The organism is Shimia sediminis (assembly GCF_003990645.1).
Taxonomy (GTDB): Bacteria; Pseudomonadota; Alphaproteobacteria; order Rhodobacterales; family Rhodobacteraceae; genus Shimia; species Shimia sediminis.
This window is the reverse complement of record NZ_RYZK01000002.1, coordinates 399,089-621,432: the sequence shown is the minus strand read 5'-3', so window position 1 is coordinate 621,432 and position 222,344 is coordinate 399,089. Positions and strand designations below refer to the sequence as shown.

The 222,344-nt window shown below is 59.6% G+C and carries 227 protein-coding genes, 1 tRNA gene, 1 pseudogene and 2 riboswitches (2 of these 231 running past the window's edge); of the genes and pseudogenes, 97 read left to right on the top strand and 132 right to left on the bottom strand.

Translation table 11 applies throughout. The annotated features are described in order from the left end of the window. The 3 genes from rnr to dapE form a co-directional block, all read right to left on the bottom strand. On the bottom strand, positions 1-897 hold the beginning of the coding sequence (gene rnr / locus EK369_RS07580) for a ribonuclease R (RefSeq protein WP_127113097.1). It extends 1,359 nt beyond the left edge of the window; only the first 897 of its 2,256 coding nucleotides appear in the window; its start codon is at positions 895-897; its stop codon lies off the left edge, out of view. 122 nt (positions 898-1,019) lie between these two features. Continuing rightward, positions 1,020-1,571, bottom strand: a complete 552-nt coding sequence (locus EK369_RS07575) for a TIGR04282 family arsenosugar biosynthesis glycosyltransferase (RefSeq protein WP_127113095.1) — start codon at positions 1,569-1,571, stop codon at positions 1,020-1,022. A 28-nt stretch (positions 1,572-1,599) separates the two neighbouring features. Next, on the bottom strand, positions 1,600-2,745 hold the full coding sequence (dapE, locus tag EK369_RS07570) for a succinyl-diaminopimelate desuccinylase (protein ID WP_127113302.1): 1,146 nt from the start codon (positions 2,743-2,745) through the stop codon (positions 1,600-1,602). Positions 2,746-3,055: 310 nt separating this feature from the next. Between dapE and EK369_RS07565 the strand changes: the two genes are divergently transcribed. Together EK369_RS07565 and EK369_RS07560 are read left to right on the top strand one after the other, a co-directional pair. After that, on the top strand, positions 3,056-4,627 hold the full coding sequence (locus tag EK369_RS07565) for a Hint domain-containing protein (protein WP_127113093.1): 1,572 nt from the start codon (positions 3,056-3,058) through the stop codon (positions 4,625-4,627). A 28-nt stretch (positions 4,628-4,655) separates the two neighbouring features. Further along, on the top strand, positions 4,656-5,753 hold the full coding sequence (locus EK369_RS07560; protein ID WP_127113091.1) for a Hint domain-containing protein: 1,098 nt from the start codon (positions 4,656-4,658) through the stop codon (positions 5,751-5,753). A 45-nt stretch (positions 5,754-5,798) separates the two neighbouring features. Here the strand turns inward: EK369_RS07560 and EK369_RS07555 are convergent, their stop codons facing one another. Next, positions 5,799-6,167 carry a DUF8846 family protein gene (locus tag EK369_RS07555; RefSeq protein ID WP_127113089.1) on the bottom strand — a complete coding sequence of 123 codons (369 nt, stop codon included), beginning with the start codon at positions 6,165-6,167 and terminating at the stop codon, positions 5,799-5,801. 179 nt (positions 6,168-6,346) lie between these two features. Here EK369_RS07555 and EK369_RS07550 point away from each other — a divergent pair, with 179 nt between their 5' ends. Continuing rightward, positions 6,347-7,918, top strand: coding sequence for a choice-of-anchor L domain-containing protein (locus EK369_RS07550; protein WP_127113088.1), 1,572 nt, complete (start codon positions 6,347-6,349; stop codon positions 7,916-7,918). A gap of 64 nt (positions 7,919-7,982) precedes the next feature. Here the strand turns inward: EK369_RS07550 and dapD are convergent, their stop codons facing one another. After that, the gene (gene dapD / locus EK369_RS07545) at positions 7,983-8,810 is read right to left on the bottom strand and encodes a 2,3,4,5-tetrahydropyridine-2,6-dicarboxylate N-succinyltransferase (RefSeq protein ID WP_127113086.1); all 828 of its coding nucleotides are present in this window, start codon (positions 8,808-8,810) and stop codon (positions 7,983-7,985) included. Between the two features lie 78 nt (positions 8,811-8,888). Continuing rightward, positions 8,889-9,809, bottom strand: coding sequence for a threonine/serine dehydratase (locus EK369_RS07540; protein ID WP_127113084.1), 921 nt, complete (start codon positions 9,807-9,809; stop codon positions 8,889-8,891). Between the two features lie 78 nt (positions 9,810-9,887). Here EK369_RS07540 and EK369_RS07535 point away from each other — a divergent pair, with 78 nt between their 5' ends. Next, positions 9,888-10,721: an LOG family protein gene (locus EK369_RS07535; RefSeq protein ID WP_127113082.1), complete on the top strand. Its 834-nt coding sequence runs from the start codon at positions 9,888-9,890 to the stop codon at positions 10,719-10,721. 72 nt (positions 10,722-10,793) lie between these two features. Here the strand turns inward: EK369_RS07535 and EK369_RS07530 are convergent, their stop codons facing one another. The 4 genes from EK369_RS07530 to EK369_RS07515 form a co-directional block, all read right to left on the bottom strand. Further along, complete coding sequence (locus EK369_RS07530) at positions 10,794-11,003, bottom strand: hypothetical protein (protein ID WP_127113080.1); 210 nt, start codon at positions 11,001-11,003, stop codon at positions 10,794-10,796. A 156-nt stretch (positions 11,004-11,159) separates the two neighbouring features. Continuing rightward, positions 11,160-12,347 (bottom strand): dual-specificity RNA methyltransferase RlmN, encoded by a 1,188-nt coding sequence (gene rlmN, locus EK369_RS07525; RefSeq protein ID WP_127113078.1) that lies wholly within the window; start codon positions 12,345-12,347, stop codon positions 11,160-11,162. An 82-nt stretch (positions 12,348-12,429) separates the two neighbouring features. Beyond that, positions 12,430-13,437, bottom strand: coding sequence for a Hint domain-containing protein (locus EK369_RS07520; RefSeq protein WP_127113076.1), 1,008 nt, complete (start codon positions 13,435-13,437; stop codon positions 12,430-12,432). Between the two features lie 120 nt (positions 13,438-13,557). Beyond that, a complete protein-coding gene (locus tag EK369_RS07515) occupies positions 13,558-14,103 on the bottom strand; it encodes an invasion associated locus B family protein (RefSeq protein ID WP_235871359.1) in 546 nt (181 codons plus the stop codon). Positions 14,104-14,269: 166 nt separating this feature from the next. On the opposite strand from EK369_RS07515, the gene EK369_RS07510 reads away from it, so the two are divergent. Both EK369_RS07510 and EK369_RS07505 read left to right on the top strand, forming a co-directional pair. Then, positions 14,270-15,265, top strand: coding sequence for an asparaginase (locus EK369_RS07510; RefSeq protein ID WP_127113074.1), 996 nt, complete (start codon positions 14,270-14,272; stop codon positions 15,263-15,265). A 3-nt stretch (positions 15,266-15,268) separates the two neighbouring features. After that, complete coding sequence (locus tag EK369_RS07505) at positions 15,269-15,910, top strand: glutathione S-transferase (RefSeq protein WP_127113073.1); 642 nt, start codon at positions 15,269-15,271, stop codon at positions 15,908-15,910. Between the two features lie 146 nt (positions 15,911-16,056). On the opposite strand, the gene EK369_RS07500 is transcribed toward EK369_RS07505, so the two are convergent. The 11 genes and pseudogenes from EK369_RS07500 to EK369_RS07455 form a co-directional block, all read right to left on the bottom strand. Further along, on the bottom strand, positions 16,057-16,371 hold the full coding sequence (locus tag EK369_RS07500) for a YciI family protein (RefSeq protein WP_127113072.1): 315 nt from the start codon (positions 16,369-16,371) through the stop codon (positions 16,057-16,059). 27 nt (positions 16,372-16,398) lie between these two features. Then, the gene (locus EK369_RS07495; protein ID WP_127113071.1) at positions 16,399-16,827 is read right to left on the bottom strand and encodes an SRPBCC family protein; all 429 of its coding nucleotides are present in this window, start codon (positions 16,825-16,827) and stop codon (positions 16,399-16,401) included. After that, positions 16,820-17,143, bottom strand: coding sequence for an ArsR/SmtB family transcription factor (locus EK369_RS07490; protein WP_127113070.1), 324 nt, complete (start codon positions 17,141-17,143; stop codon positions 16,820-16,822). The genes EK369_RS07495 and EK369_RS07490 overlap by 8 nt, the downstream gene beginning before the upstream one ends. Positions 17,144-17,213: 70 nt before the next feature. After that, entirely contained in the window at positions 17,214-18,086 is an 873-nt protein-coding gene (serB, locus tag EK369_RS07485) for a phosphoserine phosphatase SerB (RefSeq protein ID WP_127113298.1), read from the bottom strand. Positions 18,087-18,226: 140 nt separating this feature from the next. After that, entirely contained in the window at positions 18,227-19,075 is an 849-nt protein-coding gene (locus EK369_RS07480; protein ID WP_235871358.1) for a tyrosine-type recombinase/integrase, read from the bottom strand. A gap of 87 nt (positions 19,076-19,162) precedes the next feature. Beyond that, positions 19,163-19,252 (bottom strand): annotated as a pseudogene (locus EK369_RS22715) (hypothetical protein); the annotation flags it as partial. 179 nt (positions 19,253-19,431) lie between these two features. Next, complete coding sequence (locus EK369_RS07475; protein ID WP_127113068.1) at positions 19,432-20,328, bottom strand: hypothetical protein; 897 nt, start codon at positions 20,326-20,328, stop codon at positions 19,432-19,434. A gap of 88 nt (positions 20,329-20,416) precedes the next feature. Then, positions 20,417-20,647 (bottom strand): hypothetical protein, encoded by a 231-nt coding sequence (locus EK369_RS07470; protein WP_127113067.1) that lies wholly within the window; start codon positions 20,645-20,647, stop codon positions 20,417-20,419. Then, a complete protein-coding gene (locus tag EK369_RS07465; protein ID WP_127113066.1) occupies positions 20,644-20,865 on the bottom strand; it encodes a hypothetical protein in 222 nt (73 codons plus the stop codon). Before EK369_RS07465 ends, EK369_RS07470 begins: the two co-directional genes overlap by 4 nt. Continuing rightward, the gene (locus EK369_RS07460; RefSeq protein ID WP_127113065.1) at positions 20,862-21,122 is read right to left on the bottom strand and encodes a hypothetical protein; all 261 of its coding nucleotides are present in this window, start codon (positions 21,120-21,122) and stop codon (positions 20,862-20,864) included. The genes EK369_RS07465 and EK369_RS07460 overlap by 4 nt, the downstream gene beginning before the upstream one ends. Further along, complete coding sequence (locus tag EK369_RS07455; protein ID WP_127113064.1) at positions 21,119-21,397, bottom strand: Arc family DNA-binding protein; 279 nt, start codon at positions 21,395-21,397, stop codon at positions 21,119-21,121. Before EK369_RS07455 ends, EK369_RS07460 begins: the two co-directional genes overlap by 4 nt. 84 nt (positions 21,398-21,481) lie before the next feature. On the opposite strand from EK369_RS07455, the gene EK369_RS22340 reads away from it, so the two are divergent. After that, on the top strand, positions 21,482-21,844 hold the full coding sequence (locus EK369_RS22340) for an Arc family DNA-binding protein (RefSeq protein WP_127113063.1): 363 nt from the start codon (positions 21,482-21,484) through the stop codon (positions 21,842-21,844). Positions 21,845-22,184: 340 nt separating this feature from the next. On the opposite strand, the gene EK369_RS07445 is transcribed toward EK369_RS22340, so the two are convergent. The 23 genes from EK369_RS07445 to EK369_RS07345 form a co-directional block, all read right to left on the bottom strand. Continuing rightward, positions 22,185-22,373, bottom strand: a complete 189-nt coding sequence (locus tag EK369_RS07445; RefSeq protein WP_127113062.1) for a helix-turn-helix domain-containing protein — start codon at positions 22,371-22,373, stop codon at positions 22,185-22,187. Positions 22,374-22,736: 363 nt separating this feature from the next. After that, positions 22,737-23,078, bottom strand: coding sequence for a phage tail assembly chaperone (locus EK369_RS22695; RefSeq protein WP_438672158.1), 342 nt, complete (start codon positions 23,076-23,078; stop codon positions 22,737-22,739). Beyond that, positions 23,071-23,823, bottom strand: coding sequence for a hypothetical protein (locus EK369_RS07440; RefSeq protein ID WP_127113061.1), 753 nt, complete (start codon positions 23,821-23,823; stop codon positions 23,071-23,073). The genes EK369_RS22695 and EK369_RS07440 overlap by 8 nt, the downstream gene beginning before the upstream one ends. After that, positions 23,820-25,976 carry a phage tail tape measure protein gene (locus EK369_RS07435; protein WP_127113060.1) on the bottom strand — a complete coding sequence of 719 codons (2,157 nt, stop codon included), beginning with the start codon at positions 25,974-25,976 and terminating at the stop codon, positions 23,820-23,822. Before EK369_RS07435 ends, EK369_RS07440 begins: the two co-directional genes overlap by 4 nt. 8 nt (positions 25,977-25,984) lie before the next feature. Continuing rightward, the gene (locus EK369_RS07430) at positions 25,985-27,592 is read right to left on the bottom strand and encodes a terminase large subunit (RefSeq protein ID WP_127113296.1); all 1,608 of its coding nucleotides are present in this window, start codon (positions 27,590-27,592) and stop codon (positions 25,985-25,987) included. After that, entirely contained in the window at positions 27,570-27,959 is a 390-nt protein-coding gene (locus EK369_RS07425; protein WP_127113059.1) for a phage terminase small subunit P27 family, read from the bottom strand. The genes EK369_RS07430 and EK369_RS07425 overlap by 23 nt, the downstream gene beginning before the upstream one ends. Next, positions 27,956-28,279 (bottom strand): phage head closure protein, encoded by a 324-nt coding sequence (locus tag EK369_RS07420; protein ID WP_127113058.1) that lies wholly within the window; start codon positions 28,277-28,279, stop codon positions 27,956-27,958. Before EK369_RS07420 ends, EK369_RS07425 begins: the two co-directional genes overlap by 4 nt. Beyond that, positions 28,276-28,689: a DUF3168 domain-containing protein gene (locus EK369_RS07415; RefSeq protein WP_127113057.1), complete on the bottom strand. Its 414-nt coding sequence runs from the start codon at positions 28,687-28,689 to the stop codon at positions 28,276-28,278. Before EK369_RS07415 ends, EK369_RS07420 begins: the two co-directional genes overlap by 4 nt. Next, positions 28,686-29,096 (bottom strand): HK97-gp10 family putative phage morphogenesis protein, encoded by a 411-nt coding sequence (locus EK369_RS07410; RefSeq protein ID WP_268920608.1) that lies wholly within the window; start codon positions 29,094-29,096, stop codon positions 28,686-28,688. Before EK369_RS07410 ends, EK369_RS07415 begins: the two co-directional genes overlap by 4 nt. Next, positions 29,093-29,404: a head-tail connector protein gene (locus EK369_RS07405; protein ID WP_127113055.1), complete on the bottom strand. Its 312-nt coding sequence runs from the start codon at positions 29,402-29,404 to the stop codon at positions 29,093-29,095. Before EK369_RS07405 ends, EK369_RS07410 begins: the two co-directional genes overlap by 4 nt. Positions 29,405-29,407: 3 nt before the next feature. Beyond that, positions 29,408-29,878: a hypothetical protein gene (locus tag EK369_RS07400; RefSeq protein WP_127113054.1), complete on the bottom strand. Its 471-nt coding sequence runs from the start codon at positions 29,876-29,878 to the stop codon at positions 29,408-29,410. After that, entirely contained in the window at positions 29,875-30,234 is a 360-nt protein-coding gene (locus EK369_RS07395; RefSeq protein WP_127113053.1) for an HNH endonuclease signature motif containing protein, read from the bottom strand. Before EK369_RS07395 ends, EK369_RS07400 begins: the two co-directional genes overlap by 4 nt. Before the next feature lie 161 nt (positions 30,235-30,395). Continuing rightward, the gene (locus EK369_RS07390) at positions 30,396-30,782 is read right to left on the bottom strand and encodes a hypothetical protein (RefSeq protein WP_127113052.1); all 387 of its coding nucleotides are present in this window, start codon (positions 30,780-30,782) and stop codon (positions 30,396-30,398) included. Positions 30,783-30,795: 13 nt separating this feature from the next. Continuing rightward, the gene (locus EK369_RS07385; protein ID WP_127113051.1) at positions 30,796-31,956 is read right to left on the bottom strand and encodes a phage major capsid protein; all 1,161 of its coding nucleotides are present in this window, start codon (positions 31,954-31,956) and stop codon (positions 30,796-30,798) included. A 6-nt stretch (positions 31,957-31,962) separates the two neighbouring features. Further along, complete coding sequence (locus EK369_RS07380; protein WP_127113050.1) at positions 31,963-32,466, bottom strand: HK97 family phage prohead protease; 504 nt, start codon at positions 32,464-32,466, stop codon at positions 31,963-31,965. After that, positions 32,466-32,855 (bottom strand): hypothetical protein, encoded by a 390-nt coding sequence (locus EK369_RS07375; protein WP_127113049.1) that lies wholly within the window; start codon positions 32,853-32,855, stop codon positions 32,466-32,468. Before EK369_RS07375 ends, EK369_RS07380 begins: the two co-directional genes overlap by 1 nt. Then, positions 32,842-34,026: a phage portal protein gene (locus tag EK369_RS07370; RefSeq protein WP_127113048.1), complete on the bottom strand. Its 1,185-nt coding sequence runs from the start codon at positions 34,024-34,026 to the stop codon at positions 32,842-32,844. Before EK369_RS07370 ends, EK369_RS07375 begins: the two co-directional genes overlap by 14 nt. Positions 34,027-34,197: 171 nt before the next feature. Then, positions 34,198-34,368, bottom strand: coding sequence for a hypothetical protein (locus EK369_RS21755; RefSeq protein WP_164726907.1), 171 nt, complete (start codon positions 34,366-34,368; stop codon positions 34,198-34,200). Between the two features lie 11 nt (positions 34,369-34,379). After that, positions 34,380-34,673 carry a hypothetical protein gene (locus tag EK369_RS07365; RefSeq protein ID WP_127113047.1) on the bottom strand — a complete coding sequence of 98 codons (294 nt, stop codon included), beginning with the start codon at positions 34,671-34,673 and terminating at the stop codon, positions 34,380-34,382. Further along, positions 34,670-34,897 (bottom strand): DNA-binding protein, encoded by a 228-nt coding sequence (locus tag EK369_RS07360; protein WP_127113046.1) that lies wholly within the window; start codon positions 34,895-34,897, stop codon positions 34,670-34,672. Before EK369_RS07360 ends, EK369_RS07365 begins: the two co-directional genes overlap by 4 nt. A 485-nt stretch (positions 34,898-35,382) precedes the next feature. Further along, positions 35,383-35,619: a hypothetical protein gene (locus EK369_RS07355; RefSeq protein ID WP_127113045.1), complete on the bottom strand. Its 237-nt coding sequence runs from the start codon at positions 35,617-35,619 to the stop codon at positions 35,383-35,385. Then, a complete protein-coding gene (locus tag EK369_RS07350) occupies positions 35,619-35,894 on the bottom strand; it encodes a hypothetical protein (protein WP_127113044.1) in 276 nt (91 codons plus the stop codon). The genes EK369_RS07355 and EK369_RS07350 overlap by 1 nt, the downstream gene beginning before the upstream one ends. Position 35,895: 1 nt before the next feature. Then, the gene (locus EK369_RS07345; protein WP_127113043.1) at positions 35,896-36,390 is read right to left on the bottom strand and encodes a hypothetical protein; all 495 of its coding nucleotides are present in this window, start codon (positions 36,388-36,390) and stop codon (positions 35,896-35,898) included. A 41-nt stretch (positions 36,391-36,431) separates the two neighbouring features. Between EK369_RS07345 and EK369_RS07340 the strand changes: the two genes are divergently transcribed. The 4 genes from EK369_RS07340 to EK369_RS07325 all read left to right on the top strand — a co-directional run bounded on the left by EK369_RS07340 (position 36,432) and on the right by EK369_RS07325 (position 41,337). Continuing rightward, a complete protein-coding gene (locus EK369_RS07340) occupies positions 36,432-37,574 on the top strand; it encodes a phosphoserine transaminase (RefSeq protein ID WP_127113042.1) in 1,143 nt (380 codons plus the stop codon). A gap of 116 nt (positions 37,575-37,690) precedes the next feature. Beyond that, positions 37,691-39,286: a phosphoglycerate dehydrogenase gene (gene serA / locus EK369_RS07335; RefSeq protein ID WP_127113041.1), complete on the top strand. Its 1,596-nt coding sequence runs from the start codon at positions 37,691-37,693 to the stop codon at positions 39,284-39,286. A 128-nt stretch (positions 39,287-39,414) separates the two neighbouring features. After that, positions 39,415-40,596 (top strand): cytochrome P450, encoded by a 1,182-nt coding sequence (locus tag EK369_RS07330; protein WP_127113040.1) that lies wholly within the window; start codon positions 39,415-39,417, stop codon positions 40,594-40,596. Positions 40,597-40,599: 3 nt separating this feature from the next. Beyond that, a complete protein-coding gene (locus EK369_RS07325; RefSeq protein WP_127113039.1) occupies positions 40,600-41,337 on the top strand; it encodes a metallophosphoesterase family protein in 738 nt (245 codons plus the stop codon). Positions 41,338-41,579: 242 nt separating this feature from the next. Here the strand turns inward: EK369_RS07325 and EK369_RS07320 are convergent, their stop codons facing one another. From EK369_RS07320 to EK369_RS07305, 4 genes are all read right to left on the bottom strand, one after another. Continuing rightward, positions 41,580-42,536 (bottom strand): PLP-dependent cysteine synthase family protein, encoded by a 957-nt coding sequence (locus tag EK369_RS07320; protein ID WP_206198050.1) that lies wholly within the window; start codon positions 42,534-42,536, stop codon positions 41,580-41,582. A gap of 70 nt (positions 42,537-42,606) precedes the next feature. Continuing rightward, complete coding sequence (gene tdh, locus EK369_RS07315; protein WP_127113294.1) at positions 42,607-43,635, bottom strand: L-threonine 3-dehydrogenase; 1,029 nt, start codon at positions 43,633-43,635, stop codon at positions 42,607-42,609. 17 nt (positions 43,636-43,652) lie between these two features. Then, entirely contained in the window at positions 43,653-44,837 is a 1,185-nt protein-coding gene (locus tag EK369_RS07310) for a glycine C-acetyltransferase (RefSeq protein WP_127113037.1), read from the bottom strand. 172 nt (positions 44,838-45,009) lie between these two features. Further along, on the bottom strand, positions 45,010-45,573 hold the full coding sequence (locus EK369_RS07305; RefSeq protein WP_127113036.1) for a helix-turn-helix domain-containing protein: 564 nt from the start codon (positions 45,571-45,573) through the stop codon (positions 45,010-45,012). A 127-nt stretch (positions 45,574-45,700) separates the two neighbouring features. Here EK369_RS07305 and EK369_RS07300 point away from each other — a divergent pair, with 127 nt between their 5' ends. Continuing rightward, positions 45,701-46,876, top strand: a complete 1,176-nt coding sequence (locus tag EK369_RS07300) for an acetyl-CoA C-acyltransferase family protein (RefSeq protein ID WP_127113035.1) — start codon at positions 45,701-45,703, stop codon at positions 46,874-46,876. A 123-nt stretch (positions 46,877-46,999) separates the two neighbouring features. Here the strand turns inward: EK369_RS07300 and pbpC are convergent, their stop codons facing one another. Both pbpC and EK369_RS07290 read right to left on the bottom strand, forming a co-directional pair. Continuing rightward, positions 47,000-49,045 carry a penicillin-binding protein 1C gene (gene pbpC, locus EK369_RS07295; RefSeq protein WP_127113034.1) on the bottom strand — a complete coding sequence of 682 codons (2,046 nt, stop codon included), beginning with the start codon at positions 49,043-49,045 and terminating at the stop codon, positions 47,000-47,002. A gap of 2 nt (positions 49,046-49,047) precedes the next feature. Next, a complete protein-coding gene (locus EK369_RS07290) occupies positions 49,048-54,492 on the bottom strand; it encodes an alpha-2-macroglobulin family protein (RefSeq protein ID WP_127113033.1) in 5,445 nt (1,814 codons plus the stop codon). A 145-nt stretch (positions 54,493-54,637) separates the two neighbouring features. Between EK369_RS07290 and EK369_RS07285 the strand changes: the two genes are divergently transcribed. Further along, complete coding sequence (locus EK369_RS07285) at positions 54,638-56,833, top strand: response regulator (protein WP_127113032.1); 2,196 nt, start codon at positions 54,638-54,640, stop codon at positions 56,831-56,833. A gap of 10 nt (positions 56,834-56,843) precedes the next feature. Here the strand turns inward: EK369_RS07285 and yaaA are convergent, their stop codons facing one another. From yaaA to EK369_RS22285, 4 genes are all read right to left on the bottom strand, one after another. Further along, positions 56,844-57,623 carry a peroxide stress protein YaaA gene (yaaA, locus tag EK369_RS07280; protein WP_127113031.1) on the bottom strand — a complete coding sequence of 260 codons (780 nt, stop codon included), beginning with the start codon at positions 57,621-57,623 and terminating at the stop codon, positions 56,844-56,846. A 31-nt stretch (positions 57,624-57,654) separates the two neighbouring features. Further along, complete coding sequence (gene recQ, locus EK369_RS07275; protein WP_127113030.1) at positions 57,655-59,694, bottom strand: DNA helicase RecQ; 2,040 nt, start codon at positions 59,692-59,694, stop codon at positions 57,655-57,657. Between the two features lie 83 nt (positions 59,695-59,777). Beyond that, entirely contained in the window at positions 59,778-60,059 is a 282-nt protein-coding gene (locus EK369_RS07270; RefSeq protein ID WP_127113029.1) for a YggT family protein, read from the bottom strand. A gap of 2 nt (positions 60,060-60,061) precedes the next feature. After that, a complete protein-coding gene (locus EK369_RS22285) occupies positions 60,062-60,190 on the bottom strand; it encodes a hypothetical protein (RefSeq protein WP_268920607.1) in 129 nt (42 codons plus the stop codon). Between EK369_RS22285 and EK369_RS07265 the strand changes: the two genes are divergently transcribed. The 9 genes from EK369_RS07265 to EK369_RS07225 all read left to right on the top strand — a co-directional run bounded on the left by EK369_RS07265 (position 60,189) and on the right by EK369_RS07225 (position 68,710). Next, positions 60,189-60,725, top strand: a complete 537-nt coding sequence (locus tag EK369_RS07265) for an acyl-CoA thioesterase (RefSeq protein ID WP_127113028.1) — start codon at positions 60,189-60,191, stop codon at positions 60,723-60,725. The genes EK369_RS22285 and EK369_RS07265 overlap by 2 nt on opposite strands. Before the next feature lie 56 nt (positions 60,726-60,781). Further along, positions 60,782-62,167, top strand: a complete 1,386-nt coding sequence (locus tag EK369_RS07260; RefSeq protein ID WP_127113027.1) for an MFS transporter — start codon at positions 60,782-60,784, stop codon at positions 62,165-62,167. Then, complete coding sequence (gene mepA, locus EK369_RS07255; RefSeq protein WP_127113026.1) at positions 62,149-63,063, top strand: penicillin-insensitive murein endopeptidase; 915 nt, start codon at positions 62,149-62,151, stop codon at positions 63,061-63,063. Before EK369_RS07260 ends, mepA begins: the two co-directional genes overlap by 19 nt. Then, positions 63,036-63,932, top strand: coding sequence for an esterase-like activity of phytase family protein (locus EK369_RS07250; RefSeq protein WP_127113025.1), 897 nt, complete (start codon positions 63,036-63,038; stop codon positions 63,930-63,932). The genes mepA and EK369_RS07250 overlap by 28 nt, the downstream gene beginning before the upstream one ends. Positions 63,933-64,020: 88 nt before the next feature. Further along, a complete protein-coding gene (locus EK369_RS07245) occupies positions 64,021-64,656 on the top strand; it encodes a queuosine precursor transporter (protein ID WP_127113024.1) in 636 nt (211 codons plus the stop codon). A 310-nt stretch (positions 64,657-64,966) separates the two neighbouring features. Then, positions 64,967-65,389, top strand: a complete 423-nt coding sequence (gene arfB, locus EK369_RS07240; protein ID WP_127113023.1) for an alternative ribosome rescue aminoacyl-tRNA hydrolase ArfB — start codon at positions 64,967-64,969, stop codon at positions 65,387-65,389. Between the two features lie 59 nt (positions 65,390-65,448). Further along, a complete protein-coding gene (locus EK369_RS07235; protein WP_127113022.1) occupies positions 65,449-66,429 on the top strand; it encodes a GlxA family transcriptional regulator in 981 nt (326 codons plus the stop codon). A gap of 50 nt (positions 66,430-66,479) precedes the next feature. Then, positions 66,480-67,745 carry an aspartate aminotransferase family protein gene (locus EK369_RS07230; RefSeq protein WP_127113021.1) on the top strand — a complete coding sequence of 422 codons (1,266 nt, stop codon included), beginning with the start codon at positions 66,480-66,482 and terminating at the stop codon, positions 67,743-67,745. Beyond that, the gene (locus EK369_RS07225) at positions 67,742-68,710 is read left to right on the top strand and encodes a phosphotransferase enzyme family protein (RefSeq protein WP_127113020.1); all 969 of its coding nucleotides are present in this window, start codon (positions 67,742-67,744) and stop codon (positions 68,708-68,710) included. Before EK369_RS07230 ends, EK369_RS07225 begins: the two co-directional genes overlap by 4 nt. On the opposite strand, the gene pncB is transcribed toward EK369_RS07225, so the two are convergent. From pncB to EK369_RS07185, 8 genes are all read right to left on the bottom strand, one after another. Continuing rightward, the gene (gene pncB, locus EK369_RS07220; RefSeq protein ID WP_127113019.1) at positions 68,707-69,999 is read right to left on the bottom strand and encodes a nicotinate phosphoribosyltransferase; all 1,293 of its coding nucleotides are present in this window, start codon (positions 69,997-69,999) and stop codon (positions 68,707-68,709) included. The genes EK369_RS07225 and pncB overlap by 4 nt on opposite strands. A 42-nt stretch (positions 70,000-70,041) precedes the next feature. After that, positions 70,042-72,300 (bottom strand): hybrid sensor histidine kinase/response regulator, encoded by a 2,259-nt coding sequence (locus EK369_RS07215; RefSeq protein WP_127113018.1) that lies wholly within the window; start codon positions 72,298-72,300, stop codon positions 70,042-70,044. Between the two features lie 81 nt (positions 72,301-72,381). Then, positions 72,382-72,978: a bifunctional nicotinamidase/pyrazinamidase gene (gene pncA, locus EK369_RS07210; protein WP_127113017.1), complete on the bottom strand. Its 597-nt coding sequence runs from the start codon at positions 72,976-72,978 to the stop codon at positions 72,382-72,384. Positions 72,979-73,315: 337 nt separating this feature from the next. Further along, the gene (locus EK369_RS07205; protein WP_127113016.1) at positions 73,316-74,107 is read right to left on the bottom strand and encodes a cytochrome c1; all 792 of its coding nucleotides are present in this window, start codon (positions 74,105-74,107) and stop codon (positions 73,316-73,318) included. Between the two features lie 12 nt (positions 74,108-74,119). Next, positions 74,120-75,433 (bottom strand): cytochrome b, encoded by a 1,314-nt coding sequence (gene petB, locus EK369_RS07200; RefSeq protein WP_127113015.1) that lies wholly within the window; start codon positions 75,431-75,433, stop codon positions 74,120-74,122. A gap of 11 nt (positions 75,434-75,444) precedes the next feature. Further along, positions 75,445-76,008, bottom strand: a complete 564-nt coding sequence (petA, locus tag EK369_RS07195; RefSeq protein ID WP_127113292.1) for a ubiquinol-cytochrome c reductase iron-sulfur subunit — start codon at positions 76,006-76,008, stop codon at positions 75,445-75,447. A 258-nt stretch (positions 76,009-76,266) separates the two neighbouring features. Continuing rightward, positions 76,267-76,872: a glutathione S-transferase gene (locus EK369_RS07190; RefSeq protein ID WP_127113014.1), complete on the bottom strand. Its 606-nt coding sequence runs from the start codon at positions 76,870-76,872 to the stop codon at positions 76,267-76,269. Then, the gene (locus EK369_RS07185) at positions 76,869-77,501 is read right to left on the bottom strand and encodes an FMN-binding negative transcriptional regulator (RefSeq protein WP_127113013.1); all 633 of its coding nucleotides are present in this window, start codon (positions 77,499-77,501) and stop codon (positions 76,869-76,871) included. The genes EK369_RS07190 and EK369_RS07185 overlap by 4 nt, the downstream gene beginning before the upstream one ends. Before the next feature lie 57 nt (positions 77,502-77,558). Next, positions 77,559-77,702, top strand: a riboswitch (FMN riboswitch). A 76-nt stretch (positions 77,703-77,778) separates the two neighbouring features. Here EK369_RS07185 and EK369_RS07180 point away from each other — a divergent pair. The 3 genes from EK369_RS07180 (at position 77,779) to EK369_RS07170 (ending at position 80,061) form a co-directional block, all read left to right on the top strand. Next, positions 77,779-78,219, top strand: coding sequence for a 6,7-dimethyl-8-ribityllumazine synthase (locus EK369_RS07180; RefSeq protein ID WP_127113012.1), 441 nt, complete (start codon positions 77,779-77,781; stop codon positions 78,217-78,219). 191 nt (positions 78,220-78,410) lie between these two features. Further along, complete coding sequence (locus EK369_RS07175; RefSeq protein ID WP_127113011.1) at positions 78,411-79,637, top strand: argininosuccinate synthase; 1,227 nt, start codon at positions 78,411-78,413, stop codon at positions 79,635-79,637. A 142-nt stretch (positions 79,638-79,779) separates the two neighbouring features. After that, the gene (locus EK369_RS07170) at positions 79,780-80,061 is read left to right on the top strand and encodes an SCP2 sterol-binding domain-containing protein (protein ID WP_127113010.1); all 282 of its coding nucleotides are present in this window, start codon (positions 79,780-79,782) and stop codon (positions 80,059-80,061) included. Positions 80,062-80,131: 70 nt separating this feature from the next. On the opposite strand, the gene msrA is transcribed toward EK369_RS07170, so the two are convergent. Next, entirely contained in the window at positions 80,132-80,788 is a 657-nt protein-coding gene (gene msrA / locus EK369_RS07165; protein WP_127113009.1) for a peptide-methionine (S)-S-oxide reductase MsrA, read from the bottom strand. A 151-nt stretch (positions 80,789-80,939) separates the two neighbouring features. Between msrA and EK369_RS07160 the strand changes: the two genes are divergently transcribed. Beyond that, the gene (locus tag EK369_RS07160; RefSeq protein WP_127113008.1) at positions 80,940-81,851 is read left to right on the top strand and encodes a D-amino acid aminotransferase; all 912 of its coding nucleotides are present in this window, start codon (positions 80,940-80,942) and stop codon (positions 81,849-81,851) included. Next, positions 81,848-82,561, top strand: a complete 714-nt coding sequence (locus tag EK369_RS07155) for a sulfotransferase-like domain-containing protein (RefSeq protein WP_127113007.1) — start codon at positions 81,848-81,850, stop codon at positions 82,559-82,561. The genes EK369_RS07160 and EK369_RS07155 overlap by 4 nt, the downstream gene beginning before the upstream one ends. Here the strand turns inward: EK369_RS07155 and EK369_RS07150 are convergent. From EK369_RS07150 to EK369_RS07135, 4 genes are read right to left on the bottom strand one after another with little or no spacing between them, the layout of a single operon-like run. Next, positions 82,558-82,995, bottom strand: a complete 438-nt coding sequence (locus EK369_RS07150) for a MarR family winged helix-turn-helix transcriptional regulator (RefSeq protein ID WP_127113006.1) — start codon at positions 82,993-82,995, stop codon at positions 82,558-82,560. The genes EK369_RS07155 and EK369_RS07150 overlap by 4 nt on opposite strands. Beyond that, on the bottom strand, positions 82,996-83,826 hold the full coding sequence (locus EK369_RS07145) for a carbon-nitrogen hydrolase family protein (protein WP_127113290.1): 831 nt from the start codon (positions 83,824-83,826) through the stop codon (positions 82,996-82,998). Positions 83,827-83,830: 4 nt separating this feature from the next. Further along, the gene (gene grxC, locus EK369_RS07140; RefSeq protein ID WP_127113005.1) at positions 83,831-84,088 is read right to left on the bottom strand and encodes a glutaredoxin 3; all 258 of its coding nucleotides are present in this window, start codon (positions 84,086-84,088) and stop codon (positions 83,831-83,833) included. Between the two features lie 38 nt (positions 84,089-84,126). Further along, the gene (locus EK369_RS07135; protein ID WP_127113004.1) at positions 84,127-84,861 is read right to left on the bottom strand and encodes a double zinc ribbon domain-containing protein; all 735 of its coding nucleotides are present in this window, start codon (positions 84,859-84,861) and stop codon (positions 84,127-84,129) included. 12 nt (positions 84,862-84,873) lie between these two features. Here EK369_RS07135 and EK369_RS07130 point away from each other — a divergent pair, with 12 nt between their 5' ends. Together EK369_RS07130 and hemH are read left to right on the top strand one after the other, a co-directional pair. After that, the gene (locus EK369_RS07130) at positions 84,874-85,692 is read left to right on the top strand and encodes a methyltransferase domain-containing protein (RefSeq protein WP_127113003.1); all 819 of its coding nucleotides are present in this window, start codon (positions 84,874-84,876) and stop codon (positions 85,690-85,692) included. Between the two features lie 54 nt (positions 85,693-85,746). Further along, positions 85,747-86,805, top strand: a complete 1,059-nt coding sequence (hemH, locus tag EK369_RS07125) for a ferrochelatase (RefSeq protein ID WP_127113002.1) — start codon at positions 85,747-85,749, stop codon at positions 86,803-86,805. Positions 86,806-86,901: 96 nt separating this feature from the next. Here the strand turns inward: hemH and EK369_RS07120 are convergent, their stop codons facing one another. Together EK369_RS07120 and EK369_RS07115 are read right to left on the bottom strand one after the other, a co-directional pair. Continuing rightward, positions 86,902-87,081, bottom strand: coding sequence for a hypothetical protein (locus tag EK369_RS07120; protein ID WP_127113001.1), 180 nt, complete (start codon positions 87,079-87,081; stop codon positions 86,902-86,904). 145 nt (positions 87,082-87,226) lie between these two features. Continuing rightward, entirely contained in the window at positions 87,227-87,820 is a 594-nt protein-coding gene (locus EK369_RS07115) for a L,D-transpeptidase (RefSeq protein WP_127113000.1), read from the bottom strand. A 171-nt stretch (positions 87,821-87,991) separates the two neighbouring features. Here EK369_RS07115 and dalA point away from each other — a divergent pair, with 171 nt between their 5' ends. Then, positions 87,992-88,546, top strand: a complete 555-nt coding sequence (gene dalA / locus EK369_RS07110) for a divisome-associated lipoprotein DalA (protein WP_127112999.1) — start codon at positions 87,992-87,994, stop codon at positions 88,544-88,546. A 3-nt stretch (positions 88,547-88,549) separates the two neighbouring features. Here the strand turns inward: dalA and EK369_RS07105 are convergent, their stop codons facing one another. From EK369_RS07105 to ubiG, 3 genes are all read right to left on the bottom strand, one after another. After that, positions 88,550-89,044 (bottom strand): L,D-transpeptidase family protein, encoded by a 495-nt coding sequence (locus EK369_RS07105; RefSeq protein WP_127112998.1) that lies wholly within the window; start codon positions 89,042-89,044, stop codon positions 88,550-88,552. Positions 89,045-89,139: 95 nt separating this feature from the next. Beyond that, positions 89,140-90,357 carry a class I SAM-dependent RNA methyltransferase gene (locus EK369_RS07100; RefSeq protein ID WP_127112997.1) on the bottom strand — a complete coding sequence of 406 codons (1,218 nt, stop codon included), beginning with the start codon at positions 90,355-90,357 and terminating at the stop codon, positions 89,140-89,142. 5 nt (positions 90,358-90,362) lie between these two features. Continuing rightward, the gene (gene ubiG / locus EK369_RS07095; RefSeq protein WP_127112996.1) at positions 90,363-91,109 is read right to left on the bottom strand and encodes a bifunctional 2-polyprenyl-6-hydroxyphenol methylase/3-demethylubiquinol 3-O-methyltransferase UbiG; all 747 of its coding nucleotides are present in this window, start codon (positions 91,107-91,109) and stop codon (positions 90,363-90,365) included. 51 nt (positions 91,110-91,160) lie between these two features. Between ubiG and pip the strand changes: the two genes are divergently transcribed. The 6 genes from pip (at position 91,161) to EK369_RS07065 (ending at position 98,333) form a co-directional block, all read left to right on the top strand. After that, positions 91,161-92,132 (top strand): prolyl aminopeptidase, encoded by a 972-nt coding sequence (gene pip, locus EK369_RS07090; RefSeq protein ID WP_127112995.1) that lies wholly within the window; start codon positions 91,161-91,163, stop codon positions 92,130-92,132. 175 nt (positions 92,133-92,307) lie between these two features. Then, complete coding sequence (locus EK369_RS07085; protein WP_127112994.1) at positions 92,308-93,306, top strand: ABC transporter permease; 999 nt, start codon at positions 92,308-92,310, stop codon at positions 93,304-93,306. Next, on the top strand, positions 93,303-94,655 hold the full coding sequence (locus EK369_RS07080) for an ABC transporter permease (RefSeq protein WP_206198048.1): 1,353 nt from the start codon (positions 93,303-93,305) through the stop codon (positions 94,653-94,655). The genes EK369_RS07085 and EK369_RS07080 overlap by 4 nt, the downstream gene beginning before the upstream one ends. 10 nt (positions 94,656-94,665) lie before the next feature. Then, positions 94,666-96,318 carry an ABC transporter ATP-binding protein gene (locus tag EK369_RS07075; RefSeq protein WP_127112993.1) on the top strand — a complete coding sequence of 551 codons (1,653 nt, stop codon included), beginning with the start codon at positions 94,666-94,668 and terminating at the stop codon, positions 96,316-96,318. A 74-nt stretch (positions 96,319-96,392) separates the two neighbouring features. Beyond that, on the top strand, positions 96,393-97,937 hold the full coding sequence (locus tag EK369_RS07070) for an ABC transporter substrate-binding protein (protein ID WP_127112992.1): 1,545 nt from the start codon (positions 96,393-96,395) through the stop codon (positions 97,935-97,937). A 108-nt stretch (positions 97,938-98,045) separates the two neighbouring features. Continuing rightward, positions 98,046-98,333 carry a PqqD family protein gene (locus tag EK369_RS07065; protein WP_127112991.1) on the top strand — a complete coding sequence of 96 codons (288 nt, stop codon included), beginning with the start codon at positions 98,046-98,048 and terminating at the stop codon, positions 98,331-98,333. Here EK369_RS07065 and EK369_RS07060 read toward each other — a convergent pair. Beyond that, entirely contained in the window at positions 98,330-98,968 is a 639-nt protein-coding gene (locus EK369_RS07060) for a LicD family protein (RefSeq protein ID WP_127112990.1), read from the bottom strand. The two genes, EK369_RS07065 and EK369_RS07060, sit on opposite strands and share 4 nt — an antisense overlap. Positions 98,969-99,059: 91 nt before the next feature. Between EK369_RS07060 and EK369_RS07055 the strand changes: the two genes are divergently transcribed. The 5 genes from EK369_RS07055 (at position 99,060) to infB (ending at position 104,984) form a co-directional block, all read left to right on the top strand. Next, on the top strand, positions 99,060-99,443 hold the full coding sequence (locus tag EK369_RS07055; RefSeq protein WP_127112989.1) for a hypothetical protein: 384 nt from the start codon (positions 99,060-99,062) through the stop codon (positions 99,441-99,443). Between the two features lie 183 nt (positions 99,444-99,626). Beyond that, on the top strand, positions 99,627-100,208 hold the full coding sequence (gene rimP, locus EK369_RS07050; protein ID WP_127112988.1) for a ribosome maturation factor RimP: 582 nt from the start codon (positions 99,627-99,629) through the stop codon (positions 100,206-100,208). 2 nt (positions 100,209-100,210) lie between these two features. Then, positions 100,211-101,836: a transcription termination factor NusA gene (nusA, locus tag EK369_RS07045; RefSeq protein WP_127112987.1), complete on the top strand. Its 1,626-nt coding sequence runs from the start codon at positions 100,211-100,213 to the stop codon at positions 101,834-101,836. Between the two features lie 23 nt (positions 101,837-101,859). Continuing rightward, the gene (locus tag EK369_RS07040) at positions 101,860-102,492 is read left to right on the top strand and encodes an RNA-binding protein (protein WP_127113287.1); all 633 of its coding nucleotides are present in this window, start codon (positions 101,860-101,862) and stop codon (positions 102,490-102,492) included. Continuing rightward, positions 102,489-104,984, top strand: coding sequence for a translation initiation factor IF-2 (gene infB / locus EK369_RS07035; RefSeq protein WP_127112986.1), 2,496 nt, complete (start codon positions 102,489-102,491; stop codon positions 104,982-104,984). The genes EK369_RS07040 and infB overlap by 4 nt, the downstream gene beginning before the upstream one ends. A gap of 387 nt (positions 104,985-105,371) precedes the next feature. Here the strand turns inward: infB and EK369_RS07030 are convergent, their stop codons facing one another. The 3 genes from EK369_RS07030 to EK369_RS07020 are packed head-to-tail and all read right to left on the bottom strand — an operon-like array spanning position 105,372 to position 107,870. Beyond that, positions 105,372-105,773: a (deoxy)nucleoside triphosphate pyrophosphohydrolase gene (locus tag EK369_RS07030; protein WP_127112985.1), complete on the bottom strand. Its 402-nt coding sequence runs from the start codon at positions 105,771-105,773 to the stop codon at positions 105,372-105,374. Beyond that, a complete protein-coding gene (argJ, locus tag EK369_RS07025; protein ID WP_127112984.1) occupies positions 105,770-106,999 on the bottom strand; it encodes a bifunctional glutamate N-acetyltransferase/amino-acid acetyltransferase ArgJ in 1,230 nt (409 codons plus the stop codon). The genes EK369_RS07030 and argJ overlap by 4 nt, the downstream gene beginning before the upstream one ends. A 1-nt stretch (position 107,000) precedes the next feature. Further along, positions 107,001-107,870, bottom strand: coding sequence for a peptidylprolyl isomerase (locus EK369_RS07020; protein WP_127112983.1), 870 nt, complete (start codon positions 107,868-107,870; stop codon positions 107,001-107,003). 171 nt (positions 107,871-108,041) lie between these two features. Here EK369_RS07020 and secA point away from each other — a divergent pair, with 171 nt between their 5' ends. From secA to EK369_RS07005, 3 genes are all read left to right on the top strand, one after another. Then, positions 108,042-110,741, top strand: coding sequence for a preprotein translocase subunit SecA (gene secA, locus EK369_RS07015; RefSeq protein ID WP_127112982.1), 2,700 nt, complete (start codon positions 108,042-108,044; stop codon positions 110,739-110,741). A gap of 96 nt (positions 110,742-110,837) precedes the next feature. Further along, the gene (locus tag EK369_RS07010; RefSeq protein WP_127112981.1) at positions 110,838-111,923 is read left to right on the top strand and encodes a translocase; all 1,086 of its coding nucleotides are present in this window, start codon (positions 110,838-110,840) and stop codon (positions 111,921-111,923) included. A gap of 23 nt (positions 111,924-111,946) precedes the next feature. Then, positions 111,947-113,506 carry a substrate-binding domain-containing protein gene (locus EK369_RS07005; RefSeq protein ID WP_127112980.1) on the top strand — a complete coding sequence of 520 codons (1,560 nt, stop codon included), beginning with the start codon at positions 111,947-111,949 and terminating at the stop codon, positions 113,504-113,506. Here EK369_RS07005 and radC read toward each other — a convergent pair. Beyond that, on the bottom strand, positions 113,503-114,267 hold the full coding sequence (gene radC, locus EK369_RS07000; protein ID WP_127112979.1) for a RadC family protein: 765 nt from the start codon (positions 114,265-114,267) through the stop codon (positions 113,503-113,505). The two genes, EK369_RS07005 and radC, sit on opposite strands and share 4 nt — an antisense overlap. Before the next feature lie 231 nt (positions 114,268-114,498). Between radC and EK369_RS06995 the strand changes: the two genes are divergently transcribed. After that, positions 114,499-115,341 (top strand): amino acid ABC transporter substrate-binding protein, encoded by an 843-nt coding sequence (locus EK369_RS06995; RefSeq protein WP_127112978.1) that lies wholly within the window; start codon positions 114,499-114,501, stop codon positions 115,339-115,341. 89 nt (positions 115,342-115,430) lie between these two features. On the opposite strand, the gene dnaJ is transcribed toward EK369_RS06995, so the two are convergent. Further along, the gene (gene dnaJ / locus EK369_RS06990) at positions 115,431-116,576 is read right to left on the bottom strand and encodes a molecular chaperone DnaJ (protein WP_127112977.1); all 1,146 of its coding nucleotides are present in this window, start codon (positions 116,574-116,576) and stop codon (positions 115,431-115,433) included. A gap of 80 nt (positions 116,577-116,656) precedes the next feature. Then, a complete protein-coding gene (gene dnaK, locus EK369_RS06985; RefSeq protein WP_127112976.1) occupies positions 116,657-118,567 on the bottom strand; it encodes a molecular chaperone DnaK in 1,911 nt (636 codons plus the stop codon). A 215-nt stretch (positions 118,568-118,782) separates the two neighbouring features. Here dnaK and EK369_RS06980 point away from each other — a divergent pair, with 215 nt between their 5' ends. Further along, complete coding sequence (locus EK369_RS06980; RefSeq protein WP_127112975.1) at positions 118,783-119,415, top strand: alpha-ketoglutarate-dependent dioxygenase AlkB family protein; 633 nt, start codon at positions 118,783-118,785, stop codon at positions 119,413-119,415. Here EK369_RS06980 and EK369_RS06975 read toward each other — a convergent pair. Both EK369_RS06975 and EK369_RS06970 read right to left on the bottom strand, forming a co-directional pair. Beyond that, positions 119,379-120,014 (bottom strand): hypothetical protein, encoded by a 636-nt coding sequence (locus EK369_RS06975; RefSeq protein ID WP_127112974.1) that lies wholly within the window; start codon positions 120,012-120,014, stop codon positions 119,379-119,381. The genes EK369_RS06980 and EK369_RS06975 overlap by 37 nt on opposite strands. Next, positions 120,011-120,832, bottom strand: a complete 822-nt coding sequence (locus EK369_RS06970) for an ABC transporter permease (protein ID WP_127112973.1) — start codon at positions 120,830-120,832, stop codon at positions 120,011-120,013. Before EK369_RS06970 ends, EK369_RS06975 begins: the two co-directional genes overlap by 4 nt. Positions 120,833-120,949: 117 nt before the next feature. Between EK369_RS06970 and cysQ the strand changes: the two genes are divergently transcribed. The 4 genes from cysQ to EK369_RS06950 are packed head-to-tail and all read left to right on the top strand — an operon-like array spanning position 120,950 to position 124,834. Next, complete coding sequence (cysQ, locus tag EK369_RS06965; protein WP_127112972.1) at positions 120,950-121,747, top strand: 3'(2'),5'-bisphosphate nucleotidase CysQ; 798 nt, start codon at positions 120,950-120,952, stop codon at positions 121,745-121,747. Next, the gene (locus EK369_RS06960) at positions 121,747-122,547 is read left to right on the top strand and encodes a 3-deoxy-manno-octulosonate cytidylyltransferase (RefSeq protein WP_127112971.1); all 801 of its coding nucleotides are present in this window, start codon (positions 121,747-121,749) and stop codon (positions 122,545-122,547) included. Before cysQ ends, EK369_RS06960 begins: the two co-directional genes overlap by 1 nt. Continuing rightward, positions 122,544-123,785 carry a glycosyltransferase family 2 protein gene (locus EK369_RS06955; protein ID WP_127112970.1) on the top strand — a complete coding sequence of 414 codons (1,242 nt, stop codon included), beginning with the start codon at positions 122,544-122,546 and terminating at the stop codon, positions 123,783-123,785. The genes EK369_RS06960 and EK369_RS06955 overlap by 4 nt, the downstream gene beginning before the upstream one ends. A gap of 20 nt (positions 123,786-123,805) precedes the next feature. Beyond that, positions 123,806-124,834 carry an NAD-dependent epimerase/dehydratase family protein gene (locus EK369_RS06950; protein WP_127112969.1) on the top strand — a complete coding sequence of 343 codons (1,029 nt, stop codon included), beginning with the start codon at positions 123,806-123,808 and terminating at the stop codon, positions 124,832-124,834. 11 nt (positions 124,835-124,845) lie between these two features. On the opposite strand, the gene EK369_RS06945 is transcribed toward EK369_RS06950, so the two are convergent. After that, entirely contained in the window at positions 124,846-126,726 is a 1,881-nt protein-coding gene (locus EK369_RS06945; RefSeq protein WP_127112968.1) for a polysaccharide biosynthesis protein, read from the bottom strand. A gap of 340 nt (positions 126,727-127,066) precedes the next feature. Between EK369_RS06945 and EK369_RS06940 the strand changes: the two genes are divergently transcribed. The 5 genes from EK369_RS06940 to EK369_RS06920 are packed head-to-tail and all read left to right on the top strand — an operon-like array spanning position 127,067 to position 133,667. After that, positions 127,067-128,176, top strand: coding sequence for a polysaccharide biosynthesis/export family protein (locus EK369_RS06940; protein ID WP_127112967.1), 1,110 nt, complete (start codon positions 127,067-127,069; stop codon positions 128,174-128,176). 40 nt (positions 128,177-128,216) lie between these two features. After that, a complete protein-coding gene (locus EK369_RS06935) occupies positions 128,217-129,473 on the top strand; it encodes a glycosyltransferase family 4 protein (protein WP_127112966.1) in 1,257 nt (418 codons plus the stop codon). 52 nt (positions 129,474-129,525) lie between these two features. Beyond that, the gene (locus tag EK369_RS06930) at positions 129,526-130,536 is read left to right on the top strand and encodes a glycosyltransferase family 2 protein (RefSeq protein WP_127112965.1); all 1,011 of its coding nucleotides are present in this window, start codon (positions 129,526-129,528) and stop codon (positions 130,534-130,536) included. Continuing rightward, positions 130,533-132,230, top strand: coding sequence for a DUF5927 domain-containing protein (locus EK369_RS06925; RefSeq protein ID WP_127112964.1), 1,698 nt, complete (start codon positions 130,533-130,535; stop codon positions 132,228-132,230). The genes EK369_RS06930 and EK369_RS06925 overlap by 4 nt, the downstream gene beginning before the upstream one ends. Positions 132,231-132,236: 6 nt before the next feature. After that, positions 132,237-133,667 carry a sulfotransferase family 2 domain-containing protein gene (locus EK369_RS06920; RefSeq protein WP_127112963.1) on the top strand — a complete coding sequence of 477 codons (1,431 nt, stop codon included), beginning with the start codon at positions 132,237-132,239 and terminating at the stop codon, positions 133,665-133,667. A 19-nt stretch (positions 133,668-133,686) separates the two neighbouring features. Here EK369_RS06920 and EK369_RS06915 read toward each other — a convergent pair whose 3' ends face one another. From EK369_RS06915 to hutC (EK369_RS06880), 8 genes are all read right to left on the bottom strand, one after another. Continuing rightward, the gene (locus EK369_RS06915) at positions 133,687-134,151 is read right to left on the bottom strand and encodes a PTS sugar transporter subunit IIA (RefSeq protein ID WP_127112962.1); all 465 of its coding nucleotides are present in this window, start codon (positions 134,149-134,151) and stop codon (positions 133,687-133,689) included. A gap of 42 nt (positions 134,152-134,193) precedes the next feature. Continuing rightward, on the bottom strand, positions 134,194-134,763 hold the full coding sequence (gene hpf / locus EK369_RS06910) for a ribosome hibernation-promoting factor, HPF/YfiA family (RefSeq protein ID WP_127112961.1): 570 nt from the start codon (positions 134,761-134,763) through the stop codon (positions 134,194-134,196). Positions 134,764-135,029: 266 nt separating this feature from the next. Beyond that, positions 135,030-135,788, bottom strand: a complete 759-nt coding sequence (gene lptB / locus EK369_RS06905) for an LPS export ABC transporter ATP-binding protein (protein WP_127112960.1) — start codon at positions 135,786-135,788, stop codon at positions 135,030-135,032. Then, positions 135,788-136,276 (bottom strand): lipopolysaccharide transport periplasmic protein LptA, encoded by a 489-nt coding sequence (lptA, locus tag EK369_RS06900; protein ID WP_306461208.1) that lies wholly within the window; start codon positions 136,274-136,276, stop codon positions 135,788-135,790. The genes lptB and lptA overlap by 1 nt, the downstream gene beginning before the upstream one ends. A 12-nt stretch (positions 136,277-136,288) precedes the next feature. Next, complete coding sequence (locus EK369_RS06895; RefSeq protein WP_127112959.1) at positions 136,289-136,915, bottom strand: LPS export ABC transporter periplasmic protein LptC; 627 nt, start codon at positions 136,913-136,915, stop codon at positions 136,289-136,291. Continuing rightward, the gene (locus tag EK369_RS06890; RefSeq protein ID WP_127112958.1) at positions 136,902-137,870 is read right to left on the bottom strand and encodes a KpsF/GutQ family sugar-phosphate isomerase; all 969 of its coding nucleotides are present in this window, start codon (positions 137,868-137,870) and stop codon (positions 136,902-136,904) included. The genes EK369_RS06895 and EK369_RS06890 overlap by 14 nt, the downstream gene beginning before the upstream one ends. Further along, positions 137,870-138,481 (bottom strand): ribonuclease D, encoded by a 612-nt coding sequence (locus tag EK369_RS06885; RefSeq protein WP_127112957.1) that lies wholly within the window; start codon positions 138,479-138,481, stop codon positions 137,870-137,872. Before EK369_RS06885 ends, EK369_RS06890 begins: the two co-directional genes overlap by 1 nt. A 71-nt stretch (positions 138,482-138,552) precedes the next feature. Beyond that, positions 138,553-139,254 carry a histidine utilization transcriptional repressor HutC gene (gene hutC, locus EK369_RS06880; RefSeq protein WP_127112956.1) on the bottom strand — a complete coding sequence of 234 codons (702 nt, stop codon included), beginning with the start codon at positions 139,252-139,254 and terminating at the stop codon, positions 138,553-138,555. Between the two features lie 176 nt (positions 139,255-139,430). On the opposite strand from hutC (EK369_RS06880), the gene hutH reads away from it, so the two are divergent. After that, on the top strand, positions 139,431-140,966 hold the full coding sequence (gene hutH / locus EK369_RS06875) for a histidine ammonia-lyase (RefSeq protein ID WP_127112955.1): 1,536 nt from the start codon (positions 139,431-139,433) through the stop codon (positions 140,964-140,966). On the opposite strand, the gene EK369_RS06870 is transcribed toward hutH, so the two are convergent. From EK369_RS06870 to EK369_RS06815, 12 genes are all read right to left on the bottom strand, one after another. Beyond that, on the bottom strand, positions 140,967-141,722 hold the full coding sequence (locus tag EK369_RS06870; RefSeq protein ID WP_127112954.1) for an ABC transporter permease: 756 nt from the start codon (positions 141,720-141,722) through the stop codon (positions 140,967-140,969). Next, complete coding sequence (locus tag EK369_RS06865; protein ID WP_127112953.1) at positions 141,719-142,447, bottom strand: ABC transporter ATP-binding protein; 729 nt, start codon at positions 142,445-142,447, stop codon at positions 141,719-141,721. Before EK369_RS06865 ends, EK369_RS06870 begins: the two co-directional genes overlap by 4 nt. Beyond that, on the bottom strand, positions 142,444-143,121 hold the full coding sequence (gene tenA / locus EK369_RS06860; protein WP_127112952.1) for a thiaminase II: 678 nt from the start codon (positions 143,119-143,121) through the stop codon (positions 142,444-142,446). Before tenA ends, EK369_RS06865 begins: the two co-directional genes overlap by 4 nt. Continuing rightward, positions 143,118-144,053, bottom strand: coding sequence for an ABC transporter substrate-binding protein (locus EK369_RS06855; protein ID WP_127112951.1), 936 nt, complete (start codon positions 144,051-144,053; stop codon positions 143,118-143,120). Before EK369_RS06855 ends, tenA begins: the two co-directional genes overlap by 4 nt. Positions 144,054-144,069: 16 nt before the next feature. Continuing rightward, the gene (locus EK369_RS06850; RefSeq protein ID WP_127112950.1) at positions 144,070-145,035 is read right to left on the bottom strand and encodes a HesA/MoeB/ThiF family protein; all 966 of its coding nucleotides are present in this window, start codon (positions 145,033-145,035) and stop codon (positions 144,070-144,072) included. Next, entirely contained in the window at positions 145,032-145,628 is a 597-nt protein-coding gene (locus EK369_RS06845) for a thiamine phosphate synthase (protein ID WP_127112949.1), read from the bottom strand. The genes EK369_RS06850 and EK369_RS06845 overlap by 4 nt, the downstream gene beginning before the upstream one ends. Beyond that, positions 145,625-146,395, bottom strand: coding sequence for a thiazole synthase (locus EK369_RS06840; protein ID WP_127112948.1), 771 nt, complete (start codon positions 146,393-146,395; stop codon positions 145,625-145,627). The genes EK369_RS06845 and EK369_RS06840 overlap by 4 nt, the downstream gene beginning before the upstream one ends. Before the next feature lies 1 nt (position 146,396). Then, positions 146,397-146,591 carry a sulfur carrier protein ThiS gene (thiS, locus tag EK369_RS06835; RefSeq protein ID WP_127112947.1) on the bottom strand — a complete coding sequence of 65 codons (195 nt, stop codon included), beginning with the start codon at positions 146,589-146,591 and terminating at the stop codon, positions 146,397-146,399. Further along, positions 146,575-147,552 (bottom strand): glycine oxidase ThiO, encoded by a 978-nt coding sequence (gene thiO, locus EK369_RS06830; protein ID WP_127112946.1) that lies wholly within the window; start codon positions 147,550-147,552, stop codon positions 146,575-146,577. The genes thiS and thiO overlap by 17 nt, the downstream gene beginning before the upstream one ends. Beyond that, complete coding sequence (gene thiD / locus EK369_RS06825; protein WP_127112945.1) at positions 147,549-148,352, bottom strand: bifunctional hydroxymethylpyrimidine kinase/phosphomethylpyrimidine kinase; 804 nt, start codon at positions 148,350-148,352, stop codon at positions 147,549-147,551. Before thiD ends, thiO begins: the two co-directional genes overlap by 4 nt. A 44-nt stretch (positions 148,353-148,396) precedes the next feature. Next, positions 148,397-148,495: riboswitch (TPP riboswitch) on the bottom strand. Between the two features lie 47 nt (positions 148,496-148,542). Continuing rightward, the gene (hutC, locus tag EK369_RS06820) at positions 148,543-149,247 is read right to left on the bottom strand and encodes a histidine utilization transcriptional repressor HutC (protein ID WP_235871354.1); all 705 of its coding nucleotides are present in this window, start codon (positions 149,245-149,247) and stop codon (positions 148,543-148,545) included. Then, positions 149,244-150,605 (bottom strand): formimidoylglutamate deiminase, encoded by a 1,362-nt coding sequence (locus EK369_RS06815; protein ID WP_127112944.1) that lies wholly within the window; start codon positions 150,603-150,605, stop codon positions 149,244-149,246. The genes hutC (EK369_RS06820) and EK369_RS06815 overlap by 4 nt, the downstream gene beginning before the upstream one ends. A gap of 74 nt (positions 150,606-150,679) precedes the next feature. Here EK369_RS06815 and hutI point away from each other — a divergent pair, with 74 nt between their 5' ends. From hutI to EK369_RS06795, 4 genes are all read left to right on the top strand, one after another. After that, positions 150,680-151,876, top strand: coding sequence for an imidazolonepropionase (gene hutI, locus EK369_RS06810; protein ID WP_127112943.1), 1,197 nt, complete (start codon positions 150,680-150,682; stop codon positions 151,874-151,876). Next, on the top strand, positions 151,857-152,657 hold the full coding sequence (gene hutG, locus EK369_RS06805; RefSeq protein ID WP_127112942.1) for an N-formylglutamate deformylase: 801 nt from the start codon (positions 151,857-151,859) through the stop codon (positions 152,655-152,657). The genes hutI and hutG overlap by 20 nt, the downstream gene beginning before the upstream one ends. Further along, on the top strand, positions 152,654-154,327 hold the full coding sequence (hutU, locus tag EK369_RS06800) for a urocanate hydratase (protein ID WP_127112941.1): 1,674 nt from the start codon (positions 152,654-152,656) through the stop codon (positions 154,325-154,327). Before hutG ends, hutU begins: the two co-directional genes overlap by 4 nt. 118 nt (positions 154,328-154,445) lie before the next feature. Beyond that, complete coding sequence (locus tag EK369_RS06795; protein WP_127112940.1) at positions 154,446-155,708, top strand: aminotransferase class V-fold PLP-dependent enzyme; 1,263 nt, start codon at positions 154,446-154,448, stop codon at positions 155,706-155,708. A 69-nt stretch (positions 155,709-155,777) separates the two neighbouring features. Here EK369_RS06795 and EK369_RS06790 read toward each other — a convergent pair whose 3' ends face one another. The 3 genes from EK369_RS06790 to EK369_RS06780 all read right to left on the bottom strand — a co-directional run bounded on the left by EK369_RS06790 (position 155,778) and on the right by EK369_RS06780 (position 157,864). Continuing rightward, positions 155,778-156,914, bottom strand: a complete 1,137-nt coding sequence (locus EK369_RS06790) for an MFS transporter (protein ID WP_127112939.1) — start codon at positions 156,912-156,914, stop codon at positions 155,778-155,780. Between the two features lie 463 nt (positions 156,915-157,377). Next, a tRNA-Ala gene (locus EK369_RS06785) sits at positions 157,378-157,453 on the bottom strand. Positions 157,454-157,537: 84 nt separating this feature from the next. Next, entirely contained in the window at positions 157,538-157,864 is a 327-nt protein-coding gene (locus EK369_RS06780; protein WP_127112938.1) for a TIGR02300 family protein, read from the bottom strand. Positions 157,865-157,972: 108 nt separating this feature from the next. Here EK369_RS06780 and EK369_RS06775 point away from each other — a divergent pair, with 108 nt between their 5' ends. Continuing rightward, positions 157,973-158,665, top strand: coding sequence for a M48 family metallopeptidase (locus EK369_RS06775; RefSeq protein ID WP_127112937.1), 693 nt, complete (start codon positions 157,973-157,975; stop codon positions 158,663-158,665). Between the two features lie 31 nt (positions 158,666-158,696). Further along, on the top strand, positions 158,697-159,347 hold the full coding sequence (locus EK369_RS06770; RefSeq protein ID WP_127112936.1) for a GntR family transcriptional regulator: 651 nt from the start codon (positions 158,697-158,699) through the stop codon (positions 159,345-159,347). Between the two features lie 217 nt (positions 159,348-159,564). On the opposite strand, the gene EK369_RS06765 is transcribed toward EK369_RS06770, so the two are convergent. Further along, positions 159,565-160,437, bottom strand: coding sequence for a LysR family transcriptional regulator (locus EK369_RS06765; protein WP_127112935.1), 873 nt, complete (start codon positions 160,435-160,437; stop codon positions 159,565-159,567). A gap of 90 nt (positions 160,438-160,527) precedes the next feature. On the opposite strand from EK369_RS06765, the gene EK369_RS06760 reads away from it, so the two are divergent. Further along, positions 160,528-160,833 (top strand): YciI family protein, encoded by a 306-nt coding sequence (locus EK369_RS06760; protein ID WP_127112934.1) that lies wholly within the window; start codon positions 160,528-160,530, stop codon positions 160,831-160,833. A 172-nt stretch (positions 160,834-161,005) separates the two neighbouring features. On the opposite strand, the gene EK369_RS06755 is transcribed toward EK369_RS06760, so the two are convergent. Together EK369_RS06755 and EK369_RS06750 are read right to left on the bottom strand one after the other, a co-directional pair. Further along, complete coding sequence (locus EK369_RS06755; protein WP_127112933.1) at positions 161,006-162,337, bottom strand: MFS transporter; 1,332 nt, start codon at positions 162,335-162,337, stop codon at positions 161,006-161,008. Between the two features lie 37 nt (positions 162,338-162,374). Beyond that, positions 162,375-163,337 (bottom strand): acetyl-CoA carboxylase carboxyltransferase subunit alpha, encoded by a 963-nt coding sequence (locus EK369_RS06750; RefSeq protein ID WP_127112932.1) that lies wholly within the window; start codon positions 163,335-163,337, stop codon positions 162,375-162,377. Positions 163,338-163,499: 162 nt separating this feature from the next. On the opposite strand from EK369_RS06750, the gene EK369_RS06745 reads away from it, so the two are divergent. Then, a complete protein-coding gene (locus EK369_RS06745) occupies positions 163,500-164,129 on the top strand; it encodes a GyrI-like domain-containing protein (protein WP_127112931.1) in 630 nt (209 codons plus the stop codon). On the opposite strand, the gene EK369_RS06740 is transcribed toward EK369_RS06745, so the two are convergent. After that, positions 164,105-164,701, bottom strand: a complete 597-nt coding sequence (locus EK369_RS06740) for a LysE family translocator (protein WP_127112930.1) — start codon at positions 164,699-164,701, stop codon at positions 164,105-164,107. The two genes, EK369_RS06745 and EK369_RS06740, sit on opposite strands and share 25 nt — an antisense overlap. A gap of 73 nt (positions 164,702-164,774) precedes the next feature. On the opposite strand from EK369_RS06740, the gene EK369_RS06735 reads away from it, so the two are divergent. Then, a complete protein-coding gene (locus EK369_RS06735) occupies positions 164,775-165,227 on the top strand; it encodes an Lrp/AsnC family transcriptional regulator (RefSeq protein ID WP_127112929.1) in 453 nt (150 codons plus the stop codon). 123 nt (positions 165,228-165,350) lie between these two features. On the opposite strand, the gene EK369_RS06730 is transcribed toward EK369_RS06735, so the two are convergent. Together EK369_RS06730 and EK369_RS06725 are read right to left on the bottom strand one after the other, a co-directional pair. Next, positions 165,351-165,929 carry a hypothetical protein gene (locus tag EK369_RS06730; protein WP_306461207.1) on the bottom strand — a complete coding sequence of 193 codons (579 nt, stop codon included), beginning with the start codon at positions 165,927-165,929 and terminating at the stop codon, positions 165,351-165,353. A 759-nt stretch (positions 165,930-166,688) separates the two neighbouring features. After that, complete coding sequence (locus EK369_RS06725) at positions 166,689-167,648, bottom strand: L-malyl-CoA/beta-methylmalyl-CoA lyase (protein ID WP_127112927.1); 960 nt, start codon at positions 167,646-167,648, stop codon at positions 166,689-166,691. 176 nt (positions 167,649-167,824) lie between these two features. Between EK369_RS06725 and EK369_RS06720 the strand changes: the two genes are divergently transcribed. From EK369_RS06720 to EK369_RS06705, 4 genes are all read left to right on the top strand, one after another. Further along, entirely contained in the window at positions 167,825-169,069 is a 1,245-nt protein-coding gene (locus EK369_RS06720) for an MFS transporter (protein WP_127112926.1), read from the top strand. Positions 169,070-169,219: 150 nt separating this feature from the next. Continuing rightward, entirely contained in the window at positions 169,220-170,221 is a 1,002-nt protein-coding gene (dgcN, locus tag EK369_RS06715; protein WP_127113281.1) for an N-acetyltransferase DgcN, read from the top strand. Positions 170,222-170,295: 74 nt separating this feature from the next. Beyond that, positions 170,296-171,258 (top strand): N-acetyl-D-Glu racemase DgcA, encoded by a 963-nt coding sequence (gene dgcA / locus EK369_RS06710; RefSeq protein ID WP_127112925.1) that lies wholly within the window; start codon positions 170,296-170,298, stop codon positions 171,256-171,258. 10 nt (positions 171,259-171,268) lie between these two features. Continuing rightward, a complete protein-coding gene (locus EK369_RS06705; RefSeq protein WP_127112924.1) occupies positions 171,269-172,132 on the top strand; it encodes a D-amino-acid transaminase in 864 nt (287 codons plus the stop codon). Between the two features lie 301 nt (positions 172,133-172,433). Here the strand turns inward: EK369_RS06705 and EK369_RS06700 are convergent, their stop codons facing one another. The 5 genes from EK369_RS06700 to EK369_RS06680 all read right to left on the bottom strand — a co-directional run bounded on the left by EK369_RS06700 (position 172,434) and on the right by EK369_RS06680 (position 177,699). Beyond that, positions 172,434-173,234, bottom strand: a complete 801-nt coding sequence (locus EK369_RS06700; RefSeq protein ID WP_127112923.1) for a DODA-type extradiol aromatic ring-opening family dioxygenase — start codon at positions 173,232-173,234, stop codon at positions 172,434-172,436. A 176-nt stretch (positions 173,235-173,410) separates the two neighbouring features. Then, a complete protein-coding gene (locus EK369_RS06695; RefSeq protein WP_127112922.1) occupies positions 173,411-176,056 on the bottom strand; it encodes an AsmA family protein in 2,646 nt (881 codons plus the stop codon). A gap of 140 nt (positions 176,057-176,196) precedes the next feature. Then, positions 176,197-176,514 (bottom strand): DUF1244 domain-containing protein, encoded by a 318-nt coding sequence (locus tag EK369_RS06690; protein ID WP_127113279.1) that lies wholly within the window; start codon positions 176,512-176,514, stop codon positions 176,197-176,199. Positions 176,515-176,571: 57 nt separating this feature from the next. Next, on the bottom strand, positions 176,572-176,814 hold the full coding sequence (locus EK369_RS06685) for a DUF6868 family protein (RefSeq protein WP_127112921.1): 243 nt from the start codon (positions 176,812-176,814) through the stop codon (positions 176,572-176,574). A gap of 141 nt (positions 176,815-176,955) precedes the next feature. Continuing rightward, positions 176,956-177,699 (bottom strand): N-formylglutamate amidohydrolase, encoded by a 744-nt coding sequence (locus EK369_RS06680; RefSeq protein ID WP_127112920.1) that lies wholly within the window; start codon positions 177,697-177,699, stop codon positions 176,956-176,958. A gap of 120 nt (positions 177,700-177,819) precedes the next feature. On the opposite strand from EK369_RS06680, the gene pyk reads away from it, so the two are divergent. The 4 genes from pyk (at position 177,820) to rplT (ending at position 180,217) form a co-directional block, all read left to right on the top strand. Further along, the gene (gene pyk, locus EK369_RS06675) at positions 177,820-179,265 is read left to right on the top strand and encodes a pyruvate kinase (protein WP_127112919.1); all 1,446 of its coding nucleotides are present in this window, start codon (positions 177,820-177,822) and stop codon (positions 179,263-179,265) included. Between the two features lie 30 nt (positions 179,266-179,295). Continuing rightward, positions 179,296-179,520: a hypothetical protein gene (locus EK369_RS06670; RefSeq protein ID WP_127112918.1), complete on the top strand. Its 225-nt coding sequence runs from the start codon at positions 179,296-179,298 to the stop codon at positions 179,518-179,520. A 107-nt stretch (positions 179,521-179,627) separates the two neighbouring features. Continuing rightward, the gene (gene rpmI, locus EK369_RS06665) at positions 179,628-179,828 is read left to right on the top strand and encodes a 50S ribosomal protein L35 (protein ID WP_027263382.1); all 201 of its coding nucleotides are present in this window, start codon (positions 179,628-179,630) and stop codon (positions 179,826-179,828) included. Between the two features lie 23 nt (positions 179,829-179,851). Further along, positions 179,852-180,217 carry a 50S ribosomal protein L20 gene (rplT, locus tag EK369_RS06660; protein ID WP_127112917.1) on the top strand — a complete coding sequence of 122 codons (366 nt, stop codon included), beginning with the start codon at positions 179,852-179,854 and terminating at the stop codon, positions 180,215-180,217. Between the two features lie 144 nt (positions 180,218-180,361). Here rplT and EK369_RS06655 read toward each other — a convergent pair whose 3' ends face one another. Both EK369_RS06655 and EK369_RS06650 read right to left on the bottom strand, forming a co-directional pair. After that, the gene (locus EK369_RS06655; RefSeq protein WP_127112916.1) at positions 180,362-180,820 is read right to left on the bottom strand and encodes a hypothetical protein; all 459 of its coding nucleotides are present in this window, start codon (positions 180,818-180,820) and stop codon (positions 180,362-180,364) included. Between the two features lie 115 nt (positions 180,821-180,935). Continuing rightward, positions 180,936-182,114 (bottom strand): YbfB/YjiJ family MFS transporter, encoded by a 1,179-nt coding sequence (locus tag EK369_RS06650; protein ID WP_127112915.1) that lies wholly within the window; start codon positions 182,112-182,114, stop codon positions 180,936-180,938. Between the two features lie 242 nt (positions 182,115-182,356). Here EK369_RS06650 and EK369_RS06645 point away from each other — a divergent pair, with 242 nt between their 5' ends. After that, on the top strand, positions 182,357-183,106 hold the full coding sequence (locus tag EK369_RS06645) for a gamma-glutamylcyclotransferase (RefSeq protein ID WP_127112914.1): 750 nt from the start codon (positions 182,357-182,359) through the stop codon (positions 183,104-183,106). 10 nt (positions 183,107-183,116) lie between these two features. On the opposite strand, the gene EK369_RS06640 is transcribed toward EK369_RS06645, so the two are convergent. After that, complete coding sequence (locus EK369_RS06640; RefSeq protein ID WP_127112913.1) at positions 183,117-183,998, bottom strand: oxidoreductase; 882 nt, start codon at positions 183,996-183,998, stop codon at positions 183,117-183,119. 125 nt (positions 183,999-184,123) lie between these two features. Between EK369_RS06640 and EK369_RS06635 the strand changes: the two genes are divergently transcribed. The 5 genes from EK369_RS06635 to EK369_RS06615 all read left to right on the top strand — a co-directional run bounded on the left by EK369_RS06635 (position 184,124) and on the right by EK369_RS06615 (position 187,626). After that, entirely contained in the window at positions 184,124-184,474 is a 351-nt protein-coding gene (locus EK369_RS06635) for a winged helix-turn-helix transcriptional regulator (RefSeq protein ID WP_235871353.1), read from the top strand. Between the two features lie 108 nt (positions 184,475-184,582). Further along, positions 184,583-185,653: a phenylalanine--tRNA ligase subunit alpha gene (gene pheS / locus EK369_RS06630; protein WP_127112911.1), complete on the top strand. Its 1,071-nt coding sequence runs from the start codon at positions 184,583-184,585 to the stop codon at positions 185,651-185,653. 15 nt (positions 185,654-185,668) lie between these two features. Next, positions 185,669-186,022, top strand: coding sequence for a hypothetical protein (locus EK369_RS06625; protein WP_127112910.1), 354 nt, complete (start codon positions 185,669-185,671; stop codon positions 186,020-186,022). A 116-nt stretch (positions 186,023-186,138) separates the two neighbouring features. Continuing rightward, the gene (locus EK369_RS06620; protein ID WP_127112909.1) at positions 186,139-186,912 is read left to right on the top strand and encodes a type 1 glutamine amidotransferase; all 774 of its coding nucleotides are present in this window, start codon (positions 186,139-186,141) and stop codon (positions 186,910-186,912) included. A 162-nt stretch (positions 186,913-187,074) separates the two neighbouring features. Then, positions 187,075-187,626 carry a hypothetical protein gene (locus EK369_RS06615; RefSeq protein ID WP_127112908.1) on the top strand — a complete coding sequence of 184 codons (552 nt, stop codon included), beginning with the start codon at positions 187,075-187,077 and terminating at the stop codon, positions 187,624-187,626. Between the two features lie 39 nt (positions 187,627-187,665). Here EK369_RS06615 and EK369_RS06610 read toward each other — a convergent pair whose 3' ends face one another. Both EK369_RS06610 and EK369_RS06605 read right to left on the bottom strand, forming a co-directional pair. Next, complete coding sequence (locus EK369_RS06610) at positions 187,666-188,793, bottom strand: DUF2652 domain-containing protein (RefSeq protein WP_127112907.1); 1,128 nt, start codon at positions 188,791-188,793, stop codon at positions 187,666-187,668. 93 nt (positions 188,794-188,886) lie between these two features. Continuing rightward, entirely contained in the window at positions 188,887-189,738 is an 852-nt protein-coding gene (locus tag EK369_RS06605) for an EamA family transporter (protein WP_127112906.1), read from the bottom strand. 468 nt (positions 189,739-190,206) lie between these two features. Here EK369_RS06605 and pheT point away from each other — a divergent pair, with 468 nt between their 5' ends. The 3 genes from pheT (at position 190,207) to EK369_RS06585 (ending at position 194,246) form a co-directional block, all read left to right on the top strand. Beyond that, positions 190,207-192,606: a phenylalanine--tRNA ligase subunit beta gene (gene pheT / locus EK369_RS06595; RefSeq protein ID WP_127112904.1), complete on the top strand. Its 2,400-nt coding sequence runs from the start codon at positions 190,207-190,209 to the stop codon at positions 192,604-192,606. A 4-nt stretch (positions 192,607-192,610) separates the two neighbouring features. Next, positions 192,611-193,060, top strand: a complete 450-nt coding sequence (locus EK369_RS06590; protein WP_164726905.1) for a GNAT family N-acetyltransferase — start codon at positions 192,611-192,613, stop codon at positions 193,058-193,060. 214 nt (positions 193,061-193,274) lie between these two features. Then, positions 193,275-194,246: a hypothetical protein gene (locus EK369_RS06585; protein WP_127112902.1), complete on the top strand. Its 972-nt coding sequence runs from the start codon at positions 193,275-193,277 to the stop codon at positions 194,244-194,246. A gap of 29 nt (positions 194,247-194,275) precedes the next feature. Here the strand turns inward: EK369_RS06585 and EK369_RS06580 are convergent, their stop codons facing one another. Further along, positions 194,276-195,166 carry a LysR family transcriptional regulator gene (locus EK369_RS06580; RefSeq protein WP_127112901.1) on the bottom strand — a complete coding sequence of 297 codons (891 nt, stop codon included), beginning with the start codon at positions 195,164-195,166 and terminating at the stop codon, positions 194,276-194,278. An 84-nt stretch (positions 195,167-195,250) separates the two neighbouring features. On the opposite strand from EK369_RS06580, the gene EK369_RS06575 reads away from it, so the two are divergent. From EK369_RS06575 to EK369_RS06560, 4 genes are all read left to right on the top strand, one after another. Next, a complete protein-coding gene (locus EK369_RS06575; RefSeq protein WP_127112900.1) occupies positions 195,251-195,886 on the top strand; it encodes a class I SAM-dependent methyltransferase in 636 nt (211 codons plus the stop codon). 160 nt (positions 195,887-196,046) lie between these two features. Continuing rightward, entirely contained in the window at positions 196,047-197,729 is a 1,683-nt protein-coding gene (locus EK369_RS06570; protein ID WP_127112899.1) for an amidohydrolase family protein, read from the top strand. Positions 197,730-197,839: 110 nt separating this feature from the next. Then, on the top strand, positions 197,840-198,289 hold the full coding sequence (locus tag EK369_RS06565; protein WP_127112898.1) for a YtoQ family protein: 450 nt from the start codon (positions 197,840-197,842) through the stop codon (positions 198,287-198,289). Positions 198,290-198,360: 71 nt separating this feature from the next. Next, positions 198,361-199,965, top strand: a complete 1,605-nt coding sequence (locus EK369_RS06560) for a GMC family oxidoreductase (protein ID WP_127112897.1) — start codon at positions 198,361-198,363, stop codon at positions 199,963-199,965. Positions 199,966-200,044: 79 nt separating this feature from the next. On the opposite strand, the gene EK369_RS06555 is transcribed toward EK369_RS06560, so the two are convergent. Continuing rightward, the gene (locus EK369_RS06555; protein WP_127112896.1) at positions 200,045-200,743 is read right to left on the bottom strand and encodes a glutathione S-transferase family protein; all 699 of its coding nucleotides are present in this window, start codon (positions 200,741-200,743) and stop codon (positions 200,045-200,047) included. A gap of 147 nt (positions 200,744-200,890) precedes the next feature. Here EK369_RS06555 and mscL point away from each other — a divergent pair, with 147 nt between their 5' ends. Next, positions 200,891-201,328, top strand: coding sequence for a large conductance mechanosensitive channel protein MscL (mscL, locus tag EK369_RS06550; RefSeq protein WP_127112895.1), 438 nt, complete (start codon positions 200,891-200,893; stop codon positions 201,326-201,328). Positions 201,329-201,419: 91 nt separating this feature from the next. After that, a complete protein-coding gene (locus tag EK369_RS06545) occupies positions 201,420-202,223 on the top strand; it encodes a mechanosensitive ion channel family protein (RefSeq protein ID WP_127112894.1) in 804 nt (267 codons plus the stop codon). Positions 202,224-202,389: 166 nt separating this feature from the next. Here the strand turns inward: EK369_RS06545 and EK369_RS06540 are convergent, their stop codons facing one another. Both EK369_RS06540 and ald read right to left on the bottom strand, forming a co-directional pair. Beyond that, positions 202,390-203,367: an Lnb N-terminal periplasmic domain-containing protein gene (locus EK369_RS06540; RefSeq protein WP_164726902.1), complete on the bottom strand. Its 978-nt coding sequence runs from the start codon at positions 203,365-203,367 to the stop codon at positions 202,390-202,392. A 159-nt stretch (positions 203,368-203,526) separates the two neighbouring features. After that, positions 203,527-204,645: an alanine dehydrogenase gene (ald, locus tag EK369_RS06535; protein WP_127112892.1), complete on the bottom strand. Its 1,119-nt coding sequence runs from the start codon at positions 204,643-204,645 to the stop codon at positions 203,527-203,529. Positions 204,646-204,788: 143 nt separating this feature from the next. Between ald and EK369_RS06530 the strand changes: the two genes are divergently transcribed. Further along, the gene (locus tag EK369_RS06530) at positions 204,789-205,247 is read left to right on the top strand and encodes an Lrp/AsnC family transcriptional regulator (protein ID WP_127112891.1); all 459 of its coding nucleotides are present in this window, start codon (positions 204,789-204,791) and stop codon (positions 205,245-205,247) included. A 62-nt stretch (positions 205,248-205,309) separates the two neighbouring features. Here EK369_RS06530 and EK369_RS06525 read toward each other — a convergent pair whose 3' ends face one another. From EK369_RS06525 to EK369_RS06515, 3 genes are all read right to left on the bottom strand, one after another. Next, positions 205,310-206,290: a P1 family peptidase gene (locus EK369_RS06525; RefSeq protein WP_127112890.1), complete on the bottom strand. Its 981-nt coding sequence runs from the start codon at positions 206,288-206,290 to the stop codon at positions 205,310-205,312. A 59-nt stretch (positions 206,291-206,349) separates the two neighbouring features. Next, positions 206,350-206,691: a cupin domain-containing protein gene (locus EK369_RS06520; RefSeq protein WP_127112889.1), complete on the bottom strand. Its 342-nt coding sequence runs from the start codon at positions 206,689-206,691 to the stop codon at positions 206,350-206,352. Positions 206,692-206,811: 120 nt separating this feature from the next. Further along, positions 206,812-207,933 carry a serine/threonine protein kinase gene (locus tag EK369_RS06515; RefSeq protein WP_127112888.1) on the bottom strand — a complete coding sequence of 374 codons (1,122 nt, stop codon included), beginning with the start codon at positions 207,931-207,933 and terminating at the stop codon, positions 206,812-206,814. 325 nt (positions 207,934-208,258) lie between these two features. Here EK369_RS06515 and EK369_RS06510 point away from each other — a divergent pair, with 325 nt between their 5' ends. The 8 genes from EK369_RS06510 (at position 208,259) to EK369_RS06475 (ending at position 216,695) form a co-directional block, all read left to right on the top strand. Next, on the top strand, positions 208,259-209,335 hold the full coding sequence (locus EK369_RS06510; protein WP_127112887.1) for a coiled-coil domain-containing protein: 1,077 nt from the start codon (positions 208,259-208,261) through the stop codon (positions 209,333-209,335). Positions 209,336-210,047: 712 nt separating this feature from the next. Then, positions 210,048-211,178, top strand: coding sequence for a hypothetical protein (locus EK369_RS06505; protein ID WP_127112886.1), 1,131 nt, complete (start codon positions 210,048-210,050; stop codon positions 211,176-211,178). 152 nt (positions 211,179-211,330) lie between these two features. Beyond that, positions 211,331-213,268, top strand: a complete 1,938-nt coding sequence (locus EK369_RS06500; protein WP_127112885.1) for an ATP-binding protein — start codon at positions 211,331-211,333, stop codon at positions 213,266-213,268. Then, complete coding sequence (locus EK369_RS06495; RefSeq protein ID WP_127112884.1) at positions 213,268-213,789, top strand: hypothetical protein; 522 nt, start codon at positions 213,268-213,270, stop codon at positions 213,787-213,789. The genes EK369_RS06500 and EK369_RS06495 overlap by 1 nt, the downstream gene beginning before the upstream one ends. Before the next feature lie 105 nt (positions 213,790-213,894). Then, positions 213,895-215,241: a DUF6638 family protein gene (locus EK369_RS06490; protein WP_127112883.1), complete on the top strand. Its 1,347-nt coding sequence runs from the start codon at positions 213,895-213,897 to the stop codon at positions 215,239-215,241. Between the two features lie 3 nt (positions 215,242-215,244). Continuing rightward, positions 215,245-215,529 carry a hypothetical protein gene (locus EK369_RS06485; protein WP_127112882.1) on the top strand — a complete coding sequence of 95 codons (285 nt, stop codon included), beginning with the start codon at positions 215,245-215,247 and terminating at the stop codon, positions 215,527-215,529. 11 nt (positions 215,530-215,540) lie between these two features. Beyond that, positions 215,541-216,185, top strand: coding sequence for a DUF1523 family protein (locus EK369_RS06480; RefSeq protein WP_127112881.1), 645 nt, complete (start codon positions 215,541-215,543; stop codon positions 216,183-216,185). A gap of 165 nt (positions 216,186-216,350) precedes the next feature. Continuing rightward, positions 216,351-216,695 (top strand): hypothetical protein, encoded by a 345-nt coding sequence (locus EK369_RS06475; RefSeq protein WP_127112880.1) that lies wholly within the window; start codon positions 216,351-216,353, stop codon positions 216,693-216,695. Positions 216,696-216,850: 155 nt separating this feature from the next. On the opposite strand, the gene xsc is transcribed toward EK369_RS06475, so the two are convergent. The 4 genes from xsc to EK369_RS06455 form a co-directional block, all read right to left on the bottom strand. Beyond that, positions 216,851-218,626 (bottom strand): sulfoacetaldehyde acetyltransferase, encoded by a 1,776-nt coding sequence (gene xsc, locus EK369_RS06470; protein WP_127112879.1) that lies wholly within the window; start codon positions 218,624-218,626, stop codon positions 216,851-216,853. 99 nt (positions 218,627-218,725) lie between these two features. Further along, the gene (gene pdxR / locus EK369_RS06465; RefSeq protein WP_127112878.1) at positions 218,726-220,198 is read right to left on the bottom strand and encodes a MocR-like pyridoxine biosynthesis transcription factor PdxR; all 1,473 of its coding nucleotides are present in this window, start codon (positions 220,196-220,198) and stop codon (positions 218,726-218,728) included. 119 nt (positions 220,199-220,317) lie between these two features. After that, positions 220,318-220,902: a GNAT family N-acetyltransferase gene (locus EK369_RS06460; RefSeq protein ID WP_127112877.1), complete on the bottom strand. Its 585-nt coding sequence runs from the start codon at positions 220,900-220,902 to the stop codon at positions 220,318-220,320. A gap of 73 nt (positions 220,903-220,975) precedes the next feature. After that, a protein-coding gene (locus EK369_RS06455; protein ID WP_127112876.1) for an aminotransferase family protein crosses the window boundary here: on the bottom strand, positions 220,976-222,344 show its 3' portion. Its footprint extends 35 nt past the window's final position; only the last 1,369 of its 1,404 coding nucleotides appear in the window; the start codon falls outside the window, past its right edge; it ends in the stop codon at positions 220,976-220,978.

Genomic DNA, 222,344 nt, shown 5'->3' with positions numbered 1-222,344 from the left:
TGTCACGTAATGCGCCACGTCTGCAATCGCGACCCAGACCACATGGCCGCCCTGGTTCTTGGGGTCGTCGTCGGCATGGGCCCAACAGGCATCGTCATGGTCGCGCGCATCCGCCGGGTCGATGGTGACCAATGGCAGGTCCCGCATGTCCTCGCGATCCCCAAGAGGGGCCGGTTTGGCCGCATCTGCCCCGGCGATCACCTCATCCGGAAAGGCATCGGGAATGCCGTGTTGATGGATGGCGATCAGCGACACCGCCTTGGGGGCCGAAGGGTCTCCCAGTCGCTCCACCACCTTGGCCCGTGGCAGGCCAAGCCGACCTTTTGGCCCGGTTTGCTGCGCTTCGACCAGTTCGCCGTCCTTGGCGTTGTTGATACCCTCAGGCAGAACCTGCCATTCCTTGCCGTCGCCCTTGTCGATGGGCAGGATACGGCCACCCTCGGCTGTCTTGCGAAACACGCCCAGCACGCGGCGCGGGTTGGTGCCGATCCGACGGATCAGCCGGCCCTCGTATTGGTGTGTCTCGCCGGTCACCTCGGTCAACCGGCCCAGAATGCGGTCTCCGGCGCCCAAGGCCGGGTCGCTCGGGCGCAGAATGACCAGCACAATGGGTGCGTCGCCTTCTCCATGCCACTCCAGCGGGCGCGCAAACAAATCCCCATCGCTATCCGCCTCCAAAACCTGCAACACGCTGACCGGCGGCAGCCGGTCCGGGTCGCGATAGGTCTTTTTGCGCTTTTCCAGATGCCCTTCGGCCTCAAGCTCCTTGAGAATTCGCTTGAGATCGATCCGCGCAGCGCCTTTGATGCCAAAGGCCTTGGCGATATCGCGTTTCGCGGTGAGGGTCGGGTTCTCGGAAATCCATTCAAGGATTTCCTCTTTGGTGGGTATACGCATATCCCCGCCCTAACATGGTGCGCGCGAGACGTCATCGGGAATGTTTGGGTCAGGGGCGCTGCCCCTCTTGGCCCCAAGGGGCCAATTCACCCCGGAGTACTTTTGGCGAAATGAAGAGCGGGTCAGCGCAGATCCTCTGCGGTGTCCACATCGGAAAGCGTGTCGGTCAGGGCAATCCGGTGGTTTCTGAGCGTGGCCATGCTGTCGGACAGGGCATGTTTGCTTGACCAGCGGACATTTTCGAACAGCGTTGGGGGCACAGGTGACGTGCGCTTCAGGCCCACCAACCAGTATCCGCCGTCCGTCGCCGGGCCAAACACCGCCTGATGATCGCCAAGAGCGTGAAAGGCGCGCGCAACGTGGGTGCGCGTCACCCCAGGAATATCGGCACCGATGATACAGACCGGACCCGGCGGCAGAGTGCGAAACAGGCGTGCCATGCGGTCGCCGAGATCACCGCGCCCCTGCGGGACACGTGGCAGATGCGCGGGCCAGATACGGCTCGTCAGCCCTTCCTGATCGGGCGCAACCGCAAGCACCGTTTGCCAGCGCGGATCTTCGATGCGACGCAGCAGGCGCGCGCTTTGGTGACGAAACCACCGGGCCGCCGTGGCCATGCCCAGATCCTTGCCCAAACGGGTTTTCACCCGCCCCGGACGCGGTTCCTTGACCATGACGACCAATCGTGGCCGCCAGCGGTTTTCAGGCGAAATAGTCACGCAAAATCCGGCTGTAGATCGCCTTGAGCTGATGGATTTGTGCGACCGGCACATGTTCGTCCACTTTGTGCATGGTTTTGCCGACAAGGCCAAATTCCACCACAGGACAGTGGTGCTGCACAAACCGCGCATCCGAGGTGCCGCCGCTGGTCGACAGTTCGGGAACCCGCCCGGTTTCGGCTGTCACCGACTTGGCGACCAGCTCGGACAATGGCCCCGGAGGGGTAATGAAACTCTCGCCGGAAATCTTCACCGTCATGTCGATGCCGACACCGCTGTCGGCAGACACACGATCCAGCAGCCCCTGCATCCATTGGGTCAGGCTCGCGCCGTTATGGGCATCGTTAAAGCGGATATTGACCGTCGCGCGACATTCGGCCGGGATCACATTGGTTGCCGGGTTGCCGGTATCCATCGTGACAACCGCCAGTGTCGAGGCGTCAAAATGCGCGGTCCCCTCGTCCAGCACATGGCTCGACATCAGGTGCATCAACTCTGCCATCGCGGGCAGAGGGTTCTTCGCGCGATGGGGATAGGCCGAATGCCCCTGAATGCCGGTAAAGGTGAAATAGGCGGTCAGCGATCCGCGTCGTCCGATCTTCATCATGTCGCCCATTTCGTCCGGGCAGGTCGGCTCGCCCACCAGACAGACCGACATCTTTTCACCCTCGGCGTCCATATAGGCCAACAACGCCGTTGTGCCGTCGATGGCGTCGCCCTCTTCGTCGCCGGTGATGGTCAGGATGATCGCGCCCTCGGGCGGGGCCTCCTGCACCAGGTCAATGGCCGCCGCGGCAAAGGCCGCAACGCCGGATTTCATGTCGGTCGCGCCGCGCCCGTACATGATGCCATCGCGGATTTCTGCCCCAAAGGGATCCGCGGTCCAGGCTGCTTCGTCGCCCACGGGCACCACGTCCGTATGTCCGTTGAACCCAAAGGTCCTGGCGTGCCCCTTGTCGCCCCAGCGCGCAAACAGGTTGCTGATCCCGCCTTTGTCAACACGAGAGCAGGTGAAACCCGCCTCCTTCAGAACATCCTCAAGCAACACAAGCGCTCCGCCTTCTTCGGGTGTGACCGAAGGGCATTGGATCAGGCGGGCGGTCAGGTCGGCGGCATCTGTTGTGGGCATGGTCAGTCTCGACTTCATAGGGTTGTCCGGTTCTTGTTACACAGGTCATGGACACACAAAAGTCACAACCCCGAAGTTGCCGCAGGGGCAACCTGCAAACCTCTTAACAGAAAACAAAAAATGTTGTTAACTGGCGGCAATAAAAATGACCGAGGCAGGTCAATCAGCAGCAAGGCCAAAAAACGGCCCTCACATAGACCCTGAAACCGGAATCGAGCGGGTCAGGATATTGGTGTGTCATCGAACGGGGATTAACCCGTCGTGGCGCTGTGCGACGTGCCTCTTGTTTGTAAGAGTGGGGCAGACAGGCATGCCAAGACTACCAATCGACCGCGGTGCGGACGCACAGGAAATGGCGGAAACCATTTTCGGTGATGAGATCACCATCACTGATGCGACCTATACCGGGGACAGCCGCGCCTCTGGAATCTATTCCAACGCGGACACAATCTCACCTGGTGTTGCCCCGTCGGATTCCGGCGTCATCCTGTCCACCGGCAATGTGCGCCACTTTACCAACCGCAATGGTGAGTACAACCAAAGCACCAACCGCAGTTCGGACATGAACGGCCCTGACACGGTTGAAGGCAGCTCGGATGTCACCAACTTGCAGACTTTTGATGCGGCGGTTCTGGATGTTGATTTTCTGGCACCCATAGGTGTCGATACAATGACGATGCAATTCGTCTTTGCGTCCGAAGAATACCCGGAATACACCGACTCGTTGTTTCAGGATTTTGTCGGCGTCTGGATCAACGGCGTCTATATCCCGATGGAAATCGGCAACATTGATCCGGGAACCGTCAACGGCGGATCGAACCAGAGCCTGTTCATCGACAACACCAACGACGCCTACAACACCGAGATGGACGGCTTTACTGCCACGCTGACCCTGACCATCCCGCTTATTCCCGATGCCGAGAACAATCTCCGCATTGCGATCGCAGATGTCTCGGATTCCAGCTACGACTCGTCCCTGCTGATTGGCGCGGGATCTGTGCAGACCTCTGTGATTGCGAATTCGGACGAAATTGTTCTTGGCCTGAACGACAGCACGACCGTGGATATTCTGGCAAACGACACCACATCCGGCGCGTCTCTGACGCTCACCCACATCAACGGTCAAACCTTCACTGTTGGCGTGCCGATCACGCTGCCGACGGGACAGACCATTGTCGTCAATGCCGACGGCACCATCACGGTCACCTCAGACGGGGACATCGAAACCGCCAATTTCTCATATACGATCGAAAACGATGACGGGGTCTCTGACGTCGGCTTTGTCACGATTGAATCCACCGACGCGCCCTGCTTTGTCCAAGGCACCCTGATCCGCACGCCGCATGGCGATGTGCCTGTCGAAGATCTGGACGTTGGTGATCTGGTCGCAACCTACGATAACGCAGATCAGCCCGTGCGGTGGGTGGGTCACAGATCGGTGCCCGCCCAGGGCAAGCTTGCCCCGATCCGCATCGCCGCCGGAACCTTTGGCGACCACACTGCCCTGCTGGTGTCGCCACAGCACCGCGTTCTGATCCGTGACAGCCTGGCCGAAGTGCTGTTCGGCCACACCGAAGTTCTGGTGGCAGCCAAGGATCTCGTCAACGACAGTTCCGTGACGCGCATCAGCGGAGGAGAGGTCACTTATTACCACCTCTTGTTTGATCAGCACGAGATCGTGTTTTCCCAAGGTCTGGAAACCGAAAGCTTTCTGCCCGGCCCGCAGATCAACAACATCTTCGAAGAAGAAACCGTAGAAGAAATCTGCACCCTGTTCCCCGAACTCGATGTGCAGACCGGAAATGGCTACAGCAGCGTCGTGCGCCCTGCGCTCAAGTCCTACGAGGCCGAAGTTCTGATGAAAAGGGGCCGTGCAGCATGATTGGACCCGCACACAGGGGTATCGCCCCATGACCTGGATCGCCTTGGCAGACAAAAATGGTGGATGTTTTTCTGCGCAGGGGCTGTCGTCGCTCGGCCCGGATCAGGTTTGCGCGTTGGACGATCCCGGCACGGTGATGCCCCGTGGCAGCATCCTGTTTGAAACCCGCGTCTCGCCCGAGGATCGCCCGCAGGTGGTTCTGGGGTTAGAGTGCGGGATGAGCCGCGCCGTGCGGATCACCTTTCAGGCGCTCCCCGGCGGTGGCATGAGCCTGGTCCACACCCGTGGGTCAGAAATCATTCATGGCGTCATCAACCACGACTCGGCCTCTGTGCGTACGGATATCCTGCGTGTGACCTACAGCTGGGATATGGCCCACGACTGGGCGCGGCTTGTGGTCGAGCGCCCCGATTCAAACCGCAGCTTTCAGACACTCTTGCGCGGCCCGGTCACCACGACACTGGGGGACATCCGCGAACTGGCGTTGAACCCCGCAGCACGCTACATGGCGCCCGATATTCTGTTTCTTGCCGTTTCAGACCGGATCGAACCCATCGGCCCCATGCCCGGCATGACCGCATCGACCCGGGTTGAAACACCTTTTGGCCCGCAGGCGATTGGCAATCTCAAGCGTGGTGACGTGGTCGAAACGCTGGATGGCGGTCAGGTGCCCGTGTTGCAGGTTGTGCGCCGGACGGTCCCGGCGCGCGGGCTTTTTGAGCCAGTGCGCCTTCGCAGCCCGTATTTTAGCCTCGAGCGTGACTGCGTTGTCGCGCCACATCAGTGTTTGGTGATTGGCGGCTCTCGGGTGGAGTACCTGTTTGCCTCCGAACATGTTCTTGTCCCGGCCCGGCACCTGATCAACGGCACGGCAGCCGTTCGCGAAAGCAATCATATGCTCGTGACCTATGCGCAGGTCCTGTTGCCGGGTCACGAAGCCTTGCTGGCGAACGGCACCTATGTCGAGAGCCTGAACATCGGGCGTATCCGCCGCAGTCCGGAAATCCTGAAAAGCAGCCTCTTGTGCCAGTTCCAGCGCGCCACCCTGCCTGAACACTCGGTTCCTGCCTATCCCGTGCTCGGCAATTTCGAAGCACTGATCCTCGCCGAACAGCGTGCCGCCTAGGGCGGTTCGAGCGATCGCCAGATCACACCACGCGGGCGTGGCGCGTCAGTTGATGAACCCCTCGTCGGTGTCCATCGACTCTTCGCCTTTGTAGAATTCGGTCATCTGGGCCACGATGACCGAGTTTTCCTCTAAAGCCCGCTGCATCAACCCGCGTTCTTCATCGTCGATCTCGTGGCCTTGGGCCTCGCGCTCTTCAATTGTGCCATAGCCGGTGACATCCAGCGGGGCGAGGTCGGCCTGTTTCAGAATGGCCACGGTTTCCCGGACTGCTTCGCCCTCGTCCACGCCGCTGGCGTAAACCATCAGGGCCGCCCCGGTCGCGCCATCCGGCAAACCGTCTCCGTCCTTGCGGCCAACCTGAACAAGCAGGGTGAACACCTGCTGGCGCGATATCTTTTTTGTCTTTTCCATGAGTGCGGCCTTAGCCCAAGCGCTTTGCCGGGGTCAACCTCGGACCGCAAGCCGTTTTCAGAGGGTTAAGGAAATGGGGAAGATTCTTGGCAGTTTCCCATAAAAAAGTGGCCCGAACCCACAACATATATTCACCAATCGCGCTTAGCTGTTGGGTGAGTAATTTTGAGGGTTAGAAAATGGTTACAGCTTCCGAACTTCCAATTGATACCAGTGCCAGCGCCACCGACATGGCCGAGGCGATGTTCGGAAACGGCATTGAAATTGTCGATGCCACCTATACCGGCGCCACCTCGGCCTCGGGTATCTACAGCGATGGTGATGCAAACGCGCCCAATCTCACGCCCTCGGACTCCGGCGTCATCCTGTCGACCGGCAACGCCCAGGATATCACCCGCGACAGCGGTGATCCCAACCGCCAGTCCAACGAATCCACAAATCACCAACTGGCGGGTGACTCGGACCTGGAAGAGATTGCCAACGCCACGACCTACGACGCCGCGATCCTCGAGGCGACGTTCATTCCCGACGGATCGACCCTGACCATGCAGGTTGTCTTCTCGTCCGAGGAATATCTTGAGTATGTGAACTCTGGCTTCAATGATGCCGTTGGGATTTGGGTGAACGGGGTTCAGGCCGAGCTGACAGTGGGCGACGGCGACATAACGATCAACAACATCAACGATGAGAGCAATCAAAACCTCTACATCGACAACCCCGCCGATGGCGAGGTTGCCAATACCGAAATGGACGGGTTCACCGTCACAATGACCCTCAAGGCGCCGGTCAATCCGGGCGAAGAGAACACCATCAAGATTGCCATCGCCGATGGTGGTGACGGGATCTACGATTCAAACCTGCTGATTGCCGGAGACTCGGTTCAGACCGCACTGGTCGCCGGAGATGATGAAATCGAAGTCGCGCGCGATGGCGAGGTTACGTTTGACCTGCGGTCAAACGACGTGAGCCAGAACAGCCCGACGTTGAATATCACGCATATCAACGGACAAGAGGTGGTCGTGGACGAGCCGATTGTCCTGCCCACCGGCGAAACGATCACCTTCAACAGCGACGGCACCGTCACCATCGAAGCCGACGGTGATCTTGGCTCCAACGTGTTTTCCTACACGGTTCAGGATGGCGACGGGAACACCGATGTCGGGTTTGTAACGCTCACCACCGTGCCGTGCTTTGTCGAGGGCACGATGATCCTGACCATTGACGGCGAGAAACCCGTTGAAAGCCTTGTGCCAGGCGACATGATCCTGACCCGTGACAACGGCTTTCAACCGGTTCGCTGGGTCGGCAGTACGCTGCGCATTGCGACAGGTCGGGATGCGCCCATCCGGTTCGAGGCCAACGCGCTGGGCACCCATGACGCGGTCGAGTTTTCCCCAAATCACCGGGTGCTGGTTACCTCGGCCAGTGCCAGCCTTTTGTTTGGTGAATCCGAGGTTCTGATCAAAGCCAAGGATCTCGTGAACGACAAGACCATCCGCCCACGCAATGACAACCGCCCGGTCAGCTACTACCACCTGTTGTTTGATCGGCACGAGATCATTCGCGGCAACGGATTGGACAGCGAAAGCTACCACCCCGGCAATGAAACCCTGGACTCCTTTGATGCGGAAACCCGCGCGGAAATCCTGCGGCTGATGCCCAACGACGATGCGCTGATGGGCTATGGCTATGGCCCCTCGGCGCGGGTCTCTCTGCGGTCATTCGAGGTCAAAGCCCTCATGCGCGCCTGAAGAACCCACAAAAAAACGCACCTTAGACAGGTGCGTTTTCCGGTTTCAATGTCGACTGGATCGATCAGTCGCGCAAAAGATCGTTGATCGAGGTTTTTGAGCGTGTCTTGGCGTCCACGCGTTTCACGATCACGGCGCAATACAGGTTCACGTTGTTTTTTGACGGCATCGAGCCCGCCACAACAACCGATCCTGCTGGCACTTCGCCATACATCACTTCACCGGTCTCGCGGTCGACGATCTTGGTCGACTGACCAATGAACACGCCCATGCCCAGAACCGAGCCTTCGCGCACGATGCAGCCTTCGACCACTTCAGACCGCGCGCCGATAAAGCAGTTGTCTTCGATGATGGTCGGACCCGCCTGCATCGGCTCCAGCACGCCGCCAATGCCCACGCCACCCGACAGGTGCACGTTCTTGCCGATCTGGGCGCAGGACCCAACGGTCACCCAGGTATCCACCATGGTGCCCTCGTCGACATACGCGCCGAGGTTCACGAAAGACGGCATAAGAACCGCGCCGGGTGCGACATAGGCCGACTTGCGGACAACACAATTGGGTACGGCGCGAAAACCCGCCGCTTTCCACTGATTGTCGCCCCAGCCTTTGAACTTCGAGTCGACCTTGTCCCACCAGCCGCTGCCTTGTGGGCCGCCGTCGTGGAACTCCATGTCCTTGATGCGGAAACCCAGCAGTACAGCTTTCTTGGCCCACTGGTTCACGTGCCAGTCACCATTTTCCTGTTTCTCCGCCACGCGCAGCTTGCCCGAGTCCAGCGCGTTCAGCGTGTCTTCGATCGCTTCACGGGTTTCGCCGCCGGTATGAGGATTGATCGTGTCGCGGGCTTCCCACGCGGCTTCGATGGCTTGTTCAAGTTGCGCGTTCGACATGTTGTTCAGGCTCCGAATTTCAGGATTCGAAGCTTTCTAAACGCATCGCGCCCCGGCGTCACCCCAGATTTGCGACCATTAACCCAGCGGGTCCGGCGTAATGTTGGCGCCGCACAGCACCACGGCGACCTTTTCCCCCGGCGCGGGCCGATAAGCCCCGGACATCAAAGCCGCCAGCGCCGTGGCCCCGGCGGGTTCGACCAACTGCCGCGTTTCGCGCCACAGGGCCTCTTGGGCGCGGGTGATCGCCGCATCCGACACCAGCACCGAGTCCGCGCCGGTGGACACCGCCAGATCAAAGCAGATCTGCCCGATTTTCCTGGCCCCCAGCGCATTGGCCGCCACGCCCGAGACGTCGACGTCCACAGGCTCTCCGGCCTCCAATGCCGCATGCAGCGCACAAGAGGTTTCCGGTTCCACCGCCACGACACGGCGTTGCCCGTCAAACCACGCCATCGCACCGCCGATCAGCCCGCCGCCGCCCACGGCAATCAGCACCGTGTCCGCCTGTAACCCCTGATTCTCCCACTCCAACGCAAGCGTGCCCTGACCCGCCACCGTCGCCGGGGCGTCATAGGCATGGATCTGCATGGCTCCGGTTTCGGCTTCATAGGCCAGCGCCTGCTCCAGCGCGTCCGAATACTCTCCCGGCACGACCACCAGATCCGCTCCGGCATCCCGGATCAGCGAGATTTTGGATGGCCCGGCCATTTCGGGCACATAAATGCGCGCCTTGTGCCCCAGCTGATGCGCCGCATAGGCCACTGCCGCCCCGTGATTGCCCCCCGAGGCCGCGACCAACCCGGCCTCCGGCACATCCTGCGACAACAACGTGTTGAAGGCGCCCCGCGCCTTGAACGTCCCGGTGTGCTGCATGTGTTCCAGCTTTGCCTCAATCGGATAGCCCAACCCGAACCCATTCAGCGCCGCGACGGGCGTGCGTACAACATGGCCCGCAATCCGCTGCGCCGCCGCCCTGATGTCTTCAGACCAATCCATTTCACACCCCTATGACTGGCAATGTCCCGGCGAACCCTATAGGCCTGAGGGAAACGCGCAAGCAAGGATGTACGAGTGATGAAAGACGACCGCCTCAGCCCCTTTCCCAGTGCCGGAACTGACCGCAGTGCGGTCAACCGTGTGCCAGACACGCCCCAGACCCGGGCGCCAGCCTATCGCCTGGCTTTTGCGGATGATGATTTCCTGTGCCGCGACGAATTACGCCCGGTGCGGCTGCAACTTGAATTGCTGAAACCGCAACTGGCGCTGGACGAAGAACAGATCGAAAGCACCATCGTCATGTTTGGCGGCGCCCGTATCCCGGCCCCAGCGCAAAAAGACGCCGCGCGCACCGAGACACTGGCCGAGCTGTCCAGATTCTATGACGAGGCGCGCACCTTTGCCCGGCTCATGACCGAACGCAGCAATGGCAGTAAACATGTGATTGTCACCGGCGGCGGCCCCGGCGTGATGGAGGCCGGAAATCGTGGCGCGATTGATGCGGGCGGCAAGTCCATCGGTCTCAATATCGTGCTGCCGCATGAGCAGGCGCCAAACGAATACGTGACGCCCGAGCTGTGCTTTAACTTTCACTACTTCGCCATCCGCAAGATGCACTTTCTGATGCGGGCCAAGGCGATCTGCGTGTTCCCCGGCGGCTTCGGGACGCTCGACGAAATGTTCGAGTCGCTGACCCTGATCCAGACCGGACGCATGGAGTGTGTGCCGTTCCTGTTGTTCGGCAAAGCCTTCTGGAAAAAAATCATCAACTGGGATGCGCTGGCCGAGGCAGGCACCATCTCGCCGGATGATCTTGAGCTTTTCCGCTTTGTCGAAACGGCCGAAGAGGCCATCGAAGTGATCGACACCTGGGGCGATTGCGCGCCGCGTGACGTGATCCCCGGTCGCTAAGACAGGGGTCAAAAAGCCGGGTCCAAGCGGTTTCGAAACCGCTTAAGGCGTTTTCAAACGCCTTGCCTGCGCTTAGTGGATCTGTGCGGGCAAAACACCCAGCTCGGTGCCCTGGGGCAGCTTGGTCACGACCTGTGCGCCGCGCACGTCCTTGATCGCATAGCCATATCCCGCCAGGCGGAATTTCCACTCGCGTGCGCTCAGCGCCTGGGTGCGCTCGCGGTTGATGATGTCCAGAATGGGCGCATCGATGATCGCGCCGCCAATATCTGCATGTGCCATGTCGTGTCCTCCTTGGATCGTATTGTTCACAAGTTGGAAACTGACTGTTGATCGGGGCCGATTTGTATCGGAATTGAGGAAAGTTTTAGGCAGCTTCTTTTGGCCAAAAATATCCCGGGGTGAATTGGCCCCTCAGGGCCAAGAGGGGCAGCGCCCCTATCCCAGCCCCGCCTCGGCCTCGATCTGCTTGCGCGATTTGCGGGCGCGTTCGGTTGCCGATTTCAACTGCCCACAGGCCGCCATGATGTCTTCGCCGCGCGGGGTGCGGATGGGCGAGGCATAGCCCGCCTGATAGACGATATTGGCGAATGCGCGGATGCGGTTGTTCGATGACCGCTCATAGGGCGAGCCGGGCCATTCGTTGAACGGGATCAGGTTGATCTTGGCCGGGATGCCGTAATCCTTGATCAGCTTGACCAGACGATGCGCGTCCTCATCGGTGTCGTTCACGCCCTTCAGCATCACGTATTCAAAAGTGATACGCTCTGAATTTGACACCTTGGGATAGCTCGCCAGTGCCTCGAGCAGCGTTTCCAGCTTCCAGCGCTTGTTGATCGGCACCAGCACGTCGCGCACCTCGTCCGTGGTGGCGTGGAACGAGATCGCCAACTGGCAGCCGATTTCTTCAGCCGTCCGCGCCATCTCGGGCACCACACCCGAGGTCGACAGCGTGATGCGACGGCGCGACAGCTGAATGCCCTCGGGGTCCATGGCGATCTTCATCGCGTCGCGGACGTTTTCAAAGTTGTACAGCGGCTCGCCCATGCCCATCAGCACGATGTTCGACAACAGGCGGGTCTCATCCTTTGGCGCGCCGCGTTCCGGCCATTCGTTCAGATCATCGCGCGCCATCATCACCTGGCCAATGATCTCGCCCGCAGTCAGGTTGCGCACCAGTTTTTGCGTGCCGGTATGACAGAACGAGCATGTCAGCGTGCAGCCCACCTGCGAGCTGACGCAAAGCGTGCCGCGCCCCTCTTCGGGGATATAGACCACCTCGACCTCATGGCCTCCGGCGATGCGCACCAGATACTTGCGGGTGCCGTCCTCGCTGACCTGCTTGCTGACCACCTCGGGGATGTCCACGCAAAAGGTTTCCTCCAGCTCGGCGCGATAGGTCTTGCTGAGGTTGGTCATCTCGTGGAAATCACGCACGCCCCATTGATAGATCCACTGCCAGATCTGATTGACCCGCATCTTGGCCTGCTTTTCCGGCGTGCCGTGTTCGATCAACGCGCCCTGCATCGCCGCGCGGGTCAGACCGACAAGGTTGATCTTACCGCCTTCGGGCAGCTTGCGCGGAATTGTATGTACGTCCTGCGTGACGGGGGCGCTGGCGGTCATGGCTCTTGGGTCCGGTTCAGGAAATCAGGCGCGTGGAATACACCATCTGGGCCCAAAAGCAAATATCAGCGTTTTGACAAGGTTACGCCGCTGATTTCGCCTCCAGCGCCAAGGGCACTTCATAGCTCTTCAGACACCGCCGCGCCGTGTCGCCGTAACTCGCCAGGGTGATCAGCTCGGGGAACAGGCGCAGCAATTCATCGCGTGCCTCATGTTCGAACTGGTCGATGGTGATTTCGCCGGGGTGAAAGCTCTCGGTCAGCATGCCGTCGGACATGATGATCTGGTGACTGTCAAAGAGCACATGAAAATACTCTGGCTCTGGCACATATGCCACCTGCTTGATGCCTTTCCACCCAACCAGGTGCTTGGCGGGTATCAGCACTTCGCGCTCGGCAAAGAACATCTCGAAAGCCGCATCGCGCATCCAGATCCGGTGGTTGGGCGACACATACAGATCGCGCGCGGGCATGTTACGCCCCATGGCGCCGCGCGGGATACACACCGGGGCATTCTGCTCGCGGTTCGGACCACGCGCATCGGCCGTGACCGAGCCGATCCAACGGACTGGCGCAAAACCACCATCCCGCACCACAACCATGTCACCGGGCCGCAGGTCTTCGACCGCCACTTCGCCCCGCTTGGTGGCGATCAGCGTGCCGGCCAGAAAACAGGGGATCGTGCCTTCGTTCAGCCCACCCGTGGTCCAGTCGCCGTTGTTGTCCAGCTGAACCGAGGCATTCTGATTGTTCCCCGTCGATCCGATCTGGGTCGAAGTCATCCCGTCTGCGGGCCCCTCATGGGGTGTTACGACGTTGTCAAAAGACACAAAGTCGATCACGACCCCGTCCACTACCAGCGCCACGGCTCCGTTCATATGCACACCGACACCGGCCAGGGAATAGACATCCTTTCCAGCCACGGTGTCCTGATAAACACCAACGTTATTTATCGATCTCACATCACCGCTGGGGTGGTAGACGACAATCTGAATGTTCGAAACATCGGTGCCCGCGACAACCGCGACTTCGATAAAGTCGTCGTCCGCCCCGCCGCGATACTTGATCTCGGTAAAATATGGGTCTGCCATAGCCTGTCCTCACACCTCGTTCATCCGACCGGTTGCTCCGGTCAGCTCCCCCGTGGTGGCGATGTGGTCCAGGCCCTGGCAGGGGCCTCTTTGACCGCCCTGCTCAGGCGGTCGCGTGCCTTATTGGCACCGTTTTTCTGCGTCCTCGACTGCGGCGGTAAAGCCCAGCAGAGAAAATGTGTCTTCGGTTTTGGTCCCGCGCGAAGACCTTGCCGAGAGCTTCGCCTTTGATCCGCGCTTCATCGCGGTCACGATCTTGTTGTCATCCGCGGCCGAGGCAGGCCAGGCCCACTCACCCTCAGAGAACAGCTCATAGGAATTTCCATCAACGCTCAGATTCACCGTCGAACCGCTGGCAAAGGGATACCCGCCGGTAAACCCAAGCTGCCCTTTGACGCCCACTTCCGGACGATAGAACACCATAAGCAGGATATCACTGCGGCGTACGGCAACCACGCGGCCGTCTCTCGTATTAACGCTTTCCTTGGCGGTGCTGACGGCCCAGCACTCCTTGGGCGCCTCGGCGACACAGACGCTCCAGTCTGTCACCTGGCTGGAACAGGGCGCGCTGGCCTGCTCCTGTGCGGTGGCTCCTTGCCCCCAAACACCCAAGATCGCGCCCGAAATTGCGCCCAATGCGTACCGACTCGTTACGAGTGATCCCATATCAACAGCCTCCAAGCTGTGCTTTGCCTCAGTTTTCCGGCCCATCGGCTTTTGCCGCTTTTTTGCGAACCGGATATTTTCTTCTCGATACAATCACATTAGCCTGATTTGGCTAACAGGGAAAAGACCTGTTGGCACGTTTTTGCCCAATAATACGAGGTTCAAGATGGTAAAACCGGTCCCCATGGTGGAAATCTGGCGCGGTCCCTTTCTCGAAAGCCTGCATTTGGGCCATGCCGTGGTGTGCAATGCCGACGGTGAAATCATCCACGCCTGGGGGGATCCTCAGGCTGTTGTCCTGCCGCGCAGCTCGTCAAAAATGCTCCAGGCCCTGCCCCTGATCGAAAGCGGTGCAGCCGATGCGGCGGGGCTGACGGATGAACAACTGGCCTTGGCCTGCGCCTCGCACAACGGCGCCGAAATCCACTCGGTTCGCGTCAACGCGTGGCTGCGCGACCTCGGGTTGACCGACGACGATTTCCGCTGCGGCCCGCAGGAACCCCGCGACATTGACGCGCGTGATGACCTGATCCGACAGGGCAAACCGGTCTGCCGCTATCACAACAACTGCTCCGGCAAACACTCGGGCTTCCTGACCCTGACCAAGCACCTTGGCGCCGGGCCGGACTATGTCGACCTCGACCACCCGGTGCAAAAGGCTGTCAAAGCCGCCTTCGAAGACGTCACACAAGAGGACACACCAGGCTACGGCATCGATGGCTGTTCCGCCCCCAACTTTGCCACCACCATGCACGGCATGGCTCGCGCCATGGCCTTTTTTGCCGCCGCCAACCCCGATGGTGACACACGCCAAAGCGCCGCCGCCCGCCTGACCCATGCCATGGCCACCTATCCCGAACTGGTTGCGGGCGAGGGCCGCGCCTGTACCGATCTCATGCGCGCAATGGATCACAAGGTCGCCGTGAAAACCGGGGCCGAGGCCTATTTCATCGCCATCATCCCCGAAAAGAAACTGGGTGTATCCGTGAAGATTGCCGATGGCACCACCCGCGGCGCGGAATGCGCCATGGCGGCCATTCTGGTCAAACTCGGCGTCCTGAACGCAGAGCATCCCCTCGCTCAGAAATACATCAACGCCCCGATTCAGAACTGGGACGGTCTTGTCACCGGCAAAATGAAGCCCGTCGAGGGCGTGTTCTGATCCGTGCAGCCAATCCTCTACAGTTTCCGCCGCTGCCCCTACGCCATCCGCGCGCGCCTTGCCGTGGCCAGTGCCGGGGTGACGGTTGAGCTGCGCGAAGTGGTCCTGCGTGACAAAGCCCCCGAGTTTCTCGCCACCAGCCCCAGCGGCACGGTGCCTTGTCTGGTGGCGGGCGATACAGTGATCGACGAAAGCCTCGATGTCATGAAGTGGGCACTTGGGCGCTCGGACCCCGAGGCGCTACTCGACATGCCTGAAGAGGGCCACGCGCTGATCGAAACCACCGACGGCCCCTTCAAGACCGCGCTTGATCGCTACAAATATCACACGCGTCACGCGGATGTTGATCCGGCAGATGAACGCGCCAAAGCCTCGGCGTTTCTGGCCGCGTTAGAGACACATCTGGACGGCAACGACTGGCTGTTCGGCACCCACCCCAGCCTCGCGGACTTCGCCATTCTGCCGTTCGTGCGCCAGTTCGCCTTTGTCGACAAACTGTGGTTCGATGCCCAGCCCTGGCCCAACCTCAGCCGCTGGCTCGAACGCTTCATTGCGTCTGACAGATTTCTCGCCGTGTTTCGAAAGTACCCGAAATGGCAAAACGGTGATCCCGTGACCTATTTCCCGGCGGAACGCTCGGTCTAGGGTCTGACGTGCGTGGCTCTTTTCCTCGCACCGGCGGATTTTGCACCAGAATCGCAGAGTCTCCAAGTTGTACAACTTGGAGAAACACCCCAAAAGATGTTGTACAACTTGGTCATTTCATGGGTTTTTAACGGATACTTAACACCCTACATCTCCATCGCTTCCGCGACTTCGACTGTTCCGGCTCCGCCTTCCAGGATCGGGCACCCCTTGGCCATCTCGCATGCCGCCGCCATATCCGCCGCGTTGACCAGCGTGTAACCAGACACCGGATTGGCCCCGCCATCATCGGCAACACCATTGGCCGATACTGTCTTGGACTCGCCTGCCGGGTTGCCGCCATCGACCAGCGCTTCGCCCAGCCCTTGCATCCAGGCCCCCCAGGCCGCCATCACGCGTTCACCTTCTTCCGGGGTCTCGGGCCGTCCACCGCCATGATAGATAAACATAAACTTTGGCATTTCCTTATCTCCCTGTTTTGAAAGTCTTTATTGCAGCAGTTTCGCCAGATCGTTGAGAGAGGAACTCCAGCCGCGCTCATGATTTGCGCTGATCTCATCATCCCCCAATTCGCGGTGATCAATCACCAGCCGCGCGCCGGATTTGGTCTCTTCAATGGTGAATGTCACATGGCTTTCCGCGCCGCGCTGATCGCTGTCGTCGTGCCACGCCCAGGTGAATCCAACCGATTTCGACGGGGACACATGAGTGACCTGACCCGACACCTTATAGCGCTGGCCTTCGCTGTTGCGCATGACCGAAAACCAAGGCCCGGTCTTGGTGAAATCCATGTCGTCTTCGGGCACATCCATGCCCTCCGGCCCCCACCACCGCAGCAGGTCTCCCCGTTGCGTGACAGCCTGAAACAGGCGATCCGGGGGCACGTTGAATTCGCGTTCCAGTCTCAAATCAGCCATGCTCTTCCTCCGACAAAAGGGCCTCCAGCCGGTCCAGTCCGGCCTCCCAAAATTTCCGATGATCCATGGTCCAGTCCGCGATGGTTCTCATCGCCTCGGGGCGCACGGAATAAAGCCTTTTGTTGCCCTCAGCCCGCTGCGAAACCAGCCCCGCTTCACGCAAAATTTTCAGGTGACGCGAGATGGCCGGCCCACTGATTCCGGCGTCACTCACAAGGTCGCCAGCGGGCAATTCACCCTGCGCCATAAGGCGTTCGACGATGCCCAACCGGGTCTCGTCCGCCAGCGCAGAAAACGTTGTAATGAGAGTCGTCATGCATCCATTTAACGAAAAAGTTAAATAGATGGCAATAAGGATGTAGTCTCCTCACGCAACCGTGAGAGCGTCAGGCAAAGTCAGATTTGGCATAGCCTTGAATGTACAACAATGCCGTCAGATCGCCGTGGTTTATGCGAATATCGCATTCCGCGGCCACCGAAGGCTTGGCATGCAAGGCCACGCCCGCGCCAGCCAACCCCAACATACCAAGGTCATTGGCCCCATCACCCACGGCCATCACGTCGTCATGAGCCAGACCCAACCGCTCCGAAATCTCTTTCAGCGCCTGCACCTTGGCTTCGCGCCCGAGGATCGGACGCCCTACCTCTCCGGTCAGCTTTCCACCCTCGACAAGCAATGTGTTGGCGCGGTTTTCGTCAAAGCCCAGCTCGGCCGCAACCTTTGCCGTAAACGCCGTGAACCCGCCTGACACCAACGCGGCATAAACCCCGTTGGCCTTCATCGTTCCCAGCAAAGCCTTGCCGCCGGGCATCAGGGTAATCCGTTCCGCCAGCACCTTGCCTATCACGCTTTCATCCAAACCCTTCAGCAAACCAACCCGCTCGGTCAGCGCTCCTTCAAAGTCCAGCTCACCATTCATGGCCCTGGCCGTGATGTACTTGACCCGCTCACCCACACCGGCCTCATCCGCCAGCTCGTCGATGCATTCCTGCTGGATCATGGTCGAGTCCATGTCGGCCAGCAGCATCTTTTTCCGGCGCCCTTCGGCCGGCAGGATCACCAGATCCACGCCCATGTTCTGCAGGTCCGCCCAGACGTCCCAACGGTTGTCCGGCATCACCTCCAACGAGAACTCAGCCGCCTCATCAATCGCCAGCCAGTTCGCATCCCCACCGCCCCAGGCATTGCGCAGCGATTCGACCAAAGCCGGATCGAGTGAGGGGGTCGCGGGCGAGGTCAGAAGCGTGGCGAAGTACATGGGAAAGTTTCCGATAGTGGTCATTTGGGGTCGCTTTTCAGCGTTCAAGCGGCGCTATAGCTTCATTTTGGCTGTTGTGGAACCACAAACACCCCTCTATGTCCGTCCGTGGGACACCTCTCCCCAACGAGAGGCTAAGTTCATGATTTCTTTTCCTTTTGTTTAGAGTGGGTTACGGTTTCTTTGGTGGTGCCGTGTGCCAGATTTGTGTCAAAAAGGCCCTCGGTAATCGTGGGATCGTCCATAGCGTGGGCATAGTGTTTCAGGACAATTCCGGCGTCTTTCCATCCGCCCAGCTTGGCCACCGTCTTAACGTCGATGCCTTTGCGCAAGAGCGTTGTAGCGAAGCCGTGGCGGCAACAATGCGGTGTCATATCCTCAATCCCGGCGCGCTCTGTAACGTTGTGCCAGACTTTGTAGACGCTGCCCCGCGAGGCATAGCCGAACACTAGGTCTTCGGGGTTGCGGTTGGACGGGATATTGGCGAGGGCGGCAATAACAGGCGCAGGCAGGTGAGCTTCGCGCTCGTGCCCGGTTTTGGTTTGGTTGATGCCAGCCTTGCGTTTGGTCAAATCGATGTCAGCCCATGTCAGTGCGACCGCTTCGCCAATACGGGCCCCGGTGCCAAATAGGAACAGGGTGAGTGCGGCAAGGTGGGTCAGCCCGTCTTTCTCGGCCTGACCGGCGAAAGCTTTGACCCATTCGGCAGTTGCCGGAACCTTGATTTTTGTATCCTCGGGAAACCGCTTTACTGAAATTTTGGAACACCAGCCCATTTCGGCGGCGTGATTGATGATTGCTTGCGTCGGAACAATAACCTGGCGGTTGCGTGTTGCCCCTTCGACTTCTGGGTAGAGGTCGAATGATGACTGTTTGATTGCGCCCGCCGAGATGTCGCGCAGTTTGGTATCCTTCCAAAAGTCCTCGATCTTTTCAAGGAAACGGGTGGATTTCTCGGCGTTACGATATGCGATTGCTGCTTGGGCCATGGTTACGTGCGCCCCCGGTCCATCGAGATGACTGCGCCATGCGTTTGTTTCGACTTCCGACGCGACCCGCCTTGCGGTTTCTTTGTTCTCTGTGCCTGTAGAGCCGCGTAATCGCCTTCCGGCAACGGTGCCCCGGTAGTGCCAGACTTGGCCTCGGCGGTAGAGCTTGAGTGACATTTCAGGGCCTCCTCAAAGGCTTCGACGTGCTCGGGGAACAAGACAACTTTCCGGCCAATCTTAGTATATGTTTGAAATTCCCGAACCTTTTCCCGCATGACCCGCTCCGAAACACCAAAATGCGCCGCCAGATCGGCGGGTGTGGTGTAGTCAGGGAGAAGGGCAGGGGTGGTCATGGGTTAGCTGTCCTCCTCATCAACTGATCCAATTGCGGATTTTCCCAGTTCTTCGAAAGGGTTTCGGGCATCCTTGAGGCTGTTACCCAGATCCTCCAAGGGCGGTATTGCGGCCTTGGCAAACCTCTCCGCTTCCTGCTCAATTCCCTGAGCAACCGCCGCAAAACCTGATCTGGTGGACGCCGCTGCGACCTTGGCATATTCAATGTCAAGATATTCTGTCACCTCAAGTCGTGTTGCTCCCGATACAGCTTTCATGAAGTATTTTGATAGTTCTCGCTTCGATGAGGACATGGGGTAACTTTGCTCCCCGATTTGGCGCTGAAGGAACTCGAACTTCCAAGCGTAGGCGTCTGCCTCCTCCTTGTAGTCCCGAAAGCCGGTCCTTGTGAATTTTGGCCCCTCAATTTCAATGCAAGCCTTTAAGGAATGCCCATCATCTTCGACCCAGACTCTGTAAACTGTTAGGGCATCGCCTTCGTCGCAATCGAAGTAGTGCGAACACAGGCGAGAAAGCGCGCCCCCAAAAGTGACGGGAGGACCGTCTTCATGAAAACAAGGTGGCAAATAGGGGTTGCCATTCACGTCACACCCTACCACGTTTTCCGGTTCGATTTGACGATACTCACCACCATCATCCGGATCGATTTCAGTGATGAATGCAGGTAGCGCCATAAGCTTCCGGATAGCGGCAGGAGCTTTTGTCGGAGGATCATTTACTAGACATGCGGCTATTGCAGATGCGAAGTCGTTCGGTGTCATGTCTGGCGAATGAATGCCACGACCACCAGTCGTGAAGAGGCCATCCGCACGGATTACTTTTATTAACGAATTCGCTCGCGGTTCATCGTCATGGAGTGCGGAAATCATAAGTTGTTTGATGTCTGAAAGTTTTGCCATGACTACGGAATAGCATTCCAATAACCGCTCGTCAACCTCAATGGAATAATGTTCCGATAACTTTCATTCCCTAGTGAGAGTGTTTTCATTAAGACGCCTTCCCGGCGCGCTCCAACTCCTCGCATTTGTCGATCAGGTCGTTGGCCATGCTTTCGGCCAGCTCAAGTGTTTGATCGATACCGCGCTGTTGCATGGGGATAGAGCCGCAGTCGTTGTCGAAAGCACAGTATGCTACCGCAATGATGCTGCGGAGGCGGTAGGCTAGATCGCTGGCCTGATGTTTAGCAACGTAGGCTTCGCTAACTTTGAGCAAGGTCATGCCGTCACCTCCGGAAGGTTCACGCTATCAAGGGCCTTGTCGATTTCCTTGATCATGTCTTCGGCGATGTAGATTAAGGCGGCTTGCCCATCTCCACATCCATTGCAACCTTCCAGGTGTGAGATCGCTTTAATCACGCCATTCAAACGACAGGTCTTGTGCTGCACGTCTTCAATGTAGGCTCGCAGAGCAAAGAGGCTTTTTGTGTGGTCGATCATTGCAGTGCCTCCCGTGCCTGATTGTGCGCTGCCATAACAAGCCCGCGCTCATCGCCCAGCCAGAACCAATCAAGGCTCATGCCGGTTGTGTGGGCGTACATGATGATTTCATCAGAGAACGTCTGATCCTTGCCCTTGCTGTAAACAATCCGTTCCGGTGGCGTGGTGTTGGTCCATTCGGCGAACAGAGCAAGGCGCTCCATGCACTCGGCAGGCAAGCCGGGGTTGTTCGCGGACTCCGCGTTAACATTGGTCATGAGTTTTCTCCTTGGGTTTGGCGTTCGATCTTCTCGATAGTGAAACCAACCTTTTCGAGTTCTGGCTTCAACTCTTCGGGGGCAACATCCACACCATCAATGACCAGAACTTGTTGCTGATAGTCGATCAGTATGCGGTCATGGTTTTTCATCCGCTCACGAATAGCGCGGATCACTTCGCTGTTCTGAGAGGAAGCGTTCTGTTCTGCCTGAGAGGCAATCCAGTCCTTTAGGGCAGCGGGCAACCGGAGTTGCATTGGTTTGGGTTTGGTCATCTGAATCACTCCATAGTGTCCATATGACACTATATGTCCAAATGACACTATTGCGTCAAGTGAAAAATATGTCCAAATGACACCATGAATGAAAAACGCGCACTCAACGATAAATTTATGCTTCGATTGCCCGATGGAATGCGGGAGCAGATCAAGGAATCAGCCGCCAAGAACAGCCGCTCTATGAATGCAGAAATCGTAGTTGCGTTAGAGTTGTACTTTGGAATTGTGGGCGACGAACGAACGCCGGAACACCAGACCGGCCAGAACCTTGTCGGTCTTCCAGAAGAAGAGCAGCTACGGAAGATTATCGCCGGATCGGCACACACAATGTACCAAGAGATCAAGAGAGCTTTGAGGGCACCCGAGCCTGATTTGAGCAACCCACCTGACATCCCACCGAGAACTGATGAGGAACTGGAGCAGCTCCGCAAAGAAACGGAGTAACCAAAATCCACAGTTGAGCCAGAACCACCCGTCAGGCTCCTCTCCCCATTACTTCATCCAAAAGTAACGAGTTTGTTGAGGTTGGTACGCATTTTGCTGGGGTGTCAATTGGCAGAAGGCGACCACTCTTCTTGGAACAGCCGCCTTGTAAACCCGTCTATTTTTTGGGTTTCTTCATTGTCTCAACAACGTGCGTAGATTTGTTCTGTTGAGCCTTTTTCACCGTCGTAAATTTACCAGTCTTAGCGCTGCGTCCGACTTTGTATGTCGATTTGGCCATTGTCTCTCTCCTATCTTCGAATTGTGTAGAGAGGTGGGGACCAAAGCCCCCACCCAGTTCTTACATCATCGCGGCGGCTTCGCTGCCTGGATGAAGACGGCCGTGTTTAACATCGCTAATCCGACCGGGATTAACGTCAAAATCCGCAGCGATGCGGTTTTGAAACTCGCCACGCCCAATCCGTTTCCAGATTGCCACGGCATCTTTAAAAGAAAGCTTTTTGCTCGGCCTTCGGTAGTCATTGCGCATAATACGCCTCCAATTTTGGAGCCGTTTAGGGGTTGACTAGAAAGGTCCGATATGGGTAATAACCCAAGGTACTAACGTAACTTTCGCCCCTAAACGGCGTTTAGTTTAGCCGCAAACTCCTGCAAGAGTTTGCGGCTTTTTACGTTATAGAATCATATTCATGATTCCGCAAGGTTAATGGCGCGCCAATTTCTGGAAATCGCCACACAGCCACTGAGGCGGGACCTAGGAGGGCGTTATTCCGGGGTGGCATATGCCCCCACGCAAAACGGAAAAAGTCGCTCATAGCGACGAATTACCCCCTGTTTGCGCTAAATGTGTTTTTGTTCTCACTTTGGTCTTGTGGCGCTATTTAGTGTCACCTCACCCCATCGCAGCATCAAACAGAGCAGGCGTGAGGGCTGCTTTCTGGGGTTTCTCGCCCTTACCCACGGCTTCCAACCAAGCGCTGTCCATTTGGATCAAAATGTCGACATGGTGTGGTTGCAAAGGCATCCGACTTAGGCGCGCCCACGCCTCGATCTCCTGATATGTGATCGGGTTTGATCCCCACTGGCTGTAACTGCGAGTCCGACAAAGCGCTGTGAAAACCTGCCACAACAGTATCCCGGCTTCAGGTATTACGACTCGCTTGCCTGATATCGCCTGCGTGGTGATAGCCTCTTTCAATTGAGAGGTAAGTCTTTCATAGCCTCGACTAAGCATCTTTCTCCATCAAGTTTGATGGCAGCGGATCACCACGTTCCGGATCAATCGGTTCACCAATAACATCTTCAGGCCAGCGGTGTGCCACCCAAGAATTCATCATTCCGTTTTGAAACAAAGCCAATTGGATGTATCCGCCAGCATTGAATGGCACGGGCATTCCGTCTTGGTTCGTCTTGCCACTGTCGTTGCGGCCTGCGCAAATCATACGAGTCAGAATCTCGACATCGTCTTTTCCGTTGCCGTCGAGGAGGCCAAAACGCTCTAGAGTTTCTTTCGGGGGACCTGCGGATGCCCACATACCGTCGGGTAGTTCATGTAGCTCCCAGGGCTTCAGCTTTGTGATTTCCCCTGTCTCAGTGTTCCAGGCCTCTTTCTCGTAGGTCATGCAGCGATATGCCTTGTACGTGCCAGCTCGACGGGAAAACCCCGCAACAACCACGTTCGTCTTGGCATCATCGAACATGTACATTCCTTGGTTTTTCATGTGGATGTGTGTGGTCAAAACGAGATCGGGCAATACGTCTAGCAAATCATCGAACTCATTCACAGAACCCGGCATGTTCCATTGGAGAACGTAGTTGAAACCGCCAACACCGGTGATTCCCATGATGCAGTCATACTCGGGCATTAGCGTCAGCTTTGAAATGTACCCTTTGACACAACCGTCATCAGGGTCTGAACACACCCCGTCGCCCGCCATTAATGCGTATTGGTCTGTGACAATACAGGCGACTACACTCATTTTGTTTTCCTTTCGACAATCAGTTCAGGCCCACCTTCGCAGCCGGGCACAAGCCCACCTTGTGCAAATCCTGGAGCACCATTGTTGATCGCTTCTAGCAGCCCGAGAACACCCGGTTTTTTAACTTGGCCCGCGTTAACAACATACTCGCCTTTATGGACCACACCGGCAACCTGATGCTTTGCTCCTACGCCCGTATACCCGCCGGAAGCAAACCCCAAGAGGCCTTCCAAAAAGCCGCCGCCACCTGCCCCACCAAAGATGCCTGATATGCCCTTTAGAAGCTGCATCTTGGCCATCTCCATCAGCAAATCAACAACCGCTTCCTTGGCAGACTTTGACCCATCCAGGATGCTCCCGAACACATCCGTCATGGCATCGGCTCCGCGCTCTGCCGCATCTTCCATCTGTTCCAGCTTGTTTGCCGCATCGTCAGCCGCATCACCTGCATTCACATAAGCTTCAGCCAGAGCATCAATCTCAGCCTGCAATTCGGGTGTGATTTCCTTACCTGCCTTCTGGGCTGCTAAAAGCAATTCCGCCCGTTTGCGCGCATACTCAAGTGATTGCCCGTATTGGCCCCCACTGGCCGCTGAGGCGATCAGGGCCGCTGCCTCGGCCTCAAGAGCCGCTGTGCGTTCCCGGATCGCCGCAGCCTCTCGCTCGTATTCATCAGCCCTTGAACCACCCCCACCTGATGGATCATCATCAACGTCAAAGGAGGCATCAACACTAGGCAAGCGAGGGCGAATGCTGCTTTTTGGTGCCAGCTTGCTTGTTGGCCGGTTGCTGCCACGTCTTTGCGGACCATATGTGATCTCACCATCGGTACTGCCAGGAAGCTCGGCCTTGAGCGTTCGAGAGTCATCGATCACGCGTCTTAACGCTGCGCCAATTCCGCCGATAGCCTCAATGACCCCGGAAAATCCCTGCTCGTCAATCGAAGCCAATTCTTTGGCTAGGGCATCGGCTTCCTCAACCAGCCCAACCACTTCGTTCTCAAACTCTGACGCTTCAATCTGGCCGTTTTCCAACTGGTCAACGGATTCCTTCAGTCCAGCCATGACATCGGCCAGCGCAAATCGAACTTCCTCATTGTCGATTTCAAACACACGAACCCCATCAGGGCCGGTCATGCGATTTATGAGGCCAAACAACTCGTCATAGGTTGCATGAAGTTCACGCAAGTCTTTTGCGTGTTTCTTTAACAGGTCTTCGCTTCCCTCCAATTGCTCAGTAATGTCGGAACCCAGAACCGCCCGTCCACGATCCGCTTCACCAAATATTCCGTCCAGATCGTCTTTGGCTGACAGAATGCCCTCAATGCCTTCAGCGAAGGCCACGGCAATCTCTTTACCAAACCGCCCCATTCGGGTTTGCAGAGCTTGAAATTTGCGGTCCAGTTCATCGGCTTTCGCGATCATTTCTTCATCGAAAACCGCACCAACATCATGAGCGGTTCGAATGGTGTCACGCAGCTTGCCCTCACCTTGACCCAATAGCTCCACAAAACGCTCGCCTGCCGTGCCGCCAAACACTTCATCTGCCACACGGATCTGTGCCGCCTTGTCCAATTCCTCCATGCGTCGGATGATTTCCATCATCAGTTTAGAAGGATCTTTCAATCCGTTTTTGAGCTTCTTTGCTGAAAACCCAAGTCTGCGAAACGCTTCCTCCGCAGGCCCCTTGCTGGTTACTATGAACTCATCGGCCCGGATGTTGAGTTCTTTGAAACCATCCACAAGTGCGTCAACTTCGATGCGGTTTTGCTTGGCAACAAATGCCCATTCCTGAAATGTTTTTGCGTCCAGTCCCGACCGCTTGGCTTCATCGCCAACTACTGCAATGCCCTTAATGGTATCGTTTATATTGCTGGAAATCCCGGCGAAGGCGGCTGTCACAACTGAGCCTGCAAGCCCCGCTGCCATAGCCTTCGAAAAAACGCCAATCTTTGTCGACGTGGTGGCCAGAGCCTTGTTAATCGAGGTTGTGGACCGCAACATGTCGCGTTCCATCTGGCGCGTTGCGGAACGCGATCCGCCACGCAGGTGCTTGTAGGACCGAGTCCCGGTGCGCTCAGCGCGTTTCATTTTCTTTTCGAAATCCCACACCCGCGCTTCAAGCTGCACGATAAGCTGTTCTTTGTCAGACATCTTTCACCTCAGGCCAAGTACATTTCATCATCAAACCAATCCGCATCCGTCACGAATTGAACATCCCCTGCCGCACAACGCGCCACCGCCATTGCACAGGCCACGGCACCATCAATTTTGTTGCCGCTCTTGCCCTTGTGGAATGAACGGTTGCCGGACTGGTCGATATGCAACTGGATGTTTTCAAAGTTCCATCGCAGGATCGGGTGCCCTGCATGTTTTAAGCGTCCCGCAAGAATTGCCCGCTCCAGCTCCTTGACTGCTGGTGCCATCGAGACCCAACCTTGCCGAAACTCCACCGCTGGCAGTCCATCGTCGTTCAGATCAGCCATCATTGACCGCCCATAGGTCGGGTCAAAGGCAATCTCCCTCACGTTGTAGGTGGCGCAGAGTTCCCGAATATGAGCCTCAACGGCCCTCAGATCGACTGTATTACCTGGTGTGGGGATGATATAGCCGTCCTCTGCCCAAGAAACATAATCGACGCCGTGGCGCTCACCCCGTGCCCTCAGATTATCTTCCGGGCAAAAGAACCATGGAACAACCTGATAGCCGTCCTGTCCGTCCTCAAAGGCCGCGACAACGCATGTCAGGTCTTCGTTCTTGGATAGGTCCACACCGAGGAAACAAGGAGCCTGCACCATCTCCAGTTCGTCCAAATCCACCGCATGGTCGCCTCGGTCATAAACCCGCATTTCCACGAATGGCGAGGTGCTTTGATCCAGCCACATATTGAGGTTGAATTGCTTGAAGCTGTCCCGCTCAAAGGGGCTGTGTTCGGCTTTGCGGGCCTTATCTCTGAAACCGGCAATATCCGGGTAGCCATGTTGCAAGCCGGGGTTCACATCGAACCAAAGTTGCTCATCTTTCCAATCGTCCTCGGCTTCCGCCATGAAGATCACAGGCAGCGTGGCCGAGTCGTCAATTTCTCCCTTCTGAACCTTGATGGCATAGGACACGGTTTCCCAAGCGAGGTTTTCTTGCCCCCTCCCGGATGTGGATGCGACAATCATCAGGGTTTCCGGCACCTTCACAAGTGCCGAGTCCAGCGCCTCCCATTGCCTCAGACCCGCGCGGCCCTGCCATGCATGGAGTTCGTCGGCAATCACCACGTTGGGCGTCTTGCCGTGCTGTACCTTACCGTCAGAAGCTACCGCGATGTAGCGGCTGCGTTTCTTCTGATAGGTGATCCGGCTCACATATTCCCGAACCGACAAATGCTTTCTGAGACGGCTATCATCGTCCACGATCAGCGCGGTTTCATTGAAAAGCTCCATGGCCTGCTCGTGCGCCGATGCGGCAGACACAATCAACTCGCCCGCTCGGCTTTCTGGACCGATCAGGTGCAACAATGTGATGCCAGCGCAAAGGCTGGTCTTGCGGTTGCCCCGAGGCAACAAAAGAACTACCCGGCGCACAACGCGGGTTCCGTCCTCATTGCGAGGCCCATAAATCCGGCGAATGGTTTTCTCAGCCCAAGGGTCCAGTTGAAACGGGTGGCCGGGTGCCGGGTTTTTTGGGTGCTTAAGGCGTCGAAGCCATTCCACAGCACGTTGGCCATAGCCCAGAGGATCAGGGATTTCTGTTTCGTCTTCAATCCACGAGGGAATCATCATCGTCGTCATCCCTTATGGTTGGCCGTGATCGAGAGACGGGTGTCAGGCCCAACTCTGCCGCAAGCAGTCTGGCGCGGGTCATGGCATCGGATTGAATGCCTACGCTGGGGTTGCGCTTGAACACCCCGTCAACATCGAGAACTGCGCCATAGACCTGAATATGAGTTTCGGCCTCGCGAACCATTCCGGTTGCGATGCAATAGTTTTCCAAAGACCCGAGATCAGCCACGGTCAAAATCTTGCGCTCGGCTAGGATCGGCATGACTCGGTTCCACTCATCCGCTGCCTCATCGGACAACCAGGCAGGCGGGCCCAAATCGGTGATGGCCTCAGGATCTTCCTTCAAATGTGGTTTGGTCCCTCTCATGTATCTGCCCCCAATCGTTCGCAGCGCAGTTCCAGCCCCTTGCGGTGCCCTATCTCTGCAACTTCCTTGATGTTGAAACGATCCCCGGCAAACAGAACGCTATCAGCGCCGGTAAGCCCCTCCAGAAACCTTGTGCGGAACACGATGGCCTCCCTGTCACCTGCGCCTTGTGCGTTGATGAACTCGGCAGCACTTCGGGTTTCAATCTCGGCCCTGAGCCGCGCATGATCGGTCCAGACCATTTCCGGGGTGCCGTATTCGTTCACGCCATTGGTGAAGCGTTGCACCACTATCAGGCGGCGTAGTTTTCCAGACTTCATGACAAGGCCTCGCTCACCAGCACTTCCACCGTGACGATGGCGTGTGATGTTTCCCCGTCAGGGTCGCGTAGAGGTCGGATATTTGAGACATGCCAGTTCACCGCGTGGTATCCGGTATCAAGATCGAAACTGCTCCAGTGCAGGGCATTTCGAACAGCCCCGGCAATGCGTTTCACCCCTTCCAGAGACGCCTCACGCTTCCAGATATGGATCGTGTGATAAACCCGCGTCCGGTTGCCGTGCATGGCATCTTCATCGACCATCTGAGACTCGCCCAGAATGATTGAAGGGTTGGGCGCTGGCCGCTGGTTGCGGTCCAGTATGCTGACCGCTGGCACAAGGTCTGTGACGGCTTGTGTGGCCACGAGGCGCGCCCTGATGGCTTTCTGTACAACAAGGTCCACACTCATTTGCCCGCCTCCTTTATCGCCTTGGACATGGAGCGCTTGATGCGGTTGGCACTGCGTTTTTTCAGAAGCCGATAAGATGGCCAGAAAAACGGCTGTGCTGGCGCTTCAATGGTCCCGTATTCCACAAGGTGCGGATAGCGAACCTCAGAGTTACCCACTGTGATTGCCACGGCGTTTGATGGCACAACTTTGGACCCACCGGGTTGCGAGTAGGAGGGCGTCAACCTTTCCGGTCCTGTGATCTCAATACTATCTTTCAGTGCGCCCGAATCCTCTGGCGCAAGTGCTTCCATGGCTTCGGCCATTTCTGTCGCGGACTTCATCAGCGCAGGCTCAATGTCTTTGCGAACCTTCCTTGGGATCGTTCGCATCCGCTTCTGAAAGCTCTTGAGACCCCCATCCCTCAAAATGTGTACTCCCGATATTCCGTCACAATTTCCGTGACACCAAACGGGATGGCTCGGGATGTTTCCCCGGCGGCTTCGCGCTGTTCATACCACCACGCGGCCAATTGGCTGACTGCCTCGACAAGCGCGGGTGGGATTGCGTCTTGATCCTGACCACCAAAGTTCTCCTCCACCTTGAAGCCAAGAAGGCGCTCAACGTGGTTTTGGGCAGCCGAGATCAGCCGCCCAAGCAAGGCATCATCGACGCTGCCGATGTCATCGGTGAACGCCAGATGCTCTTTCAGTTCATCAAGGGTCAGGATTGCCATGTGTTAGGCCTCCGCTGCGTCCACGCGGGTGTAGGCTGTCTGAACCCATAGGGTCGCGTTGAGGCGCAGCACATTGTCAGCGCTTTCCGGTGCCTCATTTGCGGCCCCGACTTTGGCCAGACAATAGCGGGCGCTTGGGGTGCCCCCGGTTGGCGCGTCGTCAAACTCTACCTTGAAGGCATAGTCATCAGGCGTCTTTTCAGCCGCAATGAGCCCGATCTGTCCTGCGTCGGCATAATCAGCGCCAAACACCACTTCCAGCGTTCCGGCATCGCGTGTGCCTTTCAGGCGGCGTGTCCGGCCATCACTCAAGGCCGCAAAGGCGATTTCGTTAGAGCTATCACCTAGAGGACCGATGCTTTCGAGTTCTTTGCACTCGACCCAAGACAGGGCTTCATAGCCTGACTGATCTGGCTCAGAGGTTTGGGCGGTAGTGCACATGTAGAACTTGGCACCATTAGAAGAAAAGATCATTTCAGATCCTCCGTGCTTGAGCGCCGTTCCTCACGTTGCTTGGCGCTTGAATGACAATTGGTGCACAGGGGTTGCCAGTTCTGGCGGTCCCAAAAGAGGGGCGTGTCGCCTCTGTGCGGGGTGATGTGATCGACAAGGCTGGCAGCCCCGCCGCATCGCTTGCAGCGTCGGTTTTTCCTAAGAAAAGCCTTGCATTCGCGCTCCCAGGTGCCGTTGTAGCCACGGGCACTTGAGTTTGGTCTTTGTCGGTCATGCCGTGCTTTGCGTTCTGTGTCGGCTTTGCGTTCACAGGGACACCGAACACCAGCCGCGACCCTGTGCCCGCAGGCACATATCCGTGGTGGCTTGTTTGGCATGACAATCCTTTCATCGTCTGGACGAGGCCCATGACCCCGCCCTTGACGATCCCGCCACCCTTGGCCCCCAGACTGATGGAATCCCACACGCGACAAGGGAGGGTGGCTTTCGCTATTGGGCTGATCGTATCGCCCTCAAAAGGAGTCGCGCAGGGCATCTCTTAGGCCTCCGGACGGTCGCGAAGGTCGCCCAGAACCGCGACGGCACCCGCCGCGATGCTGGTCCCGCCTGCCTTGGTCAGTACGATCCGCGCGTAGCGCTTGTGGCCGCGATAGCCGAGGCGGTACGTCGAAGCGGCTTCGAGGGTCGCTGGCGCATCACTGTTCACCTGAGTGGCAGCAACGTCCGTGAAATCCCCCGGAGTGGTTGTGTCGCTTTCCTGAAGCTTGGCGCTGAAATCACCCGAGGACACGATGGCCCCGGTGTTCAAAACAAATGCTGCGCGGCCTGCGTTTTTCAGGTCGATGGCATCACCGTCCTTGGAGGCCGATTGAACCGCCGGGGCGATTGCCGCCTCGGCTTTGATGTTGGAATACAAATCTCGCATCGTCTCTTCTCCCTTACGAGGTTGCCATTTTGAGCTTGCGGAACTTGGCCGCTTGCAGAACGCCACCAGTGACCCGGCGCGTTGCGTGAATGCGGGTGATCCCCTCAGTCGCTCGGCTGTAAGGGTTGACCAGTGTGGACATCTGGACCCGATCCACGATCCGGTAACCTGAGAAGTCGCCGTACATGATCGGGAAGGCCCCACTTGCGATGTCGGGCATATCGACCATCTCAACCACGGGACGGCCCAGAATGGTTTCCGGCTGGCCTGCCTGGAAGGATGGTTGCCAGAGGAACCGCCCATCACCGTCTTTCAAGGTGCGCAGAACGCCCAAGGTGGTGCCGTTCATCACCCAAGTGCCCGCGTTGCGGTACATGGCTGGCATTGCGTACATCAGCTTGATAAGCGGGTCCGATGCCAGAGTTGTCGCGTGGCCGTTCAGGGTTTCGGAAATCCCATCATGAACCATGAAGCCTTCTGGCTGGAGAACACCATCGCCATTGACGAAGGCTGCGCCCTCTTTTTGCCCAAAGTCCTCTGCCAGTGCGAGCCGCACCTCTGCTTCTGCTTGGCCTGAACTATCAGCAAGAAGCTGGTTCGAAATGTCCACGTGCGTGGTCAATTCTTTCAGGTCCAGTTCCTTTTGGCCGAACGCGGGTTCCGATTCCTCCGACTCTTGGGTCTCACCACCCCACTTGGCATTGGTGACGCCAGTGCGGGCCGGATATTTCACAGAAGGGTTGCCTGTCTGGCGAACGCTTGCCACAGAACGAACAGGCGAGGTTTCAACCAGATCGCGGATGAACTCCGAAGACATTTCCGCTGGTGCCAGATAACCACCTTGCGGGTCGCTCGAAACCGTCAGTTCCTTGAGTTCTTCGGCTGGCGCATTGTTACCGAGGCGAAGATAAGACACAAACGCTTTGCGCTCTGCGCTAGGCTCGCCCTTGGTTTCACCACCACCGGGGCGATTTCCTTTGGCCTCCAGCTTGTCTAGACGCTCCACAAGTTTCGTGGTGTCGGACTTGTCTTCAATCTCTTCCAGCCGCTCATTAACGGTTTTGGTCAGATCTTCCAGCGCCTTCGTGACGATATCCGTTGGTTCGTCGTCGCCCCCGTCTTTGAGGGTCAGGGCTGTACTGCCAAGCAGTTCTTTGGTCTTCAAGTGTCGCATATTGATTTACCTCTTAGCGATCTGCGCCGAGGCGCGTTGAAGGGATGCGGCAAGGCGCAATGCCTCAACCGCAGATTTTGCGGACGTGACCTGCGCGCCCGGATGCATTGGTAGCGTCACGAGAGATGCCTCTAACAATTCGAGTGATTTGATAGTGCGGCCCCCGCCCTTGCGCGTGATGGCATCTTTGGTGACAAAGCCGATTGAGATGCCGCGCACGGCCCCGGATTTCACAAGGGCGCGTACTTCTCGGGCGCGTGGCACGTCATCGATCAGGAGTTGACCTGAGATGTGCAGCCCGTCCGATTTTTCTTCGGCAACATTCCAGGCACCCACCGGGTCATTTTGGTCATGCCCAAACAGCATAGGCATTGGCAGCGAAGTTGATTTGAAGGCTCCCGGTTCGATCCAGTCTCCGACCCGATCTCCCTGCCCGAACTTCCAGGCAATGCCCGAAATCTGGCCATCTTCTGCCGCAAGAATTTTGGTTTCAACAAAGGCTCTCTCCATCAGATTGCCCCCCGAAAGTTGGAACGATCCGATGCAAAGGTGTCTACCTGCGCTTGCACCCATGACGCGGCCTTCAGGAACCGAATGACGTTGGCTTGGGAAAAGGGAATGGATTGACCATCTTCCATGATCTCCCAGCCCAGCACACAGGCAGCAAGGCACTTGATGCGCAGGCGTTCACGAACCGCCGCAGGCACCCGGCCTTTCAGGTCGGCAAGCTCGGCCATGTCGTCAGCCAATTGCAGGCTGGCGCGGTTCTGGGTCACGCTATCAGGCCCCGCAATGCGCAGTTTGATCCCGGTTGGCTCGCCATTGACCGGATCAACCAATTCAAGTTCGCGACCGCGATCCTGATCCTGTGCGTCTGCAATGATCTCATTCAGTTGCATCATCGTCCTTCTCGGCGGGTTTGGGTTCGGTGTTGATGTGCGGGTTGGCGAACTCATCGCCGCCCTCGTAAGGCTGCAAGCCAAGCCATTTCCGGCCCTCGTTCGGGTTGATCGTCCGGCTGGCAACAAGGCTGCTAATGGTGGTTGCACGGGTGTTCAGATCGGCCCGTGTCAGGTCGTCCCGATCAAAGCGAATGACGCGATCCGCGCGTTCGTCTGGCAGGAACAGGCCCCGGCGCAGCGCGCCTTCAAGCGCCCGCAGCCACGGCTCAAGGCAGTAAATCAGGAACTCTCGCCCCAACTGTTCGGTGTTTGACCAAGTGGCCCGGTCCAGCTCAAAGAGCATGGAAGGCGGCACACGAAAGGCGCGGGCTATTTCGAGGATCTGGAACTTGCGGTTTTCGAGAAACTGAGCGTCAGTGCTGTTGAGCGTGTAGGGAACAAACTCGGCACCATCGTAAAGGATGGCTGTCCGTCCGCCCGAGTCTTCGCCCTCATGGGTTGCCCGCCAAGCTGTGCGGGCCTTCTTAACGCTTTCTTCGCCCATGCCCTTGGGAAACATCAGAGCGCCGGAGGGTCGGGCACCACGGCCAAACAGGCGGGCCGCGTGGCGCTCCATGACGTGCGCAACCCCGATGGCCTCTGCGGCCAGCGAAAGAGGCGCTTTGCCAAATGGGCTGCGAAGGTGAATGATGTTTGCCGATGGCTCGGGCTTGTTGTTGATCCTGTAGCTGGGTTCCTGCGTGTCCTGGTCATATTCGACCGTGATAACGCCGGGTTTGTAGTGAATGATTTCCTGAGGAACACCGCCCACCCGGTTTACCCAAGCCAATCCGCCCTGATCCTTTTGTAGCGCGTCTGCAACCAGATCCCGGATCAATTCGTATCCAGATGTCCATTCGTTTGCTTCGCCATGCAGGAGGTCATAAGCCGGATCATCATTGACCACTTGGCTTTCGTCTGCGGTCTTCACTGACACGTCCAGACTTGCCGCAGCTTCGGAGATAACGCGAATGGCCGAGGACACCGCAGGCACCTTGAGCGCCAGTGAGCCGGTGACAGAAACGCCGGTGTTCGTCGGCGTCACGCCAAAGATCTCATTCAGCCAATCTTCGGGGCTGGTGAGAGATTTAGTCTCGGGTTTCGGTTTGCGTGTAAATGGCCATATCATGCAGCCAATTTACAAGGAGCACTTGGGGCATATTAGCTACCAAGGCATTGCAGAACCTATCAATTCCACACATTTGCTATTTGGCCTGAAATCCAGATTCTTGCAAATATTGCGCAAGTGTCCCCCCGCCGGTCCCCATGGAGTTCGGAAAGTCTCAGACCACCCCCGCCCCTAAGTCATGAGGGTCAGCTTGTATCTGTCCTGCTCCTTCAGTGTATCCTCGATTGACCGAAAGGTTGTTGCGGCAATGTGGAATGCAAGCCTGTCACCCTCAGTCAACTGATAGCCATCGGGTGCCAAGGAAAGGCGAAACAGTTCATCAATGAGCTTGTCTGTGTCCATCGCAGCGACCATCATTCATCACACAACTCAATGCCAGACATGGCCGTGTATGCTGCACATGCCTGCCGCGTGATTGCCCGTGACACAGCGCGATCCACAAACTTAACCTTGACAGGTGTGCCCGTGTAGTGCTTGCCAGTTGGGCCATTGGTAAAGGCTATGCCCTCGGAACTCTCGTGCAGAGCACAGCCATGGATGCGCATACCCGAAATAATCAGGTCAAAGACTGCGAGCAAGCGATTGCCTGCTTGGTTGGGTTTGCCGTCGATAATTGCCAGCGTTGCAATGGTGGGTGTGTCAGTCATGTTCTGTTCCTTAGCCAGTGATTAAGTTCGGTGCGGGTCGCATAGTATTTCTTCGTGCCCTCTGGTTTGTAGATCGGCACGTTGGGTCTGGCCGCGTAGCGACGTGCTGTAGCCTCTGAGATGCCAAGTGCATGGGCAATGCCTGTGAGACCCCAGATGTGCTCTGTGCCCTTGGTGATTGCGTCGAAGCGATCTGCTGTGAGTGGTGGATATGCTTTCTTCATTGCCTGTCCTGTCTTTCTGTTAGACACATCTCTCCCCCTTTCTGCCGTGGTATGTCCCTCAGTGTCGGGGACGCCACGCTGGAGACCATCCAGAGCCTTTCGGCTGCATACTCGGTTGTCCTTGCCCTCGCGGGCCGCTCCTCTCGGAACGTCTGCCGGTGCATTTTCTAGGGCTGCACCACCGTGGGTCGACTTGACTGGGGGTCTATTCCAGCCCTCTCGGTTGCCACGGCGTTGGACCCTCACGAGGCTTTCGCGCCACGGACCAGGTTGGAATGGGGACACCAGTGCCTGGATTGAGTTTTCTTTGCCCGTTATTTCCGTTGGGACGGGCCAAGACACCTTGGGCGGGTTTGGACACGGGAACCCTGCTAAACCGTGGCACAGCTCTTTCGGCATCGCGTTTGCGAGGCGCTTGGGAGAAGCCGTGCATAAACCCTTGTGGGTAGAGTGCGCCGTGTCAGCACACCCTCAAATGCACAGCGCTATTCCAAGACGCTGAACTCGCCCCCCTCATTGCCGCCATGCGTGAACAGGTCAGTGACCAGGCCGCGCATGACAGACAGTTGCTTCGGGGAGGGTCGCCAGTTGCGGCGATGGCATTGCTTGATGATGGAGTGCGCAAAGTTGCGGGACCAATCGTTCCCTGCCCTCTCTGCAATGGAGGGCATGTAGTAGACCAATCGTTCGATCTCGGAGGGGGTTGCGCTCTGGAAGGCCATTATGAAGCCTCCCCATCTGCGCTCAGGTGCGCTTTTAGAAGATCCGCCGCCGCGTCGGAGTTTTGCGACAGGATGTCAAAGATGTTAGCCGCATCAGCAAGGTTAAGGAGCAGGCCTTTTATCTCGTCTTGCTCAAGATGGACGTCCCATTCGGGATCGTAAAAATCCCCATCAGTTTCAGGTGTCTGCTTCCAGATTTCGACATTGCGTTGCACCATCCGCTCGGATGAGCGCAGTACCTCAGCAGCTTTGCCGCAGTAATCCTTGAGGTTCATGCTAGACCTCCCCGTCCATCGTGTTGAACAGGGCCGCTGAGGCCGTGCGATAGCCGTCTGCCTCGCCCAGCGAGCGCAGGGCCACAAAGGCCAGCGCGGCAAGCTGATGGTGGTCAAGGCGGGCTTGTAGGATCGGGCGCAGGCCCATCCATGCGTCCGAGGTGTCTAACCAGGCGGCGTACCCAATGGCTTTCGAGAGCCGTTTAATGTCGTTTGGGATGTTCCCAGCTATTGATGTATCAGGGCATTTTGCGGTATTGTTGCTGAGTATCTTTCCGTGAGTGGTTTGATATTCAATAGCGCCGTTGACCTTTGCCGAGGTCGCGGCGTTTCCCTTTTCGGTGGGAACAAAACGAGTTTCCGTTGTGTCAATTTTGTGCCAATCGGAAACACACGTTCTCGCTCCGTTCTGGTTCGGGGCGTCGTTTTCTGCATTTGAAGTGTCTTTTTCTCTTGCTGATTTATCTGGGTTTACATAGGTGTCGCGGCGGGACACCTCTCCCCAACGAGAGGCATATATCTGTAAGGATAGCATTGATGGCTACTCAGCAACCGGCAACGCGGCCGGCTAACCCGCGTTTTTCTTCTGGCCCCTGTGCCAAACCCCCCACATTCGATGTCACAAAACTCAGCAATGCCGCATTGGGCCGCTCGCACCGTGCCGCCATTGGCAAGGACAAGCTGAAGGCCGCAATCGAAGGCACGCGCGAGGTTCTGGGCATCCCCGCTGATTACAAGATCGGCATCGTTCCTGCGTCCGACACCGGCGCGGTTGAAATGGCGCTGTGGTCGCTCCTGGGCGAACGCAAAGTCGAGATGCTGGCATGGGAAAGCTTTGGCTCCGGCTGGGTCACCGACGTGGTGAAACAGCTGAAGATCGACGCCGAGGTCAAAACCGCCGACTACGGCCAGATCGTTGATCTCGCTTCGGTCGATTGCAACAACGACGTCGTCTTCACGTGGAACGGCACCACCGCTGGCGTCCGCGTTCCGAACGCTGACTGGATCGCGGATGACCGCGAGGGCCTGACCATCTGCGACGCCACATCGGCCGCCTTCGCGATGGACCTGCCCTGGGACAAGCTGGATGTGACCACCTTCTCCTGGCAAAAGGTTCTGGGTGGCGAAGCGGCGCACGGTATGCTGGTCCTTAGCCCGCGCGCCGTCGCGCGTCTGGAAAGCTACACCCCCGCATGGCCTCTGCCGAAAATCTTCCGCCTGACCAAGGGCGGCAAGCTGATCGAGGGCATCTTTACCGGCGCCACCATCAACACGCCGTCGATGCTGGCTGTCGAAGATTACCTCTTCGCGCTGGATTGGGCGCGTTCGGTTGGCGGCCTCAAGGGCCTCATCGCCCGCGCCGATGCCAACGCACAGGCCGTGTTCGACTTTTGCGATGCCAACGACTGGATCGCCAACCTCGCCGAGGATGTCGCGACCCGTTCGAACACCTCCGTATGCCTGAAATTCACCGATGACCGCATCCAGGACGGTGCAGCCTTTGCCAAGGCCGTCGCCAAACGTCTGGAAAACGAGAACATCGCACTGGACATCGGCGCCTATCGCGACGCCCCAGCCGGTCTGCGGATTTGGTGCGGCGGCACAGTCGAAACCTCGGATATCGAGACCATGCTGCCCTGGTTGGCGTGGGCCTTTGAAGCCGAAATCGCAGCGCAATAAATGATCGTGACAGGTCGGGTAGAGAATTTTCTAGAAAATTCTCCCACAAGGAAATTCTTCTAGAAGAATTTCTGTCCCGACCTGTCCCCCCAAATTCATTCAAAAGGACCAAGCTCATGGCCCCCAAAGTACTCGTCTCCGACAAACTCTCGGAAACCGCCGTTCAGATCTTCCGCGATCGCGGCATCGACGTTGATTTCATGCCTGACCTCGGCAAGGACAAGGACAAGCTCGCCGAGGTGATCGGCCAGTATGACGGCCTCGCGATCCGGTCGGCCACCAAGGCGACGGCGAAACTGCTGGAAAAAGCTGACAATCTCAAGGTCATCGGTCGCGCCGGCATCGGCACCGACAACGTCGACAAAGAGGCCGCGTCGAAAAAAGGTGTGATCGTCATGAACACGCCGTTCGGCAACATGATCACCACCGCCGAACATGCCATTGCGATGATGTTCGCCGTTGCCCGTCAGATCCCCGAAGCCAGCGCTTCGACCCACGCCGGTAAATGGGAAAAGTCCAAATTCATGGGCACCGAGCTGACCAACAAGACGCTTGGCGTCATTGGGGCTGGTAACATTGGTGGCATCGTTTGCGACCGTGCCCGCGGCCTCAAGATGAAGGTCATCGCTTATGACCCCTTCCTCTCGGAAGAAAAGGCCGACAAGATGCAGGTCGAAAAGGTTGAGCTGGACGAGCTGCTGACTCGCGCCGATTTCATCACCCTGCACGTGCCGTTCACGGATGCCACGGCCAACATTCTCAGCCGCGAGAACCTTGCCAAGACCAAGAAAGGCGTGCGCATCATCAACTGTGCCCGCGGTGGTCTGGTCGACGAAGAGGCGCTGGCCGACATGCTGCAATCCGGCCACGTTGCCGGGGCGGCCTTTGACGTGTTCTCGGAAGAGCCTGCCAAGGAAAACGTGCTGTTCAACCTGCCCAACGTGGTCTGCACGCCGCACCTTGGTGCCGCCACTACAGAAGCACAGGAAAACGTTGCCCTGCAGGTCGCCGACCAGATGTCGAACTACCTGCTGACCGGTGCCGTCGAAAACGCGCTGAACATGCCTTCGGTGACCGCCGAAGAGGCCAAGGTCATGGGTCCATGGATCAAGCTGGCCGATCACCTCGGCAGCTTCTCGGGCCAGATGACGGACGAGCCGATCAAGGCGATCAATATTCTCTATGATGGTGTTGTCTCCGACATGAACCTCGCCGCGCTGAACTGCGCTGTTGTGGCGGGCATCATGAAAAAGGCCAACCCGGATGTGAACATGGTATCCGCTCCGGTTGTCGCGAAAGAGCGCGGCATTCAGATCTCAACCACCAACCAGGACAAGTCGGGCGCTTTTGATGGCTACATCAAGGTCACCGTGGTCACCGAACAGCGCGAGCGTTCGATTGCGGGCACCGTGTTCTCGGATGGCAAACCGCGCTTTATCCAGATCAAGGGCATCAACATCGATGCCGAGATCGGTGCGCACATGCTCTACACCACCAACGAAGACGAGCCGGGCATCATCGGCGCCCTGGGTCAGACCATGGGCGAAAACGGCGTCAACATCGCCAACTTTACCCTTGGACGTGCCGACGTCGGGGGCGAAGCCATTGCGCTGCTTTACGTCGACGAAGCCGTACCCGCCGAGGCCCGCGCCAAGCTGGCTGAAACCGGCCTGTTCCGTCAGATCAAGCCCCTGCAATTCGACGTCGCCTGATCCGAACTGCACCGCCAAACACGACGCCGTCCCACACCCGGGGCGGCGTTTTTCGTTAACATGTGAAATTTTATTTTGCACAGGACAGCCTCTGGGTCTACGATGTGGCACATGACCGGAGCCCCCCCATGACCCTAGCCATACCCACCGATGACACGATCACCATGGACGATCTTGTGCGTGATCCTTACCGCATCTATCGCCGCCTTCGTGCCGAGATGCCGGTCGCCTTTGTGCCTGCGGTCGGGCGCACCATGCTGACCAAAGCCGCCGACACCAAAGCGGTCAAGGACAATCCGGCCCTGTTCTCATCCGATGACCCGAACACCCCGATGAAACGGGCGTTTCAGGCGCATACACTGATGCGAAAAGACGGCGACGCCCACGCCCGTGAGCGCGGCGCCATGGCCCCGGCCTTTGCGCCCCGAAATATCCGCGACCACTGGACCGGGATTTACACACAAATCGCAAAAGACTATGTGGCCCGGCTGCCGCGCGGCGAAGTTGTTGACCTCTTTGGGGCCCTTGCCGCGCCCTATGCGGCTCGGTGTCTTGCCAACCTTCTCGGCATCGAAAGCGCCACGGATGATCAGATGATCCACTGGTCGCAATCTCTCATCAACGGCGCGGGCAACTTCGGCGGGCTTGATGAGCCCTTTGCCATTGTTGACGCTGCGCATGAAGACATGAACGCGCTTTTTGATCGCGAAACCCAGCGCCATCTGACGGAACAGGGACCTTCTGCCCTGTCGGCCATGGCCAACGCCGAAAACCCGATCGAGACCAGCCAGATCCGCGCCAACGTCAAGATCGCCATCGGCGGTGGTATCAACGAACCTCGCGATGCACTCTGCACCATCCTTTACGGCCTTTTGACCCATGCCGATCATGTGGCCGCCGTAAAAGAAGACCCCAAGTGGTTTCTGGAAGCCTTCGAAGAAGGCGTCCGTTGGGTCGCCCCGATTCAGGTCAGCTCGCGACGTGCCATCCAAGACACCGAGATTCGCGGCATTGCCATCCCCAAAGATCATGTTGTGATGACCATTCAGGCCAGCGCCGGGCATGACGAAGAGATCCACGATAACCCCGAACGCTACGACCTGTTCCGACCCAAGAAGACTCACCAAAGCTTCGGCACCGGCCCCCACTTCTGTCAGGGCACCCATGTCTCGCGCATGATGTTGGTACAGATTTTGCTGCCCTTGTTGTTCGACCGCTTCCCCAATATGGAACTGGTCACTCCTGATGACGTGGTTTGGCATGGCTTTGCCTTCCGCGGACCGCTTAATCTCCCAGTAAGGCTGACCTGACCCATGACCGATCCCATCTACGCCGTCGGCGATCTTCACGGGCAACTCGCGATGCTGGAAGAGGCGCTGGTCAAAATCGAACGTGACGGTGGCCCGGATGCGCAGGTTGTCTTCCTTGGTGATCTTGTCGACCGAGGCCCAGACAGCGCCGGAGTGATCGATCGTCTGATGAAGGGGCAACAAAACGGGCGCAACTGGACCGTTTTGCGTGGCAATCACGACCGCATGTACTCTTACTTTCTCGAGGACCTTCCGCGTCCCGATCCGCAGATCCTTTTGGGTATGGACTGGTTCAACGATCGCATCGGTGGGCGCGCGACACTTGCGTCTTACGGGATCGAAACCGACGAAACCTCGCGCTACTATCAGGTCCATCCCAAGGCCTGCGACGCAATCCCGCAAAGCCATCAGGACTTTATGGCGGGCCTTCCGGCGTACCACCAGCAAGGTGATCTGCTGTTTGTACACGCTGGCATCAAGCCCGGCGTGCCTCTTGTTGAACAGACCGAAGACGACATGTGCTGGATCAGGCGCGAGTTCCTTATCTACGACAAACCCCACCCGTGGCTCGTGGTTCATGGCCACACGCATCGCCCAACCCCCGAACACCGTGGCAACCGCATCAATCTCGACAGCGGCGCCGGGCATGGCCGCCCTCTCACCACGGCCGTGTTAGAAGGGCGCGAGGCCTGGGTGCTGACGGACCAGGGGCGCCAGCCCCTGACGCCCGGCAACTATTAAAATCCTCTGAATATCCCGGGTCGGGATTAAGCTTTCGGTAACAGTCTCGGCGCAGGCTCGTTGGTGTGGGGGCCCTTACCAACAGGGGTCAAAAAATGAGGGAACATCACAACGCGCATCGCGCGGCCCATTGGGCACCGACCAGTCGCAGCATAGGTTCAGATGCGGCCTTGTCCGGCGTCATGCGACTGCTTTCCGAGCTTGGGCAATCGACCCTGTTCAGGCCTTATGCGCCTGTTGGGTCACTCAAACAGGTCGGTTGACAGATACTTCAAACCGCTGTCGCAAATAATGACGCCAATGGTGCCGCCTCGCTCTGGTCCTTCCAACAGGGCGAGCGCGGCGGCGATATTTGCCCCGGCAGAAAACCCGGCAAAAATGCCCTCCTCCCGGGCCAGGGCGCGCGTCGTTTCTTTGGCGGCGTCACCACTCACGGTCAGATACCCATCCACCGGGATCCCCTCCATAAAGCTGAGGTCATTCATGGCATAGCCGCCACCCTGAATCGGGTGGTCAGGCCGCGCGACGGCATCACCAGCCAGTGCGGCCGCACCTTCTGGTTCAACAACATAACCGCGAATGTCGGGGGTAAACCCCTTCAACCCTCGGATCGTTCCGGCGTAGGTGCCCGACGATCCGGCAAAATCCACAAAAGCCGTCAATGTTTGGCCACTGTCCACCCACAACTCTGGCGCGGTTGTTTCGAAATGGGCGTTTGGATTGCCGGCGTGGTTGAACTGATCCGCCCGAAAGGCGTTACGCTCTGCAACAAGCCGCTGCGCCACCTTGTCGACCTCTGCCAGATCCCCGCCGGAAACCTGCCCCGGAACCGAGCCGGGCAACTGATCCACCAACACCACCTCGGCCCCCAGGGCCGCCATCATGCGCGCCCGCTCGACCGAGTTTCCCCGGCTCATCACGGCGACAAAGGGATACCCTTTCAGCCCGCAAACAATTGCCAGCCCGGTGCCCATGTTGCCACTGGTCAGCTCAACTACGCTCTGCTCAGGCGCCAGGTCTCCGCTGGCCTCGGCGGCTTCGATAATTCCCTTGGCGGCCCGATCCTTCTTGGAAAATCCGGGGTTCAGATAGTCCAGCTTTGCCAGAATCCGCCCTTCAAGCCCACGCGCCCGCACCATGCGGTCCAACCACACGGAAGGCGTCCCGCCAATCACCTCCAAAAGCGAATTGTAAGCCACACCCAACCTCTTCTTTTGGCCAAAAATATCCCGGGGGAATCGCGGCATGCCGCGATGGGGGCAGCGCCCCCTACCGCCAGTTCAGCACAACCTTGCCCGACGCCCCGGATTTCATCGCAGCAAATCCTTCGGCAAAATCATCCACGTTGAATTGGTGGGTAATCACGCGTGAGACATCAAGCCCGTTTTGCAACATGGCGATCATCTTGTACCAGGTTTCGAACATCTCGCGGCCGTAAACGCCCTTGATGGTAATCGCCTTGAACACGATGCGGCTCCAATCCACCGGAGATTTGCCCGGAGGGATGCCCAGCAACGCAATCTTGCCGCCCATCACCAGCGCTTCGACCATCTGATCCAGCGCGATCTGGCTGCCTGACATCTCAAGTCCGACGTCAAATCCCTGCGTCAGCCCCAGCTCGGCAACAACGTCATTCAGGTCTTCGCGGGTTACATCAACCGCGCGTACCGTTGGCACAACATGCTCGGCCAGCGTCAGACGATCAGGATTGATATCCGTGATCACCACGTTCCGCGCCCCGGCATGGCGCGCCACGGCCGCTGCCATGATGCCAATCGGTCCGGCACCGGTGATCAGCACATCCTCGCCCAACAGATCGAAACTCAGCGCCGTGTGCACCGCATTGCCCAAGGGATCGAGGATCGCTCCGATTTCATCGGGAATGTCATCCGGCAAGGGCACCACATTGAACGCGGGCAGCCGCAGGTATTCGGCAAAAGCCCCCTGCTCATTCACCCCAATCCCCCGCGTGCCAGGATCTAGATGGAACTTCCCAGCCCGAGACTGACGGCTGTCATGTTCAATCAAATGCCCTTCACCAGAACACCGTTGCCCAATTTCCAGCCCGGTGACATTGCGCCCGATCTCGACGATCTCCCCGGCAAACTCGTGGCCCGTAATCATCGGCACCGGAACCGTGGCAGCGGCCCAGTCATCCCAGTTCCAGATGTGAATGTCCGTGCCGCATATCCCGGTCTTGTTGATGCGGATCAGGACGTCATCTTCACCAATCTCGGGCACCGGGGCCTGTGCCGCCCAAAGCCCTTCACGTGGATGGGTCTTCTCCAGCGCCTTCATCGTATTGGGTCTGTTCATCAGATCACTCCCAGCTCTTTGCCAACCTTGCCAAAGGCCGCCAGCGCCCTGTCCAACTCGTCGCGGGTCAGAGCCGCATTCATCTGCGTGCGAATGCGCGCCTGTCCGCGAGGCACCACCGGAAAGAAAAACCCCGATACATAGACACCTTCGTCAAACAGCCGTGCTGCCATATCCTGTGCCAGCTGCGCCTCGCCCAGCATGACCGGAATGATGGGATGTTCGCCAGGCAGGATGTCAAAGCCCAAGGCCTCCAGCCCCTCGCGCCAATGCCGCGCGTTTTCGAACAGTCGCGCCCGATCCTTGGCGCCTTCCTCGACCAGCCGGATCGCTTCGATCCCGGCAGCCACGATGCTTGGCGGCAGCGAATTGGAGAACAGATAGGGCCGCGCGCGCTGCCGCAACAGGTCAATCACTGGCTGCGGCCCGGCGATGTAACCGCCGATGGCCCCCCCAAGTGCTTTGCCCAGCGTCCCTGTCAGGATGTCGACATCCACCCCAAAATGATCCGGCGTACCGGCGCCGTTCGGCCCCATGAAACCTGTCGCATGGCAGTCATCCACCATCACCAGCGCATCGTAGTCTTTCGCCAGCCGGGTGATTTCGGGCAGGTTGGCCAGATAGCCGTCCATGCTGAACACGCCATCGGTCGCAACCATGATATGGCGCGCACCTTCTTCGCGCGCATGTTTCAGCATCGCCTCAAGATCGGCCATGTCGTTGTTCATGTAGCGATAGCGTTTTGCCTTGCACAGACGCACCCCATCGATGATCGACGCATGGTTCAGACTGTCCGAGATAATCGCGTCTTCCGGTCCCAAAAGCGGCTCGAACAAACCGCCATTCGCATCAAAACACGCGGCGAACAGGATGGCGTCATCCTTGTTCAGAAACTTCGCCAGCTTTTGCTCCAGCTCGCGGTGAATGTCCTGCGTGCCACAGATGAACCGGACCGAGGCCATACCAAACCCGCGCGGCTCCATCGCATCCTGTGCGGCCCGGATCAGCGCCGGATTGTCCGCCAGACCCAGGTAGTTGTTGGCACACAGGTTGATGACATCGCGCTCACCCACCTGAATCTCACCGCCCTGAGGCGAGGTGATCATGCGCTCGCGCTTCATCAGGCCCTCGGCCTCGATCTCCCGAAGGGTTTGCGAAATGTGGGTCAGAAATGAGTCAGACATGAGGGCCTCCATGATTCTGGAATAGTATCTATCATAGCGGAAAAATTTCCGAAATAGGAGAATTCCCTTATTTTGGAAAAATTCCGTGATATCGGATTGTGCTCGCGCAAAAGGCCCGAACGGATGCCTCCAGCAGGTGCACATCTGAAAAGACGAAGACCGGGTATAGGGCTCAGGCGTCCTGAACGATCAGGAACGCGCGGGCCGGACCGTTGGTCGCGCGGAGACAATGGGTCACGTCAGCGGCGTAACTGGCCGTATCCCCTGCGCTCAAATGGTCCTGTGCCGCCCCCGAGGTGACTTCGATCTCTCCCTCGATCACGGTCACCTGCTCTCGGGCCCCTCGCGTATGCGGCTGGCTGTCCAGAACTCCGCCCTCGGCAAAGCGCAGGTCATAGACCTCGTGCTTGCCCGCCTCTTCCGGCGGCGAAAGAATGCGTATCCGACATCCCTGTCCCATGTTGTCGATGCTGGGCACCTGCGCATCTCGAATGGTTTCAATCCGATCTTCGGTGCTGGCTTCTTCCAGAAGGCCCGCAAAATCCACCTGCAGCGCGCGGGTGAGGTTCCACAGGGTTGCGATGGTCGGAGAAGACTCTCCACGCTCGATCTGGCTGACCATCGACCGGGACACCCCCGACAGTTTCGCAACTGCGTCCAAAGACAACCCCTGTTCGCGCCGCGCCTCTTTCAGGCGGGTTGGCAACAGGTCGAGGATCTGGTTTTCGCTGGTCATGCCCCAGTACTGCGGTGCCGTGGCGTCGCTGTCAATGCACGCAGCGTCACGGGGCAATCTGCGCCCTTGTGACCCAAGGGCAGGTCTGTAGTTTAGGCGCAACGGATTTTCAGACGGAGACTTCCTCATGACCGATATCGTAATTCTCGACGGCGCGCGTACAGCCATTGGTACGTTTGGCGGATCGCTTGCCGCCACGGCCCCGATCGATCTGGGCGCGACTGCGGCCAAGGCGGCCATGGAACGTTCCGGCGTCGAAGGCGGCCAGATCGGCCATGTGGTCTTTGGCCATGTCATCAACACCGAACCACGCGACATGTATCTGTCCCGCGTGGCCGCGATGAATGCAGGCATTCCCGACACGACTCCTGCGATGAACGTGAACCGCCTCTGCGGCTCCGGCGCGCAGGCGATTGTTTCGGCCGCCCAATCGCTGATGCTGGGTGACGCGGATTTTGCGCTCGCCGGTGGGGCCGAAAGCATGAGCCGCTCGCCCTATATCATGCAGGCCCAGCGCTGGGGTCAAAAGATGGGTGACGTCAAAACGCTCGACATGATGCTCGGCGCGCTGAATTGCCCCTTTGGCACCGGTCACATGGGGATCACCGCCGAAAACGTGGCGGATGAACATGACATCACCCGCGCGCAAATGGACGCCTTTGCGCTGGAAAGCCAACAGCGTGCAGCCGCCGCCATCGAAGCGGGTCACTTCCAGAGCCAGATTGTCCCCGTAGAGGTCAAGAAGCGCCGCGAAATGGTGGCCTTTGACACCGACGAACATCCCACACCATCGACCGATGAGTCGCTGGCCAAACTGCGCGCCGTATTCAAGAAAGACGGTCGCGTGACTGCCGGAAACGCCTCGGGCATCAACGATGGGGGTGCAGCAATTGTCATGGCGCGCGCAGACGCCGCCGAAAAGGCAGGCCTCAAACCCAAGGCCCGCGTGTTGGGCTATGCCCACGCCGGTGTCCGCCCCGAGGTCATGGGCATCGGCCCGGTCCCGGCGGTTGAGAACCTGCTTGCCAAGACTGGCCTGTCGATCACCGACTTTGACGTGATCGAGTCGAACGAAGCATTTGCTGCACAGGCGCTGGCGGTGAACAAGGGCCTCGGGCTGGACCCTGCCAAGGTGAACCCCAATGGCGGTGCCATCGCGCTGGGCCACCCGGTTGGCGCGACAGGCTGCATTATCACCGTCAAAGCCATGTATGAGCTTGAGCGTATCGGCGGCTCCAAGGCGCTGATCACCATGTGCATCGGCGGCGGTCAGGGCATCGCCATCGCCATCGAGCGCATGTAAGCCAGGCCTGAAATCGAACAAAAGGCGCGCTGGGGCTCCGGCGCGCCTTACTTTTTGGTTAAGAGAAATACCGACGTAATACCGACACGATACCGACGTGATACAGACGTCGGTTTTTGGGCCTCAATCGATCCAGATTTCCACCCGATCTGAACGCCCCTCGGCATCGATGACGGTCAGGGTCGAAGCGCCTTTTTCAGCAAAATCCAAGGCAACATCGCGGCGTTGCAGCCGGGTTGCCACGGGAATGCCGTTGGCCAGCACTGTCAGCGGCAAAATCCCGTCACGCACCTTGATTGTCAGGCTTCCTCCCAACTCAGCCAACCGCGCGCCGTTCGGAGGAAAGGTCAGCTTCGGCGTGTCTGCAGGTGCCTTGAAAACGGCATTTCGCCCTGCGAAGCGTTGTAATGGCTGAGGCAATTGGCTCGAAACGACCGTGAGAGTTTCCGGAGGCGGCGGGCCCAATGGAACCAAATCAGGTTTAACGCGCTGAAATAATTCAAATAAAACGGGTGCCGCCAACTCTCCGCCAAAGGCACCGGGAACGGGTGTGCCGTCTGGCCGCCCGATCCAGACCGCGGCCACATGCTGCCCGTCATAACCCACGGCCCAAGCATCGCGGTGCCCATAACTGGTTCCGGTTTTATAGGCGAGCTGATTACGCGGCGCGCCGACGGGCGGCGCAATTGAGGACAGGATATGCCCAATCTGCCACGCAGCCGAGCGGCTGATAACATGTCGTTCCGGTGCCTGAACGGCCCCCTGTCGCCAGATCAGGTCCACAGACGAACCACCCCGGGCTTGCATCGCATAGAGGCGCACGAGATCTTCCATTGTGACCCCCACACCGCCCAACACTACGGCCAGCCCGGCCTTTCCACCCGGCAGTTTCGGCACGGCACCCGTCTTGCGCAGCGATGACATGATCCGTGCTGGCCCAAGCTGATCTGCCAACAAAACAACGGGAATATTGAGCGACTGGCGCAGGGCGTCGGCCACCTTCAGCTCGCCCCGAAAGGCGCCGTCAAAGTTTTGCGGCGCATATCGGCCAAAGGTCACCGGTCGATCATCGATCAGCGTTTCGGGATGCACCAACCCTTCGTCAAATCCCAGTGCATAGACCAGAGGTTTGAGTGTCGACCCAGGCGACCGATAGGCCCGAGTCATATCGACAAACCCCTCGCGACGGCCTTGGCTCGCATACCCCGCAGAACCGACCGAGGCGAGGATTTCCCCGGTCTCGTGATCTGCCACCAGCATTGCGATTGACAGGCGCTCTCCCATACCCAAAACAGCCCTTTGCGCCAGCGTCTCCAAAGATGCTTGCAGATCGGCGTCAACCGTCAGGTCATGTTGCATGGCATCCGGATCATCCCCAAGCGCGCGGTCCGCCAGATGTGCCGCAAGGACTGGGAAAGCACGTTTTTGGGCCGGAACAGACTCTGTTTTTGCGGCGTCTGCATCGCTCTTCGACAATGCAGAGGTATCTGCCAACCGGTCCAGAATCCTGTCTCGGGCCTGCCGTGCCAAAGGGTGGTTTCGATCAGGTCGCCGGGCTTCTGGGCTTTGTGGTAGGGCGATCAACATGGCAGATTGTGCAGGGGTCAGGCGCGTTGGTTCTTTTCCGAACCATGCCAGTGTCGCTGCGCGAACCCCTTCGAGGTTGCCACCATAGGGCGCATGGGTCAGGTACAACCCAAGGATCTGTTCCTTGGTCAGTTGCCGCTCAATCGCAAGCGCTACGCGGATCTGACGCAGCTTGCCTGACCACCGCCCGGTGCTGCCATCCTCCATCAACCTTGCAACCTGCATGGTGAGCGTGGACCCACCCGAAACCACCTCGCCATTCCACGTCGCCTGCACAATGGCCCGAAGCAGCGCGACCGGGTCAACGCCGGTATGGCGATGGAACCGTTTGTCCTCATACGCGATCAGCATGTCGAGGTAATGCTGATCCACCTGATGTGGCAAAGCCCCAAGGCGCATGAGACCGTCTTCGACCGCATAGGCACGCAGCAAATGCCCTTTGCGATCGCGCACCTCTACCGATGTTTCCGCAAGGATCGGCGGGAGGTTCGTTGCGTCAACCCAATGGTCAAACTGATCCCGTGCCAAAGCCGCCGCCCACAGGGCGACAACTGGCAGTAGGTATCTTGCCCATCTCCGCATGATCACTCGTCGATGGTCACACGACTGGCCGCCGTTCGGGCACGGAATTGCGGACGATACATATCCTCAACCGTTGCTGCCGGATGGTGATAATCACCCGGGCTGACCGCCCGCACGATATAGGCAAGACTGAACTTCGCTGATGATGTCCAATCAACCGCCGCCAGAAACCGATCCGAGCGGAACTCGGTGTTTTGGGCCGCAGCGAGGTCCAGCCATTTCAAAGCAGAGATATCGCCGCTTTCAAGGAGGTTCGGATTATCGATCTCGAAACCTGCAGGCAGGGCGTCGTTGACCATCAGCCGTGCTCCGGTGCTGCTGATCGGGTCAATCGTCAATACCGTGACCAAGCGATCTCCGACCTGGATGTTTCCGGCTTCCAGAGGTTGCCCGTCGGTGGTGAAATAGCTGCGCTCGATGCTGTAGCCATAGCCACCCTTGTCGACCGGGTAATCGGGCACTCCGATTGAGGTTATCGTCAGCGCCGTATCCTTGGTGCCTTCGTTTTTGACGCGCAGTGGGCGCACTGTCGCCTGGTCTGCCAGAGCGCGCACGAGGGGCCCGTCGACCGGGGTGCCATTGACGCTCAACCCCAGCCCCATGTCGTCTTCGATCAGGGCATGTGCCGCCAGCAGGGACCAGACACTTTCCTGTGTCGACAGATGGTCTCGTGCCGCACCAACCCGTGCCGCCCAAATCGACCGATCCAATGTCTCGCTTCCTGACTCGACCGCCAGCGTCAACAGCCCGGCGGCGTCACGCAATTGGGTGCCATAGTCGGCCCGCCAATATCCGGACGGTGTGTCATCCCATTCACGCTCCATCATCTGCGCGGCCTTGCCGAACATGCGGTCCGCGCGGGTTTGATCCCCATAATAGGCAAGTGCCGCGCCCAGTTGAGCAGCGGCCAAAGGTGTCGCGAAACCGTCTGCTCTTTCGTCAGCGTAGTAGCGAAGATCGCCCATATTGGCAGCGCCCTCACGGGCCAGCACCATCAGCGCATAGGCGATGTCTTCGCCACCAATGTCGAAGTCCGGGGCATAGTTGATCCGGTTGCGCAGGTTATCCATCGCATGGCGGAAGGCCATGTCAGGCACGTTGTACCCCTTGGCGCGGGCCCGCGACAGGAAATCGCTGACGTAACTATCCAGCCAGAAATCCCCTGAGTCCGCGTACCACAGGCCAAAGGCGCCGTTTGTCGCCTGACGGGTCAGGACCACGGCGATTGCCTGATCGATACGCTCTTGCACCTTGTCACGTTCCCCCAACCCAAGGGAGGAGGTGATCGTGTCAAAGTACAACAACGGAAGTGCCTTGGAGGTCACCTGTTCGGTGCAGCCATATGGGTAGCGATCCAGAGACTGCAACAAACCCGGCGCGTCAAATCGCGCCAATGCGCCCGAGGAGATCACGGCAGAGCCGGTGCCCTGACGCAGGTCTGCAAACAGGTTTTCATCAAGCGTAAAGGTGTCCCCTGCCGCCAGCTCGATGCGCTGGGTCGTGCTGATCTCGGGATCGTTTGCGCGTACCGGCAGGGTCAGCTGTTTCACCAACTGCTTACCGTCCGGCGTGGTCAATGCGATCCGCAGACTGTGGTCGCCGACGTCCCCGGCAGTAACTGGCACCGACAGGCGGGCTGTGCCCTTGTCCACCAGCGTCAGCCCCGAGGGAATGTCGCTGGTCGCAAGAACCACACCCTCGGCGCTTACGTCCAACCCCATGCGCCCCGAAGGCCCTTCGGCATGCACGATTTCCAGCAGAAGCCGGCTGGTGTCACCCGGGGCCAGGAAACGTGGCAGTGTCGCGGTGACAACCACCGGGTTTCGCACCAGAACATCGCGTTCGGCCTGACCCACGGCACTGTCGCTCCAGGCCACGGCCATCAGACGCACCGTTCCGTTGAATTCGGGCAGGTCAAAACTGACCGTGGCCATGCCGTTTGCATCGACCTGAACCGGACCTTCAAAATAGGCGACCAGCTCTTCGGTAGGCGGCGGCGATTGGAAAGAGGACCCGCTGGTGGCATCGCCCCCTTGGCGCAAGGCCCCCATGTTGCCGTTCATGCCGTCAATCAGTCGGCCATAGATGTCGCGGATTTCCATGCCAAGACGGCGTTGGCCAAAGTAGTGGCCAGAAGGGTCGGGACTTTCAAAGCCCGTGAGGTTCAAAATGCCGATATCCACCGCTGCAAGGGTGACATAGGCGGTTTCGCCTTTCGAAATACCGTTCACCTTAATCCCCACGTCCAAAGCGCCGCTGGGGGCCACTTTGTCGGCGGCCTCCAATGTTACCGCCAACTGTTTGGCACCCGGATCAATGCTGGTATAGCTCAGGCCCAAGGCGCGCGACGGGTTCAGCCCCGCAGGCTCGTTGGCAGGCCGAATGACCGAGGCCGAGACATAGGCCCCAGCACCCCATTCGTCCGTCACCTCCAGCGGGATCAGGTTTTCGCCTTCCTGCACCTCAACGGCTTTCATCGCGATCAGGCGGTTTGACATGACCGTGACCAGTGCCGTACCGGCAAAGCGCGGTACGATGCGCAAGTTGGCGGTGTCGCCACTGCGATAGCCCGGTTGGTCCAGCGACACTTCGAGTGTGTCAGGCGTGTCGGTGGCATCCACCGGGGCATACCACCCGGCATAGAATTCCGACGAACTGGCGACATAGTCACCGTCAATCCGCTCAACCACGATTTCGTAGCGGCCCCATTCCACAGGCGCGCTGACCTCGATGGCGTCGCCTGAGATCGCGGCCTCGCCACTGGCGACGGTGGTTCGCCGTGTTGTGGGCTCCCAGTTCCAATCGCCGTAGAGGTTGTACCACTGGTACGATGTCCGCACGCGGTTCACCGTCCAGCGCACCTTCATTGGCGCGCTTTGCAGGTCCGGGGTCAGGCCGACGATGCGAAAGGCCGCGTCAGAGCCTTCTGCAATGACATCCTCTTCGAACGACGGCTTGATGCCAATCATCGGCCCTTTTGAGGCCACGGGATGAGTCAGGCGGCGTTCGATCGGGCGGCCTGAACCCTCGAGCACCGAGGTCACCACACGCGCCTCCATCGGGCGGCCTTTGACCTCGACATCGGGGAAATAGAGGTTGACGAATGACACGCCGTCCCCATCCGTTTTTTCACCGGCAAAGAACTCGGTTCTTGGGCTGAAGAACTCGTCATGGCGGCCAAAGCGGTAACCTTTGAAGCCTTCCACCTCGTCACGTGCGCGCAACGTGACGCGACCTTCGACGTTCAGGCCCGCGCCAGGTGCACCAAAGAGATACTGGGCTTGGATACGTAAATCGACGCCCTGCTTGTCGTCACTCAGCAGGATCGGCCCTTCGGGCAGCGATTGGGTAAAGTCGATCCGTTCGGGCAGGAAATCTTCAACCAGTACCTTCTGTGTTGCCAAGGCCGGCGCATCCGGGTCTGTTTTGATCGCCAGCTTCCACGTGCCACGCGGCACCGTTTGACCCAGCGACATGGCAAATACATGCCCCCCCGCCGCATCGCGGTTTGAGGTCATGCGGCTGTATTCCACCCCATCAGGGCGGGTCAGGATTGCCGTGACTGGCAGGCCGGGCAGGGCCTCGGCCACATCACCACGGGCCAGTGCGGTGGCATGGATCGTTTCACCAGCGCGATATGCGCCACGATCTGTGGCGAGAAACACATCAACCGGGGGGGCTGGTGGGCGTCCCTCGGCCCCACGATCTGAAAGATCAAAGGCAGGGTCCGTGAGCGACAGGAATGAGAAATCGTCCCCGGCTTCGAAGGTCACCATGGCCGGGGACGCACCGCCTGAGCCGCGCGTCAGGCCGGGGTCAAACCGCGCATAGCCTTCTGCATCTGTGGTTGCGGTTCCCAACACCCGGTTGGCACGCGACAACAGCGTGACCTTGGCCCCTTCCCGCGCCTTTGCATCGCCAAGCGCGCGGATAAACACATGCAGCCCGTCCACGCCCGAAAGTGTTGTCACGCCGAGGTCAGACAAGACAAACCACTGGGTCGTCGAGGTTTCGTCGTACCTATCTGCACCCGGCAGGTCGGCTGTCAGAGCATAAAGTCCAGTGGGCAGGCCCGCGACGACATCTCCCAAAGGCAGACGGGTGGTCATGTCAGTGTTCAGATCGTTTGAAACCGACCCGGTGCCCTGCCAGATAGTCTCGGCAATCTCGTTGTCGAAGGTTTCGAACTGCCAATAGGACAGGGGGCGACCGAAATAGCCGTCCTGAATGGTACGCAGCAGGTTGCGATCGCTGACCCGCTGCAGTTTCAGTTCAACTTCGTTCAGGTTCACGGTCTGGATCGGCAGACCTGCATCAGCTGTGCGTGGCAAGACATAGGCGCGTCCGGGGAATTTGACCGCCGGATCGCGGTCACGCACATAAAAGGTCAGAGCAATGTCTTTCAACAGCACCTCGCCACTGGCGGCGGGCAGCCCCTTGCGGAAGGTCACCGTGTGACGCGAGCCGTGCGTGATGCCTTCGACACAAATCCTGCGATCTTCAGCCTGCACCGCCAGCCTCTGATCGGGCAGCTTGACATAGGTCGCATAGTCGACCCCGGCCTTGACCAATGGTTCATTGAAGGTTGCACAAATGCGTGGCTCGACCAGGTTGCTTTCCACTTCGTGCTCCGAGACACGAAAACCGTATTTTCCAATCGCATCGTCGAGGGCAGCCAGAACATCGTCCCGCGGTTGGATCGACTCGGCCAGCCGCAACGCTCTGAGGGCGCGGCGGCCGTTGTTGTCGGCAATCAGCAGGTCCGAGAGCTGCATCAACGACGAAACACGCTGTGCATCGTTGGTTGCGCGCAGATAGGCGTTGAGGGTCGCCTGGAATGCGCGGCTTTCATAAGTGCTTTGGTTGTTTTCGGCAGATTTGGACAGCAAGCCGTTCAACCGGCCATACTCCAGCCACAGGTCGCTTCGGTCAGCCTTGCCGATTGCCCCGCCGGTCCATCGCATCGCGTTCAAAGTGTCGCCATCGGCCAGCCGAGCTTGCGCTGCGTCCAGCATGGCCTGAACGGTCCAGGGGCCGCCGGCATGCAGTGCTCCGATCTTTTCCGCCTGCTCTTTGGCACGTTTGAGCTGATAGCTGGGGATGAACTCCAGATCACCTGCGCGCTCGGACGCAGTTGTCAGAACCCGAGAGTCTGTGGAAAAGACCTCTCCTGAAAGGGCACCTTCGTAGGGTTTGGTTTCAGAAATCTCGCTTTTGGGGAAGCAGGCATTGGAGTTTCTGTTGAAGGTAAACGCCTTGCACTGGGTGTCTTGCAAACAGGCTTCGCGGCAGGCGTCGTAGGTGGTGTCGAACAGGTTGGTCAGGTCCGAGCCGTAGAAATCAACATCGCGGCTGACAACGATTCGTCTGTCGGGGACGTAGGTTTCTTGGGCTAGAGCAGTTTCAGCAAAGAAAAGGCCGACCAGGGCCGCAAAAATCCAACGCATAATACAACTCCCCTCTGAAATCGTTTCCATGGTGGCATGGCGTGGCCTGATCTGGCAACGGCGGAAGGAATTCGATCCGGTTTAAGCAGATATTCACCCGTCTGGGGTTTTGTCTGGTCTTGTGTATTTGACGAAGGGGCTGGGCATGACGCTGGCATCTAAACTGGCAGAAGAACGTCGGGCGAGGTTGGCGGCAGAGCGACTGCTTGAACTGAAACAGGCGGAGCTGTTTGCCGCCAACCGCAAGCTTGGCAAACACGCTGAGAAGTTGTCCAACGAGATTGTCGAAACCCGCGCCGAAGTGAACAGCGTCCGCACCGAAAATCAAAAGGTGAAATCGGACCTGCAAGTAGCCAACGAGAAAATCGAAATCGCTGAGCGGCGCCTGTGGCTCTCGATTGAGGCCATTCAGGACGGCTTTGCCTTTTTTGATGCAGATAACCGCATGATTGCGGCCAACCCCTCGTATCTGTCGGTTTTTGACGGATTGGAAGAGGTCACTCAGGGCATCACCTATGCGCGGCTTCTGCAGTTGTTGACTGATGAGGGTATTGTCCACATTGGCGACGTGGCTTCGGCCGATTGGCGCAAGGCCATGTTGGACCGATGGCACCGCCCCACACCGCCGCCCGTGGTTCTGCAGCTGTGGAACGGGCAATACATCAAGCTGATTGATCAACGGGGGCATGGCGGGGACATTGTCAGCCTTGCCCACAACATCACTGATACTGTGCGTTACGAGGCCAAGCTTAAAAAGGAACAAAAACGGGCCGAAGCCGCCAGCCGTGCCAAATCAGCCTTTCTTGCCAATATGAGCCACGAAATCCGCACTCCGATGAACGGTGTGGTCGGTATGGCGGACCTTTTGCTCGATACCGGTCTCAGCGAAGAGCAACGCTTGTTTGCATCTACCATCAAGAACTCGGGCGAAGCGCTGCTATCGATCATCAACGACGTTCTGGACTATTCCAAGATCGAAGCCGAGAAACTGGCGCTGCGACCCGAACCCTTTGATCTGGAGCGCTGCATTCACGAAGTCATGACGCTGTTGCAGCCCAGCGCGCGGGAAAAGGGTGTAACCCTGATCGTCGACTACGATCTTTTCCTGCCTACGTTGTTTGTTGGCGATCCTGGGCGTATCCGGCAGGTTCTGACCAACCTGATTGGCAATGCCGTCAAGTTCACGTCGAGTGGTCATGTCATGGTTCGCGTTGTGGGAGAACCGCATGAAAGCACGGGCAAATGCGAGGTGCACATCGCCGTTGAAGACACCGGCATCGGTATACCCGAGGACAAAATCGGGCACATTTTCGGGGAATTCAATCAGGTTGAAGATGATCGTAATCGTGCGTTTGAAGGCACGGGTCTGGGACTGGCCATCACCAATCGGCTGATCAACCTGATGCACGGTACGATCTGGGTCGACTCGGTCGAAGGCAAAGGATCGACCTTTGGTTTTCAGCTGACCTTGCCCGTCGAAGAGGATCTGAGCCTCAGCCCACCGGCGTTGCCCGACAGCGTCCGCAAGATTCTGGTCGTGGACGACCGCGCGATCAATCGCAGCCTTCTGGAAAAGCAGATGGAGCAAATGGGCGCCAGCGTTGTGGTCTGCGCCAGTGGGCGAGAGGCCCTGGAAAACCTCAAAGATATCGACCTGATCCTGACGGACTATGGCATGCCTGACATGGATGGTCTTGAGCTGACCGAGGCTTTGCGCGCTCAGGGCAGTGATGTGCCGGTGGTTCTGCTCAGTTCCGATCCGGCGGTGGTTCAGGGTGATCCGTCACTGGGGCAATCGCAGGGGTTGCTCAAAAAACCCGTGTCGCGCCGTGACTTGTTTCACAAGATAGCCGAAGCCACGCGCGTTCAGGATGTCTTGCCTGTGAAAGACAAAATCCATTCGGTTGTCGATGCAAGCACTCTGCGGCAAATGCGGATTCTGGCGGCAGAGGACAACAAGACGAACCAGTTGGTTTTAGGCAAGCTGTTGAAAAATTTGAATATTGAACTGCGATTTGCCAACAATGGTTTTGAGGCCGTTGAGGCCTATTCAGACATGCGCCCGGACCTCATCTTTATGGACATCTCCATGCCCAAAATGGATGGCAAAGAGGCGACGCGCCGCATCCGCGCGCTTGAGAACGGCACGACGGTACCCATCGTTGCATTGACGGCCCACGCGGTTGATGGCGATGAAGAGGGGATCCTGTCGGCAGGCTTGGATCATTACCTGACCAAACCACTGCGCAAGGGTGCGATCATGGACATGATTTCGCGCCACCAACCCAAGATTGCACAAAACCCTTTTCCCCCAACCGACCTAAAGCAGAGCGGGACCTGACGAGCAGCGTTTAGCCTTGGGTCTCTGGATAGTCCCGCAGGAAAACCAGCCTGTCTCCTTCAGACATCTGTGGCTGATAGGCATAGCCGCCAAGGTCAAATTCCTTCAGTCCCTCGGGATCGGTCAGGCGCCGCTGTATGATGTAGCGCGCCATGGAGCCGCGCGCCTTCTTGGCAAAAAAGCTCACGATCTTGGAGACGCCTGCCTTTTCTTCCATGAAGACCGGCGTGATGACCCTCAGTTTCAGCGCCTTTGGGTCAACCGCGCCAAAATACTCTTGGCTGGCGCAGTTCACCAAAACATCAGTGCCGAGGCTTTCGGCCTGAGTGTTCAAATTTTTGGCGATACTGTCACGCCAGAACTCGTACAAATTCTTGCCGCGACGTGTCTTCAGGCGGCTGCCCATTTCCAGGCGATAGGCCTGAATGGCATCCATCGGACGCAACACGCCGTAGAGGCCCGACAAGATGCGCAGATGCTCTTGGGCCCAAACCATTTCTTCGGGCTCCAGCGACGCCGCTTCCAGGCCGATGTAGGTGTCCCCGTTAAAGGCGTGAACCGCCGGGCGGGTGGCATACGCGTCTGGCTCTGACTCATATGCCTTAAAGCGGTCGCGGTTCAGCCGGGCCAGATCGGGGCTGAGGTCCATTAGTTTCTGCAAATCGCCCAGCGTCAGATTGCGCGCCGTTTTCGCCAATCGCAGCGCCTCATCGGCAAAGTCTGGTTCCGTGGTTTCTCCGGCAACCGGGTTCCAATCGAGCCGTTTGGCAGGTGAGACAACAACAAGCATGGCGCAATTCCTTAATGGTCGGAGATGAGACTTAACCCGCCTCGCGCAGTACGTCCAGAAACGCCGTGCCAAAACGTTCCGCACGCTTCTCTCCCAACAGACGCGACATTGCAAATGCGTCCCCTGGCTTTGCACTGGCCACCTTGGCCAAAAGCGCGGCTGAGCAGCTCATCGGTTTGTCGATCCCATCTGGCCCGCGCGCCAAGTCAGCCTGCACCTCTAGCAGCCGGTCATAGAGATTTCCCGCCTCACGCCCGGCCAGTTTTCGGCGGCTGGGGTGCAAAGCGGCGGCCTCGCCGTTGATAACCTCAAGAAAGGCATCGCCGTAGCTGTCGAGCTTTTTGGCGCCAACGCCGCTGACCCGTGCCATCTCATCCAGATTTGTGGGGCGGGTTTCAGCCATTTCGATCAAGCTGCGGTCATTGAAGATGATGTAGGCAGGTACCTTGGCGGCTTCGGCCAGCGCACGGCGCTTGGCCTTGAGCGCGCTCAACAGCGGTGCATCCTCTTCGTTGACCATCTCCTTGGCCGCAGGGCGCCGGGGTGCCTTGCGGATCGTGTCGCGACGCAACTCGATCTGGGCCTCTCCCTTGAGGATGGGCAGGGCGGCATCCGTCATACGCAAGCCACCATGGCGTTCGGGATCGGGGCGGATCAGATCATGCCCCATCATTTGCCGAAATACCGCCTGCCACTGTCTGCGGTCGTACTCGTTGCCAATGCCAAAGGTCGGCAACCCATCATGCCCGCGCTGACGCACTTTGTCGTTGTCATTGCCCAGAAGAATATCGATCAAATACCCTGAGCCAAACCGCTCTCCTGTGCGCAGCGCTGCTGAAAGCGCCTTACGCACGGCGGTGGTGCCGTCAAATACATCGGCGGGCGCATCGCAGAGATCACAGTTCCCGCAGGACACGTCGGTCTCGCCAAAATAGCCCAACAACGTTTTCCGGCGACAATGCAGCGCTTCGGCCAACCCTAAGAGCGCGTTCAGCCGTGCGTGATCGGCGCGTTGGCGCTCTGGCGGGGCCAGCCCTTCGTCGATCTGACTACGGCGCAGGCGGATATCATCCGGCCCAAACAAAGTCAGCGTCTCCGCGGGGGCCCCGTCTCGACCTGCGCGGCCAATTTCCTGGTAATAGGATTCGATCGACTTCGGCAGATCAGCATGAGCAACCCAGCGTATGTCCGGCTTATCAATACCCATGCCAAAGGCCACCGTGGCGACGACGATCAACCCGTCTTCTCGCTGGAAACGGGCTTCGGTGATCCGGCGGTCCTCGGCGTCCATGCCGCCATGATAATGTAACGAAGAATGCCCTGCCTCGCGCAGAGCGGCAGCGAGGTTTTCGGTCTTGGCGCGGGTACCACAATAGACAATTCCGGATTGCCCCTTGCGAGCAGCGGCGAAATCCAGGATCTGCCCGCGCGGACCATCCTTGGCGGCAAAGGCCAAATGGATGTTCGGCCGATCAAACCCATGCAGGAAGGTGCTAGGCGGGACGCCATCGAACAACCGGGTAACAATCTCTTCGCGTGTCTCGGCATCTGCGGTGGCTGTAAAGGCCGCCAGCGGCACGCCCAGCGCCTGCCGCAATTCGCCAATCCGCAGGTAATCGGGGCGAAAGTCGTGCCCCCATTGGCTGACGCAGTGTGCCTCGTCCACAGCGATCAGGTTGACCCCAATGCGTCGCAACATGCCCATGGCCGCCCCCGAGGCAAGGCGTTCGGGGGCAATATAGAGCAGCTTCAGCCGCCCGGCCTCGAGCGCCTCCCAAACCTCGGCGGTTTCTTCCTCGGTATTGCCTGACGTCAGGGCGCCTGCCTGAACGCCAGCTTCACGCAGCGCGCGCACCTGATCGCGCATCAAAGCGATCAATGGCGAGATAACCACCGTCACACCGTCTCGCATCAAGGCAGGCAGCTGAAAGCACAGGGATTTACCACCACCTGTCGGCATGATTGCCAGCACGTTTTCGCCACGCGTCACCGCGTCGACAATATCCTCCTGCCCGGGGCGGAAGGCGTCGAATCCGAATACGTCACGCAGAAACGTGGCAGCGGCGCACATGAGGGAACCTGTGTTTCTTGGTTTGTCTGCTCGTTAGAGCCGACAATCCCATAACCAGATTCGCTGAACAAGCCCTGAAGGTGTCAGAACAGGATCGCGGGCAGGATATAGTCGCGAAGTGAGATGATGATGATAAACGCAACAAGCGGCGCAAGATCCAGCGGGCGTGTGTCCGGCAGGATGCGGCGAATGGGGGTGTAGATCGGCTCAAGCAGCTTGTTCAGCCCATACCAGATCTGGGCCACGAACTGTTGTCCCAGGTTCAACACCTGAAAGCTGATCAGCCAACTCATGATGATGTGAGCCAGCATGATAAAGAATGCCACATCCAGAATCAGCCGCAGCGGGCCATAGATCGCCATCATGGTCAGGAGTCTCCGTTTTTCATCGCGCAACAGTTAAGCACCGCAAGTGCAAAGGGCAAGAGTGGCGCGAGGTCACGGTTGACGTTGGCGTAAACGATGTCGAGATCATAGCCCAAAGGAGAAACGCGCATGTATCCCGTGATCCGCATGGTCAAGGACCTGGTCAAACACCGCAACGATCCGCCATTGCCTCCAATGGGGACCCACGTCTCGCACCATCGCTGCTGGCCATGGGACATTGATCTGTGGATGGAGTTGAACAATGGGCGCACCCTGACATTGTTGGACCTCGGACGTATGCCGCTGGCGCATCGGATCGGATTGATCGACGTGTTGCGCAAGAAACGTTGGAGCATGACGATGGCCGGCGTCTCGGTGCGCTACCGACGCAGAATCCGCGCCTTTGAAAAGTTCGAGATGCGCAGCAGGGCCATTTGGTGGGACGACAGGTTTGTCTATCTGGAGCAATCCATGTGGAAGCAAGACGGTGAATGTGCCAACCACGCGCTCTATCGGTCGGCGATCGTGAACCGGGACGGGATCGTTGCGCCACAGACCGTGATGGCAGCCATGGGGCACGATCTGGAGCGCCCCGAGGCCCCTGAATGGGTAGCAGCCTGGAGTGCCTCCGAGGCGCTGCGGCCATGGCCGCCAATGCAGGATTAACTTGCCTGAACGCCAAACCCCTGTCTTAAGTGGAAAAAAAGTCATGGGGGACAGGCATGACCAAAATCTCTGCGCGCAAGAAAATCTGGGGCTGGTGGTTTTTTGATTGGGCCAGTCAGCCCTATCACACACTCTTGGTAACCTTTATTTTTGGCCCATTCTTCGCGGTGGTGGCGAAAGAATACTATCTTGGCGCTGGGCTCGACTCTGAAGTTGCCAAGGCCAACGCCCAGTCACTTTGGGCCTGGAACATGGCAATCGCCGGCCTGATCATAGGTTTTGGTGCACCAATCATGGGGGCGCTGGCCGACACACGAGGCCGACGCAGGCCGTGGATCATAGGCTTTTCCGTCATGTATGTGGTTGGCGCCTTTGCACTTTGGTTCATTGCCCTGGATGGATCCAACCTGTTTCTAATGTTGGGCTTTTTCTCTCTGGGCTTCATCGGCGCCGAGTATGCGCTGATCTTTATCAACTCTCAGCTGCCCGAACTTGGCACCGAAGAAGAAGTTGGTGAGATATCGGGGTCGGGGTTTGCTTTTGGCTATTTCGGCGGGCTGATGTCCCTGATCATCGTGCTTGTGGTTTTTGCCGAAATGGCAGGCGACAAGACCATTGCTGGATTGTCGCCGGGCTTTGGGCTCTTGGACCCAGAACAAAAGGAAGGCACCCGGGCTGTCGGGCCGCTCACGGCGGTTTGGTATCTTGTCTTCATGATCCCCTACTTTCGTTGGGTCCACGAGCCGCTTGTCAAAAAGGCACGCAGCACTGTGTCCGACGCGCTGGGTCTCTTGAAAAAGTCGATCGGCAACCTCAAGAACCGCAAGAGCCTGCTGTATTTTCTGATTTCGTCGATGCTCTACCGCGACGCGTTGAACGGGCTTTATACCTTTGGTGGAATCTATGCGAACCTCGTGTTGGACTGGTCTGTTCCCCAGATCGGAATCTTTGGCATCGTCGGCGCGACCAGTGCTGTGTTTTTCAGCTGGCTTGGTGGGAAGCTTGATAAAAAGTATGGACCTAAACCCGTCATCATTGGCGCGGTGTGGGTTCTGATCGCGATGGCCTTTGTCATCGTGAACATGTCGCGAGAGGCGTTTTTCGGCATGCCCTTGGCTGACGGCTCGTCACTGCCGGACAATGTGCTGATGCTGGCCGGGGCCACGTTTGGTGGCATGGGCGGCATTCTTCAGGCCGCAAGCCGCACCTTGATGGTGCGCCATACCGATCCGGCCAAGCCCACCGAAAGCTTTGGTCTTTATGGGTTGTCCGGACGGGCCACCGCGTTTCTTGCGCCCATCCTGATCGGGATCGCAACCACAGTGACCGGATCGGCAAGACTTGGCGTATCACCCGTTATCCTGCTTTTCGTTTTGGGGCTGATCCTGCTACGCTGGGTCAACCCCAAAGGAGACAGCGAGACATGGTCAAACGCGTCCTGATTCTGATCGGCCTGCTGGGACTGACGGCCTGTCAGACCCAGACCCAAGAACAAGCCACGGTGTCTACCAAGCAAAATGTCCCGGCCGAGATGCAGGGGGTCGAAGCGCGCCAGTTGTTTGGTGCACAGAGGCAAAGCTCGCAACAAAGCGCTAAGCCCCATGGATCTTATGCCAAGGGCTGTGTCGCCGGGGCCGTGCAATTGCCGGAAACCGGACCGACGTGGCAGGCCATGCGCCTGTCACGCAACCGTAACTGGGGGTACCCGGAAACCATCGACTATATTCGCGATCTTTCGACCAAAGCCGCGGCCCAGCCCGGTTGGGAAGGTCTTTATATCGGCGATATCAGCCAGCCGCGCGGGGGGCCCATGCTGTCAGGGCACCGCAGTCACCAGATCGGTCTCGACATTGATATCTGGATGCTGCCGCCCAAACGCCTGAACCTGAGTTCCGCCGAACGCGAAAATATCTCGTCGATTTCCCTGCGGCGCGAGAAGGGCGCTTTCGTCAACGAAAACTGGACCCGCCAGCATCATGAAATCCTGAAGGCGGCAGCCAGCGACCCAAGGGTGGCGCGTATATTCGTCTTTCCCGGGGCCAAAGTGCAGATGTGCAACGACGAAAAAGGTGACCGCAAGTGGCTGCGCAAAATCCGGCCATGGTGGGGGCATCACTATCATTTTCACGTGCGTCTCAACTGTCCCAAAGGGGCAAAAGGATGTGTGAATCAATCCGCCCCACCGGCCGGGGACGGATGCAAAGACGCGGAAAAATGGGTGCAGGACATATTGTTCCCACCGCCGCCAGACCCGAACGCTCCGAAACCGAAACCACGTCGTGAACTGGAAATGGCGGACCTACCGGGCCAATGCGTAAACGTCTTGCAGTCGCAATAGCTGCGGCGCTTTTCCTGAGTTATCAATGGTTTCCGTCCGGAGCCTGGGAGCCGAAGCGCGCCAGGCTCGAAGCGGTGGCCGAATGGCGCATCTCCGAATCCTGGTTCGGGGGGTTCTCGGGCATTGAGGTTGCCGAGGATGGGCAGTCCTTTGTCGCGATCTCGGATCGGTCCTGGCTGGTACGTGGAAATTTCAAGCGGACAGATGGTGAGATAACGGGAATAATACTCGACGAACGACATGCGCTGCACACAACTCCGGGCGAAAGGCTGCGTAATGAATTCGGTGATTCCGAAGGGCTGGCCGTGGACGGGCGGAACAGAACTTTCGTTTCGTTCGAGGCCGAGGATCGGGTCATGCAGATCAACGACTCCGGTCATGGGCGAGAGTTGCCGGTGAGCAAAGCGTTTGACGCGATGCCCCGCAATGGCGCCTTTGAAGCGTTGGCAGTGGCCCCGGACGGAGACCTGTTTGCGATACCGGAAAGTCCGCTGGGTCGCGCCAATCAGGCATTGGTTTTTCAATTTGATGGTCGGAAATGGACCCAACCGTTTCCGATCTCGCGGCACAAAAAGTTCCGGCCTGTCGGGGCTGACTTTGGGCCGGATGGCAGGTTCTATCTGCTGGAGCGGGCCTTTAACGGATTTGGGTTCCGCAGCCGGGTGCGGCGCTTTGATGTGACGCCCAATGGTTTTGCCAATGAAACGGAACTGATACGCACGTTTTTCGGCATGCACGACAACCTCGAAGGGCTGTCGGTCTGGCGTGATCCCGAGGGGCACATTCGTCTTACCATGATCTCGGATGATAACTATCGCTTTGTGCAGCGTACTGAGATTGTCGAGTACATCGTCTTCAAAACCCCTTGATTTACAGGACAAGTCCCGATAGACCCCGCCCGTCCCGCAATGATGCGAGACCAAGTCGCCGCTACCTTGTCAAAACGGGCTAAGAGACATGAAAACGACCTACATTCCTGGCATTCTCGCCATGGCCGCCATTGTTGTGGCCTCGAATATCCTTGTGCAATTCCTGTTCGGCCAATGGCTGACCTGGGGTGCCTTTACCTATCCGCTTGCCTTCCTTGTGACTGACGTTATGAACCGCGTCTACGGCGTGGCCGCCGCCCGCCGTGTGGTGTTTGCAGGCTTCATCGTCGGCGTCATATGCTCGGCCATTGGTACGCAGATCATGTTGCAGGGTGATGGTTTCACCTATCCTGCAGTGACCATGCGCATCGCCATGGGCTCTGGCCTCGCCTTTTTGACCGCGCAACTTCTCGACGTGTCGGTGTTCAACCGGCTGCGGGACGGTGCCTGGTGGCGTGCGCCGCTGGCGTCGACCTTGATCGGTTCTTCGGTGGATACAGCGATTTTCTTTACAATCGCTTTCTCTGGCGCGCTGAGCTTCGTTGAGCCTGCCAATGATGTGAGCTGGGCTGGCGAGATGTTGCCGCTTTTGGGCGCGGGTCCGATGGTGCCGCTTTGGGTAAGCCTGGGCTTTGCCGACTGGCTGGTGAAATTGTCGCTGGCATTGCTTGCTCTTGTGCCCTTCCGCATCATCGTGGGGAAAATGGTGCCCACCACCACATGATTTTGTTTGACTTATCCACAGGCTGTGGCAACCTGAGGATACGCGAAACAATCTGAAAGGAGGTGCCCATTGTCTAGAGAACGTATGGAGAGCAGTGTTGGAACAGTTCGGAGGACGGACAGCTAGGGCAGCCCTTGGCTAGTGCGAAACCCGAATTGGTGCTCACCTAACCGACGCACCTCCTATTATCTCGAAGGGCCGCCCAACGCGAGGAGCGGCCCTTTTCGATTCTACTCAAAACCCACATCTGTATAACGTCGGTATCGCGTCGGTATTACGTCGGTGCTTGTACCGAAAACGGACCTGAACCATGTTGGTTGTTAACGAACAGATCACCCTGCAAGACTGGGAAATGACCGAGCAGTTCGTGCGCGCATCAGGGCCAGGCGGGCAGAATGTGAACAAGGTTGCCACCGCGGTCGAGTTGCGGTTCGAGGCCGAACGCTCGCCATCCCTAAGTCCACCGGTCAAGACTCGTCTGAAACGGCTTGCAGGTCGGCGCTGGACCAAGGATGGCGCCCTTGTCATCCAATGCGACGAAACCCGGAGCCAGGCGCGCAATCGCGACATTGCCCGGGAACGTCTGGCCGAGCTGATCCGCAAAGCGTTGGTCGCACCTAAACGCCGGATCAAGACCAAACCGACCTATGGTTCGCAACAGCGTCGCCTGAAATCGAAAAAAGTGCGGGGCGAGGTGAAGGCGTTGCGTGGCCCCGTTGCACGGGACGAGTAAACCGCTTGCTCATCGCTTTCGGTGTGGGCAGGATGGAAAGAAACGGCTAGAAAAAGAACATGACAAACCGGGAAACATTGGGCGCACGACCCACGGGACGCTTTATCTTTCTGCTCAATCCAGGTTACTACGCCATGACCTTTTCCATGGCGATGGAGACATTGAACGTAGCCAATCGCATGGCCGGGCAGACGATCTTTGAAACCGTTGTCTGTGCCGAAGGTGGCGTCCCGGTGCAGGATTCTTTGGGCGCACGGTTTCCGATAGATCACGGGCTCGAGGAGGTCTCGAGAAATGACACGGTTGTCATCGTCTGTGGTGACGCCCCGCGCGAGGCGGTCACGCCAGCCATTCTGCAATGGATACGCAAGGCCGCACGTCAGGGGTGCGAAATCACAGGCCTTTCGACCGGCGTCTGGCTGATGGCCGAAGCGGGATTGATGGATGGTCTGCCGGCAACGCTGCATTGGGAACACCGGACAAGTTTTGCCGAAGAGTTCCCCGAGGTCGAGCTGTCGGAATACACCTATGTCTGTTCGAACAAACGCTATTCCACGGCGGGTGGAACATCGGTCATAGACCTGATGCTGCACCTGATTTCGGAAAAGGCATCGCCAGAACTGGGCAGTCTGGTTGCTGATCAGTTGATGTACACGAATATCCGGGTGCTCCAGCATTCCGCCAAGGTGCAGGTGGCGGAACGAATTGGCATGCGCCACCCCAAGTTGTCGGAAATCCTGGCCCTGATGGAGACAAACCTGGAAGAACCGCTGCGGCCCGGTGATCTGGCGAAGACGGTGAACATCTCGACCCGCCAGCTTGAGCGGTTGTTCCGGCGGTATCTGAGCGCGACCCCCAAAAAGTACTACATGGACATGCGCCTTCAGCGGGCGCAGCACCTTTTGTTGCAGACCAATATGAGCGTGACCGAAGTCTCGGTGGCCTGTGGGTTCAACGCGGCGTCGCATTTTTCGCGGCTGTTCCGGCAGCGTTACGGCATGTCGCCGCATAAACTGCGTGCAGAACCGGCCAAATCCTGAGTATTGAGGGTCAGACAGTTTTCTGACCCCTTGTGCAAAAAGAGACACGCATGCCATCGACCCTTGTACGACGCGCCCGGCTTTTGGGGCCGCATATGACCACGTTTTACCGGGAACCCGTGCATGTGGCGCGCGGCGAGGGAGTCTGGTTGTGGGACACCGAAGGGCGGCAGTATCTGGACTGCTACAACAATGTGCCGCATGTGGGGCACTGTCATCCGCGCGTGGTTGAGGCGATTGCCAAGCAGGCTGCAACGCTCAACACCCATACCCGTTATGTTCATGATATGATTTTGGATTATGGCGAGGCGCTGGTGGCAAAGTTCGGCCATGACCTCACGAGCCTCGTGATGGTGTGCTCGGGGTCCGAAGCCAACGATGTGGCGCTGCGGATGGCCCAGGCGGTGACGGGCAGGACCGGGATCATCGGCACGGACAACACCTATCACGGCAATACAACGGCCGTGTCGCAGCTGAATTCATCCAAAGTGCCGGTAGGAGGGTATCAGGACCATGTGCGACAGGTCCCTGCGCCCGATAACATGGAGCCGGTGGGCGGAACACACGATGGGCAGGCCGAAGCTTTTGCCAAGGGCGTAGAAGCCGCAATCACAGACCTGGAAGAGAACGGCCATGGCGTCTCGGCGTTGATCCTGTGCCCCTTTTTCGCCAACGAAGGCTTTCCCACGCTGGAAAAGGGCTTTCTGGATCGGGCCATTGCCGCGGTGCGCAAGGCTGGCGGATTGATCATCGCGGACGAGGTTCAACCCGGCTTTGGCCGCATTGGCAGCCATTGGTGGGGGCATGACAAGCTGGGTTTTGCACCCGATATCGTGACGCTGGGCAAGCCGATGGGCAATGGTCATCCGGTAGCGGCGGTGGTGACGCGGCCCGAGATTCTGGGTGCCTTTCAGGAGGCCTTTAAGTATTTCAATACCTTTGGAGGCAACCCGGTCAGCGCTGCGGCGGCCATGGCGGTGCTGGACGTGATCGAGGAAGAGGCGTTGGTTGAAAACGCCAAGGACGTCGGCGCCTATGCGGTTGAACTGTTGCGCGATCTGGCGGGACGACATGACGTGATGGCAGACGTTCGCGGCTCGGGCCTGTTCTTTGGCGCAGAGCTGTGGCGTGACGGGCGACCTGCCACGGATCTTTGTGCTGCGATGGTTGACGAGATGCGCGACCGGGGCGTGTTGCTGCATTCGGTGGGCCGCTATGACAACACGCTCAAGGTGCGACCGCCCTGCGTCTTCAGCCGTGCCAATGCCGACCAGCTTGTGCAAGTCATGGATGAGGCCCTGGAGGCTGTCACATGACCGATGACGAGGCGTTGATGTATGCAAAAGCTGCCTTGGCGTGTTGGGGCGGTGGGGCGACACCTCGGTTGATAAAAAACCGCGAAAACGCCGTGTTCGAGACTGTTTTGGGTGATGGTCGCCGTGTGGCGTTACGGTTGCATCGTCCCGGATACCAGAGTGACAACGCGATCCGGTCCGAACTTTGGTGGGCCGAAGCTTTGGTGGCCGCTGGTTTGTCGGTGCCTGTTCCTGTGCGCAGCCTGGCAGGCGATGTCCTGGCCTCGGTTCCTGCCGCGGGGCGCATGGCCTCGGTCGTGACCTGGATGGATGGCGCGCCTATGGGCGAGGGGGATGTGCCCTTGTCAGGAACTGCTGACGAACAGGCCGCCGTGCATCGCGCGCTGGGCGCTGCCTTGGCCCGGGTACACACGGCGAGCGATGCGGCGGTGCTGCCCGATGGGTTCGAGCGGCAAGTGCTGGATGTTGACGCGCTATTGGGGGATGCCCCGGCCTGGGGGCGGTTCTGGGAGAACCCTGCGCTTACGTCAGGGGAAATGGCAGAGCTCTTGGCCGCACGCGTTCAGATGCGCGAGGTGATTGGCGATCACGCGGCAGGCGGGGGCGACTTTGGCCTGATCCACGCTGACGCCCTGCGCGAAAACGTGCTGGTGCAGGACGGCACGGCGCGGCTGATCGACTTTGACGACGGGGTCTTTGGCTTTCGCATGTACGAGTTGGGCGTGGCCATGTCGCAGAACTGGGATCAGCCCAATCGTGCGGCCTTGGGGGGCGCGTTGCTGGCGGGGTATGCTACGGAACGTGCCCTGCCGACCGGGGCGGAAAGCTTGCTGGAACCCTTTACCGTGATGCGTGGTCTGGCGAGTTGCGGGTGGGTCATCGGGCGCTACGCGGCAAATGATCCGGTGTGCCGCGCCTATGCAGTGCGTGGGCTGGAGCTGGTGCGGCAGTGGCAGACGCCCTAGACGATCACGTCCATCTTTTGCTGCTCGCCAACCCCGAACACGCGTTTGTACCGATCGATCTGATCCGCCGGGCCCATGGCCTTGTTCGGGTTGTCCGAGAGTTTCACTGTCGGATGGCCATCGGCAGCTACTGCCTTGCAGACCATTGAAAACGGTGACAGCGCATCGTTTTGCGTCAGGCCGCGGAAGTCGTTGGTCAGCAATGTGCCCCACCCAAAGGACACCTTGCAACGCCCGGCGAATTGGGCGTGCAGCTCGGCTATCTTGGCTTCGTCCAGGCCATCGGAAAAGATGATGAGTTTGTCACGCGGGTCTTCACCGCGTTCGTGCCACCATCGAATTGCAGTCTCGGCTCCGGTTGCAGGGTCGCCCGAGTCGATGCGGATGCCCGTCCAACCCGCGAGCCAATCCGGCGCGCGCTTCAGAAACCCTTCGGTGCCATAGGTGTCGGGCAGAATGATGCGAAGGTTGCCTTCGTGTTCTTCGTGCCAGTCGGCGAGAACCTGATAAGGCGCCTGCGCGAGCGCAGCATCATCCTGTGCGAGGGCGCTGTAGACCATGGGCAGCTCGTGCGCATTGGTGCCGATGGCTTCGATATCCCGCTTCATGGCGATCAGGCAGTTTGACGTGCCGACAAACTTGTTGCCGAGACCTTCGATCATCGCCTGCACGCACCAATCCTGCCACAGGTACGAATGGCGGCGGCGGGTGCCGAAATCGGCAATCCGAAGGTCAGGCATGCTGCGCAGATTTTCGATCTTTTCCCACAGCTTGGTCATTGCGCGGGCATAAAGCACCTGGAGTTCGAACTTGCGCATGTCATGCAGCACGGCACGTCCGCGCAGCTCCATCAACACTGCCAGCGCCGGGATTTCCCATAGCATGACCTCGTGCCATTTGCCCTCAAACGTCAGCTCGTACTGACCGTCGCGCTTTTCCAGGTGATAATCCGGCAGGCGCAGGTTTTCGAACCAATGCATAAAGTCCGGGCGGAACATCTGGCGTTTGCCGTAAAAGGTATTGCCTCGCAGAAAGGTGCTTTCGCCGCGGCTGAGCGACAGGGACCGGATATGGTCCAGCTGTTCGCGCAGTTCACCTTCGTCGATCAGATCGGCCAGACGCACGGATTTGCTGCGGTTGATCAGGCTGAAGGTGACCGTGGCGTCGGGTTTGTTGCGAAACACCGACTGGCACATCAGGAGTTTGTAAAAATCGTTATCGATCAACGACCTGACAATCGGGTCGATCTTCCATTTGTGGTTCCAGACACGAGTTGCGATATCGACCATAGAGGGCCCCATTCAAGCCTTTCGGTCTTTGATAGCCAAGTTTCACCCGGGGGTCCAATGGCTTTGTGCGGGGTCGCGTGGCTGGCCGCAAAATGCCGCAAGTTCCTGCAACAGTTTCTGTTTGCGCACCGGCTTGGACAGGAACCCGTCCATCCCGGCCTCGCGGCAGGCGGCGCGGTCGCTGGCGTAGGCATTGGCGGTCAGGGCCACGATATGCGGTTGCGGCAGATCAAGCGCGCGGATCTGGCGAGAGGCCTCAAGCCCGTCCATGACCGGCATCGCCATGTCCATCAACACAATGTCAGGGCGGTGCGTGCGCGTCAGGTCAACGGCCTCGGCCCCGTTTTGGGCCATGAGCAGCGTCATGTTGTGATTTTTTGTGTATTTTTCAATCAGCAAACGGTTGGTGCGGTTATCCTCGGCCAGCAAGACGGTGATGCCGTCGAGATCGATATTACTGGTGACATCAATGGTTTGCTGATTGGGCAGGATCGTTTCGGATGTCGATTCCAGCGCCACGGTGATGCGGAAACGAGAGCCTTTGTTCAGCTCTGATGTGACTTCGATACCACCGCCCATAATACGGGCGAGGCTGAGCGAAATCGCCAGCCCAAGCCCGGTGCCGCCAAAGCGGCGGGTGGTGTCGGCCTCGGCCTGCGAAAACTGTTTGAACACCTGCCCGACACGTTCCGGCGGGATGCCGATCCCGGTATCGATCACGTCGATCGTCAGGGCATATCCATCGCCCGTCGTCGCACACTCGGCAACCACGCAAATGCCGCCCTCCTCGGTGAACTTGATGGCGTTTCCAATGACATTCATCAGGATCTGGCGCAGCCGCGTATCGTCACCCAACACTGTGTCCGGCAAAGTATCAGCCCCCTGAAACCGCAGGTAAAGCCCCTTGGTCGCGGCCTGAGGGGTCAACAGGTTCAGGACACCCTGGATACAATCGACCAGTCGGAAGGGCACCGGGCTAAGCTGCATGTGTCCGGCGTCGAGCTTCGAAAAATCAAGGATGTCGTTGATAATAGTAAGCAAAGTCTCGGCGCTGTCGCGGATGGTGTCCACGCACAGGCGGCTTTCGTGCGACAGGCCCTCTTCTGCCAGCAGGTCGGCCATGCCCATGATGCCGTTCATTGGCGTGCGGATCTCGTGGCTCATGGTGGCAAGGAAACGCGACTTGGTTTTTTCACCCTGTTCCGCCGCCTGTTTGGCCTTGGCCAGCTCCATTTCGTGGGTCTTGCTGGCCGTGATGTCGCGTTCGATAGCGATGACCATTTCCATCTTGCCGTCGTCATCGAACACCGGGGCAAGGTGGGTTTCGATCCAGATCTTGCGACCGTCTTTTGTGTAATTCAGTATTTCAGCCCGATAAGAGCGTTGTTCCTGCACGGCCCGGGCGATGGCCTGGCTGGTTTCTTCGCTGGTTTCCGGGCCGTTCAGCAGATCAGCCGGGCGCTTGCCCCTTGCCTCGGCGGCGGAATAACCAGTGGTGCGGGTAAAGGTTTCGTTCGTCCAGATAATCTCGCCTTCGGGGGTGGACATGATGACACTGTCATGGGCGCCCTTTGCGACCCAGGACAGGTTGCGGGCCTCTCTTTGTTGTTCTTCCAGTGAGAGGTTGGTCAGCGCCAGTTCGCGCCCTTGATGCAACAGGTTACGGCTGTTGCGGTATTCGCGTCGATGCCCGCTGACCACATAGGAGATGAAGACCACGACCATATAGGCCATCATCAGTCCACCGAGTACGTTGTAAGAGAGGTCCATCGGATGATCGCCCTCGTGCCACACCTCGGTGACGAACAATGCGCAGACCGTAAGCCCGTAGACCGCAAGCCGCCCCAGCGCCGCCCCTTTGTGAAACGGCAGGACAATGCCCGCGTTGATCGACGCACCGGTGGCATAGGCAAGGCTGAAAAACATGCCGGCGTCGCCCGGAGCGGTGAGCCAGCCAATGGCCACACAACAGGCGATAGTTGCGCCCTGAAAGACGGCGCTGCAGGTTGTGAGAACCTGAAGTCGCCGCAATTGACCGGGGTCTTTTTCAAGCCGCGCGGGCACCGTCCGCAGAAACAGGCAATCGAGGATTTCACCCAAGAGCGCCAGGGTCACTGCCAGTGCCCCAACCGCCGGAGAGACCAATGCGACAAGGGTTAGGGCCCCACTGAGCGTCAGAATCTGTCGGCTGAGAAAGTGTTTCACCCGCCCCGTGGCATAGCGGATCAACAACCCGGGAGGGCTGTAGCGGCGGTCAAATTCAGCCAGCCGACTGTCGATGTCCGAAAGCTCGGTTTTCATGATCCGTGCACTATCCACGCTTGTGGGGCTGTGCACAGTATGGCGCTCAGGTCTTAAGAAAAAGGCAAGAGGTGGCGGGGCTTAGGTGACCTCTACACCCAGGGCGCCCATGGCCTGCATCGCCGCGGCCAGCGACCCGTCAAGGTCGATGGCACGGCAGAGGTCATTGCGGACTGTGACGGAGAAGCCCAGTTTTGCGGCATCCTGTGCCGAGAAGTTGACGCAGAAATCGGTGGCAAGACCAACCATGGTCAGATCGCTCAGGCCGCGCGTGCGCAGGTAACCTTCGAGCCCCGTGGGGGTGGTCTGATCGTTTTCGAAAAACGCAGAGTAGCTGTCGATCGCGGGGGTGTATCCTTTGCGAATGACAAGGTCGGCGCGGGTGGTGTTCAGATCGGCATGAAAGTCCGCGCCGGGGGTGCCCTGAACACAGTGATCGGGCCAGAGCACCTGTGGGCCATAGGGCATTTCGGTCAGGTCATAGGGGGACTTGCCATCATGGCTGGAGGCAAAGGACGAGTGGCCCGCCGGGTGCCAGTCCTGGGTCAGGATCACAGCGTCGAAATCGGCCATCAAGGCGTTGATGCCGGGCACGATCTCATGTCCGCCGGGCACCGCAAGCGCGCCATCGGGGCAGAAATCGTTTTGCACGTCGATCACGATCAGGGCTTTGGTCATGGGGGCCTCCTTGCAGGTTAATGAGAGCGTAACAGGCAGTGCGTGGGGGTCAATGCAGGTTTGGGCTGCGAATCGGGGTAACGGCCTTGTTTCAAGCGGTTTTGGCCGTTCGGTATTACGTCGGTATAACGTCGGTATTGCGTCGGTGCCGGGTTGGAAACATCGCAGGGTTAACCGAGCGTTCTGTTTGAATTGCACACTTTTTGATGGCGAAAAGAGCCAACGACATCGGAGTCTGGTTCGTTTCTTGTGAGCTTCAATGTCGACAAGGTCCCCCCAAAGAAAAGCCCCGCCCGGGTGAACCGGACGGGGCTTAGTCTTGTCTGTATCGGCCTGATTACAGGTCGAGCTCTTTGCCTTTGATCGGCGCCCAGAGCTTCTTGTTGGTCAGATAGAGCAACGAGGCCAACAGGGTCAGCAGCAGAACGCCAACAAAACCGGCCTGTTTGCGTGCCATCATGTGAGGCTCGGCGGCCCACATCAGGAAGGCCGAGACGTCTTCGGCTTCGTGGTGGATCGAGTTCGAGTGACCGTCAGCATATTCCACGTCCTCACCATAGAGCGGAGGCGCCATGGCAATCCAGCCGCCGGGGAAGGCGGTGTTTTCGTAGAAGGTGGTGCCGGCTTCCTCTTTCTCTTCACCGGTGTAACCGGTCAAAATCGAGGTGATGTACTCGGGGCCACCCATGCCTTTGAACAGCTGGTTCATGCCGGTGCCTTGCGGACCGTGGAAACCAGCGCGGGCCTTGGCCATCAGCGACAGGTCAGGCGCGTTGGGGTCGCCGCCTTCGGGGAAGAAATCCGCCGGTGTACGCGGGCGGTCGTCTTCCAGTTCCTCATCATAGATGTCGTACTGAGCTGCAAAGGCGCGAACCTGGTCTTCGGGCAGGTGGGGACCACCTTCGTCAGCCAGGGTGCGCAGCGGCACGTAGCGCATGCCGTGGCAGGCCGCGCAGACTTCGGTGTAAACCTGAAGGCCGCGCTGCAGCTGGTTCTGATCAAAGGCGCCAAACGGACCTTCGAACGAGAAGTCGACATCGTGAATGTGGCTTTCGCCACCGGCTGCCATTGCGCCCCCTGCCGAGAAGGACAGGGCAGCGATTGCGGCGATGCTAAGTTTCTTAAGCATTATCCTGGCTCCTTATTCAGCAGGTTTGCCGTAATGGGCGTCAAAGTCTTCCTCGATCGTGGCCGGCGGAGTTGTCGGCTTTTCGATCACACCCAGAAGCGGCAGGATCACGAGGAAGTAGGCGAACCAATAGGTCGAGCCGATCAGCGAGATGGTCGAGTAGGGCGGTTCAGCCGGCATCGCGCCACACCACATCAGGACGATAAAGTCGATGATCAGCAGGTAGAACCACCACTTGAACATCGGACGGAAACGACCCGAGCGGACGCGGCTGGTGTCGAGCCATGGCACGATGGCCATGACTGCAATGGCGCCGAACATGGCCAGCACGCCAAAGAATTTGGCGTCGATGATGCCGCCGGTGATCCAGCTGGCAAACATCACAACCCAGACATCAGCGGTAAAGGCACGCAGGATCGCGTAGAACGGCAGGAAGTACCATTCAGGAACGATGTGCGCAGGTGTCGCCAGCGGGTTGGCTTCGATGTAGTTGTCGGGGTGGCCAAAGTAGTTCGGCATGAAGCCGACGATGGCGAAGAAGACAACCAGTACGATGGCCAGGCCAACCAGGTCCTTGATGACGAAGTAGGGCCAGAAGGGCAGGGTGTCTTTCTCGGCTTCTTCTTTCGATCCGCGACGCACTTCAACACCGGTGGGGTTGTTGTTGCCAGTGGTGTGGAACGCCCAGACGTGAACGATCACGAGTGCGGCGATCACGAAGGGCAGGAGGTAGTGCAGCGAGAAGAAGCGGTTCAGCGTGGCGTTGTCCACGGCAGGGCCACCCAAGAGCCAGGTCTGGATCGGCTCGCCAATGAAGGGGATCGCGCCGAACAGGCCGGTGATCACGGTGGCACCCCAGAAGGACATCTGACCCCAAGGCAGCACGTAGCCCATAAAGCCGGTGGCCATCATCAACAGGAAGATGATCATGCCGACGATCCACGTGATCTCACGCGGGGCCTTGTACGAGCCATAGAACAGGCCGCGGAACATGTGGATGTAGACCGCAAAGAAGAACAGCGAGGCGCCGTTCATGTGGATATAGCGGAGCATATGGCCGCCATTCACGTCGCGCATGATGTGTTCGATCGAGGCAAAGGCCAGATCAACATGCGGGGTGTAGTGCATCACCAGGACAACGCCGGTGGCGATTTGCAACACCAGGCAGAAAGCAAGGACGATACCCCAGATCCACCACCAGTTCAGGTTCTTTGGGGTCGGGATCATGAGAGTGCTGTAGATCAGGCTGACAATCGGCAAGCGGCTGTGCAGCCATTTTTCCGCGCCAGTCTTGGGTTCGTAATGATCGTGAGGAATTCCGGACATGGTCGCGCTCCTTATCCCAGTTTGATCGTCGAATCGTCGACGAATGCGGCAACCGGAACCCAGAGGTTCTCAGGTGCGGGGCCTTTGCGGATACGACCGGAGGTGTCGTAGTGCGAGCCGTGGCAGGGGCAGAACCAGCCACCGAAGTCACCAGCGCCATCACCGATCGGAACACAACCGAGGTGCGTACAAACGCCGATCATCACCAGCCATTCGCCGGTTTCATCCAGCGCGCGGTTCTCGTCCATCGCGTCCAACGCCATGTTGTTGCGGTTCTGGCCCATCTTGTCGATGGTCAGATCCTCAAGCGTTACAGCACGGGCTTCGTCGATTTCCGCCTGGGTGCGGCGGCGGATGAACACCGGCTTGCCGAGCCATTTGACGGTCAGCTGCGTGCCGGGCTCGATGCCCGAAATGTCAACGCGGATTGACGACAGCGCTTTAACGTCAGCCGAGGGGTTCATTTGGTCGACCAGAGGCCAAACAGCAGCACCGGCAGCCACAGCGCCGGTACCGGCGGTGGCATAGTAGAGGAAATCTCTGCGGGTGCCTTCGTGATCTTCTGCGTGGGACACGAGGTTCTCTCCATTTTTCAGCCGGTAACCCGGCCAATATTCGTAGGGCCGCGCCATGGCGCAGCCTCTCCACGCCGCTATTTAGCGGAGCCTTTGCAACCCGTCCAGCGATGTTTCGCGCAAGCTGGGGCCTCGCGCCCTTCTGTCGCGCTTGTGTCGCACATCAACGGACCCATATGAGCAGGCTGTTCGCGCTATCAGAGGGAATTGTGCGCATACAGGCAGATTTTCGAGGGGAATCAGCCGAGTGATCGCGACTCAGTCGGTTGGCGCCGTGGCGATCATGCTGTCGCGTTGCGAGAACGACTCGTACCAGGTGGCCAGCGCATCGTTGCCGCGTCGCCATTTGCGGGCGTCATGGCGGAAATCAAGGTAGCCAAGCGCGCAGCCGACGGCGATCTGCCCCATGTCGAGGGGGCCGGCGAGGTGACTCATCCAGCGGGTGTTGAGCGCCGAAACAGCGCGCGCAACTTTTTCCCACTGCGCCTCGCGCCAATTGTCATCCTGAAGCTCGGCCGGCCGCAGGCGGCCTTCGTAGGTGACCAGAACGGCGGCGTCCATGATGCCATCGGCGGTGGCTTCGAGTGTCAGAACGTCCCAGAGCATCGCCTCGGGGTAAAGACCCGCATTGGCGCGCGAGTCGAGAAAGCGGCAAATCACCCGGCTGTCATAAAGCGCGGGCGCGTCGTCGCGGATCAGGGCAGGGATCTTGCCCACCGGGTTGGCGGCCTTGACGTCGTCATTGGTGGCGACCGGAGAGGTTTTGATGTCCAGCAGGTCAATATCCTCGGTCTGTCCTGTTTCATGCATCAGAACGCGCACTTTGCGCACGAAGGGCGAGGCGCTGGCAGAGATCAGTTTCATGGGTCAGCCTTTTTGATTGGTGTTTGCATCATGGCCGCCAGAAGGCGGGTTTCAGAGCCGATCCCATAGGCCGCAACATGGTCCGCGGCGGACAGGCGGGCGGCATCGGGTTTGTTCTGGCCGAATTTCCAGGTGCCCTGCACATCCGTGACCGTCAGCCGAAAGGGGCGGATCATGCGCATCATCTTGGCCAGAGCGTCTGGGGTCATCTTGGATTGTGACCAGATCGGTTTTGGCAGCAGGCGTTCCTCGAAAAAGTGCGACAGGCGGTCGAGGAGGTCGGGGAGGTCCGCGTCTGGCAGGGGTGTGAGCGTGCCGGTCAGGTGCACGGCAACGTAATTCCAGGTCGGCACCTGATCGTCGAACCGATACCAGTCGGGGGAAATGTAGCTGTCGGGGCCGCTGATGGCGATGCGAGCAGGTGTCGCCTCTTTCAAGCTGCGGGAAATCGGATTGGAGCGCACGAGGTGCAGATCGGCTGTCGCGCCGTCTTTCGAGAGCAGAAAGGGGATGTGCGACATCATCGGGGCATCCGCACCGTTCACGGCGAGCACACCAAAGCCACGCTCGCGCGCATAGGCAATGTTGTCGGCGGTTTCTGTACCGCGAAAGGCCGGGTTCGGGTGCATGTCTGTCCTCCGCTCGAAATTGGATGTTGCAAGGGGGAGCCGGTCTTGGCAAGGTCACATCGTTCTCAGGGCGGGGTGAAATTCCCCACCGGCGGTGAGCAGGGAAACCTGTAAGCCCGCGAGCGGCCTCTCTGGGAGGTGTCAGCAGATCTGGTGCAATTCCAGAGCCGACGGTGATAGTCCGGATGGAAGAGAACGTATCAAGGGGCCGCCCGCGGTGCGCCCTTTGGTTCGTGATCGCCTTGGGTGACGTGTCTGTACCTGAAAGGAGATCATCATGACACACACCCGATATGCTTTCATCAAGGCGAACTGGCACGCGGATATCGTGGATCAGGCGCTGAAAGGATTTTGCGAGGTTATACCCGAGGCTGAGGTCGATGTGTTCGACGTGCCCGGGGCGTTTGAAATGCCGCTTGTGGCGCGCGATCTGGCGGCAACGGGGCGCTATGCGGCGGTGGCGGCGGCGGCCTTTGTGGTGGATGGCGGGATTTACCGCCATGACTTTGTTGCACAGGCCGTGGTGGACGGGTTGATGCGGGCCGGGCTGGACACGGGCGTGCCGGTGTTGTCGGTGTCGCTGACGCCGCACCAGTATCATGAGACCGACCACCACAATGCCATCTATGCTGCGCATTTCGTCGAAAAAGGACGTGAGGCGGCTGAGGCGGCGCTGGGTATTGGCAAAGCCCGGGATGCCGTGCGCGCGGCAGCCTAGTCAGATTGTGCGCCTTGCGGCGCGCCTGATATCTCGTCCCCGGCCTTTGGGCCGGGGTCTCGGGTCTGCCTCCGGCGGGAGTATTTCTGGCAAGATGAAGCATGGGCGCCGGGCTGTGGCGGCTTGTGCGCTTGCCCTGCTCGGCAAAAGGCGGTATCGCGCGACCGTTATACGTTTGAAGGGAATCCGACATGTCCGCGCCCAAGAAAGTTGTCCTGGCCTATTCCGGTGGCCTTGATACCTCGATCATTCTGAAATGGCTGCAAACCGAGTATGGCTGTGAGGTGATCACCTTTACTGCCGACCTGGGGCAGGGCGAAGAGCTGGAACCCGCCCGTAAAAAGGCGGAAATGCTTGGAATCAAACCTGAAAATATCCACATCGAAGATCTGCGCGAAGAGTTTGTACGCGACTTTGTCTTTCCGATGTTCCGCGCCAATGCGCAGTATGAGGGCCTGTATCTCTTGGGCACGTCGATTGCGCGGCCGTTGATTTCCAAGCGTCTGGTTGAGATTGCGGCTGAGCATGACGCCGATGCGGTGAGCCACGGCGCCACCGGCAAGGGCAATGACCAGGTACGGTTCGAACTGGCGGCCTATGCGCTGAACCCCGACATCAAGGTGATTGCGCCCTGGCGTGAGTGGGATCTGGGGTCGCGGACCCGTTTGTTGGAGTTTGCTGAACAGCACCAGATTCCCGTGGCCAAGGACAAGCGCGGCGAGGCGCCGTTCTCGGTGGATGCGAACCTCTTGCACACCTCGTCCGAGGGCAAGGTTCTGGAAGACCCGGCCGAAGATGCACCCGATTACGTTTACCAGCGTTCAGTGCACCCTGAAGACGCGCCGGACACGCCGGAATACATCGAGATCGGCTTTGAAAAAGGCGATGCCGTGTCGATCAACGGTGTGGCGATGTCGCCCGCTACCGTGTTGACAGAATTGAATGAATACGGCCGCAAGCATGGCATTGGCCGGCTTGATCTGGTCGAAGGGCGCTATGTCGGCATGAAGTCGCGTGGCATCTATGAAACCCCCGGCGGCACCATCCTTTTGGACGCGCACCGTGGTATCGAATCGATCACCATGGACCGTGGCGCGATGCATCTGAAAGATGAGCTGATGCCGAAATATGCAGAGCTGATTTACAACGGTTACTGGTACTCGCCAGAGCGCGAAATGCTGCAAGCGGCCATTGATGCCAGCCAGGATCACGTGACCGGAACCGTGCGCATGAAGCTGTACAAAGGCCTTGCCCGCGTGGTGGGTCGCTGGTCGGATCACTCGCTCTATTCCGAAGAGCACGTGACCTTTGAAGAGGACATGGGCGCCTATGATCAGACCGATGCGGCGGGCTTTATCCAGCTGAACGCGCTGCGTCTGAAGCTGATCGCGATGCGCAACAAGCGGGTGGCCAAATAAGCGAACTGACCATGTTGTACAGCTTTTTGAGGGGCGACTCTCCATGTTGTACAACATTTCAGGCTCCTGCCACGTCAACATTGCCTTAACCTTTGCGCCCTCCTAACCACCGGGGGGCGTTTTCATTTGCAAGGGATCGGACATGCTGGAACAGATCGTCGAACGGATGCAGCAAGAGCTGGCGGCAAAGTCTTTTGACGGGTCGCTCAAGTTTGACTGTGGGGACGATGGCGTGATCGTGCTGAGGGATGGCACGGCGAGCACCGAGGATCAGGACACCGACTGCACCATCCGCATGACCTTGGACAATCTGGTCAAGCTGCTGACCGGCAAGCTGAACCCGATGACAGGCGTGATGACCGGCAAGCTCAAGGTCTCGGGCGACATGGGTGTGGCGATGAAGCTGGGCAAGCTGTTGGGCTGAGCCTTATTGGTTTCAAACTCCAGGAGTGCATGGACGCCAGAGAGGGCGCCCAGAGGTGCACGGCTCGTGTTCAGTTCACAAACGGAGCGTCGCTGCCCCAGAGGCTTTTGACCTTTTGATCCCGACCGCAGGCCTTGCGGTAGAATTTATAGGCTGAGGCCTGGCTTTTGGGGCCACGGCGGGTCAGGACGATATTGTCGCCCTTGTAGTAATCCTGATGATAGCTTTCGGCCTTGTAGAACTTGGCCTTGGGCAGGATGGGTGTCACGATCTTGCGGCCCAGGGCGGACTGTGCGTCGGCCTTGGCCTGTTCTGCCAGTGCCTTTTCCGCCTTGTTAGAGACAAAAACTGCGGTGCGATAGCTGTCGCCGCGGTCGCAGAACTGCCCACCCGCGTCGGTTGGATCGACCGAGCGGAAAAACAGGTAGAGCAGGCGCTCGCGGGTGACGACGGACGAGTCAAAGGTGATCTTGACCGCCTCGTAATGGCCGCTGTTGCCGCCGGTGACGGTCTTGTAGGTCGGGTTCTTGGTGGTGCCGCCGGTATAGCCGGATACGGCGGATTTCACGCCTTGGACGCTTTCGAAATCGCTCTCGACGCACCAGAAACACCCCCCAGCGACGATCAGGGATTCGGTGGCGGCCTGGGCACGCGAGCCTTGTGCAAGAAGGCCCACGGCGATCAGGAGGCCGAGAAAGAAGGGTTTGGCTTTGATAATGGAACGCATGGCTTGTCTCCGATCAACTGACCCCACCCTGTCGAGTTGCGCGCGGCGCCACAATATACTGCAATGGATTGTCACGCCTTGGTGAGGACAATTTACCTCTTGGCGATGGGGGTTTCCGGGTCTAGCGTCCGGCGCAAAGAGGGGAGTGCAAATGAGCGAACATGTCACCACGCACCAGGCGGAAGAAGACGCCCGGAACGAGGAAATCCAGATCTATCTGAACGGGCGCGTTGTGCCCAAGGCCGAAGCGATGGTCAGCGTCTATGACTCTGGCTTCATGCTGGGGGATGGCGTTTGGGAGGGGCTGCGGCTGTACAACGGGCATTGGGCGTTTCTGCGCGAACATATGGACCGGTTGTTCGAGGCGGCCAAGGCGATTGATCTGGATATCGGCATGACGCCGGATCAGATGATTGCGGCGTTAGAAGAGACGCGGGCGGCCAATGGCATGACGACGGATGCGCATGCGCGGCTGATGGTGACGCGGGGTGTCAAGACGCGGCCGTTTCAGCATCCGGGGCTGAGCCAGCAGGGGCCGACGGTGACGATCATCATGGAGCACTCGAAACCTTCGATCCCGCGTCCCATCAAGCTGGCCACCGTGCCGCATATTCGCGGACTGCCGATGACGCAGGATCCCAAGCTGAACTCGCATTCCAAGCTGAACTGTATTCTGGCTTGTATCGCGGCGGAAAAGGCCGGAGCCGATGAGGGGCTGATGCTGGATGTGAACGGGTTCGTGAACACCACCAATGCCTGCAATTTTTTCATCGTGCGCAAGGGGGCGGTTTGGACCAGCACCGGGGATTACTGCATGAACGGGATCACCCGGCAGAAGGTGATTGACGTCTGTCGTGCGAACGGCATTCCGGTGTTTGAGCGCAACTATTCGCTGGTCGACACTTATGGTGCGGATGAGGCGTTTCTGACGGGGACGTTCGGGGCGCAGACTCCGGTGGGCGAGATAGACGGGCGCCAGATCGGCAGTGGTGAGATGGGCGCGATGACGCTGCGGATCCGTGACCTCTATAAGGCGCTGGTGGAAGAGGATGCGCGGCAATGAAGATCGCGATGTGGAGCGGGCCGCGCAACCTGTCGACGGCGATGATGTACAGCTTTGGCAATCGCGGGGATTGCGCCGTGGTGGATGAGCCGTTTTACGCAGCCTATCTGGCGATGACGGGGATCGACCACCCGATGCGGGACGAGATCATGGCGAGCCAGTCGCAGGATCCAACGGTGGTTGCGGGGGCACTATCAGGCTCTAATCCAGCCGAAATGCCGCATTTTTACCAGAAGCACATGACCCAGCACATGATTGACGGTGTGCCGCGCGACTGGATTCGGGATGTGGTCAACGTGTTCCTGATCCGCCACCCGGCGCGGGTGATTGCGAGCTATGGCGCCAAGCGCGAGAACCCTGTGCTGGACGACATCGGTTTCCGTCAGCAGGCAGAGCTGTTCGAGATGGTCAAAGGTTGGGGGCAAAGCCCGATTGTGATCGACAGCCATGACATTCGCGATGACCCCGAAGGGATGTTGCGGAAACTGTGTGACCAGGTTGGGCTGGAGTTCAGACCGGAGATGCTGACTTGGCCCAAGGGCGGGCATGCGGACGACGGCGTTTGGGCGGAGCATTGGTATGGCGCGGTTTGGGAGTCGACGGGGTTTGCCGGGGCCGAGGGGCCTTTGCCAGAGGTGCCCGAGGCGTTGCAGGGCGTGCTGGAGGCGGCGTTGCCCTATTACGAGACGATGAAAGCCGCGAAGATTTAACCGTCTTCGAGCTTCAGGCGCAGTTCGCGCAGGATGGGCAGGGCCGCGCGGACGCGGGCCTCGCCCAGATCTCCGACAATCTCGGAGATCATCGGGGCGATGGATTGCAGGGCCTGATCGCGCGCCGAACGGCCTGCGGGGCTGATGCCGACGATCTTGCGGCGGGCATCGTCCCAATCGGGGCGGATGTGGATATAGCCTGCTGTTTCGAGCTTGTGCAGCGTGTTGGTCATGGCGCCGCGGGTGACGTGAAACGTCTTGGCCAGTTGTGCAGGGCTGCGTTCCGCGCCCCCGGGGGCGAGGTGGTTCAGCACCGAGAAATGCGACAGTTCCATGCCTTTGGGCAGCGCCTTGGTCAGGCGGGCGCGGGCCAGTTGATCGGCCATGAGGATCTCTCCGAACAGGGAGATCGCCAATGCGTTGTTGTCACTCATTCAGGGCCCGTCAAATTCCCGGTCGTGCCCCAGTGAGGGCACCTTGCCCCGTGCTTGTGCCACCTGATCGCGGTCGAGATCAACATAAGAGATGCCGCAGGGGGTGCCTGCGTCCACCAGAACCTCGCCCCAGGGCGCGATTGCCATGGAATGCCCATATGTGCGCCGCTTTGCCCCGCGTGATGCGGGATGTTGCCCGGTCTGGGCGGGGGCAAGCACGTAACAGCCGGTTTCGATCGCGCGGGCGCGCAACAGGGGTTCCCAGTGGGCAGCGCCGGTGACGTGGGAAAAGGCGGCGGGCACGGTGAGGATGTCGGCCCCGGCCTGTGCCAATGCACGGTGGAGGTGCGGAAAGCGGATGTCGTAGCAGATCGTCATGCCGATCCTGCCGAAGGGCGTATCGGCGAGGACCGCCCCGGACCCTGGACGATAGCCGTCCGATTCGCGGTAGGTTTCCTCGGGGGTGACCTGCACGTCGAACATGTGGATCTTGTCATAGCGCGCGACGATCTTGCCCGTGGGGTCAATCAGGAACGAGCGGTTGGCAAAGCGTCCGTCGTCGTCCCCGGTTTTCAGCGCAAGCGAGCCGATCAGGAGCCAGAGGTTCAGGGATTTGGCCTCGGCCTGCAGGGCGGCAAGGGTGGGGTCGTCCGTCTCAAGATGCAGCACGGCGTTTTGATGCGCACGGCTCATCGAGACGATGTTGGTGACCTCGGGGGTGAGGGCAAAGCCTGCGCCATGGGCTGCCGCCTCGCGCAGCATCGATTGTACGGTGGCGAGGTTCTCGGCCGGGTCGTCCGATGAGGTGATCTGGAGCAGGGCGGCGCGCATCGGATCAGGTGGCCAGAAGCGCGTCCAGCTTGCCGTCGCGTTCCAGCGCGTAGAGGTCATCGCAACCGCCGACATGGGTTTCACCGATAAAGATCTGCGGTACGGTGCGACCACCGTTGGCGCGTTGGATCATCTCGGGCTTGCGGTCGGGGTTGCGGAAGACGTCAACTTCGCTGAAGTCCACGCCCTTTTGATTGAGCAGGCGCTTGGCCGCGTGGCAAAAGCCGCACAAGGGGCTGGTGTAGATTTCGACAGATTTCATGGCTCAGGTCTCACAAGGTTTCACCGTTTGTGAGGGATTTAGGCATCCTTTGCAACGCGCGCCAGTGTCAGGATGTTCACTTCGCTGGCATTGGCGTCGAAACAGGCACGCGTGGCCGCATCAAGTGTGGCGCCCGAGGTCATGACATCGTCGATCAGCAGAACCGGGCGCCCCGCCATCCTGGGTGCCTGTCGGGGGTGCGGGCGAATCGCATCCTGCATCTTGCTGTAGCGGGCCTCTTGGCTGAGGCCGTCCATGTGGCCGCGAACCTTGGGCCGCTCAAGAAGGTCGGGGCAGAAGGGCAGGTTCAGGTTGCGGGCAACCTCGCGCGCCAAAAGCGCGGCCTGATTGTAGCGGCGAAACAGAAAGCGGCTCCAGTGCAGCGGGATGGGCGTGACGATCATGTCGGGGCGCAAGAGTGACCCCGCCCGCTGCGCCATCCACTGACCCGCAGGGCGCGCCAGTTCCTGTTTGTCGGCGTGTTTCAGGCCGAGGATGATGCGACGTGCGTTGTCGCGATAGAGCAGTGCGGCGCGGCCCTGTCCCCACAGCCGCGGCGTGCGCAGGCAATCGTCGCAGGTTGAGGGCAGGCCATCGTCCATGCCGGGCAGGGGTGTGCCGCAGGAATCGCAGACCAATCCGCCGATAAAGGGCGTGGTGCCCCAACAGGGGCCACAGAGGCCAAAGTCGCCCTCGACCAGGTCGCCGCAGGTGATGCAGCGCGAGGGGTAGATGAGGCGTATCGCCGTTTGAAACTTGTGTCGCATCCGCATAAGGTCCGCGCCATGCAGACCGCCCACAAAATGACCGACCGCAAAGCCCTGTTGCGCAACCGCGCCCGCGCCGATCACGCGCGGGGATTGTTCCTGCAGGAGGCGGCCCTGGAAGAGGTTCAGGATCGCCTGACTTTGGTTAACAGGGCGTTTACGAAGGTGGCGATTGTCTGCGGCTATCCCGATTTGTGGCGGCGTGTGGCGCCGCAGGCGGATATCGTGGCGGATGACGACGTTCTGGCGCTGGAGCAGGGTGCCTATGACCTTGTGATCCATGCCATGTGCCTGCATTGGGCGAATGATCCGGTGGGCCAGATCATCCAGTGCCGCCGGGCGTTGCGGAACGACGGATACTTCATGTGCGTCAGCTTTGGCGGGCAGACCCTGCACGAATTGCGCGCGGCTTTGGCCGAGGCTGAGGCCAAGGTCAGTGGCGGGCTGTCGCCCCGTGTTGCGCCGATGGGGGAAATTCGCGATCTGGGGGGGCTTCTGCAGCGCTCGGGTCTGGCGCTGCCGGTGGCTGATGCGGTGCCGCTGAAGGTCACCTATGAGACGCCATGGCACCTGATGCGCGATCTGCGCGGCATGGGTGAGGCCAACGCCCTGTCCGAGCGCCTGCGACGTCCGACAGGGCGTGCTGTGTTGATGCAGGCGGTGGATGTCTACACCGCCGCGTTCATGGAAGAGGGGCGCATTCCGGCCACGTTCGAATTGATCTTTATGTCGGGCTGGTCACCGGACGCCAGTCAGCCGCAGCCTTTGCGCCCCGGCTCGGCAGCGGCGCGTCTGGCTGACGTGCTGGGCACGGACGAAACGTCACTGAAGGATTGACAGGCGACCCCCGCACGCTAGGTCTCGGGGACTATAAGACAAATGAGGAAGCAGATGCAGAACGCCAACGCCACCCGCCCCGAGCATGGCCCCGCCGATCACCCGAAAGTGGCGCGTGGCAAGACCGGGGTTCTTCTGGCCAACCTCGGCACGCCTGACAGCTATACCTATTGGCCGATGCGGCGCTATCTGAACCAGTTCCTGTCGGACAAGCGGGTGATCGATTACCCGGCGTGGAAGTGGCAGCCGATCCTGCAGGCGATCATCCTGACCAAGCGGCCGTTCAGCTCGGGCGAGGCGTATAAGTCGATCTGGAACCATGACATTGACGAAAGCCCGCTCTTGACGATCACCAAGGCGCAAACGGCCAGGATCGAAGAGACCCTGGCCGAGGCTTTTGGCAGTGATGTGATGGTCGATTTCTGCATGCGCTATGGCAATCCGTCGACCGAGTCGAAGGTGCGCGAGATGGTGGCAGCAGGCTGCGAGCGTATCCTGTTCTTTCCGCTCTATCCGCAATACGGCGGGGCGACGACGGCGACGGCGAATGACGAATTCTTCCGCGCGCTGATGAAAGAGAAATGGCAACCTGCGGCGCGCACCGTGGCGGCCTATTACGACAATCCGGGTTATATTGAGGCGCTGGCACAGTCGATTGAGACGGCCTATGGCGCGATGGAGGAAAAGCCCGAGAAGCTGGTGGTGTCCTATCACGGCATGCCGATCCGCTATCTGGAAGAGGGCGACCCCTATCACTGTCACTGCATGAAAAACACGCGGCTGTTGAAAGAGCGGCTGGGTTGGGATGACACGCAGCTGGTTACGACGTTCCAGTCGCAGTTTGGCCCGGAAGAGTGGTTGCAGCCCTACACGGTGGAAGAAGTGGCGCGGCTGGCCCGTGAAGAGGGCAAGACACGCATTGCGGTGATCGCGCCGGCATTCTCAGCCGACTGCATCGAAACGCTGGAAGAGATCAACGAAGAGATCAAGGAAAGCTTTGAAGAGGCGGGCGGTGAGGATTTTACCTATATCCCCTGCCTGAACGATGACGACGCGCATATTGTGGCACTCTCGGACATCATCAAAGACAACCTGAAGGGCTGGATTGGCTAGAGCGCGAGGCGCGTGCCTTGTCCTCACAGACGTGAGCCAAAAATAGAAAAGGCGGAGCCAGAGGCTCCGCCTTTTCAAATCTTCTGTTACGCTAAATTAAGCGGCAACAGCTGCGGCGACGATCGCGATCAGCAGAAGCGGCACCCAGATCGAGCTGTTCGACGAAGATGCTTGCTCTTCAACGATTTCAGGCTCAACAACTGGGTCGGCCATCGAACCAGCAAATGCGGTCGAAGCAGCGGCGGTCAGTGCAGCGGCGAGAACGAGTTTTTTCATAGTATCCTCCAGATATTTAGCCGTGCGCCATAGAAATCGCGACGCAAAGCTCCCAAGACTTACCTCGTATCCTTGTCTAAACAGCAATGGGGGGGGATTGCAAACCCAAGATTGCCTTTGACGCGGCGTGAAGGCCAAAATGTCGTCAAATAAGCAACACTTGCGTGCCCACTTTGGCAAGGCCGAACAATTCAGAGATATGTTCGTTGTAAAGCCCGATGCAGCCGTTCGACGAACGACGGCCAATTTTGCGCGTGTCGTGGGTGCCGTGGATGCGGTAATAGGTCCAGCTGAGATAGAGCGCGTGGGTGCCCAGAGGGTTCTCAGGACCCGGCGGCACGTGATCCGGCCACTCCGGGTTGCGCTTTTTCATGGCGGGGGTGGGGGTCCAGCTGGGGCCTTCGACCTTGCGGATGATCTTGGTGCGGCCACGGCGGGTCAGATCTTCGGTCAAGGGCACCGAAGAGGGGTAAAGTTTGTAAACCGACTGGTCGTCAGACCAGTAGTGCAGCGCCCGCGAGGTCACATCGACAAGGATCGCGCCGTTGCGGGTGTTTGAGAAATAGGGCCGCCAATCAAGCGCGCGGAAGCTGGAAATGTTGCGGTGCACCACCTCGTCAAGGTCGCGCTCGACCTCGGTCGTGTTTTCGGTTTGCGCGATTGCGGGGGCGCTGAGAAAGGCCGCACCGCTGGCCAGAAAGGCGCGGCGGCCAAAGCGAGAAGCGTTCTGATCCGTCATATTGATCCTCGAAACTTGGCAAAAGCGTGATTTTGCCTATTCATATTGCGAGAAAGCCTCAGTCGCAAATCAAACTCGCGTCATTTGGCAATCTCACGCGGATGTGGGTTTTCAACGCAACGCACCATGGGGTAGATGGGGCTTCAGGCAACGAAGACTGGACGGGCAACAATGCGACTAATGGCATTCTTTATGGCTGCGGCACTGGTGCTCGCCGGGTGTGGAACCACCACCGACACGGGCGGTGCACGGGGTGCAAAGCAGTACAAGATTTCGTCGAATGCCACCGCGAAAATCCAGTATCGGGTGTTGGATTCAGTCAACGCGCTGCGTCAGGCATCGGGGGCCGCACCCCTGGAGCTGAACGCGCAGTTGAACGCAGCCGCCGCCACCCATGCGCGCGACATGTCGATTCAGAACCGCCCCTGGCACTTTGGCTCGGACGGGTCTTCGCCCATCCAGCGGGTTCAGCGCGTCGGCTATAACGGCAAGTTCCTGGGTGAGACGATCTCGGAGACCTATGAGAACGAGATGCAGACGCTTGAGGCGTGGTTGGCACAGGAAGACACCAAACAGGTCCTGTTGAGCCCCGAAGCGCAGGACGTGGGCATTGCCTGGTTCCAGGAAAAGGGCGGCAAGATCTGGTGGACGATGGTCACCGGCACACAGGCGCAAGCGCCGCAGGTGCAGTCGGTGGCGCCAAGCGCACCGCCAGTTTCAGGCTAACCCTCAGGGATAGATCGACACCACGGTGCCGGTCCTGACCATGGCGTAAACCTCTTCCATTTCATTGTTGGTCACGGCCACACATCCGGCTGTCCAGTCTTCTCCGCCGCTGCGGTATTTCCACGGGCGGCCATGGATAAAGATGTCTCCGCCGGGGTCTTTGCCGATGGACTTGGCGTAGGCGCGATCCTCGGCGTTGGGATAGTTGATGCCGATCGAGAGGTGAAATTCACTGTTGGGGTTGCGGCGGTCAACGCGATAGTCGCCCTCGGGGGTTTTGCCGTCACCTTTGATTTCCTTGTGACCCAGGGGTTCAAAGCCCAGTCCGACATTGTAGGTTTTCAGCACCTCTTCGTGGTGCATCAGATACATTGTGCGGCTTTCCTTGTAGATCAGAACGCGGGTGACCTCGGGGCCGTCATACGAGCGGAACTTGGACGAACAGCCCGCCAGCGTCGTCAGCATCACAGCCACCACTATCCACGAAATCCACCGCATCGACCTGTCCTTGTTCGCCTGAATTTGACGCGATCATAGCGCGTCCGAGCGCCAGCGGATAGCGCGGGTGAGCGTGTCGCGCAATCGTGAACGGATCAGGCGGCGGAAAACCGCGCTGCCAGTTCGATATGCGAGGACCAGCGGAACTGGTCGACAACCTGTACCCAATCGAGGGTGTAGCCCGCAGTGGTCAGTGTCGCGGCATCGCGGGCAAAGGTGACCGGGTTGCAGGAGACAAAGGCGATCGTGGGGATTTTGGATTGCGCAAGTTCACGCACCTGCGCCTCGGCCCCGGCGCGGGGCGGGTCGATGACCGCAAAGTCGTAGTGCAAGTCTTCGGCGATCAAAGGATTGCGGAACAGATCACGGGCCTCGGTGGTGGTTTTCTTCAGGCCCTGCGTGCCGCGCCAGCCTTTGTCGAGCGCCTCCAGCATGGCGCGTTCGTATTCGACACCGTGCATTTCAAAACGCTCTGCGAGCGGCAAAGTGAAGGTGCCACAGCCCGCGAAAAGGTCGATGCCGCGTTTGCCGGTGTTGCCGATGGCGTCGATCACGGCGGACAGCAAAGCAGCTTCGCCCTGGTCGGTCGCCTGCAGGAAGGCGCCGGGCGGGGGGGTGACCGTGGCTTTGCCAAAGCTGTGCGTGGCGGGCAGGCGCGCGGCGATGACCTCGCCATCCCAGGTCAGGCGCGCAAGGCGCAGGCGTTCGGTTTCCTGCGCAAGCTGGCTCAGGAACGCGCCATCCAGCGGTTTGCCCCCTGTGACGGCAATGTCGAGGCCGTGTTGGGTGAGCGTGGCGTTGATGCTGAGTTCGCCCTTGCGGCTGGCCCCGATGATGGCAAGCGCCTTGGCCACCGGCAGGGCGGCCATGAGGTCAGGGTGCAGCAGCTGGCAATCGGGGATCTCGCAGATCACGTCGCTGGCGCGCTGGTGAAAGCCGACCATGGCGCCCTTTTTGGTGCGGCGGGCGGACAGAACGGCGCGGCGGCGGGATTGCGGCGGTGAGGTCTGGATCGGGCGCATGGGCGCGTCGAGGCCCTGGGCGGTCAGGGCATGGCGCACCACGTCCACTTTCCAATCGGCCAGAAAGGCGTCGCTGGCGTGCTGCAACTGGCATCCGCCGCAGGATTTGAAGTGGCGGCAGGGCGGTTTCACGCGGTCGTCCGAGGGGCGTTCGATTCGCACGTTGGTCAGGCGGGTGCCGTCGAGGTCACCGCTGACAACCTCGCCCGGCAGGGTGAGGGGCACAAAGACCGGTCCGGCGGCAATGCCATCGCCGTGGTGGCCGAGGCGTTCGATCGTGAGTTCGGTCATGGCCTTCAGGCGGGTTTGAGGCTGGCGGTGACGTAGTTCACGCTGAGGTCGCGATCCGAGATCGACCATTGCCAGGTGATCGGGTTGAACACGAAACCTTTGCGGTCGACCGGGGTCAGCCCCGCCTGTTCGATCAGGGCGAACAGCTCATCCGGGGTGATGAACTTGTGCCACTCGTGCGTGCCCTTGGGCAGCCAGCGCATGATGTATTCCGCGCCGACAATGGCCGCGGCAAAGCTTTTTGGATTGCGGTTGATGGTGGAACAGAGATGCAGCCCGCCGGGTTTCAGAAGCTGGCGGCAGGCGGTGAGGTAGGCCAGCGGGTCGGCAACGTGTTCGACCACTTCCATGTTCAACACGATGTCGAACTGTTCCCCGGCGTCGGCCATCGCTTCGGCTGTGGTGTTGCGGTAGTCGATGTCGAGACCGGATTGCTCTGCGTGAACCTGTGCGACGGGGATGTTGCGTTCGGCGGCGTCCGCACCAACCACGGTGGCACCAAGGCGGGCCATGGGTTCACTGAGCAGCCCCCCACCGCAGCCGATGTCCAACAGGCGCAGGCCCTCAAAGGGGCGCGCGGCGCTGAGATCGCGGTTGAACTCGGCCGCGATTTGCGACGTGATATAGTCGAGACGGCACGGATTCATCAGGTGCAGCGGCTTGAATTTGCCCTTGGGGTCCCACCACTCGGCGGCCATGGCTTCAAACTTTGCGACTTCTGCGGGGTCGACAGTGGTTTGAGAGGCTTGCATTCTGATCTCCGTATGCTTCATGTGAGCCGTCCGCTCTTATATAGGTCAATAATGGACAGAAACCCGAGCCAAAAGCGCGCAGTGCATTACCTTTATCCTCCGGTCGAACCCTTTGACCAGAGGATGCTCGACGTGGGCGACGGGCATCGCGTCTATGCAGAGCAATCGGGACGGCCTGATGGTCTGCCGGTGGTGGTTGTGCATGGTGGGCCGGGGGGCGGTTGCAGCCCGGCAATGCGGCGGTATTTCGACCCCGCAATCTATCGCGTCATCCTGTTTGACCAGCGCGGTTGCGGGCGCTCGACGCCGCATGCCTCGGTCGAGGCCAACACGACATGGCATCTGATCGCCGACATGGAGCGGATTCGCGAAGAGCTGGGCATTGACGACTGGATCGTGTTCGGCGGCAGCTGGGGCGCGACCCTGTCGCTGCTCTATGCCCAGAGCCACCCCGAGCGGGTTGCCTGTCTGGTGCTGCGCGGTGTCTTTTTGATGATGCAACGCGAGCTGGACTGGTTTTATGGCGGAGGTGCCGGACAGTTTTGGCCGGAACAGTGGGGCAGGTTTGCAGGGTTGGTGCCCGAAGACGAGCAGGGCAATTTGATCGCGGCCTATCACGAGCGCCTGTTTTCCGGCGACCATGCGACCGAAGTGAAATTCGCCCGCGCCTGGGCGGCGTGGGAAAACGCGCTGGCGTCGATACAGTCCAACGGCACCTGGGGCGAGCCGCCCGCAGAATATGCCCGTGCATTTTCGCGCCTGGAGAATCACTATTTCAAGAACGCCGGGTTCCTTGATGCGGATGGGCACATCCTGAACAACATGGAAAAACTGGCGGACATTCCAGGTTTCATCGTTCAGGGGCGGTACGATATGATCTGCCCTCCGCGCTCAGCTTATGAGCTGCAAAAACGCTGGAAAAGCGGCCAGTTGCGCTTTGTGCGGGACGCGGGGCATGCACTTTCAGAGCCCGGGATCAGTGCTGAATTGGTGCGCATCATGAAGCAATTGGGCGACGCTTAGGTCCAGTTTTCAAATTGCGGTATATCCAATTTTCAAATTTACTGGGCAAAACCCAACCAAAACACCGGGAAAACGAAAAGGTTCCTCAGAAATATTTTTTTCTGGCTTTACAGGTGGTGAAGCACCGTTAACCTGAGTGGAATTAACAATATAACGACACAACAGGTGAGGACACGTGGCCTCTATTCTAAGAATCATTGCGCAGCGGCTCGCGCTCGGGCTTCTGACGCTGTTCGTCGTCTCAATCGTCATCTTCACGGCAGTAAACCTTCTGCCAGGGGACTTTGCGCAAGCCATCCTGGGTCAGGGTGCTACGCCGGAAGCGATTGAGGCAATCCGAAATGACCTGGGGTTAAACGACCCGCCACTGACGCGCTATATGCAATGGCTGGGCGGCGCTATCCAGGGAGATCTGGGCAACAGTTTCGCGCAGGCGAACTTTGCCAGCTTTGCCGGTACTGACACCGGATCAGGTCTCGCCTCGGTGGCCTCGCAAGTTGCACCACGCTTTGAGAACACCATGTTCCTGGCCGGTGTGACCGCCATGATCGCCGTGCCGATCGCGGTCACTCTGGGGGTTCTCGCCGCGCTTTATCGCAACTCGATTTTTGACCGCGCGGCAAACGTCATGACGCTGTCGTCGATTTCATCGCCCGAGTTCTTCATGGCCTATGTGCTGATCCTGTTCCTGGCGGTGCTGAACCCGATCCTGCCGTCTCTGTCGAATATCTATGAAGGTATGGATTTCAGCGAGCGGCTGACCAAAACGCTGCTCCCGGCGCTGACGCTGACCCTTGTGGTGACCGCGCATATGATGCGGATGACACGGGCGGCGATCATCAACCTGCTGGCGTCGCCCTATATCGAGATGGCGCGGCTGAAGGGCATTTCGCCGATGCGGGTGATCGTCAAGCACGCGCTGCCGAACGCGCTGGCGCCGATCATCAACGTGATCGCGCTGAACCTGGCTTATCTGATCACCGGTGTGGTCGTGGTTGAGGTGGTGTTCGTCTATCCGGGCATCGGTCAGCTCTTTGTCGACAGTGTGAAGATCCGCGATATTCCGGTGGTGCAGGCCTGCTGCCTGATCTTTGCCGCCGCGTACATCCTGTTGAACCTGATGGCGGACATCTTGTCGATTATCTCTAACCCACGTCTGAGGCATCCGAAATGAGTATCTGGCTGCAACTTATCATTGCCCTGGTGGCAATCGCGGCAGGCGGCTGGGTTTTCCGGTTCGTTGGTCAAAAAGTCACCAAGGATGCACCACTGTATCGCGACATGCCTTTTGGCGTTGCCTTTGGCTATGTCCTCGGCGCGGCGCTGTTGGTCTGGCTGGTGTCAGTCTACTATGTTGCCCGCACCGGCGAGCCGGCGGTGGCAAACAAGTACTTCTTCCTGCGGGTGGCGATTGAAGGCTTTATCGGCTTTGCCATCATCGCCTATTACTTCCGGCTGGCGGGGATCTACATTGGCTCTGAAGGCAGCAAGAAGCTTTTCCGGTCGATGCCCCTGACGGCGTCCTTTGGGATCGTGACGATCATCTTCTATGCCTTTCTGGCGATCTTTGCGGGGCAGATTTCCTCGCTCACGATCATCGTTCTCGCGGCGCTGGGTGTTCCGTTGTGCATCTATGCGCGGGTGAACTTTCGTGCAGACGCGGCCAAGTCGATTGTCGGGGTCGTCAGCGTAACGCTGATCGTCTTTATCGTGATGTACTTTGTCGGACCGCTTGCCCCTTACGGGCAAGAGGAGATCCTGGGTGCGGCCAATGTCGTGCCGGGTGGAGATCCAGCGATCGGGGGGAATCCCGACTACCCGCTGGGCACCGACCAGATCGGTCGCGACATTCTGAGCCGGCTGATCTATGGCGCACAGAACACGGTGGGGATTGCCTTTGCGACCACTGTTCTGGCCTTTCTGATCGGGGCGACGCTGGGCTTTCTGGCGGCCACCATCGGCGGCTGGCTGGACCAGGTCATCTCGCGCGCGGTTGACGTTCTGATGGCCATCCCATCCCTGATCTTTGCGCTCTTGCTGATGACTATCGCCAGCGTCTGGGCGCCAGAGCTGGGTATCCCGCTGACATACTTCATGGTGCTCATTATCGCCGTGATCGATTCAACCCGTGTGTTCCGTCTGGCGCGTGCGGTGGGTCTGAACATCGTGGTGATGGACTATATCGAAGCCGCCAAGCTGCGCGGCGAAGGAATGGGCTATCTCATCTTCCGCGAGATTCTGCCAAATGCGACAGCACCGCTGCTGGCTGAATTCGGTCTGCGTTTCTGCTTTGTGTTCCTGACCATCGCCTCGCTCAGCTTCCTGGGTGTGGGTATTCAGCCGCCGCTGGCGGACTGGGGAACCATGGTGAAAGACCTCGCACAATTCATCAACTTTGCCGCCTTTGCGCCGCCCGTCGCCGCCGCACCGCTGCTGGCAGCAGGAGCCATTGCCCTGCTGACCGTGGCCGTGAACTTTGTCGTCGACTGGATGCTGCACAAATCGTCCGGCCTGAAAGAGTAAGGAGACGCAGATGTCAGAGAGTGAACTGCTTCTGAAAGTACGCGACCTCCAGATCGAGGGACGTAGCGACGAAATCTGGAACCCGATCATCAACGGCGCCAGCTTTGACCTGAAAAAGGGTGAAGTGATGGGGCTGATCGGGGAATCCGGGGCCGGGAAGTCGACCATGGGTCTGGCCGCAATGGGGTATACCCGGGACGGCTGCCGGATTTCCGGCGGAACGGTCGAGTTTGACGGCATTGACCTGGTCAATGCCCCAGCCGCTGTCAAGCGCAGCCTGTTGGGTAAGCGCATCGCCTATGTGGCGCAATCGGCTGCGGCGAGCTTCAACCCGGCGCACCGGCTGATTGACCAGCACACCGAAGCGCCGGTGCAGCACAAGGTCAGCTCGAAGTCTGACAGCGAGGCTGACGGGATTGAATTGTATCGCAAGCTGCGCTTGCCGAACCCGGATGAGATCGGCTTTCGCTATCCGCACCAGGTTTCGGGCGGGCAGCTGCAGCGGGCGATGACGGCGATGGCGATGGCCTGCCGTCCGGACCTGATCATCTTTGACGAGCCGACAACAGCGCTGGACGTGACCACGCAGATCGAGGTTCTGGCCTCGATTCGCGAGATTGTGGAAGAGTTCGACACGGCGGCGATCTACATCACGCACGACCTCGCGGTTGTGGCGCAGATGGCCGACAAGATCAAAGTCATGCTGAAAGGCGACGAGGTCGAAGAGGCCGAGACGCGCGAAATGCTGTCGACACCGAAAGAGGACTATACCAAGTCGCTCTGGGCTGTGCGCAGCTTTCAACGTCCGCAAAAGCCAGCGGTGCACACCAGTGCCACGCCGGTGATCTCGGTTCAGAATGTCACTGCGGCCTACGGCAAGGTGTCGGTGCTGCATGACGTGAGCTTTGATCTGCACGAGGGTCGCACAGTTGCCGTGGTGGGTGAATCCGGGTCGGGTAAGTCAACGACCGCACGCTGCATCACCGGCCTGTTGCCCCCAAAGCAAGGGCATATTGAATACGACGGTGAAATCCTGCCTCTGGACTATCGCAAGCGGAGCAAGACCCAGCTGCGTCAGGCCCAGATGATCTATCAGATGGCCGACACCGCGCTGAACCCGCGTAAAACCATCGGCGAGCTGATCGGGCGTCCGGTGCAGTTCTACATGGGATTGACCGGCAAGCAGAAACGCCGCCGGGTTGATCAGCTGTTGGAAGAGATCGAGCTGGAGCCGGATACCTATTACAGCCGCTTGCCAAGCGAGTTGTCGGGCGGTCAGAAACAGCGCATCGGCATTGCCAGGGCCTTGGCGGCAGAGCCCAAGTTCATCATTTGCGACGAAGTCACCTCGGCTTTGGACCAATTGGTGGCAGAGGGCATCCTCAAACTGTTGGCAAAACTTCAGGATGAGCTCGGCCTGACCTATATGTTCATCACGCACGATCTCGCGACTGTGAAATCCATTGCGGATGAGGTCGTGGTCATGAAGGATGGTCGCGTCGTGGAGCAAGGGCCGAAGCACGACATGTTCAAGCCGCCGCACCACGCATACACTGACTTGTTGCTTAGTTCTGTTCCTGAAATGGATCCGGACTGGCTTACAAATCTTCTCAATGAACGCGGAGTTGATAACATCGGCGACGCAGCAGTTGGTAAGATGTAATACGAATCGCTCCGGGCAAGCGGGGCGACAACCAATCCGGCAAGTAACCGGAGTTTCAACATGGGAGATGAAACATGACAAGAATTAGCAGACGTGGCCTGCTCAAGACCGGCGCAGCCGCCGGTGTTCTGGCCGCCACCGGCATGCCAGCAATGGCGATGCCCAAGCGGGGCGGAACCTTGCGACTGGGTATTGCCGGGGCCAACAGCTCGGACAGCTGGGACAGCCGGACACACTCGGACACCTACATGATCATGGCGGCGCATGGTGCCGTATTTGACACGCTGACACAGGTGGCCGCAGATGGTCAGCTGATCGGCGAACTGGCGGAAAGCTGGGAAGCCAGCGCAGACGCCAAGACCTGGACCTTTAACCTGCGCAAGGGCGTGACCTTCCACAATGGCAAGGCGTTTGGCGCGGATGACGTGATCGAGTCGCTGCAGATGCACGTGGCCGAAGGCGCGAAATCGGCGGCCAAGCCGATTGTTGAGCCGATCACCGAAATGAAGAAGATGGGCGACCATCAGGTTCAGATGACCCTGAAAGCGGGCAATGCGGACTTCCCGTTCCTAATGTCGGATTATCACCTGTGCATGTATCCGGCTGGTCAGGTTGAAGAGGCCATCGCCAAGGGTATCGGTACCGGCCTTTACAAGGTCGAAAGCTTTGACCCCGGTGTGCGCACAACTCTGAAACGCGTGGACAGCCACTATAAAGATGGCAAAGAAGGTTGGTTCGATGCGGTCGAAATGGTCGCGATCAACGACGGTGCCGCCCGTATGAACGCACTGATGACCGGCCAGATCGACGCCCTGAACCGGGTTGACTATAAGACTGAGCCGCTCATGCGCGCCAATCCGATGGTCAACATCTTCGAGGTCACTGGCAACCAGCACTATACTTTCCCGATGCTGACCAATGTTTCGCCGCTGGATAACGTGAATATCCGCAAAGCGCTGAAACACGGCGTCAATCGTCAGGAGATGGTAGACAAGATCCTGCAGGGACACGGTGCTGTTTCGGCTGATAACCCGATTGGGCCGGCCAACCAGTATTTCCACAAGGATCTGGCACCGCTGGCTTATGATCCGGACAAGGCCAAGTACTACCTGAAGCAGGCTGGTATGGACAGCCTGACCATTGATCTGTCGGCCTCGGATGCAGGCTTCCCAGGCGCGGTTGATGCAGCACAACTGTATCAGGCATCCGCCAAATCGGGCGGTGTGAACATCAACGTGATCCAAGAGCCCAATGACGGCTATTGGTCCAACGTCTGGCTGAAAAAGCCTTGGTGTGCCTGCTACTGGTCGGGTCGTGCGACCGAAGACTGGATGTTCTCGACAGCCTACGAGATGGGTGTGCCGTGGAACGACAGCCACTGGGACAACGCACGTTTCCAGGAGCTTCTGGTCGTTGCCCGTGCGGAGCTGGATGCAGACAAGCGCCGCGGTATGTATCACGAGATGCAGGAACTGATTTCGACCGAAGGTGGCACGGTTATTCCGATGTACGCAAACTCGGTAGACGCCAACAGCACCAAGCTGGCCAACTCGGGTACCATAGGCAACGTGTTCCAGATGGACAACGGACGCATCATCGAACGTTGGTGGTTTGCCTAAGACCTAATGTAAATCTCGTGAAACGCCCCGCCATGTGCGGGGCGTTTTCGTTTGCAGGGCAGAGATTGGTCATTGTCAAAACGTCGTGGGTTGGGCAGGCTGATCGGCATGGGAAAGACGGATGCTCAAATCATGTCGCAGTGTTGGCAGGCGGCGCGGGACTGTTCGGTTGAAACCAACGACCAGGGCGCGGTTCTGACGGAACGGCAGTCCGGCACGCGGCACTATCTGAATGCGACGGCAGCCATCGTTTATCTGCTGTGCGACGCGTGCCATTCCACCGACGACATCGCGGGTTTTGTTGCGACTCAGTTTTCGCTGGATCAGCCGCCGATGAATGACGTTGAAGGTGCGTTGAATCAGTTGCACTCCAAGGGCTTGATCGAAAGGTGTTAGGTATCCTCGGTTCGCAGGAACTCGAAGCACGCATATTGCGACGGGTTCTCGCGGTATTCTGACGGGCCGACCGGCGTGCGCCAATTGTCACCATAATGCGCGGCCATCCAGGCGTCGGTCTTGCGCGGGATCGCAAAGTCGATGCCCCGGAGAGAGGCGGTGCCAAAAGGTTTGATGTCGCGGCCCGAAAGCCAGCCTGGGATACAGGGGTAGCAGTAATAATCGCCCTGGGTCACGAATGAGGTGTAGATTTCAATTCCATGAGGAATGCCACCCGTATCCGGGTCGACGGTGCCAGGCAAGAGGAAGCGTCCGTGGTTAGGGGCCGTGACGATCATGCCGTAACGGTCGAACAGGTCGGTAATCCGGTCGCGTTCTTTCAGCACGCCCAATGCACTGCGGGCTTTGGAAACATAGGCCATGTCGATATCAACATCATGGCCAATAAAATCCCCCTCACGTGCTGCGCCCAGAAGTGATCCCCAAACTAGGTAGAGTTGCAGATCGAACTCGACGCGAAAGATCGTCTCGATTTCTTTCATGCGCTGGGCGAGCGAGTCGAGGTGTTCGGCGGAAAAGTCCTGAAACCATTTGGCAGGGCGTCCCCAATGATCGATGCGTTGGGGCGTTTTCATGAACCCACCTGATTGCTTGTTCTGTTGACTAAATTTGACCGAATCTGCCCCTCCATGCTAGTTTTTTCGGGCGTCAGGAGAGGATGACATCATGGTACAGGACAAAAAGGCGGCGTCGATTGACGTTGAGCGGCGCGAGGCATTGAAAAAACTCGTGCTTGGTGCGGCCTATGCAGTGCCGGTTGTGGCAACCCTTTCAACCGCCCCGAGCCAGGTGCTTGCCGCGCAGCAAAGTGGTTCAGATGACACAGGTGGTTCCGCACCGGAGCCCAGTTCAAGCGGAGGCGGCGGATCCCCGCAAGCCAGCGGGGGTGGCGTTCCTGAGCCAAGCCAGTCCGCTGAGGATAATCCCGGGCGGGGCGTTGCCAGCGGACATGGACGTGGTGCCGGTTCAGGTTTTACCGGCAATGGCAATGCGCATGGCTATGGGCGCGGAAGACATGGTAGAGGCCACAGCCTCGGACGTGAAGATTAACCTGCGAAGTTTGCGCCCTGCGATTTGCGGGGCGTTTTCTTTTAGACCTTGCAGACTCGGGGCATCGGGCGTATATCCCCTTCAACAGCGATGCGCTGGGGTCCAAACCCAACGCACACCGGAAGGACGACACGGGCCGCTGGCCCGTTTTTTTGTGCCCATTTTGTGCCCGGAGGCACGTGCATGAGTGACATGATTGCCAAGGCAGCGATTGATCGCAAACTGGCCGACATCATTATCCCAGTCATCGAGGACATGGGATTTGAACTGGTGCGCCTGCGTCTGATGGGCGGTAACACCCATACGCTTCAGATCATGGCGGAACGCCCCGAGGGTGGCATCGAAGTGGATGAATGCGCCGAAATCTCGAACGCGGTCAGCGCGATCCTGGACGTCGAAGACCCATTGGTCGACTCTTACGTTCTGGAGGTGGGCAGCCCCGGCATCGACCGCCCGCTGACACGGCTGAAGGACTTTGTGACCTTTGAAGGCTATGACGCGAAACTGGAAACATCCGAGCTGATCGACGGGCGCAAACGCTTTAAGGGCGTTCTGGCCGGGGTCGAAGGCGAAGAAGTGCTGATCAACATCGAAGACCAGGGCGAAACCGTGACGGTTGGCCTGCAGTTTGACTGGCTGGCGGACGCGAAGCTGACCCTGACCGATGAGCTGATCAAGGAAATGCTGCGTCAGCGCAAGGCCGCTGGCATCATCAACGAAGACGATTTTGACGAGATCGAGACCGAAGAGTCCGAAGAGGAGTAATCATGGCTATCACCTCTGCAAACCAGCTGGAGCTGTTGCAAACCGCGGAAGCCGTTGCGCGCGAAAAGATGATCGACCCCGGTCTGGTGGTCGAAGCGATGGAAGAATCGCTCGCCCGGGCGGCCAAGTCGCGGTACGGCGCGGAAATGGACATTCGCGTGGCGATTGACCGCAAGACCGGCAAGGCGACCTTTACCCGCGTGCGCACCGTGGTCGAAGAGGAAGAGTTGGAGAACTACCAGGCCGAGTTCACCGTGGATCAGGCCAAGCAGTATCTGGAAAACCCCGTGGTAGGCGACACCTATGTCGAAGAAATCCCGCCGGTGGAAATGGGCCGGATCGCGGCACAGTCGGCCAAGCAGGTGATCCTGCAGAAGGTCCGCGAAGCCGAGCGTGACCGCCAGTACGAAGAATTCAAAGACCGCGCAGGCACCATCATCAACGGCGTCGTCAAGCGTGAAGAATATGGCAACGTCATCGTTGACGTGGGCCGTGGCGAGGGCATCCTGCGCCGCAACGAAAAGATCGGCCGCGAGAGCTATCGCCCGAACGACCGCGTGCGTTGTTACATCAAGGATGTGCGCCGCGAGACCCGTGGCCCGCAAATCTTCCTGTCGCGCACCGCGCCGGAATTCATGGCTGAGCTGTTCAAGATGGAAGTGCCGGAGATTTATGACGGCATCATCGAGATCAAGGCCGTGGCCCGTGACCCCGGTTCGCGCGCCAAGATTGCCGTGATTTCCTATGACGGATCGATCGACCCTGTGGGTGCCTGTGTGGGTATGCGCGGCAGCCGTGTGCAGGCCGTTGTGAACGAACTGCAGGGCGAAAAGATCGACATCATCCCGTGGAACGAAGATCAGCCGACCTTCCTGGTGAACGCGCTGCAACCGGCAGAAGTGACCAAGGTGGTTCTGGACGAAGAAGCTGGCAAGATCGAAGTGGTTGTGCCTGACGAGCAGCTGTCACTGGCCATTGGTCGCCGTGGTCAGAACGTGCGTCTGGCGAGCCAGCTGACCGCGCTGGACATCGATATCATGACCGAGGCCGAGGAATCCGAACGCCGTCAGAAAGAATTCGAGATCCGCACCAAGCTGTTCATGGCAACGCTGGATGTGGACGAGTTCTTTGCCCAGCTTCTGGTGTCCGAAGGCTTTACCAACCTCGAAGAGGTGGGCTATGTCGAGCTGGACGAACTGCTGGTCATCGACGGCGTGGACGAAGACACGGCCAAAGAGCTGCAGGCGCGTGCGCGTGACTTCATCGAAGCACAGGCCCGCAAGGCAATCGAGGCCGCCCGCGAGCTGGGCGTTCAGGACAGCCTGCTTGAATTCGACGGTCTGACACCCCAAATGATCGAAGCATTGGCCAAGGATGGTGTCCTGAGCCTGGAAGACTTTGCCACCTGCGCCGACTGGGAACTGGCTGGCGGTTGGACCACGGTCGACGGTGAGCGCAGCAAGGATGACGGGATCCTCGAACCCTTTGGCATGAGCCTGGAAGAAGCGCAGGATATGGTTATGACCGCGCGTATTATGCTGGGTTGGGTAGACCCGGCCGATCTGGAAGCGGCTGCCGCCGAAGCAGAAGCCGAAGACGGCGAAGCGGAACAGGAGGCCGAGGCCTGATCTCAGGCCTCGGGGGCTTGATGATGGGACGCGGTGGGCGAACCAAAGACCGGGAAGACGGTCCAGAGCGCAAGTGCATTGCCACGGGTGAGGTGCAGCCAAAGCATGGGCTGGTCCGCTTTGTGGTAGGGCCTGACGGTCAAATCGTGCCGGATATTCTGGGCAAATTGCCCGGACGCGGCATGTGGGTCGCGGCGGACCGCAAAGCCTTGGACAAGGCCGCGGGTAAAGGGATCTTTGCCCGGGCTGCCAAACAGCCGGTCAAGGTGCCGGATGATCTGGTGGCCGAGGTCGAAACCCAGCTTGTGCGGCGGGTCGTGGACCTGATCAGCCTGGCGCGGAAATCGGGCGCGGCGGTGACCGGATACGAAAAGGTCAAGGACTGGTTGTCCAAGGATTACGCCGAGGTGCTGATCCAGGCGTCAGACGGGTCCGGACGCGGCAAGTCGAAACTGAGCACGCCGCATTTCGGCCATTACATCGGCTGGCTGACGGCAGATGAATTGGGTTTGGCATTTGGGCGACAAACTGTGATACATGGTGCGCTTGCGTCTGGCGGACTCACGCAACGTGTTGTAGAGGAAGCCCAAAGGCTAAAGGGCGTACGTGAAATTGGGGCGGCAGGGGCCGCTCAGAAGGGTAAGACAGCTAGATGAGCGATAACGACGGTAAAAAGACTTTGGGCCTGCGCGGAGCGGGTGGACGTCCGGGCAACGTAAAGCAGAGCTTTAGCCACGGGCGGACCAAGAACGTCGTGGTGGAAACCAAACGCAAGCGCGTTGTGGTGCCCAAACCCGGTGCGGCCAAGCCAAGCGCGTCGACCTCCGGCAAGGCCGGTGGCGATCCTTCGCGTCGTCCCGCCGGGATTTCGGATGCCGAGCTGGAACGCCGGATGAAGGCGCTGAAGGCTGCCAAGGCCCGTGAGGTCGAGGAAGCCGCCAAGCGTGAAGCCGAGGAAAAATCGCGCGCAGAAGAGCGCGAGCGTCGCCGGGCCGAACAAGAGGCCAAGGAACGCGAACAACGCGAAGCCGAAGAGAAAGCCCGCGCCAAGGCCGAAGAAGAAGAGCGCAAGAAGCGCGAAACCGAGGAAGCCGCCAAGCGCGCAGCCGCCGAGGCCGCCGCAGCTGTTGCCGCACCCAAGGCCGAAGCTCCGGCCCGTGCGCAGCCGAACAAGCCTGCACCGGCAGCGACTCCGCGCAAGAACGAGCGTGAACAGCGACAGAACCGCGGCAAGGGCCGTGATGACGGACGCCGCTCGGGCAAGCTGACGCTGAACCAGGCGTTGACTGGTGGCGGTGGCCGTCAGAAATCTCTGGCCGCGATGAAGCGGAAACAGGAACGCGCCCGTCAAAAAGCGATGGGTGGCCCTGTTGAGCGCGAAAAGGTTATCCGTGAAGTTCAGCTGCCCGAAGCCATTGTCGTTTCAGAGCTGGCCAACCGGATGGCGGAACGTGTCGCCGACGTGGTCAAATCGCTGATGAACATGGGTATGATGGTCACGCAGAACCAGTCGCTGGACGCCGACACTGCGGAACTGATTATCGAAGAGTTTGGCCACAAGGTCGTGCGTGTCTCGGATGCGGACGTGGAAGACGTGATTGCCGATGTCGACGACGACGAAGCAGAACTGCAGGATCGTCCTCCGGTCATCACCATCATGGGCCACGTTGACCACGGTAAAACCTCGCTTCTGGATGCGATCCGCGACGCCAAGGTTGTTGCGGGCGAAGCTGGTGGCATCACGCAGCACATCGGTGCCTATCAGGTCACAACGGATGATGGCGTCACGCTGAGCTTCCTGGATACTCCTGGCCACGCGGCCTTTACCTCGATGCGCTCGCGCGGTGCTCAGGTGACGGACATCGTGGTTCTGGTTGTGGCGGCAGATGATTCGGTCATGCCGCAGACCATTGAGGCGATCAACCACGCCAAAGCGGCCCAGGTGCCGATGATCGTGGCGATCAACAAGATCGACCGCGAGGCGGCTGACCCGAACAAGGTCCGCGCGGAACTGCTGCAGCATGAAGTCATCGTTGAAGCGATGTCTGGTGAAGTGCAGGACGTCGAAGTGTCCGCCGTCACAGGTCAGGGTCTGGACGAACTGCTGGAAGCCATCGCACTGCAAGCCGAGATCCTGGAACTGAAAGCCAACCCCGCACGTGCCGCACAAGGTGCCGTGATCGAGGCTCAGCTGGATGTGGGTCGTGGCCCGGTTGCCACCGTTCTGGTGCAAAAGGGTACGCTGAAGCAGGGCGATATCTTTGTTGTAGGTGAGCAGTACGGTAAGGTCCGTGCGCTGATCAACGACAAGGGCGAGCGCGTGAAAGAGGCCGGGCCTTCGGTTCCGGTCGAGGTTCTGGGCCTGAATGGCACACCCGAAGCGGGTGACGTTCTGAACGTGACAGAGACCGAAGCGCAGGCGCGTGAGATTGCCGCCTATCGTGCGCAAGCAGCGAAAGACAAACGCGCTGCTGCCGGTGCCGCCACCACGCTGGAACAGCTGATGCAAAAGGCAAAAGACGACAAGAACGTCGCCGAAATGCCGATTGTTGTGAAAGCAGACGTGCAGGGCTCGGCCGAAGCCATCGTTCAGGCGATGGAAAAGATCGGCAACGACGAAGTGCGTGTACGCGTGCTGCACTCGGGTGTGGGCGCCATCAGCGAAACCGACATCGGCCTGGCCGAAGCCTCGGGGGCGCCGGTCATGGGCTTTAACGTCCGTGCCAATGCAACCGCACGCAACAGCGCCAACCAAAAGGGTGTCGAGGTTCGCTATTACTCGGTGATCTATGACCTTGTGGATGACGTGAAAGCGGCGGCCTCTGGTCTGTTGTCCGCGGAAATCCGCGAGAAGTTCATCGGATACGCGACGATCAAAGAGGTCTTCAAGGTGTCGAACGTCGGCAAGGTTGCCGGGTGTATCGTTACCGAAGGTGTGGCCCGCCGGTCGGCAGGTGTACGCCTGCTGCGCGACAACGTGGTGATCCACGAAGGTACGCTGAAGACGCTCAAGCGCTTTAAGGATGAAGTGGCCGAAGTTCAGTCGGGTCAGGAATGTGGTATGGCATTCGAGAACTACGACGATATTCGCCCCGCTGACGTGATCGAGATCTTCGAGCGCGAAGAAGTCACCCGGACCCTCGAGTAATCCGGACTGCATGATGAAAAGTAAGGGGCTGCCGGATTTCCGTCAGCCCCTTTTACTTCCGTGAGTTTTTGTAGCTATCCGAGACAACGCGCAATTGGCGTGCCAGAATACGTTGTTTTGCCAACGCGGACAGAAATTCTCCCGTCTGGCAGAGCACGCACAAAGGTGCCCTGAACCGAGATAAAACTGCCCACCATGATCGTCCTCAACATGTCAAAGCTCCCCAGCGAATTGACGTTTCGGATATAACTCCGGTTCCGTTAGCGACAACCTATTGGCTCGTCACGATGGCGTTACGTTAACGTAACGTTTTTGTGATTTCTACTTTTTTTGTGAGTATGGACCGCACAAGATATGGCATCTGGCCGAATTCATTGCACAAAATGTCTACAGCCAATCCCGCAAGATGGGGATCAAGGGCACATCTGCAGCGGGCATCTTGAAGTCGCGCAGATTCTCTGGCCGCACCCAGCGCAGGGATTGATTCTCTTTCGAGATGGGTGTTCCCTCCCACTTGCGACAGGCAAAGAGCGGCATCAGAAGGTGAAAATCCTCGTAACTGTGCGAGGCAAAGGTCAGCGGCGCGAGGCAGCTGGCCCAGGTGTTGATCCCCAACTCTTCCTCAAGCTCGCGGATCAGGGCGACTTCGGGGGTTTCACCCGGCTCGACCTTGCCGCCCGGAAACTCCCAAAGACCGGCCATGGATTTACCCTCGGGGCGTTGCGCGAGTAGCACGCGCCCGTCGACGTCAATCAGCGCGACGGCAGAGACCAGAATGACTTTGGTCACGACCGATAGTCCGCGTTGATGGTGATGTAGCCATGGGTCAGATCACAGGTCCAGACCGTGGACTGCCCGTCGCCAAGGCCCAGATCAACGCCAATGACCAGATCCTGTTGCTGCATGTAGGTGGCGCCGTCGTCTTCGCTGTAGTTGGGCGACACCCAGCCGTGTTCTGCCACCAGCACATCTCCGAAGCGGATGGTCAGCAGATCGCGATCCGCCGCCGCGCCGGATTTGCCGATGGCCATGACGACGCGGCCCCAGTTGGGGTCCTGACCGGCGATGGCGGTTTTTACCAACGGTGAGTTGGCAATAGCGAGCGCATGGGTGCGGGCGTCGGCGTCTGAGGCGGCGCCGGTGACGGCGATCTCGACAAACTTTGTGGCGCCTTCGCCATCCCGCACGACCTGATGCGCGAGGTCCAGCATGACCGAATGCAAAGCATCACGGAACGGCCCGGACGCGCTGTCGACGGTTGCGCCACTTGCCCCGGTTGCGGCGAGCAGCAGCGTGTCAGAGGTCGACGTGTCGCTGTCGACGGTGATGTTGTTAAAGGTCAGGTCCGTCAGTTCCGACAGGATTTGCTGCAAGAGCGGACGCTCAACGGCGGCATCGGTAAAGATATAGACCAGCATGGTGGCCATATCCGGCGCAATCATGCCCGAGCCCTTGGCGATTCCGGCAATTCGTACCGGTTTGCCGTCCATCACAACTTCGGCGGCGGCGCCCTTGGCAAAGGTGTCGGTGGTGCGAATGGCCTCGGCGGCATCCTTCAGAGATGCCACGGAGAGCTTGGCCTTTGCCTCGGCGAGTTTCGACGTGATGCGGTCGTGCGGCAGGGGTTCGCCGATGACGCCGGTTGACGACGAAAACACCCGTGTTTCGGGCACGTCCAGACAGGCAGCCACAGCGCTGGTGACCGCGTGGGTCGCCTCGGCGCCGTTTTTGCCGGTAAAGGCGTTTGCGTTGCCCGCGTTGACAATGATGGCCGCGCCTTGGTCACTGTCGGCGGAGATCTTTTCCTGACAGTCCAGAACCGAAGCCGACCGGGTGGCCGACCGGGTGAAAACCCCGGCCATGGATGTGCCCGGCGCCAGACGCGCCAGCATGACATCCTTGCGACCCTGATACTTTACGCCAGCTTCGACGGCGGCGAATTCTGCGCCGGCAATTTCGGGCAGATCAGGAAAACTGGCAGGTGCAAGTGGGGACACAGCAGTGATCTTGGCCATATCAGTTACCCTCGGTCCAGGCGTCAAGAAGGCCGGTTTGTTTCAACAACGCAGGGTCAACCGCTTCGGCGGTGCTGCGGTCCACGTCGGCAGTTTCGGTCAGGCGGGCGATCTCTTCGTCCACCAGCTGTTGTTGCAGCTCGTTCACCAATTGGGTGCGAACCTCGTCCAAGGCCGGTGCAGCACGCACACGCGAGTCGTTTAGGATGATGAGATGCCAGCCGAACTGAGTTTTGACCGGTTCGGAAATCTGCCCGACGTCCAGCGTGCTCACCGCCTGTTCAAACGCGGGCACCATTTCGCCGGGTCCAAACCAGCCAAGCAGGCCGCCAGATGGTCCCGAGGGGCCGGTCGATTCGACCTTGGCCGTCTCGGCGAAATCAGCGCCATCGAGCAGGATTGTGCGCAGGGCGATGGCCTTTTCCTCTTCTTCGACCAGGATGTGCGAGGCATTGTATTCGGTTGGGCCACTGTAGCCCGTGACATACTGGGCCTCGTAGGCTGCGTTCACGGCATCTTCTGGCACGCCCGCCTCGAGAATCTGGTTGATTGCCTCGCCTGCCCGCAGCAGGCGGTGTTCGTTTTCCAAAGCCATGGCGATGGCGGCAGGTTCGTCGCCGGTCAATGACTGCGAGAGAACGGTTTGCTGCACGATCTGGTCGAGGATGCCGTTGAACAGCACATCATCCGGCAGGCTTTTGTACTGGTCGGGCAGCGCGTCGCGCACCAGGATCATCTGGCCCAGGGTGATCTCGACACCGTTCACGGTTGCCATCACGGACGTCGCCGTCGGGGCCTCTTGTGCAATAGCGGGCCCGCAAAGCATCGCGGCAACCGCGACAGAGCGGAAAATTCTGAGGTGTTTCGACATCGTTTTGTCCTTGGCTCCTACCGCGCTGGTTGGCGGCGTTGACACTGTTACATAGGCCCCTTACATCGCTTTGTGACGTAGGCAAACCGGCCTTTCCCCGTTTGTATGAGCAGGGCGCGGGACGGGCAAGCAGATGCCTCGCACGAATGTGTCAACGAAGGACAAAATTATATGCTGGGCATCGGAAAACTTGCCAAAAAAGTGTTCGGAACGCCGAACGACCGCAAGATCAAGGCCACCCGCCCCATCGTTGACAAGATCAACGCGCTTGAGCCGGAATTCCAGAAGCTTTCCGATGACGAGATCAAGGCAAAAACCGACGAGTTGTCGGAGCGTGCCAAAGGTGGCGAGTCGCTGGATGATCTGCTGCCCGAGGCCTTTGCCAACTGTCGAGAAGCCGCGCTGCGGGCGTTGGGTCTGCGAGCCTTTGACACGCAGCTGATGGGCGGCATCTTTTTGCACCAGGGCAATATCTCGGAAATGAAAACCGGTGAGGGCAAGACGCTTGTCGCGACCTTCCCGGCCTATCTGAATGCCCTGACACGCGAGGGCGTGCATATCGTCACTGTGAACGACTATCTCGCCAAGCGGGATGCTGAGTGGATGGGCAAGGTCTATGGCGCCTTGGGCATGACCACCGGGGTTGTTTACCCGCGTCAGCCTGACGACGAAAAGCGTGCGGCCTATGCCTGTGACGTGACCTATGCCACCAACAACGAGCTTGGCTTTGACTATTTGCGTGACAATATGCGCAGCGATCTGCGCGAGATGTCCCAGCGCAAGCATAACTTTGCCATCGTGGACGAGGTCGACTCGATCCTGATCGACGAAGCACGGACACCGCTGATCATCTCGGGCCCTGCCGAAGACCGCACCGAGATGTACAACTCGATCGACGTGCTGATCCCTGAACTGTCGGACGCGCATTTCACCATCGACGAAAAGACCCGTCAGGTGAACTTTACCGACGAGGGCAATGACCATCTCGAGGCGACGCTTTTGGCACGTGGCATTCTGCCCGAAGGCCAGTCGCTGTATGACCCGGAGAGCACCACGATTGTGCACCACATCAACCAAGGTCTGCGCGCGCACAAGCTGTTCACCAAGGACAAGGACTATATCGTACGCGACAACGAGGTTGTGCTGATCGACGAGTTCACCGGCCGGATGATGGCCGGTCGTCGCCTGTCCGAAGGTCTGCACCAGGCCATCGAGGCCAAGGAAGGTTGTGCTATTCAGCCTGAAAACGTGACGCTGGCGCAGGTGACCTTCCAGAACTACTTCCGTCTTTATGCCAAACTGGCAGGCATGACCGGCACCGCGGCCACCGAGGCCGAGGAATTTGCCGAGATTTACGGGCTGGGCGTGGTCGAAGTGCCGACGAACCGCCCGATTGCACGGGAAGACGAAGATGATGCCGTCTATCGGACGGCGCGCGAAAAGTTCGAGGCCATCGTCGAGACCATCAAGGAAGCCAATGAAAAGGGTCAGCCGATCCTTGTCGGCACCACCTCGATCGAAAAGTCGGAATTCCTGAGCGATCTTCTGACCAAGGCCAAGGTGAAGCACAACGTTCTGAACGCCCGCCAGCACGAGCAGGAAGCGCAGATTGTTGCGGACGCCGGTAAGCTGGGCGCGGTCACTATCGCCACCAACATGGCCGGTCGCGGGACCGACATCAAACTGGGTGGTAACGTTGAATTCACGGTGCTGGAAGCGATTGCCGCCAACCCCGAGAGTGACCACGCGGCCATTCGCGCCGAGATCGAAGCGGCCCATGCAGCCGACGAGGACGCGGTGAAAAAGGCAGGTGGTCTGTTTGTTCTGGCCACCGAACGCCACGAAAGCCGCCGTATCGATAACCAGCTGCGCGGTCGTTCCGGCCGTCAGGGTGACCCGGGCCGTTCGGCGTTTTTCCTGAGCCTCGAAGACGACCTGATGCGGATCTTTGGCTCGGAGCGTCTGGAAAAGGTGCTGTCGACACTGGGCATGAAAGAAGGTGAGGCGATTGTGCACCCTTGGGTGAACAAGTCTCTGGAACGTGCGCAGGCCAAGGTCGAAGGCCGCAACTTTGACATTCGTAAGCAGCTGTTGAAATTCGACGACGTGATGAACGACCAGCGAAAGGTGATCTTTGGCCAGCGTCGCGACATTATGGAAGCCGAGGACCTGTCCAACATCGCGCAGGAAATGCGCCACGAGGTCATTGCCGATCTGGTGGATCAATACATGCCGCCCAAGACCTACGCGGATCAGTGGGACACAGAGGGCCTCTATGCTGCGTGTATCGAACAGCTGGGCATCGACGTGCCGGTGATCGACTGGGCGGACGAAGAAGGCGTCGACGACGACGTCATTCAGGAGCGTCTGGAAAAGGCAGTCGATGAGATGATGGCGCAAAAAGCTGTCAGCTTTGGCCCCGAGGCCATGCGCATGGTCGAAAAACAGGTGCTGCTGCAGACCATCGACACCAAATGGCGCGAACACCTCCTGACGCTGGAGCATCTGCGCTCGGTTGTCGGGTTCCGCGGTTATGCGCAGCGCGATCCGCTGAACGAATACAAGAACGAGTCCTTCCAATTGTTCGAGAACATGCTGGACGGCTTGCGCTCGGATGTGACGCGGACCCTGTCGAACATTCGCCCGATGTCGGAAGAAGAACAGCAACAGTTGGCATTGGAAATGGCACAGCAGCGCCAGGCGCTGGAAGCCGCCGCCCAGGCACCTGCCGAGCCCCCCGCACCAACCGAGGATGCCGTCGAAGGGTTTGACGAAAACGACCCTGCTACCTGGGGAAATCCGGGTCGAAATGCGTCTTGTCCCTGTGGCTCCGGCAAGAAGTTCAAGCACTGCCATGGTCGTCTGAGCTAGGGTTAATCGACAGACAATCTCCAAAAGGGCGCCATATGAGCGCCCTTTTTTGATGGCACCAAAGTGGCACGGGGCAGTGCGAGTTTGGAGTCACGAATGTTTAGTAAAGACATGTTCAAGAAAGGTATCTTGAAGAAAGAGAACCTTGGAGAGGGTCTCTTCAAGAAGGATATTAATGTCTACCGCCGCTATGCCTGGGCCGGAGCGAGCTTTTCCGCGGCCATGTCCATTGCCTTTTTGATGCAACAGAGCGAAGCCAGTTATGCCGGTCAGGTTCTGGTGCGGGACACTGTGGTGATCAACCCTGATGATGTGATCAAGGCGAGCCTGCCTGCGGGTCAAATGGACGGCTTGCAAGGGGTCGAGACACTGTCGACCCTGCCATCGCTGCCGCAAGAGTTGTCTCACCAGTCTACATTGCCGACGCAGCCGGTTATCCTGTTGGTTTCACGTGACATTCCGGTGGGTGTATTGCCGCAGGAAGAAGCCTCGCCACTGCTGAATTGCGATGCCACGCTCACCGCCGAACCCGTGGCGGCGGCGATGGTTGATCTGACCCTTAGCGCACCCTGCCTGTCGGGCGAGCGCGTGACCATCCATCACGGTGGCCTGAAGTTCACCGAGGTTCTGGGTCTGGACGGAACGCTGAACGTGTCCGTACCAGCCCTGGCCGAACATGCGATGTTTGTTGTCGCCTTTACCAATGGCGACGGGGCCGTGGCCCGTGCGGACGTCAGTTCGCTGCCCTTTTATGATCGCGTGGCGGTGCAATGGATGGGCGAGACAGGTTTGCAGCTTCACGCTCTGGAATATGGTGCAAGCTATGGTGAAGACGGCCATGTATGGCAGGGCACGCCACGCGATTTGACCGCTGTTGCCGCGGGCGAAGGTGGGTTTATCACCCGACTGGGCAATCAAGACGCGCCAGAGCCGCTGATGGTCGAGGTCTATACCTTCCCCACTGCCACGGCACGGGAAGGTGGGCAGATTTCCATAAGTCTGGAAGCAGAGGTCAGTTCGGTAAATTGTGGCCGCGATATCTCGGCCACATCGCTGGAATTGCAGGGTGAGGCTGACGCACGCGTGCAGGATCTGACCCTGGCAATGCCGGACTGCGACGCCAAGGGTGAATTTCTGGTGTTGAAAAACCTGTTCGAAGACCTGACAATCGCCCGTAAGTAACGGGTGATTTCGGGAACTGATTTATGCAACAGTTTCGTGCGGCGGTTTTCGCCGCACTTTTCCTTTTTTTGAACGTGTCTTTTGGGGTCGCCCAGGACATTACCCTGCGGTCGCAGGATGGATCAGTTGAAATCACCGGCACATTCCTGGGGTTCGATGGCGAGTTTTATCGGGTCCGCACGAAATATGGCGAGCTGACCGTGGACGGCACCGGCGTGAATTGCGAAGGCCCGGCGTGCCCCAGTCTGGTCAACTATATTGCCGAGGTGTCGATTTCAGGCGCTGCCACCATGGGTGAGGTTCTGATGCCAGCCTTGATCGAGGCGTTTGCCCTGCGCAACAACTACAAGGTGGCGCGCAGCTTCGAAGATGTCGAACGGTTTGACTATGAACTGAGCGATGGTGCCAGCGGGCAGGTCCTCGCGCGGTTCACCTTTCACTCTTCCAATTCGGACGAAGGTTTTGCCGACCTGCTGGCGGACGAGGCGGACATTGCCATGTCCCTGCGCGAGATCCGGTCGGCCGAGGCCAAACGGGGGTACGAGGCAGGTCTGGGCGACATGACCGACAGCAACCGCAGCCGCGTCCTGGCGCTGGATGGTATGGTCCCGGTGGTGTCTCCGGGCAATCCTGTAAAGGCCCTGTCGCCTCTGCAACTGGCGCAGGTCTTTGCCGGGCAGATTGACAACTGGATTGAGTTTGGCGGCCCGGATGCGCCGATTGCACTGCATCTGATGGAGCCAAGCTCGGGCATGGCGCAGGCGGTTGAGGACCAGTTGATGAAGCCCGTGGGCCGCGTGGTGGCCGACACCACCCAGCGGCACGAGCGCAACATTTCGTTGGTCTCGGCGGTGATGCGTGATCCCTTTGCCATCGGCATTGCCAGCTTCTCCGAGACCGGCAACACTCAGTTGCTGACGCTGGATGGGGAGTGTGGGTTCGCGCTGACGGCCTCGCGCCGCACGATCAAGACCGAAGACTATCCGCTGACCGCACCGATGTTCCTGTACTTTCCGGCACGGCGTCTGCCCAAGATCGCGCGCGAGTTTCTGGCCTATACACGCAGCCCGTCGGCGCAGATCGTGATCCGCCGGGTCGGCTTTGTTGACCAGGCCCCGGAAGAGGTGCCTGTGAACCTGCAAGGGGATCGGTTCGCCAATGCCATTTCAGTGGCTGGCGCGGATGTGACGCTGGAAGAATTACAACGTATGGTCAACCGCTTGGGCCCCATGAAGCGGCTCACAACCTCGTTCCGGTTTCAGGCCGGATCAACCCGTCTGGACGCGCAATCGCGCTCGAACGTGCAGCAACTGGCCCGGGCACTTGAGGCGGGGCTCTATGATGCCCGCAAGCTGGTGTTCGTCGGCTTCAGTGATGGCGAAGGGGCGGCGGCGGGTAATCGCCAGATTGCCCTGAAGCGTGCGGAAACCGTGCGCGAGGCCGTGGTGGCGGCGGCGGAGACCGCGAACTTTGACCAGCTGACCATTGACGTGGATGCCTTTGGCGAGGCGATGCCAATGGCCTGTGATGACAGTGCCTGGGGGCGTCAGGTGAACCGACGGGTCGAGGTCTGGCTGCGCTAGAGATAGCCCTCGGCACGAAAGCTCAATTCGCGGGACTTGCCGACGATCAGGTGGTCGTGCAGGGTGATGCCCATGACCCCGGCAGCCTCTTGAACCTGTTGGGTCATCGCAATGTCCGACGGCGAGGGCGTGGGGTCTCCTGATGGGTGATTATGTACTAAAATCAAGGCGCTGGCGTTGATTTCGAGGGCGCGTTTCACGACCTCCCGGGGGTAGACGGGGACGTGATCGACGGTGCCGCGGGCCTGCTCTTCGTCCGCGATCAGGACGTTCTTGCGATCAAGGTACAGCACCCGAAACTGCTCGGTCTCGCGGTGAGCCATGGTGGTGTGGCAATAGTCGACCAAGACGTCCCAGCCCGAGAGCACATGACGCTGCAAGACACGGGAACGGGCGAGCCGGTGGGCGGCGGCCTCGATGATCTTCAACTCGGTGATCACGGCCTCGCCAACGCCGCTGACCTCGGACAGGCGGGCAACCGGGGCCGAGAGAACGCGGTTGAAATCCCCAAAAGTATCAAGGAGTTGACGCGCCAGGGGCTTTACGTCCCGGCGTGGAATGGCGCGGAAGAGGACCAGCTCTAACAACTCGTAATCCGGCAGGGCATCTGCGCCGCCCGAGAGAAAACGCTGCCGCAACCGTTTGCGGTGGTCGGCGATGTACGAGGGCAGGCGCCCCCCCTTGGGAATGGGTTCTGGCACGGCCTCATCCACCTCGAAAAGAGGCAGCGGCATCTCGGTAAAGGCGCGTGGGTCGGACATGGGCACAGCCTGCCGAAACAGGGTGAACGAAGGGTTAATCTGCCAAAAGTTAACGGTGAGAACGCACGTCGGTACTACGTCGGTATCGCATCGGTAAAGCGTCGGTGTTGCGTCACGTCATGCGGGCGCATTAACACATCTGCTGCGAAACGTGTTTGTCGGGGCAGGGCCGGCGGTGTAGCCTTGCGCAGATCAATCATGATTTTGCCAACTCTTATTACGGGACATACCATGAAGTTATTTCCAATGATGCTGTCGGCCCTGGCGCTGACCTGTGGGCTTGCCTCGGCCCAGACCCTGGACCGCATCAAAGACACCGGCGTTTTGACACTGGGTTTCCGGGTCGACGCGCCGCCACTGTCCTATCAGCGACCCGGTGGTGAACCGGCAGGTTATTCGCCGCTTGTCTGCGCGGAAGTGGCACAGGAAATCCTGAACCATCTGAAACTGGAGAGCGGCCTGGACGTGCGCTTTGTGCCGGTAGATACGGCGAACCGGTTTGAAAAGGTTGCAGCAGGCGAGATTGACCTGTTGTGCGGCGCTGCGACGATCACGCTGGAACGCCGCAAGACGGTGGATTTCTCGATCCCGACCTTCGTCGACGGCACCTCGATCCTTGTGCGCAGTGACGGGCCGGATCAGTTCGCAGCCTATGCCGGGAAAAAGATGGGCGTGCGCAGCAACACCACCACCAAGGAAGCGCTGACCAACACCCTGAATCAGGCGGGTATGCAGGCAGAAGTGATGTCTTTCGAGTCACATCTCGATGGCATCAAGGCGCTGGAAAGTGGTGGAATCGACGCTTACTTTGCGGACCAGTCCATCCTGGCCAGCCTGCACCGGACCAGCCCGAATGCGCTGAACCTGAAAATGTCGAACGAGATCCTGACCATTGAAAAGCATGGGCTGGCCATGGCGCGCGGGGATTCGGAATTCCGGCTGCTGGTGGATACGGCCCTGTCAAAAATGTACGGACGTGGCAGCATGCAACGCGCGTTCCAAGAGATCATGCCGGGCGTGCAGCCGGGATTGGGTCTGCGGGCCATGTATGTGATCGCACCAACGTTGGATTGACGGTGGATTGAATGAAGAAAAGGGCGCGCCGTGGGTGGCGCGCCCTTTTTTTTGGTTTGGTGTGTAGCTGGGAAAACCCGGACCCAGGGTCAGCCCTTCATCGAGTCCCAGAAATTCTTGACCGATTTGAAGAAGTTGCTGCTTTCGGGGTTGTTCTCTTCCGAGAGCTCTTCGAATTCGCGCAGCAGTTCTTTTTGACGGCTGGTCAGGTTCACGGGCGTCTCAACCGCCATTTCGATGAACATATCTCCGGAGCCTCCGCCACGCAGCGCTGGCATGCCTTTGCCACGCAGGCGCATCTGGCGACCGGCTTGCGAGCCACCGGGGATTTTCACCCGGCTGCGGCCACCGTCGATGGTGGGCACCTCGATGTCGCCGCCCAGAGCGGCGGTGGTCATCGAGACCGGCACGCGACAGAACAGGTTGGAGTTCTCGCGTTCGAACAGCTCGTGCGGGGCCACCTCGATAAAGATATAGAGGTCGCCAGCGGGGCCGCCGCGCATGCCTGCCTCGCCTTCGCCAGCGAGGCGGATGCGGGTGCCGGTTTCCACGCCTGCGGGGATGTTGACAGACAGCGCGCGGTCTTTTTCGACGCGTCCCTGACCACCGCAGCCATTGCAGGGGTTCTTGATGATCTGGCCGAGGCCCGAACACGTGGGGCAGGTCCGTTCAACGGTGAAAAAGCCCTGTTGCGCGCGAACCTTGCCCATGCCGGAGCATGTGGGACATGTGGTAGGCTCGGCACCACCTTCGGCACCGGACCCTTCACAGCTGTCGCATTGCACCGAGGTCGGCACGTTGATGGTCTTTTGCATGCCGGAAAAGGCATCTTCGAGGGTGACGCGCAGGTTATAGCGCAGGTCCGCGCCACGCGCGGCACGTTGGCGTCCTCCGCCACGTCCTCCGCCGCCCATGAAGTCACCAAAGAGGTCGTCGAACACGTCTGAAAAGGCGCTGGCGAAATCGCCCTGACCGCCGGGGTGGCCGCCACGGGGACCGCCCATACCACCCTCGAAGGCCTGATGACCAAAGCGGTCATAAGCGGCCTTTTTCTCGGCGTCCTTGAGGATTTCGTAGGCTTCGTTGGCTTCCTTGAACTTACCTTCGGCTTCGGGATTGTCCTTGTTCCGGTCGGGGTGCAGTTCCTTGGCCTTCTTGCGATAGGCCTTTTTGATTTCGTCCGCGGAAGCCCCTTTGCTGACGCCAAGCACCTCGTAGAAGTCACGTTTTGCCATGGGTTACTCCTTTGGCACGGAATGAAAAGGGCCGACCCGGCAACCGGACCGGCCCAAACTTCAGTTCCGATGGTGCGCCATCAGCGCTTGTCGTCGCCCAGATCTTCGAAGTCGGCATCAACGATGTCATCATCGCCGGCCTCATCCGCGGCCATCGGTTCATCACCGGCCTCTTCCTGGCTGGCTTTGTAGATGGCTTCACCCAACTTCATGGCCGCTTCGGTGACGTTCTGGATGCCGGACTTGATCTTGTCGGCGCCAATGTCCTCTTTCTCGAGGTCGTCTTTCAGCGCGGCGATCGCCAGTTCGATGGCTTCGACGGTGGTCGGGTCGACCTTGTCCGAATGCTCTTCGATCGACTTTTCGGTCGAGTGGATCAGCGATTCTGCCTGGTTGCGGGCTTCGATCAGCTCGCGACGTTCCTTGTCGGCTTCGGCGTTTTCTTCGGCGTCCTTGACCATCTTGTCGATGTCTTCGTCCGAGAGACCGCCCGATGCCTGGATGGTGATCTTTTGCTCTTTGCCGGTGCCTTTGTCGGCGGCACCCACAGACACGATGCCGTTGGCGTCGATGTCAAAGGTCACTTCGATCTGCGGCATACCACGCGGTGCGGGCGGAATATCCTCGAGGTTGAACTGGCCGAGGATCTTGTTGTCAGCCGCCATTTCACGCTCACCCTGGAACACGCGGATGGTCACGGCGTTCTGGTTGTCTTCGGCGGTCGAGAAGATCTGGCTCTTCTTGGTCGGGATCGTGGTGTTGCGGTCGATCAGACGGGTGAAGACACCACCGAGGGTTTCGATGCCCAAGGACAGCGGGGTCACGTCCAGAAGAACAACGTCTTTCACGTCGCCCTGCAGAACACCGGCCTGAATGGCAGCACCCATGGCAACCACTTCGTCCGGGTTCACGCCCTGGTGGGGCTCTTTACCGAAGAACTTGGTCACTTCGTCTTTGACGCGCGGCATACGGGTCATACCGCCAACCAGCACGATCTCGTCGATTTCGTTGGCCGACATGCCCGCGTCTTTCAGAGCGGCCTGACAGGGCTTCAGCGAGGCTTTGATCAGGTCACCCACCAGCGATTCCAGCTTGGCACGGGTCAGTTTGATGACCATGTGCAGCGGCGTACCCGAAGAAGGGTCCATCGAGATGAACGGTTGGTTGATTTCGGTCTGCGACGAGGAGGACAGTTCGATCTTGGCTTTTTCGGCGGCTTCTTTCAGACGCTGCAGGGCCATCTTGTCCTTGGTCAGGTCGACGTTGTGCTCTTTTTTGAACTCGCCCGCCAGATAGTTGACGATGCGCATGTCAAAGTCTTCACCACCAAGGAAGGTGTCGCCGTTGGTCGATTTCACTTCGAACAGGCCGTCGTCGATTTCCAGGATGGTCACGTCGAAGGTCCCGCCACCAAGGTCATAGACCGCGATGGTGTGGGTGTCTTCTTTGTCCAGACCATAGGCCAGAGCGGCCGCGGTCGGTTCGTTGATGATGCGCAGCACTTCGAGACCGGCGATTTTACCGGCATCTTTGGTGGCCTGACGCTGGGCGTCGTTGAAGTAGGCAGGCACGGTGATGACGGCCTGGGTCACTTCTTCGCCAAGATAGCTCTCGGCGGTTTCTTTCATCTTGCCGAGGATAAAGGCCGAGATTTGCGAGGGGCTGTATTTTTCGCCCTTGGCTTCGACCCACGCATCGCCGTTGCCGCCATTGATGACGTTGAACGGCATGTTCTTGAGGTCTTTGGCCAGATCGGCATCGTCGAACCGACGACCGATGAGACGCTTGACGCCAAAGACGGTGTTTTCTGGGTTGGTGACGGCCTGGCGTTTTGCCGGCTGGCCCACAAGGCGCTCGTCATCTGTAAAGGCTACGATCGACGGCGTGGTGCGCGCACCTTCCGAGTTTTCGATCACTTTGGGTTGTGCACCATCCATGATGGACACACAGGAGTTTGTTGTACCGAGGTCGATACCAATCACTTTGCTCATTTTTGATCCCTTCTGACTTAAGGCGATATTTCGAAACATGGACCCGTTTTGGCATCCAAGCCTCGATCCCGTTTGCACCGGCCCATAGCCGAATGCGCTTCGCAGGGTATATAGGGAGGCGAAAAAGGCGCTGCAAGCATCAGATTTCGCACAGATGCGAAGAATCCGAGGTTTTTTGGGTGAATGGTTTCAAGAAGGAAAATTAAGCCGTGGTGATGCCGCTGACAATTCGGGGGTTCAGGGTGTTTCAGGGCTATCTCGATTCGCCCGCCCAAGAGGCTTTGGTGGCGGGTCTGCGCGAGGTCGCCAGGCAGGCACCGTTCTATGCGCCGGTGACCCCCAGCGGCAAGCCGATGTCGGTGCGCATGACCTCAGCCGGGCGATTGGGATGGGTGACGGATCGCGGCGGCTATCGGTATCAGGCGCATCACCCCGAGGGCATGGCGTGGCCACCGATCCCCGAAACCGTCCTGGATATCTGGCGGGCAGTGTCCGGGGTGTCGCGCGACCCGGATTGCTGTCTGGTCAACTACTATGCAGAGGGCGCGCGGATGGGCATGCATCAGGACAAGGACGAAGGCCAGTTTGAATGGCCTGTCGTATCGATCTCGTTAGGGGACGAAGGGTTGTTCCGCATGGGCAATGTTGCACGCGGCGGCAAAACCGAGTCGCTGTGGCTGCGGTCCGGGGATGTGGTGGTGATGGGTGGTGAGGCGCGGCTGGCGCATCATGGGGTGGACCGCATCCGTTTCGGATCATCCCGACTGTTGCCCAAAGGCGGGCGGATCAACCTGACCATGCGGGTGGTGGATCAGGGCAAAACCGAACAGCAGCCCTCAAGTCCATAGGCATCGTCGTTGCCATGAAAGAACAGATCGATCACCAGGCCGAAGTTGCGATCCGACATGCCATCATGGCACGCATCCTGCCGCAGAACGGCAGTGAAGTTTCCGGTCGGTCCGGAGCCACCGATGCCAATGACGCGATCAGGCCGGGCAACCTGTCCCGATTGCCAGTCGATCGAGTAGGATTTGGTGCCCTCTTCGGCCATTGCCTGATATGCGGCCTGACCGGGCGCGACGCTGTTGAAGGTGATGTCCCAAAAGGGCTCTGTCCCACCGCAGGACAATTTGGCACCTGAATACGCCCACCCGTCGCTTGGCACCGGGACCATGAAACGCATGGCCACCCAGCCGAAGGATTCCATGGCATTTACCAGACCCCAGCGGCCATCTTCGGTGATGCGCACCACCTCGATGTCACGCGCGTTAAAGGGCAGCTCGGCAATGATGGGCGCGCTGGCACTGGCCTCTTCCCGGATATTGAGCATGTCGTCGTGGTCGACGCCATAAATGTCATAGAGCGCAGGCAAATCCTGTGCCGTTACGGCGATGGCCCAGAACATGGCCGTGAAGATTGTAAAGGCCCGCGTCAAGGTCTGCGTCATTGGCGCGCTCCCCAGCTGAGCGAGGCATGGCGGCGGGTATAAAACTCGCCCATCAAGCCCAGCATTAACAACACAATCCCAACCCAAAACGCGTATTCGTAACTCGAGTTTCGTGGGGTGTAGTTGATGAAGGCAAATCCACGCGCCTGATCGATACAGTGAAAAAGCGGGTTCCAGTCAAACATAGCGAGCAGATAGCCCGGCATCACGTTTGCAACGAACATCTTGCCGGACGCGATCATATTGGCCCGCTGATAGATCGTCGAGGCAATGCTGACAAATGAAGGAAACCAGGGTTTTATGGCCAGAAAGATGACGCCAACCCCGATGCCTGTAAACCAGCTAAGTAACAACATTGCAAAGGCGCCGACGGGTTGATCAATTTCAACTGGCGTAATCACGACGTGATAGATGAACAGCATTGTGAAGAGCGACAGCACCTGAATGTAGAGTGTGCTAAGCGCGGCTGCAGAGATCGTGATCACCGTGTTCATCGGTGCATGTTTCATCATGGGCGAGGAAGGCCCGTCAGAGCTGACGATAGCGCCCATGGTTTTCGTATGTGTCATGAACAGAAAAATTCCTGACATGACATAAATCATGAAGTCCCCACGCAGGGCCGCACCGCGCAATCCCAGAACAGAGAACATGATGTAGAAAATGCCAACAAAAATCACAGCCTGAAGCATGTTCATCAGGATCGACATAAGTGCACTGCTGTGCGATTTGCGCACATTACGCACAATGGCGTGGTAGATCAGCTCGGACAGGCTGATCAGTGAGCCAATCGTGCTTTTGGGGGCCGCTTGTTGAAACATCGCCTCAGTGTCCCGGGTATACTCCGGTCATGCCAGTGAATTCTTGCCGTTCGGTTACGATCCAAGCATAAGGGGCGAAACATGTCATTACAACTTTCCTGCGATTGGAGATAATCTTTGAACTACGAAGTGCTTATTCCGGTGATGCGGCGCCTGGCAATTGAGGCTGGTGCCAAGATCATGGAGATCTACAATTCTGACGATTTTGACGTAAAGGTGAAATCTGATGACAGCCCGGTGACCGCGGCAGATGAGGCAGCAGATGCGATCATTTCCGCCGGTCTGACCGAAACCTTTGGCGACGTCATGCTGGTGACCGAAGAGCAATCCGAAAGCCATGCGGCCAAGGGCGATACATTTCTGATCGTCGATCCGCTGGACGGCACCAAGGAGTTCATCCACCGCCGTGGCGACTTCACTGTGAACATCGCCTATGTCGAAAATGGCGTGCCGCAGCGTGGCGTGGTCTATGCCCCTGCCAAGAACCGCATGTTCTTTACCCAGGCCGATGGTCAGGCGGTCGAAGAGACCGGTGATTTCGCGCTGGATGTTGTGGGTGAGACCACTCCGATCAACGTGGCCGACAGCGACAATGCCGCGCTTTACGTTGTGGCGTCGAAATCGCACCGCGATCAGGCGACGGACGACTATATCAACAAGTACAATGTCAAAGACATGAAGAGCGCAGGCTCGTCGCTGAAGTTCTGTCTGGTGGCAACGGGTGAGGCCGACATTTATCCGCGCGTGGGGCGCACGATGGAGTGGGACACGGCGGCAGGTCACGCAGTTCTGTTGGGTGCCGGGGGCAATGTGGTGCGTTTTGATGACCACACGCCGCTGGTCTATGGCAAGGAAGACTTCGCCAACCCGTTCTTTATCGCCTATGCGCCGAACGTGGAGCTGAAAGAGGCCTGATGTCTGTTCTGATTGCCATCCCGGCGCGCTATGCGTCGACCCGCTATCCCGGCAAACCTCTGGCCACTTTGAAAGGTGCGACGGGTGAGGTGAAAAGCCTGATCCAACGATCCTGGGAAGCGGCCTGCGAGGTCAAAGGGGTCGATCGGGTTGTGGTGGCGACGGACGACGACCGTATTCGCGAAGCGTCAGAGGCGTTTGGCGCCGAGGTTGTGATGACCTCGGAGGATTGCGCCAATGGCACCGAGCGCTGTGCCGAGGCGTTCGACAACCTTGGTGGCGGGTTCGACATCGTGGTAAACCTGCAGGGGGACGCACCGCTGACGCCTGCATGGTTCGTGGAAGAGCTGGTCGAGGGCCTACGTCGTGATCCGGTGGCCGAGGTGGCAACACCTGTGCTGCGGTGCGACGGGCGGGCTTTGAACGGTTTTCTCGAGGACCGTAAAGCGGGCCGGGTGGGCGGTACGACAGCCGTTTTCACCAAGAACCGCCACGCGATGTATTTCTCCAAGGAAGTGGTGCCTTTTACCTCGGACATCTATGCCGATGACGCGGACACCCCGGTGTTTCACCATGTCGGGGTCTATGCCTATCGCCCCTCGGCGCTGGGCGCCTATCCGCGATGGACGGCAGGACCGCTGGAAAGCCTGGAAGGGCTGGAGCAGCTGCGTTTCATGGAAAACGGCCACAAGGTTCTCTGTGTCGAGGTCGAGGCGCGCGGGCGTCAGTTCTGGGAGCTGAACAACCCCGAGGACGTGCCCCGTATCGAGGCAATGATGGCCGAGATGGGAACGCCATGACGCACGACCCGGTCAGCGTGGTCATTGTCAGTCGGGAACGCCCCGAGGCTTTGCTGCGCTGCCTCAAAGGGTTGTCTCAGCAGTACTATCCCAACTTTGAAACAATTGTCGTTGCGGACCCCACAGGGACCGAAGCGGTCAACGGCAGCGCGTTTGCCGGGCTGGTCAAGCTGGTCGAATTTGACGAACCCAACATCTCGGTCGCGCGCAATCTTGGCATTGCCGAAGCCGCCGGGGAGGTTGTTGCGTTTATCGACGACGATGCGGTGGCCGAGCCGACGTGGCTGACTCATCTGGTTGCGCCCTTTGTGGCGGACGCTGAGGTCATGGCCGCAGGTGGTTTCGTGCGCGGACGCAATGGGATATCCTTTCAATGGAAAGCCCAGAGTGTCGATGCCATGGGGCGTACCGAAGACTTGAAGGTCGACGAAACCCGGCCTTCGGTGCTGCATCCCACGGGGCGCCGTGCGATCAAGACCGAAGGCACCAACATGGCGTTTCGCCGAGAGGTGTTGGCCGAGATTGGCGGATTTGACCCAGCCTATCACTACTATCTGGATGAAACCGATGTGAACCTGCGTCTTGCGGCGATGGGGCGCGCCACGGCAATTGTGCCGCTGGCCGAGGTGCATCACGGCTATCTGTCGAATGCGTCCCGGCGTGGAAACCGCGCGCCGTCAGATCTGTTCCAGATCGGGGCCAGTCAGGTTGTATTCCTGCGCAAGCACTGTCCGGTCGAACATCATGAGACGATCCTCAAGGATTTTGCCAAGGAACAGCGCCTCCGTGCGCTTGAACACATGCGGGACGGCCGTTTGGAGCCGAGGGATGTGCGGCGGCTGATGTCGCGGTTGACCAAAGGCTATGCCGCTGGAAAGAGCCGACCCCTGGGTGCGTTGCCCCGTATCCCAAGACCGTCCGAAGGGCTGCGGCCGTTTCCATCGCGGGCCGGAACGGCTCCGGCGGTCGTGGCCGGGCGCCGCTGGAATGCGCGGGGCCTGCGCAGGCGGGCCGCAGAGCTGGTGGCGCAGGGGCAGAACGTGTCGCTGTTTCTGTTTTCGCGCACGGGCCTGTTTCACCGCGTGAGGTTTCATCCGGACGGCTATTGGGAACAGACGGGCGGCATTTTTGGCAAGTCGGACCGCGATCAGCCCTTGTTCCGGGTGACGGGATTTGGCAATCGGCTGAAAGAAGAAAAGCTGCGTCTTGCCGAGCAACGCAGGTTGTTTGAAGACTAAGTGATTTATCGGAGATTTTCATGAAGACTGCCACGCGCACAGCACTTGTTACCGGGACTGCTGGATTCATCGGCTTTCACACGGCAAAGCGGCTGCTGGAGGATGGCTGGACGGTGGTCGGTCTGGATGCCCTGACAGATTACTACGATGTCAGCCTGAAAGAGAAACGCCACGAGATTCTGGCCGCTTCTGAAAACTTCACACCGGTGATCGGGCGACTGGAAGAGCCCGGGTTGGTGATGTCGCTGTTTGAGACGCATCGGCCGGACGTGGTAATCCACCTCGCGGCGCAGGCAGGGGTGCGTTATTCGATTGATGCGCCGCGCTCTTATGTCGAGTCGAACCTTGTCGGGACGTTCGAGATTCTTGAAGCTGGCAGAGCCTATCCGCCGGAACATATGCTGTTGGCGTCAACGTCCTCGGCCTATGGTGCAAATACCGAGATGCCCTATGCCGAGACGCATAAGGCAGACAGCCAGATGTCGTTTTATGCGGCCACAAAAAAGGCCAATGAGGCGATGGCCCATTCTTATGCGCATCTCTACAAACTGCCGATCACAATGTTCCGGTTTTTCACGGTCTATGGCCCCTGGGGACGCCCGGATATGGCGCTGTTCAAGTTCACCAAGGCCATTCTCGAAGGGGCACCGATTGATATCTACAACCACGGCGATATGAGCCGGGACTTTACCTATATCGATGACCTTGTCGCCGGGATCGCCGATCTGGTCAAAGCCGTGCCGCCACAGGTCGAAGGACGCAATGATGATGCGCCCGTGGCGGACAGTATCAGCACAGTGGCGCCCTGGAGGGTGGTGAACATCGGCAATGGAGAACCAGTGCAGCTGATGACCTTTGTGGAGGCTGTTGAGGAGGCCATTGGGCAGAAAGCGCAGAAGAATTTCATGCCGATGCAGCCGGGAGATGTTCCTGCGACATGGGCGGCGGCTGACCTGTTGCAACATCTGACCGGTGCGCGCCCGCAAACGGATGTCAAAGAAGGTGTGCGCCGGTTCGTGGAGTGGTATCGCGACTATTACAACTGTTGAGGAGCGTGCGCTCAGGCGACGACGTTTGTGTCGATGTCGCCGCTCCGGTAGTCCTCGACCCACTTGCTGAGGGTCGAGGTTGCGGCGTCCACATCACGGGTCTCAATTGCGCGGCGCAAGTCCTGCAGCGCGTTGGCGATCTCGATCTCGGAAAGCGTGTTTTCCTGTGCCCGTAAGATTTTGGGATGGGGCGTGGTCAGCATGTCCGAGCCGATCAGCAGCTCTTCGTGCATTTTTTCGCCGGGGCGCAAGCCGGTAAAGGTGATCGCGATGTCACCGTCCGGTGTGTTTTCATCACGCAGGCTGTAACCTGCGCCCTCGACCAGTTTGCGCGCGATATCGACGATGCGTACGGGCTGACCCATGTCGAGCACAAAGACATCCCCCCCGCGGGCAAAGGTTCCTGCCAGGAGCATCAGGCTGACAGCTTCGGTCACGGTCATGAAGTAGCGGGTGACATCGGGATGGGTCACGGTGAGTGGTCCGCCATGGCGAATCTGGTCCTGGAACAGCGGAATGACAGAGCCGGATGATCCAAGAACATTGCCAAAGCGCACCATGGCAAAACGGGTGTGATCGCTGCGGGTGGCCAGATCCTGTACGACCAGTTCGGCCATGCGCTTGGACGCGCCCATGATGCTTGTGGGGCGCACGGCCTTGTCTGACGAAACAAGGACAAACCGGTCGACCGCCGCTTGTCTTGCGGCCTCGGCCACTGTGCGCGTGCCGAGGATGTTGTTGCGCAGCCCTTCGAGCGCGTTGGTTTCAACGAGAGGCAAGTGTTTGTAGGCCGCGGCATGAAAGACAATGTCGACGTCGTTGGAGGTCAGCACGTCGATTACCAGTTCCATGTCGTTGATCGATCCGAGAACCGCTTTGAGTTCGGTGAAACCTGTGGTTTCGGAAATCTCCTGCATGACCGTGTAGAGGGCCAGCTCGCTATGATCGAGAAGTACGAGCCGCGCAGGTTTGAGGTGCAACAATTGCCGACAAAGCTCTGCGCCGATGGACCCCCCGGCCCCGGTCACAAGCAGGTTTTTGCCTTCGTAGACATCCGTGGAAGACGGCAGGATGTCTTCCATTGCCGTGCGGCCCAGTAATGCCGAGGTTTTGACCGGCGTGGCAACGCGGGCTTCGTTGCTGCTGAGAACCATTTCCGCGAAAGAGGGCAGGGTGCGCACCTCGCAGCCGACCCCTTCGAGCTCGTGGGCGATACGCACCCGAACCGCGCGGCTGGTTGATGGCATGGCAAGCACAATACGGTCGATATAGAGCCGCTCGACAAGGGTATTCACGTGCAATGGTGCATAAACGCGAAGGCCGTCTATGCGCGTCTTTTGAAGCGCAATGTTGTCGTCCAGAAAGCACGCCGCTTCGAACGTGTCGTCGGTTTTGAGGGCCGCGGCGAGTTGCTGTCCGGTTTGCCCGGCGCCGTAGATCATAACGCGTTTGCGGATTTGCTTTCTTCGCAGAACGTAGAGAACCAGATTGAGCGCCGCGATACGGCTAGAGACGGAAAGCACCAGAAACAACAGGCTCATCACGGCAAGAACTTTGGGTGCAAGCGCCGGGGTTAAGCCCGGTAAATAACCCAAGACCACGCCAACAACTCCCAGGACAAGCGCCATACCTGCTGTGGTGATCGCGTCGTGAATGCCATAAGCGTTCAGTTTGACCCTGTGTAAACCGAGAAGGCCGATCAGAGTTGCCGAGACCGGCAGAAGTATGAGTAGATACCATGCGTTGTGCCAGAACTCGGGCGAAGGGATGCGACTGACATTGGTCAGATACTGAGCAAGCACAAAAGCCAGCACTACCCAGATCAGATCGAGCGCAAGGAACACCCAGCTTTTCTGCGCGCGGTTCAAAGAGGTCAGCAGCGAAAAGAGCATGGACGGGTCTTGTTCCAGTTAGCCTGCTGGAATTGCAGGTGAGGGTTTCTTTTGAGCGTCTTGCAAAGTTCGCCAACCTGGGGACAGTTTAAACCAAAGTGTCTGGGTTTCGAAGGCCTTGTGTGAGGTCTGACCCTCGAATCGCTTCAAGACGTTAACAATCGGTTAATTCGATGACGCCGAAGCGCAGGGTCTGCCCGGCTTGGCGGTCTGCTGCAACGAGTGTTGCCAATAAAATGAGCGACTGTCGTAAACCGCGCAGTGGGTCAAAAATCGATTGTTTTCACCAAGGAAGACCGGGTAGATTGCGGCCAATTCACTCGGGGCAGCCAAAACCAAAATGCAGAAACTCAGGATCATGATGGCCTTTTGTGCTGCGTTGTTTTTGGTGGCAGCGTGCAGCCTTCCGCGTGGCGCGCCGGTAAAGTCCGAGATTCTGTCCGGCGATGAGTTTGACGATGCCGCACAGAACATTGCGGTCGAGGAAGTCACCCGCAACAGCGTGAAACGGTTCAACACCTGGCCTTCGACCGGGTGGCACGGGCATTACCATTGGCCCCAGACCCAGCGCGGGCCGGCCTATAACATTATTGCCGCCGGTGATGCGATTGATCTGACGCTGTGGGACAGCTCGGACAACTCGTTGCTGACGTCAGACCTGGAGCGGTCGACAAAGGTCAATAATCTTGAGGTGTCACCGTCGGGCACGGTGTACGTGCCCTATGCAGAGCATGTCAAAGTTGCTGGTTTGACGGCGCAGCAGGCGCGGGAACTGATCCAGAAAAAGGTGTCGGGTGTGGCGCCCTCGGTGCAGGTGCAGCTTTCGGTTCGCGAGGGTGTTGCCAACACGGCCTATCTGGTGTCGGGCATGGTAACGCCCGGACCGGTGCCTTTGCCGGACCGCAACCACACGGTACTGTCCGCCCTGTCCCGTGGGGGTGGTGTCTCGCCGAACATCGAGAGCCCGGTGGTCAAGCTGATCCGCAATGGGCAAACCTATACCATCCCGGCCTCGGTGCTGTTTTCGGACGCCCGACGCAACATCACGCTGCGCGGTGGCGACCAGATCATCATCGACAAGGATGAGCGGCACTTCACCGGAATTGGATCAGTGCAGCGGGAGCAGGTGATCTACTTTGATCGCGAAGACATCACTGCGATGGAGGCGTTGACCCTCATGGGTGGGCTGACGGACGATCGGGCCAACCCGCAAGGCATCCTGATCCTGCGCGAGTTTGATACCAAGCACATCCGCAGCGACGGCAAGGGCCCGTCAAAGGAATATGTGATCTTTGTCGTCGATCTGGCTTCGGCGGATGGTCTGTTTGGGGCCAGCAAGTTCAAGATACAGCCCGGTGACGTCGTGGTGGCCACGGAATCCGCCCTGAAACCGGCGCAGGCGATTGTCGCCTTGGTTGCCTCAGGGTTCGCCATCTCGAACGCCTTCTAAGGACAGGAACCACTCAGGACATAGGGAGGACGTCACAGCCGTGAACACCGAGACGCGTTCCCACCCGCCTGCGGCACGCTTGCTGGAGTTGACCCGCGTTGTGTCGTTGCATGGTAGGCGGCCTTCCGGGGTGGATCGGGTGTGTCTTGCCTATTTATGGGCGTTGTGTCGGGATCCTGTGCCTGTCTACGGTCTCTACCGGTCATCTCTGGGATATGTCCTGCTGGATCAGGTCGGTGTCAAAGCGCTGTTGCAAAGGTTGGACGGGGCGGTGCCCTGGGGTGCGCCGGATTGGGTGTCCCGGCTGCGACGCAAAGCGTCTACGCACAGTCAGGTGGTGGAAGCTGAGTGTCGGAGGCTGCGGCTTGCCCGGTGTCGACCTAGCGGGTTGGAGCGACTGCTGCGGCGGCATCTGCCCGAGGGCACGACCTATGTAAATGTGGACCAGACCAATCTGTCGGCGCGGGTGTTGAAGGCGGTCAAGGCGCTGCCCGGAGGCAGGGTTGCGGTGTTCCTGCACGACACGATCCCGCTGGACTTTCCCGACTTGCAAACCCCGTCAGCGCGGCTGAAACTTACGAAAATCCTTGGGCGGGTGCAGGCCTATGCGGATCTGATCCTGACCAACTCGCGAGTTTCGGCAGAGGATATTCACCGGCATATCGAGCCCCTTGGAGCGGTTCCGAGGATCGAGGCTGTTCATTTGGGCGTGGAGCCGGTTTTTTTCCAAATCAGAGACAATCCCGCGCCGCCGGAGGTGGCAAAACCCTATTTTCTGATGTTGGGCACCATCGAGCCACGCAAGCAGCATGGCATGATCCTGGACATCTGGGAGCGTCTGGCCGAGGAGATTCCCGAAGCCGACATGCCGCATCTGGTCATATGCGGCCGTCGGGGCTGGATGGGTGAGGCTTTGTTTCCGCGGCTGGACCAAAGCCCGTTGAAGGGGCGTTTTCTGCATGAGTTCAACGATCTGGCAGATGACGCGTTACGCGCCCTGACCGCGCATTGCTGTGCATCACTGTTTCCATCCCGTGCCGAAGGCTTTGGACTGCCACCAGCCGAGGCCGCAGCGGTGGGGGTGCCGGTTCTGTGCAGTGACCTACCCGTTTTTCGGGAAATCTTGGGAGATATTCCCATTTACGTAGGCGTGTCAGACAGTTATGCATGGAAAACGGCAATCATTGACCTGACACGGCAGGAGCAAGCCAGAGGCAAAGGCACACCCAGGACGCGGATGCAGTATTCGCCGCCAACCTGGGAGGCACATTTCAACACCGTCTTAAAGTTGGTGTGATAGCCCAAGGCCCGACTCGGCAGAAACCACGTCAGGACGTGAAGGGGGCAAATTGGGCATCTGGACGTCATATCGTCTGAGACTGCAACGGCGCAGGTGGCTTGTGAGAGCCATCCGAAAGCGGCGTGAATTGCGCTCGATCGCGGACCGGACCAAGGCAATCAAGAAAGATGACCTGCTGCTGTTTTCGACGTTGCGAAACGAGCATGTGCGGCTGCCATTCTTTCTAAAGTACTACCGCGAGCAGGGGATCAATCATTTCCTGATCGTGGACAATGACAGCAATGACGGGTCGTTAGAGTATCTGGCCGAGCAACCGGATGTTTCGGTCTGGCACAGCCGAAAAAGCTATAAACGGTCGCGGTTCGGAGTGGATTGGCTGAACTGGCTGCAGCTGCGGTACGCCCATGGGCACTGGTGCCTGACCGTCGATCCGGACGAGTTCCTGATCTATCCGTTTTGCGATACACGGCCTTTGCGTGCCCTGACCGACTGGTTGGATGCGTCGTCGATCAAGTCCTTTAGCGCGATGCTCCTGGACATGTACCCCAAGGGGCGGATCGACGAACAGCCGTATCAGTCAGGGCAAAACCCCCTGGAGATCGCGAGTTGGTTTGACTCGGGCAACTACACCATGGATCGCAACAAGCTGTTTGGGAACCTCTGGATACAGGGTGGCCCACGCTCACGCGTCTTCTTTCCTGATGAGCCGAAAAAGGGCCCGGCGCTGAACAAGATTCCGCTGGTCAAGTGGAACCGGCGCTATGCCTATGTGAGCTCCACGCACATGCTGCTGCCGCGCGGTCTCAATCAGGTTTACGATGAATGGGGCGGCGAAAAGGCCTCGGGCATTTTGCTGCACACCAAGTTTCTGGATACCTTTACCGAAAAGGCGGCAGAAGAGTTGCACCGCAAGCAGCACTATGCGGCCAGCGTGGAATACATCGCCTATGCGCAGGCGCTAAAGGATGATCCCGAGCTGTGGTGCAAGTGGTCGGAGAAATACATCAATTGGCGGCAGCTTGAGATTCTCGGCCTGATGTCCAAGGGGAACTGGGCATGAGTGTCGGGATCGCCATGCTTGTGCACACGGCGCTGGATCGCGCTGAACAGGTGGTGCGCCATTGGTCAGCGGCTGGGTGCCCCGTGGTGATTCACGTAGACGCTGCCGTGGGACGTCAGACCTATGCGAAGTTCGTCAAGGCGCTGAGCGATGTGCCCACGGTCCGCTTTTGCGCGCGTCACAAGTGCGACTGGGGCACCTGGGGGCTGGTCGCAGCGGCGCAATCGGCCTCGGAACTGATCCTGCGAGAATTTCCCGAGGTGCGTCACGTCTATCTTTCGTCCGGCTCCTGCGTGCCCTTGCGACCGGTCAACGAGCTGATTGATTACCTGGCTGCGCGCCCGCGCACCGATTTCATTGAAAGCGCGACCACCGCAGATGTGCCCTGGACCGTTGGAGGGCTGAGTGAAGAGCGGTTCACGCTGCGGTTCCCCTTCTCGTGGAAGAAGCAGCGCAAGCTGTTTGATTCCTATGTTGAATTGCAGCGGTTCATTGGCTTCAGGCGCCGGATACCGCCTGGGATCGTGCCGCATATGGGGTCGCAATGGTGGTGCCTGACCCGCCAGACCCTGTCGGCCATTCTGGACGACCCCGAGCGCGAAACCTATGACGCCTACTTTAAAAAGGTGTGGATTCCGGACGAGAGCTATTTTCAGACTCTGGCGCGGCTTTATTCGACGAGCATCGAAAGCCGGTCACTGACCCTGTCGAAGTTCGATTTTCAGGGCAAGCCGCATATTTTTTACGACGACCACCTGCAATTGTTGCGGCGGTCCGATTGCTTTGTGGCGCGCAAGTTCTGGCCGCATGCGACGAAGCTGTACAACGCCTTTCTGTCAGAGACCGGCGAGACGGTTAAAATGGCCGAGCCCAACCCGGCCAAGATTGACCGCATCTTTGCCAAAGCAGTCGAGCGGCGGACGCGCGGGCGACCGGGGTTGTTCATGCAGAGCCGCTTTCCCAACGATGGTTGGGAGAATGGTGTGACCAGCGGTCGATACTCGGTCTTTCAGGGTTTCACGGACGTTTTCGAGGATTTTGAACCCTGGTTGGCCAAGGCCTCGGGGACACAGGTGCATGGGCGCCTGTTCCACCCTGTCCATGCCGAATTCGCAGACGGTCAGAGGGTGATCAACGGGGCGCTGTCAGACAGTGCCGCCAGCCGTGATTATAACCCGATTGCCTTTCTGGCGAGCCTGATCTGGAACACCCGCGGCGAACGTCAGTGCTTTCAACTGGGTCCCGAAGACGAAGAAGCCCCCTTGTGGTTCCTGGCCAAGGACCCCAACGCGCAGATCTCGGTGGTGACCGGGGCCTGGGCGGTTCCGTTGTTCAAGTCCAACAGCAATTTCACGGACCTCAGACAAGAGGCGGCCCGGTTGCAGAAACTGGAAAGCGATCAGCTGGACGCCCTGCGCTCGCCCTACACCAAGGCGCGCATTCGTATCTGGACCATGGCCGAGTTCATCGAGGCCCCGATGGAACCTCTGCAATCGGTTATCGACGAGATGGGCCAGCATTCGCTGCGTCGGTTGAGCGAAGCACCGAAAATGGCGGACCTGACGGGCTTTGGCCAGTTTTTGCAGAATCTCAAGAACCAGGGGATGCACCCCTATCTGATGGGGGATTTCCCGGTCAGCCAGGCCGGGCCGAACCAAAAGAAACCCCCACGAAAACCCTATTTGGTGCAGTAGAGTGCGATGACCGAGCCGTTTGATTATTTTGTTGTTTTTGCCGATATGCGCACGGGCTCGAATTTTCTTGAGGCCAACCTGAATGCGATGCCTGGGGTGTCTTGTCATGGAGAGGCGTTCAATCCGCATTTCATCGGCTATCCGAACAAGACCGAGATTCTGAGTGTGTCACTGGAAACGCGTACCGAGCATCCTTTTGAATTGATAAACGCGATCAAATCTCCGGGTGGAGATCTGCGTGGGTTTCGGTTTTTTCACGACCACGACCCGCGCGTTCTGGACACGGTGCTGAGCGATCCGCGGTGCGCCAAGATCATCCTGACCCGCAACCCCATCGAAAGCTATGTGTCGCTCAAGATCGCGCGATCGACCGGGCAGTGGAAGTTGACCGACGTGCGCCGTCGCAAGGATGTGGGCAAAGTGCGGTTTGACGGGCCAGAATTTCGTGCCCATGTCGAAGCCCTGCAAGAGTTTCAGGTCAAGCTGATGGGCGCTTTGCAGCACTCTGGGCAAACCGCGTTTTATGTGGCCTATGAGGATCTGCAGGATCTCAAGGTGATGAACGGTCTGGCCCGGTTCCTGGGGCTGGATGAGGGGCTGGAGGCGCTGGATTCCTCGCTCAAACGGCAAAACCCCAGCGCGATTTCAGACAAGGTTGAGAATGCCGGTGAAATCTCGTTGGCGCTGGCGGACCTGGATCGTTTCAACCTGACCCGCACGCCGAATTTTGAACCCCGGAGGGGGGCAGCAGTGCCAACCTATGTGACCGGGGCCGAGGCTGCGTTGTTGTATATGCCGATCCGGTCAGGGCCGGAAGACGAGGTGCTGAACTGGTTGGCGGGGTTGGACGGCGTTGCCGCAGATGATCTGCCACGCAAGCACAATCAGAAAACGCTGCGGCAGTGGCGCCGCGCCTGTGCAGGCAATCGTTCGTTCACCGTGGTGCGCCACCCGCTGGCCCGTGCGCATCATGCGTTTTGCACCAAGATTCTGGCGGACGGCCCGGACAGCTACGCGCAGCTCCACAAAACACTGCGCAAGGTCTACAAGCTGCCCTTGCCGCCGCAAGGGGTGTTCAAGGACTACGATATCGCGGCGCATCGCACGGCCTTTGTGGCGTTTCTGCGGTTTCTCAAGTCAAATCTGGCAGGGCAGACAAGCATAAGAATCGATCCGCATTGGGCCAGCCAGGTGGAAACGCTGAAAGGGTTTTGCGACCTGGCATTGCCGGACATGATCGTGCGCGAGGATGAAATGGAGAGCTACCTGCCCGCGCTGGCGACGCAGGTTGGCTATGCGGAGGCGCCCGGCCCGACAGATGCGCCCGAGGACATGCCCCACCCTCTGTCAGCCATCTATGACGACGAATTAGAGTCGCTGGCTCGCGAAACATACCAGCGGGACTTTCTGAATTTTGGATTTCAGACCTGGGCCTGAGCCCGGATCAGGCGACGGTTCAAGCCGCCTGAACGCTCTGTGCTTCGGTCAGGATCGAATAGAGCGTTGATGCGTCCTGATTGGCGCGAAGCTTGGAGCAAAGTGACGTGTCACGCAGAGTACGAGACACCAGTGCCAGTGCCTTGAGATGTTCAACGCCAGCCTCTTCCGGAGCGAACAGCGCAAAGGCAATATCAACCGGCTGACGGTCGACCGCGTTAAAATCTACTGGCTTTTCCAGTAGGATAAACGCCCCCAGAACCGAGTCCACAGACTCAAGCCGGGCATGCGGCAAGGCCACACCGTGGCCAACCCCGGTCGGCCCGAGGTTTTCGCGCTCGATCAGCGCCTCGACCACACGATTGGCGTCGAGATCATAGGCCGACTCGGCGAGATCGCCGACGGCATGAAGCAAACGTTTCTTGCTGGAGGCGGCCGAAACAACTTTGACCGCCTCTGGCTTCAGGATCGTAGATAGGTCCATCTTGCCTGTATCTCCAGACAGAGGCCCGTGGGCTCTGCCAAATTATGCTTTGGGATCGATCCAGCCGATATTGCCGTCATCACGGCGATAGACCACATTCAATCCGTCTTTTCCCTCGTTCCGGAAGACCAAAACCGGCGCGCCAGCAAGTTCCATTTGCATCACAGCTTCACCAACGCTCAGAGACGGGATCTTGGACTCCATCTCGGCGATGATCATTGGCTGCAGCGACTCGGGCTCAGCCTTATCGGTCTCCCCTTCTGAGGCGAGGATATAAGAGGACGCGCCGAAGAGTTCAACCGGTTCTGAACGTTCACGGTGATGGTCCTTGAGACGACGCTTGTAACGACGCAGCTGTTTCTCCATTTTTTGGCTGCAATCGTCGAACGCGGCATAGATTTCGGTGGCATGCGCTTTGGCCTGGGCGGTCAGACCGGTCGAAAGGTGGACCGTGGCCTCGCATACATATTCATGTGCGCTTTTGGAAAAAATGATGTTGGCGTCGGTCGGGCGCTCGGCGTATTTGCCGACAACGGCACCAAGCTCGTCCTTCACGTGGGTCTGAAGGGCATCGCCAATGTCGATATGTTTTCCGGTGATTTGGTAGCGCATCCTGTCTCCTTTGCGATGACATGTCGAACCGGGACTACGGGCGTGGAAAAGCACGCCTTGGCAGAGTTAAGTTCGAATGCTGAAGTTGGACATTTCCGATGCTTGTCCGAGACCGGGCCTTGTTGGAAAGGCTGCGCAGGTCACCAGAGCAGAATCCAGAAATGTCATGACTATATTTGAGGACAGGTTGCCGGGGGTGTCAATGATTTCAGATCAAGTTTCGGCGTTTCCTTGCGCAAAAACCTGTTGGGCCAAGAGCGCTGTAGTCAGGAGATCTTGAAGTTCTCGCCCAGGTAGACGCGACGCACATTTTCATTTTCGACCACGTCTTCGGGCGTACCTGACATCAGCACCTTGCCATCATGCAGGATATAGGCGCGGTCCACAATTTCGAGCGTTTCCCGCACGTTGTGATCGGTGATCAGCACACCAATACCCCGGTTTCGCAGGTCCGAGACCAGATGGCGGATATCGCCAACCGAGATCGGATCTACCCCGGCAAAGGGTTCATCCAGCAGAAGGTATTTTGGGTTCGCGGCAAGGCAGCGCGCAATTTCCACGCGACGCCGCTCTCCACCGGAGAGTGCGAGTGCAGGCGCACGCCGCAGGTGTTCGATGGAAAACTCGGACAGCAGTTCCTCGAGACGTTCGCGGCGTTTGTGGCGGTCTTTCTCGGTGATGTCGAGGATCGCCATGATGTTGTCTTCGACGCTGAGGCCACGAAAGATCGACATCTCCTGCGGCAGGTAACCAATGCCCAGTTTGGCCCGTCGATACATCGGCAGGCGCGTGGCGTCGCGCCCGTCGATTGTGACGCTGCCGCCTTCGGGCATGATCAGGCCGGCGACGGCATAAAATGTTGTGGTTTTGCCCGACCCGTTGGGGCCTAGCAGGCCTACCACCTCGCCGCGATTCAGCTCCATGCTGAAGTCACGGATTACCACACGCTTGCGATAGCTTTTGCGGAGGTTTTTGACCTGCAGGCCGCTGTTGCCTTCGGTCACGGTGAGTTCCGGTTTGACCATCAGTTGCCTCCGGACTTCAGGATGGTTTTCACGCGTCCTTCCAGCTCGGCCGTGCCGTCGCTAAGGTTGGCTGTCAGCTTGTTCGAATTCATTGTGTTGCTGCCCTGGGTCAGCAGGACATCCCCGGTCATCACCACGATGCCTTTTTCAATCTCATAGTCAGCTTTGTCCGCCTCTGCGGCATCGCCGTCCTTGACCAGAAGCACGCGTTTGTCGGCCTCAAGCCGGGCAATGCCACCGGTTTCTTCGTCATAAAAGACGGTGACCACAGGAGCACTCATGCGCATGGTGCCCTGGATGATGACCACGTTGCCTTTGAATTCGGCGGTGCCATCAGTCTGGTTCAACGACAGCGCGTCGGCGGTAATTTCAACAGGCTCGTCGGTGTCCTGTTGCAGGCTTCCGAACGAGATTTGAAAGCCTTGCGCAAAGGCCATGACAGGTGCCGAAAAAGCGAGGACCAGAGCAGATAATTTTAGCAGTTTCACGATTAGCCTCAATCACTTCACGGGCGTGTATATCAGTTTCACGCCGTTTGTGAAAAACAAAGTCGCATCTTCGGCGCCTTCCGGTTGCGAAATCACCATCTCACCAGCTTCCAAGTCCCCTGCTGGGCCCGTTCCGGTCACCCGACCGGGAGAGTGGGCATAGAGTTCCCGCATGGCTGACGTCAACTCGTCCGTGCGAATGGTGAAGCCGTTGGAGCTGGTGATCAGGACGCCGCCAAGCAATGTCGCCGTATGTGCGTTGCTGTCAACTTGTGCCACATCAGAGGAAAAGGTGATGCGGGAGCCGTCTGTCAAATCAATCCTGGCGTCCATCTTTTCGGCCTTGGATACCTTTTGGTCATCAATATCGGGCAGCGCGCGCTCTGCTGTGAAGCGCACCAGATGGCCTTCGGAGGTTTTGCCGGAAAAGAACGGTGCGGTAATTTGTTGTTCGCGCGCGCGCTGTTCCAAATCGACCTTTGCAAAGGGGATGGCTGCCGGGCTGCCGCCGCCAATATTACGGGACAACAGGAACAGCGTTGACAAAAGCGCCAGCGCGCAGAGCGGCAGGATAACCTTGAGAAAGGCGACCACGCGGGAATATGTGATGCCCTGTTCGGCCATTTCAGCCCAGCCCAACCCTCAGGCAGTCATGGATGTGCAAGAGACCCAGAGGTTTGGCCGCATCATCGCCGTTTCTGACAAACAGGCAGGTGATTTTGCGGTCGTTCATGATCGAGACAGCCTCTTCTGCCAGCGCTTCGGAGTCGATGGTGGTTGGGTTTTCTGTCATGACCTCGTCGGCTTTGTGGTCCAGCAGCCCCTCCATATGACGCCGCAGGTCACCGTCAGTGATGATGCCGCGCAGCGCACCGTTGGCGTCGGTGACGCCGACCACGCCAAAACCTTTTTGACTGATCTCGATCAGTACGTCGGGCATCGCGGTGTTGCCAGCGACCAGCGGCAGCGCGCTACCTTTGTGCATGAGGTCGCTGACGCGGCTGAGCTGGGCGCCGAGTTTGCCACCGGGGTGGAACTCGCGGAAGTGTTCGGGTGTAAAGCGACGATGCTCCATCAGGGCCACAGCCAGAGCATCGCCAAGGGCGAGCGTCATTGTGGTCGATGAGGTGGGTACGATGCCGGTGCCGCAGGCTTCGTCTGCGCGGGGCAGGACAAGGGCCACGTCGCTTTGTTTCAGCAGCGTCGATTCGGGGCGGCTGGCCACGCCGATCATCGGGATCGAAAAGCGGCGGGTATAGGCGATGACGTCGGCAAGTTCCGGGGTTTCGCCGGAGTTCGACAAAACAAGCGCCACGTCGCCCTGCGCCATCATGCCAAGGTCGCCGTGCGAGGCTTCGGCCGGGTGCACGAAATGCGCTGGCGTGCCGGTGCTGGCCAGCGTTGCCGCGATCTTGCGGGCGATATGGCCGGATTTGCCCATGCCCGAGATGATCACGCGACCCGTCGCCGAGAGCATGAGTTCGACGGCCTCGTCGAATTCATCCCCCAGCGCGTCGCCAAGCTGGTCAAGCGCACGGGCCTCGGTCGAGATCACGCGGCGGGCGGTGTCGAGGTATGAGGGTTTGTCAGCCATCAGTGCGCAAAGATATCAGTTTCGGGCCAGCCGGTGAGGTCGAGGCGCGCGCGCATGGGCAGGAAATCAAAACAGGCCTGAGCCATTTCGGTGCGGCCCTCGCGTTCAAGCCGCTTGTTCAGCTCTTCGCGCAGGCGGTGCAGATAGAGGACATCCGAAGCCGCATAGTCCAGCTGTGCGTTGGTCAGGGTTTCGGCACCCCAGTCGCTCATTTGTTGATGTTTGGAGATGTCGACGCTGAGCAGTTCTTGCAACAGGTTCTTGAGCCCGTGACGATCCGTATAGGTGCGGATCAGTTTCGAGGCGATCTTGGTGCAGTAGACTGGCGCGGTCATTGCCCCAAAGGCATTGTACATGGCGGCAATGTCGAAACGGCCAAAGTGGAAGAGTTTCAGAACGTTCGGATCTTCGAGCATGCGGCAGAGGTTGGGGGCCTCGGTCTGGCCCTTGGCGACCTGCACCAGATGGGCGTCGCCATCGCCCGAGGACATCTGAATCACGCATAGCCTGTCGCGATGTGGGTTCAGGCCCATCGTCTCGCAATCAATGGCCACGATGGGGCCAAGGTCCAGATCGTCGGGCAGGTCGTTTTGATACAGATAGTTTGCCATTATCGCCTCGGGGGTAACTGTTGCCTTGCACTTACGGGTTCTGGGTGCGTGTTTCAATGTCTACGCATGGTCTAGAGAGCGGTCCTTAGCCGATGGCTGCCGGGGTGCGTCATGCGGGCGAGCGTGACGGCGTTGCCATTCAGCCAGGTGCAACGTTCGACCTGAAACACCGGGCTTTCGGGGGCAACGTCAAGGAATGCGGCATAGTCAGTGCCTGCCAGTGCCGCGGAGAACACCAACTCAATATCAGTGAGCGGCATTTCCGAGATCAGCCAATCGTTTGGGCCGATGGTTTCAAAAGACTCGTTCAGCGCTGTAGGCACGGTGTCCAGCACGATCCAGCGGTCTTCGAACTGGTAGGGGGCGTTGTCTGCATAGTGCATGCAGCGCAGGTGCACGACCTCTGCCTTGGGCGCGAGCGAGAGCCGTGCGCGCAGCCAATCCGGCGCAGGTTGCTCTGCACGGCTGACAAGGCTGTAGCGATAGGTGGCGCCCGTCGCCTCGATCTCGGCGCGAACCGAGGGCACGGCGACCTTGGCGTGGCGCAGGGGGGAGGCAAGGACCGTGGTGCCAGCGCGGCGTTTGCGATCCAGGACACCTTCGTCTGCCAGTTCGCGCATGGCGCGGTTGATGGTGGCACGGGCGCAGCCGAACTCTGCCGCAAGGGCGACTTCGCCGGGCAGGACGGTGCCCAGCGGCCATGTCTTGTCCCGTACACGGGTCAGGATGGTTTGTTTGACGTCTCGGTAGCCCGCGCGTCTGGCTGTGCTCATCTTATGGATCCGTCGGTGCCTGCCTTTGGTCACACAGTAGTCGGCTGGGGCAGGTGGGGAAAGGGATTTGACTGACGAATTTGGATTTGATGGTTAATATGTATAGACATAATGAATATTCAGTTATACCTAAATTGTGAAATTCCGACTCAGCGAACCCAGGAAAGGTGCCTCTCGTGACGCAGGTCTTGCTTGTCCCCGGTGAAACAAAACTGGCCGATCTGGAGCGGCTTTTCCGTGATGATCTGGCGGGCGCGCTGGACCCGGCATGTAAGCCGCTGGTGGATAAGGCCGCAGCGCGGATCGTGGCGGCGGCGGCTGGTGAGGCGGCAGTCTATGGGGTCAACACCGGCTTTGGGAAACTGGCGAGCCTGAAGATTGCGCCCGAGGATACGGCGACATTGCAGCGCAACCTGATCCTGAGCCATTGCTGCGGTGTCGGCAAGGCAACGGATCGACGGGTTGTGCGGCTGATGATGGCGCTGAAGCTGTTGAGCTTTGGGCGCGGGGCGTCGGGTGTACGCTGGGAACTGGCGCAGTTGTTGCAAGAGATGCTGGCGCGGGGGGTGACACCTGTGGTGCCTGAGAAGGGGTCCGTTGGCGCCTCGGGTGATCTGGCGCCGCTGGCACATATGACGGCGGCGATGATTGGTGAGGGACGGGCGGAGTTCGCGGGAGAGGTCCTGCCCGGAGCCGAAGCACTGAAACGGGCTGGGTTAGAGCCGATATCGCTGGGGCCGAAAGAGGGGCTGGCCTGTATCAACGGTACGCAATTTTCCACGGCATTGGCCTTGGCGGGCTTGTTTCGGGCGTGGCGCGCGGCACAGAACGCGCTGGTGATCTCTGCGATGTCGACGGATGCGATCATGGGATCGACTGCGCCATTGCGGGCCGAAATTCACGCGTTGCGCGGGCAACCGGGGCAGATCGAAGCGGCAGCAGCCATGCGCGCGATCCTGTCAGGATCAGAGATACGCGAGAGCCACCGCGAAGGTGATACGCGGGTTCAGGACCCATATTGCATCCGGTGCCAGCCGCAAGTGACCGGCGCGGCGATGGATGTGATCCGACAGGCGGCGCGTACGCTGGAGATCGAGGCCAATGCGGCCACCGACAATCCGCTGGTGTTGACCGAGGATGATCTGATCGTCTCGGGGGGGAACTTTCACGCGGAACCCGTTGGGTTTGCGGCTGACATGATCGCCTTGGCGGTGTCCGAGATTGGTGCGATTGCGCAACGGCGGATTGCTATGATGGTGGACCCGACACTAAGTTTTGACCTGCCGCCGTTCCTGACGCCCGAGCCGGGGCTGAACTCTGGTCTGATGATTGCCGAAGTGACGACGGCGGCGTTGATGAGTGAGAACAAGCATCTGGCCAATCCATGCGTGACGGATTCGACGCCGACTTCGGCCAACCAAGAGGATCACGTGTCGATGGCCACACATGGGGCACGGCGGCTGACGCGGATGGTGGAGAACCTTGACCATATTCTGGGTGTCGAGCTGCTTTGTGCCGCGCAAGGGGTGGAATTCCGGGGGCCGCTAGAGACCAGCGCCCCGCTTCAGCACGTCATTGACCGCATGCGACGGGATATCAAACCACTGGATCAGGACCGCTACCTTGCGCCGGACCTTGAGGCGGCGGCAGGGCTGGTTGCCTCTGGTGATTTGCTTGTTGGGCTGGACGTGGCACTGCCCACGCTTGGGTGATTACTGTGCGCGGCTGCGGCCCGAGTGCGACTCTTCCAGGCGCACGGTGGCGGTGCGCACGGCCCAGTGTAGCAAGATCGACAGCACACCGAGGGTCAGCATCGCGGCGAACATCAGGTCAGTTTTGGCGCGGCCATTGGCGAGCAGCATGAGATAGCCAAGTCCCTTGGACGCACCAACCCATTCGCCGATCACCGCGCCGATAGGGGCATAGACCGCCGCCAGTCGCAGGCCCGAGGCAAGCGAAGGCAGCGCAGCAGGGATGCGGATTTGCCAGAGCACGGCGCGTGGGGTGGCCTGCATGGTTTTGGCGAGGTCCAGATAGCCGGGCGGGGTGCGCATGAGGCCATCAAAAAACGACGACGTCACCGGGAAATAGATGATGAGTACCGCCATGGCGACCTTGGACCAGAGGCCATAGCCCAGCCAGAGTGTCAGGATCGGAGCCAGGGCAAAGACCGGCAGCGCCTGGGTAAACACCAGCATCGGTTGCACCAGCATCCGGGCCAGCCGTGACGTGGCGAGCTGAATTGCGGTGATCGCGCCAAGGAGTGCACCGAGGACAAGGCCGATCATGACCTCGATAAAAGTAATGAACGTGTGCTCGGCGATTACAGCGCGGTTGGTCCACCATGTTTCGGCCACCAGCGCTGGGCCGGGCAGGATGAATTTTGGCAGGCCGGTGATGCTGACGATGGCTTGCCACACGGTGACGGCAAAGACGGTGGCGATCAGGGCGGGGAGGTAGCGGGTCATGTGCTTTGCTCCCGGAGCAGTTTCAGCAGCGCGCCCTGAGTTTCCAGCGTTTCGCGGTCGTCCACGTTACGCGGGGCCGAGGCGCTGGGCGTGGCGCAGGCGGTCAGGCCACGGGGCGACATGACCTCGATCGCGTGGCCAAGGCGCGCGGCCTCAGCCGGATCATGGGTCACGAGCAGGACGGTTTTGCCGCGCAGGAGTTCGGCAGCGAGGTCCTGCATGTCGGCGCGGGTCTGGGCGTCGAGCGCGGAAAAGGGTTCGTCCAGCAGGATGATCTCTTTGTCTTCCATCAGGGTGCGGGCGAGGGCGACGCGCTGGCGTTGACCGCCGGAGAGTTCGGCGGGTTTCTTGGTCGCGTGGTCGGTCAGGCGGACACGGGTTAGGAGGTCAGCCAGACGGGATGGGTCCGGGGTCTCACCGCGCAATCGGGCGCCGAGGGTGATGTTCTGAGCGACAGTGGCCCATGGCAAGAGCAGGTCCTCTTGTGCCATATAGGCGACGCGATTTTCGACTGGTTTAGTGTCTGAAGCCAAGATTGTGCCGGTGAATGTCGCACCTGTTTCAAGGTCGGCGATCAGCCGCAGGATGGTGGATTTGCCAACGCCCGAGCCACCCAAAAGACAGGTCCATTGTCCCGGTCGCAAAGACAGGGTCAGCGGCGCGAAGAGTGTCGCGCCGTCAATGGTGGCCTGCCCGGCAAAAGTGATCTCGGGCGCTTGGGTCATGGGGTGAGGCCCATTTGCCAGAAGTTGACCTCAAGCTCGGTGGCTTTTTGGAAGGTCTGGCAGAGGCGGTTCCAACGCGGCGATTTTTCGAAATCGGGCCCAATGCGCCGTGTTAGAGCCGAATCCAGCAGCGTGCCGACGGCTTTGCACGCGGTTTGGTAGTCGTCGCTGGCGTAAGTGTCGATCCAGTCGCGGTAGGTGTCCGAGGTGGCCTCGGTTCCCAGTCGTGCGCCTATTTCGCCGTAGCCCATGACGCAGGGCGCAAGGGCGGCGAGGAGGTCGAGCAGGTCTCCGCTGTACCCAGCTTCGAGGACAAATCGGGTGTAGGCAAGGTTTTCGGCGCGTTCCGGAGTGGCGAACAATTCGTCCTGCGGGATACCTGCGGCCTCGCAGATGCCAACGTGCAGCTGCATCTCTTCGGCAACCAGCGCGTTGACGGTGCCGACGGCGGTCAGCATCTCGTCATGAGTCTCGGATTTCACCACAGCCAGCGCCCAGGCACGGGAGAAATGGATCAGAAAGACATAGTCCTGTCGCAGGTAATGCAAGAAGGCTGCGCGGGGCAGCGAGCCATCGCGCAGGCCTTCGACAAAGGCGTGGCGGGTATAGTCCCGCCACGACCCCGAGGCACCTTCGCGCATCAGCGCGAAGGCTTTGCCATAGTCACGGGTCATTTTGCGGTCACGTCGATCGTGATCGCATCGACAGGGTTGGTCGAGGGGATCATGCCGCTGTCTTTGAGGAACTGCTCAAAGCGCGAATAGCGACCGGCGTCGAAGCCTGCCGGGCGCAGGGCGAACCGCGGCAGGGTGTCGACCCATGCGCGGGCGTTCAACTCGTCTTGCAGTTCGGTCGAGGTCGATGCGAAAATCTCCCAGCTTTTTTCCGGGTTGTTGACGATGTACTGGGTGGCCTTTTCGGTGGCGGCAAGGAAGCGGGCGACTTTGTCGGCGTCCATGCGGTCGGGGTTGGCGACGTAGATCAGCTCGTCATAGGGCGGCACGCCTTCTTCTTCGATGTAGAAACAGCGGCCCGGCACGCCTTCGATGTCCATCTGATTGAGTTCAAAGTTGCGGAAGGCACCGATGACGGCGTCAACCTGACCGGACATCAGCGAGGGCGAAAGCGAGAAGTTCACGTTGATCATCTCGATGTCGTTGAGCATCACGCCATTGCCTTCGAGCATGGCTTGCAGCACGGCCTCTTCCACACCGGCAACCGAGAAGCCAATTTTCTTGCCTTTGAGGTCCGAGAGCGCCTTGATTGGGCCGTCTTCGAGGACGAGCAGGCAGTTAAGGGGCGTTGCGACCAGGGTGCCGACGCGCTTGAGGGGCAAGCCTTCGTGGATTTGCAGGTGCAGTTGCGGCTGATAGGAGACAGCGAGGTCGGCCTGACCCGCAGCGACGAGGCGCGGTGGGGCCGAAGGGTCGGCGGGTGCGACGACTTCAACTTCGAGGCCTTGCTCGGCGAAATAGCCATTTTCCTCGGCGATGATGATCGGGCCGTGGTCGGGGTTGATGAACCAGTCCAAGAGAACAGTCATCTTGTCCTGAGCCAACGCAGGGGTGGCCGCGAGGAAGGCCAGAGTGGCGAGAATTTTCTTCATGGTGTGCGTTTCCTTTTCATGAAGTGGAGGCAGCGACGAGGACGATCTCGCCGGGCCAATCTGGGGATAGGGTTTCCGCCTCGCGCCACGCGCGCAGACCAGAGGCGCAGCAGAGGGCGAGGCGGGAATTGGATGTGTCGAGGGTCGCGGCGACGCGGCCGGGGGCGATGCGCTGGGCTTTTGGATGGGCCGGGATTGGGGCCTCGGCCGTGTCGCGAAGGTCAACGATCACGTCCTTGGGGCCGAGGTGGTCTGGGGCGACGAAGCTGAAACCGTGGCCGGGTTCAGGGGCGCCGTCAAAGCGAAAGGATGTGCTGCGCAGGGTGCGGGCGTCGTATTGCACCATCTGGCCAAGGGGTGATGGATCGAGACCCAGGATCACCGCCAAGGCCATTTGTGCCTGCATTGCGCCGATCACGCCGACAACGGGGCCAAGGACGCCTGCGGTGGCGCAGCTTGCGCCGCTGTCGGGGGCGTCCGGGAAGACGGCACGCAGGGAAGGGGAGCCGCCGCAGAAGCCGCCGACATAACCGCCGAGGCCCAAGACGGACGCGCTGATAAGGGGGGTGTTTTGCGCTAAGCAGGTGTCGCTGAGAATGTAGCTCGCGGCGTAGCTGTCAGCGCAGTCGAGGACGACGTCACAACCGGTAACGAGGGCCGTTGCAGTGACTGGATTCAGAGACTGTTCCTGCCCAATGATCTTGATATCGCTGTTGATGGCACGGCAGCGGTCGGCGGCGACTTGTGCCTTGGGTAAACCGCAATCAATCTCGGTGAACAGGGTTTGGCGGTGCAGGTTGGAGAGGTCCACCGAGTCGCCGTCAACAATCGTGATATGTCCCACGCCAGCACCCGCCAAGAGCGGCAGGACCGGGGCCGCAAGACCGCCTGCGCCAACCACCAGAACGCGGGCCGAGGCGAGGCGGCTTTGCCCCTCGATGCCGACCTCTGGCAGGATGGTCTGGCGGGCGTATCGGGTCATCGGGTGACCTCGATCCACTGGCGTACGCGCCCCTCAGGGTCGTCGTTCAGGGTGATGTCGGTGACAGCCGAGACGATATCGGCACCAGCTTCGAGCACACCGGGGGCGCGTTCAACGCTCATGCCGCCAATGCCGACGAGAGGGATGTTGCCAACCCGTGCTTTCCACTCAGTGACGCGGGGCAGGCCCTGCTGATGCCACTTCATCTTTTTCAGGATCGTGGGGTAGACCGGGCCGAGGGCGACATAATCTGGGCCCATCGCCAACACGCGTTCCAATTCGTCATCGTCATGGGTGGAGACACCGAGTTTCAGGCCGGCTGCGCGGATGGCTTTGAGGTCGGCCTCATCAAGGTCTTCCTGACCGAGATGCAGCCAGTCACAGCCCGCGTCGATGGCCTCTTGCCAATAGTCGTTGATGACGAGCACTGCGCCGTGGTTTCGACAGAGGTCGCGGGAGAGGGCGATTTGCTCGCGGACGAACTCCAAGGGCTGATCTTTCACGCGCAGTTGTACGAGTTTCACGCCCAAAGGCAGCATGCGGCGCAGCCAGTCGGAGTGTTCGAAGATCGGATAGAAGCGGTCGAGGGTCATGTGAGAAACGCCTTTCCGATCACAGGGGTTGAGGCTTCGGCCATGTCGCGGGCTTCGATGGGGTCGGCCTGATGCGCCAGTTGCCCGGCTTCGATCGCCAGCTTCATGGCGCGGGCCATGGTGGCGGGCTCGCCTGCGCGGGCGACGGCGGTGTTTAAGAGCACCGCGTCATAGCCGAGTTCCATGGCGTGGGCGGCGTGGCTGGGCAGGCCGATGCCCGCATCCACCACCAGCGGCGTGTCGGGAAATTCGGCGCGCATGGCGCGGAGGGCATATTCGTTGTTGAGGCCCCGGCCCGAGCCGATGGGCGCGCCCCAGGGCATGAGGACTTCGCATCCAGCTTCGAGCAGGCGTTCGCCGACGATCAGGTCGTCGGTGGTGTAGGGGAAGACCTGAAAGCCGTCATCGGTGAGAATGCGGGCGGCCTCGACCAGTTGGAAGACGTCCGGCTGCAGGCTGTCCGTGTGACCGATCAGTTCGAGCTTGATCCAGTCGGTGCCAAAAACCTCGCGCGCCATGTGGGCGGTGGTGACCGCCTCTTTCACGGTGTGGCATCCGGCGGTGTTGGGAAGGATCAGGACGTTGAGGTCCGAGATCATCTGCCAGAAAGTTTGACCCGCGCCGCCTGCACCCTCCCGACGTAACGAGACCGTCGCAACACCCGCGCCGCTTTCGCGAAAGGCCTGTTCAAGGATCGCGGGGCTGGGGTACTGGGCGGTGCCCAGCATCAAGGGGTTTGGGAGGTCAGTGCCGTAGAATGTGCGCATGTCAGCCCCCTTGCATCGGCGCGAGCACTTCGACCCGATCACCATCGTTGAGTGTGTGTGAGGGGCGCAAAGTGGCCGGCACGAAGTCTTCGTTAACAGCTGTTGCGACGCGGCCGGAAAAGCCGGTTTCGGTGAGGAGGTCGGCAAGCGTTGTCGCCTGCACCTCGCGGGGATTTCCGTTAAGCACGATCTTCATCGACCATCTCCGAATGTGTGTTTTCAAGCGCCAGATCGGCAACGCCACGCGCCAGGGCGGGGGCGAGTAGGTAGCCGTGGCGGAAAAGTCCGTTGGCATAGATTGTGTGGCCCAGCCGACGGATGCGGGGCAGGTTGTCGGGGAAAGCGGGGCGCAGATCGACGCCGATTTCCAGCACTTCGGCCTCGCCAAAGGCGGGGTTCAGGGCATAGGCGGCACTGAGCAGTTCCAGCATCGAACGCGCTGTAATGCGGCTCGATTCTTCGCTTTCGATCATGGTGGCGCCGAGCATGTAGACGCCATCGCCACGTGGCACGATGTAAAGCGGCATGCGTGGGTGCAAGAGCCGAACAGGCCGTGTTAGAGACACATCCGGGCAGCGAACGACCAGCATTTCGCCCTTGACGCCGCGCAGGTCGTGCAGGATTTCGCGGGCATGCAGACCCCGGCAGTCGATGGCGTTCTTGAGTTGCGCGGGAGCGAGTTTCTTATGGAAATCGACGCCTTGCTCTTGCAGTCCGCGATAGAGATCCTGCAGGGCCTTGCGGGGGTCGAGGTGGGCTTCTTCCGGGAAGAACAGACCTTTGCCGTAAGCAGCCAAATCAGGCTCTAACTCGGCGATTTTTGCCCTTTCGACCTTATCGAACCCTTCCGTCCGGCGTGCGAAACGGCGCAGGTCGGGGAGGTCGCGGCCACTGGCAACCACCAGCGTCCCGCAGCGTTTGACCGGGGTGCGATCGGCCCACCAGTCAATGGCTTGTTGACCTAGGCGCAGCACCGGTTCTTCGGCGTTTTCATATTCGCACCACGGGGCAAGCATGCCGCCGGCCCACCACGAGCAACCATGGGCGCCGGGCGATCCGCCGGGGTCAAAGACCTGTACCTTGACCCCGCGCGAGACCAGCTCCGAGGCCACGGCCAGACCGGCAACACCGGCCCCTATGATGGAAAAGAGCGTCACGCGTCCCAGACCCGGTAGAAGTGATGCACGGGGCCGTGCCCATGGCCGACGCCCAGTTTGTCAGCTTCGGCGATGGCACCTTGCAAGTAAGCATGGGCCTCCTCGGCGGCTTGGGTGAGCGGCAGGCCCTTGGCGAGACCCGCGGCGATTGAAGATGACAGAGTGCAGCCAGTGCCGTGTGTGTTCTTGGTGTCTCGACGGGAGGCAGACATTTCCGCGAGCACACCGTCTGGACCGATGAGAATATCGTGGCAGACATCACCCGAAGCGTGGCCGCCCTTCATCAAGACCGCCTTTGCGCCGAGCGCGCAGAGCGCCAACCCGTGACCCACCATGTCCTCGCGATCTTCGGCGACGAGACGGTCAAGAAGAACGGCGGCTTCGGGCAGGTTCGGGGTGAGGACCGTAGCGCGGGGCAGCAGCTCCTCGCGCAGGGTTTGCACGGCCTCGCGCGCCAGCAGGGCGTCGCCGGATTTGGCGATCATGACCGGATCCAGAACGATGGGGCCGGTGAAGTCCCGCAACCCATCGGCGACGGTCTGGATGATCTCGGGCGTGGCCAGCATGCCGATTTTGATGGCGCCGACATCGAGGTCTGAGAGAACCGCATCAATCTGGGCGGAAATCACGTCAAGAGGCACGCCATGCACGGCTGTGACGGCTTGGGTGTTTTGCGCGGTGATCGCGGTAATCACACTGGCGCCATAAACACCCAGGGCGGACATCGCCTTGAGGTCGGCCTGAATGCCAGCGCCACCACCGCTATCGGATCCTGCGATTGTGAGGGCTATAGGTACCAAGTCGTCGCTCCGGTTTGGGGGCAACGAGGGCATGGAAAACGTCTGTCTGACTAAAGACCGTTCCCTACGCCGGAATTGCCCGGATCAGGTTCGATGGGTCGACGTAAACGCCTCTCAGCCAGATGGCACCCCAACGGTATTGTGCCCCGCATAGCAGGCACCTGTCGCAGGGTCAATCGGTTCGGGTGGGTCAGCCGACTTCGGTCAGCATCTGGTATCCGGGGTGGGCGATGGCCTTGACCGAAGTGATCGGGGCGTCGTTGACCCAGGTCGTGCGCTCGACCACAAAAAGCGGTGTGGTCGGATCGGTGGCAAAGATCGGGCCATAATCCGACCCGGCGTTGGTGGCGTAAAACCGCACAGTACAGCGGGAATAGGGTCTGTTTTTGACCAGCCACTCATTGGCGCTGAGGGTGGTGAGGTCCACATCGCGGATCTCGGGCACAGTGTTGAGTGCGATCCAACGGTCCTCAAAAATATAGGGTTTCTGGTCGGCAAGGTGCAGAGCGCGCAGATGCAACATGTCCTGTGGCGCGCTGAGGCCGAAGGCGGTGGTGACGTGCAGAGGGCTTGGTGCCGGGGTCTGTTCGAGGAGGTGGTAGCCATAAGATTGCCCGCGCGCTTCAATCTCGGAGCGGGTGACCGGAATATCAAAGGTCGCGCGGGTCACGGGGTTGGCGGGCACACGGGTGCCGCCCTTGCGGCGGCGTTCGACGATGCCACTGTCGGCGAGGTCCTGCATGGCGCGCACGACAGTCGAGCGGGCGCAGCCCAGCTCAGCGGCCAGTTCCTCATCACGGGGCAGGCGGTCTCCGGGCGCATAGTCGGACCGCAGGATGCGGGCAGCGACCTCATCCCGGACGGATTTCCAGTTGTGGCGCATAGGAGAGATCACGCAGAGGCCTTTAGCGAGGTCATGACGGTTCGGAAATCCCTGATTATCTGATCCTGACGGATGTGACGACCCTGTTTCACCATGTGGCGCCCGGCACTCCAGACGTCTGTGATGCAGTCCTGCCCGTGGCCGGTAAAGATCAAGCCGTCGAGCGCAAGGTCGCCTGTTGAATTGTTGAGCCAGCGATTGTCTGTCTCGATGGCGATCAGGTCGGCCAGCGCGCCGGGGCGGATGCCGCCGCTGTTACGTCCGGCGGCCTGTGCACCGCCGTTGCAAGCCGCGGCAAACAGGCGGTGGCCGGTCGAGAGCGTTTCGGTGGCGAGCACGGCACGACGGCGGGTTTTCAGGCGCTGGCTGTATTCGAGGGTCTTGAGCTCTTCAAACAGCGTGATGTGGATGTTTGAGTCTGAACCGATGCCCAGTTTGCCTTTGGAGTTTAGCCAGGTCTCGCCATTGAAAATGCCATCGCCAAGACTGGATTCTGTCAGGGGGCAGAGGCCCGCAACAGCACCGGTCGTGGCGAGATCACGGGTTTCCGTATCACTCATCTGGGTGCAGTGGATCAGGCACCAGCGCGCATCAACGTGGGCGTTCTGCAAAAGCCACTCGGTCGGGCGGGCGCCAAGGTGTGCCAGAACCTCGTCCACCTCGGCGGTCTGTTCGGCGAGATGCATATGGATGGGGCCGGTGGGGGTGAGGTCCAGGGCCATTTGTAACCCCGCGCGGTCGACAGCGCGCAGAGAGTGGGGGGCGGTGCCGATGTGGTGGTCCGCAACCGTAATCGCTTTGGCGGCGCTCGCGTGCAGGGCGGCAAATTGGTCGGGGGTGTTGCCAAAGCGCATTTGACCGCCCTCGAGCGGGCGCGCGTCACAACCGCCGAACTGGTAAAGAACGGGCAGGAGGGTCAGGCCAATGCCTGCGGTTTCCGCAGCGCGGATAATGCGGTGCGACAGTTCGGCGGGGTCGGCATAGGCATGCCCGCCAACCTGATGGTGGAGATAGTGAAACTCGGCCACGGCGCTATAGCCCGCTTCGAGCATTTCCATGAAGGTGAGGGTTGCGATGGCCTCGATCTGATCCGGGGTGAGTTGATCGAGGAAGCGGTACATCAGTCGCCGCCATGTCCAGAAACTGTCATTTGGGTTGGGGCCTCGGGCCTCGGTCCAACCTGCCATGGCGCGCTGAAAACTGTGGCTGTGCAGGTTTGTCGGGGCGGGAAGCAGGAGGTCGTGGGTGGGAGTATCAGACTCTATTCCGGCGAAAATCGCCTCGATCTGCCCATCTGACCTGATGGTGATCGTAACATCGTTTTGCCAGCCCTTGTCGGTTAGAACCTGTTTTGCAGCGATCTTTTGCACGGCATTTCCTCTTGACTCTTGTGTCGAACTTAAAAATATTATGTACGTACTTAATAAGGGGTGCAAGTGCGAAGATGCGGGTTCTAGAGAATCTCGATGTTGCGACGATGGTCGAAGGGGGCGCTCCTTATGGGTTGATCCCGGATGGTGCGATTGTTCTGGACGGCACGCAGGTGGCGTGGGTGGGGCCGCAGGCAGAGCTGCCTTCTGACTGGCAAGGATGTGAACGTGTGGATTTGGGCGGGCGCCTGGTCACGCCAGCACTGATCGACTGTCATACTCATCTGGTTTTCGCAGGCAGCCGGGTGCGTGAATTCGAAATGCGCCTGAACGGTGCGAGTTACGAAGAGATCGCCCGCGCGGGTGGTGGAATTCTGTCGACCGTGATCGGTACGCGCGAGGCGTCAGAGGCTGAGTTGCTGCGCGACGCGCTGAGCCGGGCGGATGCTCTGATCGCAGAAGGGGTCAGCACGGTTGAGGTCAAGTCGGGCTATGGGCTGGATGTCGAGACGGAACTGAAGATGCTGCGCGTGGCGCGGCAGATACCTCAGCATCGTGATCTTTCCGTAACGTGTACTTTCCTGGGGGCGCATGCTGTGCCCAAGGGGATGAATGCAGAGGTCTATCTGGAAGATGTTTGTCTTCCGGCGTTGCGGCAGGCCCATGCCGAGGGGTTGGTGGATGCCGTGGACGGGTTCTGCGAGGGCATTGCTTTTGACGCCGATCAGATGCGCAAAGTTTTTGCCGTGGCGCGCGAGTTGGGGTTGCCGGTAAAGCTGCACAGCGATCAGCTGAGCAATATCGGCGGGGCGCAGGTGGTTGAGGACTTCGCGGCCCTGTCTGCGGATCACGTGGAGTATATCGACGAGGCCGGTGTCGAATGCCTAAAGCGCGCTGGGGCGGTGGCGACCTTGCTGCCCGGCGCGTTCTATTTCCTGAAAGAACAGCAACGCCCACCGGTCGATTTGTTCCGCAAGCATGGCGTGCCTATGGCACTGGCAACGGACTGGAATCCGGGGTCATCCCCCTTGGGGTCCCTTTTGTTGACGATGAACATGGGCTGCACGTTGTTTGGCATGACCCCGGCTGAGGCTTTGGCCGGTACAACGCGGATCGCTGCGCAGGCGCTTGGCTTTACTGATCGTGGTGTTGTGGCCGAGGGCATGCGAGCCGATCTGGCGGTCTGGGATGCGGAGCACCCTGCCGAGCTGAGCTTTCACATCGGGTTCAACCGGCTGCACAGCCGTATCCATGGAGGCCGCATTGACTGAGATCGAGGTCACGCGTGGCGAAGGTGCAATGGTCTTGGGGCTGCCGCATACGGGGACCTTTGTGCCCTCGGATATTTTGGACGGTTTCAACGACACCGGGCGGGCGCTGGCGGATACGGATTGGCACATAGATCGTCTCTATCGCGGCCTGATACCGGGTTTGACAACCGTGCGCACGCCGGTGCATCGCTATGTCATCGATGTCAATCGCGACCCCGACGGGCAGAGCTTGTATCCCGGGCAGAACACAACGGGCCTGTGCCCGGTGACCGATTTTGACGGGGTACCGATTTACGCTGAGGGGCATGAGCCGGATGCCGCGGAAACGCAGCGCCGGCTTGAGACCTATCACCGGCCTTACCACGCTGCACTGCGGGCCGAAGTTGACCGTGTTCGCGCCAAACATGGGTTCGCGATCCTGTACGACTGTCATTCGATCCGGTCTGAAATTCCCTTTCTGTTTGAGGGCACCCTGCCGGATTTCAACATCGGAACCGATAGCGGCAAGACTTGCGCGCCCGATCTGGCAGGAGGCGTTGAGGCCATATGCCGTGCGGGGACCGGGTATACGACCGTGGTGAATGGCCGCTTCAAGGGCGGCTGGACCACGCGGCATTATGGCGAACCTGAAAACGGTGTTCACGCGATCCAGATGGAGCTCGCCCAGTCCACATATATGCACGAAAGCCCGCCCTGGGCCTGGGACAACCCCAAGGCCCAAGGGCTGCGCAAGACCCTTACACAAATCCTCGAAATGCTGTCCGACTGGAGACCCCAATGAGCGATCCCCGCAAGAACATCCGTGATGTATTTCCACCCACCGGCCCCGAGCTGAACGCCAAACATTGGGTGACCGAAGCGCCAATGCGGATGCTGATGAACAACCTGCATCCGGATGTGGCCGAAAACCCGCACGAACTGGTGGTCTATGGCGGTATTGGCCGGGCGGCGCGCACATGGGAGGATTTCGACCGCATCGTCGCCACGCTGAAAGATCTGGAAGAGGACGAGACACTGGTGGTGCAATCGGGGCGTCCTGTTGCTGTGGTGCGCACCCACGTTGACGCGCCACGTGTGTTGATCGCCAACTCGAACCTCGTCCCGCATTGGGCCAACTGGGATCACTTTAACGAACTCGATAAAAAGGGTCTGATGATGTACGGCCAGATGACCGCTGGCTCGTGGATTTACATCGGCACGCAGGGCATTGTTCAGGGCACCTATGAGACTTTTGCCGAGGCGGGACGTCAGCACTATGGCGGCGACCTGACAGGCAAATGGATTCTGACCGGTGGTCTTGGCGGCATGGGCGGGGCACAGCCCCTGGCCGCAGTGTTTGCCGGGGCCTGCTGTCTGGCGGTCGAGTGCAATCCGGACAGCATCGATTTCCGTCTGCGCACCAGGTATCTGGACGAAAAGGCCGAGACACTGGACGAGGCGCTGGAGATGATCGAGCGTTGGACGGCAGCGGGCGAAGCTAAATCCGTAGGTCTGCTGGGCAATGCCGCCGACATTTTCCCGGAAATCCAACGTCGCGGGATTCGTCCGGACATCGTGACCGACCAGACCTCGGCCCATGATCCGCGCCACGGCTACCTGCCGCAGGGGTGGTCATTGGCCGAGTGGAAGGCCAAGCAGGAAAGCGCGCCGAAAGAGGTGGAAGCGGCTGCAAGGGCCTCGATGAAGGTGCAGGTTGCAGCGATGGTGGCGTTCCACAATGACGGCGTGCCGACGGTGGATTACGGCAACAACATCCGCCAGATGGCGCTGGAGGAAGGGTTGGAAGATGCCTTTGCATTCCCCGGTTTTGTGCCTGCCTATATCCGCCCGCTGTTCTGCCGGGGTGTGGGGCCTTTCCGCTGGGCGGCATTGTCAGGCGACCCCGAGGATATCTACAAGACCGACCAAAAGGTCAAAGAGCTGTTGCCGGACAACACGCACCTGCACAACTGGCTGGACATGGCGCGCGAGCGGATCAGCTTTCAAGGGCTGCCAGCGCGGATTTGCTGGGTTGGCCTGGGTGATCGGCACCGATTGGGGCTGGCGTTCAATGAGATGGTCCGAACTGGTGAGTTGAAAGCGCCAGTGGTGATTGGGCGTGACCATCTGGACTCGGGGTCCGTGGCCTCGCCCAACCGCGAAACCGAGGCGATGCGCGATGGCTCGGACGCGGTGTCGGACTGGCCCTTGCTGAATGCCTTGGTCAACACGGCCTCGGGGGCGACCTGGGTCAGCCTGCACCATGGGGGCGGGGTTGGCATGGGGTTCAGCCAACATGCGGGCGTGGTGATCTGCGCCGATGGTACTGATGCGGCGGCGAAACGGCTGGAACGAGTCCTGTGGAACGACCCGGCCAGCGGTGTCTGGCGCCATGCGGATGCAGGGTACGAAGACGCCGTTGAATGCGCGCGGGACAAAGGGCTGCGGCTGCCGGGTATTCTGGGGAACTGATGGACCTTGGCCAAGAAACAAACCGGGCTGCAGCGTGACCATCACGTTGCAGCTTGACACCTCGACCGTGACACGCGCTTATCAAATCGGCCCTGCGCGTTGAAACCGGACGAGACCTATGAAAATCCAAGATAATCCCGCACTGATCACTGCCATTCGCGATCGCTTTGCTCACGTGGACAGCTGTCCGTTTCAGGGCGAACGCATCTTTTTCGAGAATGCCGGAGGGGCTCTGACACTCAAGCAGGTGGTTGAGACGTCCGCCACCTATGCCGCCATCCCCGACAACCAGGGACGCGACAACCCAGCAGCACATGCGCTCGTCGCCACCATCGACAAGGCCAAAGCGGACCTGGCCGTGTTGATGAATGCGCCAAGCGGGCAATTCTTTGCCGGAGAGAGCGGGACCGAATTGCTGTTTCGGGTGATCCGCACGGCGTGTGTGGCGGCCCCAAAAGGTGCCAAGGTCATCGGCTCGTCCATTGAGCACCCAGCCAGCCGCAGTGCAGCGCGGCGATGGGCAGAGATTGCCGGGTTGGACTATGTGAACGTGCCCCACGATGATGCGACTGGCAGGGTCACTGCCGAAGACTACGCCAGGCTCATGACGCCGGACGTGGCGGTGGCAACGATCCTGCATGCCTCGCCCGTAACGGGGATGGGCATGGATGTGGCGGCGATTTCTCAGGCTATTCGCGCGGTGTCACCCAACTGTTTCATCATCGTGGACGGTATTCAGCACGCGGCGCACGGGCAGATGGATCTTGCCGCGTACAATGTCGATGGCTACGCGATTTCGCCCTACAAGATGTTCTCGCGCCACGGATATGGCATCGCCTGGATTTCGGACCGGATGACCGCGCTGCCGCATGACATGTTGATCGACGCGCCTGCGACAGGCTGGGAGTTTGGCACCCGCGACACCGGCGCCTACGCCGCGATTTCGGACGTGGTGGCCTATTTCGACTGGCTGGGTGGCGAGATCACGGACGAAACCGACCCCCGCGCCCGGATCGAAGCTGCGGGTCGTGCGATCCATGCCTATGAGACCCACCTGACAGACGCGATGATCAATGGAACCGGCAACCTGCCGGGGCTGCGCGACATGGATCACATCACCATTCTTGCGGGGGCAGACAACCCTGCCCGCGAGGGGTTGGTTTCAATAGTGGTCGACGGCATGGCCTCGCCGGATGTTGTGACCAACTTGAACAATCAGGGTATCCGCACTCACACCCGAAAGGCGGATCACTATAGCGGCAATGTCCTGGACCCGCTTGGGCTGACGGATTGCATCCGGATATCTCTCTGCCATTACAACACCGAACAAGAGATCGCGACGCTGTTGGCGGCTTTGAAAGAGATGGGTGAACCGGGCTGAGACCTGAGGATCACAAGGCGCAGGCACCCACCCGAAAGTGAGCGGGTGCCTGCATGTTCATCCAAGTGGTCACGCGCGATTGTGATTAAGGGTCAGAGCCAGAATACCAAACAACGCTGAAAGCGCGGAGAACCCGACCACTGGGGTGCTCGCGCCCACCACGCCCAAAACCAATGGGCCGAGCACATACCCAATGCCCCAGAAGAAATAGTACCCTCCCGAAACCGCCCCTTTGAGTGTGTCCGGCGCGAGGTCATTCAACTCGGCAATTGATGCCACACAAAACACCCCGAGCCCGATACCTGCCAGTCCAAGAGGCAGGTACACCAACATTCCTGAAAACAGCGGCAGGACACTCAATCCGATGGCCGCCAGCGCCATGCCCCAGACCAGAAAGCCCGGGCGTCCGATGCGGTCCGAAACTGTCCCCGCAACGACCTGCGAAAGACTGATGGCCGCGTAGAACAGGACGAAATGCAGACTGGTGGCGGTGGCGTCGAACCCGTGGCTTGCTGCGAGGGACACGGGCAGAACGGTCAGAAACACACCATAGCCAGCGCCATACAGCAGCACGCCAAACAACAGAATTACGATCCGTCTTTGGCGAAACAGATCCAGAAACTGGCGGGTGCTCAGCCGAGAGGGACCAACCGCCCCTCGCGTGGGACGCAGGAAAAACAGAACGCAGGCCCCGGAAAGCGCGCATAGAACCGCAAAGACCAGAAAGGGCAGGCGGCCCAACCCATCCGGGGCGAGGAACAAGCCCAACAGCGGCCCCGCCGTCAAACCGGCATGGATCGCAAAGTTGTAAAGTCCAATGGCGCGGCCTTTGGACGTTGGGTACGCCAATGACAAGACGGCGGGACCCAGCGCCCAGATAGACGCCTCACCAAGGCCCTGTACCGCCCGCCCAAGGAACACGCCGCCCGCGCTTTCGGTGGAATAGAAGATGACGCCCGAAACGGCACAGGTCAGATAGCCAGCGACCAGAAACCACTTTGGTCCCAGCCGGTCTGAAAACGCGCTGATCGGCAGTTGGGCCAGAACATACGCCAGCGCGAAGACCGAGGCGACCAGCGCCACACTTTCGAGCGATCCGGTCATATCGAAGACGCGCTGCGGCAGCAGGGCCACGATCATGCCGACGCCCAGCATCAGTAAAGTGGCAGACAGGCTGAGAACGAACAGAGGAGATAATTTTTGCATAAGGATTGCCTCTGAGCAGCCGGGTGACGACACACAGGCACATCCTGAGGGTGGCGTTCACTACGACTGCGAAATGAAAGGGATTATGAGGCGAGGCGGCACACACAATTCTCCCGGCCGTTCAGGCAGGATTGATTTTGCCTAATGCAGCGTCTCGCAACAGAAAATGTGCGGCGTGCCTCGGCACGTCACACACAAACTGTTAGGCGCGAGGCGGAGGTGAAACTGCGAAAATGCGCGATGTCAGGGTCATCAGAACAATGCTTCTCGAAAGATGTCTACGCCAGCGAAGCTATTGTTCATTCTTTGCAAAGTAAACACCCGCACTCTGCAGACGCCGCAGGGGATGCGTACACAGAAATCGCATGGCTTTGGAAAATCAGCGGGCGTCGCGCGACGCCCTGTGGCGCATGCTGAAGCAAGCCAAATCGCCAACGCGCAATGTCTTGTAAATAAGAGGTTTTGGTGGAGCCTAGGAGGATCGAACTCCTGACCTCTACAATGCCATTGTAGCGCTCTCCCAGCTGAGCTAAGGCCCCAAACCTGCAAGCATCTCTGCTTGTGCGCGCCTATTTAGGCGCTTGCCGGGGCGGGATCAAGCGAAAAAACCCGCCCCCTTGGCATTAATTTTCGTCGTCCTCTGATGCAACGTCTGCGATTTCGTCAAGCGAGACATTGTCGTCATCATCGTCGTCCAGAACAGCGTCATCGAGCTCCAGATCAACCGAGTCGTCGTCATCCAGCAGATCGTCGCCATCCGTCGCGTCAGCGGCCTTGGCCTTCAGCGTCGCCGCATCTTCTGCGTCGGCCTCGATCATGCGGCTCTTGCCGCTGTGGATCTCAATCGTTTCCCCGGTGTAGGGGCTGACGATTGGGTTCTTGTTCAGGTCGTAGAAGCGCTTGCCAGTGGTCGGGCACACGCGTTTGACGCCCCATTCTTCTTTGGGCATTGGAAATCCCCTTTAGATTCTCATGAGTCTTGTCGACAGTTCGGGCCAACTGCCATAACAGATGCGGCGTGTCAAAGGGTATCGCGCCCTACATGGTCAGGAGAGCGCATGTCGCAACACTTCCTTCCCGGATCACCGCCGATTCCGGTGGTTTTGCGCCGATCGGCGCGGGCGCGTCGTATTTCCTTGCGGGTATCGCGTTTGGATGGGCGCGTGTCGCTGACTTTGCCCCAGGGTGTGCCTGAACGTGAAGGTCTGAGTTTCGTCCGCGAAAAAGAGACCTGGATTCGCGGTCAACTGGCGCAGAGACCAGAGCAGGTTGTGGTGAGCCTCGGGCAGGAGATCCTTGTAGAGGGGCGGCCGCTGTTGATCGCGCCCGGTACTGGGCGTTCCGTGCAGGTGGATGCGGGGCGTTTGCTGGTGCCGGGGCAGGCTGACAGGGTTCCGGCGCGCGTGCAGGGGTTTCTGAAGCAGATCGCCCGTGATCGCCTTGCGGCGGCATCCGACCGCTACGCCGAGCGGCTTGGCCGCGGCTACAGCCGGATGACCCTGCGCGATACACGGTCGCGATGGGGGTCGTGTTCCTCAAACGGGGCGTTGATGTACAGTTGGCGGCTTGTCATGGCCCCGGCAACGGTTCTGGAATACGTCGCCGCCCACGAGGTGGCCCATCTGGCCGAGATGAACCACTCCCCGGCCTTCTGGGCAAGGGTTGAGGACATTCACGGCCCCTATCAAGAGCAACGCGCCTGGCTGCGGCAAAAGGGTGAGACGCTGCACCGGTTCCGATTTGGCGATTGACCCGGATGCGGTTTGTGATCACATTTGAGACATGCTGACCCACACCCGACCCACGGACCCTTCAAGCTCGGCACATGATCGTGTGTATCGACAGCTGCGCACCCGCATCATGCATGGCGAAATTGCCCCCGGACAGGCGCTGACCCTGCGCGGTATTGGCAAAGAGTTTGACGTCTCCATGACCCCGGCCCGCGAGGCGGTACGGCGGTTGGTGGCCGAGGGCGCGCTGTTTCTGTCCAGCTCGGGGCGGGTGTCCACTCCGGAGCTGACCAGTGATCGGATCGAAGAGCTGGCGGCCCTGCGGGCGCTGTTGGAGGTCGAGCTGGCCAGCCGTGCCCTGCCGCGCGCGCATATGGCGCTGATTGAACGGTTGCAGACGATCAATGGCAATGTGGCGCAGGCGGTCGAGAACCGTGACGCTGTCAGCTATATCCGCACCAACCTCGAGTTCCACCGCACCCTTTATCTGCGGGCGCAGGCGCCTGCCATGCTGGCCATGGCCGAGACCGTCTGGCTGCAGCTGGGGCCGACCATGCGGGCGTTGTACAGCCGGTTCCGCAAAAGCGAACCGCCGCATTTCCATCGCCTGATCATCGCAGCACTCAAGGCCGGGGATGAGCCGGGTTTGCGGCTTGCTGTGCGCTCGGATGTGACCCAAGGGTTGAAGATGCTGGTGCGGTGATGACCGAAACCTTGCCCCACCGTGCGCCGCAGTTTCGGCGCAGGGGCGGCGAATCGGGCTTAACGTCAGCGTTTCAAGGGAAAACCGCGTTCGGTAATACGTCGGTATCACGTCGGTATTGCGTCGGTGTCGGGTGGTTGGATTTGCCGGATTAACGCGGCGCGCGGTGCATGGGGACAGCTGCGCCATGTACGAACTGCAGCTTTCAGGTCGCGTTTCAATCCCAGTCCAGACTGGTCAGCCAGCCTTTAGCGGCTGTGATTGACAATCTCGATGTTTGGTCAACGTGCGATAACATCCAGACCTCTCTGGTCGGGTACTTAACGCCCCCTTCTAGTTCGACTGCTCGAAATCGCGCATCGCCCGATGCAATCGCGCGGGGCAAAAGCGTCTTTCCAAGCCCCTCCGCTGTGGCCTGCATGCCCGTCTCTGCATCCGCAATTCTCAAAGTTGAGCGCATTCCGGTAGGCTTCGCGGCGTTTTCAAGCCAACGCGCTTGCGGCAAGTCCGAATGTGCCTCGTCATAGGTGATCCATCTCAACTTCTCGTTTTCAAGTGAGGAGGTGAAACTTGCGGCATATGCCGCAAATGAAAGCTCGCCCAGTTTTTGCGCTCTTGTCCGCAAACCTCCACCAGATGGACGCGCAAAACGCACCGCGAGATCTGCCTCACGTTTAAACAGATCCAGGTTTTCCGAGCAGGGAACCAGCTCGATGGTGAGGTTTGGATGCAAACGTTCTAAAGCGGCCAGGCCAGGCACGAGGAAGTGGTTCACTATGATCGGTACCGAGCTTATCCGAACACGGCCTGTGACGTGATGTGCGTTCTCGCCTGCTACTGCTCTTATCGCTGCGTTCGCAGCCTCTATGGTTTCAGCGTGCGACAGGATTTCGAGCGCGGCGTCGGTTGGTTCGTAGCGTCCATTGGCACTGCGTACGAACAGCATCGTTTCCAAGGCCTGCTCGATTTCCTTGATCCTACGGGCCACCGTCGTTTCGCTGACCCCAAGCGTTCGGCCCGCATGCGTGAGCTTTCCCATGCGGTGAAGTGCTAAAAGATACTTAAGGTCGTTCCAGTCGTGATCCTGCATTCTTGCAGACTAACCCGCCATCTTTTGTGGGACAATCTGCGGATTTGATGTGGCACTAATATATGCAGGTTGATTTGTGGAGGCGAGAAAATGAAGTTCATCATCCTGTTCGAGGATTCACCGGATGCCGATCCTGACATCCGCAGTAGTCACATGGCGAAGCACCTCGATTTCCTGGAGCGGAACTCGGCTAAGATCGAGGCAGCAGGCCCTTTGTCAGATGGCGCAGGACAAGGCCGCGATGGTTTGTGGATCGTTGACGCTGCGTCGGAGGATGAGGTGGAGAAACTGGTGCTTGAAGACCCGTTCTGGCCCACAGGTCTCAGGAAATCCTATTCAATCATCAAATGGAAACAGGTGTATTTGGACGGGGCGCGATTAATCCATCCGGTCTGAAGCATCAGCATGTGGAACGGCACCACGGACATTGGCGCAGTCGCAGCGAAAGCTCACTTCGTCCCCAAAAGCCGCCACCGGATCATTCAATCGCGGCGTTCTGATGCGGGTATGGCGTCAGAGGGATTGTGGGACGGTGTGAGGGTCCGATAGGCGTCGAAACGCCCCCCAACTACCCCTGCGTGGGCCAGGCGCGATGCTCATCGTCGATGACAAAGGCGTGTGTGTGGTGCCGCTGGCCGTGGTGCTCTTGCAGATGCGGATGGGTCTCTGGCAGATCCGGGTGCTCATGCACCAGCGCGGCGTCGGAACCGGGGCGCCAGAGCCACAGACCCAAAAGTGTTGCGAGCAACGCCAAAACCCCAAGCAGGACAAGGGCGACCGGGATCGAGACCAGCTTGGCCATCCATCCGGCCAGGGGGTAGGTGATCAGCCAGCAGGCATGGCTGAGCGCGAATTGAGCGGTGAAGACGGCGGGGCGATCCTCAGCGTGGGCGGAGCGGCGCAAGAGGCGGCCTGAGGGGGTCAATACTGCGGAATAGAACACGCCGATGAGCGCCCAGAGGAACAGGAATGCGGGCCAGTCCAGCGGGCCTTGGGTGGCGTAGATCAGGCCGTGCAGCAGGGTGACAAGCGACACAGCGATGGCGGCAAGGCTCATGACACGCCGGTCGGACACGTGGTCCAGCAGGCGCGGGATAGACAGTGCTGCGGCCATCGACCCGGCACCAAAGGCCGCCATGGCATAGGCAAGGTGGGTTTCGCCAAAACCATAGATCGCGCGCACCATGACCACGGTGTTGACCAGCACAAAGGCCCCGGCGGCTGCTGCGGCAAAATTAAAGGCCAGAAGCCCGCGCAGACGGGGCGTGTTCAGGTAGATCCAGCTGCCGCGTGTCACCCGTTCGCGGAACGGTCGCGTGGTGTCCTGACCCAGCGGTGGAACGCTGGAGATCTGGATCAGGGCCGTGGACCACAAGAATCCGGCAACGGTGCCTGCGAAGAGCCAGTGAAAATCCATCACCAGCAACAACAGCCCCGCCAATGCCGGCGAGATCAGATTCTCGATGTCATAGGCCAGCCGCGACAGGGACAGGGCGCGGGTATAGTCGCCCTCTTCCGGCAAAACGTCCGGGATGACGGCCTGAAAGGCGGGGGTGAAGGTGGCCGATGCTGACTGCAAGAGAAAGATCAGCAGGTAAACCTGCCAGATTGCATCGACAAAAGGCAGGCACAGTGCCACCGCAGCCCGGATCAGATCCATCGCGATCAAGAGCTGCTTGCGCGGCAGCCTTGCCGCAATGGCTCCGGCGATGGGGGACAGGCCGACATAGGCAATCATCTTGATCGTGTAGGCGGTGCCCAGAACAGCCCCCGCCGCGTCGCCCGCGAGGTCATAGGCCAGGAGCCCCAGCGCCACGGTCAACAGGCCGGTGCCCATCAGGGCCACGACCTGTGCGGCAAACAAACGGCGGAATGTGGTGTTGCTCAGGATTCCCAACATGGTCGCAGCCTAGCGCCGGTCCGCGACAAGAGGAAGATCAGGCCGCGAGACCTTTTTCACCCATTTTCAGGAATTTTTTACGGCGGGCCTGGATCAATTCCTTGGGTCCCTGGTTGTCCATCTCCGTGAGCATGCCCTTGATCGCCTTGCCCACGGTTTCGATCGTGCCGGTGCGGTTGCGGTGCGCGCCGCCCTTGGGCTCGTCAATGATGCGGTCGGCAACGCCGAGCTGCTTGAGGTCCTGTGCCGTCAGCCGCAGGGCTTCGGCCGCTTCGCGCATCTTCTCGGCATCCTTCCACAGGATCGAGGCGCAGCCTTCGGGAGAGATCACGGAATAGACGGAATGTTCCAGCATCGCGACGCGGTTGGCCGTGGCAAAGGCCACTGCCCCGCCCGAGCCACCTTCGCCGATCACGACGCTGATCAGCGGCACGCCGATCTGCAGGCATTTTTCGGTCGCGCGCGCGATGGCTTCGGATTGGCCACGCTCTTCGGCCCCTTTGCCGGGGTAGGCGCCGGGGGTGTCGACCAATGTGACCACCGGCAGGCCAAATTTGTCCGCCATCTCCATCAGGCGGATCGCCTTGCGGTAGCCTTCGGGGCGGGCCATGCCAAAATTGCGTTCGATACGGGATTTGGTGTCGTTGCCTTTTTCGTGGCCGATCACCATCACCGGCTTGCCGTCAAACCGTGCGAGGCCCCCCATGACCGCGTGGTCATCGGCAAAGTTCCGGTCACCCGCCAGTGGCGTGTATTCAGTGAACAGCGCGTCGATATAGTCTTTGCAGTGCGGGCGCTCGGGGTGACGCGCAACCTGGCATTTGCGCCAGGGCGTGAGGTCTTTGTAGAGCTCGGTCAGAAGGTCTGCAGCCTTTTTGTCAAGCGCCGCGACCTCATCTGTGATGTCCATCTCTTCGTTCTGACGCGCCAGTGCGCGCAGTTCCTCGGCCTTGCCTTCGATTTCGGCCAAGGGTTTTTCGAAGTCGAGATAGTTGGTCATTATCTGGTCCCTGACAGTGCTGCGCTTCGCTATATGACTGTGACGCTGAGCAATTGCAAGAATGCGCGAAAAAACGGTGTGCGAAACTGCAAACCTTCTGCTGTCAGTTTCGGGCAGGATGTCGTGTTAGAAACGTGTCGCGCGGCGCAGCCGGAGTGGGTCATGGGCAAACTGGATTTCAAGAAGATCGACAAACCGCTGTATTCCGGCAAGGCCGGTCGTTGGGACCGGGTTCAGGTGCCGCGCATGTGCTTTCTGACCATCGAAGGACAGGGCGATCCGAATGGCCCGGGCTACGCGGCGGCGTTGGGGGTTTTGTACCCGCTGGCCTATGGCATAAAGTTCGCAGCCAAGGCCCGTGGCGCGGATTTTGTGGTGCCACCGCTCGAGGCGCTTTGGTGGGCCGACGATCCGGCGGCTTTCGTGTTAGGGGACAGAGCCCAGTGGCAATGGCGCGCGATGTTGCGGATGCCGGAGGGTGTGACCGGTGAAGAGGTGGACGCAGTGCGGGCAACGGTTGCGGCAAAGCTGGAAAAGAAGGGGGCGGATATCAGCCGCCTGATGGATGTGACGGCGGATGAGATCGAAGAGGGGGACAGTCTGCAAATTCTGCACATTGGTCCCTACACGGATGAGGCTCCGACGCTGGCTGACCTGCACGGCCGTTTGATGCCGGAACAGGGTCTGACGTTTAACGGCCCGCACCACGAGATCTACCTGTCGGACCCGCGTCGTGTTGCCCCTGAAAAACTGCGCACGATCCTGCGTCAGCCGGTGAAGAGCACAGGGTAGAGCGACGCAACCAAGAGCGCGGCCATGGTCCAGTTGAAACCGATCAGCAGGGCGGGTCGGGTCAAGAGGCGGCGCATCTGCTGGCCCATCAGTGTCCATGTGCTGACGCTGGGCAGGTTGATGGCCCCAAAAACGGCTGCGACCAGCAGGACCGCCACAAGGCTGCGATCCGGCGCATACAGCGTGATCGCGGTGAGCGCCATGGTCCAGGCCTTGGGGTTAACCCACTGAAACAGCGCCGCTTGCAGGAAAGTCATGGGGTGACCTTCTGTTTCGGACCCCTTTGGGGCACCGGCATTGGCGATTTTCCAGGCCAGCCAAAAGAGGTAGCTCACACTGAGCACCTTGAGGATCAGGTGCGTGATCGGGAAGGCATCAAAGACGCCCATCAGCCCGATGCCCACCAGAACCACCATCACCGTGAAACCGATGCCGATGCCCAGCATGTGCGGGATGCTGCGGCGAAAACCGAAATTCGCACCCGACGCCATCAGCATCAGATTGTTTGGTCCCGGCGTGATGGACGAGACGAGGGCAAAGCCCGCGAGCGCGGTGAGGAGGTCATAGGTCATGGGTGAAGGAATAGCGCGTTTTTGACGGTCGAGAATTGCGTTTTTGTGCGCGATGGCGTTAATTTCACAACAAATGACGAAACTGGACCAAATCAACGACCGAATATTGCAAGAGCTGTCCCGCGACGGGCGGATCAGCAATCTGGAGCTGGCTGACCGGGTTGGCTTGTCGCCCTCGGCCTGTCTGCGGCGGGTGCAGGAGCTGGAGCGCAGCGGCATCATCAAGGGCTACCGCGCGGTGCTGGATCGCAACGCGCTGGGTGGTGGTTTTGTGGCCTATGTGACCGTCGGCCTGAACGCCCATACCAAGGCCGCGCAGGAGGCCTTTGAGCGCGCGATTTCGCGCGCACCGGAAGTGCGGGAGTGTCACAACATCACCGGCGCGGTGGAATACCTGCTGCGGGTCGAAGCCGCGTCGTTGGAGGCCTATAAGGCGTTTCATACGGATGTGCTCGGCACCTTGCCGCAGGTGCATGCAATTACGTCATATGTGGTGATGGGCTCGCCCAAGGACGTGAGGGCGTAGCGCTCCCGCCTTGTCCGCATCGCTGACGCGATGCCTCCGCGTTGGGCGTGGCTCAGCAGAGCTGAGCCTGTTTTTGAGTATTTTTGGCAAGATGAAGACTGGGGGGTGCGAGATCCTTTGTCTCTATTTCGCGAGCGCGGCGCGCAGAGCCAGTTCCGGGGAGGTCAGGATCGGGAGGTTCAGATCTGCCACAAGAGGTGCGGCGCCTGCCATGCTGGCCTGTGCGAGGACCACGCATTTGATCTGGGTCTGCGCGACGGCGTGTCGGATGCCTCCGGCGATGCAGGCGGTGAAGGCTTGGTGTTCGCCTGCCTCGAAGAGCGGCCAGAACTCGGCCAGCGAGAGGGGGTGCACGGTCTGGGGCGTGCCGGTTTCCGCGAGCGCCTGTTCCAGCAGGGCGAGCGACGGTTCCGCGGTGCTTTTCAGGGCATAGACCATGAGGATCGGTCCGCCGATGCGGGCGGCCTCGGCCATCATGGGGGCGTCGATGCGGATCGCGCCTGCGGCGGCGGCGGCGGGGCCGATGGTGGTGCAGGTGCAGATCACGGGGCCCTTGGCGCTGGACACGGTTTCGGTGATCTCATCGCGTAGGGATTGTCGGAGGCCGTGCTTGCGGGCCTGTTTTAGCCAGTCTTCGCGGACGATTTGTGTGAGTTCGATGCCCGGTGCGATGCGGTCGGCGAGTGCGGAGAAAGTAGGCACATGGGCGGGCGAGGTGTGGAGCAGCGTGAGGGTCATGGGGGAGTGATGGCATATGTGAGAGGGGAGGCCAATGGGGGTGAGGGTGTGGTTGTTAGGGGAGACGGTTATACGGTCCACGGGGACTAGTAAGTGACAAACACCTGTTAGTGCATTGCGATAGTCTCTCGGAGCGCACGAAGCTACGAGGCTGGCTTTCTAAAGCCAACGTACACAGATAGCGCAAGGCAGCACAAAGCAGTAAGAGGCCCAACTACATCTGTGAAGATGTAAATAACGGTCCCGAGTGGCGCGTCACATGGAAAAACGGCCAGCCCCTCGCCGCCGTCACCCGGTTTCGGGGGAACGTAGTTTGGTTCCCTGTCACAATGGTCGCGAACCGAAATAATGCCCCAGATCAAAGTGCTAGCCGAAGCAGTTCCGACAGCCATGGCAGCGAGGCGATTAACAAACCTTTGGGCAGCAAGCATGACAAGATATGTCATCGTCAGCCAGCCGAACGCTGAGAACGCGAAGATTAAAACTATTCTTAACAACACGAAGTGTTCCTGTATCTTTCTAGCCTGTTAGATTTAGATCGCAGACCACAACTTAAACAGGGAATTATTCTTGTCCACGTGAGTTGCGTGGCACTGGGTTCAAACGCGAACCAGTTATTGCAACGTCACTGACCGCATCCCTGCTCAGACCCACCCCACCCATTCCAAAACAAAAGGGCGAGGCCAATGGCCCCGCCCTCCGACTATTGTATCCCGGTCCGGCTTATTCGCCAGCGGCCAGTTCGGCCTGAGCGACGATGACTTCGGCCTGTTTCATCGAGGCCTGGTCGATCAGTTTGCCTTTGTAGGTCACGGCGCCCATGCCTGCGGCGTTGGCTTTTTCCATCTCGGCGAGGATTTCGCGGGCCTCAGCCACGGCTTCTGCCGAGGGGGTGAAGACTTCGTTAGCGAGTTTCACCTGCTTGGGGTGGATCGCCCATTTGCCAACCATACCCAGCGTTGCCGAGCGGCGGGCCTGGGCGACGAAGGCTTCGTCGTCCGAGAAATCGCCGAAGGGGCCGTCAACCGGCAGCACGCCGTGGGTGCGGCAGGCGGCGACGATGGCGGTTTGCGCCCAGTGCCAGGGGTTGGTGTAGTGCTTTTCGCCGTCGCGCAGCATGTAATAGTTTTCCTGCGTGCCGCCGATGCCGGTGGTCTGCATGCCCATCGAGGCTGCAAAGTCGGCATAGCCAAGGCTGATGGCCTGCATACGGGGGCTGGAGGCGGCGATTTCTTCGACGTGGGCGATGCCTGCCGCAGTCTCGATGATGACCTCGAACGACACAGGTTTTTTGCGGCCTTTGGCCTTTTCCACGGCGGCGACCAATGCTTCGACGGCATAGATGTCTTCGGCGCAGCCCACCATCGGGATCATGATCTGGTCGAGACGGTCCGAGGCACCTTCGAGCAGTTCAACCACGTCTTTGTACCAATGTTCGGTGTCGAGACCATTGATGCGGACCGACAGGTATTTGTTGCCCCAGTCGATGTCGTGGGTGGCCTGGATGATGTTCTTGCGGGCGACGTCCTTGTCGCCGGGAGCCACGCTGTCTTCGAGGTCGAGGTTGATGACGTCGGCAGCCGACTTGGCCATTTTCTCGAACAATTCGGTGCGCGAGCCGGGGCCAAACAATTGGCAACGATTGGGGCGGGCAGGGGCGGCGGGCTGAACGCGGAAGCTCATGTCTGTTGGGCCTTTCGGTAAGGAAATTTCGTGGTTGTTGCGTGAAGCGTTATTAAATTGCGCGGACGCGCGCAAGAGGTTTCTGCGGTCGCAGCATGGGTACGCTGCGATGCGGCGGCGTTTTTGTTGCCGCAAACGAGCGCGCCGAGGTGTTGCGACTCTGCGATTGAGAGGGCATGAAACGTGCATTTATAGACAACTGGGCCCTGTTTCTGGGCATGATGCTGCTGATGGTGGCCAATGGTCTGCTGGCCACATTGCTGACGATTCGCGGTGCAGGGCTGGGGTTTACGGACCTCACCATCTCGCTGATGCAGGCCGCATACCCGGCGGGGGCGCTGGTTGGCACCGCCACCGCCCCGCGCATGGTGGAAAAGGTCGGGCACATCCGCGCCTTTTCGGCGCTGGCCTCGCTGGTGTCCATCGCGGCGATCCTGCATCTGTTGACTGCGGACCCTTACACCTGGTCGGGGATGCGGTTTCTGGCCGGGGTCTGTTATCCCGGCATGTATGTCATCACCGAAAGCTGGCTGAACGCCAAGGCCGAGAACCGCAACCGGGCGCAGATCCTGTCGATCTATTTCATGATCTGGATGGCGGGACCTGCACTGGGTACAGCACTGGTGGCGGTGCCAGACCCAAGCGGGGATTTGCTGTTTGGTCTGGTTTCGATCCTGATTTCGCTGTCGATTGTGCCCCTGTTGCTGTCTGGCAACAAGGCGCCCGACTACGAGGTGCCCGACCGCATGCCCGTGGTCAAACTGTTCAAGGTCTCGCCCACGGCGGTCGTCGGCAATGCGATCAGCGCCATCGCCGTGGCCGCGTGGTTTATCACCCTGCCGCTCTTTGCGTTGCAGATCGGCATGTCGGCGGCCCAGGCCTCGGGTGTGCTGGTCATCGCCATGATCGTCGGGGCGCTGGTGCAATATCCCGTGGGCTGGCTGAGTGATCACTTTGACCGGAGGCTGGTGCTGTTGGGGCTGGGGTTGATCGGTGGGGCGACCTGCCTGTGGATGCTGGCCGTGCCCTCGAACACCACGCTGGTGGTCGGGTTTGCGGTTCTCGCCGGGGCCAGCCTGCCGATGTATGCGGTTTGTACGGCGCATGCCAATGACCACCTGAAACCCGCGCAAATCGTGCCCGCCAGCGGCACCATGTTGTTCATTCTGAACGTGGGGCAATTCATTGGAATCCTGATTGGTCCAAATACGGTCAGTATTGCTGACGGACGTGGGTTCCTCATGGTGCTGGCAGCCCTGTGTTTCATGGTTTGCGTGGTGGCGTTGATGCGCCGCGCGCAAGAGGCCGCGCCCGAGGAAACAGGCTCGCATCAGGCCTTGCCGGTGCTGGGCGCACCGCAATCTGGTGTGATTCAGGCCGAATCTCGTGTGGCTGAGGAGGAATCGGGTAACTTAGGGTGACCTAATGGGAGGTTCTTCGAGTAAATATCATTTCGTGGGGAAATTCTTGCAACTCATGTGTAACGGAGGCGTGATTTCGTATGCACTTGCGAAAGAACACATGAAAAATACTGCAGATATTTCATTTTCCAGGGGAACCGCGCCATGTCGATGATCGAAACTCCGTATCTGCTGTTTCTGGGCGATGCGCCTGACCAACTGGCCGCGAAAGTGGCAATCGGAATCAAGGACTGGCGTCCCGAAAACGCCGTCGGGCAATTCCGCATGGAAGGCTGTGGCGCTGACCTCGGCCTGACCGACATGTCGTTGGTTGAGGGGCGCGAAGCTGGCGCCAAGACGCTGGTGATCGGCGTGGCCAACCGCGGCGGGGTGATCAGCCCCGAGTGGAAAAAGGTACTCGTGATGGCGCTGGAAGAGGGCTATGACCTTGCTTCGGGCCTGCACAACCTGCTGCGTGACGAACCCGATCTGGTCGCGGTTGCCGAAGCCTGCGGCCGCACGCTGCATGACGTGCGTGTGCCCGAGGTCGATTATCCCATCGCCAACGGCAAGAAACGCAGCGGCAAACGTGTGTTGGCCGTTGGCACCGACTGTTCGGTTGGCAAGATGTACACGGCCCTGTGCATGGACGCCGAGATGCGTGACCGCGGCATGAAGTCGACTTTCCGCGCGACCGGCCAGACCGGTATTCTGGTGACCGGCGATGGTGTGCCTTTGGACGCGGTTGTGGCCGACTTTATGGCGGGTGCGGTTGAATGGCTGACCCCGGACAATGACGACGACCACTGGGATCACATCGAGGGTCAGGGCAGCCTGTTCCACGTGTCCTATTCCGGTGTGACCATGGCGCTGATCCATGGCGGTCAGCCCGACGCGCTGATCCTGGCGCATGAGCCGACCCGCGAGCACATGCGCGGTCTGCCCGAGTATCAGCAGCCTTCGCTGGCGGAACTGCGCGACATGGCACTGCCACTGGCGCGTGTGGCCAACCCGGCGTGTCAGGTGATCGGCATTTCGGTCAACACCCAGCACATGGGTGAGGCCGAGGCCAAGGCCTATCTGGCCGAGGTGGAAGCCGAGATGAACCTGCCCGCCACTGACCCGTTCCGCTTTGGCGCGGGCAAGCTGGTGGATGCGCTGGCGGCGTTGTAAAAAGCCTTGCGGCCGGGGGGCGCTGCCCCCCGAACCCCCCGGGATATTTTTGGCCAAAAGAAGAGGGCTGCGCCTTGGAAATCTCTGTTACTCCTGATGTGTTCAAACTGGCGCAGGTCTTCACCATCTCGCGGGGCAGTCGAACCGAGGCCAAGGTGCTGACGGTACGCGTGACCGAGGATGGCGTGACCGGGTGGGGCGAGTGTGTGCCCTATGCGCGCTACGGCGAAACCCTTGAAAACGTGACGGATTTGATCCAAGGCGTGCACGGGCCAGTGACCCGGCAGGGGCTGTACACGCTGCCCGCGGGGGCGGCACGCAACGCGCTGGATTGCGCTCTGTGGGACCTGGAGGCCAAGAAGGCCGGCAAGCGGGCCTGGGAGCTGGCTGGGTTGCCAAAGCCGGGTCCTGAGATCACCGCCTATACCCTGTCGCTGGATACGCCCGAGGCGATGCAGGCGCAGGCGGCAAAGCACGCGTTTCGCCCGTTGTTAAAGATCAAGCTGGGCACGCCGGATGACATGCCACGTCTCGAGGCGGTGCGCGCAGGCGCGCCAAAATCGACCATTATCGTGGATGCCAACGAAGGCTGGAGCGCCGAGGTCTATGCCGATCTGGCACCGCATCTGGTGCGTCTGGGCGTGGCGTTGGTGGAACAGCCTTTGCCCGCCGGTGAGGATGACGCATTGATCGGGATGGAGCGCCCGGTGCCTGTCTGCGCAGACGAAAGTTGCCATGATCGCAACAGCTTAGCCGATCTCAAGGGCAAGTATGACGTGGTCAATATCAAGCTCGACAAGACCGGCGGGTTGACCGAGGCGCTGGCATTGCGCGAGGCGGCCTTGGCTGAGGGGTACAAGGTGATGGTTGGCTGCATGGTTGGCTCGTCGCTGGCAATGGCCCCGGCGACCCTTGTGGCGCAGGGTGCGATGGTAACAGACCTTGACGGGCCGCTTCTGTTGGCCGAAGACCGCGACCAACCTTTGATTTTTGACGATTCCGGTGTGCATCCGCCTGTGGCGGCACTCTGGGGCTAAGGAGACCGACATGACCCGTACCGTATATGTGAATGGCCAATACCTGCCCGAGACCGAGGCGACGGTTTCGATCTTTGACCGTGGTTTCCTGATGGCGGATGCCGTTTACGAGGTGACCTCGGTTCTGGGTGGCAAGCTGATCGACTTTGAAGGTCACGCCGTGCGCCTCAAGCGGTCGTTGGATGAGCTGGAGATGTCGGAGCCTTGCGACAAGGATGAGCTGCTGGAGATCCACCGCAAGCTGGTGGAGTTGAACGAGATCGACGAAGGTCTGATCTATCTGCAGGTGACCCGTGGGTCGGATGGCGACCGGGATTTTGTGTTCCCTGATCCCGAAACCACCAAGCCGACTATCGTGTTGTTTACGCAGAACAAACCCGGTCTGGCCAACAGCCCGGCCTCGCAAAAGGGCGCCAAAGTTATCTCGATCCCGGACATCCGCTGGCATCGTCGTGACATCAAGACCGTGCAGCTTTTGTACCCCTCGATGGGCAAGATGATGGCCAAGAAAGCCGGCGCCGATGACGCCTGGCTGATCGAAGACGGCTATGTGACCGAGGGCACGTCGAACAACGCCTATTACGTCAAGAACGGCAAGATCGTGACCCGTCCGCTGTCGAACGACATCCTGCACGGTATCACCCGCAAGGCGGTTCTGCGCATGGCCGAAGAGGCGCAAATGGAGATCGAGGAACGGCTGTTCACCATCGAGGAAGCCAAGGAAGCGGATGAGGCCTTTACCACCTCGGCCAGCGCCTTTGTCATGCCTGTCGTCGAGATTGACGGGGTTGCGCTGGGCGATGGCACTCCCGGTCCGATCGCCAAGCGGCTGCGGGAAATTTACCTCGACGAAAGCATGAAAGCAGCGATCTGACCGATTCGAAGGTTAACGCCCTTGTTTTCATGGGAAACCGTGGTCTGTAACACGTCGGTATCATGTCGGTATTGCGTCGGTGTCGGGTCTGTAAGGGCCGGGTGTTAACGCGCCGAGCGCAAGCATTTGTTAGGATACTGCCTGTCATGACCCCGGAGAACCTCTGGGGTCATTTACTGTTCAGAGGGTGTATGAATGTGCCTGGCGGCCGGGCGCACCCGCCGCGCGCCCTGCGCGCGGCCACGCCCAACCTGTTGCTGGGTATCTTCAGATACACAGACAACCGGGCGGGAGCACGCCTCTAGCCGTCAAACCGAAAGCCCGAGGCCGTCATGCCGCCGAACACCTCTTTCTGGTGGTAGACCTGCGTGGTCTCCGCCTGTTCCGCCGCGCCGAGGGCGACAAAGAGGGGGGCAAAGTGGTCTTCCTCGGCGTGGCAGGTGCGGGCGTGGGGGGCCTGTTCCCAGTTCAGGATCAGATCGGTGCGGGTCTCGGGCGGTTGGGTCAGTGCGTGATTGAGCCAGCCGTCAAATGCCTCGGAGGGCTCGCGGGCCTCGGGGCCCATCAGGCGCAGGTTGTGGTAGCTGAGGCCAGAGCCGACGATCAGCACACCTTCTTCGCGCAGGGGGGCCAGTGCGCGGCCAAGCGCCATGTGTTCCGCCGGATCATAGCCGTGCCGCAGTGACACCTGAAAGACCGGCATATCGGCGTCGGGGTACATAATCGCCAGCGGGGCAAAGGTGCCGTGGTCAAAGCCCTGGGTGGTGTCCAGCTCTGAGGGCAGGCCGGCGGCGCGGATCAGCTCGGCGGCGCGTCGGGCCAGATCGGGCGCACCGGGGGCGGGATAGGTGACCTCGTAGGTGTGGGGCGGAAAGTTGTAATAGTCATAGACCATTGGCGGATTGGGCGCGGCCATGACGCGGTAACTGTCGGCTTCCCAGTGGCCCGAGATCATCAGGATCGCCCTGGGGCGTTCCGCCAGCTCTGAGGGCATCGCGGCAAGCGAGGCCTCGAGAGGGGCGAACATGGCGCGCCTGTCCGGCAACCATGGCCACGGCCCGCCACCGTGGCTGATAAAGTACGTGGGGAGAGGCTGCGCCATATCCGTCTTCCTTTTGCGGCCGTCCTGTTTGAGTGCAAGCTAAGTCACCTGCGGCGTGGACCCAAGGGGCGTCATTGCACAACAGATGTGCGCAAGAGGCGTTCAGGCGTCGGTGCCCGGCGACCAACCCCGTTGGCCCGAACCAGTGGCTGCGGTCTGTGGTCAGCCTGCGGGCTTCATTGCAGCTGCAGGATGTCCGGCACGCAGGCCTTGCGTTTGGCGGGCATGGTGTCGGCGCCATCCTTGCGTTTGAGCCGCTTGGGGCCGTCCTTGACCTTGACCTTGGGGTCTTTCAGAGACCCCGACAGCGTAAACGGCCAGGGGCTGCGTTTCAGCGGCTCGCCGATTTTCCGGGGTTGGCCATGGATGTCGATGGTGCGCTTGCCAAGGTCCACGTCGCCATAGACGACAATTTGCACCTGGTTGGTTTCCACGGCGGTCTGCTTGGTGGTGATCCGACCATTCGAGATCGACATGGGCATGCGCAGACAGGAGATCGTGGCAAGCTCTTCCTTGTCCGAGAACAGCCACGGCAGGATGCCCAGCCCGGCAAGATCCAGGAGCTGCGACTGGATATGCCCGTCACGCATCGAGACCGTGGCGCTGCCATTCATCGCCGCAACAAAGTCGCGCACAGAGGTGACGGGGCCGGAAACATCAAAGTTGGAATAGAGCGTGCCGCTGGCGGCCTTTTTGAAGTGCACCAGTTCCAGAATATCCAAGAGGCCCCAGCCGCCGGCGGACCCTTTGATTTCAAGAATATGCTGTTCCTGAGACAGGTCGATCTGACCTTCGACGTCAAAGGTGCCGCCCCCGTATTCAAAAGAGACAGGCCCGGCCGAGAGCTGGTCCTTGTCCAACGTCAGTTGGGTTTGCAGTGAACTGCCGACCTCAGCGCCCTGAAGCTGCCTGAGGTCAATTTGGAGGTCCATATCCATGCCCGTCGTCAACAGAGCCTGTCCCAGCGGCAACAGTGTGGTATCGCGAAACGGGCCTTCGGGGGCGTCGGTGTCCGGGGTGTCGGGCAGGGGGCGATTGAGTTTGCGCAGCTCGATGGCCGCGCCGATGACCTGTTTCAGGTGGTCAACCTGGATCAGGTCGCTTGTGAGCGTGCCATGGACCACCGGCTCTTCCTGGGCGTCGTCGACATCAAGGGTCAGCCGCAGGTCGGACTCACCCAGATTGATGTTGGCGGTGCCGTAGAAATCGTCTTCTTCGCTTTCAACGTGGAACTCGATTGCGGTGGCGCCTGTGGCCACGGGATTGAGGTGCAGCGCTTCGAGCAGCGCCTTGCTGGAGGGCACCTTGACCGAGGCGGTCAGGTCGATGTTCTGAAAGGCAAGGACGTTGCGCACCGTGCCGCCCACGTCCAGCGACCACAGGTCCGTGCCCTGGGCCGAGGCGGTGACATCGGTCAGGGTGAGTTGCTGGACATTGCCCTTGAGGTGAAGCTCGCCCACCAGATGCCCGAGGACATCTGAATCCTGGAACCGCTGGGTGGACAACAGCGCGCCGACGGGCAGGTCAAGGGTGCCGGTGGCATCAATCTCGGCGAGTTTGAGCGCGTCGCCCACGGAACCGTCCAGGATAAGGAATGGGTTTTCCGGCTGGCCGATACGCAGGTTGACGCTGCCCAGACGCAGTTTGCCGTCGTCGCTGCGCGACAGCTGCCCGACCTTGATCGGCGGCGGGCCTTCGCCCGCGGTGTCGATGACAAATCCGTTGGTCACGATCTTCATGCTGCGCTGGGCGATCTGGCCGGGAACGCTGTCGATCACCATATCCACGGCGACCAGCTTCAGGTCGCGGCGGGTGGCGGTCTTGGGTGGTTCGGCGTCCTCGGGGTACAATCGGATGCGGGTGGTGAGCGAGACGTCTTCGGGGTTGCCCAGCTCGCCAATGTTGCCGGTCACCACGACGCTTTGCCCGGTGTCGAGATCCACCACAACGTTCAGCTTGTCGATGCGGCTGGGACCACTGCCGCTGGTGAACAGGGCCGAGACCTTGCCGGTGCCGTCGATGGGTTTCTGCAGTTTCACGATATCGAGGAACTGCGACAGTTTGCGGATATCGGCAGAGAGCGCGATGGTGCGTGTGTCGGGGGCCTCGGCGGCGACGGGTGTGCCCGAGGCGGTCAGGGTGATCTGATCCAGGGCGATTTCGGCGGTGAGCGGTGTGTCCCGTGGGATCCTGGCAGACAGGGTCAGGGCCTCGCCGTTCAAATCCCCTGTGCCGTCAAGGATCAGCGGCGCATCGGCGGCGTCACGCACGACCGAGAGGGTCGCGAGGGTCAGGTCCAGGTCCAGACCGTTTAGCGCATTCAGATACCGCACCTTGGTATCCGCAAACGCGACCTTGTGATCGGCAAACAGCGCCCATGGATCCAGCGCCTGTTTGGGGCTGTCCGAGGGGGTCTTGGCCGGTTTGTCGCCAGCGGTGCTCCAGGAATTGGCGCCGGATTTGTCCACGACAAGCGACAGGGTGGCCCCGGCGGTCTCGAGATTGCTCAGCGTGATCTTTCCCGCGATCAGGTCGCGGAAGGACAGATCAAAGGCCAGCAACCCCAGCGAGGCAAGGTTGGTGTCGGGCAGCGAAGTGCTGGGCAGGATGAGGCCTTCGGCAGTGACGGTGATGGTGCTGCCGGGGCTGATCCGCAGGTCTCCGGCGATTTGCACGTCGCGGCCCAGCTGTTTTGTCAGGACGCCTTCGGCAAGCGACGCGCGCAGGCCTGAGAACAGGGCCGAGCTGAGCACCATCCAGCCAAGCACGAAGAGGAATGCCAGCACGGCAACAATGGAAATCAGAACTCTTTTAAATGACACCTGGATGGCTCCTGAAAACGGGATGTCTCAAATAACACGAGACGGCAGGGGCCAGCTTAGATCACGTCGCGCGACCGGTCCAACGAAACTGACCGTATTGCGGGGGGTAGGTCGGACAAATTTGTCCGACCTACGAGGGGTCAGGCCTTGTTTTCGCCGACGTTCTCGGCAAAGGCGACTTTGAAGGCCGCCTGTTTTTCGGCGCTGGCGTCGGTCTGATAGTTGGCTTTCCATTCGTCCATGGTCATGCCGTAATAGATTTCGCGCGCCGTGTTCTTGTCCATCTCGATGCCGCGCTCGTTGGCGGCCTCCTGGTACCAGCGCGACAGGCAGTTGCGGCAAAAACCCGTGAGGTTCATCATGTCGATGTTCTGCACATCGGTGCGTTTTTCCATCAGGTGTTCGCGCAGGGTGCGAAAGGCGGCGGCTTCCAGTTCGATCTGGGTTTGCGGGTCGATGTCCATGGGGTCCTCTTGGGCTGTCAGCTGTTGGGCGGGGTTCTAAGGGTGTCGATACTAGGCGGCAAGGCGCAGCGCGAGGTAGGGCACCAGGGAAAAGACAATGGCCAGCACCTTATAGCGCGACAGGAAGGTGAAATAGGCCGCGCGCACGGCATCTTCGCTTATTGCGAACATGCGGGCGTGCAGTGAGGTCGCCCAGTCGCGCATGGCCAGGAGCGCGAGGGCCGCGAGCCCCAGAAAGACAAAGTTGAGCAGGGTCATCCAGCCAAAAACCGCGGTCAGGGTGTCATAGGTCATGGGTCTGTCCTTTCGCCCGTCAGGGGGGCCTCTTGCCCGACAAATATGGGGTCTCGCGTGCCGCGCGGCAAGGACAGGCGCAAGTGGGTGCGCCGCGAAGGCCAACGCTGCAAAGGAGGGCGGCTTCCGGTTTTGCGCCCCCTAAAGCCCTGTGGTCTCCAGCACCTCTTGGAAGATCGGCGCCAGACGTTCGGCCCAGGCGTGTTGCCTGGCCTCTGTGTCGATCTCGTCATGGCGCAGCTCGATCAGGGCGTTCAACCGGCCATCGTGAAAGGCATGCTGGTCTACTGAGTCACCCGGCAGGTGACCGGCGTAGGGTTCGTTGTCGCCCACGGTCAGGTCGCCCTCTTGCTCGAGCCGGTCGATCAGCGCGATGCCAAAGCGGTCCTCTTGCGGGGCGTGCAGCACGCCGATCTCCCACGGGCGCGGGGAGCGGCCGTTGAGCTTGGGCGAAAAGCTGTGCATGGCGATCAGGATCACGCCGTCCCGCGATGCGGCAAGGTTTTCCAGCGCCTCATGGTAGGGCCGGTAATAGGCGGTCTTGCGACGCTCGATCTCGGCCTCGTCGATGTGGCGGTTGGCGGGAATGATGGTGCCATCATAGAGGTGCATCACCAGCGTGGGGTCATCCTCGCCCCGGTTGGGATCAATCACCAGACGTGAAAAGTTCGATGCAATCACCGGCGCATCAAGCAGCTCGCCCAGGCGCAAAGAGCAGCCAAGGGCACCGATATCGTAAGCAATGTGGCGCTGCATGTCAGCAGGGTCCAGCCCCAGATCACCGCCGTTGATCTCGTCCGGAACATGGTTCGATGCGTGGTCCACGGTGATCAGCCAGCGTGATTTGCGTTCGGCCCCGTAGATGTGGAATGGTTGGTATGTCATATGCCTGTTAAGTCCTTCGACAAGAGACTTAGGACAGTTGCTTCCGGAATGGAATTGCGCGATAAGCGCCAAAAGACATGTTAGCGTTAACAATTTGGCGCGTAGATGGATGATGGATGGATGAGACGACTAAGAAATGTGAAAATCGTGGCCACTCTGGGTCCGGCAAGCGAAACCTATGAGATGATCCGCGCCCTGCACGAAGCAGGCGCAGACGTGTTCCGGCTGAACATGAGCCACGGAACCCATGACGAGATTCGCGAGAAACACCGTATCATCCGGCAGGTCGAAAAGGACATGAACAGCCCGATTGCCATTCTGGCCGATCTGCAGGGTCCCAAGCTGCGGGTGGGTGTCTTTGCCAATGGCGAAGAAGAGCTGGTCGAGGGCGCGGGCTTTCGGTTGGACTTGGACAAGACGGCGGGCGATGCGACCCGCGTGTGCCTGCCGCACCCGGAGATCTTCGAGGCGCTGGAAACCGGCGCGACGCTGCTGGTCAATGACGGCAAGATCCGCCTGAAAGTGACCGCCTGTGGAGAGGACTTTGCCGATTGCACGGTGATTGCGGGCGGTACGATCTCGAACCGCAAGGGCGTGAATGTCCCCGACGTGGTGCTGCCGCTTGCGGCGCTGTCGGAAAAGGATCGCGATGATCTGGAGTTTGTCTGTGGTCTGGGGGTCGATTGGCTGGCGCTGAGCTTTGTGCAACGGCCAGAGGACGTGAAAGAGGCGCGCAATCTGGCGCAGGGGCGCGCGGCGATCCTGTCGAAGATCGAGAAACCCTCGGCAGTGACGCATTTTGATGCCATTCTCGCGGCCTCGGACGGGATCATGGTGGCGCGCGGCGATCTGGGCGTGGAACTGCCGGTGGCCAGCGTGCCGCCGATCCAGAAACGTCTGGTGCGCAAGTCCCGTTTTGCCGCCAAGCCGGTGATCGTGGCGACGCAGATGCTGGAAAGCATGATTGACAGCCCGATGCCGACACGGGCCGAGGTCAGCGACGTCTCGGGCGCCATCTATGAGGGGGCCGATGCGGTGATGTTGTCGGCGGAATCGGCTGCGGGGCACTATCCGATCGAGGCCGTGACCACCATGAACGACGTGGCGGTCGAGGTGGAACAGGACCCGACCTATCGCCAGGTGATCGAGGCGTCGCGCAGCGCGCCGCGCCACAGTGTCGCTGACGCCATCGTGGCGGCTGCGCGCGAGGTCGCCGAAACCACGCCGATCAAGGCGATCTGCTGCTTTACCGAATCCGGCACCACGGCATTGCTGACCGCACGGGAACGTCCGCGTGTGCCGATCATCGCACTGACCTCGCTCCGGGGCACGGCGCGGCGCCTGGCGCTGAGCTGGGGCACCTATTGCGCCATTGCCGATGACGTGCACCGTTTCAAGATCGCCGTGGTCTCGGCGGCGCGGGCGGCGACGGGCGCAGGCTTTGCCGGACCCGACGATCAGATCGTTGTCACCGCCGGTCTGCCGTTCAACGTGCCGGGCACCACGAACATCCTGCGCGTGGCCCCCTGCGATGAACGTTTGATTCTCAACATGGAAAACGAGTAATCTGCCCCCATTGATGTGGGCGGAACCTGAATGCTTTCGGATTACTTGTTGACCATCGGTCTGGTGGTGGGGTTGTTTTCGATCCCTGCCATGCTCTCGGCCTATGCCGATCAGCGCCCGCCACGGGCCTCGATGGCGGCGTTCATTCTGTCGGTTGCGACCATGGCCTTTGCCTATACGCAAAAGCCTGGCGGCTACGCGCCGATGGATGTGCCCAATGTCGTGGTCGAAGTGATCGCAGATATCATCAATTAACCCCTTGCCCTACAGGGGAATCGCCCGTATATCGCCCGTCTGTGTGCGCGACCGGCCTGAGAGGCATGCCGAGTCGCGTGAAGTACCGACTACGATAGGAGACGGAAATGCCCAAGATGAAGACAAAGTCGAGCGCCAAGAAGCGCTTTAAAGTGACTGCCACTGGCAAAGTCATGGCTGGTCAGGCCGGCAAACGCCACGGCATGATCAAACGCACCCGCAAATTCATTCGTGATGCACGCGGTACCACCACCCTGTCTGCCCCCGACGCGAAGATCGTCAAGGGCTTCATGCCCTACGACCGCTAATAGACCGCTAGAGGAGAACAGATATGTCCCGAGTAAAAGGTGGTGTCGTCACCCACGCCCGTCACAAGAAAGTCGTCAAGGCCGCAAAAGGCTATTACGGCCGTCGCAAGAATACCTTTAAGGTCGCGCGTCAGGCTGTCGACAAGGCAAACCAATACGCAACCCGTGACCGCAAGAACCGCAAGCGCAATTTCCGCGCCCTGTGGATCCAGCGTATCAACGCGGCTGTGCGTTCGCACGACGAGGCGCTGACATACTCGCGCTTCATCAACGGCCTGACCCTGGCCGGCATCGAAGTGGACCGCAAGGTTCTGGCCGACCTGGCCATTCACGAGCCCGAAGCCTTTGGTGCCATCGTGAAACAAGCGCAGGACGCGCTGGCAGCCTAAGCCGACGTCCAACAGGATTGAGAGACCCCGTCAGTGCAAGCTGGCGGGGTTTTTCGTTTGGGGGGTGCTGTTGCGCGATGGCTGGTACGCAGATCAAATAGGCTTTGACCTTAGGTCCGCTAATGTCGTCTAAGAGCGCTGAGTTTAAATGTGTTGATAGACAACTGATACGTTACAATCCAAAACTGCTTCGATTTTGCTTACCGCATCATCCGACATTTTCCCTATGTTCGGATTCATAGCACTCAACGCAAAACGCCCGAAAGCTTGATGAAACGCATAGATTAACTCATTAAGTGAAGCTGACGTCGAACAGCAAGGCAATCGGTATTCATTTAGCTGGAAACCTAGCATTTCGTCATAGTCCGCAGACATGGTCTCGCCCCACCAACAAAAGTCGATATTGGCGCTGCAACGTGGGCATGTGATGGTTTCAAGATTCGCACCGCAGTCAAAAAACTGGACATGCTCACTCTGAACAATATCGATTTCGTCAGCATCCGGCATCGACCTTTCCAACAGATCGAGTGCAGCCTTCGCGCTGTCTGGCGACGGGATATGTTTCGGCCTTTTGGGTACGATTAAAATCCAGTTGTCAGACATATTTTACACCTCAATGCTTTTTTCTAAGATCAAATAGCAGACCTTCGTGAGACGTGCCGCACCCGTCACTTTGGACACATAATGGGTCATTCGTCGCTCTGCAGTGTTTCCAAAACTAGCGTTCGAGAGGCCGCTGCAACAACGCCACCACCGCTCCTGTCAGTAACACCCCTGACGCCACCAGCAGGCTGACGCCGATGTTGCCGGTGAGGTCTCCGACCCAGCCTGCGGCGTAGGGGCCAATGGTTTGGGCGATGGCGAAGACGACGGTGAAAAAGCTGATGGCAGCGCCCCAGCTTTGGGGGGGCAGGTTCTGGCGCGAGAAATTGGTGACGGCGCCGGGGGCCATGAAAACCGAGAGGCCAAAGATCACGGCCGAGATCAGCAGGATCGGGCCTCCGGGCAGGATCACGGGCAGGGCCGAGCCGATGGCGATGCCGGTGAGGATCATGGCGAGCGGCAGGCCCGAGGCAAAGCGGGCGAGGATCGGGCGCCACAGGATTGGCGAGATACAGATACAGGTGCCCAGGGTGACCCACGTGAGGGCGATGAAGCCCGCGGTGGCCGATTGCTCGGTCATCCAGGCCGAGAGGAACGTCATGTAGACGATATAGCCAAGGCCGAAGCCCGCGTAGCCTGCCAGTTCCGGCAGCATGCGCAGGAGGGGCAGGGGAGCGTGCCCGGTCTCGGGTTGTTTGGGGTCGGTAAGCTGCAGGGCGGCCCAGAGGCCGAGCGGCGTGAAGCTGAGGCTGGCGATGCCGATCACCACCCAGCCCCATGGCCAGCTCTCATAACCCCAATGCCCCAGCATCAGCGGCAGGGCCGCGCCCGAGAGCACGATCCCGAGGCCTCCGCCAGAGCCGAACAGGATGGCGATGGCGAGCGCGTTGCGGCGCGGATCGTCGCGGAACAGCTGCGCGGTCAGCGCCCCAGACGTGGCAAAGGACATGGCGCCGAAGACGCCGGCGAGCACGCGCCAAAGGGTCTGCCACCAGAGCGCGGGGTAGAGGCCGGTGGCCAAGAGGGCCAGCGTGGTGGTCACAAGGCCAAAGAGAAACAGGCGACGCGGGCCGATGGGTCGGATCAGCAGCATCGTGGCCACGGCCCCGATGATGTATCCGATGGCGTTGGCGGTGTTGAGCCAGCCCGATTGCGCATAGGTCCAGCCCATTTCGGACTTCATCGCGGGCAGCAGGAGACCATAGGCAAAGCGCGCAAAGCCGTTGGTCACGGTGACCCCAAGCGCGAGGCCGGTCAGCACGAGCCAGGGACGGGCGGGATCGGTGGCGGTCATGGGGGTCCTTGCCTGTGGTCAGGGCATGTTGCGCCGGGGGGACCGGGAGCGCAATTCAATTGTGCGCCTTGCGGCGCGCAGGGTTTGCCGGGGCGCAGGGCCCCGGCGGTATGCCTCCGGCGGGAGTATTTCTGGCAAGATGAAGGGGTGGGGGCGGGCCTTGGGTAAGGCTGGGGGTGTAGGAAAGGTTTGTCCTCTGGGTGGTGCTGTGACAGGTTTGACCAAACCGTACAGGGCCTCGCATGACTGATCCATTCCGACATCACCCGCGCCTGCGGGAGTTTATCACGCCACCGGAAGACTCTGAGTTGCGGAGGTTTGATCCGGCGTCGATTGCAGAGGTGGTGCAGGCCAACGGGGCGCCGGAGACCTGGAAGCTGAGCGACGAGGACCGCGAGGCGGACCGGGTGCAGGCCTTGGTCGGGCGCGAGGCGCGGGACATCTGGGTGTTTGCCTATGGCAGTCTGATCTGGAACCCGGCCTTTCGCTTTGCCGAGGTGCGGCGGGCCTTTGCGCCCGAGGTCGCGCGCAAGTTCATCCTGCGCGACATCTATGGCGGGCGGGGGACGCGCGAGGTGCCCGGTGTCATGGCCGCGTTGGAAGAGGGAGAAGGGTGCCACGGGCTGGTGTTCCGCATCCGCGGGCATGAGCAGGCCGAAGAGACACGCATCCTGTGGCGGCGCGAGCGGGTGGGGGATGCCTATATCCCGCGTTTTATCCGGGCCGAGACGGATCACGGCGAGGTCGAGGCGCTGGCCTTTATGGCCAATCACGCGGCTGAACTGATCGCGCCGGACCTGAGCCATGACGATCAGGTGCGGTTCTGTGCGACGGGCGAGGGGTGGCTGGGCAGCAGTTTTGACTATGTCGCCAACCTCGCCGCGCATTTTGAGGAGATGCGGATCGAGGATCCGGGGGTGACGCAGCTTTTGGCGGATGCCATGGCATGGCGAAGGCGCAATGGATCATCCGTTGCGCCGACTGAAGCGTGAACCGGGGCGTTCACATCGCCCGTTCTGCACCGGTGGGATAGTGCAAGCCCGTGGCGTCTTCGGCCCATTGCCACAGGCGTTTTGCGGTTTCGGGGTCCAATGCGGCGGGGTCTGCCTCTGCCAGACCTGGCCTACCTGATCGTTCTTCCGGGCCATCAGGACCCCAGAAATCTCCCCCCTGGACAGCGGCGGATGTGGCGGCGACGAGTGCGGGTGCTGCGCCGTCAGCCGCGCTCATGAAAGAGATGTGATCCGGCACCGCGCCGAGGTTGCGCGTCAGTTCTGTCTGGCTGACGCCGGGATGCGCGGCAAGCGATTGAACCGCGCTGCCTGCGTCGCGCAGGCGCCGGTTCAGTTCGAAAGCAAAGATCAGGTCGGCGAGTTTGCTTTGGCCATATTCGCGCCAGGGGTCATAGGGTTTTTCCAGGCGCAGGTTGTCAAAGTCAATTGCCGCGCCCCGGTGTCCGATACTGGACAGGCTGACGACACGGGCCGCATCTGCCGCCTCAAGCAGCGGCATCAGGTGGCCTGTCAGAGCAAAGTGCGCCACAAAGTTCACCCCGAACTGGGTTTCGAACCCGTCGGCGGTTTGTCCCGCAGGCGGCACCATGACCCCGGCATTGTTGATCAGCAGGTCCAGCGTGACATGGCGGGTCTTGATGTGTGAGGCAAAATCCCGGACCGAGGCAAGCTGGTTCAGGTCGACAATGCCTGCCTCCAGGGACGCCGTGTTGGTCTGATCCTTGATCCGGGCCATGGCCTCGGCCACCTTGTCGGGGTTACGCCCCGCGACAATCACCTGATAGCCCTGTGCGGCCAGCGCCGAGGCCATTTCGAACCCAAGCCCGGTATTGGCGCCGGTAATCAGGGCTGTTTTCTTTGCGGTGTTCATGAGACCATATGCCTTGTTCCAGAAAGTCGCGGGATGTTGTCCGCTTCTGGTGTCATGAGACCAGAGACACGCAGTGCCCACCAGTACGGACATTTTTGATACCGCCCCAAGATCGGAGAGACCCTGTGACGCCTCCCAGTTTCTGTGCCACTGCCTATGTTCTGCATCTGCTCTCGGGGCGCTGGAAGTTTCAGATCATGCATTGGTTGCTGCAGAAACCCTGTCGGTTCAATGAATTGCAGCGGTTGTTGGGGGATGTGTCGCATCGGACCCTGTCCCGGCAGCTGAAGCAGATGACCGAGAGCGGGCTGGTTCTGCGCCATGACCATCAGACCGTGCCGCCGCATGTGGAGTACCGGCTTTCGCAGATGGGAGAGAGCCTGCGGCCGGTTCTGTGTGCGATGCATGACTGGGGCACGGCGCAGGGGATCGACGGGCACGCCGCGGACGGTGAGGGCCAGGCCAGCTTAACCTGAGCAACCTGTTACCTTTGGGCCAAGTTTTGGGTGGGACGGGTGCCAGTGGCTTGCATTCATCCGCCCGGCTCGCTAGCAGGGGCACGACTGTTTTTGAGGGCCCCGGACATGGAAGAGCTGCGCAACAAATATATCGAGGCGATTGCCGCTGCTGCCGATGAGGCCGCGCTGGAAGAGCTGCGGGTGCAGGCCGTGGGCAAAAAGGGCGAAGTGTCCTTGAAAATGCGCGAGCTGGGCAAGATGACCCCGGAAGAACGCCAAGAGGCAGGCCCAGCGCTGAACGCGCTGAAGAACGAGATCAACTCGGCCCTGGCCGCGCGCAAGGTGTCGCTGGCGGATGCCGCGCTGGAAGAACGTCTGAAAACCGAATGGCTGGACGTGACCCTGCCGGGACGCGCCCGTCGTCAGGGCACCATTCACCCGGTCAGCCAGGTGATGGAAGAGGTCACCGCGATCTTTGCCGATATGGGCTTTGCCGTGGCCGAAGGGCCGCAGATCGAGACCGACTGGTACAACTTTGATGCGCTGAACATCCCCGGCCACCACCCGGCACGGGCCGAGATGGACACGTTTTACACGCACCGCGCCGAGGGCGACAATCGCCCGCCGCACGTGCTGCGGACCCATACATCTCCGGTGCAGATCCGGACCATGGAAAAGACCGGCGCGCCGATCCGCATCATCTGTCCGGGCCGCGTCTATCGCGCCGATTATGACCAGACACACACGCCGATGTTCCACCAGGTCGAAGGTCTGGCGCTGGGCAAGGACATCTCGATGGCCAACCTGAAATGGGTGCTGGAAGAGTTCTTCTCGGCCTTTTTCGGCACCCATGTGGAAACCCGTTTCCGCGCCTCGCACTTCCCGTTCACGGAACCCTCGGCCGAGGTCGATATCCAGTGTTCCTGGGAAGGGGGCACTGTGAAAGTGGGTGAAGGGGACGACTGGCTCGAGGTTTTGGGCTCGGGCATGGTGCACCCCAAGGTTCTGGAAGCGGGCGGGATCGATCCGAATGAATACCAAGGCTTTGCCTTTGGCATGGGGATCGACCGGCTGGCGATGCTGAAATACGGCATTCCGGACCTGCGCGCCTTCTTTGATTCAGACCTGCGCTGGTTGCGCCACTATGGGTTTGCGTCGCTCGATCAGCCGACGCTGCATGGTGGTTTGTCGCGGTAGGACGGACGTTCAGCGATGGGATATGACTTGTGGGCTTCCATGGCGCTGCTGCCTGTCTTGCACTACGCCCTCTGGGTTTCCAGAGACTATCGAAAGCGCAAACAGTTTTGGGAAGAGCTGAGCGCGCTAGGTGTTGCTGAGCTACATCGAGAATTTGATGCCGATATTGCGCGGCTGATCGCCTTCAGGTTTGCGGAAAAAAGAACGCGCGAGAACGTACGGCAAGCTGAACGTGCCTTGGTGCGCGCAACAGTGCTGCGTGAGGTGATTACTCACAAGACACGAAGCGGACCCATGCCGACCTACCTCAAATCCAGAAAACAAGTTTTGGGCTTGTCAAAGCGTTTGTCTCAAAATGTCACCTCGTAGGTCGGACAAGATTGTCCGACCTACCCCAACGCCGCCTTCTGACCACCCGATGTCGCAGGTGACTGGGATTCTTGGGGAGGCCACGCTACCCTTCTGAGCAAAGAAGGAGCGCCCGCATGACCCAAATCCTCATCATCGAAAGCAACTCGGCTGACCTTTTGGCGCAGGGCAAATCTGCCTCGGGGTTCTTCTTGCGGACCTTCATGGCATTGGACCCGTCGATGACGATCAAGGTGGCGTGCCCCTACGCCGGTCCATTGGCAGATGATATCTACGACGGTGTGGATGGCGTGGTTTACACCGGGTCCGGGGTCGACTGGGCGACCAATGCGCCCGAGGCCGCGCCGCTGCGTGCAGAGATGGAGCGCACGTTTCAACAGAACCGTCCGGTCTGGGGCTCGTGCAACGGGTTGCAACTGGCCGCTGTGGTGCTGGGCGGCGATGTAGGTGCCTCGCCCAATGGGTTCGAGATCGGCCCGGCCAAGAACATCACCCGTTCAGACCCTGGCGCGGCCCATGCGATGATGGCAGGGCGTGTGGATGGCTGGGCGGTGCCCTGTGTCCATCGCGACGAGGTGCAAAAGCTGCCCGAGGGCGCGACCCTGATCGCGGGCAACCCGCATTCACCGGTGCAGGCCATGGTCTACGAGGCGGGCGGTGTCGATTTCTGGGGCACGCAGTATCACCCCGAGATGAGCATGGCCGACGTTGCCGCTTCGACCGGCGGAAAGGGTCTGTTCAGGGACGGTCAGGATTTGACCGCGGATCTTGCCGTGGCAGACACGGATGACGCCGCCGCCGCACGTCTGGGCACATCCACGTCTGATCTGACATTGGACACCCGCGCGCGCGAGCTGATCAACTGGCTCGCACATGTAAAGGCGCGGTGAACGCCGAGCGCTCTCAAAAGGCGAACTTGACAGTCTTTGCACAGCGGACCGATGTTGATGCGGTGAAAGAACACCTCTTTCACGGTCACTGTCGAAAATGGCGAAGGTTGAGAAATGCTATTGTGTCATAGACTGTATTGGCTGCTTTCAATTTGGCTGGTTATGACCTTTCCCGGCCCTTCTTCTGCACTTACCTGTGGGTTCCACGAGGATGAAATCTCGCTTCCCGGGCTGGATGGGGCTTCCCCCTATGTCAAGCAAGTACAGTTTTTGGGAAGAAAGGCATTGCAGGGGAACGGCAGCGAGTTCCTTGTTTTTGGGACGTTTTCCAAGCAGAGCGAAAAGCCATTCATGCATGACGTTGAACATCCATTGCGGCAAGAACGCCTTGCTGAGGGGGATCAATGGGAGAAAGAGATTTCAGGCTCGGTAGCCTATGTCTATACGCATGAACTCAAGTTTCAGGGCGTCAGGTTGATGGCTGAGGGTGTTGAGCCTTTTGAAACCGATGAAACCTATCTCATGGTCTGGTCCGATATGGGCTATCTGTCCCGCCTCCCGCCGCTCGGTGTTCCTGTTGCCGGGGTGTTATCGATGCGTCGTGATGAGCTTGTCCCGTTCGGAGTGCCAGCGGGCGCCTGTCCCTTGTTCCACGAAATCACACAAGACGAGTTTGACCGGGTCGTTCACTGTGTGTTGGATGGTGCGTGTTGAGATAAACGCGCCCCACGCCGGATCAGGTCCGGGAAAAGGTTACGCAGCTTCGGCGCTTTCGCCAGCCATTTTCCGGGCGATGTCGGTCATGCGGCGGATGCGGTTTTCCTTGTCCGGGTTGATGATGCCGCGCACTTTCTTTGCGACCATGCCGGACATGATCTTGCCCATCAGCTTGGGCGATTTGGGCACGGTGATGCGCATTTTGACCAATGACCCTTCGCCCATCTCGACAATCTCGTCCGTTTCCAGCATCGACATGCCCATGGGCATATTATAGCGCCCGGTGACATATTCGCCGGGATACCAGTCGATGATTTCGAACGGGAAGACATCGTCGCCATGGTGGCAATGATACAGCGCGCCCGGCTCGATCTTGCCCTTGTTGGTGTCAAACAGCTCGACCTGATCGGCCGCCAGCCATTCCATGCGCAAATCCGGGCGGGTGCAGATGGTAAAGGCCACGTCCGGGGATACCGGCAGCGGGATGATCCACTCTTCGATCAGCAGGTCATCACCGGTCTCGACAAAGGTGCGTTCCGATCCACGCCGCCGCTCCCATGCGGCGCGCATATCACGCACGACGAACTCGACCTCGCCGATATGTTCTATGTCCTCGGTGTGGAACTCTTTCTCGTCGAAATACTCGGCCATATCCATGGCCCGGATCGCGTCGCATGTGATCAGCGTATAGGCATTGAGGCCGGTGTTTTTCTTGACGTCGTTTTTCAACAGGCGAAAGGCGGTGATCACATCCTGCCCGGCCAGTTCCTGACGGTCTCCGGTTTCCTGAATGATGCAATCGCCATAGTGCACCACGATCTTCAACTCGAGCGCGCCAACGTTCGAGCAGGCGTCACAGGGGCAGCTGGAGTTGATCAGCATCTTTTCCTTGGCGCGGGCAAAGACACAATAGAGCTGCTCCGAAAAATCGAGGATGAACTGCTTGGTCATCACTTCGCTTTCGAAAGCATAGGCAAAGACCGCATCCCCCTGCAGGCCGGAAACGGCCAGCGGCGCCCGGATGGCAGGGACCAGATCGCCGAACAGGGATTCCAGAATATCCTTGGCATGTTGGATCGGCGTTTCCGCCATGAACTTGGTGTATCCGGAAATATCGGCAATCACGAAATACGCTGATTGCACACCTTTGTCGGCTTTGGCCATGTCTCTCTCCCCGTTCTGCGCAGGGTCAGTATGCGTCAGAGTGGGGAATTCTCAAAGCGTCTCGGAGTTTAGGGCAGATTACACGCAGGCAGGTTACGTGCTGCGCGCCAATCGCAACAGCGCCGCCCCCAGCAATGTGACGAAGGTGGCAATCACCTTTGCAAGGTTCAGCTTTTCCTTGAGGAAAAATACGCCGATCAGCAGGGCAAAGACGATGCTGGTCTCGCGCAGCGCTGTGACCAGCGCAATCGGCGCCTGGGTAAAGGCCCATGTGACAAGGGCATAGGCGACAAAGGATGCGCCTCCGCCGACGAAAAACATCATGCGCCCGTGGCGTGCCATGTTGGTCAGGGTGATGGGCCGGACCCACAGCAGGAACGCCAGCGTCAGAATGGCGTTGCCGATAGCAAGCCAGGCGTAATACCCGACCGGGCTGCCCGCCAGCCGTGCGCCGATGCCATCCACCAGCGAGTAGGAGGCGATGAACATGCCGGTCACCAGTGCAAAGAGGGCTGCGGGCCTATTGCGCAGCCCATCCGCCCGCCGTGTCAGCGACAGGCTCAGGATGCCGACGCCGATAATCAGGATGGCGGCGATTTCCATCGGCGCCAGCGCGACCCCCAGCATCGTGACCGAGACCAGCGCCACGATCAGCGGCGCGGAGCCCCGCGCAATCGGGTAAACCTGGGTCAGGTCTCCGACGCGATACGATTGCAGCAGGAACAGCTGATAGCCAAGATGCAGCAGAATGCCGACCGCCAGATACCCGAAACTCTCCGGCGCAGGCGCGGGCACGAACAACAGCGCGATCAGGGCAAAGGGCACATGTCCCAGAACCACGGCCCCCAACCCGAGGTACTTGTCAGCCCCGCCCTTGACCAGTGCGTTCCACGATGCGTGCAGGATGGCGGCGCCGATGACGGCCAGAAATACAGTGGTGGACATGGGGGCCTCTTCAACTCGATTCGAAGACGCTAGTCCGCCATTCGATCAAAGACAATCGCCCTGGTGCATCTTACTGTTCAATGACAGTGATAGGGTTGTGAGCCGGCGTGACAGCATTGACCCGGAGGCGAGCTTTTTCGGCACCCGCCGCTATGCGCTATGGTGAGTTCGGGATTGTTCAGGGACAAGCTTTTGGCAGACGCAAGAGCTGGAGAGAGGGTTGTCGCTAGCGCGGCCCCAAGAACAACAGTCAACAAAATCTTCATTTTAAATACACCTTTTAATTGCATTAACGATTCGTTAATAATGGTTAACGTTGCACAAAAGATGGCGCTGATGCAAATATGGTGGCCTTCTAAGGGCTACCGGAACGCTCATTCAATGGCTGTTCTCGCAATGCACTCTTTCCCCCCTGCGCCATATCCGGTAAACGCCTGTCTGACCCAAGTTTGACTGGCGGAAAAGCGTATGAAATTCACTCTCTCCTGGCTGAAGGATCACCTTGATACCGAGGCGAGCCTTGACGACATCCTCTATGCCCTGACCGATCTGGGCCTTGAGGTCGAAGAGGTCTCGAACCCTGCCGAGCGACTGAAGGACTTTACCATCGGCAAGGTGCTGCATGCCGAAAAGCACCCCGATGCGGACAAGCTGCGCGTTTGCAAGGTGGCCACCGATGAGGGCGAATTGCAGATCATCTGCGGCGCGCCGAATGCGCGCGAGGGCATCACCGTGGTTGTCGCCAAGCCGGGCGTCTACGTGCCTGGCATCGACACCACCATCGGCGTGGGTAAGATCCGGGGCATCGAAAGCTTTGGCATGATGGCCTCCGAGCGCGAGATGGAGCTGTCGGACGAGCATGACGGCATCATCGAATTGCCCTCGGGCGAAGTGGGTGACCGGTTTGTCGATTGGCTGGCTGAACACGATCCTGCCAAGGTGGACGCGGTGATCGAGATCGCCATTACCCCGAACCGCCCCGATGCGCTGGGCGTGCGTGGCATTGCGCTGGACCTCGCGGCACGGGGCCTGGGCACGATGAAACCTGCGCCGGTGGAAAAGGTTGCGGGCACCTTCCCCAGCCCGATCACCATTTCGATTGACGAAGACACCCGTGAAAACGGCTGCGAGGTGTTTGCCGGACGTCTGATCAAGGGCGTCAAGAACGGCCCCAGCCCGGCGTGGCTGCAGGACCGTCTGCGCGCCATCGGCCTGCGACCGATCTCGGCATTGGTGGACATCACCAACTTTTTCACCTTTGACCGCAATCGCCCGCTGCACGTGTTTGATGCGGATAAGGTGAACGGCAACCTGCGGGTGCACCGCGCCGAGGGCGGCGAGACCCTCGTGGGGCTGGACGAAAAAGAATACACCTTTTCCAAGGGTCAGGTGGTGATTTCTGACGACACCGCGATTGAATCGATTGCCGGTGTGATGGGCGGTCTGGCGACGGGCTGTACCCACGAGACCACCAATGTGTTCCTCGAAGCCGCTGTCTGGGACACCATCCAGATCGCCTATACCGGCCGTGCGCTCAAGATCAATTCAGACGCCCGCTATCGCAACGAACGCGGCATTGATCCGGGCTTCAACATGGATGCCATCGAACTGGCCACCAGGATGATCATGGACCTCTGCGGTGGTGAGCCGTCGGATGTGGTTGTGGCTGGCGAAGTGCCTGACACCGCGCGGGCCTATAAGCTCGACACCGACCGCGTGCAGTCGCTGGTGGGCATGGAAATCCCCGCCGAGCAGCAGATAAAAACCCTGACTGCGCTGGGCTTTGTTGTCGAGGGCGACATGGCGCATGTCCCCAGCTGGCGTCCCGACGTCCAAGGCTCTGCCGATCTGGTGGAAGAGGTGGCGCGTGTCGCCTCGCTCACCAAATTGCAGGGCAAGCCGATGGAACGCACCCAGGCCGGTGTGCCCGAGGTGATCCTGTCTCCGATGCAGAAACGCGAGCAGATCGCGCGGCGGACCACGGCGGCGCTGGGCTACAACGAATGTGTCACCTACAGCTTTATCGACCGCAAGTCGGCGGAACTGTTTGGCGGTGGCTCCGATGCGACCATGCTGGAGAACCCGATTTCCTCGGAAATGTCCCACATGCGTCCCTCATTGCTGCCCGGTCTGTTGCAGGCCGCCGCCCGCAACCAAGCGCGCGGTTTCATGGACATGGCGCTATTCGAATGTGGCGCGGTGTTCCACGGTGGCGAGCCGGGTGAGCAGGAAAACATCCTGACAGGCATCCTTGTGGGCCGCACCGTGGCCAAGGACATCCATGGCGAGAGCCGTGGCGTCGACCTCTACGACGCCAAGGCTGACATGGAAGCGGTGATGAACGCCCTCGGCGCGCCGACCAAGCTGACCTATAACCGCGGCACCAACGGCTGGTGGCATCCGGGCCGCAGCGCCAAGGTGGGTCTGGGCCCGAAAAAGGTTCTGGGCGCCTTTGGCGAGCTGCACCCCAAGGTGCTGGCCGAGATGGACGTCAAAGGGCCGGTTGTGGCCTTTGCCATCCACACCGCCGAGATCCCCCTGCCGCGCAAGAAATCGGCAAGCCGGGGTGCTGTCACCATGAACGACCTGCAGGCGGTCGAGCGTGACTTTGCCTTTGTCGTCGACAAGGGTGTCGAGGCGATCAACCTCGTGAATGCCGCCGCCGGTGCCGACAAGGCGCTGATCGAAGACGTCCGCGTGTTTGACGAATTCATCGGTGGCAGCTTGGGCGAAGACAAGAAATCCATCGCCGTCACCGTGCGTCTGCAACCGACCGAAGCAACGCTGAAAGAGGCGGATATCGAAGCGGTGGCCGCCAAGATCGTCGAAAAGGTCAGCAAGGCGACCGGCGGCGAATTGCGCGGCTGATCCCGTGACCGGATTTGAGATACGAAGGGCCGTTCCTGCCGAAGGAGCGGCCCTTTGTGCTTTGCTGGAAGCCTCTTACCAGCCCTACCGTGACCGCGGCATTGCCCTGCCGGATGTGACCGACGGGCTGGACGCGGAAATCGCCGCCGGGCGGGTCTGGGTCGCGACCCAAAACAGGGACATCCTCGGCCTGTTGAACCTCTCAGTGACTCCGCCGCATGCACATCTGATCAACGTCGCTGTGTCGGCCAAGTCCAAGGGGCAGGGGGTTGGTGGGGCTTTGATCCGCCACGCCATCGCTTGCGCAGAAGGGGCCGGGTGCATCGCGCTCGACCTTGGAACCCATGCGGATCTGTCCGAAAATATCTCGCTTTATCAGCATCTTGGATGGGACATCATCGAACAGGATATGCAGCGCGTGCGCATGCGGCGCATCCTCGACCGTGGCGCTTGAACAACACCTGTCGCGACGATGACCCATTAGGGGGTTGAGCCGCGCCGCCCCCATTTTGTATGTCAGCCCCCCGCAACGACCCCAATTCCGGGGTGGAGAACCTGTGATGAGAAACACACCGATACCACAACTGCGCAATCGCAGTTTACGCATCCCCGCTCTCTAGTTGCCCGTGGTTGACCCGCGGGCGTTGACGCCTGTTGGGACAATCACCATGAAATCGACTGACATTACCCATGTCCGGCAGATGCTGCCGGAGACCATTCCATTCCCGTATTACGCGGACCGCGAAAGCCCCTGGTTGCTGGCGCAGCTGATGGCACGGCGTGCGCGTGTTTCTGACCTGCGCAACGGTCCGGCGGCCAAGCTGCTGGCCCGCCCGTTGGTTCAGCCGCTTGTCGCCGGCTGCGGCGGCGAGTTGCGCCAGCGTGACGTCATCGCACTGGCCTATGCGCAAGAGGCGATTGGCTTTCAGGACATGTCGCGGCCTGCACGTACCACGCTGGACGACGTCTATGGTGCCGACTGGCTTGGCTTTACCCTGACCTTTGGTGCCTGGGGGACTGACGAACCCGCCCACTGGGCGCAGATGTCGCGCGACGGGGGCAACCTCGTCCTCCAGCTGGGGTTCCCTGCGGATCATGCAGAGGTGATGGGCAAGTACCTTGAGCCGGACACCCGTCGCAAGTTCGAGGACAGCTATCACCCCGTGCGTCTGACCGGGGCACCAACGCTGGCCTGGGCGCGGCTGGACATCGACATGGACCAGGGCGTGGCGCTGATCGAAGAAATCCAGTGTGACTGGCTGCGCAACGTCCGTGACCAGCTGCGTTTCCTCGAAGACGAGCCGGAACGCAGCCGCGAGGCCCGCTCGACGCGGCTGTACGATGCCCATCTGCGGCAACGCTATGGTCGCGGCTGGTCGCGGGCGATGCTGTTGTCCACGCTGTTAGTGCTGCGGGATTACCTGGGCATTCGCGACGTGTTCATGCACCGGTTTGACCCCGGAAACGTGCTGAAATGCATGGATGGCGATTGCCCGCCGGTCTCGCTCTATCGCGACCTGCCCAAGGCATTCTGCTTTGCGCCGACCAAAGAGGCGCCGGGCTTTCTGGAACGCCTGCGCCGCCGCGACCTTGCCATCCTGCGGCAGGCCGGGCCGGTGTTCTGGCGGTTGCAGATATGACACCAGGGCGCGCTCCGCCGGGGCGCGCCCTACCGGGTCGCCAGATAGTCGGCCAACAGATCCCAGACCAGCCGGATGCGACGACTTGTGTGCAGCTCGCGGTGAGTGGTCAGCCACACAGGATAGGTGAACGGCGGGGCATCCGGCAGAACCCGGACCATCTCTGCAAAGCCTGCGGCGATGCCATCATCCATCACACCGATCCCGAATCCCTGCCGCACGTACTCCCACGCTGCGACACCGTTGGAACACCCCAGCCGGAAATTGTCGCGGCTGAGCGGCAGGCCAAGCGGCACCAGATACCCAAGCATCTGTTCCGGGTCTCCGAAGCTGATGAAGTCATGCGCGCTGAGGTCGGTCATGGTTTCCGGCGTGCCGCGCCGTGCGAGATAGTCCTTGGCGGCATAGAAATGCCCCGTCGATTCCTTGATGAGCCGCGCGATCAGGTCGGGCTGTTCAGGCCTCAAGTGGCGAATGGCAATGTCGGCATCCCGGCGTAGGATGTCCTTGACGTCATCCGAGGCGACAATCTCGATCTCAAGCTTTGGCGCCTGCTCGCGCAGTTGTCGCAGAAAGCCCGCCAGCCCATAGGTCGACATCACATCGCTTGCGGTGATCCGCACCAACCCGTCGATCGATTGCGAAAGCCCCGCGGCCATCAGCGAAATCCGCCCCGCCGCCTCGCCCATGCTGCGCGCATGTTCCAGCAACTCCGTGCCCGCGCGCGTCATCTGTAACGAGCGCCCGACACGTTCGAACAGCAGGATGCCCAGCTCTTGCTCCAGCGCCGCGACCTGACGGCCGACCGTGGGCTGTGTCATGCCCAGATCGCGCGCAGCCCCTGACAGGCTGCCCGCCTCTGCCGTCGCCAGAAAGGCGCGTATCTTGGCCCAATCGGCCCGATCCGAAGGTTTATTCATGCATTAATGTATAAGCGAAGCGCAGAATTCGGCAATTTCTATTGTCTGGCTGCATAAGTAGATTGCGGCCAAAGGAGAACCATCATGCGTACCGACGCCAATTTCTGGACCAAAATCGCGCCCAAATACGCCCGCAACGATATTCGCGATATGGAGGCTTACGAATACACTCTCGGTCGCACGCGGTCTTACCTGCGCGACACGGATAGCGTGCTCGAGGTCGGCTGCGGAACCGGCTCGACCGCGCTGTTGCTGGCGCCTTCGGTTGCCCGGATCACCGCCAGTGACTTTGCCGAGGGCATGTTGGAGATCGGGCGTGACAAGGCCCGCACCCAAGGCGTCGACAACATCACCTTCGCCAATATCGACGTGGCCGACCCGGCTCTTGACCAGTCTTACGATGCCATTCTTGGTTTCAATCTGTTCCACCTGATCAGGGATCTCGACGCATCACTGGCCGACGTCCACAAGGCCCTGAAGCCCGGCGGAATGTTTATCTCGAAAACACCCTGTCTGGCGCAGGGTGGGTTGGGGTTCAAATTTGGCCTGCTAAAGTTGATGATCCCGCTGATGCAGCTGCTGGGCAAGGCACCCTTTGTCAAAATGCTGACCATCCAAGAGCTTGAAACCGCGGTGACCAACGCCGGGTTCGAGATCATCGAAAGCGGCAATTTCCCGGCGAAACCCCCGTCGCGATATCTGGTGGCGCGGCGAAAGTAAGGGCGGGTGCTTCTGGCGGAGAAGCCGCTGGGAAGTTCGCGTGGCTTGCCTTGTGTGGTGTCTCGTCGCTAACCTCCATTTCATAAGCCAACAGATATCAGTGTTGTACCGCCGCTTGGCGGATGAGGATTACTTGAACGCAAAAGGATTGGGGGGACGCATGTCAGAGAATGAAATCACGCGCCGCACGTTCAACGCGGGAGTCACTGCCGCAGCCGCATTGACGGCTACGGGAACATCAGGCGCGGCGGTCGCCAGCATCAGAGAAGTCTTTGATGTGGTCCTGAACAATGGGCGGGTGATGGACCCGGAAACCCAGCTGGACCGGGTGGCGAACGTGGGGATCAAGGACGGCAAGATCGCTGCGATAACCTCGCAAGGATTGGAGGGCGGTCGGCAGATCGACTGTACGGGGCATGTGGTCTGCCCGGGATTCATCGACACGCACTACCACTGGCCACGCCCGATGGGAGACAAGCTGGCGCTGCGTGATGGCAGAACTACGGTTATGGACCTTGAGATGGGGACTCTCGGCACTCTGGTGGACGATTGGTATGCTGAGCGTGCGGGTACCAATCAGATCAACTATGGCTGTGCCTCGGCGCATGAATTTGCTCGGGCGTTGGTGCTGGACGGTATCACCACGCCGGACACACCCGAGGCGATGAACCATCGCGGCACACAGAAAACCGGTTGGTCGCTGACGCAACCCGACATTGCGCAGGGCAATGACATCCTGAAGGTGATCGACGCCGGCATGGCTGCCGGAGCGGTCGGGATGGGGTCGACGTTGGGATACATGCGCGACGGGGTTTCGGCGCGGGAAGCCTTTGAGGTCCAGCGCGTCGCGGGGGCCTATGGGCGTCCGTCGGCCTTTCATTTCCGCAATACCCCCGGCACCGACACACAGGAGGCCAACGGCATTCAGGAGCTTCTGTCAAATGCGACCGCCCTGGGGGCGCCTGCGATTGCCTGCCACTTCAACAATCCTGGCTACAACTTTGTACATGAGCTGCTGACCCGGCTACGCGGCCAGGGCCACAATGTCTGGGGAGAGCTTTATCCCTATACCGCTGGCTCGACGGCATTGAACGCGGTGTTTCTGGAGCCGGAGGTGTGGCAGGATCAGCTCGGCTATCGCATTGACGAAACCGTACAGGATGCGCTGACGGGGGAGTTCTATACGGCGGAAACCCGCAAGGAGATGATGCAACAGGAGCCTGGGCGGCTGGTTCTGGTGCACAAGATGCCGGAGAGCGCTGTGGTCGATTGGTTGAAGATGCCGGATGTCGCGATTGCTTCGGATGCGATGCCGATCATCGGGCAGGAAATCGCCTGGGATACACCCTATGAAGACCTGCCCAACACGCACCCGCGCGGGGCCGGATCTTTTGCACGTGCGCTGCGGATAGGGCGCGAGAATGGCATCCCACTAATGCAAAGCATTGCGCAGCTGAGCTACAACTCGGCCAAGCCGTTGGGGGACACCGGGTTGAAGTCGATGCAGGTGCGGGGACGGCTGCAAGAGGGCATGGTGGCCGATGTCACGGTATTCGATCCCGCAACGGTCACCGATCAGGCGACCTATACCCAAGGTGCGCTGCCCTCGACCGGGATACCTTATGTCATTGTGAATGGTGCGGTGGTGGTGGACAATAACGAGGTGCTGCAAGGCGTGACGCCGGGGCAGCCCATCCGCCATGACCCGCAGGACAGTCTTTTTACGCCGCTGGACGCGGAGGCGTGGTCGCGCAGCTATTATTTCGTGCCGCAGGATTTTGGCGGCGGTGTACCGAACACGCAACCCGTTTACGGAAAGAACGTGATTACCTGCTGCGGATAGAGTGCCAGCATATGCAGGTGCAAAGAAAAGCCCTACGGTACCGTAGGGCTTTTCTTTGCACGGTTGCGCCATTACTCACAAGATTAATCAGTTTTTCAGGAGGGGCCGACATGAGCTTGAACATTTATCTTTCCGGCGAGATACATACCGATTGGCGCGAGCAGATCATCGACGGCTCGGCCGGGCTGGACGTCACTTTCAACGCACCCGTCACCGATCACGACGCCAGCGACGATTGCGGTGTGGCCATTCTGGGGGGTGAGCCGAACAAGTTCTGGCATGACCACAAGGGCGCCAAGGTCAACGCGATCCGCACACGCAAGGGCATCGAAGACGCCGATATCGTGGTGGTGCGCTTTGGTGAGAAGTACAAACAATGGAACGCCGCCTTTGACGCGGGCTATGCCGCTGCCCTGGGCAAGTCGATCATCGTTCTGAACCCGCCCGAGCACCAGCACGCCCTGAAAGAGGTTCACGCCGCAGCGCTTGCCGTGGCCCAAGAGCCGAAACAGGTCGTCGAAATCCTGCGTTACGTGCTGACCGGGTCGCTGCCCGGCTAGGGGGTGGCGTCGCGTCACGCTTGATTGACCACTCTCCCTCGTTACGCTTTCGCGCAGAGGGAGAGAACGACATGGAATTTGACTATGTGATTGCGGGCGGTGGCTCGGCGGGCTGTGTGCTGGCCGCGCGGCTCAGCGAGGATCCGGATGTGTCGGTGTGCCTGCTTGAGGCGGGCGGCAAGGGAGAAGACCTCTTGATCCGCGCACCGGCACTGGTGGCGGCGATGATCTCGGGGCGGCCCAAGATCAACAACTGGGCGTTTCATACGGAACCGCAACCCGAACTGAACGGGCGGCGCGGGTTTCAGCCCCGTGGCAAGGCGCTGGGCGGATCCTCAGCGATCAACGCCATGCTCTATGTGCGCGGGCACCAGTCGGACTATGACGATTGGGCCAACCTGGGCTGCGAGGGCTGGGACTGGAAAAGTGTCCTGCCCTATTTCCGCAAATCCGAGGGCCACGTGCATGGCGCGGATGATCTGCATGGCGCCGACGGGCCATTGCAGGTGCGCGACCAATCGGCACCGCGCGCGATTTCCAAGGCCTTCGTTGATGCGGCGGGCGAGATGCAGATCCGCGCAAACGACGACTTTAACGGGGCCGAGCAGGAAGGTGCCGGTCTTTATCAGGTCACGCAGTTCCACAAGGGCAAGCGCGAAGGCCAACGGTGTTCCGCCTCGGCGGCCTATCTGCGCAACGTCGGCGGGCGGTCCAACCTCAGCATCATGACCCGCGCCCATGTGCGCCGCGTGACGTTCGACGGCACACGGGCGACCGGCGTCGAGTTTCGGCAGGGCCGCAAGCTGCAACAGGCCAAGGCACGGCGCGAGGTGATCCTGTCCGGCGGCGCCTTTGGATCACCGCAGATGCTGTTGCTGTCGGGGATTGGCCCGCGTGACGAACTGGCCGCACAGGGGATCACCGTTGTGCACGAGTTGCCCGGCGTCGGACAGAACCTTCAGGACCACCTCGATTATGTCATCAGCTACCACTCCCGGCGCAAGGATGTGGTCGGGCTCAACCCGCGTGGGCTTTGGGATCTCGGCAAGGCCGGGCTCAATTGGAAGCGTCAAAAGGGTGGCGAGTTCTCGACCCCCTTTGCCGAGGGCGGTGCGTTTTTCAAATCCGACCCGAGTATCGCACGGCCCGATCTGCAATTGCATTTCGTGGTGGGGATCGTGGACGACCACATGCGCAGGATTCATCTGAAACATGGCTATTCCTGCCACGTCTGCGTGTTGCGGCCCCACAGCCGTGGCCATGTCGGGCTGAATTCGCCCCGGGCCGAGGATGCGCCGCGGATCGACCCCAAATTCCTGAGTGATCCGCGTGACCTTGATCTGTTGAAAAAAGGCGCGCGGATGATGGAGGGCATTCTCGAGGCAGCCCCCCTGGCCCCCTGGCGCGGCAAACGGCTCTATGCGCAGGATGGCAGCGACGCGGCGCTCGAGGCGGATATCCGGGCGCGGGCGGACACGATCTATCACCCGGTGGGCACCTGCAGGATGGGTGCCGACGACATGGCCGTCACCGACCTCCAAGGGCGCGTGCATGGCGTCACGGCTTTGCGCGTGGTGGATGCCTCGCTCATGCCCACCCTTGTCGGTGGCAACACCAATGCGCCCACCATCATGATGGCCGAAAAGATCGCAGATCAGATGCGCAATCCCGCCTGAGCCTTCTTTTGGCCGAAAATATCCTCGGGGGTGAATTGCCCCATAGGGGCAAGAGGGGGCAGACAGCCCCCACTCTCCCTTACGGTCTGGGCGGTGTATTGCGGCCTTTTTCCACCGCAGGGCGCGCCATGAAGCGGTCGATATAGGCGGTCACATTGGCGAAGTCCGCCAGCCCGACAACCTCGGTCGCGCCATAGAAATCCAGCGCCGCCAGCCATGGGGCCAGCGCGATATCGGCAATCGAATAGTCCCCCGCGATCCAGTCCTGCCCCTCGAGCTGCTGGTTCACCACGTTGAGCAGCCGCTTGGCCTCGGCGACATAGCGCTCGCGCGGACGCGGGTCTTCGATATCGGCCCCGGCAAACTTGTAAAAGAACCCCAATTGGCCAAACATCGGCCCAACGCCGCCCATCTGGAACATCAGCCACTGAATCACGCGGGCCTTGTCGGCGGCGGTCTTGCCGATCAGCTTGCCGGTCTTTTCGCCCAGGTAAATCAGGATCGCGCCGCTTTCGAACAGCGCCACAGGTTCCCCATCCGGCCCGTTGGGGTCAAGGATGGCCGGAATCTTGTTGTTGGGGTTGAGCGCCAGGAACTCTGGGCTCTTCACCTCGGCATCCGAAAGACCGACCAGATGCGCCTCATAGGGCAGGCCAATCTCTTCCAGCATGATCGACACTTTCACACCATTGGGCGTCGGAAAGGCATAAAGCTGCAGGATATCGGGGTTTTCAGCGGGGTATTTCGAATTGATCGGGTGGTCTGTCACAAAGCTCATCACGCGTCTCCTCATCATCGCTCAGGAGGGAAACATATGTGCTTTTTCCCATCACACCAGAGCCATATGCGTGCAAAAGACAACATGTTAACCTGCGCCAGCGCAGAGAGAACAAAGATATGCGCGAACAGGGAGAAGGAGAAAAATATGCTTCAGGAGTTCCGGGATTTCATTGCCAAGGGCAATGTGATGGACATGGCCGTGGGGATCATCATCGGGGCCGCCTTTACGGCCATCGTCAAATCCATGGTCGGTGATCTGATCAATCCGTTTGTGGGATTGTTCATGGGCGGCGTGGATTTCACCAACCTCTACGTCGTCCTTGCAGGAGACGTGGCCGACGGCACCAGCCTGTCTGCAGCACGAGAGGCCGGGGCCGCGGTCTTTGCCTATGGCGCCTTCATCATGGCGGTGATCAATTTCCTCATCATCGCCTTTGTCGTCTTCATGCTTGTGCGCTACGTGAACAAGGTGAAAGAGGCCGCCGCCAAAGAGCAAGAAGAACCCGCACCGGCAGCCGAAGAACCCGCAGGCCCCAGCGAATTGGACGTTCTGCTGGAAATCCGGGATTCACTGAAGAAATAAGCGATCCCCACCCGTATTCATGGGAACAGCCCTTGCAGATCGGCGAGGGCTGTTTTTCATGGGGCAAACAGGAAACAACAGGATTCGAAACATGGATCAAGTGATTGAACAGGCGAACGCGCTCGGCCCGCTCGCGATGGCAACCATCAAGGCGCTGATCGTCATCGTTATCGGCTGGACCATGGCCGGCATGGTCGCCCGCGCCATCCGCAAACGCGTCAACGCCAGCGAAGAGATCGACAACACCCTTGGCAACTTTGCCGCCTCGATTGTGCGCTGGGCCATTTTGCTGATCGTATTGATCGCAGTGCTCGGGCTTTACGGGATCGAAGCAACCTCGCTCGTGGCCATGATGGGGGCCGTGACGCTGGCCATTGGACTGGCCTTGCAGGGCACGCTCAGCGATCTGGCCGCCGGGTTCATGCTGATCCTGTTCCGCCCCTACAAGCTGGGGCAATATGTCGACATCGGCGGCACCGCGGGCACGGTCAAGGACCTGAACCTCTTTGTCACCGAACTGGTGACCCCGGACAACGTGCAGATCATCGTGCCCAACGGTCAGGCCTGGGGCGCGATCATCACCAACTACTCGGCCCATGACACCCGCCGCGTCGACCTGGTGTTCGGCATCGACTATGGCGATGACGCCGACAAGGCGATGCGGATCATCCTGGATGTTGCCAAGGCAGATACCCGTTTGCTGAACGATCCCGAGCCCTGGGTGCGTGTCACCAACCTCGGTGACAGTTCGGTCGACATCACCGCACGCCTCTGGTGCAATGCTGCCGATTATTGGGATCTGAAATTCGAGCTGACCAAAGCTGTGAAAGAGGCCTTTGACAAAGACGGTATCTCGATCCCCTATCCCCACACCGTCATGGTGCAGCAGGGGTAGGAGTCGCTGCTCACACCTAGGGCTTCGGCCCAAAGGGTTTCGAAACCCTTTGGACAAGCAAATTCGAATTTGCTTGCGTGCGCGATTTCAAAGTCACCTGGTTCAAGCCGTTTCGAAACGGCTTGGCGCCCAAGGAGGAGCGTGACCAACATCGCATGCAAAGCGCTTACTCGGCCCGGATGATCTCGCTATAGGATTGTCCGGGCTGAAGACCTTGCGCTTTGGCGCTGATCGCTGCGCGGGCGCGGTAGTTGCCAAGCGGCGTGTCAAAGCCCAGCATATCCTGCTCAACCAGGTATTCCGGCAAGCCACCTGACAGGATAAAGCGCAGATCAAACGTGCGTCCGGGGTTGAAACTGCGCACCAGCCGATAAATGACCGAGGTGCAATTGGCGGTGATGGTGTTGTACCAGTACGGCTCTGCCGCCAGCTGGTTTGCCAGCCCGGCATAGGACAGGAACAATGCCTCTCGGGCCTCGGCATTCACGGTCAGCGGATAAAGGTAAACATCTTCGCGAGGGGTCCGCGCATTGGTGCGCAGATAGATCACATCCTCTTCGGTGGCGGCGATCAGCGACAGTTCGAACTGTTTGAACAACCCACCCAACTCCGAAAACGCCTCGCCCAGCTCTTTGCGGATCTCGACCGAGAACACCACCCGCTCGCCATCGGCAAAGCCAAAGCTCACCAGAACATGCGCGATCTTGTCGAGACCCCAGTAGCTCAGCGCCACATCCAGCGAGTCCAGCCTGTCCAGATCATAGGTCCGGCTTTCCCACCGCGCGTCAAAATCGTCCTGACTGCGCCAGACAAAGTTGCGCACATTGTGCAGCGTCACTTCCGAGCCATCAATCTCGGCGGTCAGGTTTTCCGCCAGTTCCGGCGCCCAGATCCGGTCGTTGCTGGGCTCGATGCCATTCCACCAGACCAGCACGGCAACCAGCGGCACCAGCGCCGCACCGACGTCGCGGGCGCGGTGGTCCGAAACCAGCACCACCCAGATCACAGCCAGAGCGATCAGCGCCGTAATCACCGTCGCGATCAGCCCTACATGAAACCACAGGGCAATCGCGGCCAGCCCATAGCCCGCTGCCAGCAACAGCACCACCACACCCAGCCCCAGTGTTTTCAAAACTTTTGTCACGCTGTACCCGCCCCGGACATCACCCGCCCGGTGTAGGCAAATCCCCTGCCCTTGGCAAAGGGAAAACCCCGGCGTCATCTTTTTGGAAATACTCGCAAAAACAAAGGCCGCCCCGAAGGGCGACCTTTTCTCAACAAGACAGGGAGGATGTCTTGTGGTTCAGGCTTTCAACGCCAGCGTTGGCGACAGCACATCCAGACCCAGGGCCTTGCCCACAGCGTAGTAGGTCAGCTGACCGGCGTGCACGTTCAGACCGTTGAGCAGATGCGGATCGTCCTCGCAGGCCTGACGCCAGCCCTTGTCGGCAAGCGCCAGCATGAAGGGCAGCGTGGCGTTGCCAAGCGCGATGGTCGAGGTGCGGGCAACAGCGCCCGGCATGTTGGCCACGCAATAGTGCATCACGTTGTCGACCTCATAGATCGGGTCGGCGTGGGTGGTCGCCTTGGAGGTTTCAAAGCACCCGCCCTGGTCGATGGCCACGTCCACGAGGGCCGCACCGGGCTTCATGGTCGACAGCTGCTCGCGGCTGATCAGCTTCGGCGCGGCTGCACCGGGGATCAGAACCGCACCGATCACCATGTCGGCGGTCTGGATCAGCTCTGCCGTGGCGCCAGCGGTCGAATACTGGTTCTTGAACGTGCCGCCAAAGACGTCATCGAGATAGCGCAGACGCGGCAACGAGCGGTCCAGCACGGTCACATCCGCGCCCATGCCCGCTGCGATCTTGGCCGCGTGGGTGCCGACGACACCGCCGCCGATCACCAGAACCTTGGCCGGGGCCACACCGGGGACGCCGCCCATCAGGACACCGCGGCCGCCATTGGCCTTTTGCAGGGTCCATGCGCCAACCTGCGGCGCCAGACGACCGGCCACTTCGGACATCGGCGCCAGCAGCGGCAGGCCGCCCCGGTCGTCGGTCACGGTTTCATAGGCAATCGCGGTACAGCCCGACGCCAACAGGTCATGGGTCTGATCGGGATCGGGGGCCAGGTGCAGATAGGTGAACAACAGCTGACCTTCGCGCAGCATCTTGCGCTCACCGGCCTGCGGCTCTTTCACTTTCACGATCATGTCTGCGGTGGCAAAGATTTCCTCGGCCGTGTCGATGATCGCGGCACCGGCGGCGAGGTAATCTTCGTCGGTAAAGCCCGAGCCCATCCCGGCACCGGCCTGAATGATGACGTCGTGACCATGAGCGACCGCCTCTTGAGCGGCGTTCGGGGTCATCCCGACGCGGAATTCCTGGGGTTTGATTTCAGTGGGGCATCCGATCTTCATCGCGCTTCCTCCCGTTAAGTCATTATCTGCGACCAGCTTGGGGGAGGTGCGATGAAATGTGCTGCATTTTTGAGCGAAATAAAAACATGCATTTCGAAGAATCTTCGACTATTTTGACCTGACACGCAAAAGGATGTCACAAAATGTCTCTTGATCAAACGGATCGTCGCATCCTTGGGGTGTTGCAAAAGAAGGGTCGAATCTCGAATGCGGACCTGTCCGAGCGGGTGAACCTGTCGCAATCTGCTTGTCACAGGCGGGTGCAACGGCTGGAATCCGACGGCTATATCCGCGACTACGTGGCCTTGCTGGACGCCCGCAAGATGAGCGTTCCGACCACGGTGTTTGTCGAGATCACCCTCTCGGGTCAGGCGGATGAGGTGCTGGAGGCCTTCGAGAAAGCGGTGTCGCGGATACCGGATGTTCTGGAGTGTCACCTGATGGCCGGGTCCGCGGATTACATTCTGAAAGTGGTGGCCGAGAACACCGATGACTTTGCCCGCATCCACCGTCAATACCTGGCCCGATTGCCCGGCGTGGCGCAGATGCAGTCGTCTTTTGCATTGAGGACGGTGTTCAAGACCACTGCCCTGCCGGTTTAGGGGCGCTGCCCCTCTTGGCCCGCTGGGCCAATTCACCCCGGGATATTTTTGGCCAAAAGAAGTTATGGGGCCTGGCGAAAGCAGGGATGCGTGTCGTTCGGGGCCGGGGTGGCGTGCCAGACTGCGCGGGCGATGGCACGCGCAAGGCAGGTGGCGGCGGCGTGGCCGAGCCAGAGCGTGTCCTCGACCGGGTTGGTCAGGGGGGTGGCGCCGGTCGAGACGCCATAGATCAGGTCGCCATCCATCGGCGTATGGGACGGCACCAGCGCGCGGGCCATGCCGTCATGGGCGGCGGTGGCCAGCCGGGTGCACTGGGACTGATCCAGCGCCGCGTCCGTCGCCACGATGGCGATCGTGGTGTTGGCGTTGTGGCTGGCGAGCTTGGTGCCTGGCAGACCCGGTGGGATCGCATGCGCCATGCCCCGCCCGCCGAACTCTTCGCCAATCTCCCAAGGGGCCGCCCAGAAGTGGTCGCCTGTCGTGGCATCCCCAAGCGCATTGGCCGCCACCAGCGCGCCAACCGTGTGACCGGATGGCAGGACGCAAGAGGCAGAGCCGAGGCCGCCCTTGTAGCTGGCCAGCGTGGCACCTGTGCCTGCGCCGTGACTGCCGAGGTCAAACTGCGCGCCGGCAGTTTCGAGGGCCACCATGCCCAACGCCTTATAGGGGTTCTCGGCCCAGCCCTTGTCGCCGCCATTCAGCAGGTCAAACAGGATCGCCCCCGGCACGATGGGCACCGTCTGATCACCCACCGCAAAGCCGCGCCCCATGTCGCGCAGCTTGTCGGCCACGCCAGAGGGCGCGTCCAGCCCAAAGGCCGACCCACCCGACAGCACCAGGGCATCCACCTGTTGCACCGTCTTGTCCGGTGCCAGGAGATCGCTTTCGCGTGTCCCCGGCGCGCCGCCCATGACGTGCAGGCCCGCGGTGAAAGGGTGATCGCCAACCAGAACCGTGACGCCCGTCTTGACCGTGTCGTCCGAGGCATTGCCCACCCTCAGGCCAGCAACATCTGTAATCAGGTTTTTGGGGCCGGGGGTCATGGCCTGTCCTTTCTGTCGGGGTGGGTAGGTCGGACAATCTTGTCCGACCTACGGAACGTTCACAAGCGGATCACATAGTCCTTGGTGGTGGTCTCGATCACCTCCCACGTGCCCTCAAAGCCCGGGCGCAGGATGAACGCGTCACCTGCCGCCAGCCGGACCTCGGACCCGTCGGCACCCGTCAGCACCGAGACGCCGCTGAGGATGCGGAAGTATTCCCATTCGTCGTAGACCACGCGCCACTTGCCCGGCGTCGACTGCCAGATCCCGGCGTAAAGCCCGTCGCGTTCCTCGAGGTTCCATGTGGTGAACTGCGGATCGCCCGAGATCAGGCGGTCGGCGGGCGGGGTGTCGTGTTCGGCCTCGACCGAGGCAGAGACTTTTTGGATCAGGTCAGACATGCGGTTCCCAGGGTGCAGAAGGGGGGTGATTTGCCCGCGAGAGTGGCACCGGGCGCGGGCGGGGGCAACAAAAAACGGCCCCTGACATGCAGGAGCCGTTTGTGTGGGGCAAGGCCCGGTTCAGAGGTTCGGAAAGTAGTCTTCGCAGTCGCCGTCGCGGTAGACGTCCGCCGTGCAGCAATGCAGGCCGCCGCCAAAGGCATAGGCATCGCGCAATTCAACCTCGACCACTTCCATGCCGAGCTTGTCCATCTGTTCGGCCTGATACACCTCGGACTTTTCAACACAGACGGTCTTGGGGTCCAGCACCAGCACGTTCATCGACAGCCAGGTCGACGAATAGCACAGCGGCGGCGGGGTGTTGTGCGCCGGTTGCGCGGAATCAACGATGTCCCAGCCGTTCTTGTTGAACATCTCGCGCTGCTCTTCGGGCAGGCGGCGTTGCGGGTTGTTCAGGATCAGACCTGGGCGCAGCGGGGTAAAGGTGGCGTCGATGTGGATCGGATAGGGATCACCGGGAAAGTTCACGGTGTGCACGCGGTGATCGGGGAAGTGGCGGCGCAGCCACTCGATTCCTTTGAGGTTTGTGGTAAACCCGTGTTGCACCACGAGGTCCTTGCCGAAACGCAGGACATCTGCGGCATCAAACAGCGGTTCTTCCTCGGTGGTGACAAAGAACTTTTCCTCGGCCCACTTCAGACGCTGCGCCACGCCGATTTTCTCGGACAGGTAATCCGGGTGATAATCCGCATCCGTCAGGCGCGGCTTGGGCGCGGCCTCGTGACGAAAGTTGGGGTCTTCGTCCCAGTATTGCTGCATCAGCGGGCGATAGTTCAGGTATTCGAACCAACGGCAGCGATAGGACATCGTCGCCTCCAGGATCTCATGCCCCACGGTCAGCAGCACGTCACGCGGCGGCATACAACCGAACTGGCTGTCAGTGTGGAAATCCGGCGTGGTCGCGGGTTGCGAATGGTCGATCGACGTCGGGCGATCCACGCGCACGCCACGGGCGCGCAGCTGGTCGGCGAAATTGTCCAGCAGCTCATTGGCGCGGTCGATGGTTTCCTGCGGACGGCGGCCCCACTGGCCACGCATGTCGCTGTCTTCGGGCACCTTGGCGTCCAGCGCGGGTTCCTCGGGGGGGATATGGCAATCATCCGCACGCCCCACGATCACGTGGCGCAGGGTGTCCCATTCGTTCCAGCTTTTGACTTCGGTTTTGTCCGGCGACCAGGCCATGCGCCTTCTCCTTGACTGCGGGAGAGGGCTGCGGGGCCCTCAATCTCCCGATTGAAAGTCCCGGCGTACAGGAACGGTGATCAAGACCAGAGCAGATGTGCCCTCCGGCGACGCCATCGCCGTGTGTCAGGACCGCTCTATAGCATTGCACGCGGCACCGGGAAAGAGGGTTCAGAGGCGCTATGACACGCCCATTGCCGCAGCTTTCTTCTTTCCATGCTGGGGGGGATTTGCAACACTTTCCCCAAAGTTGTACCCGGCCTGATGTAAATCGGATTAACACTCCCCATATCGGGCCCAAGTGATTGAATAAACGGAGGGATTGATGGCTGACTTTGACTCGCAGGTACGCGAATCTCAGGCACAGGTGGAACAGGCGCAGGCAAAGATCGCCGAGTTGACGGGGCGCATTGATGCCGCGCGGGCCAAGATGAAGACAGGCGATGACGTGTCCATCGACATCGAAAACGCCACGCTGGATGACGTGCATGCCCATACCGAGGTGATGAACGCCAACATCGCGGAACTCATCATGGGGCTGGACGACGTGACGGCGGCCTTTTCCAAGGACTTTGACCAGATGCGCGACAAGACCGGCTGGGAAAGCTTTGTCGGCATCTTCGCTCGGGCCAAGGCCGAGTCGATGCGTCAGGAACGCATCAAGACCGCCAATATCGACGATAAACTGCAGGATCTGATCGCCAAATCCGACGTCATCACCCAACTGCTCGAAGGGCAGCTGGCGGTGCTGAACGAACAAAAGGACAAGGTCGAAACCAACCTCACCGAAACGCTGGACGACCGCGAGGCCACCGTTGGCGCGCTCGAGGCCGTCAAGAATGAGATCAAGGGCATGGACCCCAAGATCATCGAGCTTGAGAACAAAATCTCCGTGGAACAGGACGCTGCCGCCCGCACCCAGCTGGAAAGCGAACTGGCGGCGCTGAACAACAAGTATAACGAGCTGGTGCAGGACGAGCAGGTCAAAGTGGCCAAGTCCCAGACGCTGGAACGCTATATCGAAAAGGGCAAGACCTGGATCGATTCACTGCAGAATCAGGCCGCGACGCAGATGGTGCTGATCAACAAGCTGCAGACCGACACCAAACAGCGTGTCGTGCTTTATGATGCCCTGACCAAGTCGCTGAAAACCGCGCAGCAACAGGACGTCGCCCACCGCATCAATGAAATCGGCGTCGAGACCGACAAAGAGGCGCAGGCCTCGATGGCGGCGATTGGCACGGCAACCAACCAGCGGATGGCCGAGATGATGGAAGCCCACGAGGACCACATGGTCTTTGCCCGCGACGTGCTGGAGGCCAAGGCCAAGGCCGACGAACGCTTTGCCCGCCGGTTCGAGAAGATCGTCGAGAAGCACGACAAGAACCTGTATGGGGCGTGATGTCGTTCATTGATGAGTTAAAATGGAGCTTGAAATGGGGCGCTATATTGGGCGCGCCATCTGTTATCCTGACGGTGTATGGCGTGTGGCATAAGTCCGAGGTCGGCAATCTACCCTGGCCGATACAGTTTAATGTTGTCCTTTTGCTCGTCACATTTGTTTCTGTCCTGCTATTCTGTTTTTGCGGTCTTCTTCGATATGTTCAGGCGCGTCTTGTGGCTTTAATGCTGAGGATTAACCCGAGACTTAAAACGGAGCTGGCGAAAAGCGGAATCGCAATGTGGTGGTGTGGTCTGTACACGGACGGCAGCAGCACGTTGAACAGTGGCCAATGACTTTCAAAGGAAAAACGGTTCACGTTCGGCTTGCGCGTGGAGGCATAGCCGCACCCGAGCCGGGGGGAACAAATGACGGTTAGAGTTCGGTCATTTCTTTCATTGTTGTTGGGCGTCTTATTGGTTGGCCTGGTATCTGCATGGATTGGCGAGAACCCGGCAGATGCCAGCTCCTTTCAACTGGTCTTGATATTCATAGCTTTGTTCCTTGTAGGGCCAATGGGGATATTCCGCTTGATCACTAGGTTTTTGTTTCGCGTCACCCACTGGAATCAGAGCCCCTACACACATGGGTCGCAACAAGAACTTAGAGGCACTGAAGTAAATGCATTGTTGGCGTCGTATTTGGGCCTTGATGAAAACGGTAAATTGAAAGCATGAGTAGTTCTGACACCCACACCGCCGACCACAAGGCGCTCCGCGACACCTATGCGTCGCGCCGCTACTTCAAGAAATTCGATGCGATCACCGATCACCTGACCCGTGTCGCCGCCGCCCGCGTGGCTGATGGCGCGCTCAGCAATGAAGACGTGCGCATCCTCACCCGCTATCTCGCGCAGCTTTCCTACACCTTCCGCGCGCTCAGCATGAAATACCTGCTGGTGGGCCGCGACACGGGGCAGTTCTTTGGCTCGCTCTCGTTCGATGCGGTCGAAAGCGGCTTTCCGATCTTCAACGAGCTTCTCGTCATGGCCAACGACGCGCAACAGGCACAAAGCCACCTGCGCAACATGCCCTCGGCCGAAGACCTCAAGGACCAGATGCTGCGCGTCATCATTGGTGACCGCGAGGTGCCGACCAAGCTGCAATTCGCCCTCTCGCAGCGGCTCTATTACGAAGAACTGGTCAAGGGCGATATCTTCTGGGCCCAGAACCACCCCGAGATCCAGTGGATCGGCAATATCGGCGAGGATCGGCGCAAGTTTGTGCTGCACTGGGCCGTCTATGACAGTCAGGTCAACCTGCCGACGATCTACCTCATGGACCTCGAGGATTCAGGCCGCACTGCCCTGCCCAAAGATGAACGTCGCTGGCCCGAGGTGCAGGCGCATCTGATGGGTCAATCGCTTGGCGCTCTGAAACTGGTGACCATCGCCAAGGGGTTCGACGAGAGCTTTGATGACCTCCACCCCAAACGCCTGCGCCGCTATCATGTCGGCCCGATGTATTCCTCGGCCTACACCCGACAATCCGGCCCCATCCGCGAGGTGCTGGAACAGGCCCGCGCACCCGAGGGCGAAGACTGGGCACTGGCCTGGACCGTCGAGACGCTGGAAAGCGAACGGGTGGCGCAGGAGAAATCCGGCTGGTTCTCGACTGTCGACCGCGAGATCTTTGCGCTTGATCCCTTTTCGGGCCGCGGCGTGGACACCGGCGCCACAACCACCGAACGCGCCATCATCCTGCCGCAGCGCCCCTACCAGGTGCTCGAGGACATGAACCCACCGGGGTTTGCTGCTGTGCGAAAATATGTGGTGAGTCCGCACGGAAGGGTGCTGAGTTATTGAATTGGCCCGCGCACGGGCCAAGCCTGCGGCGCGAGTATTTTTGGCAACACGAAGAGCGGGTTTTCCGCCAAATTTTGAAGGATAACCAAGTTGTACAACATGGGCAAACCCCCACAAAAAAGTTGTACAACATGGAGAAAACAGGGTGAGTCATGAGTTTGACCAGCGATCAGATGGAACTGCGCGAAGAAGACATCCAAAAGCACTACGCCGCCGCCTACGGCTTTCTCGACGGCTTTGATCACACCCCGCGCATCGCCAAGGCGAAGACGTCCGACAGGACGGAGGAGCGTTCGCCCGGCATCAGTACCCGCCGCCGGTTCCGGTCAACCACCCCTGGCCTTGTCACCCGCTCCACCGCGCGCCCCGAAGGCGTGCATCTGGTCGAAAGCATCGAAGGCGCGGATGGCGACGATCCCCTGATCTCACCCGCACAGGCCAACGTGTTGAACGGGTTGCGCCGCGCACTGGCGATTGCACTGGCCACGGGCGAGAATTTCTCGGACGCCTCCGGCCTCTCCGACCTCAAACGCGCCAACCTCGCGGGCAGCTTAAGCGCTGATAACAAAGCGGAATTTTCCGAACTCCTGACCGCCGAAGCGCTCGCCGTGCTGCATGTCTTTGCCAATGCCACCGCCTATCTGCTTGCCCCGCATCTGGGCGAAGTCACGGTAGAGGTGGGCGAGGTCGAAGAGGTTCTGACCGACAACGCCCAACTGGCCCTGCATGGCGCCCTGTGGGAGCTGGACCAGGACATCACCACACTCGCCACCGATGAAACGCGGCTGGTGGCGACGGTCTGCGCCTTTGCCGAACAGCTGATGGAAAAGCTCTCGTTGCGCGCCCAAACTGCCGCCCGCCTTGCCGCCTTTACCGGTGCCAGCTGGCGCGTCGAGGCAGATGACCTGACAATTCAAGGGTTTACCCCCGCCCGCGCCGCCAAGGGCACCACCCTGACCATGACCTTCAAAAAGCCAAACGAGGTCGTCGGCAACCACATTGCCAAGTATCAGGCCATGAAGCTGGCCAAGATGTTGATGGCTTATGATTTTGACAGGAAACTCAACCCCTTTGCCGAATTGGGCGGCTTTATCTTCACCTTCATGGGTGACGGCATGCCCGGCACGGGTAAGACCACGCTGATCCAGATGATGGCCGGTCTGATCAACGATTACTGTCAGGTCGCGGGCTATCCGTTCCGCTATCAGAACCTCTCGACCGACAATATCGACAGCTATCAGGGCAAATCCGGGCAGAATGCAAAATCGTTTATTAACAATATCATAGACCCAATGGCGATTGGCTTTGGCACGATTGATGATATCGACCAGCTGGCCGGCAAACGCGGCGACCGCCAATCCAGCGCGGGGCAACTCGAAATCACCGCCGTGTTGATGGAGAGCTTTGCGGGCGCCAACACCGTCGTGCGCGGCAACTGCACCTTTGGGATGTTCTCGAACTACCCCGAGAATGTCGACGACGCCCTGCGCCAACGTGCCGGGGCGCGGTTCCTCGTCGACGGCCCCAAGACCCGCGAAGACTATATCGACATCCTCGCTCTGTTGATGGGCAAGAACCACGATATCCCCTTGGGAGAACACGATTTATTCGAAGCTCAGGCAATCCAGAAAGCCGTCGCCGCGTCGTTTGAATCGCACTCCCGCCCGCATGAGGCCGGGCTGATGAACGTCTTTGACAAGGTGCACGACCAGATCGGCGGGCTGGACACGATTGCCAAGCTCGGCACCTATCTGAAAGCCATCCAAGAGGTCGACCCGCGCTTTACCGGCCGCGCGATCAAGAACATCACCGACGCCGTCAAGGTCCGCGCCATGGACTTTGAGCTGCCCGACGAGTGGATGGAAAACCCCGAGCTGTTCCTGTTCCAGACCTATGAACGGAAAAAGGATATGATCAGCGCCCTCCGCGTGCCGATCACGGTCGAGATGGTGGTGCAAGAAATCAACCGCTACGCCGATTCCGAGTTCCGCTATGCCGACAAGTCGGATGAGGTGGCGATTGAAGAGGCCGTGCGCGACATGCGCCGGATGGAAGAGGCGAAGCGGCGGTATTTGGAGGGGAAGGGGTGATGTTGGAGCTTCTTTCTGAAATTGATAGCTGGATCAAGACACACCAAGCCTTAGTTGCCACGATAGCGGTGCCCCTTTTGACTTTGGCAATAACTACGGTGAGTGGACGAGCGTCGGACAAACGTGCGCAACAGTCAAAAAGGTCTGACCGCGAACTACAGAAAGAAATGCAGATTGCTGAGTTTCGGCTGCGTTGGATTGAAGAGCTACGCGTGCTTTTGGCAGACTACAATGCGCTTTTAAGTTCATTTGAGTTTGATGCTCAAGACTATCAAAGGCTTACCTTTCTGATGTCTAAATTCCAATTGATGGTGAATCCGGCTGATCCCGATGTCGGAAAACTCATTAGTGCAATGAGCGAAGCGCTAGGCCAGCTTAATGAGGACGAGCCAGAAATAACCGGTGAGATGCACATGAACATTTGCACTTTGGGGCAACAATTCCTGAAGAAGGAATGGGAACGCTTGAAGATTGATGTTGAGCAAGTTGATGGGACCTTGTGCGATGAAGTCGTTGTCTAACCGCGGCGCAGCCGCGATGCGCCCGACCCGCCCCCATGGGCGGGCGCATTCTGCACCCACCCTCGGGCCGGGCGCATCGCTGGCCATTGGAGAGCGGAGGCATAAATGCACCGACTGATTAAACGCGGCCTGATGTTTGGGAACCTGATCGAGGTGGCCTCGCCTGTCCTCGTCGAGCGTTACAACCGCGCGCTCAAGCATCTGACGGGCAAGACCACTGCCCTCAGCGATTTTCATATCGACATCTCGGGTTTTTCCCCTGAGATCGGGGACGAGCTGAACGACCACCTCTACCTCAACCAAGGGGGCTGTAACCGGCAGTTCATCCTGCTCACCACCGAACAGAAAACCGCGCCGCTCTTGAACGCGCAGTTCTCGACCAGCCGGGGTATTCTGAAACAGTTCATCACTGAGAACGAACCGCAGCTATTCGCCCTCACCGCCCGCGATTGCGTCGCCGGAGATCTGGTGAACTCGGTCTTTTCCGTCACCGAGCCCGCCCGTCTGTTCGACATCCGCAAGGTCTCGGTCGAGGCGGACACCACCGAGGGCACCCTGCGCGACGCCGACAAGCTGGCCGAGATGGTGGACATCTTCAAAGGTGACGAAGACGCGTGGTTTGACGACGTTCTGATCGCCGACATGATCTCGGTCGCCAAACGCACCGGCGATGTGACGCGCAACCCTGTGCGGCTGAAACATATGGAATTTCAGCAGGATACCTTTTGGACGGCGCATTTTGGCGGGGTGTACCTGTTCCGCGATCTCGACCACCCCGCAGCAATTGCGGCAGGGGATAAGGCGGCCCTGGGTGACTTGCCGATCAAGCATGTGTTCGATTTCCGCGACCGCAACCAGATCGCCAAGTTCTTTGACTACAACGATCTGGTGGAACCGATCGTCAAGGCCCGCGGCATCGACGCCAGCGCGATCCTGCGGCAAAAGATGGACTTTATCGTTGTCGACGCGGCGCAGGACGCGGGCGTTGACCTCAGCAATGCCACCCGCCGCGATATCCGCAGCCTCGCGCGCAACAATGCCGACCGTCTGCCCGAGGAATTCCACGCCCTGCAACGGCTGGTGAACTGGGCCGAAAACGAAGGCCCGTGGCCGCGCATCACCAGCGACCATCCGGCCTATTTCTACACGCTGCGCGCCGCCGATACGCCGCATAAGGATCTGGTCAACATGGTTCTCTCTGAGCTGGCGCCCAAGGACATTCGCCAGCTGTTCATCTGTCACAAGGAAGCGTTCTATCGCGCTTATGCGGGCTGGTCGGACACCAAACGGTCCTATGTGGCGGATTTTCTGGACCGCGAGTATCAGGCCGACAAGGCCGGTGCACGTGCCGCATTATTCGGGCATGATGCCCCCATGGAAGAACCCAAACCCCAGACCCCGCGCGACGACATGATCGCCCGCGTTGGTCCCTGGGGCGCGGTCAGGAGGTAGCCCATGTTCGCACTTGCCCGTCTTGTCGTTGTCGGCTTTATCGTGCTGACGATTGTTTACGTCTGCCTGTCGCTTTATTCCCGCTCGGTCCGCAAGGGCAAGCTCAAGGCAGAGTGGATCGAGCAGCATGGCGAGGGTGACTATGACGATGATCCAAACTATGAGGCCTTCATCGATCAGGGCCTACAGGATTACGACGGCTCTTTGCGTCGTAAACTGATCCTGGGTGTCTATATTATTCCGGTGGTCCTGATGATCACCATGATTTACCTGATGAATTTCAGCTAAGGGGGCTTCGCATGGTCTATGTAAAATGGGTATTCTGGGGCACGTTCTGGGTGCTGGTCGCGGCGTTCTTTCACTATACGCTGCCGCAGAACGACATCGTGCGGATCGCCGATACCTATGAAAAGCGGATCGACTTTGGCGAGAACTCGATTTTCTGGGCCAAAGAGGACTCCGGGAACGCGACGGGCAATGTGAACCGCGACGTGTTCTTTATTCAGGCGTTCTATGAGAATGGCCGCCCGATGGTGTACCGGAATGAGGATACCAGCTGGGGCTGGCCGCCGTATTTCAAATTCGACACCTCGAACCTGCAGGCCGAGACAACAGACCTCAAATCCACCCAAGATGCGCCCCGCTGGGTCGCGCTGAAGCATTACGGCTGGCGCAACGAGTTCTTCTCGATCTACCCGAACGCCGTGGGGGTCAAGCCGGTTGAGGGGCCGGATGTGACCATCATCCCATGGCTCAACATCGTGATCCTCGTGGTGTTCTTTGCCTTTGTCTGGGCGATCTACGTGCGCTGGCGCCGGTTCCGTCAGGCCCGGATTGATCCGGTGCTGGAGGATATCGGAGACAGCATGGATGCCGCCGGGGATCGCATCGCCGAAAAGCGTGGGCGGTTCAGCCGCTGGCTGGATAGCTGGAAGTCGAAGTAGGGGGGGTGGTTGCTTGGGATGCGTTCTGACCTGAGTATGAACCGTTGCAAACACAGAGTGTAAACGGCGGCTGTGGCAATCCAAACACTGGGCATAACTGGGTTGATGAGGTTGGTAATTCAGAGAATTCTTTCTTTATGTGCTAGGACGGCACCTGGCACGCCAATGGAACGCATCGGAGCGGTAGTGCTTTGTACCATCTCGGCTTTTGGTATATACGTCGCTTTGATGGTGATTATGGGTGCTGTTGAAGACGATTGGACCGTACGTGGGTTTGCCGCCAGTGTGTTCGTTTTTGGGATCAGCTTACTCATCCTTCCAACCACCGTCGCGCATACGCTAACGGCGTTGTTCCCACGGATACTCAATCCTTGGCGCCGCGGATCACCATGGCGAAAAGAAGCGACTCGAATGTTCTTCGAGGACAAATTTAGGGAAGCGTATCGTGTTGTTGGCTGGTTCGCTTCAATCGGTGCGGTTTTGCTGTTGATTTATCGGGTGATGCTCTGAGGCGTTTGCACATGGGGTAAGGCACAGATGCAAGCATAACCTGCGGGCGAACGTCCTTTTGCCCATTCGCAACGTGAAAATTCTTAGATTGTAGCACCAAAAGAAAAAGGCGGGGCCAGACCCCGCCTTTCTTTTCTGCAACGGTGGTGGGAGGATCAGCCCACCTGCTGCGGGCGCATGTCGTCTTTCGAGATACCAGCCACTTTGACCGGGTTCTTCATCGCGTCGCGGCGGAAGGGTTCGCCCAGTTCCTGGTTGATCATGGCTTCGATCAGGGTGGTGATGCCCTTTTTCTGATCTTCACAGGCCTGACGCAGCGCATCCGACAGCTCGTCCATGGTGCGGGCGACGACGCCTTTGAGGCCGCAAGCCTGAGCGATGCCGGCGTAGGAGACCTGAGTGTCCAGTTCAGTGCCGACAAAGTTGTCGTCGAACCACAGGGTCGAGTTGCGCTTTTCCGCGCCCCACTGGTAGTTGCGGAACACCACTTGCGTCACGGCGGGCCATTCTTCGCGGCCGATGGCGGTCAGTTCGGTTACGGCGATGCCGAAGGCACCGTCGCCCGAGAAGCCAACAACCGGTACGTCAGGCTGGCCGATCTTGGCGCCAACGACCGAGGGCAGACCGTAGCCACAGGGGCCGAACAGGCCGGGGGCGAGGTATTTGCGGCCCTCTTCGAAGGACGGATAGGCGTTGCCGATGGCGCAGTTGTTGCCGATGTCGGACGAGATGATCGCCTCTTTCGGCAGCGCCGACTGGATCGCACGCCACGCCATGCGAGGGCTCATCCATTCGGGTTTGTCCGCGCGGGCGCGTTCATTCCAGGTGGTGCCCGGATCGTCGTCCTCGTGGTCCATCGAGCTCAGTTCCTGCGCCCAGGCCGATTTGGTTGTGGCGATCAACGCTTTGCGATCATCACGGCCTGCATCACCGGCGGACTCCGACAGTTTGTCGAGGATGCTGTCTGCGACCTGCTTGGCGTCGCCAACAATGCCGACGGTGACCTTTTTGGTCAGGCCGATGCGGTCGGGGTTGATGTCGACCTGGATGATCTTGGCTTCGGTCGGCCAATAGTCGATGCCATAGCCGGGCAGGGTGGAAAACGGGTTCAGGCGGGTGCCGAGGGCCAGAACGACGTCTGCTTTTGAGATCAGTTCCATGCCAGCCTTGGAGCCGTTGTAGCCCAACGGGCCTGCGAACAGCGGGTGCGAGCCGGGGAAGGCGTCGTTGTGCTGGTAGCCCACGCACACAGGCGCATCCAGACGCTCGGCCAGCGCCATCGAGGCCGGGATTGCGCCGCCGATGACAACGCCTGCACCGTTCAGAATGACCGGGAACTTGGCCTTAGACAGCAGATCAGCGGCTTCGTTCAGCGCGTCGGTGCCGCCTGCGGGGCGTTCAAAGTCGACAACTGCTGGCAGATTGACGTCGATGACTTGGGTGAAATAGTCACGCGGCACGTTGATCTGGGCAGGCGCCGAGTTGCGCTTGGCCTGCATGATGACGCGGTTCAGCACTTCGGCCATGCGGCTGGGGTCACGGACCTCTTCCTGGTAGCAGACACAGTCAGCGAACATGCGCATCTGTTCCATTTCCTGAAACCCACCCTGTCCCATGGTCTTGTTCGCGGCCTGAGGGGTCACGAGCAACAGAGGAGTGTGGTTCCAGTAGGCGGTTTTCACGGCGGTCACAAAGTTGGTGATGCCGGGGCCGTTCTGCGCGATCATCATCGACATCTTGCCGGTGGCGCGGGTGTAGCCGTCGGCCATGAAGCCGCCAGAGCCTTCGTGGGCGCAATCCCAAAAGGTGATCCCGGCTTCGCCGAAGATGTCCGAGATCGGCATCATGGCCGATCCGATAATGCCAAAAGCATTATCAATCCCATGCATCTGCAGAACTTTCACAAAGGCTTCTTCGGTCGTCATTTTCATGGTCGGAACTCCAGATTCGCGCGAATGGCGGCGTTTTTGTTTCTAAACGAGGATTACGTATCTGTAAGAGGCGCGGTTAGGGCCAGAAGCCGCGACAGCTTAGGTCCAGTCTTCCGGATTCTTCAGGGCGTCCGCGATTTTGGCGATGCCGTCCGGAATTCGGCTGGTCGGAATCGAGGAATAGGCCAGCCGGTAGAAGTTGCGCGGCCGATTGGTGCCGTTGAAGAATGCCCGCCCCGGTTCGATGAGCACACCCTGCGCCCGCAGGTACACGGCCAGCTTGTCGGTATCCACGCCGTCTTCGGCGCGCATCCAGAAGCTGGATCCGCCATGAACACCCTGGGCGACAATGTCCAGCCCGTGCTGAATCAGCGCCTCGCGCATGACGTCGCTGCGTTCAGCCAGCGCCTTGCGAATGCGCCGGATCAGCGCGTCATAGTGGCCTAGCGACAGAAAATAGGCGGCTGTGCGCTGAATGTGCCCCGGTGGGTGACGCAGTACCGAACCGCGCAGGGCGCGGGCTTCGCGGATAAAGGCTTCGGAGCCCACCAGATACCCCAACCGCAATCCCGGAAAGATCGACTTGGAGAAACTGCCGACATAGATCACGCGCCCATCGGTATCGAGCGATTTCAATGCCGGTGACGGGGCATCGCGAAACGACATCTCAAACTCATAGTCGTCCTCGACGATCAGCGCATCGAGGTCGCGTGCCTTGCGCAACAACGCGTGCCGACGGGCCATCGGCATTGTCGCCGTGGTGGGGCATTGATGGCTCGGGGTGGTAAAGATGACATCCGTGTCGTCAGGGATCAATTCGGGCGGCAGCCCGTCACGGTCCACAGGCACCGGTGCCAGATGGCAGCGCGACTGGCTCAGGATATCATGCAGCGCGTGATAGCAGGGGTCTTCGATTGCCGCGGTGCGCCTTTGTGTCAGAAGCACCTGCGCCGCCAGCCACAACGCGTTTTGCGCACCCAGCGTGATCAGGATTTCCTCGGGACGGGCCAGAATGCCCCGTCTCGGCAGGGTGTTGCGAGCAATGAACTCGACCAGACGCGGGTCGTCCTGATCGTAGTAATCGGTGGTGAGCGCGGTAAAGTCCTTTTGCCCCAACGCCTGCAGCGCGCACAGGCGCCAGTTGGCATGGTCAAATAGCGCCGGATCGGTCTGCCCATAGATAAACGGATAGCGATAGCTCGCCCAATCGCCCGGTTTCTCCGGAGTGTTGCCGCCGGAAAAATGCCGACCAATGGCGCGCGTCCAGTCAACGCGGTCTTCGTTCTTGTGCACAGGCTTGAAGCTGGGCGGCACCGGCGCGTTTTCCGACACGTAGTAACCCGATCGCCCGCGCGAGGTCAGGTAGTCATTGGCCAGAAGCTCAGTATAGGCCAGTGTGACGGTGATCCGGCTGATGCCCAGATGCGTGGCCAACTTGCGCGTGGACGGCAATCTTTCCCCACGACGAAAGCGCCCGGACAGAATACCCTCGGCAATCATCTGTTGGATCTGCGATTGCAGCGTACCGTGAAAGCTCGGGTTGAGGAAAAAGGTTTCGACAGAGATGGCCATGCCTGCACCTTAGGTTGGACTTAAGGCGAGGGCAATCTGGTATGATGGTTTTTGAACTGTTTCAGGGCCGGAAAGCACCCATGCCCCAGGATATTTGCCGGGTTTCTCTGGCACGAGGCTCAGACAGCCTGCATGCGATGTTCAAGGTTGGCGCGCACAGCGGGCCATTCATGAGCCAAAATAGAGTACACTGCCGTGTCGCGCAGCGTGCCATTGGCCATGACCATGTGGCTGCGCAGGATGCCGTCCAACTGCGCCCCGAGACGCTCGATGGCACGTCGGGACTGCTGATTCAGCCGATGGGTGCGGAATTCGACCGCGATACAGTCCAGCACCTCAAAGGCATGACGCAACATCAACAGTTTGCATTCGGTGTTCATCGGCCCCCGCTGCGCCGACTTGCGATACCAGGTTGACCCGATCTCCAACCGCCGGTTCGCCGCATCAATGTTCATGTAGGTCGTCATGCCCACGGCCTTGCCCGAAGGGTCCAGAATGGCAAAAGGCAGCATGGTGCCTGCGGCCTGCTGGGCAAGCCGATTGCCGATTTCGCCCGGAACCCCCTCGGGGGTGGGCACCATGGTGTACCACAGCTTGCTCAGGTCGCCGTCCGCCGTTGCTTCGGCCAGGTCGGCGGCGTGGGTCTGGGTCAGGGGCGTCACCGACACATGGGTGCCGGTCAGGGTCACGGGATCAGGCCACATGGCAACGTTCCTTGCAAGGAAAAGGGCCGGGACACGATGCCCCGGCCCTGAAAAGTGATTTCAGCTAGGGAGATTAGCCGAACACTTTGGTCAGTGCCTTGTCCACCGCATCGGTGATCGCATCCACGTCTTCCGGGGTCACGATCAGCGCTGGCGAGAAGCACAGCACATTGTTACGACCCGGGATCGAGCGGTTTGCCGCGCCGATGATGACGCCCTGTGCGCCACAATCGCCAACAACAGCCATCACGTGTTTTTCTTCCACGGGTTCCTTGGTTTCGCGGTCAGTGACCAGCTCTACACCCAGGAACAGGCCCTTGCCGCGCACGTCGCCGATGATCTCGTGTTTCTCCATCAGCGCTTCGAGGTTGGCTTTCATCCGCTCGCCCATCTTGGTGCAATTCTCGAGCAGGTTTTCCTCTTCGATGATTGCCATGTTTTCCAGCGCCGCAGCGGGACCGGCGGTGCAGCCACCAAAGGTCGAGATGTCGCGGAAGTGGTTCAGCTTGTCATCGGGGTTGTCCTTGAAGTTGTCAAAGACCTCCTCGGTGGTGACCATGCAGGCAATCGCCGCGTACCCCGAGGCCACGCCTTTGGCCATGGTCACAAAGTCGGGCTTGATGCCGTAGTGCTGGTAGCCGAACCATTCGGTGCCGGTACGTCCAACGCCACAGACCACTTCGTCGATGTGCAACAGGATGTCGTACTGTTTGCAGATTTCCTGAACGCGCTCCCAATACCCTTCGGGCGCTTCGATCACGCCACCACCGGCGGTCACAGGCTCAAGGCACAGCGACCCAACGGTTTCGGGGCCTTCGCGCAGAATGACTTCTTCGATCTGGTTGGCGGCGGCGATGCCAAAGTCGCGACCCGACAGGTGCTCCAGACCCAGCTCGTGCTTGCGGTACTCCATGCAGTGGGGCACGCGCACAAAGTCAGGCGCAAAGGGGCCATACTGCATGTTGCGTTCATCCTGACCGCCTGCCGACATCGCGGCAAGGGTCGAGCCGTGGTAATCGCGGTCGCGGTACAGGATCTTGGTCTTCTTGCCGCCGTACTTCTTGTGCGCGATCTGGCGCACCATCTTGAACGCCTTCTCGTTCGCCTCAGAGCCCGAGTTGGTGTAATACACACGGCTCATGCCCGGCATCTTGTCGATCAGTTTCTCGGCAAACAGCGCGCCGGGAACCGAGCCACCAGAGTTGGCAAAGTAGCAGACCTTCATCAGCTGAGCGTGCACGGCGTCTGCAATACGCTTGCGGCCATAGCCCACGTTTACGGTCCAGACCGCGCCCGACACGGCGTCGATGTATTCTTTGCCGTTCTGGTCCCAGACACGCATGTCCTTGCCTTCGATGATGATGCGGGGTTCGCCTTCACCTTCGAACGGCTTGTGCTGGGTCAGGTGGTGCCAAACATGGGCTTTGTCGGCGGAAACAACC

What these genes read in the sequence shown, in the direction of transcription:
- dnaJ (WP_127112977.1), bottom strand. Translation starts at nt 116,576, where the DNA reads ATGGCAAAACGTGACTTCTACGAGGTGCTTGGCGTCAGCAAAGGGGCT.
- EK369_RS06485 (WP_127112882.1), top strand. Translation starts at nt 215,245, where the DNA reads ATGTTCGCACTTGCCCGTCTTGTCGTTGTCGGCTTTATCGTGCTGACG.
- EK369_RS07360 (WP_127113046.1), bottom strand. Translation starts at nt 34,897, where the DNA reads ATGAAGAAAGCATATCCACCACTCACAGCAGATCGCTTCGACGCAATC.
- EK369_RS06515 (WP_127112888.1), bottom strand. Translation starts at nt 207,933, where the DNA reads ATGGCCTGGTCGCCGGACAAAACCGAAGTCAAAAGCTGGAACGAATGG.
- EK369_RS06615 (WP_127112908.1), top strand. Translation starts at nt 187,075, where the DNA reads ATGACCTTTCCCGGCCCTTCTTCTGCACTTACCTGTGGGTTCCACGAG.
- EK369_RS07310 (WP_127113037.1), bottom strand. Translation starts at nt 44,837, where the DNA reads ATGTCTGACTCATTTCTGACCCACATTTCGCAAACCCTTCGGGAGATC.
- EK369_RS06645 (WP_127112914.1), top strand. Translation starts at nt 182,357, where the DNA reads ATGACTGATCCATTCCGACATCACCCGCGCCTGCGGGAGTTTATCACG.
- EK369_RS06890 (WP_127112958.1), bottom strand. Translation starts at nt 137,870, where the DNA reads ATGGCTGACAAACCCTCATACCTCGACACCGCCCGCCGCGTGATCTCG.
- EK369_RS07150 (WP_127113006.1), bottom strand. Translation starts at nt 82,995, where the DNA reads ATGAGTGACAACAACGCATTGGCGATCTCCCTGTTCGGAGAGATCCTC.
- msrA (WP_127113009.1), bottom strand. Translation starts at nt 80,788, where the DNA reads ATGCGTTCCATTATCAAAGCCAAACCCTTCTTTCTCGGCCTCCTGATC.
- EK369_RS06720 (WP_127112926.1), top strand. Translation starts at nt 167,825, where the DNA reads ATGAAACGTGCATTTATAGACAACTGGGCCCTGTTTCTGGGCATGATG.
- hutI (WP_127112943.1), top strand. Translation starts at nt 150,680, where the DNA reads ATGCGGGTTCTAGAGAATCTCGATGTTGCGACGATGGTCGAAGGGGGC.
- EK369_RS07145 (WP_127113290.1), bottom strand. Translation starts at nt 83,826, where the DNA reads ATGCGCGCCGCCCTGCTCCAGATCACCTCATCGGACGACCCGGCCGAG.
- EK369_RS06460 (WP_127112877.1), bottom strand. Translation starts at nt 220,902, where the DNA reads ATGTGGCCTGATCCCGTGACCCTGACCGGCACCCATGTGTCGGTGACG.
- EK369_RS07175 (WP_127113011.1), top strand. Translation starts at nt 78,411, where the DNA reads ATGTCCGCGCCCAAGAAAGTTGTCCTGGCCTATTCCGGTGGCCTTGAT.
- pheT (WP_127112904.1), top strand. Translation starts at nt 190,207, where the DNA reads ATGAAATTCACTCTCTCCTGGCTGAAGGATCACCTTGATACCGAGGCG.
- EK369_RS07460 (WP_127113065.1), bottom strand. Translation starts at nt 21,122, where the DNA reads ATGACCAATGTTAACGCGGAGTCCGCGAACAACCCCGGCTTGCCTGCC.
- tenA (WP_127112952.1), bottom strand. Translation starts at nt 143,121, where the DNA reads ATGACCCGTGACTATGGCAAAGCCTTCGCGCTGATGCGCGAAGGTGCC.
- EK369_RS07185 (WP_127113013.1), bottom strand. Translation starts at nt 77,501, where the DNA reads ATGCACCCGAACCCGGCCTTTCGCGGTACAGAAACCGCCGACAACATT.
- EK369_RS06765 (WP_127112935.1), bottom strand. Translation starts at nt 160,437, where the DNA reads ATGCAGGATCACGACTGGAACGACCTTAAGTATCTTTTAGCACTTCAC.
- infB (WP_127112986.1), top strand. Translation starts at nt 102,489, where the DNA reads ATGAGCGATAACGACGGTAAAAAGACTTTGGGCCTGCGCGGAGCGGGT.
- EK369_RS07260 (WP_127113027.1), top strand. Translation starts at nt 60,782, where the DNA reads ATGACCAAAATCTCTGCGCGCAAGAAAATCTGGGGCTGGTGGTTTTTT.
- EK369_RS06680 (WP_127112920.1), bottom strand. Translation starts at nt 177,699, where the DNA reads ATGACATACCAACCATTCCACATCTACGGGGCCGAACGCAAATCACGC.
- EK369_RS07480 (WP_235871358.1), bottom strand. Translation starts at nt 19,075, where the DNA reads ATGGCCCAAGCAGCAATCGCATATCGTAACGCCGAGAAATCCACCCGT.
- EK369_RS07475 (WP_127113068.1), bottom strand. Translation starts at nt 20,328, where the DNA reads ATGGCAAAACTTTCAGACATCAAACAACTTATGATTTCCGCACTCCAT.
- argJ (WP_127112984.1), bottom strand. Translation starts at nt 106,999, where the DNA reads ATGGCCAAGATCACTGCTGTGTCCCCACTTGCACCTGCCAGTTTTCCT.
- EK369_RS07375 (WP_127113049.1), bottom strand. Translation starts at nt 32,855, where the DNA reads ATGCAACTGAATGAGATCATTGCAGACGCACAGGATCAGGATCGCGGT.
- EK369_RS07230 (WP_127113021.1), top strand. Translation starts at nt 66,480, where the DNA reads ATGCCATCGACCCTTGTACGACGCGCCCGGCTTTTGGGGCCGCATATG.
- EK369_RS06870 (WP_127112954.1), bottom strand. Translation starts at nt 141,722, where the DNA reads ATGACCCGCTACCTCCCCGCCCTGATCGCCACCGTCTTTGCCGTCACC.
- EK369_RS07100 (WP_127112997.1), bottom strand. Translation starts at nt 90,357, where the DNA reads ATGACCGAACTCACGATCGAACGCCTCGGCCACCACGGCGATGGCATT.
- rlmN (WP_127113078.1), bottom strand. Translation starts at nt 12,347, where the DNA reads ATGACCGCCAGCGCCCCCGTCACGCAGGACGTACATACAATTCCGCGC.
- EK369_RS07215 (WP_127113018.1), bottom strand. Translation starts at nt 72,300, where the DNA reads ATGAAAACCGAGCTTTCGGACATCGACAGTCGGCTGGCTGAATTTGAC.
- EK369_RS06775 (WP_127112937.1), top strand. Translation starts at nt 157,973, where the DNA reads ATGTCGCAACACTTCCTTCCCGGATCACCGCCGATTCCGGTGGTTTTG.
- EK369_RS07120 (WP_127113001.1), bottom strand. Translation starts at nt 87,081, where the DNA reads ATGAAAAAACTCGTTCTCGCCGCTGCACTGACCGCCGCTGCTTCGACC.
- EK369_RS07285 (WP_127113032.1), top strand. Translation starts at nt 54,638, where the DNA reads ATGACGCTGGCATCTAAACTGGCAGAAGAACGTCGGGCGAGGTTGGCG.
- EK369_RS07330 (WP_127113040.1), top strand. Translation starts at nt 39,415, where the DNA reads ATGACCCTAGCCATACCCACCGATGACACGATCACCATGGACGATCTT.
- EK369_RS07155 (WP_127113007.1), top strand. Translation starts at nt 81,848, where the DNA reads ATGAAGATCGCGATGTGGAGCGGGCCGCGCAACCTGTCGACGGCGATG.
- EK369_RS06625 (WP_127112910.1), top strand. Translation starts at nt 185,669, where the DNA reads ATGGGATATGACTTGTGGGCTTCCATGGCGCTGCTGCCTGTCTTGCAC.
- EK369_RS07510 (WP_127113074.1), top strand. Translation starts at nt 14,270, where the DNA reads ATGGTAAAACCGGTCCCCATGGTGGAAATCTGGCGCGGTCCCTTTCTC.
- EK369_RS06580 (WP_127112901.1), bottom strand. Translation starts at nt 195,166, where the DNA reads ATGAATAAACCTTCGGATCGGGCCGATTGGGCCAAGATACGCGCCTTT.
- EK369_RS07490 (WP_127113070.1), bottom strand. Translation starts at nt 17,143, where the DNA reads ATGACGACTCTCATTACAACGTTTTCTGCGCTGGCGGACGAGACCCGG.
- EK369_RS06865 (WP_127112953.1), bottom strand. Translation starts at nt 142,447, where the DNA reads ATGACCCAAGCGCCCGAGATCACTTTTGCCGGGCAGGCCACCATTGAC.
- serA (WP_127113041.1), top strand. Translation starts at nt 37,691, where the DNA reads ATGGCCCCCAAAGTACTCGTCTCCGACAAACTCTCGGAAACCGCCGTT.
- EK369_RS07540 (WP_127113084.1), bottom strand. Translation starts at nt 9,809, where the DNA reads ATGGATTGGTCTGAAGACATCAGGGCGGCGGCGCAGCGGATTGCGGGC.
- EK369_RS07420 (WP_127113058.1), bottom strand. Translation starts at nt 28,279, where the DNA reads ATGAAGTCTGGAAAACTACGCCGCCTGATAGTGGTGCAACGCTTCACC.
- EK369_RS06685 (WP_127112921.1), bottom strand. Translation starts at nt 176,814, where the DNA reads ATGACCTATGACACCCTGACCGCGGTTTTTGGCTGGATGACCCTGCTC.
- EK369_RS07130 (WP_127113003.1), top strand. Translation starts at nt 84,874, where the DNA reads ATGCAGACCGCCCACAAAATGACCGACCGCAAAGCCCTGTTGCGCAAC.
- EK369_RS07270 (WP_127113029.1), bottom strand. Translation starts at nt 60,059, where the DNA reads ATGATGGCGATCTATGGCCCGCTGCGGCTGATTCTGGATGTGGCATTC.
- EK369_RS06940 (WP_127112967.1), top strand. Translation starts at nt 127,067, where the DNA reads ATGCAGAAACTCAGGATCATGATGGCCTTTTGTGCTGCGTTGTTTTTG.
- EK369_RS07555 (WP_127113089.1), bottom strand. Translation starts at nt 6,167, where the DNA reads ATGGAAAAGACAAAAAAGATATCGCGCCAGCAGGTGTTCACCCTGCTT.
- EK369_RS06475 (WP_127112880.1), top strand. Translation starts at nt 216,351, where the DNA reads ATGGAACGCATCGGAGCGGTAGTGCTTTGTACCATCTCGGCTTTTGGT.
- dapD (WP_127113086.1), bottom strand. Translation starts at nt 8,810, where the DNA reads ATGTCGAACGCGCAACTTGAACAAGCCATCGAAGCCGCGTGGGAAGCC.
- EK369_RS06530 (WP_127112891.1), top strand. Translation starts at nt 204,789, where the DNA reads ATGTCTCTTGATCAAACGGATCGTCGCATCCTTGGGGTGTTGCAAAAG.
- EK369_RS07300 (WP_127113035.1), top strand. Translation starts at nt 45,701, where the DNA reads ATGACCGATATCGTAATTCTCGACGGCGCGCGTACAGCCATTGGTACG.
- EK369_RS06495 (WP_127112884.1), top strand. Translation starts at nt 213,268, where the DNA reads ATGTTGGAGCTTCTTTCTGAAATTGATAGCTGGATCAAGACACACCAA.
- EK369_RS07020 (WP_127112983.1), bottom strand. Translation starts at nt 107,870, where the DNA reads ATGTCGAAACACCTCAGAATTTTCCGCTCTGTCGCGGTTGCCGCGATG.
- EK369_RS07435 (WP_127113060.1), bottom strand. Translation starts at nt 25,976, where the DNA reads ATGTCTGACAAAGAACAGCTTATCGTGCAGCTTGAAGCGCGGGTGTGG.
- EK369_RS06655 (WP_127112916.1), bottom strand. Translation starts at nt 180,820, where the DNA reads ATGTCTGACAACTGGATTTTAATCGTACCCAAAAGGCCGAAACATATC.
- EK369_RS07325 (WP_127113039.1), top strand. Translation starts at nt 40,600, where the DNA reads ATGACCGATCCCATCTACGCCGTCGGCGATCTTCACGGGCAACTCGCG.
- EK369_RS06850 (WP_127112950.1), bottom strand. Translation starts at nt 145,035, where the DNA reads ATGACCCGATACGCCCGCCAGACCATCCTGCCAGAGGTCGGCATCGAG.
- EK369_RS07005 (WP_127112980.1), top strand. Translation starts at nt 111,947, where the DNA reads ATGCAACAGTTTCGTGCGGCGGTTTTCGCCGCACTTTTCCTTTTTTTG.
- EK369_RS22695 (WP_438672158.1), bottom strand. Translation starts at nt 23,078, where the DNA reads ATGCTTAGTCGAGGCTATGAAAGACTTACCTCTCAATTGAAAGAGGCT.
- EK369_RS06670 (WP_127112918.1), top strand. Translation starts at nt 179,296, where the DNA reads ATGCTTTCGGATTACTTGTTGACCATCGGTCTGGTGGTGGGGTTGTTT.
- EK369_RS07390 (WP_127113052.1), bottom strand. Translation starts at nt 30,782, where the DNA reads ATGCGAGATTTGTATTCCAACATCAAAGCCGAGGCGGCAATCGCCCCG.
- EK369_RS07350 (WP_127113044.1), bottom strand. Translation starts at nt 35,894, where the DNA reads ATGAACCTCAAGGATTACTGCGGCAAAGCTGCTGAGGTACTGCGCTCA.
- yaaA (WP_127113031.1), bottom strand. Translation starts at nt 57,623, where the DNA reads ATGCTTGTTGTTGTCTCACCTGCCAAACGGCTCGATTGGAACCCGGTT.
- pncA (WP_127113017.1), bottom strand. Translation starts at nt 72,978, where the DNA reads ATGACCAAAGCCCTGATCGTGATCGACGTGCAAAACGATTTCTGCCCC.
- dalA (WP_127112999.1), top strand. Translation starts at nt 87,992, where the DNA reads ATGCGACTAATGGCATTCTTTATGGCTGCGGCACTGGTGCTCGCCGGG.
- EK369_RS06505 (WP_127112886.1), top strand. Translation starts at nt 210,048, where the DNA reads ATGAGTAGTTCTGACACCCACACCGCCGACCACAAGGCGCTCCGCGAC.
- tdh (WP_127113294.1), bottom strand. Translation starts at nt 43,635, where the DNA reads ATGAAGGCGCTGGAGAAGACCCATCCACGTGAAGGGCTTTGGGCGGCA.
- EK369_RS07440 (WP_127113061.1), bottom strand. Translation starts at nt 23,823, where the DNA reads ATGAGTGTAGTCGCCTGTATTGTCACAGACCAATACGCATTAATGGCG.
- EK369_RS06975 (WP_127112974.1), bottom strand. Translation starts at nt 120,014, where the DNA reads ATGACGCAGACCTTGACGCGGGCCTTTACAATCTTCACGGCCATGTTC.
- EK369_RS07065 (WP_127112991.1), top strand. Translation starts at nt 98,046, where the DNA reads ATGGGAAAGACGGATGCTCAAATCATGTCGCAGTGTTGGCAGGCGGCG.
- EK369_RS07340 (WP_127113042.1), top strand. Translation starts at nt 36,432, where the DNA reads ATGGCTACTCAGCAACCGGCAACGCGGCCGGCTAACCCGCGTTTTTCT.
- EK369_RS07070 (WP_127112992.1), top strand. Translation starts at nt 96,393, where the DNA reads ATGACAAGAATTAGCAGACGTGGCCTGCTCAAGACCGGCGCAGCCGCC.
- EK369_RS06575 (WP_127112900.1), top strand. Translation starts at nt 195,251, where the DNA reads ATGCGTACCGACGCCAATTTCTGGACCAAAATCGCGCCCAAATACGCC.
- EK369_RS06960 (WP_127112971.1), top strand. Translation starts at nt 121,747, where the DNA reads ATGTCTGTTCTGATTGCCATCCCGGCGCGCTATGCGTCGACCCGCTAT.
- EK369_RS06920 (WP_127112963.1), top strand. Translation starts at nt 132,237, where the DNA reads ATGACCGAGCCGTTTGATTATTTTGTTGTTTTTGCCGATATGCGCACG.
- EK369_RS06750 (WP_127112932.1), bottom strand. Translation starts at nt 163,337, where the DNA reads ATGACCAACTATCTCGACTTCGAAAAACCCTTGGCCGAAATCGAAGGC.
- secA (WP_127112982.1), top strand. Translation starts at nt 108,042, where the DNA reads ATGCTGGGCATCGGAAAACTTGCCAAAAAAGTGTTCGGAACGCCGAAC.
- ubiG (WP_127112996.1), bottom strand. Translation starts at nt 91,109, where the DNA reads ATGCAAGCCTCTCAAACCACTGTCGACCCCGCAGAAGTCGCAAAGTTT.
- EK369_RS07160 (WP_127113008.1), top strand. Translation starts at nt 80,940, where the DNA reads ATGAGCGAACATGTCACCACGCACCAGGCGGAAGAAGACGCCCGGAAC.
- pdxR (WP_127112878.1), bottom strand. Translation starts at nt 220,198, where the DNA reads ATGGCCATCTCTGTCGAAACCTTTTTCCTCAACCCGAGCTTTCACGGT.
- EK369_RS07105 (WP_127112998.1), bottom strand. Translation starts at nt 89,044, where the DNA reads ATGCGGTGGATTTCGTGGATAGTGGTGGCTGTGATGCTGACGACGCTG.
- EK369_RS06735 (WP_127112929.1), top strand. Translation starts at nt 164,775, where the DNA reads ATGACGAAACTGGACCAAATCAACGACCGAATATTGCAAGAGCTGTCC.
- EK369_RS06610 (WP_127112907.1), bottom strand. Translation starts at nt 188,793, where the DNA reads ATGGCCAAAGCCGACAAAGGTGTGCAATCAGCGTATTTCGTGATTGCC.
- lptB (WP_127112960.1), bottom strand. Translation starts at nt 135,788, where the DNA reads ATGGTCAAACCGGAACTCACCGTGACCGAAGGCAACAGCGGCCTGCAG.
- EK369_RS07530 (WP_127113080.1), bottom strand. Translation starts at nt 11,003, where the DNA reads ATGGCACATGCAGATATTGGCGGCGCGATCATCGATGCGCCCATTCTG.
- rimP (WP_127112988.1), top strand. Translation starts at nt 99,627, where the DNA reads ATGAGTGACATGATTGCCAAGGCAGCGATTGATCGCAAACTGGCCGAC.
- EK369_RS06995 (WP_127112978.1), top strand. Translation starts at nt 114,499, where the DNA reads ATGAAGTTATTTCCAATGATGCTGTCGGCCCTGGCGCTGACCTGTGGG.
- EK369_RS07265 (WP_127113028.1), top strand. Translation starts at nt 60,189, where the DNA reads ATGTATCCCGTGATCCGCATGGTCAAGGACCTGGTCAAACACCGCAAC.
- EK369_RS07370 (WP_127113048.1), bottom strand. Translation starts at nt 34,026, where the DNA reads ATGATATGGCCATTTACACGCAAACCGAAACCCGAGACTAAATCTCTC.
- EK369_RS07520 (WP_127113076.1), bottom strand. Translation starts at nt 13,437, where the DNA reads ATGGCAGACCCATATTTTACCGAGATCAAGTATCGCGGCGGGGCGGAC.
- pyk (WP_127112919.1), top strand. Translation starts at nt 177,820, where the DNA reads ATGAGACGACTAAGAAATGTGAAAATCGTGGCCACTCTGGGTCCGGCA.
- EK369_RS07205 (WP_127113016.1), bottom strand. Translation starts at nt 74,107, where the DNA reads ATGCTTAAGAAACTTAGCATCGCCGCAATCGCTGCCCTGTCCTTCTCG.
- EK369_RS06725 (WP_127112927.1), bottom strand. Translation starts at nt 167,648, where the DNA reads ATGAGCTTCCGCGTTCAGCCCGCCGCCCCTGCCCGCCCCAATCGTTGC.
- EK369_RS07515 (WP_235871359.1), bottom strand. Translation starts at nt 14,103, where the DNA reads ATGGGATCACTCGTAACGAGTCGGTACGCATTGGGCGCAATTTCGGGC.
- EK369_RS07535 (WP_127113082.1), top strand. Translation starts at nt 9,888, where the DNA reads ATGAAAGACGACCGCCTCAGCCCCTTTCCCAGTGCCGGAACTGACCGC.
- EK369_RS06605 (WP_127112906.1), bottom strand. Translation starts at nt 189,738, where the DNA reads ATGTCCACCACTGTATTTCTGGCCGTCATCGGCGCCGCCATCCTGCAC.
- EK369_RS07075 (WP_127112993.1), top strand. Translation starts at nt 94,666, where the DNA reads ATGTCAGAGAGTGAACTGCTTCTGAAAGTACGCGACCTCCAGATCGAG.
- EK369_RS07055 (WP_127112989.1), top strand. Translation starts at nt 99,060, where the DNA reads ATGGTACAGGACAAAAAGGCGGCGTCGATTGACGTTGAGCGGCGCGAG.
- EK369_RS06770 (WP_127112936.1), top strand. Translation starts at nt 158,697, where the DNA reads ATGCTGACCCACACCCGACCCACGGACCCTTCAAGCTCGGCACATGAT.
- recQ (WP_127113030.1), bottom strand. Translation starts at nt 59,694, where the DNA reads ATGTGCGCCGCTGCCACGTTTCTGCGTGACGTATTCGGATTCGACGCC.
- EK369_RS07135 (WP_127113004.1), bottom strand. Translation starts at nt 84,861, where the DNA reads ATGCGGATGCGACACAAGTTTCAAACGGCGATACGCCTCATCTACCCC.
- EK369_RS07445 (WP_127113062.1), bottom strand. Translation starts at nt 22,373, where the DNA reads ATGCGCAATGACTACCGAAGGCCGAGCAAAAAGCTTTCTTTTAAAGAT.
- EK369_RS07190 (WP_127113014.1), bottom strand. Translation starts at nt 76,872, where the DNA reads ATGAAACTGATCTCTGCCAGCGCCTCGCCCTTCGTGCGCAAAGTGCGC.
- hutC (WP_127112956.1), bottom strand. Translation starts at nt 139,254, where the DNA reads ATGAGCACAGCCAGACGCGCGGGCTACCGAGACGTCAAACAAACCATC.
- thiS (WP_127112947.1), bottom strand. Translation starts at nt 146,591, where the DNA reads ATGAAGATCGTGCTTAACGGAAATCCCCGCGAGGTGCAGGCGACAACG.
- ald (WP_127112892.1), bottom strand. Translation starts at nt 204,645, where the DNA reads ATGAAGATCGGATGCCCCACTGAAATCAAACCCCAGGAATTCCGCGTC.
- EK369_RS06555 (WP_127112896.1), bottom strand. Translation starts at nt 200,743, where the DNA reads ATGAGCTTTGTGACAGACCACCCGATCAATTCGAAATACCCCGCTGAA.
- EK369_RS07405 (WP_127113055.1), bottom strand. Translation starts at nt 29,404, where the DNA reads ATGGCAATCCTGACCCTTGATGAACTGAAAGAGCATCTGGCGTTCACC.
- EK369_RS06510 (WP_127112887.1), top strand. Translation starts at nt 208,259, where the DNA reads ATGGCTGACTTTGACTCGCAGGTACGCGAATCTCAGGCACAGGTGGAA.
- EK369_RS07355 (WP_127113045.1), bottom strand. Translation starts at nt 35,619, where the DNA reads ATGGCCTTCCAGAGCGCAACCCCCTCCGAGATCGAACGATTGGTCTAC.
- hutU (WP_127112941.1), top strand. Translation starts at nt 152,654, where the DNA reads ATGAGCGATCCCCGCAAGAACATCCGTGATGTATTTCCACCCACCGGC.
- rpmI (WP_027263382.1), top strand. Translation starts at nt 179,628, where the DNA reads ATGCCCAAGATGAAGACAAAGTCGAGCGCCAAGAAGCGCTTTAAAGTG.
- pncB (WP_127113019.1), bottom strand. Translation starts at nt 69,999, where the DNA reads ATGGTCGATATCGCAACTCGTGTCTGGAACCACAAATGGAAGATCGAC.
- hemH (WP_127113002.1), top strand. Translation starts at nt 85,747, where the DNA reads ATGCAGAACGCCAACGCCACCCGCCCCGAGCATGGCCCCGCCGATCAC.
- EK369_RS06795 (WP_127112940.1), top strand. Translation starts at nt 154,446, where the DNA reads ATGAAAATCCAAGATAATCCCGCACTGATCACTGCCATTCGCGATCGC.
- EK369_RS06855 (WP_127112951.1), bottom strand. Translation starts at nt 144,053, where the DNA reads ATGAAGAAAATTCTCGCCACTCTGGCCTTCCTCGCGGCCACCCCTGCG.
- EK369_RS06780 (WP_127112938.1), bottom strand. Translation starts at nt 157,864, where the DNA reads ATGCCCAAAGAAGAATGGGGCGTCAAACGCGTGTGCCCGACCACTGGC.
- EK369_RS06885 (WP_127112957.1), bottom strand. Translation starts at nt 138,481, where the DNA reads ATGGCAAACTATCTGTATCAAAACGACCTGCCCGACGATCTGGACCTT.
- EK369_RS06705 (WP_127112924.1), top strand. Translation starts at nt 171,269, where the DNA reads ATGACCCGTACCGTATATGTGAATGGCCAATACCTGCCCGAGACCGAG.
- EK369_RS06490 (WP_127112883.1), top strand. Translation starts at nt 213,895, where the DNA reads ATGCACCGACTGATTAAACGCGGCCTGATGTTTGGGAACCTGATCGAG.
- mscL (WP_127112895.1), top strand. Translation starts at nt 200,891, where the DNA reads ATGCTTCAGGAGTTCCGGGATTTCATTGCCAAGGGCAATGTGATGGAC.
- EK369_RS06945 (WP_127112968.1), bottom strand. Translation starts at nt 126,726, where the DNA reads ATGCTCTTTTCGCTGCTGACCTCTTTGAACCGCGCGCAGAAAAGCTGG.
- rplT (WP_127112917.1), top strand. Translation starts at nt 179,852, where the DNA reads ATGTCCCGAGTAAAAGGTGGTGTCGTCACCCACGCCCGTCACAAGAAA.
- EK369_RS06585 (WP_127112902.1), top strand. Translation starts at nt 193,275, where the DNA reads ATGAAATCGACTGACATTACCCATGTCCGGCAGATGCTGCCGGAGACC.
- EK369_RS06955 (WP_127112970.1), top strand. Translation starts at nt 122,544, where the DNA reads ATGACGCACGACCCGGTCAGCGTGGTCATTGTCAGTCGGGAACGCCCC.
- EK369_RS06565 (WP_127112898.1), top strand. Translation starts at nt 197,840, where the DNA reads ATGAGCTTGAACATTTATCTTTCCGGCGAGATACATACCGATTGGCGC.
- EK369_RS07500 (WP_127113072.1), bottom strand. Translation starts at nt 16,371, where the DNA reads ATGCCAAAGTTTATGTTTATCTATCATGGCGGTGGACGGCCCGAGACC.
- EK369_RS07245 (WP_127113024.1), top strand. Translation starts at nt 64,021, where the DNA reads ATGAAAACGACCTACATTCCTGGCATTCTCGCCATGGCCGCCATTGTT.
- EK369_RS07060 (WP_127112990.1), bottom strand. Translation starts at nt 98,968, where the DNA reads ATGAAAACGCCCCAACGCATCGATCATTGGGGACGCCCTGCCAAATGG.
- EK369_RS07565 (WP_127113093.1), top strand. Translation starts at nt 3,056, where the DNA reads ATGCCAAGACTACCAATCGACCGCGGTGCGGACGCACAGGAAATGGCG.
- EK369_RS21755 (WP_164726907.1), bottom strand. Translation starts at nt 34,368, where the DNA reads ATGGACACAGACAAGCTCATTGATGAACTGTTTCGCCTTTCCTTGGCA.
- pip (WP_127112995.1), top strand. Translation starts at nt 91,161, where the DNA reads ATGGACAGAAACCCGAGCCAAAAGCGCGCAGTGCATTACCTTTATCCT.
- EK369_RS07575 (WP_127113095.1), bottom strand. Translation starts at nt 1,571, where the DNA reads ATGGTCAAGGAACCGCGTCCGGGGCGGGTGAAAACCCGTTTGGGCAAG.
- EK369_RS07430 (WP_127113296.1), bottom strand. Translation starts at nt 27,592, where the DNA reads ATGATGATTCCCTCGTGGATTGAAGACGAAACAGAAATCCCTGATCCT.
- EK369_RS06640 (WP_127112913.1), bottom strand. Translation starts at nt 183,998, where the DNA reads ATGAACACCGCAAAGAAAACAGCCCTGATTACCGGCGCCAATACCGGG.
- mepA (WP_127113026.1), top strand. Translation starts at nt 62,149, where the DNA reads ATGGTCAAACGCGTCCTGATTCTGATCGGCCTGCTGGGACTGACGGCC.
- EK369_RS06500 (WP_127112885.1), top strand. Translation starts at nt 211,331, where the DNA reads ATGAGTTTGACCAGCGATCAGATGGAACTGCGCGAAGAAGACATCCAA.
- EK369_RS06915 (WP_127112962.1), bottom strand. Translation starts at nt 134,151, where the DNA reads ATGGACCTATCTACGATCCTGAAGCCAGAGGCGGTCAAAGTTGTTTCG.
- EK369_RS07550 (WP_127113088.1), top strand. Translation starts at nt 6,347, where the DNA reads ATGGTTACAGCTTCCGAACTTCCAATTGATACCAGTGCCAGCGCCACC.
- EK369_RS07115 (WP_127113000.1), bottom strand. Translation starts at nt 87,820, where the DNA reads ATGACGGATCAGAACGCTTCTCGCTTTGGCCGCCGCGCCTTTCTGGCC.
- EK369_RS07465 (WP_127113066.1), bottom strand. Translation starts at nt 20,865, where the DNA reads ATGATCGACCACACAAAAAGCCTCTTTGCTCTGCGAGCCTACATTGAA.
- EK369_RS06520 (WP_127112889.1), bottom strand. Translation starts at nt 206,691, where the DNA reads ATGTCTGACCTGATCCAAAAAGTCTCTGCCTCGGTCGAGGCCGAACAC.
- EK369_RS06755 (WP_127112933.1), bottom strand. Translation starts at nt 162,337, where the DNA reads ATGTTGGGAATCCTGAGCAACACCACATTCCGCCGTTTGTTTGCCGCA.
- petB (WP_127113015.1), bottom strand. Translation starts at nt 75,433, where the DNA reads ATGTCCGGAATTCCTCACGATCATTACGAACCCAAGACTGGCGCGGAA.
- EK369_RS07225 (WP_127113020.1), top strand. Translation starts at nt 67,742, where the DNA reads ATGACCGATGACGAGGCGTTGATGTATGCAAAAGCTGCCTTGGCGTGT.
- nusA (WP_127112987.1), top strand. Translation starts at nt 100,211, where the DNA reads ATGGCTATCACCTCTGCAAACCAGCTGGAGCTGTTGCAAACCGCGGAA.
- EK369_RS07305 (WP_127113036.1), bottom strand. Translation starts at nt 45,573, where the DNA reads ATGACCAGCGAAAACCAGATCCTCGACCTGTTGCCAACCCGCCTGAAA.
- EK369_RS07080 (WP_206198048.1), top strand. Translation starts at nt 93,303, where the DNA reads ATGAGTATCTGGCTGCAACTTATCATTGCCCTGGTGGCAATCGCGGCA.
- EK369_RS07380 (WP_127113050.1), bottom strand. Translation starts at nt 32,466, where the DNA reads ATGGAGAGAGCCTTTGTTGAAACCAAAATTCTTGCGGCAGAAGATGGC.
- EK369_RS06545 (WP_127112894.1), top strand. Translation starts at nt 201,420, where the DNA reads ATGGATCAAGTGATTGAACAGGCGAACGCGCTCGGCCCGCTCGCGATG.
- EK369_RS06970 (WP_127112973.1), bottom strand. Translation starts at nt 120,832, where the DNA reads ATGTTTCAACAAGCGGCCCCCAAAAGCACGATTGGCTCACTGATCAGC.
- EK369_RS07040 (WP_127113287.1), top strand. Translation starts at nt 101,860, where the DNA reads ATGGGACGCGGTGGGCGAACCAAAGACCGGGAAGACGGTCCAGAGCGC.
- grxC (WP_127113005.1), bottom strand. Translation starts at nt 84,088, where the DNA reads ATGAAATCTGTCGAAATCTACACCAGCCCCTTGTGCGGCTTTTGCCAC.
- EK369_RS07010 (WP_127112981.1), top strand. Translation starts at nt 110,838, where the DNA reads ATGTTTAGTAAAGACATGTTCAAGAAAGGTATCTTGAAGAAAGAGAAC.
- EK369_RS07400 (WP_127113054.1), bottom strand. Translation starts at nt 29,878, where the DNA reads ATGATCTTTTCTTCTAATGGTGCCAAGTTCTACATGTGCACTACCGCC.
- EK369_RS07470 (WP_127113067.1), bottom strand. Translation starts at nt 20,647, where the DNA reads ATGACCTTGCTCAAAGTTAGCGAAGCCTACGTTGCTAAACATCAGGCC.
- EK369_RS07250 (WP_127113025.1), top strand. Translation starts at nt 63,036, where the DNA reads ATGCGTAAACGTCTTGCAGTCGCAATAGCTGCGGCGCTTTTCCTGAGT.
- EK369_RS07425 (WP_127113059.1), bottom strand. Translation starts at nt 27,959, where the DNA reads ATGAGAGGGACCAAACCACATTTGAAGGAAGATCCTGAGGCCATCACC.
- EK369_RS07290 (WP_127113033.1), bottom strand. Translation starts at nt 54,492, where the DNA reads ATGCGTTGGATTTTTGCGGCCCTGGTCGGCCTTTTCTTTGCTGAAACT.
- EK369_RS06620 (WP_127112909.1), top strand. Translation starts at nt 186,139, where the DNA reads ATGACCCAAATCCTCATCATCGAAAGCAACTCGGCTGACCTTTTGGCG.
- hutG (WP_127112942.1), top strand. Translation starts at nt 151,857, where the DNA reads ATGGAGGCCGCATTGACTGAGATCGAGGTCACGCGTGGCGAAGGTGCA.
- EK369_RS07235 (WP_127113022.1), top strand. Translation starts at nt 65,449, where the DNA reads ATGACAAACCGGGAAACATTGGGCGCACGACCCACGGGACGCTTTATC.
- EK369_RS06745 (WP_127112931.1), top strand. Translation starts at nt 163,500, where the DNA reads ATGGGCAAACTGGATTTCAAGAAGATCGACAAACCGCTGTATTCCGGC.
- hpf (WP_127112961.1), bottom strand. Translation starts at nt 134,763, where the DNA reads ATGCGCTACCAAATCACCGGAAAACATATCGACATTGGCGATGCCCTT.
- EK369_RS06650 (WP_127112915.1), bottom strand. Translation starts at nt 182,114, where the DNA reads ATGACCGCCACCGATCCCGCCCGTCCCTGGCTCGTGCTGACCGGCCTC.
- EK369_RS06740 (WP_127112930.1), bottom strand. Translation starts at nt 164,701, where the DNA reads ATGACCTATGACCTCCTCACCGCGCTCGCGGGCTTTGCCCTCGTCTCG.
- EK369_RS06700 (WP_127112923.1), bottom strand. Translation starts at nt 173,234, where the DNA reads ATGGCGCAGCCTCTCCCCACGTACTTTATCAGCCACGGTGGCGGGCCG.
- EK369_RS06570 (WP_127112899.1), top strand. Translation starts at nt 196,047, where the DNA reads ATGTCAGAGAATGAAATCACGCGCCGCACGTTCAACGCGGGAGTCACT.
- EK369_RS06790 (WP_127112939.1), bottom strand. Translation starts at nt 156,914, where the DNA reads ATGCAAAAATTATCTCCTCTGTTCGTTCTCAGCCTGTCTGCCACTTTA.
- serB (WP_127113298.1), bottom strand. Translation starts at nt 18,086, where the DNA reads ATGTACTTCGCCACGCTTCTGACCTCGCCCGCGACCCCCTCACTCGAT.
- EK369_RS22340 (WP_127113063.1), top strand. Translation starts at nt 21,482, where the DNA reads ATGAATGAAAAACGCGCACTCAACGATAAATTTATGCTTCGATTGCCC.
- dapE (WP_127113302.1), bottom strand. Translation starts at nt 2,745, where the DNA reads ATGCCCACAACAGATGCCGCCGACCTGACCGCCCGCCTGATCCAATGC.
- EK369_RS06925 (WP_127112964.1), top strand. Translation starts at nt 130,533, where the DNA reads ATGAGTGTCGGGATCGCCATGCTTGTGCACACGGCGCTGGATCGCGCT.
- EK369_RS07365 (WP_127113047.1), bottom strand. Translation starts at nt 34,673, where the DNA reads ATGACTGACACACCCACCATTGCAACGCTGGCAATTATCGACGGCAAA.
- xsc (WP_127112879.1), bottom strand. Translation starts at nt 218,626, where the DNA reads ATGAAAATGACGACCGAAGAAGCCTTTGTGAAAGTTCTGCAGATGCAT.
- EK369_RS07170 (WP_127113010.1), top strand. Translation starts at nt 79,780, where the DNA reads ATGCTGGAACAGATCGTCGAACGGATGCAGCAAGAGCTGGCGGCAAAG.
- arfB (WP_127113023.1), top strand. Translation starts at nt 64,967, where the DNA reads ATGTTGGTTGTTAACGAACAGATCACCCTGCAAGACTGGGAAATGACC.
- EK369_RS06760 (WP_127112934.1), top strand. Translation starts at nt 160,528, where the DNA reads ATGAAGTTCATCATCCTGTTCGAGGATTCACCGGATGCCGATCCTGAC.
- dnaK (WP_127112976.1), bottom strand. Translation starts at nt 118,567, where the DNA reads ATGAGCAAAGTGATTGGTATCGACCTCGGTACAACAAACTCCTGTGTG.
- EK369_RS06980 (WP_127112975.1), top strand. Translation starts at nt 118,783, where the DNA reads ATGCCGCTGACAATTCGGGGGTTCAGGGTGTTTCAGGGCTATCTCGAT.
- EK369_RS07395 (WP_127113053.1), bottom strand. Translation starts at nt 30,234, where the DNA reads ATGCCAAACAAGCCACCACGGATATGTGCCTGCGGGCACAGGGTCGCG.
- dgcN (WP_127113281.1), top strand. Translation starts at nt 169,220, where the DNA reads ATGATCGAAACTCCGTATCTGCTGTTTCTGGGCGATGCGCCTGACCAA.
- EK369_RS07415 (WP_127113057.1), bottom strand. Translation starts at nt 28,689, where the DNA reads ATGAGTGTGGACCTTGTTGTACAGAAAGCCATCAGGGCGCGCCTCGTG.
- pbpC (WP_127113034.1), bottom strand. Translation starts at nt 49,045, where the DNA reads ATGCGGAGATGGGCAAGATACCTACTGCCAGTTGTCGCCCTGTGGGCG.
- EK369_RS06560 (WP_127112897.1), top strand. Translation starts at nt 198,361, where the DNA reads ATGGAATTTGACTATGTGATTGCGGGCGGTGGCTCGGCGGGCTGTGTG.
- EK369_RS06525 (WP_127112890.1), bottom strand. Translation starts at nt 206,290, where the DNA reads ATGACCCCCGGCCCCAAAAACCTGATTACAGATGTTGCTGGCCTGAGG.
- EK369_RS22285 (WP_268920607.1), bottom strand. Translation starts at nt 60,190, where the DNA reads ATGCGCGTTTCTCCTTTGGGCTATGATCTCGACATCGTTTACGCCAAC.
- EK369_RS07385 (WP_127113051.1), bottom strand. Translation starts at nt 31,956, where the DNA reads ATGCGACACTTGAAGACCAAAGAACTGCTTGGCAGTACAGCCCTGACC.
- EK369_RS06845 (WP_127112949.1), bottom strand. Translation starts at nt 145,628, where the DNA reads ATGACCCTCGACCGCTTCTATCCGATCTTCGAACACTCCGACTGGCTG.
- EK369_RS06840 (WP_127112948.1), bottom strand. Translation starts at nt 146,395, where the DNA reads ATGCGCACATTCTACGGCACTGACCTCCCAAACCCCTTGATGCTGGGC.
- EK369_RS06950 (WP_127112969.1), top strand. Translation starts at nt 123,806, where the DNA reads ATGAAGACTGCCACGCGCACAGCACTTGTTACCGGGACTGCTGGATTC.
- EK369_RS07455 (WP_127113064.1), bottom strand. Translation starts at nt 21,397, where the DNA reads ATGACCAAACCCAAACCAATGCAACTCCGGTTGCCCGCTGCCCTAAAG.
- EK369_RS07560 (WP_127113091.1), top strand. Translation starts at nt 4,656, where the DNA reads ATGACCTGGATCGCCTTGGCAGACAAAAATGGTGGATGTTTTTCTGCG.
- EK369_RS07495 (WP_127113071.1), bottom strand. Translation starts at nt 16,827, where the DNA reads ATGGCTGATTTGAGACTGGAACGCGAATTCAACGTGCCCCCGGATCGC.
- EK369_RS07180 (WP_127113012.1), top strand. Translation starts at nt 77,779, where the DNA reads ATGACACACACCCGATATGCTTTCATCAAGGCGAACTGGCACGCGGAT.
- EK369_RS06480 (WP_127112881.1), top strand. Translation starts at nt 215,541, where the DNA reads ATGGTCTATGTAAAATGGGTATTCTGGGGCACGTTCTGGGTGCTGGTC.
- pheS (WP_127112911.1), top strand. Translation starts at nt 184,583, where the DNA reads ATGGAAGAGCTGCGCAACAAATATATCGAGGCGATTGCCGCTGCTGCC.
- radC (WP_127112979.1), bottom strand. Translation starts at nt 114,267, where the DNA reads ATGTCCGACCCACGCGCCTTTACCGAGATGCCGCTGCCTCTTTTCGAG.